Origin of the sequence: Rhodococcus sp. PvR099 (assembly GCF_017833315.1) — a bacterium.
GTDB lineage: Bacteria > Actinomycetota > Actinomycetes > Mycobacteriales > Mycobacteriaceae > Rhodococcus_G > Rhodococcus_G oryzae.
In genome coordinates this window covers 3,455,827-3,683,623 of record NZ_JAFIBV010000001.1, presented here as the reverse complement: position 1 = coordinate 3,683,623, position 227,797 = coordinate 3,455,827, and the positions used below count along the sequence as shown (strand labels likewise).

Below are 227,797 nucleotides of genomic sequence, written 5' to 3'. Positions count from 1 at the left end.
CTTTTCCTCACGGCGACAGCGTCTTCCGGCAGCCTGCGCTGTCCCGCGCCGACGGGGGTGTGCTCCTGCCGTACCGGATGGACTCCACCCGGTACAACGCCCAGAACGCGGAGGGTCTGCCGCACGACTGGGAGAGCGGTCACGATGCGATCAATCAAGGCGCGATGAACCGCTGGACCTCGGCCAAGGGCGAGCAGAGCATGGGATACCTCACCCGGGAGGACATCCCGTATCAGTACGCGCTCGCGGACGCGTTCACGATCGGCGATGCGTACTTCTGCTCGATGGCCGGCCCCACCAGCCCGAACCGCCTCTACCTCTGGACCGGGACGGTGGGGCCCGGCCGCGACGGCACGACCGGGCCGTGGATCGACAACACGCCCCTACCGGAGAGCCCGGTCTGCGACTGGACGACCTATGCCGAGCGTCTCTCGGACGCAGGTGTCTCCTGGCGCGTCTACCACACTCCCGGCCTGGACGAGCGCGACGGCAACTACGAGGACAACGCCCTCGAGTACTTCCCCCAGTTCCACGATTTCCCCGAGGACGATCCCCGATACATCAACGCGATGACGAGGTGGGACCTGACGGACTTCGACGCACACTGCGAGGACGGGACGCTGCCCACGGTGTCGTGGCTCGTGTCGCCGTACCTGTTCTGCGAACACCCGAACGCCAGCCCCGCGTACGGTGCGCACTGGGTCGACACCGCCCTCCAATCGCTGTTCGCCAACCCCGAGGTGTGGCGGCACACCGTGTTCCTCGTCATGTACGACGAGAACGACGGCTACTTCGACCATGTCGTGCCGCCCTTCCCGCCCGCCGGGACCCCGGAGGAGTTCGTCGACGGGCAGCCGATCGGGCTGGGCAACCGGGTGCCGCTGTTCGTGGCCTCCCCGTGGTCGCGTGGCGGATGGGTGAACTCCCAGGTGTTCGACCACACCTCGGTGCTGCGTTTTCTTGAGCGCGTCACGGGGGTGCGCGAGCCCAACATCAGTGCATGGCGGCGTGCGGTGTGCGGCGACCTGACGAGCTGCTTCGACTTCGGCAATCCCGACTACTCAATTCCGGAGCTACCGGACACGAGGGCGCTGATGGCGGCCGCCGATGCGGCCGTGGACCTGCCCCCGGTGCCGCTGCCTGCCTCGGGCGCCCAGGTCATGCCGACTCAGGAGCCGGGGAGCCGCCCGCACCGGCCGCTGCCCTACCGGCCCTGGGTCGATGTCGTGGTGGATGGCACCGCCGGCCGGGTTCGCGCCGAGCTGATGAACGAGGGGAGCGTGGCGTTCCACTACACGGTCTTCCCCAACGCGTACCGGCCATTCGCAGGCACGCCGTTCACGGTCGCGCCGCTGGGCACGGCCGTCTACGAGTGGGACGCCGTCCGCACGGCGGGTCGCTACGACTTCACCGTCCACGGGGCCGACGGCTTCCTCTGCCACGTCGCGGGCGTCCTGCCGCTGGCCGAGAACGCGGCGGCACCCGACGTGAGGGCGGTGCTGCGGGTCAGCGGCCCCGCGGATGCGTGGATCGAGCTGGAGCTGGCCAACCACGGTGCGACCACGCTGAACTTCACGATCGCCCCGCAGGAGGGCGGCGGGGAATCGCGGACCTGCGAGGTCGGGCCGATCGGGCGGGCGAGCATCCGCTGGCCCGCGGTGGACGGGCGTTACGACGTGACCATCACCGCCGACGACGGCACGTCATTCACCCGGCGCTACGCGGGAACGGTGCACGGTTCGGACATCGCGCAGGCGTGACCCGCCGTCGCTCGGCACCGCGCGACGCATCGGCAGGCCGTTGGGAGGTTGCGGCATGATGGGTTCGGTGCAGGACAACCGACACACCAAGCCCCTGCTGATCGCCAGCGACGTCGACGGCACCCTGATCGACGACGACGAGAAGGTCAGCGCCCGGACCAGGGCCGCAGTCCAGGCTGCGGTGGCCGACGGGACGCCCTTCGTGCTGTCCACCGGGCGCCCGCCGCGATGGATCGCCCCGGTGGTCGACGAGCTCGGATTCGCGCCGCTCGCCGTCTGCGCGAACGGCGCGGTGGTCTACGACAGCAACGCCGACCGGGTGCTGAGCGCCGTCACGCTGTCCACCGACGAGCTGGGCTGGCTGGCAGACCTGGCGATGAGCGCGCTGCCCGGCTGCGGCCTCGCCGCGGAACGGGTCGGGGCCAGCGCCCACGACGCGGCCACCCCGCAGTTCGTCAGCTCGCCGGGCTACGAGCACGCCTGGCTGAACCCGGACAACACCGAGATGTCAGGGGACGAGGTGCTGGCGCACCCCGCGGTGAAGCTGCTGATCCGGCTGCCCGGCACCAGCAGCGCCGCGATGGCGGCCACCCTCGCCCCGCTGATCGGCGCCCGCGCGGACCTGACGTATTCGACCGACAAGGGTCTGATCGAGGTCTCCGCCCCCGGGATCACCAAGGCGTCCGGGCTCACGGTGGTCGCCGAGCAGCTCGGTATCCCGGTGTCCGGCATCGTGGCGTTCGGTGACATGCCCAACGACGTGCCCATGCTCACCCTGGCCCGCCACGGGGTCGCCATGGAGAACGCGCACCTCGACGCGATCACCGCGGCCGATGAGGTGACCACGTCGAATTCGGCGGACGGCGTGGCACGGGTCCTCGAGCGCTGGTGGGGCCAGCCGTAGGCACCCACCTTCGTGCTACTCGCCGCCTCCGGTAGCCCTACCGGAGGCGGCGAGGTGGCATCACTCGACGGCGGTTCCCTCGAGCTCGACCATCTGGCCGGGGATCGCCAGCCGTGTCACCCCGAGCATCGTTGTGGCCGGTGCCACCCCGGAAGCGCCCAACCGTGCCGCCAGCACGCCGTAGTGCTGGAAGAGCAGATCGACATCGGTGGTGTAGACGTTGAGCCGGACGAGGTTCGACAGGGACATGCCTGCCTCACCGAGCACGGCCTCCAGGTTGTCGAGGCTCAGCGCCAACTGCTTCTCCATGTCACCGTCGTGCTGAGCCTTGCCGTCGGCGCTCATCGCGGTCTGCCCGGAGCAGTACAGGGTTCGGGTGTGCCCGGAGACGAGCTCACCCTGGTTGAATCCCATCTCCACCGACCACGTCACCGGGTTGACTGCCGTTCGTTCCACTGCCACATCAGGCTCCATTCGCTTCGTCGGAGTACGCACGTCCATCGGCCCGGTGGCCGCTGTCTGGGACGCCGTGGTGGCAAGCCTCCCAACGAATCACGACACCTTGTGTCGTGATTCAGTAGAGTTTTCGGATGCGTGCCGACCGGTTGGTGTCACTGGTGCTGCTGCTGCGCCAGCGCGGTCGGCTGACCGCGGCCGAGCTTGCCGACGAGCTCGAGGTGTCCACCCGCACCGTGCTGCGCGACATCGAGGCGCTGTCCGTGGCCGGCGTCCCGGTCTTCGCCGAACGCGGCAGGCACGGCGGGTTCGCGTTGCTACCCGGGTTTCGGACCGAGCTCACCGGGCTGAACCACGACGAGGCGCTTGCCCTGCTGGTCGCCGGATCGCGGCGCGGCGCGCAGGCATTCGGCCTCGACTCGGCGCTGGCCGCGGCGATGCTCAAAGTGGTTGACGCGCTACCCGAAAGCTATCGGGACACCGCTGCTGACGTGGCCGAGCGATTGCTCATCGACCCGGAGACCGATCTGCTGTCGCGACGGCGGGACGCGGAGGAGGTGCCCGGCGCCATAGTCGCCGAGATCCGGCGCGCGGTGTTCGCAGGAAACAAGCTGCGCATCCACTACGCGGCGCTCGACCAGACCCCGCGGTGGCGCACGGTGGACCCGATCGGCCTGGTCACCGTGCGCGACCGGGGCTACCTGCTGGCCACGAGATCTGGCGCGGACCGCACCTACCGGCTGTCGCGGGTGGTAGCCGCCGAGGAACTCCCCGAACCGGCACAGCGACCGGACCGGGTGGATCTGGATCGCGCCTGGCGGGATCGCAGCACCCGGTTTCGGACCGGCGGCGACCAGGTCGCCGTGGTGGTACGGGTGAACCCGGCGCGGCGGGAAGACCTGCTGGACACCGCGCTGGCCGTCCGCACCGAGGAACCCGACGCACACGGCTGGCTGCGGCTGGAGGTGACCTTCCAAGATCCACGACATGCCGAATGGGCGCTGTGGCAGCTCGCCACGGACGGGGAAGCCCTTGCCCCGCAATGGTTGCGCGACTCCCTGCGCGACCGCGCCGCCGCGATCGCCACTCGCTATGGGGACAGCCGGTTCGGCTGATGCGCTGAGATCTACTGACGCCAGGGCGATCTCACTCCAGGTAGCGCAGCACGGCGAGCACCCGTCGGTGGTGGCCGTCCGACGGCGGCAGGTCCAGCTTGGTGAAGATGTTGCCGATGTGCTTCTCGACCGCGCGCTCGGTCACGTGCAAGGAGGCGGCAAGGGCGGCGTTGGACAGGCCCTGCGCCATCAGCCCGAGTACCTCCCGCTCGCGCGGGGTGAGGGCATCGAGGGCCTTGGCCTTGCGGCTCGAGCCGATCAACTGGGTCACCACCTCCGGATCCAGGGCGGTGCCGCCCGCGGCCACCCGCTGCAGGGCATCGACGAACTCGCCGACATCGGCGACCCGGTCCTTGAGCAGATAGCCGACACCCGCAGCCCGGCCGGCGAGAAGCTCGGCGGCATACCGCGTCTCGACCCACTGGGAGAACACGAGCACCCCGACCTCGGGGAACCTGCGGCGCAGGGCCACCGCCTCGACCAGGCCCTCGTCGGTGAAGGTGGGTGGCATCCGGATGTCGACGACCGCGACATCCGGGAGGTGCTCGGCGACGGCCGTCCCCAGCGAGGTCGCGTCGCCGACGATGGCCACGACCTCGTGTCCACGTTCGATCAGCAACTGCGCCAGACCATCTCGGAGGATGGCGTTGTCCTCTGCGATCACGATCCGCATCAGTGTGTCCCGTCGACCGGCAACGAAAGGGTCACCACCGTCGGACCCCCGACCGGGCTGTCCACGTGCAGTGATCCGTCCACGGTACCGGCCCGGGCCGCGAGCCCGGCGAGCCCGCTGCCTGCACCGATGACCGCACCGCCGATGCCGTTGTCCCGCACCGACACCGACAGTCCATCACCGTCGGACATCGCGGACACCCATACCCGGGTCGCCCCGGAATGCCGGGCGACGTTGGTGAGCAGCTCGGCAACGGAGAAGTAGGCGATCGTCTCGGTGCCGGGAGTCGGCCGCGGATCCACCGACACCGCGAGGTCGACCGGCACGACGCTGCGGGCGGCCAGTGTCTGCAGCGCGGGCCCCAGGCCGAGGTCGAGGGCGGGCGGATGGATGCCCCGCACCACTTCCCGTAGCTCGGTCAGCGCCTCCTTGGCGGCGGAATGCGCGCTGTGCACCAGCTCCGAGGGATCCTCGCCCGCCGCGATCCGGTCCTCCGCGCGACCGAGTGTCATCGCCATCGCCACCAATCGGGCCTGGGTGCCGTCGTGCAGGTCGCGCTCCACCCGGCGCAGCCTCGTGGCCGAGTCCTCGACCGCCTCGGTGCGGGTGCGCTCGAGTTCCTCGACGCGAACATCGCGAGCCGCGGGCCCGAGAAGCGCCCGGATCAGCATCCGGTCCAGCGCGGCGAGCGCGCGGATCGGCCAGGGCGCCAGGAACAGCCCGACGATGCCCACCGTCGACAGCATCAGCATCTGCGCCCAGGTGTCGAGGTACACATCGCCGAATTGGATGAGCGAACGTCGGGCGACGCCGTTCTCGTCGTAGTTCGTGGGCTCGATCAGCCACCACAGCAGCGGCGAGACCGCAAAGCCCATCGAGACGACCACGAAGAGCAGGGCGCCCCACACGGCTGCGATCGCGAGCACGGTCTTGATCAGTATGAACGCGATCGCGCGCCATCCCGTTCGGTCGATGAGCCCGGACCAGATGAACCCGAGCGCACCCGGCCGAGGGGAGAACGGTGGCGGATCCTCCACCGGCGAGCGGAGCATCGACGCGGAGAGGGTGCGATAGGCGTGGCCGAAACCCCTGGCCCCCACGATCATCGCCGCCAGCAGGGGGATACCGATCAGGGTGATCACGAGGACGCCCCCGAACATGGCGCCAAGGAAGAGATACGTGATGCCGGCAAGGGCCAGCACGGCGGTCACCGCCAGGTATCCGCCCTCACGCCAGGTCTGCGCCGCGATCGGGGCTCGGAGGAACTCGCGGAGCGCCGGTGCGCGGGGAGTGGTCGTCGTCATGGGAACCATGTTTCCCGATGCCCGATGCGCGTTCGAGGGTGTTGCCAGGCGATTCGGGGGTGTGGCCAGCCACACCGCGGCGCGAGGCACGGAAACGGGAACGGCTCCGCATCGGGGAAACCGATGCGGAGCCGATGTTCTCGTTCCTGTGCCCGGGGTCAGCCGGCGGGCGCGGGGGCCGGTTCGGCAGCCGCGGGCGGAGCGGGAGGCGCCACCGGAGCGGGTGCCGCCTCGGCGACGGGTGCGGCTGCGGGGGTCGCGGCAGCGCCCTCCTGATAGGCCTTCGCGTAGGCGTCGTTGTAGGTCTTGAGGATCGTGGTGACGATGCCGGTGACCTCGTTGAAGATCAACGATCCGCCCTCGAAGTCGGTGCGCTTGCCGTCCGGCACCGTGTATTCATCGCTGGTCGGCAGGCCGAGCGAACCGGAGTCGAGGCCGGAGGTCTGCCAGGTCTCGAAGATCTTGCCGAGCACCGTCCACACCCCACCGTTCGGGGAGGTGGCGATGGCGCCGTTGGTGAACTTCACGACCTTGTTGCCGCCCTTGACCGGGATCTCGCCGGACAGCGAGTTCCCGAGGCGTCCGGTGTCGCCGCCCTCCGCGATCCACTTCTGTGCGATGGGGGAGGGGTCGGTCAGCCGGAGCAGCTCGCCGACCAGTGCGCCGATGGCGCCCGCCGTCGAACCGGTGCCTGCCGCGGCTGCGTCCGGGGCGACGCCCGGGCTCGCGTTGTCGGTGGGCGGGTTGTTCGGTGCCGCGGCGAGCACGCCGGACGACGAACCGCCGCCCAGGTTCGCCGCCGCGATGTCGCGGATCTGGCCGAGCTTGGCGTAGCCGGCGTCGCCGGGGCAGCTGGTGTTGCCCACGTCGCGGTGCGCGAAGATGATCGGCAGGTCAACGGCCTCGCCCTGGGCGTACGGCGTGAACTCGGTGCCCTCGGAGTACATCGTGGTGCGGCCCTTGGGATCCAGGCCCGCCTTCGCGAGTCGCCAGCCGAGGAACTTGCCGACCGCGTTGACGGTCTCCTGTGGCGGGGTCACCGTGGAGAAGTCGCCCATCATCGCGATGCCCATGGTGTTCTCGTTGAAACCGCCCGCGTGTGCGCCCTGGACGTTGCGGTCCAGACCGCCCGCGCGGCCCTCGAAGATCTGGCCGTACTTGTCGACCAGCACGTTGTAGCCGACATCGCACCAGCCGAGCGTGGAGGCGTGGTACGCGTAGATCGCGCGGACGATCTCGACCGACTCCGACTTGGAGTAGTCGTTGCTACCCGCGGTGTGGTGCACCGTCGCACCGCCGAGGGAATCGTCGTACACCGGCTCCTGGCAGCGGATGGACTCGTCGGCCCCCCACTGCGCGCGGGTGATCACCTTCGGGCCGGAAGTACTGCCCAGGGGAGTCGCGATGTCGCCGAGGGTGCTGTCCGATGCCGAGGTGCCGGGCTCGATGAGCACGGCGGTGACCGCCTCGGCGAGCTGCTGCACGGAGTTCGCCTGCGGTGCGGCCGCGGGCTGCGGTGCGGGCGCCTGCTGCGGTGCCTCCGGCTGCGGCGCGGGTTCCTGGCCGCGCAGCGGGCTCGACAGCGCGGCGGGCGCGAAGCCCATCGGCAGCTGCGCGGGATCGGCAGGGGCGAGCTGGTTCGGCAGCGTCGGAGCCGCGGGAGCGTCGGCGGTTCCCGACGCGGGCAGCGCCGCCGCGGCCTGCTCGACCTTGGTGACCAGCACCTGGACGGCCTTGGTGGCGCCGACGAACACCGGCTCGGTGCCCGTCTTGCCGCCAGTGGTCTTGTCGTCCTTGCGGGAGTCGACCTTCTCGGTGGCGAACCAAGGGCCCCACGAGCCGTCGGCCAGCTGGGCGCGGACCTTGGCAGCGGTGGCGCCGAGCTCCGAGGTCAGCGCGATCATGCTGAACGGGGTGTCGCGGGTGATCTCCTTGACCGCGGTACCGAACTGCTCCTCGGGGCTCGCGGCGGGAGCCGCTGCGGGCTCGGGTGCCGGTGCCGGCGCGGGAGCCGGTGCGCCGCCCGCGATGTCGCCGGGCGCGGTCAGCTGCGGGATCTGGATCGACGGCGGAAGCGAGATCCCGGGGGGCAGCGGCAGGTTCTGCGGCAGCGGGATCTCGGTCGGGAGGTTGGCCGGGATCGGGATCTTCTTCAGGTCGGACAGATGGAGGTCGGGCAGGTCGAGTCCGGTGATGTCCTTGAGCGGGATCACGATGTCGGGAACCTGCGCGAGGACCACTTCGGCGATCTGCGTCGGGACCGCCGACGGCGCGGAGGTGGTGGTGGAACGGACGCCGGTGGCGCTGGTGACGCCCCAGACCGCGAGCGGGCTCGCGATCGCCAAGGCGGCAACCGTGCCAAGAACGATTGACGGCTTTGGTCGGCGGTAAGGCAAAAGGGACTCCCTCAGTTGTGGTTTGCGGGTGTCGGTGTCAGCAACTGGTGGTGCAGGTGTGACGGTTGTTGCCATCGCTAGTCACTCTTGCCACACTAGTCACAAACTTTCCAACGCTCAACCTTAACTTGAGGCTTTCGAGATCGGCACGTACGCGCCACCGCGCGTCATCCCGTATGTCGCGCGCTGACGATCAACTCCGTCGATGAGGAGATCAGGGTATGGCGAGGACCAGTAGGAAGAAGTTTGTCGTCGGTCGACCGATGCGGGGCGGCTGGACACCGTTCGCGATGCGGGCCGCGGTCCTGGGGCTGGCGCCCGCACTCCTGGTCGGCGGCACCGTCGGCGTGGTGGTCGCGACCAGGTCCGCGGGTCCGGATGTCGCCGAGACCGTCGCCGCCGACGCCCCGTACACACTGACCGGCTACGGCCACGGTCACGGCCGGGGAATGGGGCAGTGGGGCGCATACGGCTACGCAAAGCAGGGCTGGACCGCCGAACGCATTCTCGGCTACTACTACGGCGGAACCACGCTCGAAGCGTTGGGGGACAAGGCGATCGGCGTCCGGCTCATGGGCCTGGACGGCAAGGGGCTCGACGTGTTCTCGGATTCGCCGATGGGAGTGGCGGGCCGGACCGTGGCGCCAGGGGAGGCCGCGCACCTCACCGCCGCTCCCGGCGGCGGCGCGACGGTCGTCGTCACAAGGGGTTGCGACGGCGAGGTGCTGTGGCAGGAGTCCACCGCCCACCCCTGGGTGGACCCCGTAGACCTCGGCCCGGACCGGGAGTCGAACGAACACCTGAAACTGTGTGGTGGCGGCGCGCCGTTCCGCGGCTCGCTGGGTGTCGCGCTCGAGGGCGACGCGCCCCGGGTCGTCAACCACGTCGGCATGGAGGACTATCTGCTCGGCGTCGTGCCGGCGGAGTCGAGGGCCGAATGGGCCGACACCGGCGGCGCGGAGGCGCTGCGCGCGCAGGCCGTCGCGGCCCGGTCCTACGCGGCGGCCGAGAGCAGGTACGCCTACGCGGAGACCTGCGACACGCAGGACTGCCAGGTCTACGGCGGCTCCTCGAAGGAGAATCCGAAGACCACCGATGCCGTCCGCTCCACCGCGGGCAAGGTGCTCACGAAGGAGGGCAAGCCGGTCTCCGCGGAGTTCTCGGCATCGACCGGCGGGTACAGCGCCGGCGGCGCGTTCGGGGCCGTCGAGGACCTGGGCGACACCGAATCGCCCAACCACAAGTGGACGCAGACCCTGACCGCGGGCGAGATCGCCACCGCGTTCGGTGTCGGCGAGCTGCATTCGATCGAGGTCACCTCGCGCAACAACCTCGGGCCCGACGGCGGGCGGGTCACCGGGCTGAGGGTGGCGGGCTCGACCGGCACCAAGGAGGTGACCGGCGACGAGGCGCGCACCAAGCTGGGGCTGAAGTCCGATTGGTTCACCATCATCGAGGGCATCGGGCCCGCCGCGCCGCCGCCTGCCTCCGCTCTTGCGGCACCTGGCGTCGACAACGCCGACCCGACCGGGGCGGTGGAGCCGACCGACATCGAGCGCAAGTATGCGGAGCTCGGGGGCCATCTGGGCGTGCTCGGGGCCCCGGTCGGGCCGGAGCTGGCGATGCCCGACGAGGCGGGGCGGTTCCGGATGTACACGCACGGGGCCATCGTCTGGACCAAGATCACCGGCGCGCAGGTGCTCGATGCCAGCGTCCTTACGGCCAAGCTGCCCGGCCTGGGGAGCTGACCGGCGATGAGTTTCGGCTGCCTCTCGGGTCACAACATGTGACAGTGGAAAACCACGACCCGGGAGGCAACGATGCAGATCTACCCCTCACTCTGGTTCGACGATCAGGCCGAGGAGGCCGCGAACTACTACGTGTCGATCTTCAAGAACTCGAAGATCCTGACGATCGCCCGATATCCGGCCGGAGCGCCAGGCCCGGAGGGCAGCGTGATGACCGTGGACTTCGAGCTGAACGGGCACCGCATCAACGCGATCAACGGCGGACCGCAATTCACGTTCACCGAGGCGGTCTCCCTGCTCGTCGATTGTGATTCGCAGGAGGAGGTCGACGAGTACTGGGCCAAGCTGACCGCGGACGGCGGGCAGGAGGTGCAGTGCGGCTGGCTCAAGGACAAGTACGGACTGTCCTGGCAGATCGTGCCCCCGGGATTCGACGAGATGATGGTGACCGGCGATCCCGAGAAGTCGCAGCGGGCCATGCAGGCGATGATGCAGATGAAGAAGCTCGACGTGAACGAACTGCGACGCGCGTACAACGGGGAGTAGCCGCCCGTCTGCGTCAGGCAACGCCTCCCGAGCAACCGCTGATCGGGTAGTCCACATAGCCGCCTGCGTCGCCGGAGTAATAGGTGTCGGTATCGCCCGTGGCCAGATCGTGGTGCAGCGCGAACCGGCTGACGAGGTCGGGGTTGGCGATGAAATGCGTGGCGAACGACACGGCGTCGGCGATACCCGCGTCGACCAGGGCGTTCCCTGATTCGCGATCGAACCCGTTGTTCGCGATGAGCGGGCCGTCGAACTGCCGGCGGTAGCGGGCGATCGCGTCGAAGTCGGGAGTGGCGCCTGGCGCGGCGGGGTTTCGTCCGCGCAGGTGCAGGTACGCCACGGGGTGGTCGGCGAGGTCGGCCACGAGCTCGTCGTGGTCGGCGAGTGCCTGATCGTCGGCGACGAAACGATCGCCCGATGTCCAGTACGGCGACAGGCGGACCCCGACGCATCGTCCGTTCCACGGCTCCGCGACCGCGTCGAGGATCTCGAGCAGCAGGCGCCGCCGCCTGGCGCTGTCGCCACCATAGGAATCGGAGCGCCGGTTCAGGCGTGGGTTGAGGAACTGCGGGACCAGGGTCGAGCCGATGGCATGGACCTCGACACCGTCGAACCCGGCGCGACGGGCATTCTCCGAGGCTCGGTGGTAGTCCGCGATCGTGTTCTCGATGTCCACCACGGTCATCGCGCGCGGCGTGACCGTGTTCTTGAATCCGTCATGGGTGAAGGACAACTCGTGCGGGTTGATCGCCGATGGTCCGGCGGGCAGTTCGCCGCGCAGGTGGTCGGGGTGCGAGGCGGCACCGTTGTGCCAGAGTTGCACCAGGATTCGACCGCCGACGGCGTGCACGACGTCGGTGACCCGTCGCCACGCAGTGACCTGCTCGTCGCTGTAGATGCCGGGCACGTTGACGAACCCGATCGCCTGCTCGCTGACCCAGGTCCCCTCGGTGATGATCAACCCCGCGCTTGCCCGCTGGGCGTAGTAGGCGGCATGCATCTCCGTCGGCGCCAGCCCGTCGTTGGCCGCGCGAGCCCGGGTGGTCGGGGCCATGACGATGCGATTGGGTAGCTGGAAGTCTCGGAAGTCCGCTCGCCGCAGCAGTGGCTGCTCGAGCGCGGTCGTGTGGGTCCTGGTCATGTTCTCTCCTCATCATCGGGCCCCGGTGGTGCCGGGGTCGGCCGGATCGCCTCGGCTGCGTTGTGCCTCAATGACGTAGACGGAGCACGGCGCGGAAAGGTGACCGATGGGTGATCAAGACGAGCTCGCACGGCGATTCGAGTCGGAGCGCAGCAACCTGCGGGCGGTCGCCTACCGGATGCTCGGCTCGCTGAGCGAGGCCGAGGACGCGGTCCAGGAGGCGTGGCTGCGCCTGAGCCGTGCGGACGCCGGCGAGGTGGAGGATCTGGCCGCCTGGCTGCGGACCGTCGTGTCGCGCCTGTGCCTGGACATGCTGCGCACCCGGAAGTCCCGACGGGAGGACCCGGCCGGGCAGCAGGTCCCCGACCACTTCGTAGGCGCCGCCACGGGGACTGACCCGGAAAACGAAGCGCTGCTGGCTGATTCGGTCGGACGCGCGCTGCTTGTCGTGCTGGACAGGCTGGTTCCCGTCGAGCGAATCGTGTTCGTGCTCCATGACATGTTCGCGGTGCCGTTCAGTGAGATCGCCCCGATAGTGGGGCGAACCCCCGCCGCCGCCAAGAAGGTCGCCAGCCGCGCGCGACTGAGAGTGCAAGGTGTGGAATCGATTTCACGCGCCGACCTGGGCGTCCATCGACACATCGTGGAGGCATTCCTCGCAGCGTCGCGCAGCGGCGATCTGAACGCGCTGTTGGCCGTGTTGGCGCCCGACGTCGTGCGGACGGCCGACCCGGCCGCCCTGCCTGCCGGTGCGGCGACCGTGGCCCGCGGTGTGCGCGCGGTGGTGGAGGGCGTCATGGCGTTCGGCAGGCGGGCGCGGTTCGCCGAGGCTGCCCTCGTCGACGGTGCCGTTGGGGTGATCGTGGCCCCACGTGGGCGGTTGCTCCTCGCTCTCACCTTCGCGATCGCGGGCGACCGGATCACGGAGTACGAGGTGATCGCCGACCCGGTGCGGCTGAGGGACCTGGATCTGGCCGTCCTCGCCGAGTGATTGACAAAGTCCTGAATATGTCTCACGCTCGACACATGACAACAACTATGTCCGGCCAGGCCGCCTACGTTCCGCCCTCGGCAGACTCCTGGCGCGACCCCTGGGGCATGTACGCGGCGCTGCGCGAGCACGACCCGGTCCACCACGTGGTGCCCGAGCGGTCGCCCGCCGACGACTACTGGGTGCTGACCCGGCACGCCGACGTGTACGCGGCCGCCCGCGACCACGAGACGTTCTCCTCCGCGGACGGCCTGACCACCAGCTACGGCGAGCTCGAGAAGATCGGGCTCAAGGACAACCCGCCCCTGGTGATGCTGGATCCGCCGGTGCACACCGACTTCCGCCGCCTCGTCGCCCGCGGGTTCACGCCGCGTCAGGTCGAGGCCGTGGAGCCTGCGGTCCGCGAGTTCGTGGTCGAGCGCATCGAGCGGTTGCGCTCGGCGGGCGGCGGCGACATCGTCACCGAACTGTTCAAGCCGCTGCCGAGCATGGTGGTGGCGCACTACCTGGGCGTTCCCGAGGAGGACCGCGGGCAGTTCGACGGCTGGACCGAGGCGATCGTCGCCGCCAACGCCAACGGCGACCCGCTCGAGGCGGCGACCGCGGTCGGCGACCTGATGGGCTACTTCGGCGGGCTGATCGAACGGCGCAAGGCCGACGTCGCCGCGGGCAGGGAAGCCGACGACACCATCTCGCACCTCGTGGCCGCGGGCATCGCCGCCGACGGGGACTTCGCGGGCGTGCTGTCCATCCTGGGCTTCGCGTTCACGATGGTCACCGGCGGCAACGACACCACCACCGGCATGCTCGGCGGCTCCTCGGCGCTGCTCACCCAGCACCGCGACCAGCGCTCCCTGCTGCGGGAGGATCCGTCCCGCATCCCCGACGCTGTCGACGAGCTGCTCCGCCTCACCTCGCCGGTCCAGGGGCTGGCCCGCACGACCACCCGCGACGTCACGATCGAGGGCGTCACCATCCCCGCGGGCCGCAAGACGCTGCTGGTCTACGGATCCGCAAACCGCGACCCCAGGGCCTACGGCGCGAACTCCGAGGAACTCGATGTGCTGCGGGCGCCCCGCCAGATCATGACCTTCAGTCACGGCAGTCACCACTGCCTCGGCGCCGCGGCCGCGCGCATGCAGGCCCGCGTCGCGCTCGAGGAACTGCTGGCCCGCTGCCCCGACTTCGAGGTGGACGTCGACGGCATCGAGTACGCGGCCGGTAACTACGTCCGGCGGCCGACGCACGTACCGTTCCGGCCATGAGTTCCGGAACCTGGCTGCGCGACGAACGCACCGATCTCGCGGCGGAGCGCATCCTCGACGCGGCCGCGGAGCTGTTCGTCGAGCGGGGCGTCGCGACGACCGGCATGGCCGAGGTCGCCAAGGCCGCCGGGTGCTCGCGCGCGACCCTCTATCGCTACTTCGAGAACCGCCGCGCGCTGCACCTGGCGTTCGTGCACCGGGAGGCGCGGCGGCTCGGCGAGCGGGTGACCGGTCTGGTGGCAGGCATCGAGGATCCGCGTGAGCGGATCACCGCGGCCATCCTCGCCTCGGTGCGCGAGGTGCGCGCGACACCGACGCTGGCCGCCTGGTTCGGCCTCGGCGACGCGGGCATCGCCTCTGAACTGGCAGGCACCTCGCAGGTGATCGAGGTGCTCGGCTCGAGCTTCCTCGCCGACGTGTGGGGCAGCGACGACCGTGAGATCTCCAGCCGGGCACGGTGGTTGGTGCGCGTCATCGTCTCGCTCCTCACCGTCCCCGGCGCCGACGACGCCGACGAGCGGGCGATGATCGAGCAGTTCGTGATCCCGGTGCTGATGTCGGGAGCGGAGCGGGTCTGAGGACTTCGATCACCGCGACGGGCTCAGATGTGGACGGTGTCCACGATCTGCCCGATGCCGTAGGTGACGAGCATCGCGAGCGCGCCGCCCAGCACCACCCGCAGCACGGCCTTTCCGCGTGGTGACCCGCCGAGCCGGGCGCTGACGCTGCCGGTCAGCGCGAGCGCGACCAGCACCGCGACGAACGTGATCGGCACGCGCGAGGTGGCGGGCGGGACGAGGATCGCGATCAGCGGCAGCAGGGCGCCGAGGGTGAAGGAGATGGCCGAGGAGGCCGCCGCGTGCCACGGATTGGTCAGCTCGTCGGGGTCGATGCCCAGCTCGGCGTCGGCATGCGCGGCGAACGCGTCGTGCGCCGTCAGTTCCTCCGCCACGGTGCGGGCGGTCGCGGGGGTCAGGCCCTTCGCCTCGTACAGGGACGCGAGCTCGTCGAGCTCGGCGTCGGGCAACTCGGCGAGTTCCCGGCGTTCCTTGGCCAGCAGCGACCGCTCGGTATCGCGCTGGGTACTGACCGAGACGTACTCGCCGAGGGCCATGGACACCGCCCCGGCCGCCAGCCCGGCGATGCCCGCGGTGAGGATCGGGCCGCGCGCGGTGCTCGCCGCGGCGACGCCAACGACCAGGCCGGCGGTGGAGACGATGCCGTCGTTGGCGCCGAGTACGCCCGCCCGCAGCCAGTTCAGCTTGGCGGAGAGCCCCTGGACGTGCGGCTCCGCCGGATGCGAGGCAGGGAGTTGATCCGGATCGGTGCTCATACGCGGAACGCTATCGGCATCAAGATGACTCGGCCAGCAATGCAAGGCTGGCCGAAGTCGCGCCGCCCGTACCCTCGGGCACGTGAGCATCGAACCTGAACCCTGGCCGGATGCAGGGGCCGTCCCCGCCGATCTGCTGGTGGCGAAGACGCTGGTATTCGACCCGTGTGGCTTCGCCTGCTCGGCTCCCGTGCCCGAGCCGGAGAGCGCGGCCTACGTGGCGCACGAGTTCACGGTCGAGGGCCGCCCGATCCGTTTCCGGGTCGCCAAGACGACGCCGAAGAAGGTCGGCCAGTTCGTCACCTTCTGGAAGCGGTCGGCGCAGGGTCCCATCGCGCCCTTCGACATCGTCGACCCGGTCGAGTTGTTCATCGTCGTCGCCCGCGACGGCGATCACCTCGGGCAGTTCGTCTTCCCGAAGCGGGTGCTCGCCGATCGCGGCGTGCTGTCGCGAGACGGTGTGGGTGGGAAGCGGGCGATCCGTGTGTACCCGCCCTGGGCGGAGCCGACCAGCCGCCAAGCCCGCGGCACGCAGGCGTGGCAGCTGGACCATTTCCTGCCGATCGACGATGCGGGCGCGCTCGACACCACCCGCGCCCTGGCGCTCTACCGGGCCTAGGACGTGTCATTCCCGTCGCGCCCTTGACATTGACGCAACGTCAACCTCCATCCTTGTCTTGTCGGATCGCACCGACACCGATGAAGGGGAGGGAGCTCGATGGCAGGGGAATGGTCGATCCAGGACCTGGCCAAGGCGGCCGGGACCACCAGTCGCACGCTGCGCCACTACGGCGAGCGGGGGCTGCTGGAACCGAGCCGGATCGGCGCCAACGGGTACCGCTACTACGACCAGGACGCCCTCGTGCGGCTGCAACGGATCCTGCTGCTGCGCGAACTCGGGCTCGGCCTCCCGGCCATCGCCGAGGTCCTGGCCGGCGAGCGGGACACCGCGGCCGCGCTGCGCACCCACCTCGGGCTCCTCGAGCAGGAGCTCGGCCGGGTGCGACGGCAGATCGAGTCGGTGCGGACGACACTGCGGAAAACGGAAGGAGGTGAACAACTGATGGCAGAGGAAGTTTTCGACGGCTTCGACCACACCCAGCACAAGGACGAGGTGATCGAACGCTGGGGCGAGCAGGCCTACCAGTCCAGCGACCGCTGGTGGCGCGGCATGACCGGCGACCAGCGTCGGGACTGGCAGGCGGCAGTGGCCCAGCTCAATGCCGACTGGATCGACGCCGCGACCTCGGGCGCGGCGGCCGACGGTGAGCGGGCGCAGGACCTGGCCCGTCGCCACGTCGAGTGGCTCGGCGGCGTCCCCGGCACGCCGGGGTGCGGCGCGGCTCCGAACAAGGAGTACATCCTGGGCCTTGGCGAGATGTACGTCGCGGACGAGCGCTTCGCCGCCAACTACGGCGGAACGCATGGCGCGGTCTTCGTGCGGGATGCGTTGGCGGTGTACGCCCTGCACAACCTGTAGGTGAAGACGGCGTGAACTCCGGCTGCAGACGGAGTTCACCCCGGCGCGGCGGCCACCGGATCGTCTGTGACGTATCACCCGGCAGCCCCGGGTTGCCCGGGACCTCCACGCCAGGTCCGATACCCTGGTTGCCCGTGACCTCTGTAACCCCAGGCCCCGCCACCTCTGGCCAGTACGACCTGATCATCGTCGGTTCGGGTTTCTTCGGACTGACCATCGCCGAGCGCGCGGCGACCGAGCTGGGTAAGCGGGTCCTCGTGCTGGACCGTCGCCACCATCTCGGCGGCAACGCCTACTCGGCGGCCGAGCCGGAGACCGGCATCGAGGTGCACATGTACGGCGCGCACCTTTTCCACACCTCGAACAAGCGGGTCTGGGACTACGTCACCCAGTTCACCGAGTTCACCGGCTACCAGCACCGCGTCTTCGCGATGCACAAGGGGCAGTCGTACCAGTTCCCGATGGGCCTCGGCCTGGTTTCGCAGTTCTTCGGCCGCTACTTCAGCCCCGACGAGGCGCGCGCGCTGATCAAGGAGCAGTCAGCCGAGATCGACGCGAAGGACGCGAGCAACTTCGAGGAAAAGGCGATCTCGCTGATCGGGCGCCCGCTGTACGAGGCGTTCATGCGTGACTACACCGCCAAGCAGTGGCAGACGGACCCGAAGAACCTGCCCGCGGGCAACATCACCCGGCTGCCGGTTCGCTACACCTTCGACAACCGCTACTTCAACGACACCTACGAGGGCCTGCCGGTCGACGGCTACACCGCGTGGCTCGAGAACATGGCCAAGGACGAGAAGATCGAGGTCCGGCTGAACACCGACTGGTTCGACGTGCGGGACGAGCTGCGGGCCGCGAGCCCCGACGCCCCCATCGTCTACACCGGCCCGCTGGATCGCTACTTCGACTACTCCGAGGGCGAGCTGGGCTGGCGCACCCTCGATTTCGAGACCGAGGTGCTGCCGACCGGTGACTTCCAGGGCACCCCGGTGATGAACTACAACGACGCGGACGTGCCGTTCACCCGCATCCACGAGTTCCGGCATTTCCACCCCGAGCGCGAGTACCCGTCGGACAAGACGGTCATCATGCGCGAGTTCTCCCGCTTCGCGGAGAGCGAGGACGAGCCGTACTACCCGATCAACACCCCCGAGGACCGCGAGAAGCTCGAGGCCTACCGGACGCGGGCAAAGGCGGAGACCGCGCAGAACAAGGTGCTGTTCGGCGGGCGCCTGGGTACCTACCAGTACCTGGACATGCACATGGCCATCGCGAGCGCGCTCAGCATGTTCGACAACACCCTCCGGCCGCACCTCGAGACCGGTGCGGCCCTCGGCAACGGGAGCGGCGAATGAGCCCGCGACATCTGATGGAGCAGGACACCCTCTTCAGCGAGGACGTCGAACCGCTCGGCAAGGCGCTGTTACAGCGGGTCATCCTGCCCCGGCCGGGCGAGCCCCTCGACGTGCGCACCCTCTACCTGGAGGAGGCGACCACCAACGCCAGGCGCGCGCACGCGACCACGCGGACCTCGCTGTCGATCGGCGCCGAGTCCGAGGCCTCGTTCTGCACCTACTTCAACGCCTTCCCGGCCAGCTACTGGCGCCGCTGGTCGATCCTGACCTCTGTCGTCCTGCGCCTCGAGCTGTCCGGTCACGGCCGGGTCGATGTGTACCGCTCGAAGGCCGACGGCTCCCGAATCCACGTGGAGGGCAGGGAGTTCCAGGACGGCGACGTCGCGGTGGAGTTCGAGGTGGAGCTGGCTCCGTTCGAGGACGGCGGCTGGATCTGGTTCGACATCACCTCCGACACCGAGGTGGTGCTCGAGAGCGCAGGCTGGTACGCCCCGATGGAGGCGCCCGGTGCAGGCCGCGTCGCGGTCGGCATCCCGACCTTCAACCGGCCAACGGACTGTGTCAAGGCGCTGGCCTCGCTCGGCTCGGACCCGCTGGTGCTCGGCGCGATCGACGCCGTGATCATCCCGGACCAGGGCACCCGCAAGGTGCGCGACGAGCCGGGCTTCGCCGAGGCCGCCGCGGTGCTCGGCGCCCGGCTCGCGATCCACGATCAGGCGAACCTCGGCGGCTCCGGCGGCTACAGCCGCGTCATGTACGAGGCGCTGAAGACCACCGACTGCGAACACATCCTGTTCATGGACGACGACATCGAGATCGAGCCGGACTCGATCCTGCGCGCGCTGGCGCTGTCCCGGTTCGCCAAGACCCCGACGCTGGTCGGCGGGCAGATGCTGAACCTGCAGGAGCGCAGCCACCTGCACACCATGGGCGAGGCGATCAACCGCGGCATCTTCATGTGGTCGGCCGCCCCGAACGTCGAGTACGACCACGACTTCTCCCAGTACCCGCTCAGCGACCGGGAGAACTCGAAGCTGCTGCACCGCCGCATCGACGTGGACTTTAACGGCTGGTGGATGTGCATGATCCCGCGCCAGGTCGCGGAGGAGATCGGCCAGCCGCTGCCGCTGTTCATCAAGTGGGACGACGTCGAGTACGGCCTGCGGGCCCGCGAGGCCGGTTACCCGACGGTGACCATGCCCGGCGCGGCCATCTGGCACATGGCCTGGTCCGACAAGGACGACGCCATCGACTGGCAGGCCTATTTCCACCTGCGCAACCGCCTGGTGGTCGCCGCGCTTCACATGCCGGGCAACGGCAGGGGCCTGGTCGTCAACACGGTCAAGGCCACCCTCAAGCACCTGCTCTGCCTCGAGTACTCCACCGTCGCGATCCAGAACAAGGCCATCGCCGACTTCCTGCAGGGGCCGGAGCACATCTTCGAACTGCTGCCCACCGCGCTCGGCGAGGTCCGGGCGATGCGCGAGGACTTCCCGGACGCCGTCGTGCTGCCGTCGTCCACGTCACTGCCGCTGCCCTCGGGGGCCGAGGTCGGCGCGGTCGGTGAGCCGGGTAACCCGCTTGCGAAACTCGTCCGCCTCGGCAAGGGTCTGGTGCACAACGTCCGGCCCGCGCACGAGCAGCACCACGAGCGCCCGCAGCTCAACGTGCCGACCCTCGACGCGCGCTGGTTCCTGCTCTCCCAGGTGGACGGCGTTACCGTCACCACCGCGGACGGGCGCGGCGTGGTCTACCGCAAGCGGGACCCGCGTCAGGCCTGGGGCCTGCTGAAGGAGGCCATGCGGCTGCGCCGCGAGTTGGCCACCCGGTTCCCCGAGCTCAAGCGCGTCTACGCCGACGCGGTTCCTTCGTTGACCAGCAAGGAGAGGTGGGAGAGTGTCTTTCATTACCCGGCGTAGGCCAGAGGGTGCCCTGCTCGACGGCACCGTGACCACCGAGTCCGCCGCCGAGGTGAAGATCCTGGGCACCATCCAGTCCACCATCGGTGCACAGCCGGGCGTGATCGCCGCGGCCCGCGGCATGTCGCACTTCGGTGAGCACGCGCTCGGCTGGGTCGCGATCGCGGGCGTCGGTGCCGCGCTCGACAAGCCCCGCCGCCGTCAGTGGGCGGGCGTCGCGGTCGGCGCGGTCGGCGCGCACGCCGCCTCCATCGTCATCAAGCGGGTGGTCCGGCGTCCCCGGCCGAACGACCCGAGCGTGGCCGTCAACGTGTCGACGCCGAGCAAGCTGAGCTTCCCGTCGTCGCACGCCACGTCCACCACGGCCGCCGCGGTGCTACTCGGCCGGCTGACCGGGCTACCCTTGCCCGCGGTGCTGGTGCCCCCGATGCTGCTCTCGCGGCTCGTGCTGGGGGTCCACTACCCGACCGATGTGCTTGCCGGATCCGCCTTGGGCGCAGCCTCGGCCGCAGTGGTGCTGCGTGCCGAACGGAAGTTTGGAGAGAAATGAGCGAGCACCCGACCGAGGTCTCCGGTCCGCCGAAGTCGCTGCCTGCCGGGATCGTGAAGGCACTGCGCCCGCGCCAGTGGGTGAAGAACGTCCTGGTGCTGGCCGCGCCGCTCGCCGCAGGCTCGGTGAACCAGGTCGACGTGCTGCTGCCGGTGGCGCTGGCGTTCGTCGTGTTCTGCATGGCCGCGTCCGGCATCTACCTGGTCAACGACGCGATGGACGTCGAGGCCGACCGGGCGCACCCGACCAAGCGCTTCCGCCCGATCGCCGCGGGGGTGCTGCCGGTCCGCCTCGCGTACGCGATGGCCGTGGTGCTGCTGGCCGGAGCCATCGGCCTGTCCTTCTTCGCGAACTGGCAGCTCGCGGTCGTGATGGCGGTGTACATCGGCATCCAGCTCGCCTACTGCTTCGGCCTCAAGCACCAGGCCGTCCTCGACATCTGCATCGTCTCGTCGGGGTTCCTGCTGCGGGCGATCGCCGGTGGCGTGGCCGCCGAGATCCCGCTGTCGCAGTGGTTCCTGCTGATCATGGCGTTCGGTTCGCTGTTCATGGCGGCGGGCAAGCGCTACGCGGAACTGCAGCTCGCCGAGCGCACCGGGGCGAAGATCCGCAAGTCGCTCGAGTACTACACCGGCACCTACCTGCGGTTCGTCTGGACGCTCTCGGCGACCGCGGTGGTGATCTGCTACGGACTGTGGGCCTTCGAGCGGGACCAGGTCAACAACACCAACTGGTTCGCGATCTCGATGGTCCCGTTCACGATCGCGATCCTGCGGTACGCGGTCGATGTCGACGGTGGCGAGGCGGGGGAGCCGGAAGAGATCGCGCTCGGCGATCGGGTGCTCCAATTCCTCGCGATTGCTTGGATTGGAGCGGTGGGTGTCGCTGTCTATATCGTCTGACCGGCCCCAGGTGGAGAACACCGAGGCCACCGAGCAGGCCGGCTCCGCGATGCGGCTGCCCGCATGGCTGCCCCGCTCGGTGTTCCTCAGTGGGATCGCGCTGACCGCCGCCCTCTTCGTCTGGGGTGGCTGGGAGCGCCGCTGGATCGCCGACGACGGGCTCATCGTGTTGCGCACGGTCCGCAACCTGCTCGCAGGCAACGGTCCGGTGTTCAACGCGGGGGAGCGGGTCGAGGCCAACACCAGCACCATCTGGACCTACCTGGTGTACGCGTTCAGCTGGCTCACGCAGGCCCGCCTCGAGTACGTGGTGCTCGGCATCGCACTGGTGCTTTCCGGTGGCGCGATCGTGCTGGGCATGCTCGGGACCGGCGCACTCTGGCGTGGCATCGGCCGCCCGGGTGCCACGCTGCTGCTGCCCGCGGGCGCGCTGGCCTATATCGCGGTGCCGCCCGCCCGCGACTACGCCACCTCCGGGCTGGAGTCCTGCCTGGTCATCTTCTGGATCGCCCTGCTGTGGCTGCTGCTGGTGCGCTGGACTCAGCGCCCGCCGACCACAGCCTCGGTGCTGACCCTCGCGTTCGTCGCCGGTCTCGGACCGCTGGTCCGACCCGAGCTGGTCATCCTCGCCGGGCTTGCGCTGCTGATGATCTTCCTGGCGCCCGGTACCTGGAAGCTGCGCGCGTCGATCGTCGCGGTCGCGGGTGCGGTCCCGGTCGGCTACCAGATCTGGCGGATGGGCTACTACGGGCTCCCCTATCCCAACACGGCGGTCGCCAAGGACGCAGGCGGCGCCAAGTGGGGTCAGGGCTTCACCTATCTGTGGAACCTGGTGGGGCCGTACTGGCTGTGGCTGCCGCTGCTCGTGCTGGCCGTCGCGGTCCTGGTGACCCGGCCCTGGTCCGGCGCGGGTGCCGCCGCCGACACCGCGGGCGGCTCCGCAGTCGCACGGTGGCAGTCGCGGCTGCGTACCCCCGGCGCCGTGGTCGCGGTCATCCTGGTCACCGGGCTGCTGCTGATGATCTACTCGCTGCGGGTCGGCGGCGACTTCATGCACGGCCGGGTGCTGCTGCCCGTGCTGTTCTGCTTCATGCTCCCCATCGCCGTGCTGCCGATCCGTATCCCGGCCCGCGAGGACTGGGGCAAGACACGGTCCACCGCGCTGTTCGCGGTCGGTGCCGGCGCCTGGCTGATCACCGTGATCTGGGCGATCTCGGTGACGAACTCGTCGGGCATGCCGAATGGCACCGTCGTCGGCAAGTCCGGGATCGTCGACGAGCGGAACTTCTACGCCCTCAACACCGGTCACCCGCATCCGATCCTGGCCGAGGACTACCTGGACTACCCGCGCATGCGCCCGATGGTCGAGGCGATCGCCAACACCCCGGACGGCGGCCTGCTGCTTCCTGCCGCGGCCTTCACCTACTGGGACGTGGTGCCGCCGCCGGAGCCGATCCCCGAGGGCGGCGCCGGACACACGGTGTACTTCCTCAACCTGGGCATGACCAGCATGAACGTCGGCCTCGACGTGAAGGTGATCGACCAGATGGGCCTGGCCTATCCGTTGGCCGCGCACACCAAGCGGCTCGACGACGGCCGGATCGGCCACGACAAGGCCCTCTACCCGGACTGGGTGGTGGCCGACACCGGCATGGTCGACATCCACCCCTGGCTGCCCTGGTACATGGACGAGGACTGGGTGGCCGACGCCAAGGTCGCGCTCACCTGCCCCGAGACCCAGGAGGTGCTGGCGTCGAGCAGGGGGGAGCTGACCCGCCAGCTTTTCATCCGCAATTTCAAGCGCGCTTTCGACTATGCCAAGTACCGTTTCGACCGGGTTCCGGCCTACGAGCTCCAGCGGTGCAATCTGGTGCCGCCGCCGCCGGTGGAACCCAGGTGAGCGGGTGTCGTCCAGGCCTCGCTTAGTTCGTCGTGCGAACTTGTCTCAGACGTGTAACGATGACTACCAACGAGTCGATATAGATGTCGTGTGTGCCTCGGGGAACACGAGCCGAGGCACCGTTTGTCAGTGCTCGCTGTGTGACATACGCTCCACCGAGCGCAGTGTGATCTTGATCAGTTCCACTGTCGCTGCCACATGTGTGGGGGCGACAGAGCATGGCTTCCGCCGGATCGTCGGGCCGCTTCGGCGGGCACCGCAGAGAAGAAAGAGAGCAGTATTCATGCGTATTGGCAGACCGAGGTTTTCTGAGCGCCTCAAGCAGCGCGCCCTCGGCCTCACAGCAGCCGCGCTCGTCCTGCCGATGGCTGCAGGTATTGCCGGCACCGCCGTCGCAGGTGCCGCCCCGGTCGCGCACCGCGCGCCCGCAGGCGGATTCGAAGAGGTCATGGTGCCCTCGGCGATGGGCGACATCAAGGTCCAGATCCAGTGGGCGGCCCATGGTGGCAACGCCGCGCTGTACCTGCTCGACGGGTTGCGTGCGCGCAACGACCGCAACGCATGGACCTTCGAGACGAACGCGCTCGACCAGTTCCGCAACGACAACGTCACCCTGGTGATGCCCGTCGGCGGCGAGTCCAGCTTCTACACCGACTGGATGTCGCCCTCGAACTTCAACGGGCAGAAGGGCACCTACAAGTGGGAGACCTTCCTCACCCAGGAGCTGCCGGCCTACCTCGAGACCCGTGGCGTCTCGCGTAGCAACAACGGCGTGCTCGGCCTGTCGATGGGTGGCTCCGCCGCACTGACCCTGGCCGCACACCACCGCGACCAGTTCAAGTTTGCCGGTTCGCTGTCGGGCTACCTGAACATCTCCGCGCCGGGCATGCGTGAGGCGATCCGCGTCGCGATGCTCGATGCCGGCCGCTACAACGTGGACGCCATGTGGGGCCCGCCGTGGAACAAGCAGTGGCTGCGCAATGACCCGTTCGTGTTCGCCCCGCAGCTCAAGGGCCTGTCGATGTACGTCTCGGCGGCCAGCGGCCTGCCCGGTGCGCATGACAACCCGCGCGCGCCGATCGACTACTTCAACACCGCGAACGGCATGGCGCTCGAGGCTCTCTCCCTCGCCAACACCCGCGCGTTCCAGGTCCGCCTTGGCACGCTCGGTATCCCGGCCACCTACAGCTTCCCGGCCCGGGGCACCCACGCGTGGAAGTACTGGGAGTCCGAGCTCTGGAATGCGCGCCCGCAGATCCTGTCGGCGCTCAACGCCTGATCGACCGGCTCAGGTCGCGGCGTAAACCGATGATGCCGCCCCTCGTGCCGATTCAGGCAGCGTGGGGCGGCATCGCCGTATCCGGAGCGGACCAGCACCGCGACCATGGGGTTCTTATCCCGCAGAAGTAACAATTGCACCACCCGTCACAGCGCGTCACCCACTTACGCCGGTCCCCTGCGTGTAAAAAGAGCACGAGGTGTAGGTGTCGCTCGATCGAACGACACCTACACGGGCCGGGGGGTAACGGTCGAGGTCCGGATCTTCCGGACCGAGGTCACAGCACTGGGGCCAAACAGCAGAAGGAGTGTCACGGTCAGATGCGAACAGCACTGAGGAATCCGGGAACGCGTCCCGGGGGGAAGGCGTCCGCACCGGGCGCGCGCGGCAGGGTCTTGCGACTGCTCGCGGCCGCGCTCGTGCTGCCGACCGCGGCCGGCCTGACCACCGCGACCGCGACCGCATTCGCGGCGCCCGAGGCCTCCGAGACCACGACCACGACCACCACCACGACGACGACGACGGCGCCGAAGGCGACCACGACGGCGAAGGTGCCCGCGGCCGAGACCCTCGAGCCGGTCGCCAGCACCACCGAGGCCGTCGCCACCACCACCGAGGCTCCCGCGCGGACCACGGTGGAGCAGACCACGACGGTCGCGCCGACCACCACGCCCGAGGCCGCGCCCGCCGCTGCCCCCCGGGCGCCGCAGGCCGCGCCGTCCGTCGCCCGCGCCGCCGCGCCGGTGCTGTCGATCCCCGGCGTCTCCAAGGTCGAGTGGATCACCGACCGGCGCGTGGCCCTGTGGGTGGACTCCGCCGCGATGGGTGCCCCGTTCCAGGTGCAGGTGCTGCTGGCCAGGGACTGGAACTCGCGGCCCGACGCGTCGTTCCCCGCGCTGTACATGCTCGACGGTCTGCGCGCGCGCGACGACGAGAGCGGCTGGACGATCGAGACCGACGCCGCGAACTTCTACGCCGACAAGAACGTCAACGTGATCCTGCCGGTCGGTGGCGAGTCGAGCTTCTACGCCGACTGGCTCGCGCCGGACAACGGCAAGTTCTACAAGCTGGAGACCTTCCTGATGAAGGAGCTCCCGCCGGTCCTCGAGAACGGGCTGCGGACCACCGACACCCGCGGCATCATCGGCCTGTCCATGGGCGGCACCTCGGCGATGTTCCTCACCGAGCGCAACCCCGGCTTCTTCAAGTTCGCCGGGTCGTTCTCCGGCTACCTGAGCACCACCTCACTCGGCATGCCGCAGGCGCTGCAGTACGCGATGACCGATGCGGGCGGCTACAACGTCTCGAAGATGTGGGGCCCGCCGGGCGCCCCGGCCTGGGCGGCGCACGACCCGTACACCAATGCCGAGAAGCTCAGGGGCGTCAGCCTGTACGTGTCCAGCGGCAGTGGCATGACCGGTCCCTACGACCAGCCGTCCGGGATCCCCGGCGTCTCCACCAACTACGCGGGCATGGGTCTCGAGATCCTGTCCCGGCTCAGCTCGCAGAGCTTTGCCACCAAGCTGAACAAGCTCGGCATCCCCGCGCAGATCAACTACCGACCGTCCGGCACGCACTCCTGGCCGTACTGGCAGTTCGAGATGCACCAGGCCTGGCCGCAGGTGGCCAACGCCCTCGGTCTCGACGCCAGCGCCCCGAACTGTGGCACCAGCGGTGACATCGGCGCGGTCGCGAACGCGAACCCGTGGCTCAGCGGCTGCGTCACCGGCGAGTACGACGTCGCGGGTGGCAAGGCGCAGGACTTCCGCAACGGCCGGATCTTCTGGTCGGGCGCTACCGGTGCGCACGTGCTGACCGGCATGATCGGCGGCTCGTACCAGGCCAACGGCGGTCCCGCGGGGCCGCTCGGACTGCCCAGCACGGACGAGAACGGCACCCCGGACGGTCGCGGGCGCTTCAACCACTTCCAGCACGGCTCCATCTACTGGACCCCGCAGACCGGCGCGCACGCGGTCCGCGGCGCGATCCGGGACGAGTGGTCCCGTCAGGGCTGGGAGCGTGGACCGCTTGGCTACCCGATCCTCGACGAGGTGAAGGCGCCGGGCAAGGACGGTGCGATCCAGGGCTTCGAGATCGGCGCGATGTACCACAGCCCGCCGAACGGGACCCACGCCGTTCAGGGCCTGATCATGAAGAAGTACGGCGAACTGGGCTGGGAGGGCGGCTGGCTCGGCTTCCCGAGGACCAGCGAGGTCCCGGTCAAGGACGGCGGCCGCTTCAACGAGTTCGAGAACGGCAACATCTACTGGAGTCCCCTCAGCGGGGCCTGGTCGGTGCGCAACGGCCCGATCTTCGACGCGTGGAAGAGCCAGAACTACGAGAACGGCAGGCTGGGCTTCCCGGTTGGTGACCAGCGCGACATCGCGGGTGGGATCCAGCAGGACTTCCAGGGCGGAAACATCACGGTCCGCAACGGCAACGCCGAGATCCACAACCGTTAGCCCCCTTCGCGCACGGGCCGGTGGCCGGGTGAACCCGGCGACCGGCCCGTTCGCGTCGGTAGCCTGTTCATCGACACCCGCGTGGCCGTTGGCACCTCGTCCGCCGGGTGGGTCGCACCCGCAGATCACGAATCCGAGGACTGAACACCATGCTTGTTTCCACTCGTAACTCCCTGGCCCGGGCGCTGACGATCGGCGCGCTCGCGGCGGTCACCGGCGGGCTGCTCGCCGGGTGTGGCAGCGACGACTCGACGGCCAGCAGCACGCCCACCCTGACCACCCATTCCAAGTCCGCGCCCGCACCCGAGACCTCGATCGAGGTGCCCCCGTTCACGACGCCTGCCGTCGCCGCGACCGCACCCCCGGAGACGCCCCAGGCGGTCCCGAGCGGGTTCCCCGGCCCCACGGAGGCCCCCGCGCTCGACGACCGCGGCAAGGCCTACCTGGACGCGCTGAAGAAGGGCGGCATCGCCGTCGCCGACAACGGCGACATCGCCATCGTGACCGCGAACTACATCTGTGGCGCCAAGGTCAGCGGTGCGAACAGCGAGGAGGTCACCGCCTACGTCACCGGCATGGCGGGTGCGGAGGCCAGCATCACCGGTGCCACGATGACCCCGGAGCAGGCCGCCGCGGCCGCCCAGGTGTACATCGACGCCGCCAACACCCACTACTGCAAGTAGCCGCGGATGAATGCTGCCGGACGCAAGGGCCGCAAGTCGGGGCGCGGTGTGCTGCGCGTGCTCATCGTGCTCATCGTGGTGCTGCTGCTCGCGCTCGTCGCGTTGGTGGCCTGGTATCTGCTGGCCGGGCGGGTGCCCGCGCCGCCGCCGGGTCCCGGCCCGGAGCCGGAGCGGCCGAGCGCCCAGCCGGCGAGCTGCCCGGACGTCCAGGTGGTCGCCATCCCGGGCACCTGGGAATCGAGCGCGATCGACGATCCGTTCAACCCGGGCGCGAACCCGGCGTCGTTGATGCTCAACATCACCCGGCCGCTGCAGGCGCAGTTCGAGGGCCAGCGCGCGGAGGTGTACACCGTCCCGTACGTGGCGCAGTTCTCGAACCCGGTGGCGCTCCCGCCGGACGGTCAGATGTCGTACAACAAGAGTCGCGGCGAGGGCACCGCGCGGGCCAGCGAGGCGATGTCGGCCATGCACGCGAACTGCCCGCTCACGACCTTCATGCTGTTGGGCTTCTCGCAGGGCGCGGTCATTGCCGGTGACCTCGCCTCGTCTATCGGCGCGGGCACCGGGCCGGTGCCCGCGGACCTGGTTCTCGGCGTCGGGTTGATCGCGGACGGCAGGCGCGAGCCGGGCACGGCCCAGATCGTCGGCACGCCGGTGGCCGGTGTGGGCGCGGAGCTGTCGCTCGGCGGCCTGAAGGTGCCGGGCATGACGATGACGGGGGCCCGGCCGGGTGGCTTCGGGTCGCTCGGTGATCGGGTGGTCGACATCTGCGCGCCGTCGGACGGCATCTGCGACGCGCCGGCGAACGCCTTCAATCCGGTGAACTTCCTCGCGAGCCTCGCCCGGATCGGCGAGTACATCAACAACCCGGTGCATGCCATGTACAACTCGTTCGTGGTGGACCAAAACGGCACCACGGCCACGCAGTGGATGACAAACTGGGCGGCCGACAAGGTGAGGTCCGCGCCGACCCCAGCTCACGAATAGTGGGAACGGTGCGATGCCGATAGAGTGTCCCACCGGCCACGTTGCCGTACCGCGCCGTCCAGGTCCCCCGTTGTGCCCAGGTTTCAGGAGAAATGATCGATGAGTTCCGCCGACGCACCCGCGCCGCGTAAGTTCCGGTTTGCCGCCGGCGGAGAGGGAAACGCCGAAGAGGGCGGTGCCCGCCGGTTCATCAAGTTGGCCCAGAAGGCCGAGGAACTCGGCTACGACAGCTTCATGATTCCCGACCACCTCGGTAATCAGGTCGGCCCGATCGCCGCGCTGGGTGCCCTCGCGGTGGCGACGGACAAGATCCGGATCGGCACCGCGGTGCTGGCCAACGGATTCCGGCACCCGGCGGTGCTGGCCAAGGACGCGGCGACGATCGACGTGCTCTCCGGCGGACGGCTCGAGCTCGGCATCGGTGCGGGCTGGATGAAGGAAGAGTTCGACAAGGGCGGCATCACGTACGACAGCCCGGGCGTGCGCATCGCCAAGCTCGCGGAGTCCCTCGAGATCCTCGACACGCTGCTGCGCGGCCAGGAGTGCAACTTCCAGGGCGAGTACTACCAGATCAACGGGCTCAAGGGCAGCCCGCGGCCCCGGCAGGGCCCGCGTCCACCCATCGTGGTCGGCGGCGGTGGCCCGAAGATGCTGGCGCTGGCCGCCAAGTACGCGGACATCATCTCGCTCGCCCCGCCCAGCAACAAGGACGGCAAGATGCTGCTGTCCGGCATCACGATGGAGGCGACCGCCGCGCGGGTCGAGCGCATCCGCGAGGCAGCGGGCGACCGGTTCGACGACATCGAGCTGAACTGGACGATCACCACGATCATGCCGACCGATGATCGGGAGGCGATGGCCGAGATGGCGCTGGCGGCCCTGGACAACGGGTACCCGCCGAACATCGAGGTGGACGTCAAACTCACGGTGGAGCAGATCCTGAACTCCCCGTACCTCGCATTCGGCTCCTACGAGGAGATCGCGGACCAGATCCGCGGCGTGCGGGCGCAGACCTCCATGTCCTACGTGGGGATCTTCCCCACGCAGATGGAGGCATTCGCTCCGGTGATACCCCTGCTCAAGGGTGAATGAGAACGGCACTGTCTGTAACATGCTGTTGGTTTGGGATGGGGCGCGCGTCGTTACCGATCTGAGACCTGCACGCATTGCCACCACTAGTCACTATTTGCACGATCCCACGCGGCTGCAGGGGACGAAGCTCACCGGTGTTCGTCGCGATCACGGGGAGCTTGCCTTGGAGGAGAAGGTATGAAGAACTTCGATGACTACGTCGACGACGCCGGCAACATCAGGCTGATGCCCGGCAGCACCCTCGTCGATCACGTCGAACAGCACACCCGCGAGAACGCGGACGAGCTGGCATACCGCTATATCGACTACTCGCGCGAGCGGGACGGTGAGGTGCACGAGCTCACCTGGACCCAGTTCGGCAACCGGCTGCGCGCCGTCGCCGCCCGTCTGCAGCAGGTGACCGAGCCGGGTCAGCGGGTCGCGATCCTGGCGCCGCAGGGTCTCGACTACGTCGTGTCCTTCTTTGCGGCCATGCACGCGGGCACCATCGCGGTACCGCTGTTCGACCCGGACGAGCCCGGTCACGGCGACCGCCTGCACGCCGTCCTCGGCGACTGCAAGCCGTCGGCGATCCTCACCGCGACCCAGTCGGCCGCCGGCGTTCGCCAGCTGTTCCGTCACCTCCCCGCGGCGGAGCGGCCGCGGATCATCGCGATCGACGCGATCCCGGACACCGTCGGCGAGACCTGGGTGTACCCCGAGATCGGGCTCGACGACATCGCGTACCTGCAGTACACCTCCGGTTCGACCCGGGTGCCCGCGGGCGTGGAGATCACCCACCGGGCGGTCGGCACCAACGCGCTGCAGATGGTCGACGCGATCGAGCTGACCACCGACTCCCGCGGCGTCACCTGGCTGCCGCTGTTCCACGACATGGGCCTGCTCACGGTGATCCTGCCTGCGCTGGGCGGCAAGTACATCACCATCATGAGCCCGCGCGCCTTCGTGGCGCGTCCCTACCGCTGGATCAAGGAACTCGCCGCGATCACCGACGGCGCGGGCACCTTCGCCGCGGCGCCGAACTTCGCCTTCGAGCACGCCGCGGCCCGCGGACTGCCGAAGGACGGCGAGACGCTCGACCTGAGCAATGTCATCGGCCTGATCAACGGCAGCGAGCCGGTCACCACCTCGTCGATGCGCAAGTTCAACGAGGCCTTCGGGCCGTACGGACTGCCCAAGACCGCGATCAAGCCGTCCTACGGCATGGCCGAGGCGACGCTGTTCGTCTCCTCCACCAAGCACAGCGACGAGGCCAGGGTCATCTATGTCGACCGCGACGAGCTGAACCGCGGTCGCATGGTGAAGGTCGACAAGGACGCCCCGGGCGCCATCGCCCAGGTGTCCTGCGGCTACGTCTCGCGCAGCCAGTGGGCCGCGATCGTGGACGCCGACACCGGCGCCGAGCTCGAGGACGAGAACGTCGGCGAGATCTGGCTGCACGGGAACAACATGGGCCAGGGCTACTGGGGTCGCCCCGAGGAGACCGAGCAGACCTTCCACAACCGGCTGTCCTCGACGATCGCCACGGGCAGCCACGCGGACGGCGCGCCCGAGGACTCGAATTGGATGCGCACCGGTGACTACGGCGTCTACGTCGACGGCGAGCTGTACATCACCGGCCGCGTCAAGGACCTGGTGATCGTCGACGGTCGTAACCACTACCCGCAGGACCTGGAGGCCACCGCGCAGGAGGCGAGCGCCGCGCTGCGCCCGGGCTTCGTCGCGGCGTTCGCGGTGCCCGCGAACCAGCTCCCGAAGGAGGTGTTCGAGGCAGGCGCAGGGCTGACCTTCGACGCCGACGACGCCTCCGAGCAGCTCGTGCTCGTCGGCGAGCGGGCGCCGGGCGCGGGCAAGGCCGATCCGGCCCCGATCGCCGACGCGGTGCGCGCGGCGATCTCCACCCGGCACGGCGTGACCGCCCGTGACGTGCTGCTGGTGCCCGCCGGATCCATCCCGCGTACCTCCAGCGGCAAGATCGCACGGCGCGCCTGCAAGGCCGCATACATCGAGGGGACGCTCCGTGGTGGTTACACGCAGACCGCGTTCCCCGATAGCGTGTAAAACAACCTTCTTCTTGACGGGTAGCGTGGTGTGTTGATGGCTGAGACAGAGATGACGGTCGCGCAGCTGCGCGAATGGCTGCGCAACTGGGTTGCCGAGGCGACCGGGCAACCGGTCGATCAGATCTCGGATGACCGTCCGATGGAGGAATTCGGGCTCTCGTCCCGGGACGCCGTCGCTCTGAGCGGGGAGATCGAGGAACTCGTCGGCATCACGCTGAACGCCACGGTCGTCTATCAGCACCCCACGATCGCCGCGCTGGCGACCCTGATCATCGAGGGCGAGCCGGAGGTCCCCGACGAGCCCGAGGACGCGGCGTTCTACGCGGTCAAGGACACCTCGCAGTCGCACGACATCGCGATCGTCGGAATGGCCAGCCGGTTCCCCGGCACTGGTCACACCCCCGACGAGATGTGGCGGCTGCTGATCGAGGGCCGCGACGCGGTCACCGAGCTGCCGGAGGGTCGCTGGTCGGAGTTCGCCGCGGACTCGCAGATTGCTGAGGCGATCGCGAAGGCCAACACCAGGGGCGGCTACCTCGACGACGTCAAGGGCTTCGACGCGGAGTTCTTCGCGATGTCGCCGCTCGAGGTAAAGAATGTAGACCCGCAGCAGCGCTTGGCCATGGAGCTCACCTGGGAGGCGCTCGAGCACGCCCGCATCCCGGCGAGCGAGCTCAAGGGCGAGCAGGTCGGTGTCTTCATCGGCAGCTCCGCCAACGATTACCAGCTGCTCGCGGTCAGCGACCCGGTGCACGCGCACCCGTACGCACTGACCGGGACCTCGACGTCGATCGTCGCGAACCGGGTCTCCTACTACTTCGACTTCCGCGGACCGTCGATCGCGATGGACACCGCGTGCTCGTCCTCGCTGGTGGCCGTGCACCAGGCGGTGCGCTCGCTGCGTTCCGGTGAGTCGGACCTCGCCCTGGCCGGCGGCGTCAACATGCTCGTCGCGCCCGCCGCGACCCTCGGTTTCAACGAGATCGGAATGTTCGCTGAGGACGGCAAGATCAAGGCCTTCTCCTCCGACGCGAACGGCATCGTGCGCGCCGAGGGCGGCGGCCTGGTCGTGCTCAAGCGTCTCGAGGACGCCGAGCGCGATGGCGACGACATCCGCGCGGTGATCGCAGGCTCCGCCGTCAACCAGGACGGCCGTTCCAACGGCATTGTCGCGCCGAACCCCGACGCGCAGGCCGCCGTGCTGCGGCTGGCCTACCGCGACGCGGGCATCGCCCCGTCCGGCGTCGACTACATCGAGGCGCACGGCACCGGCACCATCCTCGGCGACCCGATCGAGGCGGACGCGCTCGGCCGCGTCGTCGGCCGCGGCCGTTCTGCGGACCGGCCGGCCCTGCTGGGCTCGGCGAAGACCAACTTCGGTCACCTCGAGGCCGCCGCCGGCGCCGCGGGCCTGATCAAGGTCGTGCTCGCGATGCGCGAGGACAAGCTCCCGCCGTCGCTGAACTATGCGGGCCCGAACCCGTACATCGACTTCGACAAGGCGCACCTGCAGGTGATCCCCGAGGCCACCGACTGGCCGCGGTACACCGGCCGCGCCGTCGCGGGCGTCTCCGGCTTCGGCTTCGGCGGCACCAACGCACACGTCGTGGTCCGCGAGTACGAGGCGCCTGCGGCGCCCGTGAGCACTTCCGGCCCGGAAGGGGACCAGAAGGACTCACAGGCCACGGAGTCGCTCGATGTCGAGACGGAGGCCGCGGGCGTGCTCGCCGACGCCGCCGAGTCGATGGGCGTCGAGCCGGTCGTGGTCGCCGAGCAGGCCGAGGCCGACGCGGAGCCGATGCCGGTGCTGCTCGCCGTCTCCGCCTCGATGCCCTCGCGCCGCCGCCGCGCCGCCGCCGACCTGGCCGACTGGCTGGAGACCGAGGCAGGCAGCACGACCCCGCTCGAGGACGTCGGCCGCACGCTGGCCCGCCGTAACCACGGCCGGTCCCGCGCGGTGGTGCTCGCACGCACCCGCGCCGAGGCCATCACCGGTCTGCGCGCGGTCGCCGCGGGCAAGCCCGGCCAGGGCGTGCTGTCCGCGGACGCACCCGCCTCCAACGGACCGATCTGGGTGTTCTCGGGCTTCGGCTCGCAGCACCGCAAGATGGCCAAGCAGCTCTACCGCGGCAACGCGGTGTTCCGGAAGACGGTCGACGAGGTCGACGAGCTCATCGAGTACGAGGCCGGCTACAAGATGGCCGAGAAGTTCCTCGACGACTCGGTCGACTACGACGTCGAGACCGCGCAGGTCGGCATCTTCACCATCCAGATCGGCCTGGCGGCGGTGCTCCGCCACCACGGCGCCGACCTGGAGGCCGCGGTCGGCCACTCGATGGGTGAGGCGGCCGCCGCCTACGTCACCGGCGGGCTCTCGCTCGAGGACGCGGTCCGGGTCATCACCGCCCGCTCCCGGCTGATGGGCGAGGCCGAGTCGACGCTGTCCGGCGACGACATCCGGTTGATGGCGCTCGTGGAGTACAGCGCCGCCGAGATCGAGGCCGTGCTCGGCGACTTCCCGCACCTCGAGGTCTGTGTGTACGCCGCGCCGACCCACACCGTCATCGGTGGCCCGCAGCCCGAGGTGGAGGCCATCGTGGCCCGCGCCGAGGCCGAGGAGAAGCTCGGCCGGATCCTGCAGACCAAGGGCGCCAGCCACACCTCGCAGGTCGACCCGATCCTGGGCGAGCTCGCGGCGGAGCTGGCAGGCATCGAGCCGCGCAAGCTGAAGGCCGGGCTGTACTCCTCGGTCGACAAGGAGACCTTCTACCGCGCCGGGCATGACCCGGTCCATCCGGTCGAGTACTGGACCAAGGGCCTGCGGCACAGCGTGTACTTCACCAACGCGGTGCGCCTCGCCGTCGACGCCGGGCACACCACGTTCGTCGAGCTGGCCCCGAACCCGGCGACGCTGATGTCGGTCGCGGCCACCGCGTTCGACGCCGGGCTGCACGACGCGCAGCTGATCCCGACCCTCAAGCGCAAGGAGGACGAGGAGCTGGGCGTGCTCAGTGCCCTCGCCCAGCTCTACGTCCACGGCCACCCGGTGAATCTGCCGTCGCTGTTCGCGGACGGCGGCTACGCGGACCTGCCGCGGACCGCGTTCCTCCGCAAGGAGCACTGGCTCGACATCCGCATCTCCTCGGGCGGCAACGCCCGGGTGCCCGGTGCGCACGTCTCGCTGCCCGACGGCAGGCACGTGTGGGAGGTCGAAGCCGCCGCGGTCTCCGACCTGAACACGCTGGCGACCGAGGCCGCCGCGCAGGTGCTCTCGGATGTGGTGCTGACCGCCGCCGTCGCGCGCGGCGAGGTCCCGGCCGCGGGCACGCTGACCACGACGCTGAACCCGCACCCGGGCGGCGCGTCGCTGCAGGTGCACGCCAAGACCGCGGACGGCTTCGCGCTGCTGCTCGACGCGGTGGTCACCGGGGGCGAACCGCTGCCCGAGCTCGTCGTCGCCGCGGCAGCTCCGTCGCCGCGCTCCAGCTCCCCGATGGAGGAGTTGCCCGAGGTGGTCGAGTCCTTCGGCGACCGTTGGGACCCGAGCAGCTCGCAGTCGATGGAGGAGCGGCTGGCGTTGATCGTCGCCGAGTCCATGGGCTACGCGCCCGAGGACCTGCCCGCCGAGATCCCGCTCATCGAGCTGGGGCTGGACTCGTTGATGGCGGTGCGGATCAAGAACCGCGTCGAGTACGAGTTCGACATCCCGCAGCTGCAGCTGCAGGCGGTCCGCGACGCGAGCCTGCGCGAGGTGGAGAAGTACCTGCGCTACGCGATCGACAACCGTGAAGAGGTCGCCGCGCTCGCCGAGAAGCAGCGCGTCGAGAAGGAGGCCTCCAACGCGGCCGCCGCCGAGGAGGAGGCGCTCGCCGACGAGGACACCAGCCCCGTCACCGAGGCCGAGGCCATCGTCGCCGCCGCCGCCGAGCAGGCCGCCCCGGCGCCTGTCGCGGAACCCGAGACGAAGGTCGACGCCCAGCAGGCGACGGCGGAGGCGACAGGAACCGATGTGCCCCCGCGTGACGCCGCCGAGCGGCTGACGTTCGCGACGTGGGCGGTCATCACCGGCCAGTCCGCGAAGGGCATCTTCAACACCCTGCCGGTGCTCGACGACGAGACCGCCGAGAAGCTGGCGGCCCGCCTGACCGAGCGTGCGGGCGGCGAGGTGACCTTCGACGACATCCTCGACTCGGAGACCATCGAGCAGCTCGCGGAGAAGGTGCGCGAGCACCTCGAGGACGGCGTCCGCATCGACGGGCTGGTCCGCACCCTGAGCCCCCGTCCCGAGGGATCCACCGCGGTGCCGGTGTTCGTGTTCCACCCGGCCGGTGGCTCGACGGTGGCCTACGAGCCGCTGCTCAAGCGGCTGCCTGCGGGGACCGCGATGTACGGGCTCGAGCGCACCGAGGGACCGATCGAGGAGCGTGCCAAGGCCTACCTGCCGCTGGTCCACGAGATCCAGGGGGACGGCCCGTACGTGCTGTACGGCTGGTCGCTCGGCGGCGTGCTGGCGTACGCGGTGGCCAAGCTGCTCCGCGAGGAGGGCGCCGACGTCCGGATCGTCGGACTGATCGACACCGTGATGGCGGGCGAGAAGGTCGAGGACACCCCGGAGGAGATCAAGGCCCGCTGGAAGCGGTACTCCGCCTTCGCCAAGAAGACCTACAACGTCGACGCCCCGCTGCCGTACGACAAGCTGGCGGCGGCCGAGTCCGACGAAGCGCAGATCCAGATCCTGATGGACCTGCTGAAGATGAGCGGGACCAAGATCCCGGGCGGCATCCTCGAGCACCAGCGCACCTCCTGGCTGGACAACCGCGCCATCCAGACCGCGAAGCTCGAGCAGTACGACGGCGACGTGGTGCTGTACCTGGCCGATCGCTATCACGACGACGCGATGGCCCTCGAGCCCGCGTTCAGCACCCGGCAGCCGGACGGGGGCTGGGGCGAGTGCGCGAAGAACCTGGAGATCGTCCACGTCGGTGGCGATCACATCCAGATCGTGGACGAGCCGTACATTGCCAAGGTGGGGGCGGACCTGACCAAGAAGCTGGCCGACATCGAGGCCGAGAATCGGAGCAACTGAGTGAGCACCACTACGGCCGAGAAGCTGGCGGACCTTCGCGAGAAGCTCGAGCTGTCGAAGGCGCCTGGTAACCCGAGGGCCATCGCGAGGCGCAAGGAGAAGGGTCTGCCGACCCCGCGTGAGCGCATCGACATGCTGCTCGATCCGGGCAGCTTCGTCGAGGTCGGCCAGCTCGCCAGGATGGCGGGCGATCCCAACAACCCGTACGGCGACGGCGTCGTCACCGGGCACGGCACGGTCGAGGGCCGTCCGGTCGCGGTGTTCTCGCACGACCAGACCGTCTTCGGTGGCGCGGCGGGCGAGATCTTCGGCCGGAAGGTCTCCGCGATCCTCGACTTCGCGATCAAGATCGGCTGTCCCGTCATCGGGATCAACGAGTCCGCGGGCGCGCGCGTTCAGGACGCGGTCGCGTCGGTGGCCTGGTACGCGGAGATGGGCCGCCGTCACGAGCCGCTGTCCGGGCTGTGCCCGCAGATCTCGATCATCCTCGGCAAGTGTGCCGGTGGAGCCGTCTACGCGCCGATCAACACCGACGTCGTGATCGCCACCGAAGAGTCGTACATGTTCGTCACCGGTCCGGACGTCATCAAGTCCGTCACGGGCGAGGATGTCAGCCTCGAGGACCTGGGCGGTGCGCGGAAGCAGGCCGAGTACGGCAACGTGCACCACGTCGCGGCCGATGAGAAGGCCGCGTTCGAGTGGGCCCGCAAGTACCTGAGCTACATGCCGTCCAGCTGCACCGAGAAGCCGCCGATCGTCAATCCCGGCCTGGAGCCGGAGATCACCGAGGACGACCTCTCGCTCGACACGTTCATGCCGGACGCCGACAACGCCGGCTACGACATGCACGACGTGCTGCTCAAGATCTTCGACGACGGCGATTTCCACGAGGTCCGCAGCCAGAGCGCGCAGAACATCATCACCGGTTTCGCCCGGGTGGACGGCCGCCCGGTCGGCGTGGTCGCGAACCAGCCGATGTCGCTCTCCGGCGCGCTGGACGCCTCCGCCTCCGACAAGGCCGCGCACTTCGTGCAGGTCTGCGACGCGTACGACATCCCGCTGGTGTTGGTCGTGGACACCCCGGGCTTCCTGCCCGGCGTCGAGCAGGAGAAGGTCGGCGTCATCAAGCGCGGCGGCCGGTTCCTGTTCTCCTACGTCTCGGCCACCGTGCCGAAGGTGACGGTCGTGGTCCGTAAGTCCTACGGCGGCGGGTATGCGGTGATGGGTTCCAAGCAGCTCGGCGCCGACGTGAACTTCGCGTGGCCGACCGCCCGGATCGCCGTGATGGGCGCGGAGAGCGCGGTCGCGGTGATCGGCCGCAAGCAGATCGAGGCGGCGGGCGAGAACGCTCCCGCGGTGCGCCACCAGCTGATCAACTACTACAACGAGCACGTCGCGACCCCCTACGTCGCGGCGGAGCGCGGCTACATCGATGCGGTGATCGAGCCTGCGGCCACCCGCCTCGAGATCCGTAAGGCGCTGAACCTGCTCCGCGACAAGGAGCTCCCGAAGAACCCGCGCAAGCACTCGCTGATCCCGTTCTAGCGCAGGGCGATCGCGCCGCCCGCGGGGCTCACGCCGGATCGACAGGTCCGGCGTCGGGGTCCGCGGCCGGCGTCAGCAACCGCGTCCGCATCAGGTCGAGGACCTGGTCGAGCGCGGCGCGGGTGGGCTGACCGGGCTCGTCGATGAGGTGCTCGGTCAGCACCGAATGCGGGGGCAGTAGCCCGTCCGGGTTCGCGGCGCCGCCGTCGATTTCGACGGCCACGAAGGCGTCGCCGAGCTGTTCGCGGAGGAAGTCGAAGCGTTCGGCCGGTGAGAGACGGTCGGAGTCGAAGCGCAGTCCCAGGACGGTCAGCCCGTTCGCGCAGCGCTGCTTCACCCTGGCCAGGTCACCGGGCGAGATGTCGATGGTTCGCCGTCGGCGCGCGGAGACGGCGAGGGGCAGCGAGGGCTGCGACAGGACCGGGGCGACCAGGACGTCGTCAACGGCCATCGCGAGTGCGTAGCCACCGGTGAAGCACATGCCGACCGCGCCGACCCCCGGTCCGCCGCACCGATCGTGCTCGTGGGCCGCCAGCGCCCGCAGCCACGTGATCACCGGCGAGCTGCGCCCGGTCGCCAGGATCGTGAACTCGCGGCTGACACAGACCGGGACCATGGTGGTGACCGTGTCGGCCGCCGTCGCGACCCGTCCGTGGGTGCCCGGATCCGGATCCCGGCCGGGGCGCCCGAAAAGGTGCGGAAGCACTGCCGTGCACCCGATCTCGGCGACGCGGCGGGCGAACTCGAGCACCTTCGGGGTGATGCCAGGGATCTCCGCCATGATGATCACCGCCGGACCGGTGCCGCGGCGGTAGATCGCGCGCGTCGTGCCGTCGTGGGTGAAATGTGCGGCCTCGAAATCGCTCAGGTTGTCGTCCGGCATCTACCGAGTATGCGGCCGCCGACCCTCCGATGCGACGAAGACCGGCTCCCCGTGTGGGGAGCCGGTCTTCGTCGGGCGGGCGACTACTTCTCGTACACGCGCATCATGCCGGGGCTCCAGAAGCCGGAGCGTCGCACCTCGCCGGTGTCGACGACGGCGGCCTCAGCCTGTGGGAAGTACGGCGTGTACCGCTCCAGTGCGCCCCAGTCGCGGCCCCAGTCGTCGACCAGGTAGGTCGGCACCGTGGATGCCTCCGCGAGCATCTCGGTCCAGCCGAGCGGTCCGCCGTTCTCGTGGGACTGCCAGGTGTCGGTGGAGCTGACCGCGAGCGGGCGGTCGGGGAGGATGCGGAATCCGGGGACCTCGGCGACGCCGTACTTGTGGTCGAACGGGCGCTGGCAGGGGAACTGCAGGCCGACCGCCCAGTCGAGCAGCACCGGCTGGGTTGTGCCGATGTAGTCGTTGAGCGACTGCAGCTGCGGCACCCGCGGCGGGGTGAACGCGAGCCACTGATCGCCGGTCAGGTTCGGGTCGTTCGCGACGATCCGGACCACGTCGGTGCCCGCGGGCAGCTCGTCGATCGGCACCCGCAGGTTCCGCCAGGACGGTGCCGGGCCGATGTCCTTGGGCAGGTAGGTGCCGAGCGCGGTGATCGTGCCGTCGGCCTCGCGGTGCCCGGACTCGAGCAGCAGCGACTGACCGTAGGTGACCTCGCCGTCCTTGCTCTCCGACCAGATGCGCCCGGCCGCGGAGATCACGACCAGAGGCGACTGCTCGCTGCGGGCAGGCAGTCCGTACCAGCTGGAGGTCAGGCTGGCCGGCTCCTGGATCCCGGTCTGGTAGCTGCCAAGGACCGGGGTGGTCGCGGGGTTCAGGCCGTACGGCAGCTTGACGTTGCTGCCGTTGACGCCGACCGCCCCGGTGCCGCCCTCGGTGCCGGCGCCCGCGCCGGTGGCGAAGTTCGGGCCGACCGTCTGGCCGTCGGTGTTCGACTGGCCGGGCTTGACCTCGGTGTAGTCCGCGGACAGGTCGGTGGGCACGCCGTTCGGGCTGAACCCGGTCGGATCGCTGCCGCCGAGGGGGTTGTTCGGATTCAGGGGAGGATCCGACGGGTCGATGACCGGCTGCAGTCGGCCGGCGTTCGGATCCGCCTCGGTCAGCACGTCGTCGGCCAGACCGCACGGCGACCCGGTGACGGCGTCGATGTTGGAGCGGGCCAGCGAGTACGCCGGGTACTGGGAGACCGCGCCCTTGGCCAGCGAGAGCACCTCGAACAGCACCATCAGCGCGGCCACCACCGTCAGCGGCACGGCCGCGAACTTCTTGATGCGCCTGCCCTTCTCGCTGGACGCCTTCACCTCGGTGCCGATGAAGTCCTCGCGGAAGTACTGCCATGCGACGACCAGCACGGCGACGACGAACAGCGCGAGCAACGCCGAGTTCAGCTGCCTACCGCCGAGCGAGACGGTCTTGTCGAACCACGGGATGCCGTAGCTGGAGACGTACCACCAGCCGTTGATGCCGGAGAAGGAGAAGGCGAGCACCAGGAGCAGTCCCGCCGCGAACATGGTGCGGTTGCGGCGCGAGCGCAGCGCGGAGGCGGAGACCGCGACCGCGGTGAGCGCGGCCAGCGAACCGGCGATGCCCGCGTACGCACCGAAGTGGTGGGTCCACTTGGTGGGGTTGAACATCATGAAGAAGATGGTTCCGAACACCACGCCGAGCAGGCGCCACGACGGGCCGACCGCCGCGCCAGGGATCTTCTTGCGGCGCAACAGCACGAACAGCGTGGTGAACAGGCAGAGGATCATCACAAGGAACGCGAACCGGCGGGCCACGGAACCGTCGACCGTCTGCACGAACAGGTAGTAGTACCGGAGGAACTCCTCGTACCAGTTCATGTTCGGGCCGATCAGGCTGCGCACCCGGGTGGCCTCGCGGACGCCCGCGAAGGTCTGGTCGGCGAACACCACGACGAGCACCACGGTGCCCGCCGCGAGCAGCGGGGAGATCAGCGGCCAGGCGCCGACCTCGCGGTGCCTGCGGACCAGGATCCGGACCATCGGCCGGGCGCCGGCCAGCAGGGCCGCCACACACATCAGGCCGGTCGGGGCGGCGCCGAGCGAGAACGCGGCGATCAGGATCGCGACCGCGGCGGGCAGCAGCCTGCCGGTGGCGATGGCGCGCTCCACCGAGCACCAGGTCAGCAGCGCGCCGAGGGCCACGATCGGCTCCGGGCGCAGGCCGTTGTTGTAGGCCATCCAGAACGCGAGGAACACCAGCCCGCCGGTCCACACCGCGGCGGAGCTGTGCCGAACCGCGCGGCCGAGGCGGGGGATCACCTCGCGGCTGATGACCAGCCAGCAGAGGATGCCGGCCAGCAGCGCGGGCAGGCGCATCCAGGGGCTGGCCGTGGAGATCTTGGCCATCGCGGCCAGCACCTCGTAGTACCAGCCGAACGGGGCCTCGGGGACACCGAACCAGCGGAAGTAGTTGGCCATGTAGCCGGCGTGCTCCGACACCCGGGCCATCGTGAGCAGGTAGCCGTCGTCCGCGGTGTTCGCGCCGATGAAGTGCCAGACCAGGAGGACGCCGACGACCGCGCCGTCGACCGGCTTGAACCGCCACCAGTGCGACGGGAAGAAGCGCCGGTGGCCGCGGCCGTCGGTGCCGTCGAGACGGGCGAGCGCGACCAGTGAGGAGATGGTCAGCAGGACTGCGAGCACCATCGCCGCGCTCTTGATCAGCGTGGGGGAGGAGGTGAACCGGGAATCGATGTTCGCCGTCAACGAGAGTCCGGCGGGGGCGGGGCCGTCCAGGCTGGTGAAGACGCCGACCACCTGAGGCCGCAGGTCTCCGGTCAGGGTGCCGGTGACCGGGTTGCCGCCGATGGACAGCCCCTCGAAGGTGGCGGTGGTGCTGTTGATGTCGGAGCTGAAGGTGATGGCCGTGCAGCCACCGGCCTCGACCCGGGCCCGCGGGGCGGATGCGACGACCACGTTGCGGTCGAGCACGTCCACGGTGTCGGCGGTGACCCGCATGAACATCGCGTTGAGCGGGGCGTCCGTGCCCTGCGGCGGGGCGGTGGCCAGCAGCAGGCCGCCCTCACGGGGCAGCTCGCGGACCAGCGCGCACGGCACCGTCGCCTGCAGGTCGATCGGCACCTGGGCCATCAGCGGCGCGTCGACGCTCGCGGCGACCCCCGCCTGCGGCCAGTTCATGGTGGACGTCGTCTGGGTGACCGGCAGGAACGGCGTCGCCAACGCGAACAGCGCACCGAGCAGACCGGTGACGACCGCGATCAGCCGCGCGGTGCGGTACTTCGCTCTGAAGTCGACCGGTGGCGGCGGTGCGGAAATGGCTGGTTCAGGGGCTGTCACGACGTCGGGCACGGTTCACGATGGTAGGCGAGGGTCGGTCGGCGTTCACATCGCTACGGAGAATCTCTGTAATCGGTGATCCACGCCCCCGTGACGCAGCCCTGAACCCCAGCTCAGCGGCCTGGTCGGCCGCTGCGGCGGAGGGATCGGCTGCGATCACGGGGTTCGCGATCGCAGCCGCCGTCACCGCGCCGGGATCGGCCCCGGGTCCCACAGCCCGGAACGGGTCACCGTCGCGGTGTCCACCCGGGCAGGCACCGCGGATTCGTCGAGCGGGGTGAACCGCTCCAGCGAGCCCCAGTCGCGGTCCCAGTCGCGGTCGAGGTAGCTGGGCATCGTCTGCGCGGCGAGCAGCAGGTCGGTCCAGCCGAGAGGTCCGCCGCCGAGGCTGTCCTGCCAGCCGTTGGTGGAGTCGGCGCCGACCCGGTCAGGCAGGATCCGGTACTCGGGCGCCTCCGCGACCCCGTACTCGTGGTCGAACGGCCGCTGGCAGGGGAAGGACAGGCCGACGGACCAGTCCAGCAGCACCGGTGCGCTCGAGCCGACCACCTCGTTCAGCGTCCGCAGCTGCGGCACCCGGGGCGGCGTGACGGCCAGCCACTGCCGCTGGGAGAGGTCGTGGTCGTTCGCGACCAGCCGCACGGCGGTGGCATCGGCTGGGATGTCGGCCATCGGGACCCGGAGGTTCCGCCACGACGGCGACGGGCCGATGTCGATGGGCAGCAGGCTGCCGCGTGCCTCGATCGTCCCGTCGGCTGCGGGGGCGCCGTACTCGACGACGAGGTCCTGGCCGTAGGTGACGACGCCGTCGGCGTCGACGGACCGGATCCGGCCCGCGGCTGTGACCACCAGGATCGGCGCCGCATCGCTCCGCTGCGTCGATGTACCGGCAGAGCCGGTATCCGGCAGCCCGTACCACCCGGAGGTGAGCTTCGCGGTGGACTGCTCGCCGGTCTGGTAGCTGCCGAGGACCGGGGTACGCGCCGGGTCGAGCCCGAACGGCAGCGCCACGGAGCTGCCGTTGATGCCCGTGCTGCCGGTGCCGCCGCCGGTGCCCGACGCGGTGCCGGAGGTGGTCGTGGTGGCGTCGCTGTCGATGGTGTTCGCGCCGCCCGCGGCCTTGTTCTCCTCGTCGGCGGTCAGGTCGACGGGGACCCCGTTGGGGGTGAAGCCGGCGTCCGACTCCGCGCCCAGCGGATTGTCCGACGGGCTCACCGGGATGAGCGTGCCTGCGTTCGCGTCGGACTCGACGAGCACGTCGTCGGCCAGCGCGCAGGTGTCGCCCGCGAGTGCCTCGACGTTCGAGCGGGCCACCGAGTACGCCGGATACTGCGCGACCGCGGCCTTGGCCAGGGACAGCACCTCGAAGAGCACCACGAAGGCGGCCGCGAGCGTGAGCGGGGAACCGAGCAGCGCCCGCAGCCCGCGCGGCGGGGCCGCCTGCTCCTCCGGCCGGTACGGGGCCCGCAGGTGCTGCCAGCCCGCCAGCAGCAGCGCCAGCACCGCCAGGCCGAGCAACGCGGTGGAGAAGGCGTTGCCGCCGATGGACGGCGGCTTGTCCCACCACGGCACGCCGTAGCTGGAGACGTACCACCAGCCGTTAGAGCCGGTGAAGGCCAGCGCGAGCAGGAACAGCACGCCCGACGCGAACAGCGTGCGGTTGCGGCGCGAGCGGAGCGTGGCCGCGGCGACCGCGACGGCGGTCAGCGCGGCGATGGAAGCCGCCAGGCCCGCGTACACGCCGAAGTGGTGGGTCCACTTGGTGGGGGTGAACATCATCAGCACCAGCGAGCCGAACACGATGCCGAGGATGCGCCGCGACGGACCGGCGGCGGCGCCCGGGATCTTGCCACCCCGGCGCAGCATGATCATCGCGCAGACGACCAGGCAGAGGATCATCGTGAACACGCCGAACCGGCGGGCCAGCGACCCATCCGGGGAGACGTTCATCAGGGCGTCGTAGCGGTGGTATTCGTCGAACCACTTCACGTTCGGGCCGACCAGGGTGCGGACCCGGGTCGCCTCGAGCACGGTCGCGAGGGTCTGGTCGGCGAAGACCACGGCCAGCACCAGGGTGCCCGCCGCGGCGACCGGCGCGAGCAGCGGCAGCCACCCCACCTGGCGGGCCCGCGTGACCAGGATCGCCGTGATCGGCCGGGCACCGACGATCAGCGCGGCGACGGCGATCACCCCGGTCGGCCCGGCCGCCAGCGAAAACGCCGCGATGAGCACGCCGACCGCGGCGGGCAGCAGCCTGCCGGTGGCGATCGCGCGTTCGATCGAGCACCAGGTCAGCAGCGCGCCGAGCGCGATGATCGGCTCGGGTCGCAGGCCGTTGTTGTAGGGCAGCCAGAACGCGAGGAAGACCAGTCCGGCGGTCCAGATCGCGATCCGGTTGTGGCGCACCGCGTTACCGAGGCGCGGGATCACCTCGCGGCTGATCACCATCCAGCAGAGGATGCCTGCGAGCAGCGCGGGCAGGCGCATCCACGGGCTGGCGGTCGAGATCTTGGCCATTGCGGCCAGCACCTCGTAGTACCAGCCGAACGGGGCCTCGGGGACGCCGAACCAGCGGAAGTAGTTGGCCATGTAGCCGGCCTGTTCCGACACCCTGGCCATGTTCAGCAGGTAACCGTCGTCGGAGGTGTTCGCGCCGATGAAGTGCCACAGCGCCAGGGTGCCGACCACCAGACCGTCGACGCCGGTGAACCGCAACCAGTGCCGGGGCAGGAAGCGGCGCGCCGCGCGGCCGTCGGTGTTGTCGAGGCGGTGCAGCGCGATCAGCGCGATCAGCGTGGCCAGCGTCCCGACGACGATCGCGAGCAGCTTGAACACCGTGGGGCTGGAGGAGAACCGCGAATCGATGTCCGCGCGGACCTCGAGGCCGGCGGGGGCGGTGCCCCCTGTGCCGTTTGCGGCGGCGCCCTTGAGGTCGCTGAAGATGCCGACCATCTGCGGGCGCAGGTCGCCTTCGACGTCGACGCTCAGCGGCTCGCCGGCGTCGTCGGTCAGCCCGGCGAAGGTGGCGGTGGTGTGCGCGGCGTCCGAGAACACGGTGATCGCCGAGCACTTCGCGGCGACGTCGGCCAGCGGCGCCGAGAGCAGCACGCTGTTGCGCAGGATCACCTGCACCTCGCGGCCGGTCTCGCTCGCGGGATCGCCCGCGACCTTGACGGTGAGGCCGTCGAGCTCGGCGTCCGCCGCCTGCTTAGGGGCGGTGGAGAGCAGGACCTGCCCGTCGGGCGGTAGCTGCGTCGCCACCGCGCACGGGATGTGCGCGCTGAGGCTGAGCGGTTCGTAGCTGACCAGCGGCGCGGACACGCTGGTCAGTGCGCCGTTCTGCGGCCAGGACACGCTCGCGGTGGTCTGCTTGACCGGCAGCAGCGGGGTGAGGACGGCCAGCAGCAGCCCGGCCAGACCCGCGACAACCGCGATCAGGCGGGCGGTGCGCAGGGAGGTGCGGTCGGCTGGCGTGGATTCAGGCGCGTCGGACACAAGGTCCGATCGTATGGGACGGCGCCCGGGTCAGTGACCCGCGGCGACCAGGGCGCGCACATCCCACACCCAGACGTCGTCGGCGGCATGGCCGCTGTCCCGGAGCAGCTCGCTCACCGTCTCGCGGAGCACCTGACGGTTCTTTCCCGGCGGGAGCACTAGCACGTCGGCCCGCCAGAACCTCAGGTCCGCGACCGCCTGCGCGCGCAGTTCGTCGGTGATCGTCGGCGCCGCGCCGGTCTTGTCCACCTGGGCCAGCAACAGCGCCGTCGGCCGATCGTCCGGGCCGTACTTGGCCTTCTTGGCGGCGCCGGCCGGTCCGACGAAGTAACCGCCCGCGAGCGGGAAGCCGAAATCGGCCTTGGCCTGCCAGGACAGCGCGCGCGCGTCCTCGGGCCTTGGCAGCGGGACCGTCACGACGGAGCCGTCGTCGACGTATCCGCGCCAGGTCCCGTCGGCGAAGAACTCGGGAGCGGGTTTGCGGTCGACCGCGGGGAGCGGCATCGGGGTCAGCGGCAGCAGTGCGAGCACCAGACAGATGCACCAGGGCACCAGCGTCGCCCGCTCGCGGACGGCCCGGTCCGTCGCCATCGCCAGCAGCAGCGCGATGGCGGGGACCGCTCCCATCGCGAACCTGGTCTCGAGCACCGATTCGAGCAGCGGGACGTGCTCGAACCAGGCCCACGGCAGGGTGATCCCGGTCTTGTTCCGCCCGACGGTCAGCTCGGACCCGAGCGAGAGCACGCCCATCGCGAGCGTCGTCACCGTCGCCGCCCGCGCGAGCGGTGAGCGCCACAACCAGGCCGACGCCGCGGCGACGAGGGCCAGCAGGGGCCAGCCGAAGTAGGCGTTCTCCTCGGTGGCGCCGATCGAGACGTCCTGCCCGGGGTTGGTGCGCCCGCCGAGCGACTGCTCCGGGAACTGCAGCAGCGCCTTGAGATCGTTGCCCATCGCCCCGTGGTCGATGACCCGGTAGCTCTGCGGCCCGAAGAACTGCCACCACAACGGGATCGCGGTGATCGCCAGCGCGATCGCCGCCGCGAACAGCAGCGGCCGCCACGCGGACCGCACCGCGGCGCCTGCGAGCCGCGGCCGAAAGGCGAAGTACGCCACCGTGAACACGGCGAAGGACATGGCGCAGATGAGCAGCGGTTCCTCGCCGAGCAGGATCTGCGCCGCGACCAGCAGTCCGAGCGCGATCGTGGTCCGGACGCCCGCACCGCGGCTGAGCCGGATCACGCAGCCGAGGATCAGCGGCAGCAGCGCCAGCGCCACGAAGTTCGGGTGACCGTTGGCGTGCGAGATCATCCCAGGGGCGAACCCGCAGAACAGCCCGCCGACGGCCGCCGCGGCCCGCGACCGCACCGCGAACCGGGACAGCAGCCAGTACCAGGCGAAGGCGGTCCCTGCCAGGCCCGCGGTCAGCACCAGCGTCCAGGTCGCGGTCGGGCCGAACAGCAGCGTGACGGGCGCGAGCGGGATGCTGACGCCGAACATGGCCGTGTTGGCCATCAGGTTCACGCCATCCGGGTAGTTCTGCAGGAGCGTGCCCAGGGGGTTCTCCAGCCGGGTGACCGAGTGCGCCGCGACCGCGAAGAACCACTCCCACATCCGCTGGTCCTGGCCGCTGCCGGTCAGGTAGCCGACGGTGGGGGAGCGCCACTGGCGACCGAGCACCACCATCGCGAGCGCGGTGAACCCGAGCGCGGCGGCCACGTCCGGCCCGGCCCGGTGTCCCCGCAGGCGCCCGACGACGGCGCGCGCGGACCTCGGTGTGGTCGAGGTCCTCGCGGGATCCGCCAGCATCGGTGCCTGGGGCATTGCACGTTCCTGTCCGTCGGCGGGCCGACGGATTGCCGAGCCCTTGGCCCCGGCCACCGTACTCACCGGCCCCTGTGAGGTTCCTGTCGGCGGTCGGCCGGGCTCAGGACCGGGCAGCCACGAAGCGGTCCATGCAGCGCTCCGCCACCGCGGTGATCGTCAGCGCCGGGTTGACCATCGCGGAGGACCCCGGCAGCAGGGCGCCGTCGACGACGAACAGGTTGGAGTAGCCGTCGACCTGGCCCTCGTGGCTGCACGCCCGGCCCATCACCATGCCGCCGAGGCCGTGCCACGTGCACCCGGAGCCGAAGTCGCTGAGCCGGGTGTAGATCGGGATCCCGGTGGCGGGCGAACCGAACCGGGTCTCGGTCCGCTCGTGGAAACGGCCTGCGAAGTTCCGCCCGCGCGCGTCCACGTTGCTGTTCGACTCGCCGAACGGGTAGTTCAGTTCCGCTCGCCCGGTCGCCGGGTTGTAGTCGATCGAGCCGCGTTCGTCCGAGATGACCTGGATCAGGTTCGCCATGTTCGAGCCGCCCGCGATGTCCGGGAACGGCGACGCCTCCCAGGACATCGAGATCGGGCCGTCCGGATTGTCGTCGTCGTACATCACCGCGACGCCGGGGCCGCCCTGCTTGGCGCCGCAGTCCCGGCGCAGGAGTCCGCGGGCGATCAGGAAGTCGCCGTTGTTGCCGTATCCCTTGCCGACGTGGTCGTTCAGCCGGGTCAGCGAGCCCTTCGCCTTGGCGGTCGCGAGCAGCGCGGAGGTGTAGTACGAGCCGGCCGCCATGAACACGTAGTCGGCCACGAGCGTCTGGTGTTCACGCACCGCGCCGGACTCGTCGATCCGCTTGACCACGACCTCGAACCGGTCCTGCCCGGAGATCTCCCGGATCTCGATGACCTCGTGCAGCGGGAGGATCGTCACGTTCCCGGTGGCCTCGGCCTCGGGCAGGTAGTTGCGGTCGACGCTGTTCTTGGCGCCGGAGTTGCTGCCGTACGGGCCCTCACCGATCGAGTACGACGCGGGGGTGCGGCCGGCGAGCTCCGCGCGGACGACGTCCCAGTCGACGCAGAAGTCGTGCAGGACGGGCTCGCCGCCGAAATCCTCGATGTAGTCCAGCCAGGCTCGCGCACCCCGGTAGGCGGGGTTCGCGAGGAGGTCCGCCGGGAGGGGCGAGGTGCCGAGCATCTTCTTGGCGCGCGGGTAGTACGTCCGGTCGAGCTCGTCGTAGTCGATCTGGGCGGGGAAGACCGTGGCGAAATCCTTGCGCCGGGGCTGCGGCGTGAACGCGCCGAACGCGAGCGAGCCGCCGCCGACCCCGACGCCGTAGATGGCGTCGATTCCGTTGCCGTACACCCGGTCGATGAGGCCCGGGTACCGGGCGATGGACTGCAGCCGCGTCAGCTGGTTGATCGGCGGGTGGTCGGCGAACCACGCGGATCGGCCGTCGGGTTCGTTGATCGTGCAGAAGGTGGTGCCGTCCGGGTTGACCGGCCAGCGCCTGCCGCGCTCGAGGACCGTGGTCCGGACGCCGGCCTGGCCGAGCCTCAGCGCCGCGACCGCGCCACCGAATCCGCTGCCGACCACCACGGCGGTCTTGCCGCTCAACGCCGTTGGGGAGGCGCCCGCTCGCGCGGCGGTGAGGGGCCCGAGGGCCGCGCCCGCGGCCAGCGCGCCGACGCTCAAGGCGGCGCCGCGCAGGAGGGACCGGCGGTTCGGGTTGGGTTGCGGTGCTCGCTCGTCGATGGTCACGTCGGCAACCTACGCGGCCGCTGCGCAATCGAATAGTTAAACAATAAATTGGGAGCGCGTCGGATGGCCGCGACGGTGCTCGGTCGGAGGCTGGTGCCGCGCGCCGGATGCCGTGACCGGCTCTGGCAGGGCGCGGTCGAGCGATTCCACGTAGCGGCCGAGCTCGCCGGCCGCGTCGAGCATGGCGAGACCCTGGGCGGTGAGCCGTCGTTGCCAGTCGTCCAGCGCGGCGGCCACAGCGTCTGTGCCGCCGGCGCTTCGGACCTGCTGGACCACGGCGGCGATGCGGTCCAGCGGATAGCCCCCTCGCCGGAGGAGATGGGCGAGGTCGGCGTCGCGGACGTCGATCGCGCGGTAGCGGCGGTACCCGGTGGCCGCGTCGCGTGCCGGGGCGAGGATGCCGGAATCCTCCCAATTGCGAAGCGTCGCAGGGGTGACGCGGAGGTGGTGTGCGAGTTCGCCGATGGTTCTTGTTTCGGTGCCGTCCGATGGGTCCGTGGCGGGACCGGAATCGGCTGTCAGGTGACGCACCGCCTTCCTGACGGCCTCGAGGGTGTCCCGGTCGCGGAGGGACTGGCTGTGGCCGCGGTCGATGATCATCAGGAAGTCGTCGAGTTCGCCATCGTGGAGTGCGTTCATGATCTGTCCGCTTGCCGCATGGCCGTACGCCGGGAGGAGTGCGAGGTAGGCGCGCAGCGCCGCCGCATGCACCTCGGTGTAGACCCGGTAGCCACTGGGCGTGCGGTCGGCGGGTGGGATGAAGCCGTCCCGCTCGTAGTTGCGGACCGCCTGGGTCGAAATGCCGTGCTCGCGCGCGAGGTCGGATGGTCGCAGGTTGATCATCGATTTGAGACTTTACCGGGTATCTCGGTGGCTGATGCTTCACAAGTCTCAACGGATCTTTCAACGATACGATTGAGACACATGAGCCAGGACATCAGAGACTTCGTACCCGCATCATGTGACATTCTCGCGCTCGGAGAGCCGACGCATCTGGAACCCGCGTTCGCGCGGGTCCGCAACGAACTGTTCGCGCAACTGGTCGACCGCGGCTTCCGGTCGATCGCCCTGGAGACCGATCGCGTGGCAGCGCTCACCGTGAACGACTTCGTGCAGGAGGGGGTCGGGAGCCTTGATCTGGCGATGAGCGAGGGCTTCTCGCACGGCCTCGGGGACCTGGAGGCCAACCGGGAACTGGTTGGCTGGATGCGCGACTACAACGAGAACAGGCCGCCGACAGAGCGATTGGCCTTTCACGGCGTGGACGCCTCGACGGAGAACACCAGCGCACCCAGCCCGCGACGCTACCTCGAACACGCCCGCGACTATCTGGGGCTCGACCTCGACATCGCGGGCCTCTGTGGCGATGACGAACGCTGGAGCCGCGCCGAAGCGGTGATGGACTCGGCCGCGTCGATCGGCGCCACGGCCGAGGCCGAGCGGCTGCGGACGACTGCCGACGACCTGCTCACCACGCTCTACGCGCGCCGAATGGCACAGGGCCGAAACGTATCTCACGGCAGGCCTCGGCCTGCTCCGCTACCACAGGCAGGCGGCGCAGCGCATCGACGAGAGCGAGCGGATATCGCTCCTGCTGGGCACCCGCGACGCGCTCATGGCCCGAAACCTCCTCGACATCCGAAGCATCGAGGATCGGCGGGGAGCGACGCTGGTCTTCGCGCACAACAGCCACCTGCAGGAGCGCCCGAGCACCATGCGGATGGGGGAGATGGACCTCGAGTGGTTCAGCGTCGGCGCCATCGTCGGGTCACTGGTGGGCGACCGGTACGCCTTCATCGCGGGCAGCCTCGGCCGCAGCGACGCGATCGGGCTCGGCGACCCGGAACCGGACACCTACGAAGGCTTCCTCCAGGCCCGGGTCGCCACCTGGGGTCTGACGCCCGCCGCCGAGGTCGCCGCCGGTCGCACCCGCACCGACAACACGCCGGCACAGGGCTACTTCCCGCTCGACCGGGCGACCCTCGACACGGTCGGTGCGATCCTGCACATCAGCTCCGGCGCAACGGCGCTCACGCACGCTCCCGGCTAGGCCTCGCCGGGGGCAGGCGGCGAGAGGGTGCGCATCGCCTCGCAGATCGTGGCGTGGATCGTCGACTCCTCGGCGAGGGCGTCGGGATCCCATGTCGGTTCGGGTGCGCCCTCGATCGCCGGGCCGAACAGCCACCACACGTTGTGCCAGGGGTCGACGAACCGGGCGAGGGAGCTGTCGCCGTAGAACGGCGTGGTCGATGTGATCACCCGGGAGCCTCGGTCGCCGGCGCGCCGGAGTACCTCGTCGCAGTCGGCGACGTTCACCTGGAGCAGCGCGGGGGTGAACGCCCAGTCCGGCTTGGAGTCGACGACCATCAGACAGGAGTCGCCGATCCGGACCTCCGCGTGGATCAGCAACCCGGTGTCCACCGCGTGCGCTTCCTCGGTTTCTCGGCCGTCGAGCACCTCGGTGAGGAACCGGATGAACGCCCGGGCGCCGCCAGGGCCCTTCACCGCCGCGAAGGCGTTCAGGCTGCCGTAGCCATTGTGCAGGTCGGAATTGGATCGGATCAGCGCTCTCGTGGTCATGCCTGCGAGGCTGTCATCGAATGCGGTCAGCGGCTGTCCGCGGTTTGCACCGCCGGTAGTCAGGATCGGGCAGCCTGAGAGGGACCAGCATGCAGGGGCGGGTGACCAGGACACCCGGGTCGTGTCGACCCGGGTGACCCTAGCTGGTCGGTGATCGGACTGTTTCTTATCCGTGAGCGGTTCCCCGGGTCATTTCCGCCAGAACAGGTGGTGGGCCACACCACTCGGGCTGGGCACGATCTCGAGGTGGAACCGGTCGCGCAGTTCTTCCGGTGACTCCCAGAGCCGGAGCCCGGATCCGAACGTTATCGGGGAGACCGCCACGTGCATGGTGTCGACGAGGTCGGCGTCGAGGAACTGCTTGATGGCGGTGACTCCGCCGCCGAGTCGGACGTCCTTGCCCTGCGCCGCCTCGCGAGCCTGCTCGAGGATCGTGGCCGGGTCGCCGTCGACGAAATGGAACGTCGTGTCGGAGAGCGTGAACGAGGGCCGCTTGTGGTGGGTCATGACGAACACCGGGGTGTGGAACGGTGGCTCCTCGCCCCACCACCCGCGCCATTCGTGATCCTCCCAAGGGCCGCGCTGGGGGCCGAACTTGTTGCGCCCCATGATCTCGGCGCCGATGTTGCGGGCGAAGTCCCGTGTGAAGTAGTCGTCGAGGCCGCGGCTGCCGCCGGGGTCGGTGCGGGTGGGCCAGCTGGCCGTGGCGCCGCCCCACGCGAACATGGCACCGGGGTCGAGGCCGAACGGGCTCTCGAAGCTCTGGTTTTCCCCGGCGCCGATTCCGTCACTCGAAACATTGAAGTTCTGGACCCGCAGTAGCTGCTGACTCACTCTGTGCTCCCACTCTCGATGATGGTGATCAAAGTAGAGACTCCCCGAGGCGCACAAACTCATCGGAAGGCTGACCGGCATCCCAGGAACGGCAGGCTACGAGGCCGCCTCGCGCCGCGAAGGCGGATCGGCCAGGGCTTCGGCGACCAGGTCCAGCGACAGGCCGAGAACCTGGGCGAGGGCGGCGACGGTGAAGAACGCGGGCGTCGCGATCCGTCCGGTCTCGATCTTGCGCAGCGTCTCCACGGAGATGCCGGCGTCCAGCGCGACCTCGACCATGCTGGCCTCGCCGCGGGCCCCGCGCAGCAGCTCGCCGAGCCGCCTGCCCCGTTCGAGTTCCTCCGCCGTCAGCGGCACGCGCACCATGATGCCTATAGTAATACCGGTATAGTTATTCGCAACCGGAGGTGGAGTGGGAATGGTCGAGATAAAGACCGAGGACGAGGTGCGCTCGATGCGGGCGGCCGGACGGGTGGTGGCGCAGGCCCTCGCGGCGGCGCGTGCCACGGCAGCGGTCGGGGTGAGCCTGCGCGACCTCGACGCGGCCGCCGCGGCGGTGATCCGAGAGGCGGGCGCCACCCCGGCCTTCCTCGACTACCACCCCGCCTGGGCACCGTCGCCGTTCCCCGGCGTGGTGTGCGCCAGCGTCAACGACGCGATCGTGCACGGCATCCCGACGGACCACCGGCTCGCCGACGGAGACCTGGTGAGCCTGGATTGCGGGGCCTATCTCGACGGGTGGTGCGGTGACTCGGCGATCAGCTTCGTGGTCGGCGAGGCCGATCCCGAGGACCTGAGCCTGATCGCGGACACCGAGGCGGCGCTCGCGCGGGGCATCGAGGCCGCGCGGGTGGGGAACCGGATCGGTGACATCGCCGACGCCATCGGCGCCTTCGCCAGGAGCAGGGGGCGTGGGGTCCTCGCCGATCACGGCGGCCACGGCATCGGCCGCGCCATGCACGAGGACCCCGACGTGCCCAACGAGGGACGGCGCGGCCGGGGGATGAAGCTGCGCGCGGGCCTGGTGCTCGCGCTCGAGCCGATGCTCATCGGCGGCGGCACCGACGACTACCGGCACGACCCGGACGGCTGGACGCTGCGCACCCTCGACGGAACCCGCGCGGCGCACAGCGAACACACCATCGCCATCACCCCGGACGGGCCGCTGATCCTCACCGCCGCCTGAGGGCCGCGATCACGAGGCCGCCGTCAGGTGATCGAGCAGCACCGGCGCGAGGGTCTCGGGCGGGACGTCGTGGAAGCCGCCGTTGAGCGCGCGGTGCCGGGCGCCGGGGATCATCTCCGCGGCGCCTCCCACGATGATGATCGGCCGGCCGTCGCCGGACCGCTCGTACGCGATGACGGTGCCGTCCCGCGAAATCGCCTTGTGCACGGGGTTCTGCTGCGGTGTTTCGGACGTCTCGGCCACGGGCTTCCCTCGCTCGTCGGATCGTGTTCCTCTGTACTGACCGGGCGGGGCAAGAAAGTTCATCGCGCGAGACCGATGAGTTTTCACCGCGCGGCTGGTCTGTACTCGGGAAGGCATTCGACGAAGGGTGGGAAGCGATGACAGAGGGCGCGGTTCAGGAGGACTTTGCTCCGCTGGCGGAGCCGTATCGGCGGGAGTTGTTGGCGCACTGTTACCGGATGTCCGGTTCGGTGCACGACGCCGAGGATCTGGTGCAGGAGGTGTACCTGAAGGCGTGGCGCGCCTACGAGAAGTTCGAGGGTCGCTCCTCGCTGCGTACCTGGCTGTACCGGATCGCGACGACCACCTGCCTGACCGCGCTGGAGAGCAAGGGCAAGCGCCCGCTGCCCACCGGCCTCGGCGCGCCGAGCTCGGATCCCGCAGGCGAACTCGTCGAGCAGGGCGAGGTGCCCTGGCTCGAGCCGATCCCGGATGCCCTCCTCGGCACCGCCGCGAGCGACCCGGCTGTGGTCGCGACCTCCCGCGAGAGCATCCGGCTGGCGTTGATCGCCGCCCTGCAGTTCCTGCCGCCGAAGCAGCGGGCGGTGCTGATCCTGCGCGAGGTGCTGGCCTGGCCTGCCGCGGAGGTCGCGGAACTGCTCGGCATCAGCACGGCGGCCGTGAACAGCGCCCTGCAGCGCGCCCGCGCGCAGATCGATCAGGCCTCGCCCGCCGAGGACGCCGTCGTGGAGCCGGTCGCGCCGGATCAGCGCGAGCTGCTCGACAAGTACATGGCCGCCTTCGAGACGTACGACATGGCCGCGCTCAAGGAGCTGTTCACCCAGGACGCCGTCTGGGAGATGCCGCCCTTCGTCGGCTGGTACCAGGGCCCCGATGCGATCCGCACCCTCATCGAGAACAACTGCCCCGCAAATGGTCCCGGGGACATGAAGCTGATCCCCACGGTGTCGAACGGGCAGCCCGCGTTCGCGATGTACATGCGCGAACCCGACGGCGGGTACTCCGCCTTCCAGCTGCAGGTGGTCTCGCTCGGGCCGTCGGGGATCGGTCATGTGACGGTGTTCTTCGACGTGTCGCTGTTCGGCAAGTTCGGGCTGCCCGAGACGCTGCCGGTCGGGTCATGACGGGCGCCGCGGTCGCGTGGCCGCTGGCCGACCCGGTCGCGTTGCTGGAGCGTTCGATCGCCTACACGTTGGGCAGCCTGCAGCTCGTGACGGAGGAGTCGATGGACCGGGCCACGCCCTGTCGCGGGTGGGACCTCCGACAGCTGTTGGCGCACATGAACGATGCCCTCGGCACTCTGCAGGAGGCCGCCCTGGACCGGCACATCGCGCTGGTACCCGCCGCGGGCGCGGCCGATCCCGAGTCCGATCCCGTTGCGGCGCTGTGTGATCGCGCCTGCCGACTGCTCGGTGCGTGGGCTCGTTCGGGTGATCCGGAGGGGATCCAGATCGGCGGCGTCTCGATGGCCGCGGGCATCGTGCCCGCCGCCGGTGCGCTGGAGATCGCCGTGCACGGGTGGGACGTCGCAAGGGCGTGCGGGCGCAACCGGCCGATCCCGCCGGACCTCGCCGAGGAACTGCACACCTGTGCAACGCTTTTCGTCAGTGATGCGGACCGGCCGGCGCGCTTCGCCGCCCCCGTCGAGTTGTCGGCGGGGGCGGGGCCGGGGGAGCGGCTGCTGGCCTTCCTCGGCCGCGACTCGCGCGCCTAGGCGCCGGCAATCGCCCGCAACACCTCGAAGGTCTCCTGCTCGTCCTGCTCGGTGCCGTGGTCGCTGAGCTTGACGATGACTGTGCCGGTGGCCGGGTCGACGTAGGTGTACTGGCCGTAGACACCGAGCGCGGACAGGTCCGGGCTGTCTGGGGTGGGGTGCCACCACTGCGCGGAGTAGCCCCACGGCGAGCTCGAGACCTGGTGCGGGGCAGGGGCGCTGATGCGTTCGATCCAGGCGGGCGGGACCACCTGGGTGTCGCCCGCGCGCCCGCCATCGAGGACGAGCCGGCCGATCTTGGCGTAGTCGCGGGCGGTCGCGTTGAGGCAGCAGAACGCCTTCTCCTGGCCGCCGTCCCGGTCGAGGTTCCAGGTGGCGCCGTCCTCGGCGCCGATCGGGGCCCACAGGTTCCGCTCGAGCAGCTCGGTCAGCGGTCTCCCCTCGACCCGGGCCAGCACCTGTCCCAGGAGCTGGGTCTCGACGCTCCGGTAGTCGCCCTCGCTGCCCGGGCTGTAGGTGACCTCGCGGTGGTCGGCGACGAACTCGTCGAGGTCCTGGGTCAGGTACATCCGGGCCGTGCCGGTCAGCGGCCAGTACGGGTTGTAGTTCTCGGACACATCGACGCCCGCGGTCATGTCCAGCAGGTGACGCACCGTCACGGTGTCGTACTCCCCGCCGGTGGCGAGCTCCGGCAGGACGTCGACCAGCCGGTCGTCCTCGCTGAGCTTGCCCGCGTCGATGGCCTGACCGATCATCAGCGAGACGACGGACTTGGCCATCGACCACGAGGCCATCGGTGTCGTGGCCTCGACGCCGTCGCGGTACCACTCGTTGGTGAGTGCGCCGTCCCGCAGCACCAGGAAGGCGTTGGTGTGGGTGGTCTCGAGGAACTGCGCGACCGGGATCTGCTCGCCCCGCCACGGCACCGAGTCCGGCAGCGGAATCGAGTTCGACTGCAGCGGAGCGGGATCCGGCGAGGCCGCCACCGCGCGAGATGGATACAGCTCGCCCTGCTTCGACGGGGCCTCGGTCAGCAGCCGGGCCAGGGTCGGCGGCGCGGGGATCTCGAGCGCCGCGGCGGCCGCATAGGTAGCCGCCACCAGCGTCGCGGCGGCCACCGGGACGACGATCGCGGCCGTACACAGCCGGGAGCGCTTGCGAGGCGGCTCGGCGACGGTGGGCTCGGCGACGGTGGTGGGCTCGGTGGTGGTGCTTGGCTCGGTCATGCGTGGGTGATCCTCGATATCGGGTGGGTGGGTCTTTGGCGCCTTGCGGGGCCGGGTCAGTCCGTGCGCACGCGGGCGGACGCGGTGTCGGCCTTGGCGTCGAGCGCGGTCCAGAAGGCCTCGATCATGGTGGCGAGTACCAGATCCGGGCCCACCTCGGCCAGGGCAGACGCGTGTGCGGCGATCGCGGGGTAACGCGCCGGGTCCGCGCCGACGTACTCGTGGGTCCAGGCGCGTTCGTCGCCCGCGCGCAGCTTGTCCGGCAGCAGCGCGTGGCCGGCCTGCATCCCCGCGTAGGAAAGCACGGCCTCGGCCATCATCCGTTGGTAGCGGACCACATCCGCCGGCTCCAGCCCCAGCTCGCCGAGCGCGGCGAGCATCATCTCGACCAGGGCGAACTCGCCAGGGCCGCGGGTCGTGCGCGGGGCCACGGCGGCGCCGACATGGGGATGCTCGGTGAACACCGCGACCACGGCGCCGGCGAGGTGTTCCATCCGCTCCTTCGGGCCGAGCCCGGCGGGGACGCGATCGTGCGCCATCGTCAATAGACGGTCGCCGACGGCTCGCAGGAGCGCGTCCTTGTCGGAGAAGTGCCGCCAGACCGCCGACCGGTCCACGCCGAGCTCCTCGCCGAGGGCACGTCCGGTCAGTCCGTCGGGGCGGCCCCGCGCGGCGATCCGCACGGCGGCGTCCACGATCACCTCCGGCGTCAGTCGCGTGCGCGAACTCTCCTCGGCCATCCCTGTATCCCTCCCGCCGTGAGTCCTTCTGGTCCGCCCTGGGGTCAGAAGGACTCACGGGCCGCCTGTCATCGTCGTTGTCATCAATGATGACAACGCTGATGTGGCGGTGGGGGCAAACGGCGAAAGTGCTACGCGGCGCCGTCCCAGGCGAACGGTGCGAACGGCGGGTCAAGCGGCGCCTCGGTCATCCGATTGGCGAAGGTGGACAGCGTGTAGGTGCCGACCCCGAGTACGACCTCGAGGGCGTTGCGGCGCGTGAAGCCGTGGTCGAGGAACGCCTGCATCTGCGCCTCATCGACCCCGCCCGCGGCGTCCAGGACCTCGAGCGTGAACCTGCGGATGGCCTCGAGTCGCGGGTCGGAGAGCGGCTGCCGGGAGCGGAGGTCCGTGACCAGCTGCTCCGGCGCCGCGGCACGGGTGAGGGAGGCGGTGTGCAGGGCGACGCAGACGTGACACTCGTTGCGCGTCGCGATGGTCAGGACCAGCACCTCGCGTTCGAGTTCGGTGAGCGTGCTGCGCTCGAACAGGGCGTTCGACCGGGTGAAGGCCTGCAGTAGCTCCGGCGATTCCGACATGAGCGCCACGGGGGCGGGCAGGAACCCGAACTTCCCCTCGATGGTCGCCATGGTCGGGCGGGCGGCGCCGGGGGCGGTCTGGGCTGTGTGGTGGGTGAAGGGCATCTGGAGTCCTCTCTGCGGTAATATCGTCAACGTGGTTGTCCATATAGTAAACATGGTTGTCTATATTCGGCAAGGGGTGCGCCGTGGCCGTCGATGAGAGCCCCGGCTACGAGCTGCCGCTGCTGCTGTTCGCCGGATTCCGGACACTGATCGACGAGGTGCATCGCCAGCTGGCAGAGCAAGGGCACCCGGACATGCGGCCCGCCTACGGATTCGCGATGCAAGCCATCGGGATCGCGGGGACCAGCGCGAGCGAGCTGGGACGACGGCTCGGCGTCTCCAAGCAGGCGGCGGGCAAGACGGTCGATCGGCTCGAGGGCCTCGGTTACGTGGCGCGCGAGAGCGACCCGTCGGACGCCCGCAGCAAGCGGGTGGTGCTCACCGAGCGGGGGCTCGACAGCCTGCGACGGTCCGCGGTCGCATTCGACCGACTGCAGGCGGACTGGGCGGCGACGATCGGGCCGGAACGGCTGCGCGCGTTGGAGTCCGATCTGCGCGCCGTCACCGCTGGTCAGGGCTTCCGTCTCGACGCGCAGGCCTGGTTCGGCGGATAATTGACCCGCGCGCGATGAGTTTTGCGGTCGTCGCCGGTCTATATGGCAACCGCTTCGCGCGCCATGCACGAAGCAATCCAGCATCGGAGCCCGCCATGACCACCACGCCGCACACCACGACCACCGCACCCGCCGCCGGCTCGGCCGCCCCCTCGCGGGGTGCCCGGATCGCAGGCCTGATCATCACCGGGCTGGTCGTCGTGTTCTTCCTCTTCGACTCGCTCACCCACATCGCCAACGTCGAGCAGGTGCGCACCGCGATGGCCGACCTCGGGTTCGACCCGAGCCTGAACAGGGTCTTCGGTGTGGTGCTGCTGATCTGCCTCGCCCTCTACGTCGTGCCCGTCACGTCGATCCTCGGTGCGGTCCTGCTGACCGGCTACCTCGGCGGTGCCGTGGCCACCAACCTGCTCACCGAGCAGCCCATCCTGAGCACCACCCTCGCGCCGATCTACTTCGGCATCCTGGTGTGGGGCGGGCTGTACCTGCGCGATCTGCGGGTGCGCGCGATCATGCCGCTCGTCCGCGGCTGACCGACCTCGGATGCCGTCCCCCGCACCGAACCGGTGTGGGGGACAGCCGTGTTCAGCCGACCCGGGTGACGATCACGAACGGACCGACCTCGGTGGTGGTGAACCGGGGGTCGTCGAACAGCTTCTCCGGGAAGGTCACGGTGTAGCGGCGCACGTTCGGATCGTTGGGGTACACGTCCTCCGCCAGGCGCAGCGTGTAGCCGTCGGACCCCTTGCGGAAGACGAATACATCCGGTGTGCGCCAGGGGCTTTCGTCCATGGCCCGGACCAGCTCGTCGGGGCTCTCGGTCTCGGACCAGCCGGCGATCGCGGCGGCGCGGCGGTCGAACTGCGCCAACGGGTTCGCGTAGTGCGACGTCAGCCCCTGGAAGCCGAAGTACGGGTAGAAGCTGAGGAAGCTGGTGTCGGCGGTGAGCACCACGGTGTCGGAGCGCGGTCCAGGGCGCTGCGCGGTGATCGCCGCGTCGACCTCGTCGTAGTAGGAGGCGGCGCCGGGCGGCCGCTTGTCCGCCCGCTCGCCGTTGCCGTCGGTGTCGGTGTACGCGGTGGTGATCTCCGAGGCGAGCACCTGCGGGATGTTCTGGGCGAATGCCAGCGCGCCCAGCGCGCCGATCGCGACGATCGCGGCCCGGACCCGCGGATTCTCGCTGGTCGCCAGGATCGTCCAGCGCGCGAAGTCGAGGAACCCGAAAACGCCTGCGGCGCCGAGCAGGACCCACAGCACCGGTTCGAGGCGGAAGGACAGCAGGGTGTTGCCGATCGCCGTCACGGCCATCGAGAGCAGCCACCAGGCGTACACGGCGACGACGCCGATCCCGAGCGCCTGCGCGCGCCGCGAGGACGAGGTGCGGCCGACCAGCCACACCGTGCCGAGCAGGCAGAGGCCGCCGAGCAGCGAGAAATGGAACATCGGCAGGGGCAGGTGGGCGCCCGAATCGGGCAGGTAGTGCAGTGCCGTGCCCGAGCTCGCGGTCGGGCCGGTGCGCAGCGCGTTCAGGTACGGCAGCCACACGATCAACGCGATGAGCCCGGCGATCACGCCCGTCACCGCCAGCCGGAGCAGCGGGTCCAGCGCCGCCCGTAGCCCGTTGGCCCGCACCGCGAGCGCGGCGGCGAGCACGGCCATCAGCGTCACCGCGAACGCCGCCCAGCCGAGGTAGAGGGTGTAGAAGGTGGCGGCGACGCCGAGGAAGATGCCCGTCCCGACGATCGCACCCCAGCCGTCGGCCCCGCTCCGGCCCGGTCGGTACAGCCCGCCCCAGGCCAGCACCAGCACCGGCGGCAGCAGCACCACGAGGACCGCGCTGTACGCCTCGGGGGATGCGTAGGCCAGCGCGATCGCCGTCACGGCCGTCGCGACCAGCACCGCCACGTGGTCGCGGATCAGCTTCGACCACAACACCAGCGACACGACGGCGGCCACCGCGATGGAGGCGATCGCGTACGGCTTGAACGCTTCCCAGCCCTCCATGCCGAGCAGATTCGCGACCCGGCCGCCGACCCAGAACCAGCCCGCCGGGTAGAACGAGGGCAGGTCCGCGTAGGTCATGTCGTCGAGCCGGGCGGTGTCCGTCATCCGGGTGAGGAACTCGGTGCGGAACTCCTGGTCCACCGAGATGCCGTGCAGGTACAGCTTCGTCGCGGCCAGCGGCATCCCGAGGGTGACGGTGACGAAGCCGGACAGCGCGGCCCAGGACAGCAGTTTCGCCGCGATCACCGCGCGGCGGGCCCGCAGCAGCCACACCGACAGACCCAGCGCCGCCAAGGTCACGACCTGCCCGACCGTGGTCAGCGCCTGGGTGACGTTGGAGGAGTTGAACGCAGGCCAGTCCACCAGCCCGAAGGCGATCAGCCCGACCGCGGCGACGGCGGCCGCGACGACCGCCGCCAGCCCCATCTCCCCGGCGGTGGATGCCGCGCGACGCAGCGGATCCCTGCGGGCCGCGGACGTGCTCGGAGCTGTGTCGGGGATCGGAGCTGCGGGAGCGTCAGTCACGAGCACTGAGCTTAGTGAACCGAGGGTGAGCCGGACGCGGGCGCCGCGGCGGGGTTGCGGGGGTGGCCGAATCGGCGCCCTTGGGTGCCTGGTGGTGTGGGCCTCGACGCGCCATATTTGGTGTAGTCCACCCGCACCCGATCCCAACGGAAAGCCTCAGATGATCTCTCGAACCGCAAAGACGCTCGGCATCGCGTTACTCGTCGCCGCGGGATCGATCGGGGCCACCGCCTCGGTCGCCCAGGCGGAGATCCGCAGCTCGGCCGAGGGAACGCAGGCGGTCGTCTGCGTGCACGACGGCAAGGAATACAGCGTCGGCAGCAAGGTCTATCTCCCGGACGGCAGCTACCAGACCTGTGAGAGCAACGGCCAATGGCGGCGGGTCATGCCTGGATGAGCGACGTGCGGCCCTGCCCGAACGACGAATCGGCCCCACCACGGTGCACTGTGGTGGGGCCGATTCGTCGGGTGCTGCGGGTCGTGTGGGGCTAGATCGGCAGCTTGCGGAAGATCGCCCGCGGCACGTGCCGCAGCGCCATCATCACGAAGCGCCAGGGGCCCGGGGTCCAGACGATTTCCTTGCCCTTGTCGGACGCGGCGACGGCGAGCGAGGCGACGATGTCCTTGTTGACCGTCAGCGGGGCTTCCTTGACGTGCGCGCTGAACTGGGTGCGCACCATGCCGGGCCGGACCACCGTGACCTTCGGTCCGAACTGGGCGAGGGCCTCACCCAGGCCGAGGTAGAAGCCGTCGAGGCCGGCCTTGGTGGAGCCGTAGACGAAGTTGGCGCGCTTGACGCGCTCACCGGCGACCGAGGACATCGCGATGATGCGGCCGAAGCCCTGCGCCTTCATCTTCTCGCCGACGAGCACACCGACCGACACCGCCGCGGTGTAGTTGACGTTGGCCACCAGCACGGCCTTGCGCTGGTTCTGCCACAGCTCCTCGGCGTCGCCGTCCAGCGCGAACGCGACGATCGCGACATCGACGTCGCCCTTGGACCAGGCCGCGTCGATCACCTTCGGGTGCGACTCGGTGTCCACGGCGTCGAAGTCGACGAGCTCGACCTCGGTGGCGCCCTTGGCCTTCAGCTGGGCGACGGCGGCGTCGCGGCCAGGATCGCCAGGCAGTGCGGCCAGTACCACCCGCATCGGAGCCTTCTTCAGGTACTCCTCGCAGATGGCCAGGCCGATCTCGGAGGTGCCGCCGAGGAGCAGCAGGGTCTGGGGGTTACCCACGGCGTTGATCACAGTTCCAACCTTCTGGACATATCGGAGGCGAAAACGCCTGTGGGGTCGTACTTCCGGCGGGTCGCGATCCACTCGTCGATCCGCGGGTACATGGCGTGGAAGGTCTCGGCGGTGGTGCGTGAGTCCTTGGCGGTGTACAGCCGGCCGCCGAATTCGAGGACACGCTTGTCGAGTTCGGTGACGAACTCGTTCAGGCCGGCCTTGATCGGGAAATCGACGCAGACGTTCCAGCCGTGCATCGGGAAGCTCAGCGGCGCCTGGTTGCCCTCGCCGAACAGCTTGAACACGTTGAGGAACGAGTAGAAGCCCGACCGCTGGATGTCGACGATGATCTTCTTGAACTCGTCGACCGCCTCGGGCGGCACCACGAACTGGTACTGCAGGAATCCGTTGGATCCGTAGGCGCGGTTCCACTCCCCGAACAGGTCGAGCGGGTGGTAGAACGCCGTCAGATTCTGGATCTGGTTGGTGGCGTTCTTCGTCTTCCGGTAATACAGCTCGCCGACGATCGTGAAGTCGAGTTTGTTGGCGAGGCCGTTCGGGAAGATGTCCGGGAACGTCACCAGAGGCTTGGCGTTGAACCGCAGTGGATCCTTCTGCAGCTTGGCCGGCAGCTGGTCCAGCTTCGCCAGCGAGCCGCGGGACACGGCCGCTCGGCCCAGCTTCGGCGGCGCGGAGATCGCGTCGAACCACGCCGACGAGTAGTCGTAGTTTTCCTCGGAGCCGTCGCTGTGCAGCGCGATGGTCTCGTCGAGGCTGGTGGTGCGGACGCTGTCCGCGATGAAGTACGCCGTCTCGGTGGGCGTCATCTTGATGGTGGCGCGCAGGATGATGCCCGTCAGGCCCATGCCGCCGACCGTCGCCCAGAAGAGCGCGGCCTTGGGATCGTTGCGCCCGCCCTTGGGGGTGAGCGTGCGGACCTTGCCGTCGGCGGTCAGCAGGTCCAGCGACACGACGTGGTTGCCGAAGCTGCCGGCGCTGTGGTGGTTCTTGCCGTGGATGTCGGAGCCGATGGCGCCGCCGATCGTGACCTGGCGGGTGCCCGGAAGTACCGGAACCCACAGGCCGAACGGCAGGGCCGCCTTCATCAGCTGGTCCAGGTTCACACCGGCGTCGACGTCCACCAGGGCGGTGTCGCGATCGATGCGATGAATGCGATTGAGCGCATTCATGTCGATGACCAGGCCGCCTGCGTTCTGCGCCGGGTCGCCGTAGGACCGGCCGAGCCCGCGGGCGATGACGCCGCGCCGCAGGTAGGACGGCTTGCCCTCGTTCTGCTCGGCGACCTGCGCGACCGCGCTGGCGATCACCTCGACGTCGGGCGTGGACAGCACCTGGGCGGTGGTGGGCGCGGTGCGCCCCCAGCCGGTCAGGGTGCGGGTCTGGGTGGTCAGAGGCTGCGGCTGCACGGCGGCGGCCGGGGACTCTTCAGCTGTCGTGGACATCGTTGTAGAGGTTACCTGGCGGTAGCGGATCCGACCCCTGGCGAGTGTGCAGGTATGGCCGCCGCCACTCGACGTTTGGCCCGGTAGCTGCACACTCGGCGCCCGGCCCGGACCCGCCGAGTGTGCAGCTCCCGTCGCCGTTCCTGGGGGTTTGGCCCGGCAAGTGCACACTCGGCCGGGCGGGACTAGACGATGAGGCCTGCGGTCTGGGTGCGGGCGCGGTCGAAGCGGGCGGAGACGTCGTTCCAGTTGACGATGTTCCAGAAGGCGTTGACGTAGTCGCCCTTGACGTTCTGGTAGTCGAGGTAGAAGGCGTGCTCCCACATGTCGAGCATGAGCAGGGGGGTGAGGCCGATGGAGATGTTGCCCTGCTGGTCGTAGAGCTGGACGATGATCAGTCGCTGGCCGATGGAGTCCCAGGCGAGGATGGACCAGCCGGAGCCCTGGATGGCGTTGGCGTTGGCGTTGAAGTGGGTGCGGAAGGCGTCGAAGCCGCCGAACTGGTCGTCGATGGCTGCGGCGAGTTCGCCTTCGGGCTTGTCGCCGCCGTCGGGGCTGAGGTTGTTCCAGAAGACGGTGTGGTTGGTGTGGCCGCCGAGGTGGAAGGCGAGGTTCTTCTCGTGCAGGTTGACGACGGGGGCGACGGCGTCGGCGGCGCGGAGTTCGGCGAGCTTGTCGAGGGCGGTGTTGGCGCCTGCGACGTAGGCGGCGTGGTGCTTGTCGTGGTGCAGCTCCATGATCTTGCCGGAGATGTGCGGCTCGAGGGCGGCGTAGTCGTAGGGCAGTTCAGGCAGCGAGTAGACAGACACGAGATGCTCCTTTAGCGGTTGACGTGAACCCGATCCTGCAACCTCAACCGCACTGGAGGTCCAGGGGTTGTGTGAGAGGTCACGCGCGCGCACCGGTGGCGGCGTCGCCTACTCTCGACCGGTGTCCGGAACCGCCAGCGCCCCCGAGCCGCACCTGCCGCTACCCGTCGAGCTGCCCCTCGTCGACGAGCCGGGCGGCACCGATGTGGACCTCAAGACGCAGATGGTGCGCTTCATCGCGACGGGTGGGTTGTCCGCGGTCGTCGACTACGGGCTGTACACGCTGTTCCTTGCGCTCGGGCTGCCGCGCTTCGTGGCCAAGTCGATCGGCTTCGTCGCGGGCACCAGCACCGCGTACCTGATAAACCGGCGCTGGACGTTCAAGGCGCCGCCCAGCCGCGCCCGATTCGTCGCGGTGGTGGCGCTCTACGCGGTGACCTTCGCCGTGCAGGTCGGGCTCAATGAGCTGATGAACAACGTGTTCGCGGACGAGTGGTGGCGGACCCCGCTGGCCTTCGTCATCGCGCAGGGCACCGCGACGGTGATCAATTTCGTCGTCCAGCGCGCGGTCATCTTCAAGATCCACTAGCGAACCGGTAGCGCGGTCGCGCTGTGACACGCTGTCCGCGTGGAACACAATCGGTTGTGGCCGATCGCGGACAGGGTGTCGCGGTTGTGGTGGCGCACGGTGGGGCGTCCCGTTGACCTGGGCGGTGACCACGCATGGCTGACGGCACCCACCTCGGCGGCGGGAGTCGTCCGGGACCACTGGCTTCCGGTCGAGGCGGAGCGACTCGGCGGAGCGCTCATCGCCGCGGATGCCGACGCCGGACTGCTGCCGGACATGGAGTGTCTCGCCGGACCCGGATTCGACCCCGAGCGGCTCGATCCGGCGATCCGGGATTTCTACGAGCACACCAGCCAATGGCGGATGGAGATCTGGACCAAGTGGTCACCGTTGTTCGCGCCGGCCGGATCGATCATCGGCCGGTTGTACGGCAAGCGGGTGCAGCAACTGGCGCTCCCGGTCGATCCGCTCGCCGCGGCGCACGGGGTGGACACCACGATCACGAAAGTGGTTGACGGCGAAGGCAACCACGCCGGCTCGGCCTGGTTGCGGACGCTGCGCGGTACGGGCGACTTCATGTACAGCGGGTACTACCGCAGCGCCCTGCTACCCGGACACGACCGGCCCAGTATCCACGTGAGCTTCCCGCTGGAGCACGGCAATGTCCAGGTCTTCCTGCGCCCGCAGAACGGCCCCGACGGGTCGCTGCTCCTGGAGTCCCCGGCAGGCGAGTTCGGTGCCGACGGCGCCTATGTCACCGTCCTCGAGCGGGGGCGCCACTATGCGGCCCGGGTCCCGATCCGCGAGGAGTTCCGCATCTACGTCGACCGTGAAGGCGTCCTCCGCACCGACCACGTGCTGCGGATGTGGCGACGGGTGGCGATGCGACTGCACTATCGGCTCGATCGGGTATCCGCGCCTCGAGCGGCCGGCGAGCAGGCGCCCGTCGTGCGTTCGGAAGCCACCGGCTGAGCTGGAGGGGCAGGTCACCGAGGCGGACCGGTGGTCAGCACGATCGTCGCGGACCGCGACCCGCCGCTCGCGTCGGTCCACCCCAGTTCGATGCGATCGCCTGGATGCCGGGCGACCATCATCGCGGTGAGTTCGGCCGCGGTCCGGATCGGCTTGCCGTCGAAGGTCGTGATCACGTCGCCGCGCGCCAGCCCGGCCCCCTCGGCAGGCGTGCCGTAGCTGACCGCGACCACCCGGGCGCCGGGGACCGTGACGGAGTCGCTGACGCTGATGCCGAGCAGGGCCGTCGGCCCGACGTGCACGGTCTCCGAGCCGCGGCCCTCGCGGACCTGGTCCACGACCGTGATCGCCTCGTCGATCGGGACCGCGAACGACTTGATCTCCCGCGGCGGTGCGGGTGTCGGCCCCTCGTCGTGCGAGACGGCGGTGCCCGCGGTGCTGACCCCGATGACGGAGCCGGTGGCGTCGACCAGCGGCCCGCCCGAATCGCCCGGCCGGATGTCGGCGTTCACCTCGATCAGGCCGGACAGCTTGTTGGTCGAGCCGTCGGCCGAGTCGCGCGCGGTGACGGATCGGTTCAGGGCGGTGACGATGCCGCCCGCCGCCAGCGGGACGCCAGCGCCCTCGGCGTTGCCGATGGCGGTCACCGGATCGCCGGTCCGTACCGCGGCGGAGTGGCCGAGCGCGGGCGTCGGCAGCCCGGTGGCGCCCGCGAGTCGCAGCACCGCGAGGTCGCGGGTCCGGTCGTACCCGGCCACCTCGGCGTCGTAGCTAGCGCCGTTGCCCTGGTTCACCGCCATGATGTCGGTGGCGCCGTCGATCACGTGATGGTTGGTCAGGACGAGGCCGTCCGGGGTGAGCACGATGCCGGTCCCCGCGATCTCGCGCCAGCCGACGCGGGAGATCAGGTGCACGGTCGTCGGCGCCACGCGTTGGTGGATCTGTTCGGGGGTGAGCAGGATCGGCGGCGGTGGTGCTGGTGGCGGAATCGACTGCGGGGTCGCGACTTCCGGGGCGACGACGCCCGATTGTGCCGGGGCGGGAAGCTGGTTCGGCGGGTCCGAGGCCAGGCGTTGGCCGGCGAGCAGGCCTGCGGTGACGGCCGCTGCGACGGCCAGGATCGCCAGCGTCCGGCGGGCACGGCGACGCTGCGGGGTGGTCCGGTCGCGCTCGGTCCTGGTCATGTACACCCGGCATCCGGAGGGGGCTCTGGTCGGCGTGGTGCGGTCGTTCAAGATTACGCGGACGGCCCATGCGCGGTCGGGCGTTTGGCGCCCCGCTTCACTGCCGGACTCGCCGAATAGTGCCGATTTCGGCAGTTCGGCGCGGTTGCGGCGGTAGCGTCCCTGGCGCGTGCACGTTCATTCGTTGCGAACCGGGGAGGGGCACTTCCATGGAGGTCACATCGAAGGGGAGGTCGCGTCGTCTCGCTCGGGCGACGACCATCGCCCTCGCATCGGCGCTCGTGACGGCCGGCTCGGCAGGTATCGCCGTCGCGTCCACCGGCCCTGCTGCGCCCGGCGCCGCGCCGCCGACGGGCCTGGCGGAGTTCGCGGACTCGCTGACCCACCCCGCCATCGGCAGCCTGAACACCGGCTTCGCCGGGCTCGGCAGCCTCGGGCTCACCTTCGATTCCGGCAGCGCGGGGTCGTCCAACAACGGCCCCGACAACACCGGCTCGCAGAACACCGGGTCCTACAACACCGGCTCCGACAACGTGGGGTCCGCGAACACCGGCTCGGGCAACATCGGGTTCGCGAACACCGGCTCGGGCAATGTCGGGTTCGGTAACACGGGATCCGGCAACGTGGGGTCCCTGAACACCGGCTCGCTCAACACCGGCTCGGGCAACACCGGCATCCTGACCGAGGGAATCCTCGTCACCGGACTGGGATCGGTCGGCTTCGGATCCCTTGGCATCAACTGGAACTGAGCGCCTGCTCGGTCAGCCCATTCGTCGCTTGAGCACCATGTACACGGCGCGGCGCATGAACGAGGTGCCCAGCGCCTTGGCGTTGCCGATCCGCACGTCCATCGCGGACAGCAGTCCCGGTTCGGCCGCCCGCAGCGCCTCGTGGAAGGCCGCCGCCTGGGAGGCCTGCTGGCGCGCCAGCCGCACGCTCCACTGGCCGGCGTTGATGCGGAACGACGCGAGTGGACGGGGGATCGCCACGACGTCGCCGTGCAGGGCGACGCCGACATAGGTGGCCTCGTCGATCAGGTACGGGTTGGCGTCGTCCCACCAGCCGATCTTCTCGAGCACGGCCCGTCGCATCAGCACGCAGCCGGGCTCGCCGAAGATGTTCGCTCCCGCGGTCACGGCCCGCCGTGCGGCGACCCGACCGCTGACCGGCCCGGACAGGCCCGCCAGTCCGCGGGCGGCGAGCACGGTCTTGCCCGCCGCGTCGACCAGGGTGCGCTGCGAGGCGACCAGCACCGTCTCCGGGCGCTCGTCGAACGCGGCCACCTGCTCGGCGAGGCAGGTCGGGAAGATCGTGTCGTCGCCGCACACCAGCTTGAGCAGGTCGCCGTTCGCGGCCTGGCTGACGCGGTCCCAGTTGGCCTTGGCGCCTCCACCCGCCGGGGTGTTCAGGATCGTGACGCGGGGGTCGTCGGCGTAGGGGGCCAGGGCGGCGAGGGTGCCGTCGCTCGACGAGTGGTCGGCGATGATCAGCTCGAAGTCCTCGAAGGTCTGTCCGAGGATCGAGTCGATGGTTTCGGCGATGTAGTCGGCGTTGTTGTACGCCGGAACGACGACGGAGACCCGAGGCGTCATGCGGAACCAGACCTTTTCTTTCTACTGAAGGAGAAATCTCGATACCCGAAGAAGCTCGCGGTCGCGGTCACCGCGGTGATCGCGATCTGCGCCGGGATCGGCGGGAACCCGAACACCGACACCGCCAGCGTCATCAGGGCCATGTTGATCGCGAAGGCGCCGAAGTTGACCACGACGAACCGCCACAGGTCACGCAGCAGGTGCCCGCGGACGCGGAACACCAGGTAGCGGTACATCGCGAACGCGCACAGCACGTTGCACAGGTAGCCGGCGACGATCGCGAAGTGGTAGCCGAGCTGGTCGCCGAGGGCGAGCTGCCAGACGATGAACCAGGCCGTGCCGAGCGCCGTGTTGAACCCGCCGACCAGCAGGAAGGCCAGCCCCTGGTTCTTCACCAGCCGCATCAGCGGTCCGGCACCGCCCGACATGCCCGCGGGCGGGGTCGCCTCGGCGGTGCCCGAACTCGGGTCGTGGGGACCTCGGTCGGTCAACTGGTGGTCCTTCATCGCTGGTGGTACTGCCCGGTGCACCCTACCCGAGGGGTTGGGTACCGGCGCCGAACCGCGGCAGCAGCCCGGACTCGAGCGCGGCGGCGAGCGACGGCGCGGCCGCGTCCTTGTCGGAGAGTCGGAACTCGAACTCGGCGCCGTCCCGGCCCGCGGTGGGCCAGTCGATGCCGACCTCCGGATCGAGCGGATCGATGCCGTGCTCGCGGCCCGGCGCGTACCCGGTCGAGCACAGGTAGACGACGGTGGAGTCGTCCTCGAGCGAGAGGAACGCGTGTCCGAGACCCTCGCTCAGGAACACCGCACGGCGGTCGACGTCGTCGAGCAGGACCGCGTCCCAGACCCCGAACGTCGGCGAGCCGACCCGCAGGTCCACCGCGACGTCGAGGACCGCGCCGCGGACGCAGGTCACGTACTTGGCCTGGCCGGGCGGCACGTCGGCGAAGTGGACGCCCCGCAGCACGCCTGCCGCGGAGACCGAGCAGTTGGCCTGCTGCAGGTCGAGGGTGCGGCCGGCGGCCTCGGTGAACGTCGGGTCCCGGAACCACTCCAGGAACACCCCGCGGTCGTCACCGAGCTGCTTGGGGGTGAACTCCCAGGCGCCGGGCACTTTCAGTTCGCGAAACTGCATTCCTCACCATTCCTTGCCGCGGTCGAGCAGACCGAGCAGATAGTTGCCGTAACCGGACTTGACGAGGGCCTCGGCCCGCACCCGCAGCTCGTCGTCGGTGATGAAGCCCCGCCGCCAGGCCACCTCCTCCGGTGCGCCGATCTTCAGGCCCTGCCGCTCCTCGATGGTGCGTACGTAGTTCGAGGCGTCGAGCAGCGAGTCGAAGGTGCCGGTGTCCAGCCACGCGGTGCCGCGCGGCAACACCTCGACCTGCAGCCGGCCCGCCTCGAGATAGGCGCGGTTGACGTCGGTGATCTCGTACTCGCCGCGTGCCGACGGCGACAGGTCGCGGGCGATCGACACCACGTCGTTGTCGTAGAAGTACAGCCCGGGCACCGCGTAGTTGGAGCGCGGCCGCTGGGGCTTCTCCTCCAGCGAGATCGCGCGACCGTCGCCGTCGAACTCGATCACGCCGTACGCGGTCGGGTCGGCGACCCAGTACGCGAACACCGCGCCGCCCTCGATCTTCTCGAACCGCGTCAGCCGGGTACCAAGGCCGGGTCCGTAGAAGATGTTGTCGCCGAGCACCAGCGCGGCGGAGTCCGAACCGATGTGCTCGGCGCCGAGCACGAACGCCTGCGCCAGCCCGTTGGGCTCGGCCTGCACCTGGTAGGTCAGGGAGACACCGAAGCGGGATCCGTCCCCGAGCAGCCGCTGGAACTGTTCGGCGTCCTCGGGGGTGGTGATCACCAGGATGTCGCGGATCCCTGCCAACATCAGCGTCGACAGCGGGTAGTAGATCATCGGCTTGTCGAACACGGGCACCAGCTGCTTGCTGACCCCGAGCGTGATCGGATGCAGCCGGGACCCTGTTCCACCGGCCAGAATGATTCCGCGCATAGCGGGCAGTGTTCCAGTGTTCGGTTCCCTGGCAAACTCCGGCCACCGGTATCGTGCGGACCGTGAAGCTACTCGTGACCGGCGGTGCTGGATTCATCGGCGCCAATTTTGTCCAGCAAACCGTCGACGAGCGGCCCGATGTGGAGGTGACCGTCCTCGACGCGCTGACCTACGCGGGCAACGTCGAATCGCTGGCGCCGGTCCGGGACCGGATCGAGTTCGTCCAGGGCGACATCGCCGACGCCGACCTGGTCGACCGGCTGATCGCCGGGACGGATCTCGTCGTGCACTTCGCGGCGGAGTCGCACAACGACAACTCGCTGGGCGATCCGTCCCCGTTCGTGCGGACCAACGTGATCGGCACCTTCACGCTGCTGGAGGCCATTCGCAAGCACGGCGTGCGCTACCACCACATCTCCACCGACGAGGTGTACGGCGACCTGGAACTCGACGACCCGGCGCGGTTCACCGAGGCCACCCCGTACAACCCGTCGAGCCCGTACTCCTCGACGAAGGCGTCGAGCGACCTGCTGGTGCGCGCCTGGGCCCGCTCGTTCGGCATCTCCGCGACCATCTCGAACTGCTCGAACAACTACGGGCCGTACCAGCACGTGGAGAAGTTCATCCCGCGGCAGATCACGAACGTCCTCGACGGTGTCCGTCCGAAGCTCTACGGTCAGGGCCTCAATGTCCGTGACTGGATTCACGTCGAGGACCACAACCGCGCCGTGTGGACGATCATCGAGCGCGGCACGCCGGGGGAGACCTACCTGATCGGCGCGGACGGCGAGGTCGACAACCGCACCGTCGTGCGGACCATCCTGGAGTTGCTCGGCAAGGATCCGGACGATTTCGACGCGGTCACCGACCGGCCGGGCCACGACATGCGATACGCCATCGACGCAACCCGGCTGCGCACCGAGCTCGGCTGGCAGCCGCGATACCGGGACTTCCGCTCCGGCCTGGCCGCGACCGTCGACTGGTACCGCGACAACGAGCAGTGGTGGCGTCCGCAGAAGGACGCCACGGAACGGGCCTACGCCGCGGCGGGCGAGACGGTGCTGGGGTCCGCCGACCCGGCGAGCTGACCCGACTACCGGCCGAGTGAGTGCCGGGTCGCCTCCAGTGTGGCGGCGATGCCGGCGGGCAGGGTCCGGTACGGCCGGCGATCCAGTTCCGGCCAGACCGTCGAGCGCAACCGCAGGTCCCCGGACTGGACGTTCGCGAGCGGCGACGATGCGAGCACGACGGTGGGCTTGCGGCGGAAGACCGTCCGGCAGGCGCCGAGCAGGGCGCCGATGGTGGTGCTCTGGCCCGAGGCGAAGATCTTGGTGACCCGCTCGCCGGGCCGGGACTGCGCGAGGTCGAGGGCGTCGGCGACCATCGCGGCCGCGTCCGTCACGAACAGGTAGTCGCGCATCGTGTCCATCGGCACGTAGATCGAGATCGGTGCCGACATCAGGTAGCCGCGGCACAGGTGCGAGATGAGTCCCTGCGGCTTGGTCAGGTTCTGGCCGGGTCCGTACAGGTTGGCGAACCGCCCCACGACGACGGACGACCCCGTGTCGGCGCCGAAGCGGTGCATCAGCTGCTCGGCCGCCAGCTTCGCGCGGCCGTAGTCGCCGAGCGGTACCGGGTCGGTGTCCTCCGTGTAGGGCGCCCCGGACGAGCCGGCGTACACCCCGCCCGCCGAGGAGGCGTGCAGGACCACGCCGGGTCCCGCGGGGCCGCGGGCGATCCTGGCGATCTCGCCCAGTACGTCGGACACGACGGCGTTCTCCGCGGCGAACTCTTCGGCGGTGGTGCCGTTCACGCCGATCCCGGCGCACCAGACGAGCCGCCACGGTCCACCCTCGGCCGAGTCGATCACCCGGCGAGCGTCCGCGAAGAGCACCTTCCTGGCGTGGTCGCCGTCGTGCCAGGGAACCCGGCTGGTCTCGACCCGCAGGCCCCGTCGCCCGAGCTCGCGGGTGACGGCGCTGCCGAGCAGTCCGCCGCCGCCGACGACCCAGGTCGGGGTGTTCAAGTCAGGCTTCCGCCGGGTCGGTTCGGTGTTCGTGCGGCACCGGCTCGGCCCGTCCGAGCGGGCCCGCCGCCGGATCGCCGACGATCAGGTAGGGCGGCTTGCCCATCGCGGTCTTCACGTTGACCCCGACGTACTCGGCGATCACCCCGAGGGAGAACAGGATCGCACCCATGCCGAACAGCAGGATCACCATCGTCGAGGCCCAGCCCCGAACCTCGCTGTGGACATCGAAGAACAGGTACGACACCAGCACGTACAGCACCAGCGCCAGGCCGAGGGCGGCGAACAGCACCCCGATGAAGCTGACCATGCGCAGGCCCTTGGTCCCGCTGGAGAGCACCATGCGCCAGAAGTGGGAGAGCAGGCTGCGCAGGTGGTAGCCGGAGCGGCGGCCGTGCTCGGCGCGCAGCGCAACCGGGCTGGTCGTCACGTCGCCCGCGATCCAGCCGAGCGCGACGTCGAGGTAGGCCTCGGACCCGGCATACGCGGCCACCGAGCGGCCGACCTCGCCGAGGACCAGCCGGAAGCTCTGGAAGCTGCGGGTGTTGTCGCCGGACAGAGCGCGCGCGATGAGCCACTTCGAGCCCCTGGAGGCGGCGTTGCGCAGCATCCCGTGCGGCGCGGCGTTCGTCGGGCTCGCGTAGACGACGGTGGCCTGCTCGTCGAGTGCGGTGTCGAGCAGTCCGCCGATCGCGGCGGGGTCGTGCTGACCGTCCTCGTCCATGGTGACGATCCACTCGCCCCCGCTCGAGGCCATACCTGCCAGGGTCGCGGGGTGCTGTCCGAAGTTCCGACTCAGCCAGATCGGCCTGACGAAGGAGTGTTCGGATGCCAGCTGCCGGATGACCTCGGCCGAGTCGTCGGGGCCGTGGTCGAAGACGAGCAGGACCTCCTCGACCAGCATCGGTCGGCCTGCGGGGGTGAAGCGGGGCGTCGTCCACGGCAGGATCTCGTCGATCAGCGCGCGCAGCGTCTGAGCGCCCTGGTACACCGGCACCACGACGGAGATCCGGTGCGGAGCCACCGTGGGTCGGGCGTCATCGGAGGTCACGGGCTGGGAGTTTACTCGGGACGACGACGGTCGAACGCCCACGTCGTGTGTTCGCCGCCACCGTGTGATGTCTGCCGCGTTGTCGGCCTACGGGCAATCGTCGCCGTAGACCCATAGCCGGGCATTGCCCGCGACCAGGAGGGGCCGGTAGGTCCAGACCATCGCGGCGTCCTCGCCAGGGCGCTCCGCGACGCTCACCAGGTAGCAGGAGCGGTTGCCGGGGAAGATCCACGAACCGGGCGGCGACATGCCGACGGCCGAGTGATAGCCGTTCCATTCCAGCCCGGCGTCGACGTCGACGGCCGGGACGCCCGTCGCCACCAGGTGTTCGGCCGCGTTCCACCGGGCGGAGTCGTAGGCGAGACCGGCGGCGGTGATCATCAGCGAGACGACCGCCAGCCCGGCGAGCGCGGCCGCGGCGGGCAGTCGCTCGGCGACGCGGGCGAGGGTCGGGTGCCGCGGCGGCGTCGACGGGAGTCCGGTCCGTTCGGACAGGACGATCGCCAGCAGCGTCGGCAGCAGCAGCAGCCAGTAGCGGTCGAACAGGTTCTGCCCGGTCAACGCGGTCGCGAGATTGCCGAGCACCATCAGCGCCCCGAACGTGCCGAGCACCGGGTCGACCCGGCGGAGTTGTCGCGTGAGCACGCCGGCGAGCAGCACCCCGGAACCGCACGCGAGCGCCACGATGAGCCACCACAGCACGCTGGGGAAGATCGCGGCGGGGCGGCCGTGGCCCGCTGCCCAGTACGGCCCGGCGGGGTCGAGGTAGTTGCCGACGAAGAAGTTCTTGGTGCCGTAGCGGTACACCGTCCACAGCGCGACCCCCGCGGCCGCGGCGGAGGCGAGGAGCGCGCCGCGGCCCCAGCGCCACGGGCGAGCCACCAGCAGCACCGCGGGCGCCGCACCCAGTGCCAGGACGAAATAGCCCTGGACCAGGATGCGTCCGCCGACCTTCGCCAGGCTCTCCGGCACGGCCAGCACCGGCGGGTCGCCTGCGCCGAAGGACTGGCGCCACAGTTCGAACCCGACGACCGCGGTGAGCAATATCGCGCCGGCACCCGCCACGGCGATCCAGTCACGCCTGCGCCGCGAGCGCCATGCGGTCACCGTGGCGACCGCCAACACCGCGGCCGGTGCGGCGAGCGCCTGCTCGCGGATCGTGAAACCCCAGAATCCGACGGCCATCGACACCGCCAGCAGCACCAGCGACCCGCTCCGCAGTGCCCTTCGGCCGACGGCGAGGCAGACCATGATCGCCGCCATCGCGGGCACGTCGAGCATGAAGCTGGTGGTCAGCAGGCCGAATCCCGGCCAGATCGCGACGATCAGCACGGCGAGGGCGGCGCGCGCCCGACCCACCGACGGCGCGACCAGGTCGTACACCGCCGCGAGCGCGACCACGCCGAGCAGGGCCACGAAGAGGTGCTGGGCGACCAGCCAGCGGGCGAGCGGCCCCAGCACGATGAACAGCCCGAACAGCGCCGAACGGTTCCAGCCGAGCAGTTCGATGCCCCCGGTGCTCCCGAAGGTCTGCGCGATCCGGCTGTACGACCACGCATCGTTGTGCGGGATGGACAGGCCGCCGGTCGCCGCGGACAGGGTCAGCGGGACGAGCACCCCGAGCAGCCCCGCCGCGGCGAGCAGCACCCAGGCGAGCCGGCTCCTGCGCGACGCCGCGCCTTCACCCGCGGGCAGCGAGTCGCTCCCGGTCGTCGGCATGACGTCGGGTGAGGGCGTTCGACTCATCGACAACCTTTCCGGTCCGCCCGCTCACGCCTCGCTGGTGTTCGCATCCACCGGGGCGTCGGCGCGGGAGGTGCGACGGCCGCGGTAGTACAGCCCTGTGAGTATGACGATCACCACGATCCCGAACCCGGCGGCCGCGAAACCCAGTCGCTGCCCCGGCGGACGGAACGTGATCTCGAGCTCGGCGTTGTCGGTGCCCGGCGGGACATCGACATAGAGGAATGTGTCGCCGAGTCCCTTGGTCTGCAGCGGCTGACCGTCGAGCGTCGCCCGGTAGCCGGGCCACGCCAGCCGGGCGAAGATCACACTTCCTCCGTTGGGCGAGGTCACGCGCACGCGTTCGGAATTGACACTCGCCGATTCCGGGACCGCGTCGGCACCGACCGTCGCGGAGACCCGGCCCGGCTGGTCAGAGACGCGCCCATCGATCCGTTCGAGTACATAGATCTGGTCCGAGGCAGGTCGCGGGGCAGAGGTCTCCGGCGGCGTCACCCACTGCCAACCCTCGGGCGCTGGTTTCCGATCGAGGCCAGGGTGCTGCGCCTTCTGCACCACGACACGGTCGAGGAGCATCAGGTCGGCGAAGGTCTTTCCCGTGTACCGATCGATCGCGAACACGTTGCGGAAGGCGTCTTTGCAGGTCGACCCCTCGTACTTGATGCAGAGCAGATCCCCGAAGCCCTGGTGTCCGATCGGGGTGTAGGCGTTGACGTAATCGAGGTCCAGCACCTTCGCGTAGTTTCCGTACACCTGCGAATGCCACGGCAGGTTCGGGCTGTCGGGTGCATCCTCCGTCAGGCTCCTGGTACCCAGTTGCAGGGTGGTGCCCTCCCATCGAGGGAACTCGGACTTGGCCTCGGATTGGCTCGACGGAAGGTGCCAGGTGCTCAGGACGGGCGAGTAGGTCGAGACCTGGTAGAAGAGGATCGGCAGGCTGGTCGCGATCAGCAGCGCCGCGACGGCACGATCGCCGAACCGCCGGGCCAGGTACAGGGCCAGGACACCGAAGACCGCGATCAGGGCGCCCCACATCACATGGCGCCCGAAGTACTGCGGTCCCGACGAGCTCGCGCGCAGCACCAGCACCAGGACCAGCAGGCCTGCCGCCACCAACCGTGGGCGCAGCGGGCGGGTGGTGCCGTAGCGGCTGAGCAGGGCCGCCAGCAGCACCAGGGAGATCACGGCCACGAACGGCAGCAGCCGCGCAGGCCACCGGATCTGGCCGATATCGCTGGGACCGGAGGTGAACAGCAGGATGAAACCGAGCAGCAGCAGCGGGGCGGAGAACTCCCGCAGCGCAGGCTGGGCCTTGCGCCACGCGATGAACGCGAGCGCCGGGATCGCGAACCAGGCGATGTAGGTGATCGGCGCGGTGGTCGTCTCCCCGGTCCACGACTCGATGCTCGACACCGACGACGGGATGCTCGCGGTGAACGTCTCCGACCACGGCGCGGTGAGGAAGTTGTCGTTGAGCGCGCCCTCCTCGCCGGTGCGCCAGGTCACCGACGAGGACAGCATCCCGGGCAGGAAGGTGATGGCGCCACACGCCGCTGCGGCCACGCCGGCCCCGCCGAGCAGCAGGGACGGTCGCCAGCGTCGCTGGTACAGGTATTCGCCGATCATCAGGCAGCCGATCAGCACGCCGGCCATCAGCGCGGAATGCGCGTAGCCGACGCTGATCGCCAGATAGAGGAACGCGAACAGGGGCAGCGGCCCGGACCGGCCGCGCGCGTACCGGACCCCGCTGGCCCAGGCCTGCACCACCCACGCCATGCCGATCAGCGAGGTGACCCAGGACGGGTCCTCGAAGTACAGGGTGAAACCGCCGAACGGTGCGGCCGCGCCCGCGACCGCGGCCCAGGCCGGGCGGGCGCCGTACTCCATCGCCACCCGGTAGACGCCCCAGCCGAGGACGATCGAGAACCCGAGCTTGACCGCCGTCGCCAGCAGGGCGAGGTTGTCCACCGACGGGGCGGCGTAGTTGATCGCCATCTGGACGGGATTCCACAGGCCGCCCTGGCCCTCGACCGGGTAGTTACCCGCCATCCACTGGTCGAGAACCAGCGTCGGGAACCACTGACCCTCGCGCATCAGGTGGCCGAGCTGGATCCAGTTGCCGACCGCGCCCGACTCGGTGTCGTCGACGTAGAAGTACCGGGGGTCCACGCTGAGGATGAGGAGGAACCCGAGGCAGATCACACCCGCGACCACGGCCCCCCATGCCCATCGGGTGCTCCGGGTGGATGCGGGCGGTTCGAATGTCACGAGAACTCCAGATAGCGCGGTCGGGTGCCCAGTGACATTAACCGAGGTCGGGCTCGGTGGTTTCGTCGGTCAACTGCACGTCGGGATACCCTGCGGGTGGACATTGGCGACACGATCGAGAGTTGGCGGTTGGATGAACAAGCCCGAATTCCTTGAGTCCGGGGCCCCGGCGGCCGAGGTCGCGGCGCGGTTGCTCGTGCAGCGCGGCGTCTTCGTCGGCATGTCGCCGATCGTCAACGACGACCTCTATGTCGCGTTCCGCAAGGGTTCCGGCGACCGGGAACGTCACACGCTCCGCCTGGACGCGGGTGCGCGCGCCCACACCAACACCTACTTCGGACGGTTCGCGGCCAGCTACTGGCAGCGCTGGACCACGGTCACCGAGGTGCGGGTCAGCCTGCGGGCGGCCGGCTCCGGCCGTTTCCGGGTCCGCCTGGTGGCCTCCGACATCGCGGGGCATCGCCGGATCGTGGGTGCCGTCGCGGGCTCGGGCGACGAGACCGTCGAACTCTCCTCGCCGCTGGACAAGTTCGTCGACGGCGGCGCCCTCTGGGTGGAGATCGACGCGCTGGACGCCCCGCTGACCGTGGACCGCCTCGAGTGGACCGCGGCCGCGCCCGAGACCGTCCGCCCCGTCGCGATCGCGATCTGCACGTTCAACCGCGCCGACGACTGCGCGAAGACAGTCGCGGCGCTGGCCTCCGACGATCGCGTGCTCGAGGTCATCGATTCCGTCTACGTGGTCGACCAGGGGACCGACCTGGTCCGGGACCGTGAGCTGTACGGCGAGGTCGCGCCCAGGTTCGGCGACAAGCTGCACTACCTGCGGCAGCCCAACCTCGGCGGCGCGGGCGGCTTCACCCGCGGTCTCTACGAGGTCTCCGCGGCCGACGGGCACGCCGACGTGATCCTGATGGACGACGACATCCTGTGCGAGCCGGAGACCGTCCTGCGACTGAACGCCTTCGCGAACGTGACCGTCGAGCCGACCCTCGTCGGTGCCCAGATGCTGTTCCTGCTCAACCCGGACTACCTGAACGTGGGCGCGGAGGATGTCGATCTCGGCACCCTGCAGCACGGGCAGAAGGTGCCGAAGGCGCTGCGCAACACCAGCATGCTGAAGAAGAACCAGGAGCGCCGAGTCGACGCCGGATACAACGCCTGGTGGACGTGCCTGATCCCGGCCGAGGTGGTCGCGAAGGTCGGCCTCCCCGTCCCGATCTTTTTCCAGTGGGACGACGTCGAGTACGGGGTCCGCGCCCGCGAGGCGGGGTTCGTCACGGTCACCCTGCCGAACGCGGCGGTCTGGCATGCGGACTTCTACTGGAAGGACTTCGACGACTGGGCGCGCTACTTCAGCACCCGCAACTCCCTGATCGTCGGCGCGCTGCACAGCGACCTGGACACCAAGCGGCTGGGGCGGCAGTTCTTCCGGCAGATCAGCGAGTACCTCGTCGGCATGCAGTACGGGCTGGCGGCGACCACGCTGCGCGGTATCGAGGATTTCCTCGAGGGCCCGAAGGTGTTGCAGGACGGCGGTATCGCGGCGATGGCCGCGATCCGCGCGGAGCGGGCCGAGTACCAGGAGACGGTCAAGCACGACGCGGCCACCGCCCCGGTGCGGTCCGCGGACCTCACCACCCGGCGCTCGGGCGGCGAGCCGAGCGCGATGCGTCTGATCCTGATCAAGCGGGCCATCGACCAGTGGTTCGGCCGCACCCAGCACGGCCTGGTCAGCGTTCCGCGCGAGGATGCGCACTGGTGGCACATCTCGCTGTTCGACCACGTGGTGGTCACCGACGCCTCGCAGTCCGGGGTGCGGATCCGTCAGCGCGACAAGGGCAAGGCGGTCGACCTGCTGCGGCGAACGGTCCGGGTGCTGCGGCGCCTGCGCGAGGACGGCGCCGCCGTTTCCCGCCAGTACCGTGACGCGGCCCCGCAGCTGACCAGTCGCGAGAACTGGGAACGCCTCTACGAGCAGTAGGCGGCGGCCGGAGGTCGTCCCCGTGCGGTCGGACCGCACGGGGACGCCTTGATCGGGGCCGGTGCGGCGGTCAGTTCCGCTCGAACCGTTCCTGCCTGCCCATCTTGCGCAGCCGCACCCAGTCGCGCAGACCGGCCGGGTCGCGACGGTTGATCAGGAAGAACCAGCCGAAGCGCAGCCACTCCTGCGGGAGCAGTCGTCGCATGCCCGGCTGCGAGAGCAGGTACCCGCGGTTGCGGTAGGTGTAGAACCGCTTCGTCTCGTTGTCCGGGTACTGGGTGTGCATCCGCCCGCCCAGGATCGGCTTGAACTCCTCGGCCCCGTTGGGATGCACGTACGCGGTCTGCAGGCAGGTGCCGAACGGCAGGCCGGAGCGGACCAGGCGGCGGTGCACCTCCACCTCGTCGCCGCGGACGAACAGGCGCAGATCCGGGACCCCGACCGCGTCGACCGCGGCGGCGGAGAACAGCGCCCCGTTGAACAGGGAGGCGATTCCCGGGAGCAGATCCTCGGTTCCGAGTTCGGAGCGCAGTCGTCGCCACTCGACGCCGCGGCGCAGCGGAAACGCCAGCCGGTCGGGGTCGTCGATGTCGCACACCACCGGGGACACCTCCGCGAGCCCGTGCCGGGTGGCGCAGTCGAGCAGGGTGGCGAGTACCTCGGGCCCCTCGGGGCGGCCGTCGTCGTCGGCCAGCCAGAGCCAGTCGGCGCCGAGGGACAGCGCGTACAGCATGCCGAGCGCGAACCCGCCCGCGCCGCCGAGGTTGTGCTTGGAGCCGAGGTAGGTGGTCGGCACGTCCGAGCCCTCGACGAGCGCGCGCACCTCGGCCTCGTCGGCGTTGTCGACCACCACGAGGTGGTCCAGCGGCCGGGACTGGGTGGAGAGCACCTTCAGCGACTCGGCGAGCAGCTCGCGGCGCTTGTGGGTGACCACCACGCCGATGATCCGTTCGGTCACAGGGCGGTCCCCGGCTGGTCCTGTTCGCGCTTCATCTCGGCGATGACGTGCCGCACGTGGTCGGCGGCGTCGTCGCCCTCGTAGGCGCGCACGACGTCCTCGATCTCGCCCCGCATGCGGATCTGGCCGTGGTCGACCCACATCGCGCTGTCGCAGAGCTGGGCGAGGAACTCGTTGGAGTGGCTCGCGAAGACCAGGATGCCGGAGCGCTCGACCAGCGCCTGCAGCCGGATCCGGGCCTTCTTCATGAATTCCGCATCGACCGCGCCGATGCCCTCGTCGAGGAGCAGGATCTCCGGGTCGATGCTGGTAACCACGCCCATCGCGACCCGAACCCGCATGCCCGTCGAGTACGTGCGCAGCGGCATCGACAGGTATTCGCCCAGTTCGGTGAACTCGGCGATCTCGTCCATCTTCGCCAGCATCTGCTTGCGGGTCTGGCCGAGGAAGAGGCCGCGGATGATGATGTTCTCGTAGCCGGAGATCTCGGGGTCCATGCCGACGCCGAGATCGAACACCGGCGCCACGCGCCCGCGGATCTTGGCGCTGCCACGGGACGGCTCGTAGATGCCGGACAGCAGCCGCAGCAGCGTCGACTTGCCCGCGCCGTTGTGGCCGACCAGCCCGATCCGGTCGCCCTCCTTGAGCGAGAGGGTGATGTCGCGCAGGGCCTCGACCACCACGACGTCGGAGTCGTTGCGGCCGATCGCGCCGCCGGCCTTGCCGAGGAAGGCCTTCTTCAGCGACCGCGACTTTGCGTCGAAGATCGGGAAGTCGACGCACGCGTTGTGCGTGTCGATACTGACGTGCTTCGTCATCTGTTGACCGCTCTTCCTAGACCCAGTAGGGCACGCGGGCCCGGTACTTGCGCAGTGCCACGAGCGCCAGCGCCCAGCCGGCCACGGTGATCCCCAGCACGATGTACCAGTGGTACAGCGCCTGCGGCTGCCCGATCATCGGCGCGCGGACGATCTCGAGGTAGTGGTAGAGCGGGTTGAGCTCGGCGATCCTCGCGCGTTCGGCGACCGCGCCGCCCTGCGCGACGAGGCTCTGGGTGGTCCACATGATCGGCGTCAGCACGAAGAGCAGCAGCGTCATCGACGACAGGATGGGGGCGATGTCGCGGTAGCGGGTGGCGAAGATGCCGAAGACGATCGACACCCACACCGCGTTGAGCACGAGCAACGCCACCGCGGGGATCGCCGCGAGCGATGCCCAGCTCAGGTCCCGCCACACCGCGAATGCGACGACCATGATCACGTAGATGACCAGGTTGTGCGCGAAGAACAGCAGCTGTCGCCACACCAGGCGGTAGATGTGCACGCTCAAGGCCGAGGGCAGCTGTTTGATCAGGCCCTCGTTGGCGATGAAAACCTCGGACCCCTCGATGATCGAGGCGTTGATCAGGTTCCAGACGATCAGGCCGACGGTCACGTAGGGCAGGAACTCGTTCAGCGGCATGTCCAGCAGCGCCGCGTAGAGGATGCCGATGGCGGTGGCCTGCACGCCGGTGGCGATGGTGATCCAGAACGGGCCGATCACCGAGCGGCGGTAGCGCTGCTTGATGTCCTGCCAACCGAGGCTCAGCCACAGTTCGCGCTGCGTGAATCCGTCCCTCAGGTCCTTGAACCCGCGACGGAGGGTCTGCGAGTCGGAGACCGGGGGGACATCGGTGGCCAATGCCTCGGATTCTGGGGCGGATGCTGACACGGTGACCGAGCCTACTGGTCGGCCGCGCGGGGCCGACCAGGCGCACGGCTACAGGTACTGGCCGGTACCCGACCCCTGCTGCGGATTCTGGTGCCCGTGGCCTGCGCCCATGCCTGGTGGCAGCGCACCCTGGCGAATCTGCTCGAGCTGGGACCGGGCCGCCATCTGCTGGGCGAACAGCGCGGTCTGGATGCCGTGGAACAGGCCCTCGAGCCAGCCGACGAGCTGCGCCTGCGCGATCCGCAGTTCGGCGTCGGAGGGGACCGTGTCGTCGGTGAACGGCAGGGTCAGTCGTTCGAGTTCGTCGCGGAGTTCGGGGGCCAGGCCCTGCTCGAGCTCCCGGATCGAGGATTTGTGGATCTCCTTGAGCCGGTTCCGGCTGGCGTCGTCGAGCGGTGCCGCGCGGACTTCCTCGAGGAGTTGCTTGATCATGGTGCCGATTCGCATCACCTTGGCCGGCTGTTCGACCATTTCCGCGAGATTCTCGCCGTTCTCTCCCTCGGGGCGGCCCGCGCCCGCGAAGCCGGTGTCGCCCGGACCCGATCCGACGCCGGGGAGGCCTGCGGCAGCGACCATCATGGGTTGCCCGTCGGGTCCGATCACGACCACCTGCTCATTGTCCGGTTGCGTCATGGCTCCATCTTGTATCAGGAGAGCAGCCCGCGCATCGACCGACGGCGAACCATGCACGGGTTTCGGCGCGCGGCGCGGAACCCGGAAAAGTTTGTGTTGTATGCAGTTACAGATACTGTGATGCCTCACAATCCGGCCATCCGCATCGCACCGATTCGAAATTAGGTCCTAGGCTGTCGGGCATGGCATACGACGTCGCCCGGGTGCGGGGACTTATCCCTTCGCTCGGAGACGGTTGGATCCATCTCGATCCCCAGGCCGGCATGCAGCATCCGGATTCGGTGTCCACCGCGGTGTCGACCGCGTTCCGTGGCTCCGCGGCCTCCCACACCGGCAGGCACGTCTCGTCGCGGCGCAGCGCCGCGACGCTGGAGGCGGCCCGCGAGGCGGTCGCCGATCTCGTGGGCGGCGACCCGGCTGGCGTGGTGCTCGGCCAGGACCGGGCCGTGCTGTTGGCCTGGCTGGCCGAGGCACTCAGCTCGAGGCTCGGCCTCGGCACCGGCGTCGTGCTCTCCCGGCTCGACGAGGAAGCCAACGTCGCGCCCTGGTTGCGGGTGGCGAATCGCTATGGTGCGCAGGTTCGTTGGGCCGAGGTCGAGATCGACACCTGCGACCTGCCGAGCTGGCAGTTCGCCGAGCTGATCGGGGCCACGACGCGACTGGTCGCGCTGACCGCGGCCTCCCCGATCGTCGGTTCGGCGCCGGACGTGCGGGTGGCCGCGGACCGGATCCACGAGGTCGGTGGCCTGCTGGTCGCCGACGCCATCGCGGCCGCGCCCTACGCGCACGTGGACATCCACGAGATGGGTGCCGACGTGCTCGCGGTGAACGCGCCGAGCTGGGGCGGTCCGCAGATCGGCGCCCTGATCTTCCGCGAGCCCGCGCTGCTCGACAAGATCCCCGCGATCTCGTTGAACCCGTACGCCACCGGACCGGAGCGGCTGGAGATGGGCGGGCACCAGTACGCCCTGCTCGCCGGGCTGACCGCCTCGATCGACTACCTCGCCGGACTGGACGAGACCGCCCGCGGCAGCCGCAGGGAGCGCCTGGAGACCTCGATCAGCTCGCTGCAGGACTACCACGACCGGATCTTCGACTACCTGATGGCGTCGCTGCGGCGGCTGCCCCAGGTGATGCTGATCGGCACCTCGCACAGCCGCGTGCCGACCATCAGCTTCACGGTCGCCGGGGTGCCCGCGGAGAAGGTGTCGCTGCACTTCGCCGAGCGCCGGATCGGGACTCTCGTCGGCGAGCGCGGCGGCAGCAGGCTGCTGGACTCGCTCGGGGTCAGTGACGAGGGCGGTGCCGTGACGATCGGCCTGGCGCCCTACACCACCCGGTACGAGATCGATCAGCTCGTGCGCGCTGTCGCCGCCCTCGGCTGATCGGCCTCACTCGAGCGTCAGCACCACCTTGCCGACGGTCTCGGGCGCATCCAACAGGGCATGGGCCCGCGCGGCCTCGGTGATCGGCAGCTCGGCGTGCACGACCGGCCGGACGGCGCCGTCCGCGACCATCGGCCAGAGTCGCTCGGTCACCGCGGCGACGATGGCGGCCTTGCTCGAGCGACCGGTCTCCGGCCTGCCGCGCAGGCCCGTCGCGAACACCCGGCCCCGCTTGGCGAGCAGCTTGCCCAGGTCCAGCTCGCCGACCCGGCCGCCCTGCATGCCGATCACGCAGAGCTGCCCGTCCTTGGCCAGGGCGTCGATGTTCCGGCCGAGGTAGGCGCCGCCCATGTTGTCGAGGATCAGGTCGGCGCCGCCGCGGGGGGTCGCGGACAGCGCGGCCACGAAGTCGTCCTCGCGATAGTTGACGGCGATCGACGCGCCCAGCCGACGGCACACCGCCAGCTTGTGCTCGGAGCCTGCCGTCGCGGCGACGGTGGCGCCGAGCGCGGCCGCCACCTGGATCGCGTGGGTGCCGATGCCGCCCCCGCCGCCGTGGATCAACACCACCTGGCCCGCCTGCAGGCCGGCGATCATCACCAGGTTCGACCACACCGTGCAGGCCACCTCGGGCAGCGCCGCCGCCGCGATCAGGTCCAGGCCCTCGGGCACCGGCAGGAGCTGGGTCGCCGGGACCGTCACCCGCTGGGCGTAGCCGCCGCCGGAGAGCAGCGCGCACACCGGGTCGCCGACCGCCCAGCCGCGCACGCCGTCGCCGAGCTCGGCGATGGTGCCCGAACATTCGAGCCCGAGGATCTCGCTGGCTCCCGGCGGCGGGGGATACAGGCCCTCCCGCTGCAACAGGTCGGCGCGGTTGATCGCGGTGGCCGCGACGTCGATGAGGACCTGCCCCTGCCCCGGCCGCGGATCGGGGACCTCGGCCCACTCGAGCACCTCGGGTCCGCCGGGGCCGGTCACGGTGATGGCGCGCATGATGTCGACGCTAGCCCGCGCCCGTCCCGCTGTCGCGGGAGCGGCCGAACCGGTGCGCCGACCCCTCCCGTCCGGGGCCGGGACCCGCTACCGTCACGCGGGTGACCTACTTCGGCAACATGCAGAACGAGATCTACCTGTCCGGGGTCGGCGGTGCCAGGCCCGATCTGCCGATGACCGCGGCCGGGCTCGAGGAGCTGGCCGCGACCACGCTGTCGCCGGAGGCCTTCGCCTACATCGCGGGCAGCGCGTCGAGCGAGCGGACCGCCGCCGCGAACCTGGCGGCCTTCGAGCGGCACTCGATCGTGCCCCGGATGCTGCGCGGGACCGCGGCCCCTGACGCGCGGGACCTCAGTGTGGAGGTGCTGGGTACCCGGCTGGCCGCGCCGGTGCTGACCGCGCCCGTCGGGGTCCTCGAACTGGTGCACCCGAACGCGGAGCTGGCGGTCGGCGAGGCCGCCGACGAGCTCGGGATCGGCTCGGTGCTGTCCACGGCGTCGTCCACCCCCATCGAGCAGGTCGGGGCGGTGTCCGGCGAGAACTGGTGGTATCAGCTCTACTGGCCCGCCGACGACGAGGTGGCGCAGTCGCTGGTGCGCCGGGCCGAGGCCGCGGGTGCGAAGGCGATCGTGCTCACCGCGGACACGCCGGGAATGGGCTGGCGCCCAAGAGATCTCGAGCTCGGTCACCTTCCGTTCCTGCAGGGCAAGGGGATCGCGAACTATCTCACCGACCCCGTCTTCCGTTCCCGGCTCGCCAGTGCGCCCGAGGAGAGCGCCGAGGCGATGCAGATGGCCGTGCTGACCTGGGTGTCGATGTTCGGGAACCACACCCTGCGGCCGGCCGACGTGACCCGACTGAGGGAGTGGACGGACCTGCCGATCGCGGTCAAGGGCATCCTGCACCCGGACGACGCACGCGCGGTGGTCGACGCGGGCGCGGCGGGCGTGGTGGTGAGCAATCACGGCGGCAGGCAGGTGGACGGTGCGATCGCCGCGCTTGACGCCCTCGCGCCAGTGGCCGCTGCGGTGGGCAGCCACGCGGATGTGTTGCTGGACTCGGGAATTCGGTGCGGGGCGGACGTGCTCACGGCATTGGCGCTCGGTGCGGACGCGGTGCTCTACGGCAGGCCGTGGGTGTACGGGCTCGGCCTCGCGGGCAAGGCGGGCGCCCGGCACGCGCTGCGAATCCTGCTGGCGGATTTCGATCTGACGCTCGGATTGGCCGGGTTTGCGAACCTCGCCGAGATCGACACCTCCGCGTTGCGCGCGGTGTCCGGCTGATGCAACGCCGGACTTTCAGACCGAGCGGTATGAATCATGAGCGCAGGCAACTAGAATGGTTGCGTGACAACACAGATCGACGGTTCTGAGGACGAGACCCCCCGCTGGCTCGACGACGCGGAGATGGCCGCATGGCGCGCCTTCATCGATGGCTCCCAGCGGCTGATGGGATTACTCAACCGCGAGTTACAGGATCGGCACGGGCTCAGCACGGCCGACTATCGAATTCTCGTGATGCTGTCCGAATCGCCGGACGGGTCGGTCCGGATGAGCGATCTCGCGGACGGCGTGATCTCCTCGCGCAGCAAGCTGACCCATCAGATCCGTCGGATGGAGGCGGACGGGATGGTCACCAGGAACACCTGCCTCGACGACGGCCGCGGGGTGCTGGCGATCCTCACCGAGGAGGGGCGCCGACGGCTCGAGGAGGCGGCCCCGACGCACGTCAGCGGGGTGCGTCGCTATCTCGTCGATCTGCTGGACGCGGACGAGCTGACGAGCGTCGAGAGGGTGTTCACGAAGGTGAACGCCGCCATCGGCGAGCGATCGGCGGGCTGACCCGGCGCGGTGGATTCCGCCGGGCGCCGGGGGTGCCGTTAGGATCTGCGGTGGAAGCGTGGCAGAGCGGCCGAATGCACTCGCCTTGAAAGCGAGCGTGGCGTTAAACCCACCGGGGGTTCAAATCCCTCCGCTTCCGCCAAACTGAACGGCTCCGACCGGGCGTGTCCTGGTCGGAGCCGTTCTGCGTGGTACGGAGTCCTCAGCCCTGCTGGGAGGCCTTCCAGATGGGCAGGCCGGCCCCGAGGGCGAACGCCAGGAAGGTGTCGTTCTCGTCGGGATCGCCGATGGTCACGCGCACGCCGTCCCCCGCGAACGGTCGCATGAGCACCTTCGCGGCGACGCCCGCCTCGCCGAAGGCCGCCGCCTGGTCGCCGAGCGGAAGCCAGAGGAAGTTGGCGGAGGTCGGCGGCACGTCGTATCCGCCCGCGATCAGCGCGTCCCGCACCCGCGTCCGCTCGGCGACCACCCCGTCGGTACGGGCGAGCAGTTCCGCGTCGGCGGCGAGTGAGGCGACCGCGGCGGCCTGGGCGACGCTGGTGACCGCGAACGGCAGGTGCACCTTGAACAGGGCGGCGATGATCTCCGGGTCGCCGATCGCGTACCCGATCCTCAGTCCGGCCAGGCCGTAGGCCTTCGAGAAGGTCCGCAGTACAACGACATTCGGCCGGCCTTCGGCCAGGGCGATGCCGTCGGGTGCGGCCTCGGCGCCGGCGTCGGGTCGCACGTACTCGTAGTAGGCCTCGTCCAGCGCGACCAGGATGTGCGGGGGGACCGCGTCGAGGAACCGCGCGAGGGCCTCGGCGGCGACCACGGTCCCGGTCGGGTTGTTCGGGTTGCAGATGAAGATCAGCCGGGTGCGGTCGGTGATGGCCGCGAGCATGGCGTCGAGGTCGTGCTCGTAGTCGGCGGTCAGCGGGACCTCGACGGGGGTGGCGCCCGCGACCTTGACCACCACGGGATAGGCCTCGAACGAGCGCCACGCGTAGATCACCTCGTCGCCCGGCCCGGAGGTCGCCTGCACCAGTTCGAGGCAGATGCCGACCGATCCGCAGCCGGTGGTGATCCGGTCCGCGCTCACACCGAGCTTGGCGGCCAGCGCGTCGCGCACGGCGACCGAGCCGTTGTCCGGGTAGCGATTGGCGCCCGCCGCGGCCTCGGCGATCGCCTCCATCACGCTGGGCAGCGGACCGGCGGTGGTCTCGTTACTGGCCAGTTTGATCGCGCCGGGAAAGCTGCGTCCCGGCACGTAGGGGGCGATTCTCGAGAGGTCGGGGCGGGTGCGCACGGTCATGGATCGACATTATGCGCCGCTTCCGATCGGGCGTGGCGGGTGCGGCGAAAAAGAACCCGGTGACCCCGAAAAGAATCTTGAACGGGTGGGCCGTGAGCGTGCCAAGGTATACGTATGTCGGGAATCTTCACGGACAGCGCGGTGCTGCGCGCCCTGGGGGAGCATCCGGACGAGCCCCCCGTTCGCGTCCCCCTGACGGCCGTCGAACCGGACGGACCCGCCCGCGGCGGCATCGTGGTCCTGCACGAATCGCGGGAGTTCACCGACAACCTGCTCGCTCTCATGCGCTCGCTCGCGGCCGAGGGCTGGCTGACGGTGGCGCCGCACCTTTTCCATCGGGAGCCCCTGCACAGCACCGCGGAGGTGTTCGGGGACAACCTGTTCGCCGACTTCGACGCGGCCTTCGACTGGCTCACCGCGCGCGGGGTGTACCCGGACTGTGTCGGGGTGCTCGGCTTCGACGACGCGGGCACGGCCGCCCTGCTCGTCGCGACGTCGAGGCCGGTGGGCGCCGCGGTCAGCGTGTCCGCGCGCGGCATCGTCCACCCACTCGCGGAGGGTGCCCCGGCTCTGGTGGAGGCGGCCCCGAGGCTGCAGGCTCCGTGGCTGGGGCTGTACGGCGAGGACGACCCGGGTACCCCGCGCGAGGAGGTCGAACGACTGCGGGACGCGATCGCGCGCGCCGACGTGGCGACCCTGGTGGTCAGCTACAGCGGTCTCGCGCACCGCGCGGACGAGCCGCCGGAGTTCCCGGTGGACGGCGACGACAACGATCCGGCCGCGCAGGCGATGATGGATGCGCAGCGCCGGATCTTCGACTGGTTCGATGGCAATCTTCGCTAGAAATCGCTGTGACCGGCCGTTTTGCGCCCCACGCCGTGCCTGTGTAATCTTTCCATCCGGCGGTTCCGAAAGGACCTGAGCCTAGGAAGCGTGCCAGAGCGGCCGAATGGGACTCACTGCTAATGAGTTGTCCTCCTCAAAGGGGACCGGAGGTTCAAATCCTCTCGCTTCCGCCACGCTGGTGCTCGTAGGCCAGCACAACTGAAGACATGCGCCCGTAGCTCAACGGATAGAGCACTTGACTACGGATCAAGAGGTTAGGGGTTCGAATCCCTTCGGGCGCACAGTGAGGAGCCCCTCGCCGGCAGCAATGCCGGTGAGGGGTTTTCTCGTGGGCCTCCGGTTGAACTCCCGTCGGACGCAGCGGCTTTCGGCCGCGCGACCGGTGGTGGCGCGACTAGCACGCACGTTCGATTACCGCTAAGGTGGTTGTCGCGGGCCGATGGAGCCAGCCAGCTCGAAGGCATGGGCCCGCACCAAACGTGCCGCCCGGTTCCCCGACCTGGGGCGGCATGCGGGCCCCGCCGATCCACGTGATCGGCGGGGCTTTTCGCATCGATGATCAGGCGCGGCGGTGCCGCGAATTGCCGGATTTCTCCTCGCCATCTGTGTGCCGCCTGTGGACGGGCCTCCGGTCGGGCTGGGGATCAACAGTCCGTCGCCTCCGCGTCATCCCGTTATCCACAGGCCTGTGGATGGCAAAGCCGCAGGTACAGGCTAATTACATCGATGTAATCCACAGATTCGTCCACACTGTCCACAGTCTGGCGCCGGGTGTTAACAGGATTTGTCCACAGCTGTGGACAAGTCGCGGGATCGGTGACGGGCACGACGGCCGCCCGGTTGGGGGACACTGGGGAACCCAGGGCCACGGAAGGACAGCAGCCATGACACTGGCGTCCGCGCTGATCGGTCGGACCGAGACCGGGCGCGCCCAGCGCAGGCCGCTGCTGCTGCGGGACGCGCAGGCCAGTTCCCTCGTCGAGGCGTTCGTCATCATCGGGGTGCTGACGATCCTGGTCACCCGTGCCTACCTGCATCTGACCGGGTACCCACAGGTCGGCGGGTCCACACTGCACGTCGCACACGTGCTGTGGGGCGGGCTGCTGATGGTGGCGGCCCTGGTCGTGGTGTTCTCGTTCCTCGGCCTGCGGCCGCGACTCCTCGCGGTGGTGCTGGGCGGCATCGGATTCGGGCTCTTCCTCGACGAGGTCGGCAAGTTCGTCACCAAGACCAACGACTACTTCTACCGTCCCGCCGTCGCGATCATGTACGTCGTCGTGGTGGTCCTGCTGCTGCTCAACCGCTGGCTACACGACTCCCGGCCGCCGAGCGTCGCCGAGGACATCAGCAACGCCGCCGCCATCGCGGTGGACGGCCTGATCCGGGGACTGCCGCCGGAGCGCCGGGCGCTCGCGCAGGCGCAACTGCACCGGGCGCAGGTGGCGGGCGCCGACGTGGCCGCGATCGCGGACATCGGTGACCTGCTCGCGCGCTGCGATCCGCGGGAGCCAGGCCGGTTCGGGGGAGTGCGGGCGTGGGAATCGCGGCGGATCCCGTCCGCGCTGAACAGTCGCACCGCGGTCGGCGTGGCGGCCTTCGTCCTTGTGCTCTTCTCGACGTCCGGGCTGATCAACGCCATCGTCACGCTGTCCTCCGATCTCGAGGGCGCGGCCGGGACCATCACCACCCTCGGTCAGCTCGCAGGCACCGCCGTCGCGTGCGTGCTGAGCTGGGTCGGCGTCGTGAGGCTCCGCAACGGCAAGCTGTGGCCGCTGCAGTTCCTGCGGGCCGCGGCGCTGGTCACGGTGCTGTTGACCCAGGTGTTCGACTTCGTCGCGCAGGAGTTCGGGGCGTTGCTCAACGTGGTGGTCGGGTTGTTCGCGCTGGCGGTGCTGTCGGCCAGGATCGCGGTGCTCGAGCGCCGCGCGGCCGAGGCGGCGTGAGCGGTCGGCACATCCGCGACCCGCGAGGTTCCGCGCCACCGCTGCCCGAAGGCCCCACGTCGCTTACCGTAGTCAGGTGACCAATCCAGCTCAGGGCGCCGCGGCCACCGAATCGGTCTGGCCGGCGGTCCTCACGTGGCGGGCCCACACCGCTCCTCGGATGGAGTCGGTTCGTGTGCAGCTCGTCGGTAACCGGATCAAGGCGGCCGGCCGGATCATCGGTGGTCAGTGCGCCGAGCACCCCGCGTTCAGCGCGTCCTACGACCTGGTCACCGACGAGAACGGGGTGACCCGCAGGCTCTCGCTGCGGACCAGCCTGGCTTCGGGTGAGCGGCAGGTCTCGATCAGCCGGGACTCGGAGGGCAACTGGATGGTCGAGAACGGGACCAACCCCAAGCGATCCACCTTCGGCGGCGCGCTGGACGTCGACGTGGTGCTCAGCCCGTTCTTCAACACCCTGCCGATCCGGCGGCTGGGCATGCACACCGACTCCGAGGACATCCAGGTCCCGGTCGTGTACGTGTACCTGCCCGACCTGAGCGTGCAGGAGGCGAGCCTGACCTACAGCAGCGGCTCGGACGGCATCCACGTGCTCTCGCCGGTGTCGAGCTCCTCGGTCACCATCGACCGCGACGGCTTCATCCTCGACTACCAGGGCCTGGCCGAGCGGATCTGAGGCGGCTACGCCGCCTGTGCGTGGTTACCGAGTCCCTGCACTCACGAAGCGCGCACGGGCGCGCAGCGCCCCACCCCGGCGGCCGGCGTCGCGCATCCGTTCCACCCAGCCGTCCGCGCCGACCGCGACGTCGGTGATCTCCCAGCGGTCCAGGTTCTCGTAGCGCAGGCGCGCGGCGTGGCCCGCCGTCACCAGGGTCTCCGTGCTGCCGGTGTCCGCGAGGGCGTCGCGGGCGTCGGTCAGCAGCCGCAGTGCCTCGTCCAGCGCCACGATCAGCGCGCCCGAGTTCGCCTCGCACATCGCGCGCACCAGCTCCGGCGCGGTGCCCGCGACCCGGGTGCCGTCCCGGAACGAGCCCGCCGCCAGCCCGAGCGCCAGGTCGCCGCCTGCCGCCGCGGTCACCGCCAGCGCCTCCGCCAGCAGGTGCGGCAGGTGCGAGATGCGGGCGGCCGCCGCGTCGTGCTCGTCGGCGGCGGCCGGCACCACCACCGAGCCGCAGTCCACGGCCAGCGCGGCCACCTGGCCCCACACCACGGGGTCGACGCCGTCGTCGGTGCCGACCACCCACACCGCGTCGCGGAACAGGGCGACGTCGCCCGCCGCCCAGCCCGACTGCGAGGTCCCCGCCATCGGGTGCCCCCCGACGAACCTGGCGCCGAGGCCGTGCCCACGCACCGCGTCGAGAACCGCCCGCTTCACGCTGACCACGTCGGTGAGCGCGCAGTCGGGGGCGTGTGCGGCGACCGCGCCGAGCACGGCGTCGAGGGCCGGGACGGGCACCGCGACGACGATCAGCGCGCCGGACCGCTCGGCCCGGTGCAGCACCGCCTCGATGTCGGTGTCGGCGTCGTATCCGTCGGCGCGGGCGTCCTCGACGGCGCCGGCGGAGCGGTTGTAGCCCCACGCCGTCCGACCCGCGGCGACGGCGGCCCGCAGCACCGAACCGCCGATCAGTCCGAGCCCGAGAACGCACACCGGCGGGTCAGTCGCTTCATCAGACACCCGGATAGGTTGGCACATTTGCCAGCGGACTTCAGTTACCGGCGCCCGGCGGACTACGGTGACGGCATGGCAGCTCAGCGCGCGCGTGACAACAGCGCCCCCTCGGACCAGTTCGAGGATCTCGATGGCTTCGGCGTCGCGGTTGTCCTCGACGACGGCAAGTGGAAGTGCACGGCGCTGACCTCGGCCGCACTGAACAGTCTCGAGGCCGCGGAGACCGAGCTGCGCGAGATGCGGAGCTCCGGCGCCGTGTTCGGCCTGCTCGACATCGACGACGAGTTCTTCGTCATCCTCCGGCCTGCGCCGTCGGGCACCCGGCTGCTGCTCTCGGACGCCACCGCCGCGCTCGACTACGACATCGCCTCCGATGTGCTCGACGCGCTCAACATCGAGACCCCTGACCTCGACCCCGACGAGCTCGACGACGTCGACCCGTGGGAGGAGGGCGACCTCAGCCTGCTCGCGGACCTCGGCCTGCCGGAGCCGGTGCTCGGGGTGATCCTCGCCGAGACCGAGCTGTACCCCGACGAGCAGCTGGGCATGATCGCGCAGCGGCTCGGCTTCGCCACCGAACTCTCCTCGGTGCTCGACACCCTGCCCCGGTAGATGTCGCTGCCCAGCGGGGCGAGGGACCGCGACGAGGCGATGATCCGGGCCGCGATCGCCGCAGCCTCCGCCGCGGACTCCGCGGATGTCCCGGTCGGCGCCGTGGTCTTCGACGCGAACGGCGTCGAGCTGGCCAGGGCCGCGAACGCCCGCGAGGCCAATGCCGACCCGACCGCGCACGCCGAGATCCTGGCGCTGCGCGCGGCCGCCCTGGTGCATGGCGACGGCTGGCGGCTGGAGGGCGCGACCCTGGCGGTGACCCTGGAACCGTGCACGATGTGCGCGGGGGCGCTGGTGCTGGCCCGGATCGAGAAGGTCGTGTTCGGGGCGTGGGAGCCCAAGACCGGGGCCGTCGGGTCGCTGTGGGACGTGGTCCGCGACCGCAGGCTCACCCATCGCCCACAGGTGCGCGGCGGCGTGCTGGAGGACGAGTGCGCGGCGCTGCTGGAGGGCTTCTTCCGCGAGCAGCGCTGATCGCGCGGAGGTCCCGGTCAGCGGCCGATTTAGCGCCAGGCCCGGAGTCGGGTAAAGTCACCGGCGGTGGCGTGTCCGAGCGGCCTAAGGAGCACGCCTCGAAAGCGTGTGACGGGTAACCCCCGTCCGAGGGTTCAAATCCCTCCGCCACCGCCAAGGACCCTCACCTGCTCACGCAGGTGAGGGTCTTTTTTGCCATCAGAGGCGTCGCCACGTGCGACACACGCCGAGCGGCCCGAGGGCACGAGTTCACGCGTCATGGATGGTGGGTACAGTCCAACCTGCCCGGCAGGCCAGGTCATGGATACCCGCCCCTTGGCGCGAGCGAACCCAGCGATCGGAGGTGGACATGGCAACCGCGACTGCGAAGGACGCTGCCCGCAAACTGCGAATGCAGTACTGGAACGACGGCATGGGCAACATTGCCTTCCCGATCGATCCCTGGGAGATTGCCGAGCGCCTCGGTATCGCGGTTCGGCCCGCGATGCTGGACAACAACCTGGCTGGATTCATTGTCCGGGAGCAGGCAGACGGCCCGACCGAGATCTATGTGAACGAATCCGATCACCCGGTACGTCAACGGTTTACCCTCGCGCACGAGATCGGCCACTACATTCGGCACCAAGACGACCCCGAGCCGATGGGGTTCGTCGACGAGCGGGCCGAGCTCGCCTCATCAGGAACAGACCCCGAGGAGATCTGGGCAAACCAGTTCGCCGCCGAATTGTTGATGCCTGCGGCGATCGTGAAGAAATGGTGGGCCGAGGGCTTGTCGATCGGTGATCTGCGACGGAAGTTCAACGTGTCGACTCCCGCGATGAACAATCGCCTGGCCGGCCTGGGATTGCTCGGACGGTGACCGGGGATGGAACTGCCGTCGATCAGAGTCAGGTCGGCGCCAAATTGGCGCGCGCGACCAGGTTGGAAGAGCTCCACAAGCGACAGGTAGCTGTAGAGGAGCCTTCAGGCGCCCGTGCCGGCGACACTGATGCGGCGAATGCGCCCGCTGAATCCGATGGTGGCTCGGAATCTGGAGAGCAATCGGAGCGAGATGAGGACTCGAACAGTGCTCTCCTCGCGGCAGAGCTGCGCATACGGACTCTGAAGGCGAAGAACCGCGAGCAGGACATCAAGCTTCGCAAGCGCCTCGCACTCTGGTCGACCATCTTTGTCGGAGCGCAACTCCTCATGTCGAACGTGTTCTTCGGGGTGTATCTCTTCGTAAACCGGGAGAACCCCGATTCCCAGGTGATGATCGCGTGGCTGACCGCCTCGGTCGTGGAGGTCATCGGCATCCTGCTGGTCATCGCACGAAGTCTGTTCCCGGTCAAGAACGGGAACGGGCAGGGCTCCAGCTAGCGGGTTCTCGCTGCGGTCACCGCCGGGCCGCGTCCACCGCCGTGTCGATCAGCCCGGACAGCTCGGCGCCGACGCGGTCGAGTGCCTGCACGCTGCGCTGCGCCCTCGCCACGAGCAGTGCCCCCTCGATGGCGGTGACGGCGGTGGTCGCAAGGGACTCGGCGCGGGCCGCGGGCACACCCCGCTGGGCGAGGGCCGTCGCGATGGCCTCCTCCCAGGCGGTGAAGCTCTCGCCTGCGATCTCCCGCACGGCCGCGAAGTCCCCGCTCTCCAGCGCGCCCGCGGCCACCGGGCAGCCCGACCGGAAATCCGAGTCCAGCAGCTGCCGGCGGAACATGCCGATGAGCCGCGCCAGGGTCTCGGACGGTCCGCCCTGCGCGAGGCTCGACTCGATCAGCGTCTCCATCAGGCCGCCCGCCGTGCGGGTGGCCTCCTCGGCCAGCTGGGTCTTCCCGCCGGGGAAGTGGTGGTAGATCGACCCGCGCGGGGCCTCGGCGCGCTCGATGACGTCGGCGAAGGAGGTCGCGTCGATGCCCCGCTCACGGAAGAGGGCGATGGCGCTCGTGAGCATCCGGTCGCGGGCGGTGGGGCGTTGTGTCACGTGCTCGTTCTCCCTTGCTGCCTATGTCGGTCAGCATAGTTCGGTACTGTCGGCCCTCGAGACATGTCGCGCGACACAATCGGCGGGCCCTCGAGCGAAAGCGAGCGACCATGCACTGGTTCGATCTCGACCCGATCGACGACTCCTACTTCGAGACCGCGGATTTCGTCTACACCTACGGCATGGATCTGCGTGCGGGGGCGGACGAGGTGTGGCGGGGCCTGACCGGCGCCGAGCCGCTGTCGTGGTGCCGGCTGCTCGACGTGCACTACACCTCGGTGGCCCCGCACAGCACGGCGACGACCAGGGTCGCCAAGGTGGCGGGCGGCTTCATGCAGCTGCGCGAGCAGTTCTTCGTCTGGGACGAGGAGCAACGGCGGCACGCGTTCTACGTGAAACAGGCCAACGTCCCGCTGTTCCGATCGTTCGCCGAGGACTACCGGGTCGAGCCGACGCCGACGGGTTGCCGATTCGTCTGGACCTTCGCCTTCACCGCGCGCCGCGGCTTCGGGGTCCCGGTCCGGCTCGCGCTGCCGGTGAACAAGGCGCTGTTCGCGAGCTTCGCCCGGGACACCCGCAAGCACTTCGGCGCGGTGAACTGACACCCTGCGGAGCGCGCGGGAGGTCAGTACTGTCCCCGACATGAGCAGACGCTGGTGGGTACTCGGGGGGATCGCGGTCGTCGCGGTGCTCGGCCTCGTCGTGGGGCCGTGGGTGTACGGCACCTGGATCGCCGGGGACGATGCGCCCGCCGCCTCGGTGTCCACCTCCGGCGCCGAGCCCGCGACGGGGGAGGTGAACGGGCAGTGGGTGGTCTACGCAGGCCTCCCGCCGAACGAGACCGCCGCCGGCTACACGGTGCACGAGATCCTCAACGGCGCCAGCGTCACTGTGGTCGGCTCCACCGGGGAGGTGAGCGGCTCGGCGACCGTCGAGGCCGAGAAGCTGACGGCGGGCGAGATCGCCGTGCAGGTCGCGTCCATCTCCACCGACGACTCCCGCCGCGACGGGCAGTTCGACGGCAGGGTGATGTCGGCCGACGAATTCCCCACCGCCACCTTCGTCCTCGACGGACCCGTTGACCTGTCCGGCCTGCCGGTCGACGGCACCAGCGGAACGGTCACCGCGACCGGAACCCTCACGATCAAGGGGGAGGCGCGGCCGGTCACCGCCGACGTCGAGGTGCTCCGGTCGGGCGATGCGCTGGTGGCCTCCGGCAGCATCCCGGTCACGTGGACCGATTTCGGTGTGCAGCCCCCGTCGCTGGGCTTCGTCACGGTCGACGGGTCCGGGACCGTCGACTTCCTGGTCAGCCTGCGGCGGGCCTGAGCGAACGGGACCCGAGGCCAACCGCGACGGCCAGCGCCGCCAGCGCGCCCACGTCCACGGCCCGCACCCGCGACGACTGCGAGTTCATCGGTCCCACCGCCGCGGTCAGCGCGATGTAGCTGCCCATGCTCGTCGCGGCGGCGGCGACGGTGGGGACCCGGATCGACGGCACGAACGTGCCCGCCAGCAGTCCGCCGCCGACGATCGCCAGCAGCGCAGCGCGGTGGCGCAGCAGCAGTTCCAGGTCGGCGTCGCCCACCCGCACGCCGTAGAGGGACTCGACCCGTGACGCCGAGAGCACCGCGGCGCCGGGTGCCAGGTTGACCAGTCCGACGCCGACCAACAATGCCCGTGCGATCCGATCGGCCCACATGGTTGCCCCTTTCGTGGTGGTTGTTGTGTCAGCATGGCGGTTGTGGACCGGTCGCCGCTTCCAGAAACGTGCGCTGTCACCGCGGCGCCCGCGCTGTGGGTCGGCTACGGGCACGCCGTCTATCTCGGGCCCTCGCTGCGGCTGGACCCGCACTCGACGGCGGTGTACTGCCTGGCGGTCGGCGTGGACGCGCCGCTGATCCTGCGGGTGGACGGGAGCGCCGACGTGATGCACCGATCGGTGCTCGTACCGCCGCGGACGAGGCACCAGATCGTCGCGACGGGGGAGCGAATGTTGTTCTGCTACTTCGATCCCGGCTCGGCGCGGGCGGGCGGGTGCCTCGAGCGGATGGCGGCGGCGGAGGGCGTCTTCGGGATCGGGCACCGGGCCGAAGCGGAGTTGATCGGCCTCTGCGCCGGCCCGGTCCTCGACGCAGGCCGCATCCTGGACGCGGCGTCCGGCCCGGTCCACGGGCCGGACGACGAGCGGATCGGCGGGGTGATCCGGACGATCCGCGCGCAGCCGGGCGCGCCGGTCACCGCGGCGGAGTTCGCCCGCGACACGCACCTGTCGACGCCGTACTTCCTCCGGCTGTTCGCCACGGAGACCGGGACCAGCTTCCGCCGCTACCGGCTGTGGGCCCGGATGCTGCACGTCGCGACGGCGGTGTCGAAGGGCTCGGACCTCACCCGCGCCGCCGTCGACGCCGGCTTCGCGAGCCCCTCCCATTTCAGCGACGCCTTCCATCGGATGTTCGGTCTGACCGCGACCACGCTGCTGAGCGGCGGGGCCGCGATCGCGGTCGAGGGCGGCAGCTGAACCTCCTACTTCACGTTCGGGAAGAACAGGTCGACGGGGAAACAGGGCACCGGCGTCTGGTGATCCGGATCGAGGGCCTTGAGCACGAACCGCCAGGCCCTTTCGCTGTAGAGCGACGAGAGGTGTTCGGACCTGTCCGCCTCGCAGCCGTCCTGCAGCAGGACGTTCGTGACGTTCGCGCCCGTGAGGAACTGCTCGGTGTACGGGGTCACCACCTCGTCGTACTCGGTCACGATCGTCGTGTACCGGACGCCGGGCCTGGTGTCGCCGTTGCCGTAGGTCTGCGCCATCAGGTCGGAACCCAATGCCTGCTGGGTGAGGGCCGGGGTGAGCCCGGTGACCACGTCGTAGAGGGTGCGGCCCACCGGCGGGACGAGGCTGCGGACATAGACGCCCCCGCTGAGCGTGGTGCCGTGGGCGCTCGGCGAGATCCCGATCTGCTTGTCCACCTTCCGATCTCCGCCGAGGGCGGTGAGGTCCCCCCGTCGCCACATTCTTACTTTTGAGTAAGTTAACACGTGAAGTGTGACGCGGGCCATCCTCCTGGCGGTGCGGTCATGGCGTCCATCCCGGCGGGCCGAACACATACCCGAACCGCTCCCGCCACGACCCGGCGGCCCGAACGTCGCGGCCGATGGCGGCGTACTCGTGTCCCTGCAGGGTGACGATGTTGTGGGTGCGCACCGGCGTGGTCAGCCCGTAGGTGGGGCGATGCGTCTCGGGAGTGAAGGTGCCGAACATGCGGTCCCAGACGATGAGGATGCCCGCGTAGTTCTTGTCGAGGTACTCGGGGTCGCAGCCGTGATGCACCCGGTGGTGCGACGGCGTGTTGAACACCAACTCGAACGGCCGGGGCAGCCGGTCCACCCGCTCGGTGTGCACGAAGAACTGGTACACCAGGTTGATCGAGAACCCGACGAACACCATCCACGGCGGGATCCCGATGAGCGGCAACGGGATCCACATCAGGATCTCGCCGCTGTTGTTCCACTTCTGTCGCAGCGCGGTGGCGAAGTTGAAGTACTCACTGGAATGGTGCGCCTGGTGGGTTGCCCACACGATCCGGGTGCGGTGGGCGATCCGGTGGTACCAGTAGAACAACAGGTCGACGCCGACGATCAGGATCACCCAGGTGTACCAGGCGTCTACCGGCAGGTGCCACGGCGCCAGGTACGTGTAGATGGCCGTATACCCGACCAGGGCGAGCGCCTTCCACGCCGCGCTGGTCAGCACGGACACCGCGCCCATCGAGATGCTGGTCTGCGCGTCCACGGCGTCGTAGCCGCCGCGCGGGGGATGGGCCCGCCCGTCCGCGCCGTGTTCGGGCGCGGCGAGGTACCGCGCCGCCGCCCATTCCAGGGCGAGGAACAGGACGAAGAAGGGAATGGCGAACGCGACCGGGTCGCGCAGCAGCGCCGGCAGCGAGTTCCACCATTCCGGCAGGGATTCCCACATGTAGAGCAGTGTGACCTGCGATACGGGACGCTGTCACCGGATGTTCACCCCCCGTGATGCGGGAGCCGACATTTGCATCCACAATGACCGGGTGAAACGCACTGTGACCGCCCTCGCACTCGGGGCCACTCTCCTTCTTGCCGGCTGCAGCTCCGAGGACACCTCGTCCGCGGCTGAGGCCTCCGCCGCTCCCACCGCAACCTGCCCCGGCGACGCCAACGCCGACGATCCCACCGCGACCGTGATCGCGAAGTCCGCGACGTTGCCCTCCGGCGTCACCGTCGACGGTGCCGTCACCAAGCTGAACAGCGGACAGACCCCGTCGACCGTGGATCTCACGGTCCGGGTCTGCGCGAGCGACCTCGACGGCGACGCGCTCAAGGACACCGCCTCCGCGATCGCCGTGACCGCCAAGCCGTCTCTGCTCGGTTCCATGATCGGGGTGCTGACCGTCACGGAGGTCGGCGGAGACTCCGTCCACACGACCAACTTCCAGGCCGAGAACTGGGATCCGGCGCAGCCGGCCGACAGCCACCGGGCCGCCTGGACCAGCTAGTCCCTTCGACAACGAGCAGGGCCCGCCCTTTCCGTGATGACGGAAAGGGCGGGCCCTCTGTCGTTTTCGGCCCGGTGGGGTCAGACCCGCGCGGGCTCCAGGTCCTCCTCGGGGCGGCCGTGTTCGGTGACGGCGTCACCGTGGCCCGGCCACCAGGCCTTGTGGCCCAGCAGTGCGGTGATCGAGGGCACCAGGAACATCGACATCACAAACGACGAGAGCAGGATGCCCAGCGCCACCGCGAAGCCCATCTCGGTCATCATGGCGATGCCGGACAGCATCATCGACCCGAAGGTGCCTGCGAGGATGATGCCGGCCGCGCCGACGGAGGGCCCGCCGTGCTCGATTGCCAATCGGGCTGCCTCCCTGGGGCTTCGGCCTTCCCTCGCCTCCTCGCGGAGTCGGGCGATCATCAGGATGTTGTAGTCCGTTCCGATCGCAACCACGAACAGATACAGCATGATCGGCAGCGAGAACGAGATGCCGGGACGATCACCGACCACGCTGAACAGGAACGCCGTCGCGCCCATGGTGGAGAAGAACACCAGCACCACCGAGGCCATCAGGTAGAGCGGCGCCACCAGCGAACGCAGCAGCAGACCCAGGATCAGCGCGATCAGCACGCCTGCGACCGGGAAGATCACCGACAGGTCGCGGTTGTTCGCGTCGCGGATGTCCGTGAACGCCGCGGTCGGCCCGCCGACCAGCACCTCGGTGCCCTCCGGTGCGGCCGCGTGCGCTGCCTCGCGCAGCGGGTCGACCGCGTCGAGCGCCTCGTTGGACTGCGGGCTGTACTCCAGCAGCAGGTTGATCTGCGCGGTGCTGCCGTCCTTGGAGATCAGTCCGAGGTCGCCCTGTTCGTTCGCGGGCATGGCGCCGCCGATGCCGGTGGAGGTGGTCAGTTCCTTCGCCACCCGCTCCACCTCGGCCGGGTCGAGCGGGGAGCCGTCCGTGGAGTGTAGGTACACCAGCGTCGGGTTGAGTGCGCCCGCCGGGAACCCGGACTGCAGGTCCTTGATGCCGCGCGCCGACTCGGTGGTGGACGGCAGCTGGCCGAGCTGGTCGTAGTCCGTCTTGAAGCCGAACATGCCAAGCGCCATCACGACCAGCAGCCCGCCGGAGACGAGTGCGACCACGCCGGGGCGGCGGCCGGTGAACGCGCCGAGCTTGGCGAAGACGGTGCCCTTGGGCTCCTTCTGCCACGACTTCGACGGCCAGAACACCTTGGTGCCGATCAGCGACACGATCGCGGGGATCAGCGTCAGCGACGCGAGCGCCATGATGCCGACGCCGATGGCCAGGCCGGGGCCGAGGCTGCGGAACGCGCCGAAGATCGCGAGCAGCAGCGCGCAGAACGCCACGATGATCGCGCCCGCCGCGGAGGCGATGACCTCGCCGACCCGCTCGACCGCATGGATCAGCGCGGTGGTCTTCTCCTCGCCCGCCCGCAGCCGCTCACGGAAGCGGAACAACAGGAACAGGATGTAGTCGGTGCCGACGCCGAACAGCACGACGGTCAGGATGATCTGCAGCGACTGGTCGACCTGCAGGCCGGTGCCCTTCGCGACCAGGGCGATGATGCCGGGCGCGATGGATGAGACGATGCCGACCGAGACGATCGGCAGCAGGGCCGCGACGGGGCTGCGGTAGATGACCAGCAGCAGCCCGATGATCAGCAGGACCGTGACGATGCCGATGATCGCCTCGGCGTTCTTGAATGCCTCCTCGTTGTCGACCATGAGGGCGGCGTCACCGGTGACGGACATCCGCAGGCCGCTGTCCGCGAGCGTCTCGCCGCCGATCTTGCGGATCTCCTTGACCGCCTCGCCGACCGGCTTCTCGTCGGGCATGCCCTGGAGTCCGACGCTGACCAGCTGGACTTCCTTGTTCTCCGCGAGTGCCTGCGGTCCGGTCTCGGCGACGACGACCCGATCGATATCGGTCGCGTTGATCGAACCGGCCAGGCCCTCCACCTTGGCCTGGTCCTCCGCCGAGAGCGGTTGCCCGTCCTCGCGTTTGATCACGATGGTCGCCGTGGCGTCCTCGGATTTCCCGAACTGCTCCTCAGCGAGGTGCTGTGCCTGAATGGACTCGTAGGTGTCCGGCAGGAAGCCGGACTGCTCCTTGTTGAGCACGTCGGTCAGCGTGGGCGCGAGCGCCACGACCGCGACGGCGGCGATGATCCACGCCGCAATGATTTTCCATGGATTGTGTACAACGAATCGAGCAAGTTTCCCGAACATGTGCCCCTCCACACCGCGTTCTGCAAGTTTGCCTACCGTGCGGTAGGTAGACTACGCACCCATTCGGGTCACCGACAACTGGAATGATTCGTCGCCGCGCTGCGCGGGGCCTTAGGGTGCCGTTGTGTTCGGACCGGACCGGAGGAAGAGAGGTGGTCGACGATGGGCGCGCGAGATACCAGGTCGGCCATCAGGGAGGCCGCGCTTCGGCAGTTCATCGCCAAGGGCGTCGAGCAGACCAGCCTGAGGGAGATCGCCGACGAGGTCGGCATCACCAAGGCCTCGCTCTACTACCACTACGCCTCCAAGGCCGACCTGCTGCTGGCCATCGTGACCCCGATCCTGTTCGTCATGCGTGACGTCGCCGACGTGCTCGATCAGGCGCCGCACACCGCGGACGGTATCCGGGAGGTGTTGCGCCGCTACCTGATCGGGCTGCTCAACCACCGCGCGGAGGGGTCGCTGTTCGTCCGGGACGCCTCCGCGATGACCGCCACCCTCGGCCCGATCCTGCCCGAGCTGATCGAGATCAACCGGCGGATCAACATCTGGTTGGCGGGCCCGGACGCCCCAACGGAGTCCACGATCCGCGCGGTCGCGGCGCTGGAGGTGCTCAACACGGCGCTGTCGGCGAACGCGGCGGTGCCGCAGGCCGACGACGAGGAGCTCTTGCGGGTGCTGCTCGACGCGGCGATGGGCGTGCTGCGGCTGTAGATCCGGTCGGCCGCAGACGCCCGCCCGGCTCACGCCGGGATCAGCGCCCGCTCACCCGCCAGCAGGCCCCGGCGCGCCAGGATCGGCCGCACCCCCTCGCCGAACCAGTACGCCTCCTCCAGGTGCGGGTACCCGGAGAGCACGAATTCGTCCAGCCCCAGCGAGTGGTACTCCTCGATCCGGTCCGCGACCTCCTCGTGGCTGCCGACCAGCGCGGTGCCCGCCCCGCCGCGGACCAGCCCGACGCCGGCCCACAGGTTCGGGGAGATCTCCAGCGACGCGGTGCTGCCGCCGTGCAGGGCCGCCATCCGCCGCTGTCCCTCCGACTCGGACCGTGCGAACCGGGCGCTGGCCTCGGCGACCGCGGTCGGGTCGAGGCCGGCGAGCATCGTGTCGGCGACGTCCCACGCCTGCCTCGAGGTGTCGCGGGTGATCACGTGCAGCCGGATGCCGAACCGGATGGTGCGCCCGGCACGTTCGGCGTGCTCGCGGACCGCGGCGATCTTCGCGGCCACCTGCGCAGGCGGCTCGCCCCAGGTGAGGTACACGTCGGCGTGACCCGCCGCCACCGGCAGGGCCGCCGCGGAGGAGCCGCCGAAGTAGATGGGCGGCACCGGGTTCGGCGGCGCCGAGGTGGTCGCGCCGACCAGCTTGTAGTGCTCGCCGTCGAAGTCGAACGGGGCCTCGCCCCACGTCCCGCGCAGGGCCTGCAGGAACTCGGCGGTGCGAGCGTAGCGCTGGTCCTTGGTCAGCCAGTCGCCGTAACTCCGCTGCTCCTGTGAGTCGCCCCCGGTCACCACGTTGAGCAGCAGTCGCCCGCCGGACAGGCGCTGGTAGCTGGCGGCCATCTGCGCGGCCAGCGTCGGCGAGATGACCCCGGGCCGGAACGCGACGAGGAACTTGAGCCGCTCGGTCAGCGGGATCAGGGCGGCGGTGGTCAGCCAGGCGTCCTCGCAGTGCGTCCCGGTGGGGGTGAGCACGCCGGTGAACCCGGACTGCTCGGCGGCGCGGGCGACCTGGGTCAGGTACTCGAGGGTCGGGGCCCGGTTCCCGGCGGTCCTGGGATCGGAGGTTGAGGAGTTCGAGTTGTCCACGATGCCGCGGCCGTCGCCGGCGGTGGGCAGGAACCAGTGCAGGTCGATGCTCATGAAGGGTGCTCCGAGATGTCAGTACGGCGGGCGTGCGCGCGCCGGTCGACGAGCCGTTGGGGCCAGGTCGTGGGAGGGGGGAGCGGGGCGGATCGCTACTGACAGAGCGCGGCGGCAACGCTCAGGAGGTCGACGTGGCGTCGCACCGTGAGCGCAGGGTTGCCGGACATGCGTCCAGGCTGGCAGTGGCGTGCGTGGCCTGTCAACTGCGCTTGCCCGATTTCATACCGCGATGGTAGGAATCAACCGCCGGACGGACCGGCCAGGCGAGGGGGCAGCCGTGCACATCACCGCGAAGGTGGACTACGCCGTGCGCACCCTGGTCGAACTGGCCGCGGCGGGGGAGGCGCTCGCGAAGGCGGAGTACCTCGCGAACGCGCAGACGATCCCGCACAAGTTCCTCGAGGCCGTCCTCGGTGACCTGCGCCGGGCGGGCATGGTGCACAGCAGGCGGGGCCCGGACGGCGGGTACTGGCTGGCCCGGCCCGCCGCCGAGATCACCGTCGCCGACGTGATCCGGGCCGTGGAGGGCCCGCTGGCGTCGGTGCGGGGCCAGCGCCCCGAGGAGGTCCACTACGACGGGCCCGCCGCCCCGCTGCTCGACGTGTGGATCGCGGTGCGGGTGAACCTGAGGGCCGTCCTGGAGGGTGTCAGTATCGCGGACATCGCCTGCGGCCGGCTGCCCGGATTCGTCGAGCGGCTCACCGCCGACCCGGAGGCATGGCGGAGGCGCTGAGCTGCGGGTTCGCCCGGTGTATCCCGCCGAGTCACGCGGTCGATTGGTAGCCTCGAAGCCTATGTTGTACTCACTGCTGCGCACCTACCTGCGCCCATACGGTGGTGACCTGGCGGGTGTCGTTGCGCTCCAGTTGATCTCGACCCTGACCACGCTGTATCTGCCGAGCCTCAACGCCGAGATCATCGACAACGGCGTCGCCAAGGGCGATACGGCTGTGGTGCTCTCCACCGGCGGCACGATGCTGCTCATCACGTGCCTGCAGGTCGCGTGCAGCATCGGCGCCGTGTACTTCGGCGCCCGCGCCGCGATGGGCATGGGTCGTGACCTGCGCGGCGCGGTCGTGCACCAGGTCGGCCGGTTCTCCGCGCGCGAGGTCGGCTACTTCGGGGCGCCCTCCCTGATCACCCGCAGCACGAACGACGTCCAGCAGATTCAGATGGTGGTGGTGATCAGCTGCACCATCCTGGTGGCGGCGCCGATCATGGGCATCGGCGGCATCGTCATGTCGATCCGTCAGTCGCAGGGCCTGGCCTGGGTGCTCGCCGTCGCGGTCCCGCTGCTCGGCCTGGCGATGTACCTGGTGATCTCGAAGATGGTGCCGCAGTTCCGGCTGATGCAGTCGCGGATCGACGCCATCAACCGGGTCCTGCGCGAGCAGATCACCGGCATCCGGGTGGTCCGGGCGTTCGTCCGCGAATCGCACGAGATGCGGCGTTTCGGCGCGGCCAACGAGGACCTGGCAGGCACCGCGTTGCGGGTCGGCAAGCTGATGGCGCTGATGCTCCCGATGGTGATGCTCATCGCGAACATCACCAGCGTCGCGGTGCTCTGGCTCGGCGGCCACCTCATCGACCAGGGCTCCATGCAGATCGGCTCGCTCACCGCGGTGCTCTCCTACATCATGCAGATCCTGATGGCGGTGATGATGGTGACCGTCATCGCCGTGATCCTGCCGCGCGCCTCGGTGTGTGCCGAGCGGCTCACCGAGGTCCTCGACACCGAGCCGTCGGTGCAGGCCTCGCCGAAGCCGCTCACCAGCTGGCGCGAGCGCGGCATCGTCGAGATGCGCGGCGCGACCTTCGCCTTCCCCGGCGCGGAGGCGCCGGTGCTGCGGAACGTCAGTTTCCTGGCCGAACCCGGGATGACCACCGCCATCATCGGTGGCACCGGATCCGGCAAGTCCACCCTGCTCAACCTGATCCCGCGGCTGATAGACGTCACCGGCGGCGAGGTCCGCGTCGGGGCCGCCGACGTCCGGGTCATCGACCCCGACCAGCTGCGTTCCTCGATCGGCCTGGTCCCGCAGAAGCCGTATCTGTTCTCCGGGACGGTGGCCAGCAACCTGCGGTACGGCAGGCCGGACGCGACGGACGCCCAGCTGTGGCGATGTCTGGAGATCGCGCAGGCCGCCGACTTCGTCCGGGCCATGCCGGGGGGCCTCGAGTCCCCGATCGCGCAGGGCGGCGCCACCGTCTCCGGCGGTCAGCGGCAGCGGCTGGCGATCGCCAGGGCGCTGGTCAGGGAACCGGAGATCTACCTGTTCGACGACTCGTTCTCCGCGCTGGACCTGAGCACCGACGCCCGGCTGCGGGCCGCGTTGGCGCCGGTCACCCGGGACGCCTGCGTGATCATCGTCGCGCAGCGGGTCTCGACGATCATCGAGGCCGACCAGATCATCGTGCTCGAGGACGGTGCCATCGTCGGGATCGGCACCCACGCCGAGCTCATGGACCGTTGTCAGACCTACGCGGAGATCGTCGCGTCCCAGCTCGCCGCGCAGGCGGCGTCGTGAGCGCCATGCGCGGCCCGATGGCCGCCGCGGGCCCGCCGTCGAAGAAGCCGATGGACTTCGGTCCGTCCGCGAGGCGTCTGCTCAAACGACTGTCCCCGGACAAGTTCGCGGTCGGACTGGTGCTCGTACTGGCGGCGATGAGCGTGGTGCTCAGCGTGGTGGCCCCGAAGATCCTCGGGCACGCCACCAACATCATCTTCGACGGTGTCGTCGGCAGGCAGCTGCCCGCGGGCCTCACCAAGGACCAGGCCGTCGACGAGTTGCGGGCACAGGGGCAGAACACCTTCGCGGACATGGTGTCCTCGATGGACGTGGTGCCCGGCACCGGGATCGACTTCGGCGCGCTCGGCCGGGTGCTCGCCGTCGTGCTCGTGATCTACCTGGCTGCCTCGCTGTTCAGCTGGGTGCAGGGCTACGTGCTCAACATCGTGGTGCAGCGCACCATCATGCGGCTGCGCGCGGATGTCGAGGAGAAGATCCACCGGCTGCCGTTGCGCTACTTCGACACCAACCCCCGCGGCGACCTGCTCAGCCGCGTCACCAACGACATCGACAACATCGCCCAGACCGTCCAGCAGACGATCAGCCAGCTGCTGACGTCCGTGCTCTCGGTGATCGGCATCCTGGCCATGATGCTGTGGATCTCGCCGCTGCTGGCGATGGTCGCGGTGGCGACCGTGCCGCTGTCGGTGCTGGCGACCACGCTGATCGCGAAGCGGTCGCAGAAGCACTTCGTGGCGCAGTGGACCACCACGGGCGCGCTGAACGCGCAGATCGAGGAGTCCTTCACCGGGCACGAGCTGGTGACCGCGTTCGGCCGCCAGCGCGAGGTCGGGGCCGCCTTCGACGAGCGGAACGAGCAGCTCTACCAGTCCGGTTTCCAGGCGCAGTTCATCTCGGGCATGGTGATGCCCGCGATCAACTTCCTCGGCAACCTCAACTACGTGGCCGTCGCGGTGGTCGGCGGCATGCGGGTGGCGTCCGGGTCGATGAGCCTCGGCGACGTGCAGGCCTTCATCCAGTACTCGCGTCAGTTCACCCAGCCGCTCACCCAGATCGGCGCCATGACCAACCTGATGCAGTCCGGCGTCGCGTCCGCCGAGCGGGTCTTCGCACTACTCGACGAGGACGAGCAGTCGCCGGACCCCGCGTCGCCCGCCACGCCGCTGGTCCGCCGCGGTCACGTCGAGTTCGAGAACGTGTCGTTCCGCTACAAGGAGGAGCAGCCGCTCATCGAGAACCTGTCGCTGACCGCCGAGCCGGGACACATGGTGGCGATCGTGGGTCCGACCGGGGCAGGCAAGACCACCCTGGTGAACCTGATCATGCGGTTCTACGAGGTGGACTCGGGGCGAATCAGGTTGGACGGCACCGACATCACCACCATGTTGCGCGACGACCTGCGGTCCCGCATCGGGATGGTGCTGCAGGACACCTGGTTGTTCGGCGGCACCATCCGGGAGAACATCGCCTACGGCCACCCCGACGCCACCGAGGCGCAGATTCGCGAGGCGGCCCGGATGAGTTACGTGGACCGTTTCGTGCATTCGCTCCCCGCGGGATACGACACCGTCATCGACGAGGAGGGCGGCAATGTCAGCGCGGGCGAGAAGCAGCTCATCACGATCGCGCGGGCGTTCCTCTCGCAACCGTCGATCCTGATCCTCGACGAGGCCACCAGTTCGGTGGACACCCGCACCGAGCTTCTCGTCCAGCACGCCACCGCGGCGCTGCGCAGCGACCGGACGAGTTTCGTCATCGCGCACCGACTCTCGACCATCCGCGACGCACACCTGATCGTGGTGATGGAGGAGGGCCACATCGTCGAGCAGGGCACCCACGAGGAACTGCTCGCCCGGCGCGGGGCGTACTTCGAGCTCTACAACAGCCAGTTCGTCGGACCGGCCGAGGCGGCCGTGTGAACGGGCTGATTGGATGACACGGTGAGCCAACCCTTCTTCACCCTCGGTACCCGGCTGCCCGGCCGCCTGGGCCGGACCGGCACCATCCACACTCCGCACGGTGAGATCCAGACCCCGGCGTTCATCGCGGTCGGGACCAACGCCACCGTCAAGGCGGTGCTGCCGGAGACGATGAAAGAACTTGGCACGCAGGCTGTTCTGGCGAATGCGTATCACCTGTACCTACAGCCTGGGCCGGACATCGTGGACGGAGCGGGCGGCCTGGGCCGGTTCATGAACTGGCCGGGCCCGACGTTCACCGACAGCGGCGGATTCCAGGTGATGTCGCTGGGCGTCGGCTTCAAGAAGGTGCTCTCGATGGACTCCGTCGGGGTCCAGTCCGACGATGTGATCGCCGTCGGCAAGGAGCGCCTCGCGCATGTCGACGACGACGGGGTGACGTTCAAGTCGCACCGGGACGGCTCCCGGCACCGGTTCACGCCGGAGATCTCGATGAGCATCCAGCACCGGCTCGGCGCGGACATCATCTTCGCGTTCGACGAGTTGACCACCCTGTTCAACACCCGTGGCTACCAGGAGGAGTCGGTCGAACGCACGCAGGCGTGGGCGGTGCGGTGCATCGCCGAGCACGAACGTCTGACCGCCGAGCGCAGCCACCGCCCGTACCAGGCGCTGTTCGGCGTCGTGCAGGGCGCGCAGTACGAGGACCTGCGCAGGCAGGCCTGCCGGGGGCTGGAGTCGATCGTCGGCGAGAGCGGCACCGGCTTCGACGGCTACGGGATCGGCGGGGCGCTGGAAAAGCAGAACCTCGGGACCATCGTGCGGTGGTGCAACGAGGAGCTGCCCGAACACAAGCCGCGGCACCTGCTGGGCATCAGCGAGCCGGACGACCTGTTCGTCGCCATCGAGAACGGGGCCGACACCTTCGACTGCGTGAATCCGTCACGGGTGGCGCGAAATGCCGCGATTTACACGACCACCGGACGGTTCAACATCAACACGAGCCGTTTCCGGCGCGATTACAACCCGATCGACGACGAGTGCGACTGCTATACCTGCAAGAACTATTCGAGGGCGTATCTGCACCACCTGTTCAAATCGAAAGAAATGCTGTCGTCGACGCTCGCGACCATTCACAACGAACGATTCACCATCCGGTTGGTGGACCGGATCCGGGAGAGCATCGAGGGCGGCTACTTCGACGATCTGAAGTCGGAGACTCTCGGACGGTTCTACGCCACCAGCCGCGTCTAGCCCGGCGTGCTCGCTCCGGCGAGCGAGTCGATCCAGCGTTCTAGGCGGAGGCCCTCGGCTGCCATGAGCTCGGGGTCCCGGAACGTATTGGTGAGCAGGGAAATGCCCTGGTAGGCGGCGATCAGGGCGACCGCGAGCTCACGGGAGTCGTCGCGGCCCATCGACCGGAACTGCTGCTCGGCCCAGTCGACCAGGTGACGCATGACCTCGGCGGCGTCGCGGTCCAGGCCATCGGTGCGTTTGTCGAGTTCCGATGACAGGGTCCCGAACGGGCAGCCGAATCGCGCGGCGACCTCACGCTGTTCCGTCCATCCACGCACCAGCGCATTGAGGCGCTCCTGCGGAGTGGGGTGCGCTTCGAGCGCGGCGATCAACGCCTCGAGGCGCTGCGCGTGCGCGCCGATCGCCGCCCCGACCAGCTCGTCCTTGGTCTTGAAGTAGTAGTACACGTTGCCAACCGGGACGTCGGCCGCGCGCGCGATGTCGGTGAGGGTTGTCTTCTCCACGCCCTGCTCGTGAAAGACCTGGGCGGCGGCCTCCGCCAGGCGTTCCCGCTTGCCGCGCCGCGGCCCCACGCTCTCCGCTGAGTCAGTCACCTGACTAACTATAGACAGCCGCGTTACCATCGGCTATCTTCAGAGTGAGTTAGTCAACTAACTAACTCACGAGGGGCGTCGTCCGACGCGTGTGACCTCAGGAAACGGCGAAGGGGAGCTGTTCATGATCGTGGTAACGGGAGCGACAGGGAACGTGGGCGTGCCGCTGGTGGGGGCCCTGGCCGCGGCGGGTGAGCAGGTCACCGCGGTCTCTCGGGGGTCGGCGGACGCGGTCCCCATCGGGGTCCGGCACCGGCAGGCCGATCTCACCGAACCGGACAGTCTCGGAGCCGCGGTCGAGGGAGCGGAGGCCCTGTTCCTCCTCGTTTCGGGGGAGGTCCTCGCGGCCGACGTCAGCCCGAGCCGGATCCTCGACGTCGCGCGTGCGGGCGGGGTTCGCCGAGTGGTCCTGTTGTCTTCCCAGGTCGCCGGGACCCGGCCGGACTCGCCCTCGCACACGGGACTCAGGGCATTCGAGACCGCGGTCAAGGGGTCGGGCATGGAGTGGACGGTCCTGCGGCCTGCCGGCTTTGCCTCCAACGCGTTCGCATGGGTCGAGACGGTCCGTTCGCACCGTCGGGTCGCCGCGCCGTTCGGCGACGTCGGACTGCCGGACGTCGACCCGGCCGACCTCGCGGAGGCAGCCGCCGTGGTGCTGCGCGAGGCGGGCCACGCCGGCCGTACCTACGTACTCACCGGGCCTGCGCCGGTCTCGCCGCGTCAGCGGTCCGCGGCGATCGGTCAGGCGCTCGGCGAGCCGGTCGGATTCGCCGCGCAGAGCCGCGACGAGGCGAGGGCACAGATGCTGCGGTTCATGCCGGCGCCGGTGGTGGACGGCACGCTCGACGTCCTGGGCGCTCCGACGCCGGTCGAACAGCAGGTCAGTCCGGATCTCGAGGGAATCCTCGGCCGCCCGCCCCGGACCTTCGCCGAGTGGGCGGCGCGAAACGTCGACGCCTTCCGGTGAGTGGTCAGCTCGCGATCACGTACGTCGGTTCGTGCTTCTTGACGTAGGCGATCGCGCGGTAGGTGATCGGCATGACCAGCACCTCGACCAGCGTCTTCCACAGGAAGCCGACGATCAGGTAGTTGAAGAAGTCGCCCCACGTGCTGATCCCGATCGCGCCCGCCGCGATGGCGCAGAAGATCAGGGTGTCGGCGAACTCGCCGACCACGGTCGACCCGATGAGCCGGGCCCACAGGTGCTTCTCCTTGGTGCGCTCCTTGATGGACACCATCACCAGCGAGTTGAGCAACTGGCCGACGAGGTACCCGGCCAGGCCTGCCAGCAGCAGCCGGGGGTACACCCCCACCACTGCCTCGAGGGACGCCTGGTTGACATAGAAGTCTGCGGACGGCAGCTCCAGCAGCAGCCAGAAGCAGGCGGACGCCAGGATCATGGCCCCGAAGCCCAGGTAGATGGCCCGCCGGGTGGCCTTGAAGCCGTACACCTCGCTGAGCACGTCGCCGAGGATGTAGGCCATCGGAAAGAGGAAGAACCCGCCGTCGGTGATGATCGGCAGGATCTGCAGCGGGCCGACGCTCAGCTCGGCACCCGCGAAGAAGGCCACCCCCTTGGTGGCGCAGATATTCGAGATCAGCAATACGGCGGTGAAGAGCGCCACGATCGTGGGGTAGTAGCCGCGACTGACGTGCGCGAAGGTCGCGTGCTCGGGGTTCTTCTCGGCGTGCTCTGACACTGTCACGACGCCATCCAAGCATCACAACGCCGCAGGGCGCGACCTCGACCCTGGTGGGAGGAGCTCGCGCCCTGCGGCGGGTGCGCGGTTTGTCCGGTTGTCCGGATCAGGGGGCGATCGGGCCCCTGACCACCACGCGGTAGGCGTACGTGGAGGCGATGACGGTCAGCGGGATGGTCACCAGCAGGCCGAGACCGCACAGCAGCGCGCCGACGATGTTGATACCGACCAGCGCCAGCGCGAGGAGCAGCAGGGCTCCGACGTTCTGCGAGATGGCGCTGAAGCTCGACTTGATCGCGGTGATCGCGTCCTGGTTCTGGTCGATCACGAACTGCAGCGTCCACCAGGTCAGGAACACGATGATCAGGCCCGGGATGATCAGCAGCACGAAGCCGATCGCGGACAGCACACCGACGATGACGCTGGCGAGGATGATCGCGCCGACGTTGTTGAACTGGAAGAACGAGCCGATCGCCGGCTTGTTGCCGTCCACCTCGTGCAGGGCGCCGCGGATCATGGCCGCCTGGATGAGGTATCCCACGACGGTGGTGACGATGGTGCCGAAGATGCCCCACACCGTGAAGGCCGAGGAGAAGTCGCTCGAGGTGTTCCCGGTGTTGAAGATCAGGCTGAGCGCCACCTCGATGACGGCGGCGATCAGGACGATGCCGATCCAGATCCCGGCGTTGGCCTTGAACTTGTTCCAGGAGTAGCCGAGCGCGTCACCGACCGTGAGCTGCGGGGTGCCGCCGGGGCCGCCGAAGCCGGGGGCCGAGAACGCGTCCGCGCCGTACCCGGGCGGCGGGGGATAGCCGCCTTCGCCCGCGCCGTATCCGGGGGGCGGCGGGTAGCCGCCGGGCATGTTCGGGGTTCCGCCCTGCTGGTATCCGGGCGGGGGCGGGTAACTGCCGGGCTGCGGCGCGCCCTGCTGCGGGTACCCAGGCTGCGGTGCGCCCTGCTGCGGGTATCCGGGCGGGGGCGGGTAGCCGCCGGGAGGCGGGGTGGCGCCGGGCTGCGGGTATCCGGGCGGCGGCGGGTACCCGCCGGCAGGCGGATTCTGCGGCGGAATCGGATTGTCCGGGGTGCCCTCGTTGCCAGGCTGGCCGGTCGGTGGGTTTTCGCTCACAGTCTTCCTTCTTTTGTGCGGTTGAGTTGTGGTGCGTCCCGAACTCGAACAACGGCGGGTTCGGGTGAAAATGGTCGTGCGGTGATCGATCAGCCCCTGACGACCTGGGTTCCGCCTGCCAGTTCGTCGTGCTTGCCCTGCTTGGTGGGGCTCGAATTGATGGTCACCGCGATCACGATGACCGCGATCAGGCTCAGCAGCCCGCCGATGAACGGGATGATGTTGAGCAGGTTGAACGCCTCGCGGATGGAGGCCTGCTGAGGGGTCGGGTTGCCGCCGCCGGGGCCGCGCACGCTCAGTCCGAGCATCTTCTTGCCCGGGGTCCAGCCCCTGATGTCGAAGACCACAAAATACGCGAACGTCAGGATGCCCGAGACCAATCCGCTGATGGCGATGTTGTCGGCGACGCCGAAGGCGATCAGCAGGATCCAGGTGACGACTCCGACCAGGATGTAGTCGACGAGCCGCGCGCCGAACCGAACCCCGAGGCTGCCGGGTTCGGCGCCGCCTGGGAATGCGCCCCCCGCCACCTGGTCATCGAATTGCGGCGGAGTCGGGTAGGACGGCTCGCCTGGTTGGTTCTGGTTCTGATCAAATCCACCGGTGGTCATGTTTTCCCCTCGGATGCGGTCTGATTGCTGCCATTCAACGGTGCTCGTCATACACAGTGCTTAGTGACCCTACGTGCGATCCCCATTGCCCGGTACCCTGCCGTTCGCCGAATACGTTTCGATTGCGCAAACATCCATTAAAGATCCGCGAATACCCAGGCGGTTCGCGGGAGCGCGACGGGATCGAAACCTCGAAGTAACTCGTCCAGGCCGGGCTTGTCGCCTGCCTCGGCCATTCCGAGGGAGGTTGCCAGGATTCCCCGCACCTCGTCGGGGGTGCGACCCAGGGCCCGCTGGTCGGCCAGCGTGACGGCGCCGTCGCGTTTGGCCAACCGCTTACCGTCGGAATTGAGTGCCAGCGGGACATGCGCGTAGCGCGGCACGGTCAGCGAGAGCAGCGAGGCCAGGTAGGCCTGCCGCGGCGCGGAGGAGAGCAGGTCGTCCCCGCGTACCACCTGGTCGACGCCCTGCTCCGCGTCGTCGACCACCACGGCCAGGTTGTAGGCCGGGATGCCGTCGCCGCGCCGGAGCACCACGTCGTCGATCGCGCCGGTGTAGCGGCCGTGCAGCTCGTCCTCGATCGCGAATTCGGTGATCTCCGCGCGCAGCCGGATGGCCGGGGGCCTGCCCGAGTCGTGCTTGGCCGCGATCTCGGCTGCGCTCAGGTCGCGGCAGGTACCGGGGTAGTGGCCGTCCGGTCCGTGCGGCGCCGAGACGGCCTGCTGGATTTCTCTTCTGGTGCAGAAACATTCGTAGGTTCGGCCGGCGGCGGTGAGTTCGTCGATGGCGGCGTCGTAGCGCACCAGGCGTTCCGACTGCCGGACGATCGGACCGTCCCAGTCCAGCCCCAGGGCCGCGAGGTCGTCGAGCTGTCGCGTTTCGGCACCCGCCCGCACCCGGTCGAGGTCCTCGATTCGCATCAGGAATCTCCGGCCTGTGGAGCGGGCGAACAGCCACGCCAGCATCGCGGTTCGGAGGTTACCGAGGTGCAGGTCGCCGGACGGGCTCGGGGCGAACCGTCCGGCACCGCTAGCGACTGCTTGCAGGTCGCTCGAAACGGCACCGCTTGCGACTGCTTGCAGGTCGCTCGAAACTGCACCGCTCGGGGCCGACTGTGGCATGACGTCAGCCTAACGAGTGGGGGCCACTCGCCCGACCGGTCCTGGTGCGCCGTCGGCCCCCGCCCGGACGGACGGGGGCCGAGGCCGCGCAACTGAGGGGGCTCAGCTGCTGAAGGCACCGACCAGGCTGCCGAAGATGCCGCCCGCGCCGGAGAGGACCTCGGAGATGACGTCGATTCCGCTGCTGCCGGTGTCGGCGCCTGCGTCTGCGATCGGGGTGAAGTTTGCCATGGGATTCCTCCAGGAAGTCTGTGTCGTTCGATCTGCATCGCGGACTGTATCGGAGGTTCTGCGGGCGCGCATCCCTTGAAATCGCAGGGTTTCCGTTCGGTTAACGTCGGCCAAAGCTGCGGGAAACAACCTGTGCTGCAACCCTTCCGGAACATGAACAGTTCATGTAGAAGCTGGTCCGAATGGTCGCCGGCAGTCGGAGGTGGCATCCGCCGCGTCGTCCGGGGCGAATGTCGGCGAACCGTCACGGACCATGAAATCAGTTGATGGGCACTACTGTTCATCGTTTCGGACTCGGATACGAAAGGGCCCCGCCCGAAAACTGTTGGGCGGGGCCTATCTTGGGTGGGGCGAACGTCAGCTGATGGTCACGTTGTTCAACGTGTCGAGCACGGCCTTGATCGTGGTGCCGAGGATGCCCTCGATGTCGACGGCGGTCGCGGCGCCGGTGTCGAGTACGGAGCTGCCGTTGTCTGCCATGGTGGTTCCTCCCGAGTGGACTGTGCGCCGACGGCCGACGCATCGCGGACAGTAATGAAGGGTCCCGCGCCGCGCAGTGCGAGCGAAGCGGTCACCGCGTGCGGGCGTCCGCCGCAGGATCGATCGCCGTGGTCACGCGGGTTCCGGCCCGGGCGGCGTCCTTCACACAGTGTCGACCGTCACAGCGCCTCGGGGTGGCTCAGGCCCTCCTGCCGAGCAGGCCGAGGACCCGCGTCTGCTCGTCCGCCTCGGCGGGAACCGCGACCACGGGGCCGCAGACCCCGGGTCCGTGCAGGGCCTCACCCATCCGCTCGGCGAAGCGGGCGAGCATCGCCAGGTCCCCGGGATCGATGGCCGTGTCGGCGCCGGTCGCCTTCGCGATGTCCCAGCCGTGTACCACCAGGTCGAAGGTGTAGAAGGAGCCGAAGGTGTCGGAGACCTTCGCCGTGCCCATCTGCCCCTCGTACTCACGATCGGCGCGCTCGGGATCGTCGAGGATCTCCTGCACGGCGTCGCGGGTCTGTGTCCAGGCCCCGACGGGATCGACAGCGACGTCGGGGACCGCAGGCAGCGTCATGCCCGCCGCGTTGACCGGGTAGGACTGGGTCTCGATGACATGCCCGAGCACGTCCCTGGCGGTCCAGCCCTCGCAGGGGGAGGTGTTGTCCCAGCGGTCGGCGGGCACGGCTTCGACGCGGCGGGTCAGTTCGGCGGCGAGTCGCCGGTAGAGATCGGCGTTGCTGGTCGTGGTGGTCATGGCTCCATGGTGCGACCTGCGCGACGACGCGGTCTTGAAGATTCACGACATCCGTCCTGGCCCCGGATACAACGATGGCCCCCGATCCGGAGATCGGGGGCCATCGTGTGGCGGAGGATAGGGGATTTGAACCCCTGAGGGCGTTAACCCAACCCGCGTTCCAGGCGAGCGCCATAGGCCACTAGGCGAATCCTCCGTGGGCGAGCATACCGGCTAACCCGCCAGGAAATGAAAACGGCCCCCCGATCGGGGCGAAAGCTCGGCCGCCTGTCCGCCCCCGGACGGGCATGGCTACACTCGTGGACGGATCCCGCGCGGCGCGCATCCTGTGAACTCCCCCAGGGCCGGAAGGCAGCAAGGGTCAATGGGCTCTGCCGGGTGCGCGGGGTCCCCTTTATTTTTGCGCACCTCCGACAGTCGCGCCGGTGAAAGGTCTTTCGGCATGCCTACCCAAACCCAAGTTGGGTTGATGAGCCATGAGGAACTCCGTTCGGAGCACGAGCGCCAGTCCGCGAATTACGCGCAGCTCAAGACGGAGAAGCTCACCCTCGACCTGACCCGCGGGAAGCCGTCGCCCGAGCAGCTGGACCTCTCGCAGGCGTTGCTCGCGTTGCCAGGAGTCGAGTACCGCGACGGCAACGGAGTGGACTGCCGCAACTACGGCGGCCTCACCGGACTGCCGGAGCTGCGTGCCATCTTCGGCGAACTGCTCGGCATCCCGACCGAGAACCTGTTGGCCGGCAACAACGCGAGCCTCGAGATCATGCACGACATCATCGTGTTCGCGCTGCTGCACGGCACCCCCGACTCGGTGCGGCCGTGGTCGCAGGAGCCGAAGATCAAGTTCCTGTGCCCGAGCCCCGGCTACGACCGGCACTTCGCGATCACCGAGTCGTACGGGATCGAGATGATCCCCGTCCCGATGCGGCACGACGGCCCGGATGTCGCGTTAATCGCCCGGCTGGTCGCCGAGGATCCGCAGATCAAGGGAATGTGGGCGGTGCCCACCTACTCGAACCCGACCGGTGCGGTCTTCTCGGAGGAGGTCGTGCGGACGCTGGCCTCGATGCCGACCGCGGCCCCCGACTTCCGGCTCTTCTGGGACAACGCGTACGCGGTGCACCCGCTGGTCGAGGAGTTCGAGGCCCCGCTGGACGTGCTGGGCATCGCGGCGGCGGCGGGACACCCGAACCGGCCGTTCGTGTTCGCGTCGACGTCGAAGATCACCTTCGCGGGCGCGGGCGTCAGCTTCGTCGGCGGCTCCACGCAGAACCTGGCCTGGTACCAGCAGCACCTGGGCAAGAAGAGCATCGGGCCGGACAAGGTCAACCAGCTGCGGCACCTGATGTTCTTCAAGGACGCCGACGGCGTGCGCGCGCACATGGACAAGCATCGGGAGATCCTTGCGCCGAAGTTCGCGCTGGTCCTGCAGATCCTCGAGGATCGGCTCGGGTCGTCGAAGGTGGCGTCCTGGACCGAGCCGAAGGGTGGCTACTTCATCAGCCTCGACGTCGTCGAGGGCACCGCGAAGCGGGTCATCGGCCTGGCGAAGGAGGCCGGCATCGCGTTGACCGCCGCCGGCTCGGCCTTCCCGTACGGCACCGACCCGGAGGACAAGAACATCCGGCTCGCGCCGAGCTTCCCGTCCACCGACGACCTCGCGAAGGCGATGGACGGGGTGGCGACCTGCGTGTTGCTGGCCGCCACCGAGAAGTCGCTCGAGCAGGCGTAGCCGGGCCCGACGGGCCCCGGCTCGCCTGCCCGCCGTCAGGGCAGCGGCAGTCGGCCCGCCGTCGACGCCGACCCCAGCCAGGTGTGCGGGTTTCCGTTCCAGCACCAGCCCAGTTTCGGTCGGCGCTGGCTGATCCACAGCGCGGGCACCCGCTTGTCCCCGCACCGTGACGACAGCAGCGAGAAGCACTTGTTCTTGCGGAGCATGTCGGGGCGCACGGTGATCAGCGCGACGCCCTCCGCCACGGTGAGCCCGGTGCTTCCCCTTTCGGTCAGCGACGTCAGTGCCGTCGCAGGTGTGACGTTCAGATACTCCGTTCCGGTGTCGACGTTCAGTAGCGCGTAGCCGATCCCGTCCGGAACCTCGACGGATTCGATAGGCAGGAACCGGGCGAGCTCGGCGGGCTCGAAGTCGGCGAACCCCCGTTGGGTGCCGAGGGCGGTGCGCGACATCGCCTCGTGCGCGTCGATGGAGGCGCCCTGCGCGGTACGCGCGACGACCAGGACGAACGGGATGTGATCCTCGCCCTGGTCGGCGGCGCTCTCCTGGTGCGCGAGCACCACCGCGCGGAGCGGTTCCAGCGCGGCCGCGAAGTCGTCGTCGGCCAGCCCGGTCAGGCCGGGGTAGCCCGCCTCGGTGAGTGCGCCGATCTGGCGGTCGAACTCGATATCGGTCGGGGTTGCAGTCAAGGATAACTCGCTTCCGTACGGTGTACCGAACTCAACGGGCGGCGACGCGAGAATGTTCCCGGACGCCGGGAGGGTCGAAAGTTCGCCGCCGGAAATGGCAGGATCGGGCCATGGCACTCACGCTGCACCTCGCCGGAGACGCTGATGCGGATGCGCTGCTCGCCGCGGATCCACTCGCCCTGCTGATCGGGATGCTGCTCGATCAGCAGATCCCGATGGAAGTGGCCTTCGCCGGGCCGAAGAAGCTCGACGATCGGCTGTCCGGCCTGGACGTGCACAAGATCGCGGAGATGGATCCGGACGCGTTCCTCGCGCTCTGCGCGACCCCGCCGGCCGTGCACCGGTTCCCCGGGTCGATGGGCAAGCGAATCCAGGACCTGTGCATCTACCTCGTCGAGCACTACGACGGCAGGACCGAGGCGATCTGGACCGAGGGTGATCCCGACGGTCGCGAGGTGCTGGGGCGGCTCAAGGCGCTGCCCGGCTACGGGGATCAGAAGGCCAGGATCTTTCTCGCGTTGCTGGGCAAGCAGATCGGCGTCGCGCCGGAGGGCTGGCGGGAGGCGGCAGGGGCGTACGGCGACGACGGCTCGCGCCGGTCCATCGCCGACGTCGTCGACGACCGCACCCTTGGCGAGGTCCGCGAGTTCAAGAAGTCCGCGAAGGCGGCGGCGAAGGCCGCGAAAGCGAAATGACGTGCACTGTTCCCGGCCCCTGGAGGGGAGGGCGGGAACAGTGCACGTCCGATCAGCCGCCGCTCGATCTCGAGCTACCGCGGCCGCTCGTTCCCGATCTCAACCAGCGAGCTTGCTGAAGTTCGGGAAGTTGGACAGTTCCCAGCCGCCGTCGACGACCAGGCTCGCGCCGGTGATGTAGCCCGCGTCGTCGCTGGCCAGGTACAGGCACGGCCCGGCGACCTCGTCGGGCGTCGCCGCCCGCGCCATCGGGATGCGTTCGAGGAACATCGCCTGCGCGGGCTCGTAGGCCAGCACCGGGGCGACCAGCGGGGTGTCGACGAGTCCCGGCAGCACGGAGTTGACCCGGATGCCCGACGATGCCAGCTCGAGAGCGGCATTCTTGCTGAACATCTCGACGCCCGCCTTGCCGGTCGCGTACGGGCTGCCCCCTGGCATCGGCACATGGGCGTTCAGCGAGGAGACGTTGACGATGGCCCCGCCGCGCCCACCGGCGCTCATGCGCCGCGCCTCGTGCTTGGTGCAGAGGAAGACGCCCTTCTGCACCAGGTCGATGGTGAAGTCCCAGTCGGCTTCGTCGAGATCGACGATCGCGCCGACGCGGGACGCGCCCGCCACGTTGAAGGCCAGGTCCAGCGCCCCGAACCGGGTCACCGCGGCGTCCAGGGCCGCCGCGACCTCCTCCTCCTTGGTCACGTCGGCGGTGACGGGCAGGAACGCCTTGCCGAACTCGGTGGCCATGGCGCCGAGCGCATCACCGGCCAGGTCGATCCCGACGACATTCGCGCCCTCGGCCATCAGGCGGATCGCGATGGCCTCGCCGATGCCGGACGCCGCGCCGGTCACCGCCGCCGTCTTGCCGACAAACCGGTTCTCACTCATCCGTGCTACTTCCGTTCATCGCTGGGTTGCTCATTTTTCGCCCGCTCGCAGGAACCGCCCCGTGCGACGGGTCCCGAGAACCGGAGTCGGTTCCCCTTCTCGGACCACGCATTCGCCGCCGACGAACACCGCGGACACCGCGTCGTCGTTCCGGTTGACCATCCTGGAGAGTCCGTCGTACTCCGGGACCGGGCATTCGGCATAGGCGTCGAGCGAGGCGTCGAGATGCGCCGGGTCGATCACCACCACATCGGCCCGGTCACCCTCGCGCAGGTGTCCGGCGTCGAGTTGGTACCAGTCGGCGAGTTCGCCGGTGAGCCGGTGCACCGCCTGCTCCACGGACATGATCGGTGTCCCTGCCTGCTCGGCGTCGCGGACGCGACGCAGCAGGCGGAGGCCGAAGTTGTAGAAGGCCATGTTGCGCAGGTGCGCGCCGGCATCGGAGAAGCCAAGCTGGACACCGGGATCGGAAGCGAACTTGTTGAGCACCTCGGGGCGGTGGTTCGAGATCGTGGTGCGCCACCGGACCTTGGTGCCGTGCTCGACCACCAGGTCAAGGAAGGCGTCCACCGGGTGCACTCCGCCCCGGTCGACTCCGACCTGTCCGAAGGTCTTGCCGATCACGGATTCGTCCGGGCACTCGACGATCTCGGCGTCGAAGAAGTCGCGGTGCCAGACCCGGGGCCCGTACTTCTTGTCGTAGTCCTTGCGGAACCGGCGGCGGTAGGACTCGTCGGCCAGCAGCGCGCTGCGCGCCTCGAGCTGGTTCGACAGGTCCAATGCCGCGGCGCCGGAACCGAACTCCTCGAAGACCGGCAGGTCGATGCCGTCGGAGTACACCTCGAACGGGACGGGCAGGTGCTGCCACCGGAAGTCGCCGCGCATACCGTTGACGGCCCGTGCCATCGCCGGGAAGACATGCGCCACAGCCGGTATCGCCTTGACATCGGCGGCCGAGAGCAGGCTCACCTTCAAGGGGCGACGGAAGAGCCCCACGCTGCTCAGCGCCAACGCGACCATGGACTGCGGGCGGCCGACGTCCGGGCCTGCCTGCAATGCCCTGCCCCGGCGCCGCAGGATCCCACTGAGCCTGCGACGTTCCTGCCGGGTCGAGTACGTCGAGGGCAGGGTCCGGGACCGGCAGACCTCGCCGTCGAGCTTGTCGAACAGCAGTTCCTGCGAGGACATGCCGATGAAGCCGGCGTCGAGCGCCTCCTCGAGTTTGGCCGCCATCGCGTCGAGCTCGGCTGGGGTGGGCTTGACGTCCTTGCGGGTCGCCCGGTCCAGGCCCATCTGCGCGGCACGGATGTCCGAATGGCCGATGAAGGAGGCCACGTTCGGGCCCAAGGGCAGCGCCTCGATCGCCTCGACGTACTCGTGCGCCGAGGTCCAGGTCTTGGACTCGGTGAGCGTGTCGACCACGTGTTTACGCGGGATGGCCTCGACCCGGCCGAACAGGTCGCCCGCGTCGGAGGGGCCGGCATGGACCGCCGACAGCGAGCACGACCCCAGGAAGATCGAGGTGACGCCGTGCCGCACCGACTCCTTGAGTCCCGGACTCAGGATGACCTCGACGTCGTAGTGGGTGTGGATGTCGACCATGCCCGGGATGACCCACTTCCCGGCGGCGTCGACCACCTGCGGGCAGTCAGCCTCGTCGAGTGCGTCGACCGACACGGCGGCCACCCGCCCGTCGCGGATGCCGAGGTTCCTGGTCTCGGACCGTGCGCCGGTGCCGTCGAACCACCGGCCGTTCTTGATGATCACGTCGTAGCTCATCGCAGACCACTCCATTCTCGAACGTCTATTGCAGACCGGGGCGCCATCAGACGACCACCTGGGTGCGCATCGTCTTGCCGGTCGCGTTGCGCGGCAACGGCGAGGTGGTGATCCGCCACCGGGCCGGGACCTTGAAATAGGCTAGGCGTTCGCCGGCGAAGGCCCGCAGTTCCTCCTCCGTGACGGCGTCCTCCGACCGCGCGACGACCACGGCGGCCACCTCCTGGCCGAGGTCGGGGTGATCGACGCCGATCACCACGCACTCGAGGATCTCGGGGTGCTCGTCCAGGCACTGCTCGATCTCCATCGGGTACACGTTCTCGCCGCCGCGCAGGATCAGGTCCGACCGTCGTCCGGTGAGCCGGACCATGCCGTTCTCGATCACACCGAAGTCGCCGGTGCGTAGCCAGCGGTCCTCGGTGATCGCCGCGGCGGTGGCCTCGGGGTTGTCCCAGTAGCCGAGCATCACGTAGGGGCTGCGCGCGCAGATCTCGCCCTCCACCCCGTCGGGGACCTTCTCCCCGAACGGGTCCCGGACCTCCACGGCGACGCCGATGATGGGCCGGCCGAGGGTGCCGGGGAAATGCGCGAGATCGAGGGGGGTGGCGACGGAGATCGCGGTGGCACTCTCGGTCTGGCCGTAGCTGTCGACCAGGGAGTTGCGCGCGAACGGTACCTTCTCGCGCAGGCGGTCCTGGAACGCCGCCGAGGACGGCGCCGCCGACAGCGCGAAGGCGGTGACCGAGGACAGGTCGTATCGCGACAGATCCTCGTGATCGAGCAGGCGATTGGCCATGGTGGGAACGGCGGCCCAGTTGGTCACGCGCTCGCGTTCGACCAGCCGCAGCATCCGGTCCACGTCGAACGAGCCCTGGTAGATCACCACCGCGCCACCCGTCGCCAGCCGGGGCACGGCCAGGTTGTGCAGGCTGGCGATGTGGAACAGCGGGGAGGTGAGCAGGTACCGCCGGTCGCTGGGTGCGTCCGAGTTCGGGTCGCCGCCGGTGAACGCGGCGGCGAGCGCGTCGCTGAACCGGTGATAGTCGATGGTCGCGAGCACGTTACGGTGCGAATGCACGGCGCCCTTGGGGCGGCCGCTGGTCCCGCTGGTGTACAGGATCACCGCCGGATCGTCCTCGGCCACTGCGGTGTTCGGCAGTTCGGCGCCGGCGAACTCGGTGAACAGTCGGGGCAGGTCCTCTTCCATGGTGAGCACGGTGGTATCGGTGCCGAGCCCGGCGAGCACCGCGGCACGCTTGGCATCGGCGATCACGACGGTGGGCGTGGTGTGGCCGATGCCGTACTCGACCTCCTGCGGCGCCCACCAGGCGTTGAAGCCGACCGCGATAGCGCCGAGAGCCTGGGCCGCCCAGAAGGTGACCAGCCACTCGGGGGTGTTCGCGGCGAGGATGCCGATCCGGTCGCCCTTGCCGACGCCGTACCGGTCCCGGAGTGCGGTGGCCAATGCGGCCACGGCGGCCCCGTGCTGGGTGTAGCTCATCCGGGTGTCCTCGGTGACCAGGTAGTCGCGGTCTCCGTAGGAGAGCGAGGCCCTCAGGACGTCGCCGAGCGCCCGGTCGCGGATGCGCATGACCGGGATCTCGGCCCCGAGCACGTTCTCGAGGCCGAGCTCGAAGCGCCCGCCGGGGCCCGTCAGCCCGGCCATCACGGAGGCGATGTACGCCTGGGGGTCAACAGACTTCGTCACTGCATTTCCTTTCGGATCGTGTCGTACCCGGTCACGGAACCAGCACCGCTCGTCCGCGGATCTTGCCCGCCTCGAGGCGGTCGAACGCCTCTCGGGCGTCGGCGAGGTCGAACCGGTCCACCTCGACGGTGAGCAGCCCGGCCTGGGCGAGGGCGACGGAGTCGACGAGGTCACTCCTGGTGCCGCCGTAGGACTTCCGAACCGACGCGCCCCACGGCCAGCCGGGGCCTCCCGCCGGATCGGCCGTCACTCCGGGGACACCGCCGCCGAGCCCGACCATCCGGTACGCGCCGTTGGGCGCCACGGACTCGACCGCCATCGTGGCGGTGGGGTCGACGCCGACGAAGTCGAACACCGCGTCCGCGCCGCGGCCGTCGGTCAGCTCGAGGATCTGGCGTGCGGTGTCGGGACCGGATTCGAGGGTGATGTCGGCACCGCAGCGCTTTGCCAGGTCCAGCTGATCCTGGCCGAGGTCCACCGCCACGATCCGGGTCGGGCTGAGCGCGCGCAAGATCTGCACCGCGACGTGCCCGAGCCCACCGATGCCGATCACCACGGCGGTCGAGCCGGGACGCAGGTGCTCCTTGGCACCCCGAATGGCGTGGTAGCTGGTCAGCGCGGCATCCGCCATCGGTGCCGCCTGGAGGAAGTCCAGGTCTCCGATGGGGACGAACGACCGGGCGGGGATCCGGACGTACTCGGCCATGCCGCCGTCCGGGCCGAGCCCGGGGCACGGCGGCATGGCGGTCCGGCCCGCGGCCAGGCAGACGTTCTCGTTGCCGCTGATGCACTCCCGGCAGACGCCGCACGACCAGCACAGGTAGACGAGCCCGCGCTCGCCGACCTGCCGCACGTCGACCTCGCTGCCGACGGCCTCGATGGTGCCCGCGATCTCGTGCCCGATGGTGAGCGGTTCCTCCCGCATCTTCACCGGGAAGTGCAGCAGGTGCAGGTCGGAGTGGCAGATGCCGGCCGCGCCGACGCGGATCAGCAGGTCGGACGGGCCGATCTCCGGCACCGGGACTTCCCGGATCTCGATGACACCCGGATCCGTGAGCTGTAGTGCCCTCACAGGGAGACCTCGCTTCGTGCCGATCGAACGGCCTCGTTGGTGGCGTGCAGGTAGGCATCGCTGCGGTCGGAGCCGATCAGCCCCGGCGCCATCTTGTTCATCGTGTAGGCGAAGGTGAGCCGGTTGTCGAGGTCGTTGACGAGCATCGACCCGCCGAACCCTGCCCACCAGCACACCCGGCCGTCGCGCACCAGCGGGGCGGTGTCCGGGTGGGGGAGACCGTAGCCGATGCCGAACCGCAGCGGGGTCAGGATGGCCAGGTCGACGCCGTCGGCCTGCTGCTCGAAGATCAGGTCGATGGTGGCCTGGGAGAGCAGGCGCGTGCCGTCCAGTTCGCCGCCGCAGGAGATCAGCGACTGGAGGCGGGCGACCGAGCGCGCGTTGCCGTGACCGTTCATGGCGCCGAGCTCCGTCTGCCGCCACTCGGCGGTGTTGACCTTCTCCAGGTCGAGCCACGGGCAGGTCACCGACTTGACCAGGATGCTGTCCTGGTCGAGCGTGGACATGTCGAAGTTGATGGCCGGCGCCGGGATCATCGGTGCGATCCGGCCGAAATGCTCGGGGCCGGTGCCGATGTGGAAGTCCGCGCCAAGCGGCCCGGCCAGCTCCTCGGCGAAGAAGCGGCCAAGGCTGCGGCCGTCCACCCGCCGGATCACCTCGCCGACGAGGTGCCCGTAGTTCAGCGCCTGGTAGCCCGACGCGGTGCCCGGCTCCCACCAGGGCGCCTGCGTGGCCAGCCGGGCGCTGGCGGCCTCGGTGTCGTAGATGTCCTCGAGTTCGATCGGCCGCTCCCAGCCGGACACGCCGGAGGTGTGCGAGAGCAGGTGCCGAACCTCGATGTCCGCCTTGCCGTTCGCAGCGAACTCGGGCCAGTAGTGCGCGACCTTCTGGTAGACGTCGAGCTCGCCGCGGTCGACCAGGAGCAGCGCGGACAGCGCCGTCATCGTCTTGGTGAGTGAGAAGACGTTGACGATCGTGTCCTCGGCCCACGGCGTCGTCCGGTCCGCGTCGGCGTAGCCGCCCCAGACGTCGACGACCGGCTGCCCGTCGAGGGTCACGCAGACCGACGCGCCGAGCTCCTCGCCCGTCGCCAGCTGCTGTTCGAGGGCATCGCGGACCGGCTCGAAGCCCGCCGCGCAGAATCCCTGTGTCAGTGTCATGTCGATCTCCTCCCTCACGCGTTCTGCATGGCGCGGGCAGGCACGGGCAGCGTGTTGCCTGCGGCCTGGGCGCGCTTGCCGCCGCTGACGATTTCCTTCTTCAGGTTGCGCACGTAGGGATCGAACTCGCACTGGATGGTGTGCCGTGGGGACTTGTAGTACGGCTTGAGGTAGTACTCCTCGTCGGCGGCAAGGACGGCGCCCATCTCGCTGGGTGCCGGGGGCAGGTACTTGCCCGCGAGGTAGGCGGCGACGAGCTTGCTCTGCTGCTCGGCGAAGTTCACCAGGGTCGGCATCGGCTGCGCGAGGCCCATGAAGAACAGGTTGTCGATGTCGGGCTTCATCATCCGCTTGAACAGCGGGAAGCGGTTCTCGCTGTCGGGCAACAGGTTCGGATCGGTGAAGAACGGAAAGCTGATGTGGTAGCCGGTGGCGCAGATGATCACGTCCACGTCAAGGGTGCTGCCGTCGGCGAAGCGCACCTGCTTGCCCTCCAGCGCGGTGATGGCCGGTTTGAACGAGATATCGCCCGAGCCCGCCTTACCGAGGAACTCGCCGCTCGCGGACGGGTGCGCCTCGAAGGGCTGGTGGTCGGGCTTGGGCAGACCGTAGCCCTCCATGGAGCCGAGGTTCTTGTTCAGGAAGCGCCGTTTGAGCGCCAGGGAGAGCGGGCGCGGTATCCAGGCGGGCATCGTCATCTTGTCGCCTGCCGTGCCCTTGAGGTACTTCGGCAGCACCCAGACCCCGCGGCGGGCGGAGACCGTGAGCTTCTTGGCGAGGAAGCGCTGCGAGAGCTCGGAGGCGATGTCGAGGCCGGAGTTGCCCATCCCGACCACCACGACGTTCTTGCCGCGCATGTCGATCGGGTCGAACGGGTCGTTGTATGCGTGGCTGTGGATGAGCGTGCCGTCGAACTCTCCGGGGTAGTCCGGGGTGTTCGGATCCCAATGGTGGCCGTTGCAGACGATCAGCGCGTCGTAGGTGCGCGCCTCGCCGTTGGACAGCGTGACCGTCCACAGTCCGTCGTCGTCGCGCTCCGCGTGTTCGACGGAGGTGTTGAACGTGATCGTCTCCCGCAGGCCGAAGTGGTCGACGTAGTCCTTGAAGTACTGGAACAGCTGCGAGTGGTGCGGGAAGTCGGGCCATTCGGCGGGCACCGGGAAGTCCTCGAAGGCCAGGCGCCACTTCGAGGTGTCGATGTGCAGGCTCTGGTAGCAGGCCGACATCCCGTTGGGATTCTTGAAATACCAGTTCCCGCCGACCTCGTCGGAGGCCTCGAAGCAGTCGTACGGGATGCCGTAATCCTTCAGGCGCTTGGCGGTGGTGATTCCTGACGGACCGGCGCCGATGACGCAGACGCGGGGCAAGTTCGGGGAGTGCATGGAGATCTCTTTCTGCCGGGGGCCGGGGCCGCGGTCTCGTCCCTTCCCGGCCGGCGCGGTTGTGCGCCGGTGGAATCGCGACTGTGACGATAGCGGTATGTACGACATGGTGTGACCTACGACATAGAATAGCGTTGACTGACGGAGTGTCAAGTGAATGACGTAAGGTCGCTTTGCTGGCGCTGCGGCGACTGAATGGGCCGCGAGTAAACTCCGATTGGTGGTGGATGCAGTGAGCAATGCGACGAGCACGGGCAACAGGCGTGGCACGCTCCGAGCCGAGCAGAAGCGGGCGACCCGAGCCCGGCTGTTGGAATCGGCTCGGGGGCTCTTCGCTGCCAGGGGCTACGCGGCCGTGACGGTCGATGACATCGCCGCCGAGGTCGGCTGCAGCCGGGCGACCTTTTACCTGCACTTCCCCGGCAAGGTGGACATCCTGCTGGCGGTGGCAGGGGACGGCATGGCGCCGAGCGCCCTGGCGTTCTATCAAGACCTGGACCGCGTGCTCGACACCGGATCGCGCGCCGAGTTCACGGACTGGATCACCCGGGCCATCGAGTGGTTCCACCAATACAAAGAGATGCTCCCGGCCTGGGACGAGGCGACTGCCCTGGAGTCCGACTTCCAGGCCGTCGCCCGGGATGGGATCCTCGCCCTCCCGAACTCGATGACGAGCTACCTCGCGCGCTGGCCGGAAGACAGGCGCGACGAGGCCCGGCTGCGCGTCGAACTCCTTGTGACGCAACTCGAACGGTTCTTCACACGGTGGGCGATGCTGGGGACGATCGATGTCTCCGCCGAGGAGGCCGCGGAGGTCCTGACGGACATCTGGTTCCCGGCGCTGACGGCCCCCGCCGCGTCGTAACGCCTGCCGGGCCGAACGCGTTGTCCCCCGATCGGGGGACAACGGATTCATCCGCTGTGGGGTCCGTCCGGTGGACGGAACCCGAGGCGGAAACGGGTGATAGTTGTCTCAGCGCCGGAACGGTCCGGCTCGAGTTATCAAACACCCACTCGGACAGGATCATTCATGATGAGCATCGCCACCGTTCGTCGCCGTCGCCTCGCCCGCATCGCCACCCTGCCCCCGCTCGCTCTGGCCTTCGCCGCCGCGACCGTCGGCTTCACCGGCGCTGCGGCGTCCGCCGGGACGCTCCCCACGACCGGCCCGACGATCGCGATGACGATCACCAACAACACCGGTCAGCCCATGGTGCTGCAGGGCTCGGACAATCCGTACGGCGAGTGGATCCAGGGGCCGCGCGCGGTTCTCGCGCCGTGGAGTTCGGAGATCGTCACCGCGACGAACAACGATCCGCGGGGGATCGGCGTCGATGTCACCTACGGGCTGCCCGGCGACGCCCAGGCCGTGTTCATGGCCAACAACTACCAGGGCGACGCGAGCCTCGACGGTACCCGGATGACCGGAAACGACGGGGTCTACTACGGCATCGCGAGCACCGTGGACACCGGCTTCCCGAACCTGAACGCCGGCTACACCATCACCATGCACCCGTAGGGCGCGGCACGCCTACTCGGCCATTGCGGCGCGCACCTTCTCGGTGTCCGCTGCCGTCCAGCCGTCGGGCGCGAGGATGTCCGCCCAGATGTTCACGGCGTCCGCCTGGAAGGTGTGCCCGTGGCCGTCCGGCACGTCCGCCGAGAAGACCATGTCCATGGTCACCTGCCAGAAGGTGACGAACGGGATCCAGCGCATGTCCGGATTGACGTCAGGGCCCAGCGGCTCCCGCAGCCAGTCCGGTCGGTTCAGCAACAGGTCGAACGACCACCAGGTGATCGGATCGCTCGCGTGCTGCCAGTAGACGATCCGGGGTATGCCCCAGGGGCCGTCGAGTTCGAGATCCTGTGCGGCCGAGGCGAACCGGACGTTGGCACCGCCGTCTATCACCGGAAGTCGTTCGGGCGAACCGGGATCGCGGCCCGCGGTGACGCCCGACCACTGCGGGGAGAAGTTCGGCGTACCCACCCACAGGGCGCCGTCGGTTCGGGCCAGCATGTCCTGGGCGCCCGCGAACGCGGATTGGCCGCCGAAGGAGCCGAGGCTCTCGCCGAACGCCAGCAGCTTCGGGCGGCTCTCCGCGGGCCGCGATTCCCATTCCGCGTAGACCGCCTCGAACAGCGCTCGCCCCGCCTCCTTCGGTGACTCCCGGTCGGCGATGAACGACAACGCGCTGGGCAGGAAGGAGTACTGCATGGACGCGATCGCGGAGTCGCCGTCGGCCGTGTACTCGAGGGCGCCCGCCACCGAGGCGTTGACCCAGCCGCGGCCGGTGCCGGTGGCGACGGCCAGCACCGCGCGGTCGAAGGCCCCGGTTCGCACCAGTTCCGCGACGACCTGATCGGCGGCGTCCGTGATCGACTCCGCGGACTCGCGGCCCACGTACACCCGGATCGGCGTCCGCGCGGGCCTGCCGGTGGCCGCGGTGATCTGCTCGGCGCTCGGGCCGCCCGCGACGAAGGTGCGACCCTCTCGCCCGAGGCTCTCCCACGGCTCGGCGGACGCCGGAGATCCTGAGCGTTCGGGCATCTCGGGTCGGACCACGTTGACTGCGGTGCTGTGATCGGCCGCGGCCGCCGACCGGTTCGCAAGGCCGATGAGTCCCTGGTACACGATGCCGTCGACGATCATCAGGCCGACGGCGACCACGACGACAAGGCTCGCGATCCTGGCAATCGGTGCGGGCATGTAGCGGCGGCCAAACGCCGCCATCCGGTTGGTGGCGCTCCTGGAGGCGCGGGCGATCCAGAGCAGCAACGCCGCGATGCCCAGCGAGATCATCAGCACCAGAAGGTAGTTCGCCTCGTGTTCCTCCTCGACGCCGACGAGATCGCGCACCACCTGCTGGGACACCGCGCCGAGGATCGCGAAGGCCGGGACGAGAACCACCGTGAACCCGAGCAGGGTCCATCGTCCGATCCGCTTGGTCCGCTCGGAGTATCGAGGCGAGATGCCGCATCTGCGTACCGCCCAGGCCGCGAGGCAGCCGATCCCGTAACCCGTCGCGATGCTGATGCCGGTGGCGACCCCCTGCAGGTACCACAGGCGTGGCAGCAGGGAGGGCGTCAGCGACCAGCAGAAGAAGAGCAGTGCGACGGCGAGCCCGACGGGATGCAGTGACCGGCCGTAGCGGCGTGCGCGATCGGCGAATCCGTCGGTGTTCGGGGTGTCGGCCGGGTGCGACCCGGCCGGGGGGAGCGTCGTCGTCATCGTCATCGTCGTTCCTGGTCCGGTCGCGGGCGCCTCCGGGTGGGAGGGGCGGCTGCTGCGGTCCTACCTATCCGGACCGGGCGGATCGTATCGAACCCGGAAGCGGCGCGTCCCGGTTCAGTCGGTGACGTCGTCCGGGTCGGGCTCGGCCGGGCGATGACGCTGCTCGTCGTGCTCGCGGGAGAAGATCCCCGGCGGCGGCCCGGTCGGCCCGCCGTGGGCGAGGACCGCGTGCTCGTAGGCGGACTCGGCGTGCAACGCCAGGTCGACGCCGGCGATCTCGTCCTCGCGGCTGACCCGGAAGCCCATCCACCGGTCGATCGCCTTGCCGAGCGCGTAGGTGACCCCGAAGGCGTAGAGGCCGACCACGACGACCGCCAGCGTCTGCTTGCCGAGCTGGGCGAGCCCGCCGCCGTACAGCAGCCCCTCGGCACCACCGGTCATCACCTCGGCGGCGAGCAGGCCGATCAGAACCGTGCCGACGATGCCGCCGATCAGGTGCACGCCCACCACGTCGAGCGAGTCGTCGTAGCCGAAACGGAACTTGAGGCCCACCGCGAAGGAGCAGACGACGCCGGCGAGGGTGCCGACCACGGCTGCGCCGAGGACCGTGACCCAGCCGCAGGACGGGGTGATCGCGACCAGGCCCGCCACCACGCCGGAGGCCGCGCCGAAGGTGGTGGGGTGCCCGTCGCGCTTCTGCTCGACGAGCAGCCAGCCGAGCATGCCCGCGCAGCCCGCGACCAGGGTGTTGAGGAAGACGGCCGCGGCGGTGCCGTTCGCCGCGAGCGCGGAACCGGCGTTGAACCCGAACCAGCCGAACCACAGCAGTCCGACGCCGAGCAGCACAAGCGGCAGGTTGTGCGGTCGCATGGGCTCGGAACGGAAGCCGATGCGCGGGCCGAGGACCAGCGCCAGCGCCAGCCCGGACGCGCCGGAGACGATCTCGACCACCAGGCCGCCCGCGTAGTCGAGCGCGCCGAGCTGCGCGATCCAGCCGTCCGGACCCCATACCCAGTGCGCGACCGGCGCGTAGACGGCCAGCGCCCAGATCGGGACGAAGACCATCCACGCGGAGAACTTGGTGCGGTCCGCGATCGCACCGCTGATCAGAGCGGCTGTGAGGATCGCGAAGGTCAGCTGGAAGGTGGCGAACAGGAACTCGGGGACGCCGCTGTGCACGGTGGCCGGGGTGATGTCCGCCATCCCCAGGTGCTCGAGTCCGCCGAGCAGGCCGCCGCCGATGTCCTCACCGAAGGCGAGGCTGTAACCGACGACCAGCCAGACCACGGTGACCAGGGCGATCGAGACGAAACTCATCATGATCATGTTGAGCACGCCCTTGGAGCGGACCATGCCGCCGTAGAACAGGGCCAGCCCCGGTGTCATCAATAGGACCAGGGCGGTGCTCACCAGCAGCCATGCGGTGGCTCCGGCGTCGATGGTCTCGGGCACGTCGGTTTCTCCTCACGCGTGCGGGCCTCGGCCGCACGCGAGTGGTGACGATGGTCTGTCGTGGTTTCGCCTGCGCTGCCAATGTGTTGCGGCTGTGTTTCGGATTCCGCTCACCCGGGCCGCCGCGCAGGTGCGGGTTCCGGCGCCGGAGGCCGGGGGACGGCGGTCCGCCGACGCGGTGTCGCCCTTCGCCGGTACCCTCTCCGCGTGGCCCTCTACCGGAAATATCGACCGGCAACCTTCGCCGAGGTGGTGGGGCAGGAGCACGTCACCGACCCCCTGAGCACCGCCCTCGACGCCGGACGCATCAACCACGCGTATCTGTTCTCGGGCCCGCGCGGCTGCGGCAAGACGTCGTCCGCCCGGATCCTGGCCCGGTCGCTGAACTGTGTGGAGGGTCCGACCTCCACCCCGTGCGGTGTGTGCTCGTCGTGCGTGGCGCTCGCCCCCGGTGGCCCCGGCAACCTCGACGTGATCGAGCTGGACGCCGCCAGCCACGGCGGCGTCGACGACACCCGAGAGCTGCGTGACCGGGCGTTCTATGCGCCTGCGGAGTCCCGGTACCGCATCTTCATCGTGGACGAGGCCCACATGGTCACCACCGCGGGCTTCAACGCGCTCCTCAAGATCGTCGAGGAGCCGCCGGAGCACCTGATCTTCGTCTTCGCGACCACCGAGCCGGAGAAGGTGCTGCCGACGATCCGGTCGCGCACCCACCACTACCCGTTCCGGCTGCTCGCGCCGTCGACCATGCGCGGATTGCTGGAGAAGATCTGCGCGCAGGAGAACGTTGCCGTCGAGGCCCCGGTCTATCCGCTGGTGATCCGCGCGGGCGGCGGATCGCCGCGCGATTCGCTCAGCGTGCTCGACCAGCTGCTGGCCGGAGCGGGCGACGAGGGCGTCACCTATCAGCGCGCGCTGTCCCTGCTCGGTGTCACCGACGTCGCGCTCATCGACGACGCGGTCGATGCACTCGCCGCCGGCGACGGCGCCGCGCTCTTCGGCACCGTGGACAAGGTGATGGACGCCGGCCACGATCCGCGACGGTTCGCGGTGGATCTGCTCGAGCGGATCCGCGACCTGATCCTGATGCGGGCGGTTCCCGACGCGGGGGAGCGCGGCCTGGTCGACGCCCCAGGGGACGTGCTCGAGCGGATCCGCGAGGAGGCGGAACGGATCGGTCCCGCGACCCTGGCCCGCTACGCCGAGGTCCTGCACGCCGGACTGGGGGAGATGCGGGGGGCCACGGCACCCAGGCTGCTGCTCGAGGTCATGTGCGCCCGGATGCTCCTGCCGTCCGCAACGGATGCGGAATCGGCTGTGCTGCAACGGTTGGAGCGGCTCGAACGGCGGGCCGAGGGTGGCCTGCCGGTGGCGGAGCCGGTCGCCGGAACGCGATCGAGCGCGCCCGCGGAGCCCGCGGCGCGGCCGAGTGCCCCGGAGCCCGAGCCGATCTACCAGCGTCCGTCGCAGCGCGCGGCGGCGCAGCAGCGGCACCCGGAACCGGTTCAACCGGCGTCGCCGGAACCGGCCCCGCCGGTTCGGTCCGAGCCGGTCCCGCCGGAGGTCGTCGCCCCCGCGGCGGCCGAACGTGGTGCGCCGGAGCCGAGTGCGCCGCAGCCCGCGGATTACGCCGAAGCTCCGGTCGAGGCGCCGGCCGTGGCGTCGGAACCGGTCCCGGCCCCTCAGTCGCCGGAGCCCGCCCTCGCGGCCCAGGAACCGCTTGCCCCGGCACCTATGGTCTCGGAGCCTGTTGTCGCCGAGCCCGTCGTTCCCGAGCCCGTTGTCCAGGAAGCGGTCACGCCCGAACCCGTTGCACCCGAACCTGTTGCGCCCCCCGTCGAGACGGCGCCTGCGCGCGAACCGGAACCGGCGGCCGTCGCGGAACCCGAGCCGGTGCCGTCCGAGCCGGTCGCGCCGCCGGTGTCCGCGCCCGCAGCGGCCGGTCAGCCCGACGCCACCGCGGTCCGCGCCGTGTGGTCCGAGGTCAGGGCGAAGGTGCGAGACCGGAGCCGCACCGTCGAGGTGATGCTCTCGGGCGCCACGGTCCGGGCGGTGGAGAACGGTCGCCTCATCCTCATCCATGCCTCCGCGCCGCTGGCCAAGCGTCTGGTGGAGCCGCGCAACGCCGACGTGATCCGCGACGCGCTGCGGGAAGTGTTCGGCGTGGACTGGGCGATCGACTGCGAGGTCGGTACCGCCGCGCCGGCCGATGCTCCTCCGCGCGCTCAGCCCGCCCGCCAGCAGCAGGCGAAACCGGCCGGCGCGCCGCGATTCTCGCGTCCGAGCCAGGAGCAGGCGGCATCCGCGCCCGCCCCGCGGACCGAGTCGCCGTCGGGGCCAGGCGCGGACGACATCCCGCCGCCCGAGGAACCCGACTATCCGGACGATCCGGGCCCGCCGCCCGCCACGCCCGAGTCGGTCACCCCGGAGGACGAGGAAGAGATGATGGCGCAGGCCGCCGAGCCGGCCGACCCGTCCGTCCGCCGCGATCCCGAGGAGATCGCGCTCCAGTTGCTGGAGACCCACCTCGGGGCCAAGCGAATCGACGGCTGACAAGCCCGTCTCGTTCGCTCACCCTCCCGCGCCCGCCCCGCCGAGTGTGCAGCTGTCGTCGCCTGTCCTGGGCCTTTGCCCCGTTCCCCCAAGCGCTTCGTGCAGGGAGGTGCCCCCAGGTGCACACTCGGCGGAGGGCTCCGTACTCGGAACGTCGCCGTCGTCGCGGGTCTTGACAACCTACAACTGATTAGTTGTATGTTGGGTGAGTGAACGGAGACGATGAGGACCGGGCGGACGCCCTGTTCTTCGCGCTCGCCGATCGGACCCGGCGCGACATCATGCGCCGCGTGCTGGCGGGGGAGCACTCGGTTTCCGGGCTCGCGGCGAAGTACCAGATGAGCTTCGCGGCGGTACAGAAGCACGTCGCGGTACTGGAGAAGGCCGGCCTGCTGACCAAGCGGCGCAGCGGTCGGGAGCAGCTGGCCAGCGGCGACGTGGCGGCGGTGCGATCGGTGGCGTCCATGCTCACCGAGTTGGAGCAGGTGTGGCGCGGCCGCATTGCGCGAATCGATGAACTCATTGCATCCGACTCGACCAAGGAGGAGTGAATCATGCCTGTGACCAACGTCCAGCAGGACCTCGACAACCTGACCCTGACCATCACCGCCGACTTCGCGGCGCCGGTTACGCGGATCTGGCAGGTCTACGAAGACCCGCGCCAGCTGGAGAAGGTGTGGGGACCGCCGACCTACCCGGCGACGGTGGTCGACCACGACCTCACGCCCGGGGGCCGTACGACCTACTTCATGACCGGCCCGGACGGCGAGAAGTTCGCCGGGTACTGGCAGATCACCACCGTTGACGAGCCGACGAGCTTCTCGTTCGACGACGGCTTCGCCGACCTGGACTTCAACTCGAATCCCGAACTGCCGGTATCGAAGAACGTCTTCACCTTCGCGGAGCGCGATGGTGGGACCCGCGCAACATATGTGAGCACCTACGAGTCTGCCGAGGCGCTGCAGCAGGTGTTGGACATGGGTGTGATCGAGGGGGCCTCGTCGGCGATCAACCAGATCGACGAGCTGATCGCCTCCTGATCGACACGCCGCCGACACGCGGGTTCAGCAATGAACGGCCGAACGACGGCACCGTTCTAGCCTGGGTTCGTCGGTAACCAAGCGAGAGGATGCCCATCATGGCACTGCCCACCTTGACTCCCGAACAACGTGCCGCGGCCCTGGAGAAGGCAGCGGCGTCCCGCAAGGCCCGGTCGGAACTTCGTGAGGGCCTCAAGTCGGGAGAACTCACCTTCACCGAGATCCTGGACCGAGCAGAGTCGGACGAGATCGTCGGAAAGACGAAGGTGCTCTACTTGCTCGAGTCCCTTCCTCATTTCGGGAAGATCAAGGCTCGCGACATCGCCGAGTCGGTCGGGATCGCGGAGACACGGCGGGTGTCCGGCCTGGGTTCGCGCCAGCGCGCTGACCTACTCGCGAAACTCGGCTGAACTCACCCCATTCGCTCGGCGAGGGTTCTCGGACAGGACTAGGGCGTGTCTGACAAATGAATCGGCGGCGCGCTGAGAGTCTGGAGCCGTGTCGCGGTTTCAGGTTCTCTCGGATGCCCAGTGGTCGTTGATCGAGGGGATGCTGCCGCGGCCGACACGGCGGGGCTTGTCGACTGGTCGCTGTCGGTGGACTCCACGATCGTCCGCGCGCATCAGCACGCGACGAACACCACCCGCCTCACAGGGGGCTGGATCGAATTACACGAATCTGCGGGAAGAGCCGCCTGACCATGCCATTGGACGGTCTCGCGGTGGGTTGTCGACGAAGATCCATCAGCTCGTCGACGGCAACGGGCTCCCGCTGGTCACACTGATCACGCCGGGGCAGGCCGGCGACTCGCCAATGTTCCTGCCGTTGATGTCACAGCTGCGCGTCGGGCGCGACATCGGCAGACCACGGACCCGGCCCGATGCGGTGCGTGGCGACAAGGCGTATTCATCGCGTGCGATCCGCGCGCACCTGCGCAGCCGCGGTATCAAGGCCGTCATCCCTGAACCCGACGATCAGAAGGGACACCGCAAGCGGCGCGGATCACGTGGCGGCAGACCTGTCGGGCTCGACACCGCCGACTACAAGAACCGCAGCGTCATCTGCGCCGCTACAGCCACATCAAGCAATGGCGAGGCCTCGCGACTCGATACGACAAGCACGCCGTCGTCTACCGTGCCGCCGTCATCCTCAACGCCGTAATCGTCTGGACCCGGGCCCTATCAGATGCTGCAGCTGGTTAGTGCCATCACCGTCCTATGATCGTGCTCGTGGGTGATCATGAAGCACTCGGCCGCGACGAACTCGTCGGTATCGTCCGCCAACTTCAAGAAGCAAAGGGAACTGAGCAAGAGCAAGACAGACTTCTCGAAGTACTGCTGGCCAACGTGCCCGACCCGAATGTGTCCGACCTGATCTACTGGCCCGTGTCCACGCTCACGCCCGAAGAGATCGTTGATCGCGCATTGGCCTACAGGCCCTTCACGCTTTAGAGCATTGCCAGCACTCCGAACGACGCCGATCGGGGTGGCGCAGGTGGGACTTGAGCGGGCGTCCAGAGACGACACGGGAGAGCCCCGAACACTGATCGGCGCTCTGCCGGCCTCGCCGACAAACTCAAGCTCACGGCCGCTCGGCGCACCACCAGACCAATTGTCAGACACGCCCTAGTTGTGAAAGTCGATGTAGACGACCTGCGCCGCGACACCCTCGAGCATCTGCAGGAGGTGGTCGATCCACTCGGCCTCGGTCATGTCGCGGTCATGGAACCCGAACCACCCGGTACGGCAGACCGCGATCCAGTCGGCTTCGCCGTCGTCGCCGCGCAGGGTCACGAGGTGGCTCGGGAACCACCACGGCAGCCGCCGCTCGGGCTCCTCCCCCGGGTGGCCTTCCTGCGGCGCCGAGCGCAACTGGTCGCCTCGCTCGAGTGCCGCCTTCGTCTCGGCTAGCACCGTGACCAGCTCCGCCACAGGCTCGCACTGGCTATCCCGGTACACGTCCTCCCAGCGGCCACCGACGACCCACCAGTCCCAGCGCGAGTCGGGGTTGTACGTCGAGTACACCTCTCCGTCTTCGCCGATGTCCTCGGCGTCGTAACACTTCGTTGCCTCTTCGTACAGCCACTCGGCGTCGTCGATCTTCGTCAGCTTGAATGCGAAACCCGACTGGTCGGACTCGGGAGCCGAGAGGTATGCGAGGTGTTGCGGGTTCATCCACTCCTTCGCGTACCCCGCAGGGTCGGCGAGGTACATGGCATACCGGCCGTCGCGGTACTCCTCAATCTCGGTGCGCTCCTTCGCGATCAACTGCTCGCGCGTGTACTCGACGTACCGGTCGACTTCGCGATGCTCACTGAACTTCTCGAGTACCTCGGCGAGGTACTGCTCCTGATCAGTGACTTCATTCGGGACGAGGACGGCTCCCACAAAGTGCGTCATGCCTTCGTCTCCTTCTGCTTCACGGCCGTGACCGTGACCCGCGCCGGCGACCCCTTACTCGTCACCGGCCGCGTATTCCTGAATGCCTCGCAGTGCTCCTGCCGCGCGTCGCCAGCCGCGTTGAACGCCTCCCACTCGCTAACGTGTCTCTCCTCCATCGCGATGACGAGGATCTTGCGGTCGGCGACACTGCGTGCCAGCCACTGCTGTTCGTCTCGCCCCCACGGGCCGAACACCTCCGGCAGATCACGCCACGCGATCCCGCACCGACACCGGTAGATGATCCCCTCGACCATGGACCGCGCGTCCGCGAACGGCCCCGCCTTGCGCCCCGTCGGCCGCGGCAGCATCCCCTCGATCAACGACCACTGGGCATCCGAGAGAACCTGAAACCGCGACACGGCTCCAGACTCTCAGAGCGCCGCCGATTCATTTGTCAGACGCGCCCTAGGCCGAACGACGCTCGCGCGACGCCACGTTCCGCCTCGCGAATTCGATGCTGAGCGCGATGAGGGTCTTGCTCTCCTCGAGCATGATGCCGAGCACCGGGAAGGCGTGGATCTGACCGCTCCACAGGTGGGTCTCCACCGGCCGACCGGCCCGCTCGAGCCGGTCGGTCATGATCTCGACGTCGGGCCGCATCAGCTCGTACTCGGCGGCGGAGAGGAACACCGGCGGGAACAGAGTCGGGTCCGCCGCCACCGGCGACTGCGCCCCGACGATCAGGTCCGGACCCGCGAGCCAGCGGTCCTTGAGATTGCGTACCTGACGCATCGGCAGGTAGGCGTCGCGCTTCATGTACTCCGGGTCGTGTGACTCGAGGTCGACATTGAGCAGCGGCGAGTACCCGATGACCGCTGCCGGCGGCGTGATGCCCTGCAACGCGCAGATCTCGGCAACCTTCATCGCGAGATAGCCGCCCGCGGAATCGCCGGCGACGATGATCCGGGTCGGGTCCTCACAGGTCTCCAGCAGCGCGGTGTAGGCGGCCATCGCGTCGAACAGGGAGGTGCCGATGCCGCCGTACGGCAGCTGCCGGTACTCGACCGAGATCACCGGGACTCCCGAGCGGGCCGCGAGTGCCCCACAGGCGGCGCGATGGGTGGCCAGCCCGCAGAAGACGAATCCGCCGCCGTGGAAGTAGAGGATGGTCGCGCCCTGCAGGGCGTCGGTTGCGCGCCTCGGATGGGTGACCTTCTCGCACGGCACCCCACCCAGGGTCACCGGCTCGACGCTCACCCCCTTGGGAGCGGGCGTCCGGTCGGACCACTCATCGAGCTTCCCGAGCGCGAGGATGCCGCGATCGGACATCGGCCACACCGTGAACAGCGGTTTGATGAAGATTCTCGCGAACCAGAACACCAGCCGTGCTCGAAGACTGACGTTCCAGTGCCACACAATTGATCCCTGCATCGGCCTGCTGCCCCTCGTTTGTGCCGGCTTTCGGTTCCACCACGATAGGGCGGCGGCGTGCCGCCGACCAGCGTTGCCGTCGCCCGCCCGGCGTGCGACGACTATTCCGCGCGCGCGGCCTCGCGGGCGAGCATCCGATCCCGCGATTCCTCGAACCGCTCGGCTGCGCGGCGGAGATCGTCGAGGTGCGCCGCCAGCCGGTCCCGCGCCCGCTCGCCCGCATCGGTGAAGTCGTTGCGCTCGAACACGTTCCAGATGCGGAGCACCGGCATGACGACGTCGTCGAGATGCTGCCGGAGATCGTAGATGCCGTGTTTGGCGAGGAGCACCGCGTTCCGCCGGAAGCCGGGCATGGACAGGCCGGGCATCTGGAAATTGAGCAGCACGTCGGTGATCGCCTCGAGCGCCGCGTCGGGCACGAGGTCCATGGCGGCGCCTGCGAGGGTTCGGTAGAAGACCATGTGCAGGTTCTCGTCCGCCGCGATCCGGTCGAGCATCCGCTCCGCGACGTCGTCCGCGCAGGCATGTCCGGTGTTGCGGTGTGAGAGCCGGGTGGCGAGCTCCTGAAACGTCACGTAGGCGACCGAGGGCAGGAACGCGGCGTTCAGCGGCGAGTCGAGGCCGTTGGTCAGGTGTTCCATCCGGTACTGCTCGAGCTGGACGGGGTCGACGGCGCGGGTGACCACCAGGTAGTCGCGCATGACGATCCCGTGCCGGTTCTCCTCCGCCGTCCACCGGTTGACCCAGGTGCCCCACGCCCCGTCGAGGGAGAAGCTGGCGGCGATCTCACGGTGATACGAGGGCAGGTTGTCCTCGGTCAGCAGGTTGGTGATCATGGCGATCTTCGCCAGCTCGGAGAGCCGCGACTGGTCCGGGTCCCAGTCCACCCCACCCATTTCCGCGAAGTTCCGGCCCTCGTCCCATGGCACGTAGTCGTGCGGATTCCAGTTCTTGGTCATCGACAGGTGCCGGTTGAGATTGGCTTCGACCGTCGGCTCGAGCTCCCTGAGCAGGTCGAGCTGGGTGAACGTCATGGTCATGAGAACTCCTTGGGAAGGAAGAACCTCGAGAACCAGCACCTGGCCGCGGCGATGCCCGCGGTTGTCCAGGCCCTATTGAACACCGCGAGTCGCGACACTTCCAGGAAAGCCACAGATTCGGCGGCGGGCCACGCGCCGTTGCACGTCAACGCGTGGCCCGTCGTTGGCCCGGTCCGTGTCGCGGGTGCCCGACCGGATGCTCAGGCGTCGACGGTCTGCGTGACGGCGGCCCACTCGTCGAGTTCGGCGATGCGCGCGGTGAGCGCAGACCGCATGGCATCGGCGCCCGCGACACCCAACGCCAGACGGAGCGGCGGGTTCTCACGTGCCACGGCGGCGCGGATCCCGGCCGCAACGCGGTCCACGCCGGAGAACGCCGACCCCGGCAGCGCCCCGATTGCCTGCTGCACCGCGCGGACCGTCTGGTCGTAGTCGGAATGCGTCGCGCTGGCCGCGTCGAGATTGCCCAGGAATGGGGTCGCGGTGAGCCCGGGCTGGATGAGAGTCACCTTGATGCCCAGCGGAGCCACCTCGGCGACCAGCGCATCGGTGAGCCCCTCGACGGCGTATTTCGTCGCCGCGAGCAGGCCGACTCCGGGGTCCGCGGTCTGACCGTAGTAGGACGAGCCCTGCAGGATGTGGCCGGACCGCTGGCTCCGCAGCACGGGCAAGGTCGCGCGCAGCACGTTCAGCACGCCGAAGACGTTGGTGTCGAAGATCGCCCGCGCCTGGGCGTCGTCCGCCTCCTCGACCGCGCCGAAGAGTCCGTACCCGGCGTTGTTCGCCACGACGTCGATACGTCCGAACCGCGCCACCGTCTGCTCGACCGCCTTCCGCACGGCGGCCTCGTCGCGCACGTCCGCGTCGATCGTGAGCAACAGGTCGGGCTCGCCCAGCTGGTCGAGGCCCGCGGTGTGCCGCGCCACCGCTGCCACCGCTTCACCGGCTTCCAGTGCCTGGCGCACGAGCTCGCGCCCGATGCCGGACGAGGCGCCGGTGACGAACCAGACGGTTGGGGTGTTCGCTGAATTCTCTGGAATGGTCATGTTGCGACCGTAACACGTTAGCTCGCAACATCCCGAGGGCAACAGCTCAGATGTTGCGGCCCTTTGCCATACGGACGCATCCGCTGTGTATCGTGTCGGGGGTGGACGCAGTGCATGAGTCGCCGACGCCGAGCCGCCCCGATCTGGTGTTGCGGTTCGTGAACACGAGGGCCGACGGCGCGGGGAACACCGAGGTGTTCGGCACGGCCATGGGATTCGCCGACTGGGCCGTCGAGCAGGACCTGCTCACCACCGACACCGTCGTGACCGACTCGGATGCGGCAGCCGCGCGAGAGCTCCGCGATGCGCTGGTCACGGTCTTCCTGGCACACGCGGGTGACCCCGCGGTCGACGACGCCCGGATCGCCGACGCGGAGAGGTATCTCCGGCAGGCCGGCACCCGCTACCCCCTGACGACGGTCATCACCACGGAGTCGGCGCAGCTCGCCGCCGGATCCACCGGTGTCCCCGGTGCTCTTGGCGCCATCCTCGCCGCGGTGACCGAGGTGGCGCGCGGCGGTGACTGGACGCGGATCAAGGCGTGCTGCAACCCGCCGTGCCATTTCGGCTTCGTCGACCGCACCCGCAACCGGGCGGCCCGCTTCTGCAGCCCCGGGTGCGGTTCACAGGTGTCCATGCGCGCCTATCGTCAGCGCCAGAAGCGGTCCGGTTCCTGAACGGACCGACGTCCGCGCGCAATTCCGGGCTGAGCACCGCCGGCGGGCTGGACCGTGCACATCGCTAGAACCGAGCCCGACCCCGGCCCATCGCGAGGATCGCAACGGTCACAGAGCCCGCTCGGTTCGGTCCTAGACCCAATTTTGAAACGAGTTCTAGTATGGCTTGCGTCGAGGTCTATGCCTCGGGTCAGGCGCCGCTCGAGTCGGCGCCCGGCGATGACGTTTTGAACTGCCATTGCGAACACCACGCACGCGGCGGAGCCGTGCACAGGAAGGAACACCTCACAGTGACCACAGAGGCATTCATTTATGAAGCCATCCGAACCCCACGTGGCCGAGGAAAGAAGACCGGTTCGCTTCACTCGGTCAAGCCGATCTCGCTGGTCACCGGCCTGATCGACGAGCTGCGCGTGCGCTTCCCCGACCTTGACGAGAACCGGATCTCGGACCTGGTCCTCGGTGTCGTCACCCCGGTCGGCGACCAGGGCATGGACATCGCGCGCATCGCGGTCAACGATGCCGGCCTGCCCGACACCGTCGGCGGCGTGCAGCTCAACCGTTTCTGTGCCTCCGGCCTCGAGGCCGTGAACATCGCCGCGCAGAAGGTCCGCTCCGGCTGGGACGAGCTGGTCATCGCCGGCGGCGTCGAGTCGATGTCCCGCGTCCCGATGGGCTCCGACGGCGGCCCGTGGGCGCTGGACCCGGCCACCAACTACGACAACTACTTCGTGCCGCAGGGCGTGGGTGCCGACCTGATCGCGACCATCGAGGGCTTCACCCGCGACATCGTCGACGCCTACGCGGTGCGCTCGCAGGACCTGGCCGCCAAGGCGTGGGCGGGCGGCTACTTCGCCAAGTCCGTCGTGCCGGTCAAGGACCTCAACGGCATCACCATCCTCGACAACGACGAGCACATGCGCCCCGGCACCACCGCGGAGTCGCTCGGCACCCTCGCCCCCGCGTTCGCGACGGTCGGCGAGATGGGCGGCTTCGACGCCGTCTCGCTGCAGAAGTACCACTTCGTCGAGAAGATCAACCACGTCCACCACGGCGGCAACAGCTCCGGCATCGTCGACGGCGCCGCGCTGGTGCTCGTCGGCTCCGAGCAGGCCGGTAAGGACATGGGCCTGACCCCGCGCGCCCGCGTCGTGGCCACCGCCACCTCCGGCGCCGACTCGACCATCATGCTGACCGGCCCGACGCCTGCCGCCAAGAAGGCGCTGGCCGCCGCGGGTCTGACGATCGAGGACATGGACCTCGTCGAGATCAACGAGGCGTTCGCGTCCGTGGTGCTCAAGTTCCAGAAGGACATGAACGTCCCCGACGAGAAGCTCAACGTCAACGGCGGCGCCATCGCGATGGGCCACCCGCTCGGCGCCACCGGCGCCATGATCACCGGAACCATGGTCGACGAGCTCGAGCGGCGCAACGCCCGCTACGCGCTCATCACGCTGTGCATCGGCGGCGGCATGGGCGTGGCCACCATCATCGAGCGCGTCTGACGCGGCCCGGACTACCAGGAGAACTGAAGCAGTGAGCGAGCAGAACATCATCAACTGGGAGCAGGACGCCGACGGAATCGTCGTGCTCACCATCGACGACCCCAACCAGGGCGCGAACACCATGAACGCGGCCTACATCGCCTCGATGAAGGCCACGGTCGACCGGCTGTACGCGGAGAAGGACGCCATCACCGGCGTCGTGCTGACCTCCGGCAAGAAGACCTTCTTCGCCGGCGGCGACCTCAAGAACATGATCAAGGTCGGCCCCGAGAACGCCGAGGAGATCTTCAACCACAGCGTCACGCTGAAGGCTGACCTGCGTCGCCTCGAGACCCTCGGCAAGCCGGTCGTCACCTGCATCAACGGTGCCGCGCTCGGTGGCGGTCTCGAGATCGCGCTGGCCACCCACCACCGCATCGCCGCGGACGTCAAGGGCGTCAAGATCGGCCTGCCCGAGGTCACCCTCGGCCTGCTCCCCGGCGGCGGCGGCGTCGTCCGCACCGTCCGCATGTTCGGCCTGATGACCGCGCTGACCCAGATGCTGCTGCAGGGCCAGCAGCGTGGACCGGTGCAGGCCAAGGAGGTCGGCCTGGTCGACGAGGTCGTCTCCTCCGTCGAGGAGCTCGTCCCCGCCGCCAAGGCGTGGATCAAGGCCAACCCCGAGTCCGGCGTGCAGCCGTGGGATGTCAAGGGCTACAAGATCCCCGGCGGCACCCCCGCCACCCCGGCGTTCGCGGCGAACCTGCCCGCCTTCCCGGCGAACCTGCGCAAGACCCTCAAGGGTGCGCCCATGCCGGCCCCGCGCGCGATCATGGCCGCGGCCGTCGAGGGCTCGCAGGTCGACATCGACAACGCGCTGACCATCGAGTCGCGCTACTTCACCTCGCTGGTCACCGGCCAGGTCGCGAAGAACATGATCCAGGCGTTCTTCTTCGACCTGCAGTCGATCAACGGCGGCGGCTCGCGTCCCGAGGGCGTCGCGAAGACCGAGATCAAGAAGATCGGTGTGCTCGGCGCCGGCATGATGGGCGCGGGCATCGCCTACGTCTCGGCGAAGGCCGGCTTCGAGGTCGTGCTCAAGGACGTCACCATCGAGGCGGCGACCAAGGGCAAGGCGTACTCCGAGAAGATCGAGGCCAAGGCCCTCTCGCGCGGCAAGACCACGCAGGAGAAGTCGGACGCCCTGCTGGCGCGCATCACCCCGTCCGCAGACGCGGCGGACTTCGCGGGCGTCGACTTCGTCGTCGAGGCCGTGTTCGAGTCGCAGGACCTCAAGCACAAGGTGTTCCAGGAGATCGAGGACCTCGTCGAGCCGAACGCGCTGCTCGGGTCCAACACCTCGACGCTGCCGATCACCGGTCTCGCGACCGGCGTCAAGCGCCAGGAAGACTTCATCGGCATCCACTTCTTCTCGCCCGTCGACAAGATGCCGCTGGTGGAGATCATCCGCGGTGAGAAGACCTCCGACGAGGCGCTGGCCCGGGTGTTCGACTTCGTCCAGGCCATCCGCAAGACCCCGATCGTGGTCAACGACTCGCGTGGCTTCTTCACCTCGCGCGTCATCGGCACCTTCATCAACGAGGCCATCGGCATGGTTGCCGAGGGCATCGAGCCGGCCACCATCGAGCAGGCGGGCATGCAGGCCGGTTACCCGGCGGCGCCGCTGCAGCTCTCGGACGAGCTGAACCTGACGCTGATGCAGAAGATCCGCGCGGAGTCCAAGGCCGCGGCGCTGGCCGAGGGCAAGGAACTGCCCGCCGATCCGGCAGGCGACGTCATCAACTTCCTCGTCGAGGGCAACGACCGCAAGGGCCGCCTCGGCGGTGCGGGCTTCTACGACTACGTCGACGGCAAGCGCACCGGCCTCTGGTCGGGACTGCGTGAGCAGTTCAACTCGGGCTCGAACCAGGCCCCGATCCAGGACCTCATCGAGCGGATGCTGTTCATCGAGGCCATCGAGACGCAGAAGTGCTTCGACGAGGGCGTCCTGATGACCAGCGCCGACGCCAACATCGGCTCGATCATGGGCATCGGTTTCCCGGCCTGGACCGGTGGCGTGCACCAGTACGTCCTCGGCTACGAGGGCGGCAAGGCCGGCTTCGTCAAGCGCGCGGAGGAGCTCGCCGCCAAGTACGGCGAGCGCTTCACCCCGCCCGCCTCGCTGAAGGCCTAGGCTCCAATCGCCCGAAGGCCCCTTTCGTTCGGAGTGTCGAACGAAAGGGGCCTTCGGCATTTTCGGCCCGAGGTCGAGGTCACTTCGGGGCGGGCCCGTCGAGGAACGGGGAGATGATCGGCAACAACAGGTCGCCGTGGCTCAGGATGTTGTAGTGCAGCGAACCGGGGACGACTGCCAGCCGGGAGCTCGGGGCGCCGCCCATTGCGCCATCGGCCTTTCCGCCGCCGAGCAGGCCGAACAGCTCGACCGCGTGGGTGAGGCGAACACTGTCGCCGTCGCCGATCACCACGAGTGTGGGCGCCGTGATCGAGGCGATGGAAGCCGTCCAGTCGTAGTCCTCGCCGAGCAGTTGCCTCGTCTTGGTCACCAGCGCGGGCCACTCGTTCGGTTTCGGTGCGGTCCGGGCGTAGATCTCGTGCATGGGGGTCCCGACCATGGCGTCTGGGTCCATCGCCGCCATTCCGGCCCGAACCTCGGGGTACCACCCATCACTTCTGTAGGGGGCCGAGGTGACCACCAGCTTGTTCACCAGCTCCGGGTTTCGGCTTCCCAGCTGCAGGGCGACGCCGCCGCCAAGCGAATACCCGAGGACGTCGACCTTCTCGAGTCCGAGGTGCGAGACGAGGCCGGCGATGTCGTCGGCCATCAGCTCGTAGCGCAGCGGGCGATCGATGTCGGCCGTGTGCCCGTGGGCCTGGAGCTCGACGGCGATCACCTGCCTGGTCTTCGCGAGCTCCGGCAGTAGTGTGCCGAACGCGGAGTCGATGGTGTCCAGGCCCCCGTGGATCAGGACGAGGGGTCGGCCGGTGCCGTGGATCTCGTAGTACAACTCGAGGCCGTTGATCGCGGCGTAGCGGCCTTCGCCGTCGTCGCTTGCCCTGTCTGCGCCGGGTGCTTGAGGGCCGGTGCTTGTGGTTTGCGCGGTGTCGATGCCCTCCGCGTTGCCAGTGGTGCATCCCGTCATGAGCGCGGCGGAAACAGCAACGGCGGCCAAAACGTGCAGCGACCTGGTGATCGTTTTCATGGCGTCCACTCCTGATTGGTTCGATGCAGGGCCGTTCCCGGTCGTCGGTGATGACGCCGATCGAGGTGCTGTGTGGGATCGCCGAATTCCCGCACGATCGCCTAGCAGCGATCGGGCGGGCTGCCGTGCCTGTCTTGGTCTAGCGGGTTTGGATGGTGAATTCGATGAGACGGCAGGTGTTTTACGCTACGCAGGCGTATTCATCTGCCCGATGCGGATGGCGTTCCCGAACGGGTCACGGATTCCGAAATCGACGCCATACGGTCGCTCGGTCGGCTCGTCGGTGAGCTCGACACCCCGGGCCTTCAGTGTCTCGTAGGTCTTGTGGGCATCATCGGTGCTGATGCACAGCCACCCGCCCATCGCGCCCTTTGTCACCATGTCGCGGACCTGCGCCGCCATGGCCTCGTTCATCGCGGGAGGGCCCGGCTTCTCCAGCAGGATCTGGCGGCCCCGATCGCCCGGCACGTTGACTGTCAGCCAGCGCATGAAGCCGAGGTCCTGATCCGTGTGCAATTCGAGGCCCAGCTTGTTGACGTAGAAGTCGAGTGCCTCGTCTTGGTCGAGGACGAATATCTGCGATTGCGTGATTGCCTTGTACATGCCAATCACTGTAAGCAGTACGCGGATTCGCGTGCTTATCCAAAACTGCTCGGTCGCGTCCACGACCGCACGAAGCACGTGGGGACGGGCATCTCGTGGTTACGCTTGCGGTAGTCGGTGGCGGGTTCCTTGACAATGTCTCGGAACGTTCTACTGAACGTTCCGAGACTCGAGAAGCCGACCTCGAAACAGATGTCGGTGACGCTCCGATCGGTCTCACGCAACAGGAACATCGCCCGCTCGACCCGTCGCCGTTGAAGATAGCGATGCGGGGTTTCCCCGAAGGTGGCACGGAAGGTCCGGATGAAGTGCGCCTCGGAAACGTGGGCGATTCGGGCGAGTGTCGGGATGTCGAGCGGATCCGCGTACATGCGGTCCATCGCGTCGCGGGCGCGAAGCATCCGCCGGTTGGTTTCCTCCTGTGCGCGGCTCACAGTGTCATCTCATCACCTGGGCTACCTGTGTGTGGCGAAGGTGCGGGTCGACAGCGTCGACCGGCCCGGTGACCTGGTGTTTCCCGCGACGAGGGAAACCGTATGTTCGGCGGTGGATGCGGACACTACGTTCAGCCGGTGTGGCCTGGAGCACACCGAGACGGCAACCGGTCACACACAGCGCGCGGCGTCCGAGGGTGTCGCGGGATTCGGATCGGATACGAACGGGGCACGAACATGCTGACTTTGAGCTTTCCGGAGGGCGCCGCCCTGGTGTTCGGTGGTAGCGGCGGTATCGGGCGCGGCGTCGCCCGGGAGTTCGCCCGCGCCGGCAGTGCCGTCGCGGTCTGCTACAACTCCAAGCGCGAGGTGGCCGAGGAAACGGTGACCGAGCTGCGGGCGCTCGGGGTGAAGGCGAGCGCGCACCAGGTCGACGTCCGCGCCGACGAGGACGTCTCTCGCGTGCTCGGGGAGGTGATCGGCGAACACTCGCGGATCCACACGGTGGTGTGGGGAGCCGGCCCGGTCGTCGACCAGATCACCGTCGCCGAGACGACACCCGCGCAGTACCGACGATCGATCGAGATCGAGGCCTTGGGACTGTTCACCGCCGCGCACGCCGTGCTGCCGCATTTCCGTGCACATGGCGGGGGTTCGTTCGTCCACCTCGGGTCCGCGGGTGACCACTGGTTCCCGGCGCTCGACGGCTTGTCGGTGATCCCGAAGGCAGCGAACGAATCGCTGATCCGCGGCATCGCGAAGGAGGAAGGCGCGCACAACATCCGGGCCAACTCGGTGCTGGTCGGTGTCATCGAGGCCGGCATGTTCCTGGAGCTCAAGGCGCAGGGAGTCTTCGACGAGGAGTGGGAACGCGAGGTCCACAAGCTGGTGCCGCTCAAGCGCTGGGGCAAGCCCGCCGACATCGGGGCGGCATGCGTGTTCCTGGCATCGAACGAGGCCAATTACATCACCGGGCAACAGATCTCGGTGTCCGGCGGATTCGGCGTCTAGCCGACTCGGATGAGAGAGAACGTCGTGGCGGTGAACGACCGTGAGCAGATGCAATCGATGGCGATGTTCGACAGGATCGAGCTGGTTCTGCAGGCACTCGACGACTGCGGGCACCTCACGCTCAGTGAGACGTCTCGACTGACGGGGATCCCGACGTCGTCAGCTCACCGACTGCTCGAGAAGATGGTGCAGAGGCGGTGGCTTACCCGGGTCGGGACGCGGTACGAGATCGGCGTCCGATTGTTCGAGCTGGGATCGAGGGCGGTGCGCAACCACTGGTTCCACCGGACCGCCCTGCCGACGATGCAGGAGCTGCACCGATCCACGGGGGCCGTGGTCCACCTGGCCTTCCTCGACGGGGCCGACGGCGTCTACTGGGAAAAGATCTCCGGCTCGTTCGGCGCCAAGATCCCGTCGCGGATCGGTGGCCGGTACCCGGCGCACCGGTCGGCGGTGGGCAAGGCGCTGCTGAGCTCCCTCCCGCGGGAGGCCCTCGACCAGCCGGTGTTCGGTCGGCTGAACCGGCGGGACGTGCAGAGGTCCGGCGGCAGGCGCGAGCTGGAGGACGAGCTCGATCGGGTCGCCGTCGAGGGGGTCGCTTACGACCGGGGTGAGGCGTTGCCCGGCCTCGGGTGTGTCGCCGCGCCGATCGCGCACGGGCACCCGACACCAGCGGCCCTCTCGATCTGCGGACCGCTCAGCCGGATCACCACGGACCGCAGGATGAGTGCGGCGGTGCAGACCGCCGCCGCCGAGATCGCCCGCGGCGTACGGCAGGCCGCCCCCTCCGGCGATCCCGTCGGCTAGGCAGGGCTCCGTCTCGGGGCGGTCCCCTCAGGGGCGCTGCTGGAGGAAGGCAAGAGTCGGGGCGAGCGCGGCGTCCGAATACGCCACCGCGTGCCTCGATCCGGGAATCACGAGGGTTTCCGCCGGGGTGCCGACGGAACGCAGGCGATCGGCGAACGCGGTCATCTGCTCGACGGGCATGAACTCGTCGGCCGAATTGAACAGGAGCACCGGTGGATTCCCCGCCGAGACGTGCCGGATCGGCGACGCGTCGGCAGCCAGCTCGGCGCACGGGCTGACGGTGGACACACAGCCGAGATGGACCGCGGCCGCGGCGATCGAGAATGCGGTGTCCTTCGGGGTGCTCTGGACGGTCAGGTCGTAGGGACCGGACCACCCGACCACCGCCTTCAGCGGGGCGTGCCCCGCGGTCACGGCCTGCATGAGCAGGTGTGCGCCCGCCGATGTCCCGAGTCCGCCGATCCGATCGGCGGCGACCCCGAAATCGTCTGCGTGAGTGTGGATGTACTCGATCGCGGCCATCACGTCCCGGTACTGGCGTGGGTTTCGAGGCGCTGCCAGTTCGTAGTCGATGTTGAACACGACGAAGCCCTCGGCAGTGGCCTTGCGGGCTTCCTCGTCGAGCAGCGCACGTGAACCCTTTGCCCAGGCGCCGCCGTGCACCATGACGATCGCCGGCGCCGGGGATGCCCTGCCGGCTGGGGTGTAGACCGTCATCGCCCCGGGGCCATGGCCTGTCGGGTACTCGAGGTCCGCCGTGGTCACCGATCCAGGAGCCGATTCGGCCGTGGCCGCGGGTTCGGGTATACCGGCATTCACAACGGCGGCGGTGAACAGGCTGATCGCGGTCGTCAGGACCGCACAGGCCGCGGAGGCACGTCCGTACTTGAAACCCATAGCCATGCAGTTCCTTTCAGTCTTCACAGTCAATTATCGGATCCGTTCACGGCGGTGCATTCGTTCCCTGTGAACTCGGTGATGTCCACGGTGTCGGCGATCAGCCGGTATCCGTCGGGGGTCGGGTGGAGGTTGTCCGCGCTGGCGTACCTGCGCTCGAGGATGCTGGGGTTGTTCGGGTCACGCACGGCAGCGTCGAAGTCGATCACGCTGTCGGACAGTCGCTGGGACCGGATCCACGAGTTGACCCGGACCCGAACGGGATCGGCAGGCGGGAAGCTGGTCAGTCCGTCGGCGAGCCCGTTCGACGCGGGCATCATGGTGCCGAGATGAACCCGCAGGCCCGCGTCGTGTAGCCGGTCGATGACCCTCGTGTATCCCGTGACGAGTTGTTCGTACGGTGCGCCGATGGGCATGCCGAGGTCGTTCATCCCGATCCAGACGATCACATCGGTGACACCGGGCTGGGTGAGCACGTCGGCCTCGATCCGGGACTCGCCCGCCCGCCCGAGTGCGGGGACCAGTCCGTCGGAGAGCAATCGGTTTCCGCCGATTCCGGCATTCGTGACAACCACATCGCTGCCTGCCTCGTCGAGCCGACGCTGAAGGAAGTCCGGGTAGCGCACGTTCTGATCGACGACCCCGGCAACCTGCTGCGTGCCGAAGAAGTCGGCACCCACATGCCCGTCGGTGGCCGAATCCCCAAAGGCCACGACCGTCGTGACGCCGGCCGGGGCCAGCATGTCCACCTGGGACACGAACGGCACGCGCGTGGTGGTCTGGCTGAAGGCGTCGCCAGCGAGGTCCGCGGTGTGGTCCCCGAGCCCGGGCGGCGTGTAGTAGCTCGTCGCGTTCCCGCTGGCGTGCCCGGTGACCTGACCTGACCGGCCGTCGGTGTGGATGCTGATCGACAGCGGTTCGAATCCCTCCACAGTGATCGGTACGGGGTCGCTCGCGACGTCCGCTCCCGGCGCGACCGTCGTCGACGTGCTGCCGCCGGCGAAGGTGACGGGACGGACGGAATCCGGATCGAGTGCGGCGCCCTGGGTCTGGCGTCCGACGGTCACCCGCGTGAAGGTGACGGGTTCGCTTCCGAACCGGTTGGTGAGCCGGATCCGCACGCTGTCTCCGCCGCGGTGTGGCGTCACCACGACGCGGTAGGTCTGCTCGCCGCCCGGCGTCTCGGGACCGGTGCTCTCGACCGCATCGGTCGGGCTCGCGGACCAGGTGCTGACCCAGTGTCGATCACCGCATCCGGCGCCGGGCGCGCCCGCCCATGCGGTGGCGGTGACACTCGTCGCCGCCAAGGCGGACACGCAGATCGCCGCGAGCAGTCCGTACCTGAAATCCCGTGACATGCGGATCCTTCCGACTTGCTCGCACTGCGCTGCGCAAGCTGACTGAGTGGTTGGTAGGTTAGCGTATCGACGCCTCGACTGGGAAGGCATCATCGAGGCGGGCTCACGGGAGGCTCGAGCCCGTTGTTCCGCGCGACGCGCCCGAGCCACGCGAGGCTCGGCTTCGGTGTACGGGCGAAGGTCTCGCGGTTGACGCCGATCAGGCCGAACGTCGGCGCCCAGCGCCCCCATTCGAAATTGTCGAGCGCGCTCCAGTGCAGGTAGCCGCGGACGTCGATGCCATCGGCGACCGCCGCCTCCAGATGGGTGAGCGCCTCGGTGGTGTACGCGATTCGCCGCGAGTCGTCGGAGGTGGCAATCCCGTTCTCCGTCACCAGTAGTGGCACCTGCTCGGTGATGTCCCAGGCCCGGCGTAGCGCGGCGCCGAGAGCATCGGGGCGATACGCCCAGCCCGTCAGCGTGTTGCCGGGGTCCGCCGGATGGGGGATCGGTCCGTCGGCTCCCACTCGTTGACTGGTGTAGGCCTGGACCCCGAAGAAGTCGTCCCCCCGGGCGCCTTCCAGGTACCTGTCCTCCCAGGTGTGATTCGCCCGCGCGAGTGCGCCCTCGTTCCCCGGTGTTCCTTCGAACGCCTGCTGCGCTACCGTCCAGCCGATCCTGGCGGTGGTGGCGGTGCGGAGGATCTCCACCGCCTCACGGTGCGCACGCACCAGGACGTCGCCGACCTCGCAGTCGGGTTCCAGCCTGCCGTTCGCGTTATCGTCAGCCGCGCCGATCGCCAGGTCGAAGTACCGAATACCGAGCGCGACCATGTTGGGCTCGTTGATGGTGCAGACCCAGTTGACACCGTTCAGGATCTGCGAGACCCGATCGACATAGCGCGAAAAGCGTTCGACGGCTACCGGATCGCGCCACCCTCCCGCGCGGGTGAACCAGCGCGGTGAGGTGAAATGGTGCAGCGTCACGACCGGCTCGAGTCCGTGTTCCCGTGTGGTCTCGATCATCCGACGGTAGTGATCCAGCTGGGCGCGGGAGAACTGCCCATCCTCCGGTTCGATCCGCGACCACTCGATGCTGAAGCGATAAGCGTTGAGACCGGCCTCGGCGAGCAGCGCCATGTCCTCGGGGTATCGGTGGTAGCTGTCGACGGCGTCGCCGCTGCGTTCGGGGAAGAACGGGGTCGACAGGTTCTCGTACTCCCACCAGTCGGCATCAGTGTTGTTTCCCTCGGTTTGATGGGCGGAACTCGATGCTCCCCAGAGGAAATCGTCTCTCAGTGTTGTCAATGTCCAGTCCTCACAGTGGATTGGTTCGGTGGTCGATGACCAGGACGGGGCCCGTCGACAGCGGGCTAGCGGACCGCCCTGACCCGATAGATCGCGAGCGCCCCCGCCAGAGAAGCAAGCGCGCCGAGGATGTACCAGGCCGCGTAGCCGCCGAGGGAGGTGGCGCTGCCGAGGCCGATGACGACCGGGGCGATCGCGGGCCCGACGGATTGGGGGAGGGTGCCTGCGAGGGCGAGCAGGCCGAGATCCTTGGCGTTGTCATCAGGATTCGGCAGTACCTGCACGGCCAGGGCCTGGTCCACGGCCATGAACGCACCGAGGCCGAGGCCGATGATGCCCTGCGCCACCACGACGACTGCCAGTGAGGGGGCGAGGGCCAAGGCCAGCAGTCCTGCCGCCATGATCAGCCCCGCCACAGCGACGAAGGGCCGCCGCTTCCCGATCCGGTCGGACACGATGCCCCCGATGGGCGCCGACAGCGAGAGGCACACGACCGCCACCACGTTGACCACCAGAATCGCCTGCGCGACATCGGTCTCGCCGAGGTGGAACCTCTCGCCGAGAAAGAAGGGGAAGAACGTTCCGATTCCTGCATAGCCGAACATCACCAGGAAACGGGAAGCCATCACCCAGGAGAAATTGGGGTGTGCGCGTGGGTCGAAGGCGACGGAACTGACGAACTCTCGGACGCCGTAGGGCGGAGGTGTGCCCTGGAGCGGGGGATCCTCGAGAAGCGCCAGCAGGGGAATCGCCAACACGATGGCGGCCAGGCCGGGGACAAGGAATCTCGCCAGATCGCCTGACAACACTGTGACAAGGGCGCTTCCGACGAGAATGGCGAGCGGGGTGGTGATTCCGATGATTCCCGAGACCAGTCCGAGCCTGCGCGTGGGCACCCGGTCGGGAATGGTCGCCTGTGCGGCGATGAGCGCCGCACCGAATCCGCCCTGGGCGACACACCAGGCGACAAGGACCAGTGGCACGGTGTCGGCGACCCCCACGCATCCGAGGGCGGCAGCCCCGACGAGGGTGCCCCCCAGGAGCCACGGCCTGCGTCGGCCGAGCGAGGAGCGCGTGCGATCGGACAGGCGGCCCACGACCGGCTGGGCGATCATCCCCACGATCGCACCACTGCCCGCGACCAGTCCGAGCGCCTGCGTCGCGCTCTCCGTCGTTCCGGTGATGTGCTGCAGTTTGAATGCCAGGGCGAACATCACCGGGGTCATCAGCGCGAGGTAGGAGCCGAAGTAGGACAGCGCGAGAGCGGCAACATAGGAGCGCGGTTCGCGGACCCGTGTGTTGTGTCGTGACATATCGGTTCCGGGGCCGTCCGCCTCGACGGAAGCGGCGGGGGAGAGGGGGTCTGTCATCTCACAGACGCCTCACGACACATTCTGGGCGGCAATGGCGTTGTCGGCCAGGCGCCAGAGATCCTGGACCTGCTGCCGGAACTGGTCGTGGCTGTGTTCGGGCAGCGCGAAGACGATGGGTTCGTTGCGGAGGATGCCCTCGACCGCGAGCCGCGCGACGTCCTCGGGTTCGATCGCCATCGGGATGATCTCGGTGCCGAAGGGCTCCGTCGCCGGGCGGCCGAACTCGGTCGGGCGGTTGCGCTGCGAGTCGAGGATGCGGGTCGCGGCCTGGCCCGGGCAGAGCGCGGTGACGCCGATGTCCTCGGCGGCGAGCTCGGATCGCAGCCCGAGCGTCAACCCGAGAATGGCGTGCTTGGCCGCGCTGTAGAGGGCGGTGAACCCGGGGTCCGGGAGGAAGGCGTGCGTCGACGACGTGTTCATCACGTGCCGCCACCCGGTCTGGCGCCGCATCCTGGGCAGGAATGCATACAGGCAATTCAGCATGCCCTCGACGTTGACGGCGGACAGCCACCGCCAGTCGCCGATCGATGAGTCGACGAGATCTCCGAGCAGCAGCACTCCGGCGTTGTTGCAGAGAAGTTCGACGGAGCCGAACGCGTCGTAGCTGGCCCGCACCAGATTCTCGACGGACTCGGGGTCGGCCACATCGACCCGCACGCCGAGCGCGCGCACGCCTCTGGCGCGCAATCCCTCGGCGACCCGCTGTGCGCCATCGCCATCGATGTCGGCTACGACGACGGACATGCCGCGCGAGCCGAGTTCCGCAGCCAGCGCGGCGCCGATCCCACTCGCCGCGCCGGTGACAACCGCCGTTCGGCCTGCCGGCCTGTCATCAAATCTGGACATCAGGGTCCTTCCTCGGTCACGTAGATCAGTAGAAGCTAGCCAACCGACCAGGCGGTCGGTCGGTTGGGGTAGCCTACCGATCGGTCAGTCTGCATAACGTGGATTCGCGGAACTTGCGTCGATGCACGTTGATTCGGAACGTAGGCTGACCGGCTGGACCGGCTGTGCGCAGTCAATCGACGGTGAGGAGATCGGACACGATGGCGACAACACGCGACGCCGAACAGGTGGGAGCTGCCCGGCGCGCCGACATCGTCAGCTCGGCGATCACCCTGTTTGCGGCCAACGGATACCGCGGGACCTCGCTCGCCGCGGTCGCGAGAGAATCAGGGATCACGAAGTCGGGCCTGCTGCACCACTTTCCGAGCAAGGAGGTTCTGCTCACCGCGGTGCTCGCCGATCTCGACCGTCAGACCTTCGACTCGGTCGAGATCGGGCGAGACTACGAGGGCGCGGCCCTGGTGCGCGCACTGGACATCGTCGACGAGATCGTCGCCCGAAATCAGCGGAACCGCGAGCTCACCCGGCTGGCTCACGTCGGCCTCTTCCACTCCGACGACACTCCCGAGCTCGCGCGGGAGTGGGCTCAGGGGCGCATTCGGTCGTTCCGCACGAACCTGGCCGACCTCATCGAAAACGGCGTCGAGGCGGGCGAGGTGCGTGCCGATGTCGACCCCACTGCGCTGGCTTCCGTCATCATCGGGGCGATCTCCGGTTTGGAGGAGCAGTGGCTCCAGGACGAGTCGTTCGACATGGTCGGCGCGATGAAAGCGCTCACGACGGTGCTCCGCCGCGACCTGACGCTCACACGGGACCAGCCCCTGCATCACGCTCCGCGGCGCGGTCGGGGCTAACCGCTCCTGCGCCGCGTCGCCGATCAGTTGGCCGGGCTCAGGCAGCTGTCGAGTCCGTCCACCAGCGAGCACGCGGTCGGTGGTCTGCTCGGCTGGTAGTCGGCCGGGACTCCGCCCTGCGCGATGAGCGACCGGTAGGCCGGGACCGCCTCGGTCGGCTTCCGCTCGAGCGTCGGATCGTTCTTCCCGTCCACCGTGTAGAGGCCGAAACGGGGTGTGTAGCTGCCCCATTCGTAGTTGTCCGTGGTTGCCCAGTAGTTGTATCCGATGACATTGATGCCGTCGTCTTTTGCCCGCTGCAACCAGTAGGCGGCATCGCGGAGGTGGTCGGCGCGGGCGTAGCCGTCCGGACGGGGCTTGCCGTCCTCGGTGGGCATGCCGTTCTCGACGATGTACAGGGGCTTGCCAGGGAAGCGCTTCGCGTAGTGACGCAGCGCGTAGTAGAGGCCGTCGGGCGCCGCGCTGGCCTTCCATGGCTCCGAGAAGACGTTGGCGTAGCTCAGGTCCGTGGGGGACATCGAGTAGTAGTAGTCCAGACCGATGAAGTCGAGCTTGTGGGCGACACGGTCGAGGAAGGTCGTGTCGATCGCGGCCTCGACGACCTGGAAGTACGCCACGTTCGAGGACACCTGCGCGCCCGGCTGCACCTGGTGGATGTAGTCGTAGATCGCGTTGTGGACGGCCGCCCACCGATCGAGGGCGGCGGGGGTGTTCGCGGGATCGAGGCCACCGTGGCTGATCTCCTGGAACAGGTACGCCGACGGTTCGTTGATGGTGATCCAGGACGGGTCGTACCTCGCGTACCGGTCGACCACCTTGCGGGCATTGGCCAGCCAGTCGGTGACCATGTCCGCGTTGTTCCATCCGCCGCGGTCGAACTCCCAACCGGGATACACCCAGTGGTCGAGGGTGATCATCGGTTGCATGCCTGCGGCGCGGATGCTGGCCACCACGTCGTCGTAGAACGCCCATGCGCTCTCGTCGTAGCGGCCCTGCTGGGGCTCGAGACGCGCCCACTCGACGCCCATGCGGTACACCTTGGCTCCGAGGTCCTTCGCGTACTGGATGTCCTCCTTGTAGCGGTGGCGGAAGTCCGCCGATGTGCCGACCGGATCCTTGGTCTTGCCTGCTGCTTCATAGCGGATCCAATTGCTGTCCGGGGAGTAGCCCTCCGACTGGAACCCAGATGAGGACACCCCCCATAGGAAGTCGACGGGCAGGCTGTTGACCGTCTCGATGGACGCGGTGCTACCGAGGTCAACCGCGCTGCCGCCGCTGCCCTGCGCGGCGGCGGGGCCGCCGGCCAGCAGCGCGAGCCCGGTCAGCACCGCCAGTAGGCCGCTCGATCGTCGACGCATCAGTTCTCCTCGCATCCGTGCGCCTCGGCGCGGTGGTGATGCGAGCCACACTAACTGACCGAGTGTTCGGTAGGTCAGCTTTGGGTCAGATCGGCGTCGGGGCGATATCGCCATTCCTCACCCTCAGGTGTGTGCGTACACCTGAGGGTGAGTGGAGGAGAGTCCCTGGCCGATCAGCCCTTCCACCACGGGCGCAGCGGCACCTCGGCCTGGCCCTTCGGGCCGAGCTTGACGGCCAGCACCTGGTGAAGCTGCACCACATTGCGTTCGAACCCGAGCCGCGAACCGGCCATGTAGAGCCCCCACACCCGAGCCGTGCCCTCGCCGACCTCCGCGACGCAGGCGTCCCAGTTGTCCACCAGGTTCTGGCACCAGGCCTTGAGGGTCAGCGCGTAGTGCTCGCGCAGGTTCTCCTCGTGCCGGACCTCGAGGCCGATGTTCTGGATCTCGGTGATGATCCGGCCCGACCCGGTCAGCTCGCCGTCCGGGAACACGTAACGGTCGATGAACCCGCCCGCGCGCGCCTGGTGCCGATTGTCCGGGCGGGTGATGCAGTGGTTGAGCAGCCGGCCGCCGTCGCGCAGCTTGGACTGGATGAAACCGAAGTAGGCGGGGTAGTTGTGCACCCCGATGTGCTCGGTCAGCCCGATCGAGGACACCGCGTCGAAGCCGGTTTCGGTGATGTCCCGGTAGTCGGAGTGCCGGACCTCGGCGAGATCCGAGAGGCCCTCGTCGGCAATGGCCTTCTGCGCCCACGCGGCCTGCTCGGCGGACAGTGTCACCCCGATCACCTTGACGCCGCGCCGGGCCGCGAAGCGGACCATCGAGCCCCAGCCGCAGCCGATGTCGAGCAGTCGGTCGCCCGCCTTGAGTCCGAGCTTGTCGAACACCAGCCGGTACTTGTTCTCCTGCGCGTCCTCGAGGCTCTGGTTCGGCGACTTGTACGCCGCACAGGTGTAGGTCATCGAGGGGCCGAGCACGTACTCGTAGAAGGTGTTCGACACGTCGTAGTGGTGGTGGATGACCTCGGCGTCGCGGGTCTTGGAGTGGCGCATGCCCTCCGCCAGCCTGCGCCAGCGGGGGAGGGCCTCCTGCGGCGGAGGCGCGATGGGCCGCAGCAGGTCCCAGCCGAGCGAGCGGGTGATGCTCGCGATCGTCAGCGCCGACGGCCGCCGGAAGTGCAGGTCGTCGCCCATCACCCGGAGGACCTCGTACGGGTCGCCCGGGTGGACGCCGGTCGCCTCGAGATCGCCCGCGACATAGGCGCGTGCCATGCCGAGGTCGCCGGGCGCGGTCGCCAGGTACGTGGTGCCCCGCGGGGACTTGAGCGTCAGCCCGTACTCGGCATCCTCCGGGCCCGCGGCGCTGCCGTCGTAGGCGGTGAAGCGGACCGGGATGTCACCGTCCGCGACGGTCTCGAGGATCTCGGCGATCGAGAGCTTGTGGTGGCCGTTGCGGGTCTGGGTACTGGCGTCTTTGAACGTGGTCACTTGCGTTGCACCGCCTTCGAATACAGGTCCAATAGTCGCGAATCGGGGTCGTACTTCTGCTTCAGGATGGAGTAGTTGTCGCCGCCGTAGAGGCGGGCGAAGTCGTCGGCGTCGTAGTAGGAGTCCGAGTACAGGGACTTGTGCCCTTCGAACCGTCCGACGGTGTCCTCGATCAGCCGGTTCGCCGCTCCCTCGGGGGCGCCCGGCGTGATCGGCACCGACGACCAGAAGCCGACGTTGACGTAGGTGCGCTTCGGCTCGAGCGGATACAGCGGCCACGGCCGCACGGCGGACGCGCCCGCGGGCCCGGGTTCGCGCAACCGCAGCGGGCACAGCCACAGCGGCTCGATGGGGATCTCGCGCAGGAACCAGGACACGAAGTCCGCCGTGTGCTCGATCGGTACCTCGACGTCCTGCACGACCCGCTCGCGCGGCGGATTGCCCTTGCGGCGTTCGAGGCGGTCGCCGATGTCGTACTTCTGGTCGAGGGCGATCAGCTTCCAGTAGAAACTGCTGCGCCGGTAGCGCTTCGGCCACACGCGCCTGATCCGCGGATTCTGCGCGCCGAACGCCCGCGAGCACCAGAACCAGTCGGTGTCCCAGCGCCACAGGTAGTCCGCGATCGTGAGCCGATCCGTGGAGCGCTGCTGCAGCGAGCGGTAGTAGATCTGCTGGCCCGTGTAGTCGCTGGCCGGACCGCCCTCGTCGGTCTGCGTGCCGAGGGTCAGATAGGACTCGGTCGCGGAGAACACCACGCCGTCGAGGTAGTCCACCGCGATACCGTCGTGGCTTCGATCGGTGCCGATGCGGTCCATCGCGTTCTGCAGGTCGGTGAGGTCGTCGAAGCGCAGGTGCCGCAGCGCGACAAACGGTTTCACCGGTTCCAGTTCGATGCGGAGCCGGGTGGAGTAGCCGAGGGTTCCGTAGGAATTGGGGAACCCCCAGAACAGGTCCGAGTGCTCGCCGTCGGGCGTGGCGGTGATGATCTCTCCGCTGCCGGTCAGCACGTCGATCTCGAGCACCGACTCGTGCGGTAGCCCGTTCCGGAACGAGGTCGACTCGATGCCGAGGCCGGTGACCGCGCCGCCGAGGGTGATGGTCTTGAGTTGGGGGACCACCAGCGGCGCCAGGCCGTACGGCAGGGTCGCGGCGACCAGGTCCTCGTAGGTGCACATGCCCGCGACGTCGGCGGTGCGGGCGGTGGGGTCGACCGAGATCACCCCACCGAGCCCGGACACGTCCAGGCCGGGCGCATTCGTCTTTGCCCGCGCCCGGAACAGGTTTGAGGTCTTCTTCGCCAGGCGCACCGTCGCGGAGGGCGGGATCGCGTGGTAACTGGCGAGCAGACGCTGGACACCGGCACGATGGGCCGCCGCGCCGGTGTGACCCGGCGTGGATGTTCGTCGACCCAGTCGTTGCAACGCACTCTGAGAGGCAGCCACCCCCCGACGCTATCGCCTGGGTGCGACACCGGCCACCCAAGTGCAAGGCGGTCCTGCGAAACGTCACGCAAATGTTGCGAACCGGTCGCGATCCGGGGTTCGTGGCACCGCTGTGATCCGACACACACGGGGCCGAGCGGGCTGGCCCGTCGGTTCTCGGAGCGGGCACGATGACGGGGTCGGCCACACACAGCGTCGAGGTCGGACGGGTCCTGCGGGGTCCGGCGAGCAGAGCCAAGGAGATCCACAGTGGGACAGGTCAGCGCAAGCAGTTCGGTCGAGGTCGCGGCGGCACCGGAGCGGGCGCTCGCGGCGCTCACCGACTACGAGACGGTGCGACCCCGCATCCTCACCGAGCAGTACCTGGACTACCGGGTCCTCGAGGGCGGCCAGGGTGCGGGCACGGTCGCGCAGTGGACGCTGAAGGCGACCGAGAAGCGTTCGCGTGACATCAAGGCCACCGTGACCGTCGACGGCAACACCGTCACCGAGAAGGATGCCAACTCCACTCTCGTCACCACCTGGACCGTCGCCCCGTCCGGCGCGGGATCCACGGTCACCACGACCACCGAGTGGAAGGGCGCGGGCGGCATCGGCGGCTTCTTCGAGCGCACCTTCGCGCCGGGCGGGCTGCGGAAGATCCAGGCGGCCGTGCTGGCGAACCTTGCCCGCGAACTGGCCTGACGAGGCCCCGTCGCCGCCGCTGACCGATGCGTTCGGTCAGCGGCCGTCGAGATAGCGGACGATGCCGAACACCACCGCCTGCGCGTACCGGGCCCGGCCCTCCTCGCCGGTCATGGCGCGCGCCTCGTCCGCGTTGCGCATGTTGCCCAGCTCGACCAGGATCGACGGCCGCTCGGACAGGTTGAGTCCGCTGAGGTCGTCGCGGGGCATCAGTCCGCCGGTGCCGACATAGGTGGACGGGATGAGGCCGGACGTCTCGAGTGCGTCGCGCATGGACTTGGCGAACGCGACCGAGGCGCCGGCCTGAACCGCATTCAGCGGCGGCGCCGAGAAGCAGACGTGGAATCCGTGCTGGTCCGGTGCGGCGCCGTCGGCGTGGATCGCGACGACCACGTCGGCACCGGATGCGTTGGCTTCGGCGGCCCGCCGGTCCACGCACGCGGCGACGGAGGTGTCGTCGGCGCGGCTCAGCAGCACCCGGGCGCCGAGATTCTCGAGCTCGGTGCGCATCTGGGCGACGACCTCCCAGTTGAGGGAGTGCTCGGGGAAGCCGCCGTCGGTGCTGGTGCCGGTGGTCTGACATTCCTTGGTGCCGCCGCGCCCGGTCGGGACCTGCGCGGACATGCCCGCGCCGCCAACGCCGTTGTGGCCGGGATCGAGGAACACCGTCTTGCCCTGGAGCGAGGCCGAACGCACCAGCTCGGCGGCGGTGGTGGTGGGGGCCGCGGTCACGCCCGCGGCGGTCTCGGTTGGGATCGTGCAGCCGGACAGCGCCAGCGCCGAGGCAGCGGCGGCCGTGAGCAGGACGCTCCGGTACCCGGCCGACTTCGCACGCACCGACCCACGCTATCCGGATGCGGCTACGCTGACGGGGCAACACGCAGAAAGGACATCGACGTGCAGCCCGGTGGACAACCCGATATGCAGCAGCTCCTCGCGCAGGCCCAGCAGATGCAGCAGCAACTGATGGCCGCGCAGGCAGAGATCGCCGAGGCGGAGGTCACCGGCCAGGCCGGCGGTGGACTCGTGACCGCCACGGTCAAGGGGACCGGCGAGGTCGTCGCGTTGACGATCGACCCGAAGGTCGTCGATCCCGAGGACGTCGAGACCCTGCAAGACCTGGTGATCGGTGCGATCGCGGACGCATCGGGCAAGGCGCAGGAGATCGCGGCGGGCAAGCTCGGCCCCCTCGCGGGCGGCCTGCCCGGGCTCCCCTTCTAGAGGCCGCGGTGTACGAGGGTCCGGTACAGGATCTGATCGACGAGCTCGGCAAGCTGCCGGGCATCGGGCCCAAGAGCGCGCAGCGCATCGCCTTCCACCTGCTCAGCGTGGAGCCGCCGGACATCGACCGGCTGCAGAACGCGCTGCAGCGGGTCCGGGACGGGGTGCAGTTCTGCGTCGTGTGTGGGACGGTGTCCGACAAGGAGAAGTGCCGGATCTGTGCGGACGCCCGCCGCGACCGCACCGTCATCTGTGTCGTCGAGGAGCCCAAGGATGTGCAGGCGGTGGAGCGGACGCGGGAGTTCCGTGGCCGGTACCACGTGCTCGGCGGCGCGCTCGACCCGCTCAGCGGTGTCGGCCCGGACCAGCTCCGTATTCGGGAGCTGTTGGCGCGCATCGGCAATCAGGAGGACGGCGTCGACGTCTCGGAGGTGATCATCGCGACCGATCCGAACACCGAGGGCGAGGCCACCGCGACGTATCTGGTCCGGATGCTGCGCGACTTCCCCGGCCTGACGGTCTCCCGGCTGGCCTCGGGTCTGCCGATGGGTGGAGACCTGGAGTTCGCCGACGAGCTCACCCTCGGGCGGGCTCTCTCGGGGCGCCGTACCCTCTGACACGATCGGTGGGTCGACCCAGTTCGGCTGCGTGGTGACGGCGGATTCCGGTGTTAGCGTGGGTGTATGCCGGTCCTTGGACCAGGGTCACGCCCGACCGCAGGCTGCCTAGCGAGGCACGCCCGCATCGGGTTCCTCGTGTGCTCCTGTGCGATCGCGCTCGCGGTGTCGCCCGGGCAGGGGACGGCCGGTGCGCAGTCTGCCGTCCCGTCGCCTCCCGGCGCCGGGCTCCCGGCACTCATCGATTCGATAGTGCCGCCGCCGGCGCTCGGCCCCCCGCCGCGCGAGGTGCCGCCGATAGCGGCAGCGCCGGGTGAGCCTGCCGGCATCCAGGATCTGCGGATCGCGGTCATGCCCTCGGACGTGGGCGACCCGTTCTTCGACGAGTGGCCGGATTCGATGGGGGACAGCGCGAACGGCGACGTGCTCGCGACGAGAGACGTGACCGCTGCGGCGGCGCCCTTCGTCGGTGCGCCGGTGCGCGAGGTCCGGCAGCTCAAGGTCCGGACGACCGACTCCGCGGGCGTGCCATCGTTCGCGACCGCGACGCTGGTCATCCCCGCCACACCGTGGACCGGACCCGGTGGCCGTCCGGTGGTGGTCAACAACCTGCCCATCGATGCGCTCGGGCGCGCCTGCACGCCCGGCTACACGTTGGCGCACGGCCTGAGCCTGTCGACCAACGTCGCCGACTTCGTCCCGCCGACGACCGCGTTGGCGACCCGCCGCGGCTACGCGGTCCTCATCCCCGACCACGAGGGACCGCGGATGGCCTACGCCGAGCCGTATGTCGCCGGCCACGCGGTCCTGGACACCATCCGCGGACTGCGCCGCGCGCTACCCGACGAGTTCGGCGCGAGCAGGATCGCGATGACGGGCTACTCGGGCGGGGCGATCGCCACCCACGGCGCGGTCAAACTGATCGACTCCTACGCCCCGGACCTGGCAGGCGACATCGTCGGTGCCGCGCTCGGCGGGGTTCCCGCCGACTTCGAGATGCTCACCCGGAGCATGAACGGCAACCTCGCGACCGGGTTGCTCCACGGCGCGACCCTGGGGATCGCGAGGGAACGCACCGAGATCCTCGGCCTCGCCAACAACCTGGCGCAGCAGCTGGCCACCTCCCCGCTCAAGGACCAGTGCGTCGTCACGCTCGGCGCGGCGGGTGTGACGTTCCTGCCGATGGAGGTGATGGCCGACATCGACAACCCGTTCGCCTCGCCGCAGGCCCGCGAGCTCTATCGCGACATGAAGATGGCAGGCATCGCGTCCGGCGCCCCGCTGTACATCTACAACGGCGGGCAGGAGTTCTGGATCCCGGCCGTTGGGGCGCGGGCCCTCTACACGGAGCAGTGCGGGCTCGGCGTCCCCGCGGTGTACCGGGAGGTGTTCGGCGAGCACCTCATCGCCGCGGTCACCGGCTACTCGGGGGCGGTCCATTGGCTCGACGAGCGGTTGCGTGGGATACCCGCGCCGGACGAGTGCCCGCCCGCATGACCACGCGGATGTCGGTGCAGGAGCGTAGGTTCGGCACCGCACACCGTCAGCAGCCATACCTCGGCCATAGGAGACAGCAGTGCCTGAACCCAAATCCATCGTCGGCGCACCCTGTTGGGTGGACCTGACCAGTTCGGATCCGCAGCGCGTCATCCCCTTCTACTCCGGTCTCTTCGGGTGGGCGGCCGACACCAACGAGGACCCGCAGTACGGCGGCTACTCGATCTTCAGCAAGGACGGCAAGCCCATCGCGGGCCTCGGGCCGCAGCAGGAGGGCAATCCGTACGGCAACGTCTGGACCGTCTACCTCGCGTCCGAGGACGCGGCGGCGACCGCGGACAAGGCAGCGGCCGCGGGAGGTCAGGTGATGATGCCCGCGATGGTGGTCGGGGACCAGGGCACGATGGCGATCATCGGTGACCCGGCAGGCGCCGTGGTCGGTGTCTGGCAGGCCGATCAGCACCGTGGATTCGGTCTGGTGGACGAGGCGGGCGCCCCGGTCTGGTTCGAGACGATGTCCCGCGACTACGCGGCCGCGTTGCCGTTCTACGAGAGCGTGTTCGGCTGGAGGTACGACGCGATCGGCGACGGCGACGAGTTCCGCTACTCCCAGGCCAAGATCGGCGACGAGATGGTGGCTGGCGCGATGGACGCATCCGGATTCCTGCCCGAGGGTGTGCCGTCGTTCTGGCAGTTCTACATCGGGGTGCAGGACACGGATCTGGCGCTCGAGAAGGTGGTCGAACTCGGTGGCACGGTCGTCCGCCCGGCGGAGGACACGCCGTTCGGCCGGTTGGCGGCGGTGGCCGATCCGCTGGGCGCGAACTTCCAGATCTCCTCGATCCAGGAGCAGTAGCGGCGTCGGGACGGCGTGCCGGGTCAGACCCGTTCGGTGAGCGTGGCCAGGCCGTCACCGGAAAGGTCCACCAGTCCGGCGGGCCGTCCCGTCATCGCGAGGACGAGGGAGAGCATCGGTCCGGTCACCTCCGGCCCGGACCCCGTCGACCAGTCGGCGTCCTCGGCACGGAGCGTGAGTCCGGAAATGCGGGTCTTCGTGCCGATGAGCAGGTTCGAGCCCTTGAAGAAGTCCGCAACGCGGATCAGTGCGTCCGGCGGGTACTCGTGCGTGATGCCGAGGGGGCGCCGGATGTCCTCGGCATGCACGATCGTCTCGCCCAGCCAGGTGTCGACCGGGCCGGGTGGGCCGGTGGACGCACCCATGACGGCGCGAAACTCGGCAAGGGTGTCGGCGGGCGTGCCCGCGGTCTCCCGTGCGATCTCCTTCGCGAACATCGGTTCGAACCGGAACCCGGTCCCCGCCATCTTGCGGAGGAATCGCGGGCGCGTCATCTTCGCGGTCGCGGTCATGTGACCGAGCGTCTCCCACACCGACCACTGCCCGCACAGCGACGGGGTGGACCATTGCTCCTCGGTGAGCGAGGCGAGGTCGTCGGCGAGGGCCGACCGCTCGGCGTGAATCGTGGGCCACGGGCTGGGTGCTGCCATGGTGCCTCCCGGAACGGCTACCGACGCTGTCGTATCGGTACTTCTGACGATCGTCCTCGCCGCCCGATTTCGCAATCGCCGGCAGGTCGCGTCGCCGCAGAAACAACCCCTGATTCGCAGGTCAGAACTATTGCAGAGGGTGCGGAGCCGGGCGTACCCTCAAGAGTGCGGATCAAGAAGAGAGGCCGGTAACGGTCGGGAACTTGAGAAGCAGAGATCCGGCCGAGGATGCGATTAATCGCTACATCCCCGGCCGAACCCCTGTCTGGGGGAGGTTCGAGACCTTGGCCCCGATCAGCTGAGCAGCTTGGCCTTGAGGTCGGCGATGTCCTGGCTCGTCAGACCGAGCCCCTGGCTCACGTAGTTGTCGAAGCTGCCGAACTTCTCGTTCGCCGTGGCGAAGGCGGAATCGAGCCAGGCCTGCTCCACGGTGTTGGACTGGATGCTCCCGGTGACGCTCGACCCGCCACCCTCACCGGCGAGGTACTCGTTGCTGAGCATGAAGTCCTCGTTCACGGTCTCGCGAGGGACGCCGAGGATCGTGAGCAGCACAGCCGACAGGAAGCCGGTCCGATCCTTGCCGCTCGTGCAGTGGTAGAGCACCGGGTCGGGGGAGTTCTTGATGTCCAGCAGGACGGCCTTGAACGCGGCGTAGGCGGCGGGATCGCTGGCCATGAACTTGTAGGCCCGCCCCAGATCCACGATGGCGAGCGGGTCGCCGCTGCCGCCGAACACGTCGCGGTGGTACACGGTGGCGCCCGCGGGGATCTTGTCCTTCTCGAGCGCCTGCTCGTAGCCGGTCCGCAGGTCTTCGACCGTCTTTACGTTGAGCTGCACGAGCTTGGCCAGGTCGTCCGCGGTGAGGGCGTTGAGCGCGTCGCTGCGCAGCACGAGCCCGGACCGGACGGTCTTCCCGTCGGTGGTGGTGTAGCCGCCCAGGTCGCGGGCGTTCGGGGCGCCCGTCAGGTGCAGCGAGTGATCGACGGCGGCGGGCGCGACGACCGTTGTCGGTGCGGCCGCGGCGATCGACGGGACGGGAGCGAGCAGGAGGCCGGCGGTCAGGGCGAGAGCCGCCGCCGACTTGGTCCGGATGAGGGTGCGGTGGGACACGGAGGGTTCTCCTCTTTCGATCGAGGTGACATTGGCATGGTGCTCGAGCTCGAATGGCTCCGAGGCTAGCGCCGCGCCGGATCGAGAGAGGGGTATTTCGTTAAAATACGGATTGTAATTGCAGCCGCCGCCCCACCGAGGCGGTCTAGCGGCCGACCGCGAGGCGTTCCCGGCGCAGCCGGTCGACCTCCTCGAGCTCCAGCGGCTCGAGGGCGTCGACGCCCAGCGCACGGGCAAGCAGCAGGTCCGCCAGCTCCGGGTTGCGGGCAAGAGCGGGGCCGTGCATGTAGGTGCTGATCACCGAGCCCTGCACCACGCCCTCCAGGCCGTCGCCGACGCCGTTGCCGACACCGTGCGTGACCCGGCCGAGCGGCATCGCGTCCGCGCCGAGGCTGGTGCCGCCGCGATGGTTCTCGAACCCGGTGAGCGGCTGGGTCAGCCCGTCGAGCGCGGGTCGGGTGATGACCTCGCCGATCGAGCGCTCGGCCTGCGGCGAGGTGGTGACGTCGAGCAGCGACACGCCCTCGACGCGTTCGCCCGCCGAGGTCTCGTACCAGTGCCCGAGCACCTGGATGGCCGCGCAGATCGCCAGCACGGGGGCGCCGCGCCCGGCCGCCTTCTGCAGGCCCGGGTAGCGGGCCAGGTGCCGGGTCGCCAGGCGCTGCGCCGAGTCCTCCGCGCCGCCGAGGGTGTAGACGTCCAACGACTCGGGCACCGGATCGGACAGTGTGATCTCGACGATCTCCGCGTCGATGCCACGCATCCGCAGCCGCTGGCGCAGGATCAGCGCGTTGCCGCTGTCGCCGTAGGTCCCCATCACATCGGGCAGCACCAGTCCGATCCGGACCGTCGACTCAGGCATCCCTGTTCTCCTTCGCGATGGCCGTGTTCAGGTCACGGAACGCCGTGTAGTTGGCCAGCACCTCGACCCGCCCGGGCGGACAGGATGCGATGGCGCGCAGCGGGTTCGGCTCCAGTGTGTGTTCGACGCCGGCGTAGGTCAGGCGGACCGCGAGGTCCGTCGCCCGCTCGCCGGACGCCACCACCTTGACGCCCTCGAAATGCTCGAACCGAACGTCCCACAGCCAGGACAGGTCCTCACCGTCGGGCACCTGGCCGTTGACCGCGATGACCAGCCCGTCGACATCGTGGTCGATCATCGACAGCGCCTCCTGCCAGCCGGCCGGATTCTTGGCCAGGAGCATCCGCAGCGTGTGCGCACCGACCTGGACGGAGCTGTAGCGACCGGCGATCTCGCGGACCGAGGCGGCCGCGGCGACGGCGTCCTCCGCGCGCGCGCCAAGCGTGACCGCCGCCGCGACGGCCTGGGCGGCGTTGCCGCGGTTCGCCTTTCCCGGCAGCGTCAGCGACATCGGGATCTTCGAACCGTCCGGGCCGTAGAGGTGGTCGTCGTCGAGCCACCAGTCGGGGGTCGGCCGCTCGAAGTCGGTGCCGGTGCTGCGCCAGTGGTTGTAGGCGATGCCCGTCGCGTCGCCCGTGCGCTCCTCCCAGACGATCGGCTCGCCGCTGCGAGGGCAGCTCACCGAGTCGCCCGCCCAGCCGCCGCCCGCCGCGACCCACACGACGTTCGGTGCGTCGTAGGCCGCGGAGGCGACCAGAACGTCATCGCAGTTCGCGATCACCACGGCGTCGGGATGCCTGGCCAGGCCGGCCCGCAGTTTGCGCTCGATCATGTTGATCTCGCCGACCCGGTCGAGCTGGTCGCGGCTGAGGTTGAGCAGCACGATCGCCTGGGGCTGCAGGGCGTCGCTGACGTGCGGGACGTGCAGCTCGTCGACCTCGATGGCGGCCAGCGACGCGTCCACGTGGGAGCTGAGCGCGGCGACGATGCCCGCGTCCATGTTCGCGCCGTCGGCCTGGGTCGCGACGTCGCCGATGGTGGCCAGCGCCGCCGCCGTCATCCGCGTTGTCGTCGACTTGCCGTTGGTCCCGGTGATCACGACGGTGCGCTTGCCGCTGCCGAGCTGGCTCATCAGGGTGGGGTCGATCTTGAGGGCGATCAGGCCGCCGATCATCGAGCCCTTGCCCCGGCCCGCCTTCTGCGAGGCCCAGGCGGCCGCGGCCGCGGCGCGCAGCGCGAGGCGGCCGCGCACGGAGAATCGGGTGGCCGGGCCGGTCGCCCCGGAATTGCCCGGGCGGGTGGCCCCATCATGACGAGTAGACACGGGCAGAGTTTTCCACACCCGCGGCCATGGTCAGATTCGTGCCGGTTGCGGGGTGGGCATCGTCACTGGACCGGGCGTCGCCTGCATCGTCGACGCGGGCTCACGCGTGGCGGACGGTGCGCCCGCCCGCGCCATGCCGCCGAGGCACCCGCCGACCACCACCACCGCGCCGACCAGCGACAGGGCGCTGGGTCGCTCGCCCAGCACCAGCCAGGCGGCACCGATCCCGACGACCGGGACCAGCAGCGAGAACGGCGCGACGACGCCCGCCGGGTAGCGGCTCATCAACGCGGACCACAGCCCCGAGCCGGCGATGGTGCCGAGCAGGACGATGTACGCGAGTCCGGCGAGCGCGGGCCAGCCGTCGGCGCTGAAGGAGTCGCCGAGGGCGGACCAGCCGGTCGTGGGGCCCTCGACCGCGGCGGAGAGCGCCAGCATGGGAAGCGGCGCCACCACGGTCATCCACAGCGTCAGCCGCAGCGGGTTGTCCGCGCGGGCGAGCCGGTTGCCGAGGTTGCCGAAGGCCCAGCCGAGAGCGGCGAGCAGGGTGAGCAGCACCGGCAGTAGCGCCGCGTGCTGGGCGCGATCCCAGCCGATCATCGACATCCCGCACACCGCGACCGCGATCCCGAGGAGTTGGCGGCGGCTCACGTGCTCGCGCAAGAGCAGGGCGCCGAGCAGCACGGTGAAGGGCGCCGAGGCCTGCAGCACGAGGGAGGCCAGTCCGGTCGGCATGCCGGTCTTCATCGCCCAGAACAGGAACCCGAACTGCGCCACGCCGAATCCGAACCCGTACAGCAGCAGCCAGCGCACCGGCACATTCGGCCGCGGCACGAACAGCACCACCGGGATCGCGATGACCAGGAACCGCAGGGCCGCGAAGAAGAACGGCGGGAAGTGGTCGAGCCCGGCGCGGATCGCGAGGAAGTTCAGTCCCCACAGCAGCGCGACGGTCAGTCCGAGGGCTCGGTCACGGTTGGTCATGGCGTTAATCGTGAGCGAGCGAAAGCATCAGAACAATCGAATAAAAATGGACGGTTGATGTAGATCTTCTACATCAACCGTCCATCGATGGTGCGGCTGTTCGTTACCGCGCGAGTGCCTGTTCGTGCACGCCCTGGACGGCGCGGCCGGAGGGGTCGGCCATCGCGGCGAATTCCGGGTCCCACTCGAGTGCGGCGGGGGTGGAGCAGGCGATGGACTTGCCGCCCGGCACTGTGGCCGCGCAGGCCTCGCCGGGGAAGTGCTGGGCGAAGATCCGCCGGTAGAGGTAGGCCTCCTTGGTTTCCGGCGTGTTGTGCGGGAACAGCTGCGCGGCGGACGCGAGTTCGGCGTCGGTGACCGCGGCCTCGGCGTGGTCCTTGAGGCCGTCGATCCAGCCGTAGCCGACGCCGTCGCTGAACTGCTCCTTCTGCCGCCACAGGATCTGCTCGGGCAGCGCACCCTCGAATGCCTCGCGGATCACGGCCTTCTCGATCCGGCCGCCGCCTGCCATCTTGTGGGTGGCGTCCATGCTCATCGCGGTGTCGAGGAACTCCAGGTCCAGGAACGGCACCCGCGCCTCCACACCCCAGGCCATCATCGACTTGTTCGCGCGCAGGCAGTCGTAGCTGTGCAGGGCGTCGAGCTTGGCGACGGTCTCCTCGTGGAAGGCCTGCGCGGACGGCGCCTTGTGGAAGTACAGGTAACCGCCGAACATCTCGTCGGCGCCCTCCCCGGACAGGACCATCTTCACGCCCATCGCCTTGATCCGACGCGCCAGCAGGAACATCGGGGTCGAGGCCCGGATGGTGGTGACGTCGTAGGTCTCGATGTGCCGGATCACCTCCGGCAACGCGTCGAGGCCCTCGGCAAAGGTGTAGACGAAGCCGTGGTGCTCGGTGCCGAGGGAATCAGCGGCGAGCTGGGCGGCCGCCAGGTCCGGCGAGCCCTCCAACCCGATCGCGAACGAATGCAGGTGCGGCCACCACGCCTCGCTGCGGTCGTCGTCCTCGACGCGGTCGCGGGCGAACCGGGCCGCGCACGCGGCCACCAGTGACGAGTCGAGACCACCGGAGAGCAGCACGCCGTAGGGGACGTCGGTCATCATCTGCCGGTGCACCGCCTGCTCGAACGCGGCCCGCAGCTCCTGCGGCGCCACCTGGGTGCCGACGGTGGCGGAGTGTTCACGCCACGGCTTGTCGTAGTAGCGGCGCAGCTCGCCGGTCGCGCTGTCGTAGAGGTGGCCCGGCGGGAACGCGGCCACGTCCTCGCACACCCCGACCAGTGCCTTCATCTCCGACGCGACCAGGATGCGGCCGGCACTGTCGTGGCCCCAGTACAGCGGGATCACCCCGATCGGGTCGCGGGCGATCAGGAACCGCTGCTGCTCGGCGTCGAACAACGCGAACGCGAAGATGCCGTTGAGCCGGTTCACGAAATCGGTGTCCCCCTCGCGGTAGAGGGCGCTGATCACCTCGCAGTCGGAGCCGGTGGTGAAGTCGTAGTCGCTGGCCTCGCGCAGCTCACGGTGGTTGTAGATCTCCCCGTTGACCGCCAACGCGAGGTGACCGTCCCGCGAGCGCAGCGGCTGCGACCCGCTGGCCGGGTCCACGATCGCCAGGCGCTCGTGCACCAGGATCGCGCCGTCACCGACGAACACACCGCTCCAGTCGGGCCCGCGGTGCCGTTGCCTGCGCGACAGTTCCACGGCCTGAACGCGCAGCGCGGCCAGATCGTCGCCGGACTGCAGACCGAAAATGCCGAGGATCGAACACACGGGGCCGAACTCCTTTGAATCGTGGCAGGAGAGGCCGACCGATGCCTGCCCCCGCTGGGTTGGTCGATGACGCAACACGGCGAGGGCCCACCGAGGCAGGCCCTCGCCATGTGAATCTGTTGAAGGTTACTCGTTGTTACCGTGCCGTTCGCCCGCCATTGCGGATTCGTGCCAACAGGCGGGATGACCGGCCCTCCGATCGGAGTTATCCGGCCGCAACGTGCTCCTCGAGTAGATCGAGCGACTCGCCGTGGTCGTCGCCCACCTTGGCCAGCAGGCCGGTGGCCAGGAGCAGCCAGGACAGCACCTGCGCGCCCGGCTTTCCCGCGAACGCCGGGCGGAAGCGAATGGTCTCGGTGACGATGTGGCCGCCGTCCGCCGGCTCCATGGTGAGCACCACATCCTGCCGAATGCCCCGTTGCTTACCGGAGAACTCGAACACCCTGTTCGGCTCGTGCCGGGTGATGGTCCAGCGGACGACGTCGAAGTCGCATTCCTCGCCGTGCTTGGCGTCCCAGCCGTGCCCCGCGGCCATCGCGAAGTCCGGCCCGAGCACCGTCTCCGTCTTGTGCTCCTCGTACAGCCCCGATTCCGTCGGATGGGTGAAGGCATGCCAGATGACGTCAGGGTCACCCTCGAGCAGTCGCCAGTTCGTGAACGATGCATAGCCCATTGCTGCTCCCTGATGGTGTGGCCCGGTCCGCGTCCCCAACGCGTGCGCGGCGGGCGAAGTTGTTGCCGGACAGAGTAGCTTTCCTGCATGGACGCCGAACGCCTCCGTGTGCTGCGTGAGCTGGCCGACCGGGGCACGGTGTCCGCGGCCGCGGCCGCTCTCTCGATGACCCCGTCGGCGGTGTCCCAGCAACTCAAGATCCTCGCCCGCGAGGCGGGGGTCGCGATCCTGGAACCGGACGGCCGTCGCCTGCGGCTCACCGATGCCGGGCACGCGCTGGTCCTGCGCGCGGAGGATGTGCTGGCCGCCCTGGACCGGGCAAGTGCGGAGATGGCCTCCTATCGGGGGTCACCGCGCGGGCGGGTCCGGGTCGCGCTGTTCCCCTCTGGGGCAGCGCTGCTGCTGCCGGGCGTGCTCGCCCGGATCTCCGAGCTCGGGGTGGAGATCGAGGCTCAGGACGTGGACGAGCCGGCATCGGCGGTGCCGCAGTTGTTGGCCGATTTCGACGTGGTTCTCACCCACCGCGACGAGCGTGCTCCCTCGCTGATCTCGCCGCGGGTGCGGACGGAGGCGCTGATGCGCGAGCCCATCGACCTGCTCCTCGGCCCGGGGCATCCGCTGGCCGACAGGTCCGAAGTCGGGCTCGACGAGCTGGCGGACGAGAGTTGGATCAGCGTGCGCGGCGGGTTCCCCGTCGACGATGTGTTGCAGTCGGTGGCCGCCGCCACCGGGGTCCAGCCGCGGGTGGTCCAGCGCATCAACGACTTCCGGGTGATAGAGGAGCTGGTCGCGGCCGGCCACGGGGTGGCGCTGATGCCGCGATATGCGCTCGCGCACCCGGGGCTGGTGGGCAAGCGTCTCGCCGGTGTCCGGGCGGCCCGAATCTACGAGTTGGCGACCAGGCCCGCGGCGACGGACCGGCCCGCGGTCGGGGCGGTGCTCGCCGCCTTCCGGGAGGAAGCGGCACACGTGAACGGGTGAGGCACAGACGACGAAACTCCGGCCACCGCAGGGGTGCCCGGAGTTTCGTCGGTGAAGCGGGAGAAGGCTAGGAGAGCGCCTTGCTCTTGAGTGCCGTGAACTCGGCCTCCGTGATGGCGCCGCTGTCCAGCAGTGCCTTCGCGTCCGCGATCTGGTCCGCCGGGGACTTTCCGCCCGCGACGGTCTTGATGTACGCGTCCTGCTGTTCCTTGTACTGCTGCGCCTGAGCGATGGACCGCTTGGTCATGCTGTCACCGCGGGCGATGAGGTAGATCAGAGCCGTGAGGAACGGCACGAAGATCAGGAAGAAGACCCACACCGCCTTCCACCAACCGGACAGCTTGTGGTCACGGAAGAGGTCTCCGATGATCGAGAAGAGCAGCATCAGGTACGCCACGAAGGCGAAGGTGATGATGATCAGCCACAGGAAATCCCAAAACGAGTTCACGTCGTTCATCAAAAGCTCCATTCACCTAAGGATCTGACTGTTCGTCTGAGGATCCCAGAGCCGGGGTGCCGCGGGCTTCATCCTTTGCAGGTGAGTTGCGATTCATCCGTGCGGGGTGAGGCGACGTGTGGGGGGAGGGGGCAGTCTGGGCGGCATGAGCGACTCACTGAACATCGGCCCGGTGGAGCTGGTCGTGCTGACCTTTCCCGGGGCGCAAGTTGATCCCGGAACCATCGCTGCGCTCCAGGATGTGGTCGAACGGGGCTACGTCACGCTGCTCGACCTCGTCTACATCGCGAAGGACACCGACGGGACCATCACCCAGGTGGACGTTGACGAGGATCTCGACGAGGTCGGCCTCGCCATCCTGTCGATCGAGGCGAAGGCGCTGATCAGCGACGAGGACCTCGACGTGGTTCGCGACTCGCTGGAGCCGGGCACCTCGGCCGCGGTGATCGTCTATGAGGAGACGTGGGCGCGCCAGATCGCTGCGTCCGTCCGCGGCGCGGGTGGCGAGGTCGCCCTGCACGTTCAGATTCCCCGCGATGCCGTCGTTGCGGCCGTCGTGGCCGCACTGTAGGAATTCCGCACCAGCACAGGAGAGTCACATGGTTTTCAGAGCCGGCCGCAGGGGCCGTCCAGGATTGCTCGGCACCGTTGCGCGCACCGCCGTCATCGCGGGCACGGCCCAGGCGACGTCCAACGCGATGAACCGTCGGTCCCAGCAGAAGGCCGCTGAGCAGCAGGCCTATGCAGACCAGCAGGCGGCGCAGCAGCAGGCCGCCTACGCGCAGCAGGCCCAGGCTCAGGCCGCGTACGCACCGCAGGTTCAGGCGCCGCAGGCCGCGCCCGCGGGTGACGACCTCATCACCAAGCTGCAGCAGCTCGCTCAGCTGCACGAGTCGGGGGCACTCTCCGACGAGGAGTTTGCCGCCGCGAAGGCCCAGCTGCTCGGTTAGGCGGCTTCGCCGCCCGTGAGTACTTGTGGTCCCCAGGCGGGCCACAAGTACTCACGGCTCAAGGTCTCTGCCGGCATCGACGAGAGGATCACCGGTTCCATGACGACTTCCGAGGACGCGACCGCGACGATCGCGGCGGCCAACGAGCGGGCCGCTCACACCCTCCCGTTTGCCGACGACACCGATCTGGCCGACGCCGAGCGCGGGTTCATCGCGGCATTGAACCCGGGGGTGGTGACCGGTGCCGACGGAACGGTGGTGTGGGACAACGATTCCTACGCGTTCCTCGAGGGGACCTGCCCGCCGACCGTGAACCCGAGCCTGTGGCGCCAGTCGGGGCTGGTCGCGAAGCAGGGCCTGTTCGAGGTGCGTGAGCGGGTGTACCAGGTCCGCGGTCTCGACCTGTCGAACATGACGCTGATCGAGGGCGAGACCGGCGTGGTGGTGATCGACCCGCTGATCTCGCGGGAGACCGCGGCCGCCGGACTCGCGCTCTACCACGAGCACCGCGGCGATCGGCCCGTCACCGGCGTCATCTACACGCACTCGCACATCGACCACTTCGGTGGCGTCAAGGGCGTCACGACGGAGGAGGACGTGGCCGCGGGGCGATGCCCGATCCTCGCGCCGGTCGGCTTCGTGGAACACGCCGTCGAGGAGAACGTCTACGCGGGCACTGCGATGGCCCGGCGGGCCGCTTACATGTACGGCGCTGCGCTGCCAAGGGGACCCCGTGGCGGGGTCGGCGCCGGGCTGGGCCAGACGACGTCCACCGGCACGCCGACCCTGATCATGCCGACGCTGTACGTCTCCGCGACCGGGCAGGTGGAGACCGTCGACGGGGTCCGTATCGAGTTCCAGATGACGCCGGGCACCGAGGCGCCGTCCGAGATGAACTTCTACTTCCCGGATCTGCGGGCGCTGTGCATGGCGGAGAACGCGACCCACACCCTGCACAATCTGCTGACCCTGCGCGGCGCGCTGGTGCGGGATCCGCACGTGTGGTCCAAGTACCTCACCGAGTCGATCAACCGGTACGCCTCGAAGTCCGATGTGCTGTTCGCCTCACATCACTGGCCGACGTGGGGGTCCGAGCGTCTCACCGAGTTCCTGTCGCTGCAGCGGGACCTCTACGGCTACTTGCACGATCAGACTCTTCGTCGGATCAATCAGGGCCACACCGGAATCGAGATCGCGGAGGAGATCGAGCTGCCGCCCGCGCTGGCAGACGCCTGGCACACTCGCGGCTATTACGGCTCGGTCAGCCACAACGTCAAGGCGATCTACCAGCGCTACATGGGCTGGTTCGACGGGAACCCGGCGCACCTCTGGGAACATCCGCCCGTGGAGTCGGCCACGAGGCACGTGGAGTTCATGGGCGGCTCGGCCGAGGTGCTGCGCAAGGCCAGGGAGTCGTTCGCGGCCGGTGACTTCCGTTGGGTCGCGCAGGTGGTCAACTACGTGATCTTCGCCGAACCCGACAACGCGGAGGCGAAGGCGCTGCAGGCCGACACCTTCGAACAGCTCGGTTACGGCGCCGAGAACGGAACCTGGCGGAACTTCTATCTCACCGGGGCCTACGAGCTGCGGAACGGGTCGGTGGGAACACCGACCAAGGCCGACGCCCCGGACATCGCGGCAGCGCTGTCGGTCGAGCAGGTCTTCGACGCGGTGTCCCTGCGGATCGACGGACCGCGGGCCTGGTCGGCGCGCATCGTGATCGACTGGCGGGTCACCGACGAGGACCTGGTGCACCGGACGCAACTCAGCAACGGGCTGCTGGTCCACTTCGACCTCGACGGCGAACCCGCCGGCGCCGATGCCACTCTCACACTCGCCCGTCCGGTGCTCCTTGGGGTGCTGGTCGGCGGCGCGGACATCACGAAGGCGATCGCCGACGGCACCGTCGTCGCGGAGGGAGACGTCGCGAAGCTGGTCGAGCTCGCCGGCTATCTCGATGCGCCCGACCCGGATTTCGCGATCGTCACTCCCGACTGAGATCGGCCTGGTGCGGCGCAGCATGTGAAGCGGGCACAGGCATCGACAGGCTGGAGGTTTCGAGCGGATGCCGCCGCGGTATCCAGTCACCATGACTGCAGCCCTACCGTTGCCACGAGGTCCGATCTCATACGCACTCGTGACCGCCCTGTCGCAGGGTCGCCGCGGTTCCCTCAACACATTTCCGCACCTGGGCCAATCCGACGCGTTCGGAGGCGACCTCCAACTCGCCCTCCAGATCTGTTACGAGTTGCACTACCGCGGGTTCGAGGCCGTTGATCCCGAGTGGGAGTGGGATCCGGACCTCATCCGTGCGCGCGGGGCGATGGAACGCCGCTTCCTCGATCGACTACGCGCTGAGGTCTCTGGGGGCGCCGACGCCGAAGGCGCGCTGGCCTCCGCGGCACATGAGCCGGACGGCGGTGCGGGCGCGTCGAAGTACCTTCTCGAGCACGGCACCTGGGACCAGATGTGCGAGTTCCTGGCTCACCGATCTATCTATCACCTCAAGGAGGCCGATCCGCACGCCTGGGCGATTCCGAGGCTTGAGGGGAGCGTGAAATGCGCATTCGTCGCTGTCGAATACGACGAATACGGCGGGGGCCGACCGGAACGGATGCACGCCAGGCTGTTCGAGGATCTACTCCGGGCCGCCGGACTCGACCACCAGTATCTCGGCTACCTCGACGACGTCCCACCGGAGACGCTGGCGACCGTGAATCTGATGTCGCTCTTCGGATTGCACCGGAACCTGCGCGGCGCGCTGGTCGGCCACTTCGCGGCAGCGGAGATCACCACTCCGCCTGCCGCGCGCCGGATGGTCAGTGCCCTGAAGCGCATGAATGCGCCCAGCGAGTGCGTGCATTTCTATGCCGAACACATCGAAGCAGACGCCGTTCACGAGCAGGTACTTCGCCACGATGTGGTCGGCGCCCTCCTCGGTCAGGAACCGAATCTCGCCGGCGACGTCGTCTTCGGGATCCAGGCCACCGAACTCGTGGAGAATCGACTGTCCGACCATCTGACACGCCACTGGCGCGCCGGTGCCAGTTCCCTACCGGCCGTCCATGATTTCCCAGTGAACCGCACCGCACCTGCAGTCTCACGGGGTACTTCGGCGGATCCCTAGCCGGAATCGCGACGCCGGACAGCGCGGCTCCGGTGGCTGGCATCGCACAACGGGTACAGCGCACTGAGTCGGCAGCGGCACACCGCCACGACGAACCGATCCGAGATCACAACCCGACCGTCGCCCAGGGTGATTCGCACCGGCCCACGCACGAGCGCAGGGCCTCCGCGCACCAGGCGGAGGCACTCGGATTCGGGGCCGTCCCATTCCGGCGGCTGCTCCCCGTTGTCGAGGCCCTGCTCACCCCCGGACACCGGTGGGCCTGTCCGCACGGATGACCACCAACTCCTCCTCGTGCTGGCCGCGCCCGCAGTATCCCGCGGACTCCAGGTATCTCGAACGCCTGCGCATCACCGGTCCGAACGAAATGCGCTCGCGCCGCACCACCGCGGCCCGAAGCCCCGTCGATGTCAATTCACGCAGCGTCAGCTCCACCCCCGATACCGCCGACTGTACGAGGAGCAGTGCGCCGCCGGGGCTCAGCAGCTCGAACGACGCCGAGCACAGTGGCCCGAGGACCGCGCGCCCATCCGGGCCGCCGTCCCAGCGATGCGAGTGTCCTGCAGGACCCACGAGCCGGATCGGGGGGCTCGGTACGTAGGGGGGATTGGACACCACGACGTCGAAGGGTCCTTCTGAGACGGCAACCGTGAGACCTCCGCGCCTGACTCTGATCGGCAGTCCGCGCCCGCGCGCGTTGGCCCATGCCACCCCGGTGGCCAGCGACGAACAATCGACCGCGGTGACCTTTGCGGCCCCTGCTCTGGCAGCAACCATCGCCAATGCTCCGCTACCACAACAGAAATCGAGAACCTCTGCCTCCGGGGTGACTGACGCCGCGAGCGCCGACGCAAGCATCCACGTGTCCTCCTGCGGCCGGTACACTCCGGGGGGCCGCCAGACACGAGGGTGACCGGCAGCGCCGCCGAAGCCGACAGAGCCTGCGGTGTGGCCGCCCGCTGTCCTCGCCCTCGAACTCGCCTGATGCGTCATGACGTTCGAGTACCCCGGTCCCGGATCTCGAAACCGACCAACCGGCTTCTGTCCATGGACCTGCGCAAATCACGGTGCAGCTCAGTAGTAATGGGCCCGTCCACCTACGGCGTGCCCCATCGAGCCGAGTAGGTACAGCACCGCACCGACCACCACAAGGACGATTCCGATCGTCCACAGGATCGGGATGCTGAGAAGAAAGCCGACAAGCAGCAGGATGAGTCCAAGAATGATCATGACGGGTACGCCTCACTTCGGTCACAGTGCTCGCGAGTCAACAGAAACACTGCCGCGAATTGCACCGTGATCCGAATACCCGCAACCCACCGGATGCAAACCTGACAAGTCGTGTGCGGGGGTGGACATGGCACGCGAAGCTGGTACTGGTGTGCGCGCGTCGTACCCCAATCGGGGTACGACGCGCGCACAAGTGCGTCGGCGCCTAGTAGGCGCGGTTGACCGCGGAGACCACGCCGCGCAGCGAGGCGGTGGTGATGGAGGTCGCGATGCCGACGCCCCACACCGTCTTGGTGACGCCGTCGGGCCGGGTGACCGCGCACTCCACGTAGGCCGCGGCCTGCGCGTCGTCGCCCGCGGACATGGCGTGCTCGCTGTAGTCCAGCACCCGGACGTCGAAGCCGATGGTCCCGATCGCATCGACGAACGCGGCCAGCGGGCCGTTGCCAGAGCCGGTGATCTCGTGTTCCTTGCCGTTCGCCTTCACCACTGCGGTGATGGCGTCGGTGCCGCCGTCCTCCTCGGACGCGGTCACCTTCTGGCGGATCCGCTCCAGCGGGCTGATCGGGGCCAGGTACTCCTCGTTGAAGACGTCCCACATCTCCTTGGGGGAGACCTCGCCGCCCTCGCCGTCGGTGATCCTCTGGACGGCGGAGGAGAACTCCATCTGCAGGCGGCGCGGCAGCACCAGGCCGTGGTCGGCCTTCATGATGTAGGCGACGCCGCCCTTGCCGGACTGCGAGTTCACCCGGATCACGGCCTCGTAGCTGCGGCCCACATCCTTGGGGTCGATCGGCAGGTAGGGGACCGCCCAGATGATGTCGTCGACGTCGGCGTCCTGCGCGTCCGCCGAGATCTTCATCTGGTCGAGGCCCTTGTTGATGGCGTCCTGGTGGCTGCCGGAGAAGGCGGTGTACACCAGGTCGCCGCCGTACGGGTGCCGCTCCGCGACGGGCAGCTGGTTGCAGTACTCCACGGTGCGGCGGATCTCGTCGATGCTGGAGAAGTCGATCTGCGGGTCCACGCCGCGGGTGAACATGTTCAGGCCGAGGGTGACCAGGCAGACGTTGCCGGTGCGCTCGCCGTTGCCGAACAGGCAGCCCTCGATGCGATCCGCCCCGGCCTGGAAGCCGAGCTCCGCAGCCGCGACGCCGGTGCCGCGGTCGTTGTGCGGGTGCAGCGACAGGATCACGGAGTCGCGGCGGGCCAGGTTACGGCTCATCCACTCGATGGAGTCGGCGTACACGTTCGGCGTCGCCATCTCGACGGTGGCGGGCAGGTTCAGGATGATCGGGTTCTCGGGGGTCGGCGAAATCACCTCGGTGACGGCGTCGCACACCTCCTTCGCGTACTCCAGCTCGGTGCCGGTGTACGACTCGGGGGAGTACTCGTACCGCCAGTTGGTGTCGGGGTATTTCGCCGCTTCCTGCAGGCACTTGCGGGCGCCCGCGGTGGCGATCTTCTTGATCGCCTCGCGCTCGGCCCGGAACACCACCCGTCGCTGCAGGATCGAGGTGGAGTTGTAGAAGTGCACGATGACGCTGCGGGCGCCGTCGCAGGCGGCGAACGTGCGCTCGATGAGCTCGTCGCGGCACTGGGTGAGGACCTGGATGGTCACGTCGTCGGGGATCGCCCCGTCCTCGATGATCTCGCGGACGAAGTCGAAATCGGTCTGGCTGGCCGACGGGAAGCCGACCTCGATCTCCTTGTAGCCCATCCGCACCAACAGGTCGAACATGCGGCGCTTACGGGCAGGGCTCATCGGGTCGATGAGGGCCTGGTTGCCGTCACGCAGATCGACCGCACACCACAGCGGGGCGCGGTCGATGATCTTGTCCGGCCAGGTGCGGTCCGGGAGGGAGATGGGCTCGACCTCCTCGGCGAACGGCCGGTACCGGTAGGTCGGCATGGAGGAGTTCTTCTGCTGATTCCAGACGGGCTGGTCGGCAGGTGCGGGCTTCGACGGCGGCGTGATGGTGCGCGATCCGGAAGTAAAAGCGTCGGCGGATGACATTGACGATTCTCCGAGATGAAGGGGACTGTTGGTCCGATGGTGTCGACCGGCGCGTCTGAACCCCGCGACGGGAGGCCAGTCTGGATCAGACCCCGTCGCGGCGGTGAAGAAGGAGCGCCCGCTGCATGAGGAAGAGTCTACCTGCCTCGGCAATCCCGCAGGATCTCACCCGTCGGGAGTGATGCCCGTCGATCGCGGGGCCGTGAGGCTGGCGGGATGGTGTCGACAGTGTCCGCGGTCCGCGGTTGGGTGCGTTCGAGGATCCCCGAGCGCAGGTTCCTCAAGGCGGACCTCGTCGCGGCGATCCCCGGTGCGATCAGCAGCGTCCCGGACGGGATGGCGTCCGGGGTGCTGGCCGGGGTCAGCCCGGTGCACGGCCTCTACGCGAGTTTCGCCGGACCGCTGTTCGGTGGGATGCAGACCAGCACCAAGCTGATGGTGATCACCACGACCAGCGCCTCGGCGCTCGCCGCCGGTTCGGCCCTCGCACAGGTGCCGGAGGCGGAGCGACCAGGTGCCCTGATCCTGCTCACCCTGATCGCGGGCGCCGTGATGGTCGCGGCCGCCGTGCTCCGGCTGGGGCGCTACACCCGCTTCGTCTCGCATTCGGTGATGACCGGCTTCCTCACCGGGATCGCCGTCAACATCGTGCTCGGGCAGCTCGTCGACCTGACCGGGGCGACCGTGTCGGGGTCCGTCGCCCTTGCCAAGGCCTTCGACCTGGTCACGAACCCGACGCACATCGATCTGCCGTCATTGCTGACCGGGCTGCTGGCCCTCGTGCTGCTCATCGTCCTCGCGCACACCAGGCTGGCGTTGTTTGCGCCCTGATCGCGCTGGTGGTGCCCTGCATGATCGTGATCGTGATCGTCCTCGACAGCGTGGCCCGGGTGGCGGACGTGGGCGCGATCCCGACCGGGATCCCGCTACCGCAGATCCCCGACCTCGGACTCCTGTCGCCGTCGCTGATCGGGGCCGGATTCGCCGTGGCCGCGATCGTGCTGGTGCAGGGTGCCGGCGTCGCGGAGGCCTCGCCCAACCGGGACGGCTCCCGGGCCCTGCCGAACCAGGATTTCTCTGCGCAGGGCATCGGCAACATCGGTTCCGCACTGTTCGGCGGGATGCCGGTCGGCGGATCGGTCGGCCAGACGGCGTTGAACGCCACCGCAGGCGCGCGCAGCCGCTGGGGCGCGGTCTTCTCCGGGATCTGGATGCTCGTGATCCTGGTGCTGTTCTCGGGGCTCGTCGGCAAGGTCCCGATCCGACACTGGCGGCGGTGCTGATCTTCGCCGCCGTTGGCTCCATCCGCCCCGAACAGATCGCATCGATCCTGCGCAGCGGACCCAGCTCGGTCATCGCGCTGGTGACCACCTTCATCGCGACCCTGCTGCTCCCGGTCACCGCTGCGGTCGGGATCGGCGTCGCGCTCTCGATCCTGCTGCAGCTCAACCAGGAGGCCGTCGATCTCAAGGTCGTTCGGTTGCGGCCGACCGATGGCGGGCTGCTCGAGGAGGCTGATGCCCCGAAGACGCTGGCGAGCGGGGAGGTCGTCGTGCTCGACGTGTACGGCAGCCTCTTCTACGCGGGCGCGAGGACGCTGCAGGTGCATCTGCCGGACCCGGGCAACGCCCGCTCACCCGAGGTCATCCTGCGGCTGCGGGGCCGAACCACGTTGGGTGCCACCTTCTTCAAGGTGGTCGCCGACTATGCGGGCAGGCTCGATCGACTCGGGGGCCGCTTGTATCTGAGCGGCCTCATGCCGGAGGTGCTCGACTACTGGGACGCCGACCGCCTCGACAGTCAGGGCGTCTCTCTCGAGATGTTCGCGGCCACGCCGATCCTCGGCGAATCGACCGGTCAGGCAATCGAGGAGGCCGAGCGCCGGCTGGTCCGCAAGCGTTGAGTGGGGCCCGTCGAACCCGGCGGTAGCTATTTCGCGAAAGACGAGAACGAGGGGGGCTCGTTCGTTTACTGTGTCCGCGTCGGGCTGTGATTTTGACCCGTGCAGGGGTCGTTCTGGAAGTAGGAAATTCATGTCGGCTTTGAACAATGCTGTCCGTGGGCTCGGTGTCGCGGTCCTCAGTACCGGAATCGCGATGGTGGGTCTGGCGGCGGTGGCGCCGACTGCGAGCGCCGACACGGTCCTCGGGACGTGCACCGTCGTCTCGAGCCCGAACCCCGAGCACGCCACCGATTGCATCGGCGCGAACCTGGCCGGTGCGAACCTGACGGGCGTGAACCTGTCCGGTGCGAACCTGTCCGGCGCGAACCTGCTCGGCGCGAACCTGTCCGGCGCGAAGCTGACCGGCGCGAACCTCAGCAGCGCGAACCTCGGGAACACGCTCCTCGCAAACGCGGACCTGGGCGGGGCCAACCTGACCAACGCCTACCTGGTCAGCGCGAACCTCGTCGACGCGAACCTGGCAGGCGCGAACCTGGCGGGGGCAAACCTGTCCGGTGCCAACGTGTTCGGGGCCAAGCTCAAGGACGCGCTCTCGGTGAACCTCGCCGGTGCCAACGAGAACGGCGCGCCGATCGGCGGCGGCAGCAGTTCGATGCCGAACGGGCAGCCGCTGTTCGGTTCGAGCGTGACCGGTTCCGCCAACACCTCCGGGATGGGTGGCGAAGAGGAGAACCACCAGGACCCCCTGCAGCCGCTGATCGGTTCCGCGGTGACCGGCTCGACGAACATCAGCGGTATGTAGCACACGAAGATCAGCCCTCCGCGCCCTCGAGCGTCGGCATCTGCCGGCGGTCGAGGGCGTTCGTGTTGTGCCCGGGCTCAGTCTGGGAGGCGTCGCATCTCGATGACCGTCAGGCCCATCGTGTCGAAACGTGCAAGCATCCCGCGCAGCTGGACGTCGCCGTCGATCGGGCCGTACAGCGTCGTATAGGCGTGCGGGGTCGGCGCCACGCTCAGCTCCGGAAAGGCGGCAAGAACGCGCTCGGAAAGATCGCCGCGCACGAGGAACTCGTAGCGGACCCGGGCGGGTTTGGGGTGTGCCACCGGAGGGCCTCCTCCTGAGTCGACTGGGCTGATCCGTGATCAGTGGACCTTCGACCTCCAGTGTCCGCCGAGATGAGACGCGCGCCTCACCCGCGAGTGGTGAAATGCGCGGCCGCGGTCACAGCAGCCCGCGCGCCCTGGCCTCGGTGATGGCGTCGCGCCTGGTCCGCACGTCGAGTTTCCGGTAGATGCCGCGCAGGTGGGTCTTGACGGTGTTGACGGAGACGAACAGGTCCGCGGCGATCTGTTCGGCGGTGTGCCAGGAGGGCAGCTCGACGAGTAGTTCCATTTCGCGGGGGGTGAGCAGGTCCGTCGCGCCCTGCGCGGACTGCGGAATCACCGACCGCGCACGTTCGGCGAACTTGTCGTACACCCCGAAACGGCCGCGGTGCCGGTCCAGCAGATCCCTCAGCGGCTCGCCACCGTCGCGGAACGGCCGCAGGATGGCCTCGGGTTCAGCGATGGTGATCGCCTCGACCAGCGCAGACCTCGCGGTGATCGAGTCATCCCTGGCATCCGCGATCGTGGCCGCCATGAGCCAGGCGCGGATGAGGGTGACATCCGACAGGCATTCGAGTTCACCGCTGAGGACCGGGGCGAGCTCGCGGCGCGCCGCGTCCAGTCGTCGGTGGTGCAGCGACATCGTGGCCTGCAGCACGGCCACCTCGCCGCCGTGCCCGAGTTCGGCCGTGGTCAGCTCCGCGACCTGCGCGGCCCAGACGGGCTCCCCGACCTGGAGGAACGCGCGTTGGGCCGATGTCGCGAGGAGGGCGGTGGTGCCGGGCGGCAGCGGTCGGTTCCGCCCTGGCGCGCAATGGTCGCGGATCACCCTCGCCGCCGCGTGCCGGTCATCGGTGGACTCGAACTCGAGGATGGCCCCCAGGAGCACGGAGGCTCGCCCCATCGCCGGGCTCTCGCAGGCCGCGAGGTGCGGGACACACAGGCTCGCCAGTTGCGCCGCGGCCTCGTCCTCGACCCTCAGGTAGTGGCCCAGCGCGCCGAACAGCTGGGCGAGCTGGCAGTGGCGGTGGTCGGTGAGGTCATGGACGCGGCCGTGGTCGGTGGCTTCCGATGCCCTGGCGATCATGTCGTCGAGGCGGCACCGGTACGCCGCCACCGCTGCCAGGCCGGTGAGGGCCTCCAGGACCACGGCGGGCAGTTCGGCGGCGCGCGCGGTCGCCAGAGCGTCCTCCAGGTGCAGGCCCGCGGGCACGAGCCGGCCGAGATACAGCTCGGCGATGCCCTCCTGCAGCAGCGCGAAGGAGTCGAGCTCGGGGTCGCCGGCCTCGCCGACCGGGTCGGATTGCAGCGTCTTCAACGCGTTTTCGATACCACCGGTCTGAACGGCGACCTGCAGGCGGAGGCCGTCCCCGAGCATCTCGAGCTCGGCGGGCATCTCCGCGTCACCCTGATCCGATGCGCGGTCGAGCGCGCTCAGGGTGGACGAGGCGGCGGCGGTGTTGCCCCTGGCCAATTCCGCGGCGACCCTGAGCAATCGGGTGGACGGATCCGCCCGCACGGTCGGGGACACGCGGTCGAGGACACTGATCACGGTGGCCCAGTTGCCCGCGAGCACCAGCCGCAGTCCGCACTCCTGCAGCAGCGTCAGCAGTGCGTCGTCGTCGCCGGCCTGTAGTGCGTGTTCCAGTGCATGCTCGTGGTCTCCGCTACGAGCGAACCACCCGGCGGCGACTCGTTCGAGGTCACCGACCGCATCGCGCCCCAGTCGGCCGACCTCGGCGCGCAGATACTCGCGCAACAGGGGGTGATACCGATACCAGCCGGGTGAGCCGCACACCCGCTCGACCAGAAAGTTGGAGTGCTCGAGGGTGTCGAGGACGTCGCGGCTTCCCTGGTTCCCGGTGAGCGCCTCGGCGAGTTCGACGGTGAACGCATCGGGGACGGATGTCTCGACGACGAATTCTCGCTCGTGCTCGGTGAGACCGTCCAGCACCTCGTTGACGAGATAGTCGGCGACCACCCTGCTGTCCCCGCTGAAGTCGGTGATCATCGCGGTGGGGTCGGGGTGCCGTGCAAGGGAGATCGCGGCGAGTCGAAGACCGGCCGCCCACCCCTCGGTGCGGCCGAGGATCTTGGTCAGGTCGAGGCCGTCGAGGCGTACCCCGTGTTCCGCGAACAGGATCGCCGCCTCCTCCTCGGTGAAGGCGAGATCGCGATGGGAGAGGTCGCAGACCCGGCCCTCGAGGCGCATCCGGTGCACGGCGAGCGGTGGTTCGAAACGCCCGGCGAGGATGGTGCGCAGGCTCGGCGGTGCCCAACGAAGGAAATTCCCGAGCGCCTCGAGGACCGTCGGTTCGTGCAGCAGGTGCGCGTCGTCGAGGATCAGCCAGACCGGCTCGCCTACGGCCTCGAGCGCCTGGGCCATCGCGAACGGGTAGTTCTCATCGTTGATGGGCGGCAGGTCGCGAACGGCGTCCGAGACCGCGGGATTGCCGGTGCTCTCCAGGGTCGCGCGGACCGCGGAACGGACCGTGTCGAGGTCGTTGTCCCGTTCTTCGACGGTGAGCCAGGCGATCGTCGGGGGGTTGGGCTGCACGGAGACCGCGGCGGCCCAGTCCGAGAGCAGCATGGTCTTGCCCGTGCCCACCGGCGCGATGAGCATGGCGACGGTGGTCGGCGAGTCCGGCGGCGAGAACATCGCCTCGGACAGCGAATCCAGTAGTCGCCCACGGCGAATCACGGGGTGCGCATAGTTCGGGATCTGATTACGCGCCTGCTGTGTATCCCAATTCACTACGGACATCTGGCCACTCCCCGACGGTCGATCACGCCGAGGCCCGTTGCGTCGGCGTTTCCCCCGCTCACAGCACCGCGCGGGGGCCAGTAAGGGGATCGTAACGGCAGCGCAGGCTATTTGGGTGTCGTACGCGTGACCAATTGGTGGCCGGGGAGTGAGGCCCGTCATTCCTGCCGGATCAGCGGGGCCACCTTGGTCCCCAGTAGCTCGATGGTTCGCATGACCTTGGCGTGGGGGAGCGGACCGACGCTGGGGTGCAACATGAACCGGTCGATGCCGAGGGTCTCGCGCATGTCGATGATCTTCTCGGCGACTTGTTCCGGGTTGCCCAGTATCAACGAGCCGCCTGGCCCGCGCAGGCCGTCGAAACTCTGTGGATTCATTGGCGCCCAGCCGCGTTCCCGGCCGAGCCCGGTCATTGCGGCCGCGTAGCTCGGGTAGAACTCGGCAGCGGCCTGCTCGTCGGAGTCGGCAACATATCCGTGCGCGTGCACTGCGATCGGCTGGGGTTCGTGGCCGCCCTCCTCGACGGCGCGCCGGTGCAGATCGGCAAGCGGCGCGAACCGTGCAGGGCTACCGCCGATGATCGCGAGCGCCATCGGTAGACCCAACAGTCCCGCCCTGGCAACGGATTCCGGGTTGCCTCCGACGCCGACCCAGATCGGGAGCGGGCGCTCGGACCGGGGGTAGACCGACTGCCGGTCCAGGGGTGCTCGGTGGTTTCCCGACCAGGTCACGGTCTCGGAATCGCGGAGGGCCAGCAGCAGGCCGAGCTTCTCGACGAACAGCTCGTCGTAGTCGGCGAGGTCGTAGCCGAACAGCGGGAACGACTCGGTGAACGAGCCGCGGCCGGCCATCACCTCGGCGCGGCCGCCCGAGATCAGGTCGAGGGTGGCGAACTCCTCGAATACCCGAACGGGATCGTCCGAACTCAGGACGGTCACCGCGCTGGTCAGGCGGATGTCTGAGGTGCGGGCCGCGGCGGCGGCCAATACGACGGCGGGGGCGGATGCCACGAAGTCCGCGCGGTGGTGCTCGCCGACCCCGTACACGTCGAGGCCGACCTGCTCCGCGAGTTCGACCTCCTCCAGGAGATTGCGCAGTCGTTCGCGCGGGGACACGCTCCCGTCCGTGTCGACCTCCGCAAATGTGGTCAATCCGACCTCCATCGAGCCACCCTCCATCATGTAGTCAAAATATCAACTACATGGGTAACTCGACGCCCGGCGCGAAAATTCCGTCAGGCTTGCGAGTCGCGTACGGCCTGCAGTGCCTCGTGCGTCACCGGATCCACCGCGGCGGCGAAGTCGTCGTGCTTCTCGAGGTAGCCGGCGACGAAGGGGCAGATGGGGACGATCCGCTTGTCGGCGCCGACGGTCTCGGCGAGCGCGTCGTGGATCAACCGGCTGGCCAGGCCGCGGCCGCCGTACTGTTCCCCGATCTCGGTGTGGAAGAAGATCCGTTGGCCGTCCCGATCCAGATACTCGGTGAATCCGGCCAGTTCCGTGCCGAGGTGGATCTCGTAGCGGTGAAGCGCGGGGGCGTCTCGGACCACGGGGGCCGGCGCATCTGCGACATGTTCGTCTGCCATGGCCCCACTATGCCGCAGCGATACCCTGGAGGCGGTCCGACATGGGTTCGGGCGGAGTCCGTCGAGGGGCCGCGGCGCCCAGGATCGAGGAACGATGAGCAATCTCGACCCCGCTCCCGATGAGGTGGTCTGCACCGGCGACGACGGAGGCGAAAGCGGCCCGCGGTTGCTGGACTTCCGTGACGTCCCCCTCGGCGGCCCGCGCGCGATGCCGGTGCGGCGTTCGCTCCCGCAACGCGCGCAGTCTTTCATCGGTGCCTGGTGCTTCCTCGATCACTATGGGCCCGACGATGTCTCGGCGAGCGGCGGCATGAAGGTAGCCGGTCACCCGCACACCGGGCTGCAGACGGTGTCCTGGTTGTTCACCGGCGAGATCGAGCACCGCGACACCACGGGTGTCCATGCGCTGGTCCGGCCGGGCGAGATCAACCTGATGACCGCGGGCTCGGGAATTGCCCACTCCGAGTTCTCGACGCCGCAGACGTCCGTGTTGCACGGTGTCCAGCTGTGGGTGGCGCTCCCGGGCGAATATCGTTTCACCGCACCCGCTTTCGAGCACTATGCGCCGCCGGTGGTCGATCACGACGGGGTGCGGGTGCTGGTGTTCCTCGGCACGCTCTTCGGGCAGCGGTCCCCGGTGAAGACGTTCAGCGCGCTGCTCGGCGCCGAGCTGACCCTGCCGCCCGGCCGTACCCTGCAACTCGACCTCGACCCAGCCTTCGAGCACGGCGTGCTGGTGGACACCGGTGGCGCGACGGTCGGCGGGGTGGGCGCGAAGCCGGGGCAACTGGTGTATCTGTCGCAGGGTGCCACCCGGGTGGAGGTGCGGGCCTCCGACGACGAGCAGACGCGCATCCTGCTGCTCGGCGGTGAACCGCTCGGCGAGGAGATCGTCATGTGGTGGAACTTCATCGGCCGCAGCCATGAGGAGGTCGTGCAGTTCCGCGAGGACTGGCAGCGCGAACGCTCGGATCAGGCCGCGGCCACGCCCGGACGGTACGGCCCGTTCCCCACGCAGTGGCGCGAGACCATCCCCGCGCCGATCCTGCCGAACACGCGCCTCAAGCCGCGGCGCTGAGAAAGGCGACCCATGACCGATGATGTGGTTCTCGTCCGACGGGACGGCCCGGTCACGACCATCAGCATCAACCGGCCCGCCGTCCGCAACGCGGTGGACCGACCCACCGCGGAGGCCCTCGCGGCCGCCTTCCGTGACTTCGACGCCGACTCGGACGCCGCGGTTGCCGTGCTGCACGGGGAGGGTGGAACCTTCTGTGCGGGAGCGGATCTGAAGGCGATCAGCTCGGGGTCGGGCAATCGTGTCGCGCTCGACGGTGACGGCCCGATGGGCATCTCGCGGATGCGGCTCTCGAAACCGGTGATCGCCGCGATCGCCGGTCACGCGGTGGCGGGCGGGCTGGAGCTTGCCCTGTGGGCGGACCTGCGGGTGGCGGAGGAGGGTGCCGTTCTCGGCGTCTTCTGCCGGCGCTGGGGCGTTCCGCTCATCGACGGCGGCACCGTGCGCCTGCCGCGCCTGATCGGCGCCGGCCACGCCATGGACCTGATCCTGACCGGGCGGCCGGTCGACGCGGACGAGGCGCACCGCATCGGGCTGGTGAATCGGAAGGTCCCTGCGGGCGGGGCGGTGGCGGCCGCGCAGCGGCTCGCGGCCGACCTGGCGGCGTTCCCCCAGACGTGCATGCGTCAGGACCGGCTCTCCGTCCTCGAGCAGGAGGGGCTGCCGGAGGATCAGGCGATGCTCGTGGAGTTGCGGCACGGCGCGGTCTCTCTCGCGGACGGCACCTTCGAGGGCGCCACGCGCTTCGCGGAGGGCGCCGGGCGGCACGGCACCTTCGAGTGACCGCAGGCGGGCCAGGAGGCGGCCCCGACCTTCGGGAATAGGATACGAAACGGTAGCGTATCTATATTCCAATGGAGGTCACCGTGTCATCGTCAGCCAAGGCCGGTCGTCCGCGGGACGCGGACCGCGATCGGGCGCTGCTCGTCGCGACCCAGGATCTGCTGGCGGAGGTCGGATTCGACCGGCTGTCGATCGACGCCGTGGCGGCGCGGTGCGGGGCAGGCAAGACGACCGTCTACCGGCGGTGGGCGGGAAAGCCGGAGCTCGTCGCCGATGCCGTGGCGTTGCTCCACGAGATTGCCCACGCGCCCGACACCGGAGACCTCCGGACCGATCTGGTGCTCATGGCCAGGGCCTGGCACGACCCGGACTCGCGGCGCGACGCGGTGATCGGCGGCCTGCTCACCGGAATGGTGCACGACTGCGGGCTGCGTGAGGCGGTCAACCAGGCCATCTCGGTGCCGTACAAGCAGGTTTTCGCCACGGTCGTCTCGAGGGCGGTCGAACGGGGGGAGGTGCCCGGCGACCGGGACATCGATCTGATCGGCACCATCTTTCCCGCGATCACCTTCCACCGGCTGTCGGTCATGGCAGAGCCGATCGACCTGGCCTTCATCGAGCGAGTCGTCGACGGCGTGGTGGTGCCGGCACTGACCGCGGGCGGCTCGTCGCCGGCAGGCGATGCGACGTCCCGCTGAGGGGGACAGATGCGGATGTCCGCGTCGAGAAGGGGCTTTCATGGACGACGTGATCACGTACGGTGACGGTCGCGGCGACCCTGCGCCCGTCCGCGACGATCCCGGCGCGGCGTATCCCTGGATCAGGGGACGGACCGGAAGTGGTCGCCTTCGGGGCGACGGCGTCATCGCGCAGTTCGTCCGGTTCGTCCTCGTCGGCGGGTCGAGCAACATCGTCTACGCGCTGGTGTTCCTCCTGCTCCATTCCAGGGGCACGTTCGCGGCCAACGTCGCGGGCGTGGTGGTCAGCACGGCCCTGGCCAATGAGCTCCACCGCAGGCTGACCTTCCACGCATCCGCGCGGGTCCGCTGGTTCCCGGCGCAATGGGAGGGTGGCGGGCTCGCGCTCGTCGGGTTGGCACTGAGCACGCTCTCGCTCGCCCTGCTCGATTTCTGGCTGCCGTCGGCGGGCGGCTTGGTGCAGGCCGTCGCGGTGGTCGCGGTCAGCGCGTTCGTCGGTGTCCTGCGCTTCCTGGCCCTGCGTGGTTGGGTGTTCTCGTAGCGGACCCGACGGAGAACGGGAGAAGGAGATGGCTGAACCGAGGCTCCTGCTCATCGGCAAACTCCAGTCCACCCTGGACGTCCTGGCCGAGGAGCTGTGCCGCCTCGGCCGCGACGTGCTCGCGACCAACGACCGCACCCTGGTCGGGCAGATCCTGGCCGAGGGTAAGGCGGATCTGGTCGTCATCGGCGGCGGGCTCGACGAACCCGCGCGAGCGGAGATGCGGGACTACGTGCTCGGGCTCAGCCCGGACATCCCGTTGCACCTGGCGCCACGGGGTGAGGGGACCAGCCCCGCGACGGCTCTCTCGTTCGCGAACGAGCAGGTCGTGTTGTACAAGGTGCTGGCCGCGGCGATGCGGGATCAGTCAGAGGGGTAGCCCGGACTGGAGCTGGGATCAGTGCGGAACGTCCCTTGTGGCGTCGTATGCCTGCGGCAGCGAATCCCCGGCATTGAGCGCCAGTAGCAGTTGGTGCAGGTCATCGCGCCGCGAGGGGTCGAGATCGGCGAGGGTCTCCTCGTTGAGCGAGGCCAGCAATCTGTCGGACTCGGCGGCGGCGTGCCTGCCCTCGTCGGTGATTGCGATCAGGAAGCGCCTGCGGTCCTGCGGATCCCGCGTGCGGCCTGCCATGCCCAGCCCCTCGAGGTGATCGATGGACGAGACCATCGTCGTCGGATCGATGCGCAGCTGGTTTCCGAGTTCGAGCTGGGAGCGGGCTCCTGCCTCCGCGAGCACCTGCAGGATCAGATAGTGCCGGGTGCGCAGCCCAAGGCCGGCCAGCCGATCCTCGCTGAGGCGGGACATCGCCTGTCCCAGCTTCATCAGCAGGCAGCCGGTGTGGCGTGCCGCGGCGTCGGAGACCAAGGGCTCGGTCACGAGTCGGCACCTCCGATTCCAGGGCGGTTGGGAGTGACGATCATATGGGGCCGCGCCCTCGCCCCAGCGCCCGGCTTCCAGTATGGTCCGCGACAGAAACCATTCGCAGTACTGATTATTTCTACCCCGAGGGAGTTGGCATGGCCACCGAGTTCGTCCAGTCCATCGATCTGACCGGTAAGACCGTCTTCGTTGCGGGCGGGACCAGCGGAATCAACCTCGGCATCGCCGAGGACTTCGCCCGGGCAGGCGCCCGGGTTGCGGTCATGAGCCGCAGGCAGGAGAAGGTCGACGCCGCCGTCGAGCGGCTGACCGCGCTCGGGGCCGAGGCCATGGGTGGCAGCGCCGACGTTCGCGACTACGCCGCGACGGAGGCCGTGCTCAAGGACGCGCACGACCGGTTCGGCGACTTCGACGTGATGGTCTCGGGCGCCGCGGGCAACTTTCCCGCCGCGGCGCTGGGGCTCTCGGCCAACGGATTCAAGTCGGTCGTCGACATCGACCTGCTCGGCACCTTCAACGTCCTGCGTGCCGCGTACCCGTTCCTGCGCAAGCCCGGTGCCTCGGTCATCAACATCTCCGCGCCGCAGGCGGTGCTGCCGACGGTGACGCAGGCGCATGTGTGCGCGGCCAAGGCAGGCGTCGACATGCTCACCAAGGTGCTGGCCCTGGAGTGGGGTCCGGCCGGTGTCCGGGTCAACGGCGTGATCCCTGGCCCGATCGACGGGACCGAGGGCATGGCCCGCCTCGCCCCCACCGAGGAGGATCGGGCCCTCGTCACGAACAGCGTTCCCCTGCGCCGATACGGGACCCCACGCGACGTCGCCAACGTGTGCCGGTTCCTGGCGTCTCCGCTCGCCGATTATGTGTCGGGCGTGGTGCTGGCCACCGACGGGGGTTGGGCGCTCGGCGGTGCGTCCGCCACGATGGGCGTCATCGGTCAGCCGCTGCTCGACGCCGCCGACGCCGGAGCCTGATCGGTCCCCCGTCGGGTCAGCCCGTCGACGACCGCCCCATATTTGTCGGCCATTCCGGTCGAGCGGTTGCGCCTCACCCTCCCGAGGTGAGGCGCGGCCGGGGTCGGAGCACCGATCATGAGGCAACCGTACGAAGGGGGGCCGGCCGAAGGTGAACACGACAGACAAGGCAGGGCGGCGCTGGTTGCTGTTCGGTTCCCTCCAGGGCTACCAGGGCAAGTGGATCCGGCCCGACGTCATCGCCGGACTCACGGTCTGGGCGGTGCTGGTGCCGGAGGCCCTGGCCTACGCGACCATCGCAGGGGTGCCTCCCGTGGTCGGCCTGTACGCCGCGATCCCTTCCCTGATTCTCTATGCGGCGGTGGGCAGTTCGCGACACCTGGTCGTCGGGCCGATGTCCGCGACCGCGGCGCTCTCCGCTGCCATCATCGCGCCGCTGGCGGGCGCCGACGGCGGCAAGTACGTCGCGCTGTCCGCGGTGCTGGCCATCGCGACCGGCATCGTCGGCCTGCTGGCGGGAATGATCCGGCTCGGCTTCATCGCGTCCTTCATCTCCGAGCCGGTGCTCAAGGGCTTCATCGTCGGACTCGCGCTGACCATCATCATCGGCCAGGTGCCCAAGCTGTTCGGGGTGCCGAAGTCCGAGGGCAACTTCTTCGAGCAGGCTTGGGGCGTCATCAGTCACCTCGGTGACACTGATTGGCGCACATTGACGGTCGGCCTGCTGAGCCTCGCGGTGGTGCTGGGGCTCAAGCGCTGGCTGCCACTGGTCCCGGGTTCGCTGCTCGCCGTGCTGTTGGGGATCGCGGCGGTCACGGTGTTCGGTTTGGACGGCGAGGGCGTCGAGATCGTCGGGCACATCGACTCCGGGCTGCCGTCGGTCGGCCTGCCGGGCGGCGTCGGGTTCGACGACTACGTGGACCTGCTGGGGCCTGCGGTTGGCGTGCTGCTGATCGGCTTCGCGGAGGGCCTTGGCGCGGCCAAGACGTACGCGGCGAAGGCCGGCTACGAGGTGGACGCCAACCGCGAGCTGCTGGGGCTGGGCGCCGCGAACCTCGGATCGGGCCTGGCGTCGGGGATGGTCGTCAACGGCAGCCTCTCGAAGACGGCGGTGAACGGGGGAGCGGGGGCGAAGACTCAGGTCAGCGGCCTGGTCGTCGCGGTGCTCACGGTGGTCACGCTGCTCTTCCTCACCGGGCTGTTCGAGAAGCTGCCCGAGGCCACGCTGGCCGCCGTCGTCATCGCCGCGGTCATCGAGCTGGTCGACGTGTCTGCGCTGAGGCGGCTCTACGGGGTGTGGACGCAGCGGCTGGGCAGCATCTACGGGGCCGCCGCCCGCGCCGATTTTGCAGGCGCGGTTGCCGCGATGATGGGCGTCCTGCTGTTCGACACCCTCCCCGGCCTGGTGATCGGCATCGGGGTGTCGATGTTGCTGCTGCTCTATCGCTCGTCGCGTCCGCACGTCGCGGCGCTGGCGAAGGAGGGCTCGTTGTGGGTCGACGCCGAGCGTCATCCGGAGGTCGCCACCCGCCCGGACGTGGTGGTGGTCCGCGTCGAGGCCGGCCTGTACTTCGCGAACGCCGACCACGTGAAAGACAGCATCGAGGCGCTGTGCACCGACGAGACCCGCACGGTCGTGCTGGACGCCGAGACCTCGCCGTTCGTCGACGTCAGCGCCGCTGAGATGTTGATGCAGTTGCGGGACACACTCGGGCGCAAGGGGATCGAGCTGCGGGTTGCCCGAGACATCGGGCAGTTCCGGGACACGCTCATGCAAGCGGCTCCGGACGGCAGGGGCCTCGGGGTGTACCCGACCGTCTCCGAGGCCCTCGCCGACCAGGGCTCGGGAATCTGACATGACATCGGCCGGGATCGAATGAGGATAGAAGCACCCACACCCATGGGATGACCTGCGCGCCCGTGAGCGGTTGATGCGTCTCTGGACTTGCTAACCGCGCACGGGCGGCGGAGCCGCCTCACACGAGACGGGTGAGGCGACCCGGCGGCTCCCCGTGGTGCCATGGGGGGAATCTCGGAGAAGGGTGCATTCTGTGGGTGTCGAACTGAAGGATCTGGCCGCCAAGGCCTACGTGTACGGGTTTCCCCTCGTGTTCAACCTGGACCAGGTGCGCCGTTACGTGACGACGGGCGTCGGGGCCAATGCCGCGGCACCGTTCAACCGGTTCAGCCACGCCGACACCCTCGCCGGACCGAAGGACACCTTCGTCTCGATCAACAACGACACCGTGTATTCGATGGGGCAGCTCGACCTCACCAACGGCCCACTGCTGCTGGAGGTTCCGGATACCGACGGCGCCTACTACGTGCTCCAGTTCGTGGACGCGTGGACCGACAACTTCGCGTACGTGGGCAAGCGGGCCACCGGCACCGCCGCGGGGCGGTATCTGCTCACCCCGCCGGGCTGGTCGGGCGAGACGCCGGCCGGTGTCCGCAGGATCTCTTGTCCCACCTTGGTCGCGTCGATCGTGGGGCGGTGGGCCTGCGCCGGTGAGGAGGACCTGCCGCGCGTCCGTGCCCTGCAGCAACAGCTCACGCTGACGGAGGTCGGGGCACAGACCCGACCCCTGGGGCTGCCAACCCCGGATCCGAACGTGCCCGAGGCGCTGGCGTTCTGGGAGAAGCTCCGCGTCTACCTGCAGGCCTATCCGCCCGCGGCCCAGGACCTGCCGCTGCAGCAGTCCTTCGAGCCGCTCGGCCTGCTGGCGTGGGGTACCTCGCCCTATGCCGACGCCGAGCCCGCGCTGGCCGCGGCGCTCGCCGCAGGCGCGAAGGCGGGTCACGACGGACTGGTGGCCGCGCTCAGGTCTGGGGCAGGCGACGCCATCGTCAACGGATGGCATCAGCCGTTCCACGTCTTCGACTACAACGACGACTACTTCGAGGTCGGCACCATCAACTCGCCGGAATGGCGAATCGACGACCGCGCCAGGGCGATCGGGCTGCGGGCTGCCGCGGCGATGGGTGGGCTGTGGGGTAACCACGGATACGAGGCGGCCTACTCCCCGGTCTACCTCGACGGCGACGGCGACGAGCTGACCGGTGAGCGAAGCTACACGCTGACTTTCGCCCAGACGCCGCCGGTCGACGCGTTCTGGTCGATCACCATGTACGACCTGCCGGAATACTTCCTGGTGGACAACCCGATCGACCGGTACTCGATCGGCGACCGCACCCCCGGGCTGGTGTACGCGGAGGACGGCTCGCTGACGATCACCCTCAGCGCCGTCGAACCGACGGACCCGACAGCGCGGGCGAACTGGCTGCCGACCCCGACGGCGGGCTTCCGGCCGCTGCTGCGGATGTACAGCCCGCGGCCCGAGGTGTTCGACGGGACCTACGAGATCCCACCGATCGACAAGGCCGTCTGAGCCGATTCAGCTCTGTCCCAGCCACTCCCGGGCGGCGACCACCAGCGCCTCGATGCCGACCGTCAGGGTCGGCTCGAGGACCGGAGCGAAGCGCGCGGAGTGGTTCGACGGGATGTCCCGGTCGGTGGTCCCGGCCGCGGCCGCCCGCATGAAGGCCTCCGGTTCGGCACCGCCGAACAGCCAGTAGCAGCAGGGCGCCCCTGACGCGGTCGCGAAGACCCCGACGTCCTCGCTGCCCGTGACGGGCCCGGGGTCGAAGACGTGATCCTCCCCGAACCGCAACCGGAACACGGCGGCGGTGCGCTCCACTGCCGCCGGGTCGTTGACGAGGACCGGAAAGCTGTCGATCGGGGTGATCTCTGGCGTGCGGGTCGCACCCGCGGCGGCGGCCTCCGCCTCGACGATGCGGGTGACCGAGTCGAGAACCCTGGTGCGTACGGCGGCGTCGTAGGTGCGGATGTTGACCTCGAGCACGGCCTCGTCGGGGATGATGTTGTCCTTGGTGCCCGCGCGGAGGGAACCGACCGTCAGGACCACCGTGTCGGTCGCGGCCACGGTCCGCGACACCACGGTCTGCAGCCGCAGCACCGTCGACGCGGCCATCACCACCGGATCGATCGTGGTCTCGGGCCGCGAACCGTGGCCCCCCTTGCCGAACATCGTGATTCGCAGCGCGTCCGTCGCGGCGAAGGCGGGTCCCGGCCGGACAGCAAGCATGCCGGCGGGAAACGGGCCCACGTGTTGCCCGAGCACCACATCTGGGGTGCCGAACCTGTCGAACAGGCCGTCGTCGACCATGGCCTGCGCGCCGCCGCCGAGTTCCTCGGCCGGCTGGAACACCGCGAGAATCGTTCCACGCCAGCCGGACCGGTCGTCCACCAGCTCCTCCAGTGCGCCGAGCAGACACACCACATGCATGTCGTGGCCGCACGCGTGCGCCACCGGGACATCCTCGCCGTCGGGATCGGTGCCGCGTGCGGTGCTGGCATAGGGCAGCCCGGTCTCCTCCGCGATCGGCAGCGCATCCATGTCGGCGCGCAGCAGCACGGTGGGGCCGTCGCCGCGGCGCAGCGTCCCGACGACGCCGGTCCCGCCCACGCCCGTGCTGGTCTCGAAACCCAGCGCGCGCAGCCGGTCCGCGATGATGCCCGCGGTCCGGGTCTCGTGGAACGACAGCTCGGGGTGGGCGTGCAGGTCCTTGTACAGCTCGGTGAGTGCCGTGGTGTCGACCATAGCGGTCCTTCCGCTCGACGGGCACCCAGTCAAACCCGAACCGCCGGTCCGCGTCTCATGCTTCGCGGGTGAATCGGCAGGTGCGCAGCCGGTCCTCCCAGCCGTCCGGATCCGCGAGCCGCCCGTTCGGATCCGTCGCCCAGCACTGCGCGAGCAGGTCGTACCCCAGCGTGCAGATCTCGAGGTGCCGTGGCCACTGCCGTTGCGTCCAGGCCCGCTCGTTGTGGGCGGCATCGGCGGCGCTCAAACCCGCGCCGATCAGCTCGAACTGGACATCCCGCCGCAGCGCCATCATGGTGGCCGCGGTCGGCGCGGTGGTTCGCAGCCCGGACACCAGGGCGAGCGCGGTGTCGAGCGTGCGGTTCTCGGTCCAGCGGAGGTCGCGGCGGTGTGCGCGTGGGGCCACCGACCACAGGACGACAAGCGCCACGACGACGCCGAGCAGGGTCTCGAGGAAGCGGTTGACGATCATCGGCCCGATGTCCGCGTCGGGATGCGAGGCGCCACCGATGAGCATCGCCAGCGGGGTGATGAAGATGACCGCCAGCCCGTAGTTGCGGGCGATGTACAGCTCGATCAGGAACTGCAGCACCATCAGCAACACGATCAGGCCTGCGCCTGTCGGCGTGAGCGCGTACAGCGCGGCGAAGAGCACCAGACCGGCCGCGGTCCCGACAAAGCGGTGTATTCCGCGCACGGTGCCGCGGATCCGGTCGGGTCCCTGGTGCAGGACCAGGACCGCCGCGATCACCGCCCAGTCCGGCCGGTCCAAGCCCACGGCCACGCTCAGCGAACCCGCGACGAGACTCGCCAGCAGCACCCGCATCGCGGTGGTGCAGGCGTGCGAGTCGACGGCGAGCGAGCGCCGTATCCGGTACCGGAAATCAGGGCGCGCCAACGGGATCTGTGGGGTGGGGGCGTCGAGTTCGAGATCCGGCCCGTCGTCGTCGGAGCGCGCGACCCCCACCAGTCGCAGGTGCGCGGACAGCAGCGACCGGACTGGATCCGCCTCGGGTCGGCGCTCCGGCAGCCCCGCGTCGTAGACCGCGGACCACGCGGCGTGCACCGCGGTCGCGGCCTGGTGTCTCGCCGCGACCGCGGGGGCATCGCTGCTGCGCAGTTCGACGTAGGCATTCACCGAGCGCACGGCGGCGGTCACGGCGTCACGCTCCGGTGCCCGGCGGTCGCGGAGCGTCCCCGCCATCGCCACGACCAGCGCGCTGACCACACCGATCGCCGTGCAGCCCACGATGACCGCCGCCGAGATGCCGGACCTGGACATGATCGTTGCGACCGCACACGTCAACACGAAGAAGAACGATCCGGGCGGGCCCAGCCTCGCCGCGGACACCACATAGGTCCCGACGAGCGCCACCGCCGCGAGCATCGCGACCTCGATCAAAGCCGGTGTCGCCGAGTCGAAAGGCCAAGTCCGGTAGACGGTTCCGCCGACCAGTGCGCCGAGACCCGCGGCCGTGAGCAGGGCGGCGCCTGCGAGAAGAACGACTCGCCAGCGGGCCCGGTATGGCCTGCCCTCGCCGTAGATGACCGCGAAGGCGCCGAGGCTGAAGATCAGCGCCTGCTCCTGGTGGCCGAACGCGACGGCGAGGAGCGCGGGCACCCCGAACGCCAGAGCCGCCCGCACCCCGCCCGGCCATCGCCTGCCCGCGGGCGGGAGACCGAACGCCAGCGACCGGGTCTGCGGCGCCGGAGGAAGCGAGGGACGGGGTGAGGGGTCGGGGGTCACATCGGGCACCGTCCAATTCAACTCCACCTCGATTCGGGCGCCGCCACGTGCGTCCGCGGGGGTCGGGGGCGCCGCACTCGTGCGGATAGGAGAAATGGCCGCGGAATCGGTCCGCCGGACCGTGCGATTCGCGCACGAGGTTTCGACAATTCGCGCCTGCGTGCGGGCGCCGTTCTCGGCCGCCGTCACCCGCGGACGGGTCCTACCTGCGAGTTCGAGTCACTCCGTCGGTCTCGACAATGACCGTCCATTTCGCCGGCCCGAAATCCCGTGGTTTTAGGGGTCATTTACTTTCCGGGCCTGTGTGAGGATGCACCGATGACATTGGATGTCACTCATTCGCCGGGCCGAATGCCGGTCTATGCGCGCTGACACCGAGCGGCTGCCCATCGTCGCAGCGAATACGGCTGGTCTCGTCAGACCACATGTCCCCGGGTGCGTCGCACCGTCGGGACGCATCCCGGGCAGCACCTTCGCGGTCGGACGGTACCGACTGCTCTCCTGCTGTGGCGCGGTGCCGTCTGCGGAGTTCTGGCGCGGGCTCGACCTGGTCACCGGCCGTGAGGTCGGGCTGACCCTCTTCGCCGGCGACGGTGTCCGCGGCGACGCGGGCCCGCAGGTGGACACGGACGAGATCTTCGCCCGCACCGTATGGATGTGCGGCATCCGCGCCTCGGCCGTCCCGCGGATCGTCGACATGGTCGACGCGGAATCGGCGGGGGCGGTCGTCACCGAGTGGGTGCCGAGCTGCTCGCTGTCCGAGGTCGTCGAGGGCCGGCTGTCGGCCCTCGACGCAGCCGCCGCGGTGCGGCCCCTGGCGCACGCGGTGTGCCGGGCGCACGAGGTGGACGGCGTCCTCGCCCTCGACGATCCGGATCGGCTCCGCGTGAGCATGGAAGGGCATGTGTTCCTCGCCTTTCCTGGTCCGCTTCCGGATGCCGACCGTTCCTGTGACGTGCGCGGTCTCGGCGTGGCGCTCGCCACCCTCGTCACCGGGGACCTTTCGGGGTCGGGTGCCGCCGCGCTGCGTGCGCGTGCGCCCTCACCCGTTGCGGAGATCATCCACCGGACCGTCGGCGGGGGCGCCGACGTCAGCGCCGAGTGGGTGGCACACCTGCTCGACGAGATCGCAGCCGCTCCGGCCTGGTGAATCGGCCTCGTACGAGACCGTACGGTCCGCTCGGGCTGTAGTCTTCACCGCACAGAAGGTTCCTTTGTCGGGGGTGGGCAGGGGTGCGTATGAAGGGGAAATCTCTACCGCAGGCCGCGTCGTTGACGCAGCAGTTCACCGACGGTCTGCGTCTCAGCGGGCGGGAAGGCCTCGAGACCATGTCGGCGGCGGCCGACATGGTGGCGATCAACCCTGACCGTTTCCGTGCCGTCATGCACTCGGCGGATTTCGGCTCGATCCGGGTGAACAGGCTTCGGACCTCGGCGGTTTCGGGGATCCGGGCGCCGGACCGGCTGGCGGACGACCACGGCGTGTACCTGTCGATGGTGTGCGTGCGGACGGGGGAGATCCGGATCCGGCAGAACCGCATCGCCAGCTGTGCGGAGGCGGGCCAGATCGCCTTCGTGGACTTCGCCGCCCCCTTCGAGGTCGAGCTCTCCCATCGCGGGGACTACGTTTTCGTCTACCTGCCGCACGACCTGCTGACCGCACGGTCGGTGGACGCCAGGACTCTGGTCGGGGCCTCGGTCACCGCCTCGCCGCTCGGTGACACGATCGCCGCGGCGATCGAGAAGTTCGCGGTCGCCGACATGTGCGGCCCTGGCTCCGCGGAGGCGGCGCTGATCGAGCGCGCGATCCTCGACCTGTGCCTGGCGGTGATCTACCAGTCGACCGGCGACACCCAGGTTCGTGACGAGATCGGCCTCCGAAATCGAGCGCGGGCAAGGGAATTCGTCGAGAGCAACTTCACCGACCCCAGGCTGACGATCGCCCAGGTCGCCTCGAGCATCAATGTCAGCCCCCGCTACCTGCAGAAACTGTTCGAGGAGGAGGAGTACTCGGTCTACGAACTGATCCGTCGACGCCGGGTCAGGTGGGGTGTCGCCCTGCTGACTGATCCGGGCGCCGCGCACCTCACCATCAGCCAGGTGGCGCTCCGCAGTGGCTTCGTCGGTCTGAGTCAGTTCAGTCGCGCGGTCCGGGACATAGCAGGAAACTCGCCGCGCGGGATTCGTCGGCAGGCGGAACTGGCTGCACCACTTCATGTCTCGAGTGGATCGGCGTAGCAGTCCCGCACCGCGACGTCCATCGGGAAGCGCACCCTCGTGTCGCCGAACAACAGCCGGGTGGCGGCCTCCGTCGCGGCCAGCACGTGCGCGGTGGCGGACTCCGGATCGCGACAGTGCACGACCACCTCGTCGTGCTGGAAGAACACCAGTTCGGCGGTGCCGTCGTCCGCGATTCGTCGCCGGAGATCGGCCAGCAGGCACAGCGCCCACTCCGCCGCCGTGGCCTGCACCACGAAGTTGCGGGTGAACCGGCCGCGCGCGTGTGGATCTCCGCCGGACCACCAGTCGGCGTCCGGTGGCGGACAGGCCCGGCCCAGCCAGGAGTGCACCACCTCGCCGCGTTCCCCCGTCCGCGCGGCATCCTCGACGTACTGCACCGCAACCGGAAAACGCTTGCGCAGCAGGGTCAACAGCGCGCGTGACTCTCCTGCGGTGGCCCCGTACAGGACGCCGAGGATCGCCACCTTGGCCTTGCCGCGATCGCCGTCGAACACCTCGGCGGCGACCGGCGCATAGAGGTCGTCCGCGCCCGCCGCGGCGACCATCAGCGGGTCGCCGGACATGGCCGCAAGAATGCGGGGCTCGAGTTGCCCGGCGTCGGCGATGACGAAGGTGTGGCCGGGGTCTGCGATGACACTGGTGCGCAAGGCTTTCGGGATCTGCAGTGCCCCTCCGCCGCGACTGGCCCAGCGTCCGGACACCACCCCACCCGGAACGTAGACGGGTCGGAATCGGTCGTCGCGCACCCAGGTGTCGAGCCAGGTCCAGCCGTTGGCGGCGTGCAGTTTGGCCAGATCGCGGTAGTGCAGCAGGGGCTCGATCGCCGGGTGGTCGATGTCGCGCAGCAGGTAGGCGCGGGTGGAGGTGAGCTCGACACCGTCGCGGGCGAAGGCCTCGACCAGCTCGACGTGTGACGCGGGGTTGACCCGCCGTCCGAACGCTGCACCGATCACCTCGGTGATCTCGCGGATACGCTGCGGCACAGCGTCTCCGGTGGTGCGCGGGCCGAGAGTGCGTTCGAGCAGCCGGTGGTGTTCGACGGCGGAGAACGGCAGTCCGTGGTGGCTCATCTCGGCGGCGGCGAGAGCGCCCGCGGACTCGGCCGCGACCAGCAGGCGCAGGCGCGGATCGTCGCCGATCAGCGCGAGCTGTGCCTCGTGGTCGGCGACAACCGCCGCGGGGTCGAGAGGTGGTGCGGCGTCGAACAGGCCGGGGCGTTCGTCGGCCGGGGGCTGTGGGGAGACGGCGGGCCCGCCCGCCCGCACGCTCAGCAGGGCGCCGGCGAGCGCCAGGTCGTGGCAGCGCTGCACACGCAGGCCGTCGCGCAGCACGGCGGGATAGACGGCAGCGGTGTCCGCCCACACCCACCGCGGGTGCTCGCCCGGTTCGAGCGCGCGCACCGCCGCGGACGGGTCGGGAAAGGGGAGCGGGTCGCCCAGCGCGCGCCCGCGGTCGTCCGTGCGGATCGCCAGGGCGTGCTCGGGTCCGGGCACCAACACGATTCGCACGACGCCCAGTGTGCCGTGCGGGTACGACAACACCGGGATGGGTCAGTGTGCGCCGTGCCGGATCTCGTCGCGGTGCTCGGCGAAGCGCACCGTCTCGAAGAGGATCAGGGCGAGCAGGACCGCGGTGAGCAGCCCGAGCGAGGCCAGCGCCGGCAGGTGCCAGGCCAGCGGGATCAGCGCCACGAGCACGACCGCGGTGGTGATCCGCGCGCGGTTGACCGGTCCCATCAGCCTGGTCACGTACGCCTTGAAGGCGGCCAGTCCCAGCAGGAAGAGCGCGGCGCCGCCGAAGAGCGCCACCAGCGGGATGCCGTAGAGGGGGTCGGTGAGGGTGTGATGGCTGCCGTCGCCGACATAGTTCAGAACCTTCTTCAGGCCGAGTGAGATCAGCACGATGCCGACGACCATGGGCAGGTGCAGGAAGGTGTAGCCACCGCGTGCCAGCTTGATCTGCGTCGCGCCGGTGGCCGCGGAGAGGGCGCGCTCGGCGGCCAGGGTGGTGGTGTCGAAGTACGCCCACCACAGCAGGCCGCTGACGGCCAGCCCGAGCAGCGAGCCGACCACGATCGGCCAGGCGATGGGCAGCGCGGTCACCCCGATGCCGATGGACACGATGGACTCGCCGAGCGCGACGATGATGATCAGCCCGTGTCGCTCGGCGAAGTGGCTCGGGGAGTTCAGCCGCCAGCCCTCGCCGCCGAACAGGGTGCCCAGGTAGTCGCCGACGAGCGCGGCCAGCCACATCAGGGTCTGCGCGGTGCCCGAGAGCTGGGACGCGATCAGCAGGAGGGTGGTGCCCGCGAGCATGGAGGGCACGAACCGGATCAGTTGGCCGCGCAGCTGGGGGTCGCCTGCGCTGGCGATCCAGAAGGTGACCAGATGCATCAGCCGCACGAAGAAGTAGCCGACGGCGAAGACCACCGGGCCGGAGAGCCCGCCGGGCAGGTCGTCGAAGGCCTCGGGAATGGTCAGCGCGACGATGAACATCGAGCCCATCGCGAAGAACATCGCCACCCGCGCGAAACCCTCGTCGGCGCGCACCACATTGGCCAGCCACGCATAGCCGATCCAGCTCCACCACAGAACGGCCATCACCAGCACGCCGCGCACCAGATTCCTGGCCGAGGTGTCGTCGGCCATCAGCGCCGTGACGCCGGTCAACGCGAAGACGAAGACGAGGTCGAAGAACAGCTCGAGCGGGGAGACGGAGGACCGTTCTTGCATTGCCTGCATATGGGTTCGCCTGGGAAATTCCACTCGGCTACTGTGCCACCACGAAAGGGCCTGCGCAGGGGGTCCGGGAGCACTAGTGTCCCGTCGGGTAACCGGGCATCGCCCGGTCGCCCCGGCTGACTGCGAGCGAGCCCGGTGTCGTCGGTAAGCTTGCCAACTGGACTTCGTACCCAGTTCCCAGATCCGGAGGTTGATTAGCGTGGCGCTCGTCGTGCAGAAGTACGGCGGATCCTCGGTGGCATCTGCCGAGCGCATCCGACGCGTCGCCGAACGGATCGTGGAGACCAAGCGCGCGGGCAACGACGTGGTTGTCGTGGTCTCGGCGATGGGCGACACCACCGACGAGCTGCTCGACCTGGCTCAGCAGGTGTGCCCCGGCGGCCCGCCCGCGCGCGAGATGGACATGCTGCTGACCTCGGGCGAGCGCATCTCCAACTCGCTGGTGGCCATGGCGATCCACTCCCTCGGCGAAGAGGCCCGCTCCTTCACCGGGTCGCAGGCCGGGGTCATCACCACCGGCGCGCACGGCAACGCGAAGATCATCGACGTCACCCCTGGTCGCGTCCGCGACGCCCTCGACCGCGGCTCGATCGTCCTGGTCGCCGGCTTCCAGGGCGTCAGCCAGGACAGCAAGGACGTCACGACCCTCGGTCGCGGCGGATCCGACACCACCGCCGTCGCCCTCGCCGCCGCACTGAAGGCCGACGTCTGCGAGATCTACACAGACGTCGACGGAATCTTCACCGCGGACCCGCGAATCGTCCCCGACGCGCAGCGGCTCGACACCGTCTCCTTCGAAGAGATGCTGGAGATGGCCGCGTGCGGCGCGAAGGTGCTCATGTTGCGTTGCGTCGAGTACGCGCGTCGCTACAACGTGCCCGTGCACGTTCGTTCCTCGTACACCACAAAGCCCGGCACCATGGTGTCCGGATCGATGGAGGACATTCCCGTGGAAGAAGCCATCCTCACCGGCGTCGCGCACGACCGTAGCGAGGCCAAGGTCACAGTCGTCGGGCTGCCCGACGTGCCGGGCTACGCGGCCAAGGTCTTCCGCGCCGTCGCCGAGACCGAGATCAACATCGACATGGTGCTGCAGAACATCTCGAAGGTGGAGACCGGCAAGACCGACATCACCTTCACGCTGCCGAAGACGGATGTCCCCGCCGCGGTGGAGAAGCTGACGGAGCTGCAGGGCGAGATCGGGTTCACCCAGATCCTCTCCGACGAGCGCATCGGCAAGGTGTCGCTGGTCGGCGCAGGCATGAAGAGCCACCCGGGCGTGACGGCCACCTTCTGCGAGGCGCTCGCCGAGGCAGGGATCAACATCGACCTGATCTCGACCTCGGAGATCCGCATCTCGGTGCTGGTCGCCGACGACGATCTGGACGACGCGGTGCGCGCGATCCACAAGGCATTCGATCTGGGCGGCGACGAAGAGGCCGTCGTCCACGCGGGAACGGGACGCTAGAGATGACAACTGTTGCTGTAGTCGGCGCGACCGGACAGGTCGGCGCTGTCATGCGCGCGCTCCTCGCGGAACGCAACTTCCCCGCGGACAAGGTCCGGTTCTTCGCGTCCGCCCGCTCGGCGGGGACCAAGCTGCCGTTCCGCGGCGAGGAGATCGTGGTCGAGGACACCGCCGCGACCTCGGACGAGGACCTCAAGGGCATCGACATCGCGCTGTTCTCGGCGGGCGCGACCCTCTCCCGCGTCCAGGCCCCGCGGTTCGCCGCGGCGGGCGCGACCGTGATCGACAACTCCTCCGCCTGGCGCAAGGACCCCGAGGTCCCGCTGGTGGTCAGCGAGGTCAACCCGGAGGAGGCGAAGAACCCGCCGAAGGGCATCATCGCCAACCCGAACTGCACCACGATGGCCGCGATGCCGGTGCTGAAGGTGCTGCACGACGAGGCCGGACTGCAGCGGCTGATCATCAGCAGCTACCAGGCGGTGTCCGGCAGCGGCCTGGCCGGCGTCGAGGAGCTGGCGACCCAGGCCCGCGCGGTGATCGACGACGTCGAGAAGCTGGTGCACGACGGCAGCGCCGTGACGTTCCCCGCACCGAACAAGTACGTCGCCCCGATCGCGTTCGATGTCATCCCCCTGGCCGGCTCGCTGGTCGAGGACGGCAGCGGCGAGACCGACGAGGACCAGAAGCTGCGCAACGAGAGCCGCAAGATCCTCGGCCTGCCCGACCTGCTGGTCAGCGGCACCTGCGTCCGGGTGCCCGTGTTCACCGGCCATTCGCTCTCGATCAACGCCGAGTTCGGCAACCCGCTGTCCGTCGAGCGCGCCAAGGAGTTGCTGGCGACCGCGCCCGGCGTGCAGCTGGTCGACGTGCCCACCCCGCTGCAGGCGGCGGGCGGCGATCCGTCGCTGGTCGGCCGGATCCGTCAGGATCCGGGCGTGCCGGGTGGCCGTGGCCTCGCGCTGTTCGTCTCCGGCGACAACCTGCGCAAGGGTGCCGCGCTCAACACCATTCAGATCGCGGAGCTGCTCGTCGGCTGACCTTCCGCCGAGTGTGCACCTCCCGTCGCATCGCCCGAGTGCGGGCGTCGGGAGGTGCACACTCGCGGGTGGCCGCGCCGGTGACGGTCAGACCGCCTCGGCGATGCTGGTGCCGTTCGCCGGTTCGAGGACCGGTGCGGGACCGCGGAGCAGCCGCCCGATCCAGCCCTCGTCCAGGGCAAGGGCCTTGACGATCGTCGCCGCCGCGACGACGACGCCCGACAGGACGAACATCCAGGTGATGGTGGTGAACACCAGCCCGAGTGAGCCGAACTTCTCCTGCGCGGATGCGCCCGCCATCGGCAGGTAGATCCGGCCCCCGATGCGGAGCAGGGCGAGCCCGAGCGCGGTCAGCGCGGCGGTGGCCCACAGCACCCGGCCCGCCAGCCTGCCCTCGGTGAGCAGGTACGGCACCACTGCCCACAGCGCGAACCAGATGGCCAGCTCGGTGCCGAACGCCAGCGGCGGTCCGACCCAGTCCAACCCGGCCAGGTTCCTGGCCACGCTGAGCAGCGCCACCGACGAGGCGACCGCGAACAGTACGGCCACCCACCGCCAACTGCCGCGGATGGACAGGGTCGGGATGTTCCAGATCTTCCCGTAGAGCCGGCCCATGGCTCGGGCGAAGGACGTCCCGCTCAGGATGATCATCAACATGCCGATGACGCCGAAGGTGGCGAACGTCGGCGTGCTCGCCTCGAGGGCGCCGGGGGCGAGGGCGTACAGGTCCAGTCCGGATGGATCGAACCCGAGCTGATCCGAGATGGTGGTGCCACCGCCGGCCAGGTCCCCGATGGTGCCGACCGCGATGATGACCGGCAGCACCGAGGTGAACTCCTGCGCGGCCAGGGTCATCGCGCGGTCGGCGAGCTCGATGTCCACGATTCCCTTGATGATCCGTGCCACCGTGCGACCGGCCGAGGTCCGTTTCAGCCAGCCCCTGGCGGTCTGTTTCCGGACCTCCAGTGCTTCCCTGGCGAGGCTCACCGAGAGTTTCGAGGACTTCACGGTGGTCAAGTCAACGCGACCGCCGGATCGGACTCCTCATCCGGGGCAGGTGAAAGACGTGTGCCCGCCACCCGTCCGGTTGTGGGACGGGTGGCGGGCACAGGTGGGGTGCGTCAGGCGGGGGCGCTCTGCGCAGGCGCGCGGTTCGCGGGCCAGCCGGCCGTGAGGCCCCAGATGACACCGATGTTGATCGCGATCACCAGGATCGACAGCCAGGGCTGGGTGCCGATCAGTGTCAGGTGCCCGACGGCGTTCAGCAGCGCGAGGGTGACGCCGAAGACACGGGCCCAGGTGGCTCCGGCCAGCAGCGCGCCACCGCCGATGACGAGGAGGACGCCCCACGCGATGAGCACCCACCCCCACCGGTCGTAGTCGAGGATCAGCATCTTCTCTTCCCCGACGAACAGTCGGGTGGGCGCGGTGAGGGAGGCGATGCCCTCGACCGCATTGAAGGTGCCGGTCATGATCAGCATGAGGCCGGCGAAAACGCCCCAGCCTCCGGGGCTCTTGTCGTCCATGGGTTCCTTCGGTGAGGTGTCGGTCGGGTGGCGGATCAGAAGATGAGCGCGACGAGGATCGGTGCGGCGGTCAGGACGAGCGCGACGAGCGCGACGATCGCGATCGTCTTGACGGCCGTCGCTTGTCGGTTGTGGTCATAGGACATGACGCAAACGTTAGGGCGCGCGATCGGCCGATCGCGTCATCCTCTCTGGGTGAGATGGGCCGCGGAATCATGTACGGTGCTGCGCCGACCTATATCATTCCGTGATAATTGGTTGAATATTCACAACGAAAGGACCAACAAGTGCTCAAGGGATTCAAGGAATTTCTCCTGCGGGGCAACGTGCTGGACCTCGCCGTTGCCGTCGTGGTCGGCGCCGCCTTCACCGCGATCGTGACCGCGTTCACCGAAAACATCGTGAACCCGCTCGTCGCGTCGTTGGGCGGCTCGAACGATATGGGATTCGGTTTCCAGATCACCGACAGCCCCGAGACGTTCGTGAACGTCGGTGCCGTCCTGAGCGCCGTGATCAATTTCGTCCTCATCGCGGCGGTCGTGTACTTCGTTCTCATCGTCCCGTTCAACTCGGTCAAGGAGCGCTTCATGACCGAGGAGGAGAAGGAGGCGACGGACATCGAGTTGCTGACCGAGATCCGGAACCTGCTCGCCGACGCCAACGCGGATGCCAAGTCGACCCGGGTCGAGTCCTAGTCGTCCGTCTTTACGCCACGCGGCGTCCCGGCCCTTGGGGTTCGGGGCGCCGCGATTGTTTTCTCCTCATCCGGTGCGGGTGAGATTGTGGATCGGCGCTGTCGAATTGCCCCTCGAGGCCGCATGCTTTTTCCATGACGCCGACCGATGATGCGAAGCCTCTCGATGCCGACGAGCGGGCGGAGCTGCTCCGCCTGCGTGCGCAGGTCGCCGCGACCGAGCGCGCCAGGGCCGCCGGGCCCGAGGTCGCCAAGCGGCACGGGATCGGCGGCGCGCTGCGCTGGACCGCGTCCGGGCTCCTGATCGTCCTGGTCGCGGTGCTGCTGCTGACCTCGCTGCTGGCGCGCTTCACGCGGAGCGAGATCCTCGACACCGACCGGTATGTCGCGACTGTGGCACCCCTCGGCTCCGACCCGGCAATCCAGGACGAGATCACCGACCAGGTGACGCGCCAGATCTTCACCCGGCTCGACGTCGAGAAGATCACGCAGGAGGCGCTGACGGCCCTGACCGAGAACGCGCCGCGGGTGCCGCCGCAGGTGGTCGGGCTGGCCCCGGTGATCGCAGGCCAGGCCGAGGGGTTCATCCGCGACACCGTGCACTCGCTGGTGACCAGCGACAAGTTCGAGAGCGCGTGGATCGACGCGAACCGGATCGCCCATGAGAGCCTCGTCGCGGTCGCGACCGGCGAGACCGGTGTGGTCGAGATCGACGAGAAGGGCACGGTGAGCGTGCCGCTCAACGCGATTCTCGGCACCGTCAAGGAGAACCTGACCGAGCGCGGGTTCGCCTTCGCCGACAAGATCCCCGAGACCGATGCGAGCTTCGTGATCTTCCAGTCCGCCGACCTCGTGAAGGCCCAGAAGGCCGTCAACGCCCTCGACAAGGCCGCCACCTGGTTGCCCTGGCTGGGGGTCCTCGCGGCGATCGGGGCGGTGTTCGCGGCGCCGCACGGCAGGCGGCTGCGGGCCCTGTCGCTGGTGGGACTCGGGGTCGCGATCGCGATGGCACTGCTGAGCGTGTCGCTGCACATCGCCCGCGCGGTGTACATCGACGACATCCCGTCGGACGTGCTGTCCCCGGCGGCGGCCGCGGCGGTGGTGGACGCGATCGCCGCCCCACTCAAGACGATGCTGCGCGCCTGGTTCCTGACCGGGATCGTGGTCGCGCTGATCGGCTACCTGACCGGTGGTTCGCACTCCGCCCTCGCGGTGCGCCGCGGGTTCACCCGGGGTGTCGACAAGATTCGGAAGACGGGGGAGGGCAGGGCGCCGACCCAGTTCGAGGTGTGGACCGCGCGACTGCGGGTCCCGCTGCGGGTGGCGATCGTCGCGATCGCCGTCGCGGTGCTGGTCTTCTGGACCTATCCGTCCGGGGTGGTGGTGTTCACCATCGCGTTGCTGGCCCTGCTCGCGCTGATCGCCGTCGAGGTGCTCGCCCGGCCAGGGGTTGCCGCCGCGCAGGCCGAGGCCGAGGTGCCGTCGCCCGAGGTCGAGGGGGCGTCGGCCGAGGCTGATAGTCAGACTTAGCGACAGTCTGGACTGTTTTTAATCAGCCCAGTACGGTGGTCGGTGTGACCCAGGACACCGAGCGGGGCCCGCGCACGCAAGCACAGCGAACGGCGGCGACCCGGACAAAGCTGCTCGACGCGGCGATCGCGCTGCTGGTCGAGGTCGGCTACGCCCGGACCAGTACCCAGGAGATCGCGCGCCGGGCGGGGGTCTCCCGAGGGGCGCAGCTGCATCACTTCCCGACCAAGGAATCACTGGTGGTCGCGGCCGTCGAGCACCTGGTGGAGAAGCGGCTGGCCGAGATCCTCGACGCCCGGCCCGATCCCGACCAGGGGATCGACACCCTCGTCGACGCGTTCGCCGGCCCGCTGTTCTACGCCGCCCTCGAGCTGTGGGTCGCGGCCCGCACCGATCCGGCCCTGCACGAGGCGACGATCCCGCTCGAACGCAAGGTCGGCGATGCCCTGCGGCTCGGCAGCGCCGAGGTGATGGGCGGGCGGATGGGCGTGGACGCCATCGACCTGAGCATCGAGCTGGCCCGCGGTCTCGCCGTCTCGGCGCTGTTCCGCACCCCCGAATTCGACAGTGAACTCCGGGAGCGGCTGCTCCCGGTCTGGAAGGGCCTGGTGATGAAGTGACCGCCATACCGCAACCGCTCGCGTTGCCGGGCCACGTCGGCGTCCTGGTGGTGGGCGCCGGGTTCGCGGGCCTCGCGGTCACCGAGCGCGTGCTGCGCGATGATCCGGCGGCCGACCTCCTGGTCATCGAGCGGGGCGCCGACATCGGGGGAACCTGGCGTGACAACACCTACCCCGGGTGCGCGTGCGACGTCCCCACGGCGCTGTACTCGTTCTCGTTCGCACCGAGCCCGGACTGGAGTCACACCTTCGCCCGGCAGCCGGAGATCCAGTCGTACCTGCGGAAGGTGGTCGCTGACACCGGGATCCGCGATCGGATCCTGACCGGATGCGAGCTGCTCGAGGCGTCCTGGGACGACGCCGCCTGCGCCTGGAGGGTGCGCACCTCGCTGGGCGAGCTGACCGCGCAGACCCTCGTCGCCGCCACGGGTGCGCTGTCGACACCCAGGCTGCCGGACGTACCGGGCATCGAGACGTTCCGGGGACGGCTGTTCCACTCGGCCACCTGGGATCACGACTACGACCTGACCGGGAAGCGGGTCGCCGTGGTCGGGACGGGCGCCTCCGCCGTGCAGTTCGTGCCCGAGATAGTCGATCGAGTGGAACGGCTGACCGTGTTCCAGCGCACGCCCGCCTGGGTGCTGCCGCGCGGCGACCGCACGCTCTCCCGCCTGGAGAAACAGCTCTATCGTCGTATTCCGCTCACGCAGAAGATCGTTCGGGCGGCCATCTACACCGCTCGTGAGGGCTACGTGCTCGCGATGGCCAAGGCGCCGCGGCTGTTGCCCGCCTTTCAGCTGTTCGCCGCGGTACACCTGCGGCGGCAGGTGCCCGACCGGACGCTGCGACGAAAGCTGACGCCGGAGTTCACGATCGCCTGCAAGCGGATCCTGCTGTCCAACGACTGGTTGCGGACCCTGGCCCGAGCCGATGTCGACCTGATCGACTCGGGGCTCGCCGGGGTCACCGAGGGGGGCGTAGTCGACGGCGCGGGCACGGAGACGCCGGTCGACGCGATCATCTTCGCCACCGGTTTCTCGCCAACCGAACCGCCCGTGGCCCGCCACCTCCGGGGTCGCGACGGACGGACGCTGGCGCAGCACTGGGCGGGCAGCCCCCGGGCGTACCTGGGTACCACCGTCGTCGGGTTCCCCAACCTGTTCCTCATGTACGGGCCGAACACGAACCTGGGGCACAGCTCGATCGTGTACATGCTGGAGTCGCAGGCCGCGTACATCAACGGTGCGCTGGCTCACCTCGACGGCGGCTGTGTCGAGGTCCTCCCGGTGGCGCAGGCGCGCTACAACGAGAAGATCGCCGGCCAGCTCGAGAGCACGGTCTGGAACACCGGCGGATGCTCGAGCTGGTACCTCGACAAGGAGGGGCGCAACTCGGTGATGTGGCCCACCTTCACCTTCCGATATCGGTCCCGGACAAAGAGATTCGATGCCGAGAACTATCAGATCCGGCGCGCGGTGCGGGCGCGAGTGGGGTGAGCGAGCAGCACGCTTCGTGATCGGATCGCGCACGATTGCCGAGCCCGCAGCGCCGCCATTGCCCGGGTCCTATCGAACGGCGTCATCGGAATTCGCCCCTTTCGCCCTTTCTTGCCTCGTTCGGGGAAAGATGTATAAGTGGGAAGGGGTGACCGAGTCACAGCCTCAACGCCGCGCAGCCCACGTCGCGGTGGGTCGCCCCCGCCCGGATTGGAAATTCTGACCGAGGTCCACAGCCGAGTGCGTGCTGATACCGCGAGGCGCGGCGAGTAAGGAAGGGATCCACTAGATGAGCAATGGCAATGATCCTCGACACACCAAGGGTGCCGACGAGAAGCTGACCACCGCGTTCGGCGCACCGGTGCCCGACAACCAGAACGTCGCCACTGCAGGCCCGCGCGGGCCGCAGCTGCTGCAGGACGTCTGGTTCCTCGAGAAGCTCGCCCACTTCGACCGCGAGGTCATCCCGGAGCGGCGCATGCACGCCAAGGGCTCCGGCGCATACGGCACCTTCACCGTGACCAATGACATCACCAAGTACACGAGCGCGAAGATCTTCTCCGAGGTCGGCAAGAAGACGGAGCTGTTCGCTCGGTTCTCCACGGTGGCGGGCGAGCGCGGCGCGGCCGATGCCGAGCGCGACATCAGGGGATTTGCCGTCAAGTTCTACACCGAGGAGGGGAACTGGGACCTCGTCGGCAACAACACCCCGGTCTTCTTCTTCCGCGATCCGCTGAAGTTCCCGGACCTCAACCACGCGGTCAAGCGCGATCCCCGCACGAACCTGCGCAGCCCCAACAACAATTGGGACTTCTGGACGAATCTGCCGGAGTCGCTGCACCAGGTGACGATCGTGATGAGCGACCGCGGCATCCCGGCCTCGTACCGGCACATGCACGGCTTCGGCTCGCACACGTTCAGTTTCATCAACGCCGAGGGTGAGCGCTTCTGGGTGAAGTTCCACCACCGCGTCCAGCAGGGCATCAAGAACCTCACCGACGCGGAGGCCGCCGAGCTGGTGGGCAACGACCGCGAGAGCCATCAGCGCGATCTCTTCGACGCCATCGAGGCGGGCGACTTCCCCAAGTGGAAGCTGTGTGTGCAGATCATGCCGGAGGCGGACGCGGCGAAGGTGCCCTACCACCCGTTCGACCTCACCAAGGTCTGGCCGAAGGGCGACTACCCGCTGATCGAGGTCGGCGAGTGGGAGCTCAACCGCAACCCCGACAACTACTTCGCCGAGGTCGAGCAGGCCGCGTTCAACCCCGCGCACGTGGTGCCAGGGATCAGCTTCTCTCCGGACCGGATGCTGCAGGGCCGGTTGTTCTCCTACGGTGACGCGCAGCGATACCGGCTGGGAGTGAACAACTTCCAGATCCCGGTCAACGCGCCCAGGAGCCCGGTGCACAACTTCCACCGGGACGGCGCCATGCGGGTCGACGGTAACCAGGGCGGATCGCTGCACTACGAGCCCAACAGCTACGGCAAGTGGCAGGAGCAGCCGCAGTACCGGAACCCGGCGCAGGCTATCGGGGCGGTCGCGGATCACTTCGACTACCGCGAGGACGACGACAACTACTTCTCGCAGCCGCGCGTGTTGTTCAACAACATGAGCGACGAGCAGAAGCAGGTGCTGTTCGACAACACCGCGCGCGCCATCAACGGTGCCTCGGACCAGGTCGTGCAGCGGCACATCGACAACTGCACCGCCTGTGACCCGGCCTACGGCGAGGGCGTCGCGAAGGCGATCAAAGCGCTGAGCTGACACCGAGCGCGACCATCCGCCCGGACCGGGGCTCCCGGTCCGGGCGGACGCGTATCAGGGGACATACGTCGAGGTCACCGGCTCGACACCGGCCGGCACCGTCCTCCGGGAACAAACTCGGGCCGGCGCCCGTTGAACCCCTCGTCGACGTCCGGACATGCCCCGGGCCTCACCCCTTTAGTCGCCACGAGCGACCACTCGCCGAGAGGCGCCTGTGGGACGTCGACCCGAAGGGCCGCCCGATCTTCTCGGGCGGCCCTTCATCGTGTCTGCGGCGCGTGGCCGGCGTCGGCCCGAGGTCCGTCATCGCTTCTTTGATGTGGTCCAGGACCGGCGCATACTGGGGTCATGGGGCACGGAGGCGGTTACCTCGACCCCCGGGCGCAATTGCGCGCGGCGGGGCTCCGTGTGACCGCTCCACGAGTCGCTGTGTTGAATGCTGTTGCTGCGCGTCCTCATTCGGACGTCGATCGGCTCGCCACCGAGGCGCGTCGGGAGCTCGGCTCGGTGTCAACCCAGGCCGTGTACGACGTGCTGAAGGCCTGCGTGGCCGCCGGGATACTCCGCCGATTCGAACCGGCCGGTTCGCCCGCCCGGTTCGAGGTCCGAACCGGGGACAATCATCACCACCTGGTCTGCCGCGGCTGTGGCGCGGTGTTCGACTCCGACTGCGTCGTCGGCCACGCCCCCTGCCTGCAGCCCTCGGACACCCACGGATTCGTGATCGACGAGGCCGAGGTCGTGTTCTGGGGGAGCTGCCCGCGGTGTCAGGCCGCCGCTGGTGGGGAAACGGCCCAGTTCCACTAGCGCGGGGGGAGTGCCCTTCGCCACATCCGGGAACCATTGTGGTCGAGCGTCGTTGAACTGGGTGAGGGCGGATGGCGACATCGCCCTCACTACGAAACCGACCGCATACGAAACCGCAGGAGCGAATCATGACCACCAGCCCCATTGTCAGCACCCTCGACGCCGGACAGCAGCAGATCGCGGGGGAGGCCCTGCAGGGCACCGTCGTGGACCTGATCGACCTCGGTCTCATCGCCAAGCAGGCGCACTGGAACGTCATCGGTCGGAGCTTCCTGTCGGTGCACCCCTCACTGGACGAACTGGTTGCCGCCGCACGTGATTTCACCGATCAGGCCGCCGAGCGTGCGACCGCGGTCGGGGTCAGCCCCGACGGTCGCTCCGCCACGGTCGCCGCGGACGCGGGGACGAAGGGCTTCGGCGCGGGCTGGACGAAGGACACCGACGTGATCGACGCGATCGTGGCGAACCTGGCCGCGGTCATCGAGCGCCTCCGCGCCCGCATCGAGCTCACCGAGAAGGCCGACCCGGTCACCCAGGATCTGCTCATCGCCATTACCGCGCGGCTCGAGCAGCTGCACTGGATGTGGCAGGCGCAGGGAGCGTGAGCCCGTGCGCGCTTGACGAGTCCTGACCCTCGTCAAGCGCGCACAGGCGCCGCTGGCGCCTACTCCATGAACCGCGCGAGGAACTCGATCAGCAGTCGCTCCGCCACCGGTTCGGGCAGTGCCTCGATCAGCGCCAGCACTTCGGCCAGTGGGCCGTCCAGCCCGCCGCCGGGCTCCAGCCCCACGAGGGCGAGGACGGCGGCGCAATTGTCGCTGGTGAGGTCCTCGGGCCGGATCTGCCCGGCGGCCGCGACCACGTCGGCGGGTGCCTGCGCGCCCGGCACCCCGCGTACCGCATCCGCCGCCTCGGCCAGCGCGTCGCACAGCTCGATGCTGACCCGCTCGGTGACCGGTGTGAGGGTCAGGTGGGTGGTGCGCGGCAGCGTGGTGCCGTCCGACTGCGTCCGCCCCGGCTGCGGCTGCAGCGTCCAGCCCAGGGCCTTCGCGGCGTCAGCCCAGCGGTGCGGATCCACGCTGCGGTCGGCGGCGAGGTCGGGGTCGGCGGCCACTGCGAGCAGCGGGCCGATCGGGTCGCCGACGACCAGGAGCCCCTCGATGCCGTCGATCGCCTTGTGTACCTGTTCGGCCGCCCGAGCGATCTGCCCGGTCAGCTCGGCGAACCCGCTGCGCCCGAGCGTCTGCGACACCGCCCAGCCCGCGGCGATCGGCATCACCGTCCGGGAGCCGAGGATGGTGGGATTGACGACGGCGTAGCCGGGCCAGGCGCTGGTCGCGAACCACTGACGCCGGTGCCGGTCGCGGTCCCGGTAGAGCAGCACCGACACGCCCTTCGGGGCGTAGCCGTACTTGTGCAGGTCCACCGAGATGCTCGCGACGCCAGGCACCCGCAGGTCCCAGGCGGGGCGGTCCTCGGAGCCCGGCCACCACGGCAGCACCCATGCCCCGATGCAGCCGTCGACGTGCACGGCGACGCCTTGGGCCGCACAGACTTCCGCGATCTCCGCGACGGGGTCAAGGGCGCCGTGCGGATAGGACGGTGTCGACGCGACCACCAGCGCGACGGTCTCGTCCAGCGCGGCCGCCACGTCCTCGGCACGCAGCCTGCAGGTGTCGGGGTCCACCGGCAACACCCGCAACCGCAGGTCCAGGTAGTGCGCCGCCTTGATGAACGCGGCGTGCGCGGTGGATCCGATCACCAGGGTCGGCCGCGCCTCGCTGCCGGTGCTCGCGCGCCAGGTGTCGCGGGCGGACTTGACCGCGAGGATGCAGCTCTCGGTGCCGCCGCTGGTGACGCTGCCGACGACGTCGGGTACGCCCGCGGCCAGCACGTCGCGGGCCGTCGCGATGAGGTCGCGCTCGAGCGCCGCGACGGAGGGGAACGTGGTGGGGTCGAGTCCGTTGAGCGGCTGGGCCTTTCGGGCCGCTTCTGCCGCCACCTCGTGCAGTTCCGCGACCCCGGGGTCGTACACGTAGGACAGCAGGTGCCCGCCCTCGGTAGGAGCGTCCGTCTTCCTCAGCTCGTCGAGCTGGGCGAGCACCTCGGCGGTGCTGCGTTCGAAGATCACTTGCTGCTCCTGTTCAGTTCTTCGGCTGCCAGTCGGTATCCGCGCAGTGCCACCATGCTCGCGGCCACGAGCACCGCGGGTACGGCGGCGAGGGCGATCACGATGCCGGTGATCGCGCCGTCGGACTGCGCGACGGGGTGATCGGAGGTGGAGGAGACGAACCCCGTCACGGCGAGGATGGCCAGCACCACGGCGGGGCCGAGCGCCAGGCCCAGGGTCTCCGCGGCGGTCCACACCCCGCTGAAGGCGCCGGCCCGCACGGATCCGGCGGCGGTGTTCTGGTGGTCGCTGATCACGTCCGGCAACATCGACATCGGCAGCATCTGCATGCCGGCGTAACCGATCCCCGCCACCGCCACCACCGCATACACCCACGGCCCGGGGGCGGCGATCAGACCGAGCATCGCGACGGAGGCCGCCAGGAACAGGCCCGATGCCAGGAAGTACGCGCGTTGCTTGCCCCACGCCCGCACCAGCCGGATCCACATCGGCATCACCGCCAGTGCCGGTGCGACCAGGGCGGCGAACAGGATCGACACCGCACGCTCGGAGTCGAGCACGTAGGTGGCCGCGTACTGGGCGGCGCCGAGCATGCTGCCGATGGCAAGGGCCTGGAGCGCGAACGTGCCGAGCAGGAATCGGAACGGGCCGCTCGAGCGCACCGCGGCGAGGCTGTCGGCCAGCCCGTGGCCCGACGACGCCTCGACGGGTGCGTGACCGACGCCCGCGCTGCGCGGCGCGATCCGCCAGGCGGCGAGCATGCCGAGCCCGAGGGTCACCCCGGCGATCACGGCCATCAGCAGGTATCCCGTCCTGCCCCCGCCGCCGAGTTCGCGCAGTTCCGGGCCGCCCGCGCCGAACAGCAGGATCGCGACGGCGAGCACCGCGACGCGCCAGGACATCAACCGGGACCGCTCGTGATAGTCCTCGGTCAGCTCGGCGGGGAGCGCGATGTACGGGACCTGGAACAGCCCGAAGGCGATCGCGGCGAGGATGAAGGCCGTGGTCACCCAGAGGCAGCCGACGAGAGTGGAGGTGCCGGCGGGCACCGCGAAGGTGAGCGCGAAGAACACCGGCAGGGTCAGTGCGCCGAGGAACAGGAAGCGGCGGCGGGTCCCGGTGCGGGCCGCGTCGGCATCGCTGCGAGACCCGATGTACGGGTTGATCAGCACGTCGAGTGCCTTGGGTACGAACACCACCATCGAGGCCGCCGCGGCGGCGACCCCGAGCGTGTCGGTGAGGTAGTAGGCGAGTACCAGCCCGGGCAGTGTGGCGAAGCCTCCGGTGCCGACCGAGCCGAGCGAGTAGCCGGTGACGGTCGATCTGCTCAGCCGTGGGGGAGCCATGGTCATCCGGCCAACATAGGTCATTGCGCGGGCCCGCGAGAGGGTTGCGCTCAGGGAGAATTCGCCGGCCCCGGTGGCCGCCCGGCGGGACACGGTGATTCACGTGAAACCTCGACCGGACGACGAACGCCCCCACCTGGCCGGTGGGGGCGTTCGTCTTCGATGGTGTTAGGAACCGAAGATGCTGCCGAGCGAGCCGAGCGATCCGGTGCCGCCCGGGCTACCGCCGCCGGAGACCTTCACGGTCGACGCGCTGGACGTCGACTCCTTGAATCCGGTTGCGCCGCTGTAGACGGCCTTGATCTGACGGTCACCGGTCTGGGTGAACTTGTAGGACAGTGTGGCCTGTCCGTTGACCACGTCGACCGCCTCACCGATCGCGGTGTTGCCGTCCATGAACGTCACGGTGCCCGAGGTCACCGCGTCGCCGGACTCGGTCTTCACGGCCGCCGTCAGGTCCACAGGCGAGCCCTTGGTTGCGGTGCCGGGAGCGGTCAGCGTCGTCACCGTCGCGACCTCGACGGGCGCCGGGTCGGTGACCGTGACGGTCTGTGCCTGTCCGGTGGAGCCGTTGAAGTTCTCCGCGCCGCTGTAGACGGCGGAGATCGAGTGTGCTCCGGTCGTGGTGAACGTGTGGCTCAGCTTCGCGCCACCGTCGACGAGCCCGATCGGGCCGCCGATGTTGGCGGCACCGTCCTTGAACTGTACGGTGCCGCCGGCCGCGTTGTTACCCCCGTTGTCCTTCACCAGGGCCCAGAGGTCCACCGAGTCACCGGTTTTCGCCTCGCCTGGGACGTTGAGCGTGGTGACGGTGTCGACGATGACGGGGTCGGTGGAGACGTCGACGGTGGAGGCCGTGCTGGTGCTGGTGTTGAAGCCGTCGGCGCCGCTGTAGACGGCGGTCACCGGGTGCGCTCCGTCGGTGGTGAAGGTGTGGTTCAGGGTGGCGGTGGCACCGTTGAGGGTGACCGGTCCGCCGATGTTTTCGGCTCCGTCCTTGAACTGGACCGTGCCGCCGCTGGGTGCGGGGGCGACTGTGGCGGTGAGGTCGACGGCGGTGCCGGTCTTGGCGGTGCCGGGGACGTTCAGCGTGGTGGTGGTGTCGACGGCGTTGACCGAGACGTCGACGTTCGATGCCGCAGAGGTGGACGGTTTGTTGCCGGCGTCACCGCTGTAAACAGCGGTGATGGAATGGTTTCCGGTGGTGGTGAAGGTGTGGTTGAGCGTGGCGGTGCCGTTGTTCACGGGGACGGCGTTGCCGATGTTGTCGGCGCCGTCCTTGAACTGGACGGTGCCGGTGGCGCCCGCGGGGGCGACGGTGGCGGTGAGGTCGACGGCGGTGCCGGTCTTGGCGGTGCCGGGGACGTTCAGTGTGGTGGTGGTGTCGACGATGACCGGGTCGGTGCTGACGGTCACGGTCGCCGCAGCCGAGGTGGACGGCTTGTTGGCGGCATCGCCGCTGTAGACGGCGGTGATGGCGTGCGCACCGTCCGCGGCGAAGGTGTGGTTGAGCGTGGCGGTGCCGTTGTTGACCGGGACAGCGTTGCCGATGTTGTTGGCGCCGTCCTTGAACTGGACGGTGCCGGTGGCGCCTGCGGGGGCGACGGTGGCGGTGAGGTCGACGGCGGTGCCGGTCTTGGCGGTGGCCGGGACGTTCAGGGTGGTGGTGGTGTCGGCCGCGGCAGCGCCCACGTTGATCGTGGCCAGCGGCCCGGCGCCCGCGTTGAGTGCCGAACCCTGGGCGTCACGCGGGGTGCAGCGGGTGGGTGCCCACTGGTTGCCGAAGAAGCTGGCGAGAGGCAGGAAGGTGTAGTAGTTCTCGTTCGCGTTGTAGGTACCGGCGCTGCCGGCTGTGCGAACCTTCGGCGTGATGACGCCGCCGCTGCCGGCGACGACGGTCACGTCGATGGCGGGAAGCCGGAACCAGCTGTCCCCGTTGGCGTTGTTACTGCCGTCGAGATTCTTCTTGAGCTTCGGTGCGCGGATGCCGCCCTGGCTGTTGGTGCTCGACGAGGGGCTGTTTCCGATGACCTCGTTGTTACCCGAGAGCCGCAGGAGATTACCGCCGCCGTCAGGGCTGCCCGCGTCGTTGATGCGCGCCACCGACGGGGCCACGCCGTCGAGGTTCACACCGGTGCCCGCCACTACCGCGGCGCTGACAAAGGTCGTGTTCGCGGGGATCTCGTAATCGACCTTGAGCCGCGAGATGTTGGTGGTCGTGGCACCCGAGTCGCTGTTGGGGTACGAACCGCCGCCGGGCTGGATGCGGTAGGTGAACGTCTCACCCGCCGTCACGGAGGCCGGTGCGTCGACGGTCATCGACGTGTCGGCCACCTTGTGCACGGTGAGGACCGCGCTGGCCTGGCAGGCATTCTTGAACGAGGTGGTCGTGGGTGCCGCGGACGCGGGGCTGCCGATCAAGAGCAGACCCGCGGCCAACGCCACGGACGTGACCGGTACGGCGCATTGCCGCACTGTGGACTTGGACATAACACTCCTTGCGCCCGACTCGCGGGAGAGGTGTCGAGCATCGGTTGGATGAAATTGCCCACACTGTGCCACCGCAATCGGGAACTCGTTGCAGTTTTGACTACAGGCACTGCAAGTTACGGTCGGGTAACAAGTTGTGCCGGAAGCCGCGGGTAATGCCTGGAAAACTGTCTCGAACTGGTCTCTGAGGCCATCTAGCCAAGGAAATCCGGCGTTTTCGACTTGCGGCTCGGCGCCAAAAATGCAACACGTTCATCGGAGGCCGAGTGGGGACCGCTCAGGCTCGAGCGGCCGCCAGCGGCAGGTCGACGATCAGCTCCGGTTCGGTGCACGCCAGCACCTGCGCCGGCTCGACACCCGGCGCCACCTCACGCAGGACCAGGCCGGCGGTGGTGACGTCGATGACGGCCAGATCGGTGATGATGCGGTGCACCACCGCCCGACCGGTCAGCGGCAGCGAACAGCGCTCGACGATCTTCGGTGCGCCGTCCCTGGCGCAGTGCTCCATCAGCACGATCACCCGGCCGGCGCCGTGCACGAGGTCCATCGCCCCGCCGGGCCCCTTCACCATCTTTCCGGGGATCATCCAGTTCGCCAGGTCTCCGGTCGCCGAGACCTGCATGCCGCCGAGGATCGCCGCGTCGATCTTGCCGCCCCTGATCATCCCGAAGCTGAGCGCGGAGTCGAAGAACGACGCGCCCGGCAGCACCGTCACCGTCTCCTTGCCCGCGTTGATGAGATCCGGATCCATCTCGGGCTCAGTCGGATACGGGCCGACGCCGAGGATTCCGTTCTCCGACTGCAACACCACCGAGCAGTCCGGGGGCACGAAGTTCGGCACCAGTGTGGGCAGACCGATCCCCAGGTTCACGTACCAGCCGTCCCGGAGTTCCTGCGCGGCCCGCGCCGCCATCTCCTCGCGGGTGCGGGCGCCCGCCATGGTGTTGCCGCCGGCCATGCTCATCGCTCGCTCTCGGTAGTCGTTCTGACGGTGCGCTTTTCGATCCGCTTGGTGATGCCGTGGCCGACCTCGAGAACGCGGTGCACGTACACCCCGGGCAGATGCACGGCGTCGGGATCGAGTTCGCCCGGCTCCACCAGTTCCTCGACCTGGGCGACGGTGATCCGGCCTGCCATGGCCGCCAGCGGCGAGAAGTTGCGGGCCGACAGATCGAACACCAGATTGCCGTGACGGTCGCCCCGCGCGGCGTGGACGAGGGCGAAGTCGGTGCTGATCGCCTCCTCGAGCACGTAGTCGCGGCCGCCGAAGGACTGCACCGGCTTGGCGGGCGAGGCCACCGCGACGCCGCCCGCGCCGTCGTACAGTCGCGGCAGTCCGCCCTCGGCGACCTGGGTGCCGACCCCGCTCTGGGTGTAGAACGCGGCGATGCCCGAGCCGCCGGCCCGGAGCTTCTCCGCCAACGTGCCCTGCGGGGTCAGCTCCAGTTCCAGTTCGCCGGAGAGGAACTGACGCTCGAACTCCTTGTTCTCCCCGACATAGGAGGAGACCATCTTCCGGATCCGGCCCGCGCCGAGGAGCAATCCCAGACCCCAGTCGTCGACGCCACAGTTGTTGCTGACGACCTCGAGATCCGATGCGCCGCCGTCGAGTACCGCCTGGATGAGCGTCGAGGGGATGCCGCAGAGCCCGAACCCGCCCACCGCAAGGCTGGAGCCGTCGGTGATGTCCGCGACGGCCTCGGCGGCCGAGCGTACGGTCTTGTCCATCATCGCGCGCTCCACCCGCCGTCCATCGTGTACGAGGCGCCCGTCGCCATGCCGGCCTCGTCGCCCGCCAGCCACGCCACCAGCGAGGCGACCTCGGCGGGTTCGACCAGCCTCTTGATCGCGCTCTCGGTGAGCATCACCCGTGCGAGCACTTCCTCCTCCGGGATGCCGTGCACGGCGGCCTGGTCGGCGATCTGCTTCTCCACCAGGGGGGTTCGCACGTATCCCGGGTTCACGCAGTTGCTGGTCACCCCGTGTCGGCCACCCTCGAGCGCGGTCACCTTGGACAGTCCCTCGAGGCCGTGTTTCGCGGTGACATACGCGGACTTGAACTCGGAGGCGCGCAGCCCGTGCACCGAGGAGACGTTGATGATCCGACCGAATCCGTTGGCATACATGTGTGGAAGGGCCGCCCGGATCAGCAGGAACGGTGCCTCCACCATCAGCGTCAACAGCCTGCGGAATTCCGCGGGCGGGAAATCCTCGATGGGGCTGATGCTCTGCACGCCCGCGTTGTTCACCAGGATGTCCGTTTCGAGCGTGAGCCCGGCGAGCGCCTCGGTGTCGAGCAGGTCGACGGCCCAGGCCCGGCCGTCGAGTTCGTCCGCGAGCGTCTTGGCCGCGATGTCGTCGACATCGGCGATCACGACCCGGGCGCCCCTGGCCGCGAGTGCCCTGGCTGTGGCCGCGCCGATCCCGCTCGCGCCGCCGGTGATCAGGGCCGAGCGCCCGGCGAGGCTCTGCGCGGTCATCGGGCCACCGCCGCGCTCTGGCCGGCGACGAGCGGTGCGTCCGCCGCGTTCTCCTCGGCGAGGGTCCTCGCGTCCGCGGCGTCGACGGACTCGAGCGAGATGCCCTTGGTCTCACGGGCGAAGGCGACCGCGATGATGGTCACGACCGAGGCGCCGAGCAGGTAGAAGGCGATCGGCACGGACGAGTCGAAGCGGCTGAGCAGGCTGGCCGCGATGATCGGCGCAAGCGAGCCCGCCACGATGGAGGTGACCTGGTAGCCGAGCGAGACACCGGAGTAGCGCATCCGGGTGGGGAACATCTCCGCCATGATCGCCGGCTGGCCGGCATACATGAAGGCGTGGATGATCAGCCCGATCACGATGGCAGCCAAGACGACCGTGTTGTGCGCGCTGTCCATCATCGGGAAGGCGAAGAAGCCCCAGGTGCCCGCCAGGACGGCGCCGATCAGGTAGGTGGGGCGGCGGCCGAGGGTGTCGGACAGCCGGCCGCACAGCGGAACCGCGACGAAGTGCACGCCGTGCGCGATGAGCATCATCCACAGGATCTTGCTGGTGTCAGCGTGCAC

Annotated in this window: 212 protein-coding genes, 5 tRNA genes, 1 other RNA gene and 2 pseudogenes (2 of these 220 running past the window's edge); 109 read left to right on the top strand and 111 right to left on the bottom strand. The window is 69.2% G+C overall.

What is annotated here, in order from left to right; genetic code table 11:
• Window positions 1-1,760, top strand: partial view of a phosphocholine-specific phospholipase C gene (locus JOE46_RS16905; RefSeq protein WP_179800708.1) — the 3' portion only. The gene continues 109 nt to the left of window position 1, outside the view; only the last 1,760 of its 1,869 coding nucleotides appear in the window; the start codon falls outside the window, past its left edge; its stop codon occupies window positions 1,758-1,760.
• 67 nt (window positions 1,761-1,827) lie between these two features.
• On the top strand, window positions 1,828-2,664 hold the full coding sequence (locus JOE46_RS16900) for an HAD family hydrolase (RefSeq protein WP_269590386.1): 837 nt from the start codon (window positions 1,828-1,830) through the stop codon (window positions 2,662-2,664).
• Window positions 2,665-2,724: 60 nt separating this feature from the next.
• On the opposite strand, the gene JOE46_RS16895 is transcribed toward JOE46_RS16900, so the two are convergent.
• A complete protein-coding gene (locus tag JOE46_RS16895; protein ID WP_209929141.1) occupies window positions 2,725-3,120 on the bottom strand; it encodes a RidA family protein in 396 nt (131 codons plus the stop codon).
• Window positions 3,121-3,254: 134 nt separating this feature from the next.
• On the opposite strand from JOE46_RS16895, the gene JOE46_RS16890 reads away from it, so the two are divergent.
• The gene (locus tag JOE46_RS16890) at window positions 3,255-4,235 is read left to right on the top strand and encodes a YafY family protein (RefSeq protein ID WP_209927908.1); all 981 of its coding nucleotides are present in this window, start codon (window positions 3,255-3,257) and stop codon (window positions 4,233-4,235) included.
• A 31-nt stretch (window positions 4,236-4,266) separates the two neighbouring features.
• Here the strand turns inward: JOE46_RS16890 and JOE46_RS16885 are convergent, their stop codons facing one another.
• From JOE46_RS16885 to JOE46_RS16875, 3 genes are all read right to left on the bottom strand, one after another.
• Window positions 4,267-4,908, bottom strand: coding sequence for a response regulator transcription factor (locus JOE46_RS16885; RefSeq protein ID WP_209927907.1), 642 nt, complete (start codon window positions 4,906-4,908; stop codon window positions 4,267-4,269).
• Window positions 4,908-6,212, bottom strand: coding sequence for a sensor domain-containing protein (locus tag JOE46_RS16880; RefSeq protein ID WP_179800710.1), 1,305 nt, complete (start codon window positions 6,210-6,212; stop codon window positions 4,908-4,910). Before JOE46_RS16880 ends, JOE46_RS16885 begins: the two co-directional genes overlap by 1 nt.
• Before the next feature lie 158 nt (window positions 6,213-6,370).
• Complete coding sequence (locus tag JOE46_RS16875) at window positions 6,371-8,608, bottom strand: N-acetylmuramoyl-L-alanine amidase (RefSeq protein ID WP_097214142.1); 2,238 nt, start codon at window positions 8,606-8,608, stop codon at window positions 6,371-6,373.
• A gap of 221 nt (window positions 8,609-8,829) precedes the next feature.
• Between JOE46_RS16875 and JOE46_RS16870 the strand changes: the two genes are divergently transcribed.
• Both JOE46_RS16870 and JOE46_RS16865 read left to right on the top strand, forming a co-directional pair.
• The gene (locus JOE46_RS16870) at window positions 8,830-10,356 is read left to right on the top strand and encodes a SpoIID/LytB domain-containing protein (RefSeq protein WP_245221079.1); all 1,527 of its coding nucleotides are present in this window, start codon (window positions 8,830-8,832) and stop codon (window positions 10,354-10,356) included.
• Between the two features lie 72 nt (window positions 10,357-10,428).
• Window positions 10,429-10,902, top strand: coding sequence for a VOC family protein (locus JOE46_RS16865; RefSeq protein WP_097214141.1), 474 nt, complete (start codon window positions 10,429-10,431; stop codon window positions 10,900-10,902).
• 13 nt (window positions 10,903-10,915) lie between these two features.
• Here JOE46_RS16865 and JOE46_RS16860 read toward each other — a convergent pair whose 3' ends face one another.
• Window positions 10,916-12,043, bottom strand: coding sequence for an alkene reductase (locus JOE46_RS16860; RefSeq protein WP_209927906.1), 1,128 nt, complete (start codon window positions 12,041-12,043; stop codon window positions 10,916-10,918).
• A 106-nt stretch (window positions 12,044-12,149) separates the two neighbouring features.
• On the opposite strand from JOE46_RS16860, the gene JOE46_RS16855 reads away from it, so the two are divergent.
• The 3 genes from JOE46_RS16855 to JOE46_RS16845 are packed head-to-tail and all read left to right on the top strand — an operon-like array spanning window position 12,150 to window position 14,877.
• Window positions 12,150-13,034, top strand: a complete 885-nt coding sequence (locus tag JOE46_RS16855) for a sigma-70 family RNA polymerase sigma factor (protein ID WP_209927904.1) — start codon at window positions 12,150-12,152, stop codon at window positions 13,032-13,034.
• A 35-nt stretch (window positions 13,035-13,069) separates the two neighbouring features.
• The gene (locus tag JOE46_RS16850) at window positions 13,070-14,299 is read left to right on the top strand and encodes a cytochrome P450 (RefSeq protein ID WP_209927903.1); all 1,230 of its coding nucleotides are present in this window, start codon (window positions 13,070-13,072) and stop codon (window positions 14,297-14,299) included.
• The gene (locus JOE46_RS16845) at window positions 14,296-14,877 is read left to right on the top strand and encodes a TetR/AcrR family transcriptional regulator (protein ID WP_209927902.1); all 582 of its coding nucleotides are present in this window, start codon (window positions 14,296-14,298) and stop codon (window positions 14,875-14,877) included. Before JOE46_RS16850 ends, JOE46_RS16845 begins: the two co-directional genes overlap by 4 nt.
• A 23-nt stretch (window positions 14,878-14,900) precedes the next feature.
• Here JOE46_RS16845 and JOE46_RS16840 read toward each other — a convergent pair whose 3' ends face one another.
• Complete coding sequence (locus JOE46_RS16840; RefSeq protein ID WP_097214137.1) at window positions 14,901-15,632, bottom strand: VIT family protein; 732 nt, start codon at window positions 15,630-15,632, stop codon at window positions 14,901-14,903.
• 82 nt (window positions 15,633-15,714) lie between these two features.
• On the opposite strand from JOE46_RS16840, the gene JOE46_RS16835 reads away from it, so the two are divergent.
• The 15 genes from JOE46_RS16835 (at window position 15,715) to JOE46_RS16765 (ending at window position 38,935) form a co-directional block, all read left to right on the top strand.
• Window positions 15,715-16,251 (top strand): MepB family protein, encoded by a 537-nt coding sequence (locus JOE46_RS16835; protein ID WP_307861296.1) that lies wholly within the window; start codon window positions 15,715-15,717, stop codon window positions 16,249-16,251.
• A gap of 99 nt (window positions 16,252-16,350) precedes the next feature.
• Window positions 16,351-17,112, top strand: a complete 762-nt coding sequence (locus JOE46_RS16830) for a MerR family transcriptional regulator (RefSeq protein ID WP_209927901.1) — start codon at window positions 16,351-16,353, stop codon at window positions 17,110-17,112.
• Window positions 17,113-17,246: 134 nt separating this feature from the next.
• The gene (glf, locus tag JOE46_RS16825) at window positions 17,247-18,467 is read left to right on the top strand and encodes a UDP-galactopyranose mutase (RefSeq protein ID WP_179800709.1); all 1,221 of its coding nucleotides are present in this window, start codon (window positions 17,247-17,249) and stop codon (window positions 18,465-18,467) included.
• Entirely contained in the window at window positions 18,464-20,386 is a 1,923-nt protein-coding gene (locus JOE46_RS16820) for a glycosyltransferase (RefSeq protein ID WP_209927900.1), read from the top strand. Before glf ends, JOE46_RS16820 begins: the two co-directional genes overlap by 4 nt.
• 28 nt (window positions 20,387-20,414) lie before the next feature.
• Entirely contained in the window at window positions 20,415-20,936 is a 522-nt protein-coding gene (locus tag JOE46_RS16815; RefSeq protein ID WP_257017832.1) for a phosphatase PAP2 family protein, read from the top strand.
• Window positions 20,933-21,838 (top strand): decaprenyl-phosphate phosphoribosyltransferase, encoded by a 906-nt coding sequence (locus JOE46_RS16810; protein ID WP_097214134.1) that lies wholly within the window; start codon window positions 20,933-20,935, stop codon window positions 21,836-21,838. The genes JOE46_RS16815 and JOE46_RS16810 overlap by 4 nt, the downstream gene beginning before the upstream one ends.
• Window positions 21,839-21,887: 49 nt before the next feature.
• Window positions 21,888-23,738, top strand: a complete 1,851-nt coding sequence (gene zomB, locus JOE46_RS16805; RefSeq protein WP_245221950.1) for a flagellar motor control protein ZomB — start codon at window positions 21,888-21,890, stop codon at window positions 23,736-23,738.
• Between the two features lie 283 nt (window positions 23,739-24,021).
• Entirely contained in the window at window positions 24,022-25,017 is a 996-nt protein-coding gene (locus tag JOE46_RS16800; protein ID WP_097214133.1) for an alpha/beta hydrolase family protein, read from the top strand.
• Between the two features lie 320 nt (window positions 25,018-25,337).
• The gene (locus JOE46_RS16795; protein ID WP_209927899.1) at window positions 25,338-27,479 is read left to right on the top strand and encodes an alpha/beta hydrolase-fold protein; all 2,142 of its coding nucleotides are present in this window, start codon (window positions 25,338-25,340) and stop codon (window positions 27,477-27,479) included.
• Between the two features lie 149 nt (window positions 27,480-27,628).
• Window positions 27,629-28,162, top strand: coding sequence for a DUF732 domain-containing protein (locus JOE46_RS16790; RefSeq protein WP_077043993.1), 534 nt, complete (start codon window positions 27,629-27,631; stop codon window positions 28,160-28,162).
• A gap of 6 nt (window positions 28,163-28,168) precedes the next feature.
• Window positions 28,169-29,149, top strand: a complete 981-nt coding sequence (locus JOE46_RS16785) for a cutinase family protein (protein ID WP_097214131.1) — start codon at window positions 28,169-28,171, stop codon at window positions 29,147-29,149.
• A 99-nt stretch (window positions 29,150-29,248) separates the two neighbouring features.
• The gene (locus tag JOE46_RS16780) at window positions 29,249-30,241 is read left to right on the top strand and encodes an LLM class F420-dependent oxidoreductase (RefSeq protein WP_097214130.1); all 993 of its coding nucleotides are present in this window, start codon (window positions 29,249-29,251) and stop codon (window positions 30,239-30,241) included.
• A 177-nt stretch (window positions 30,242-30,418) separates the two neighbouring features.
• The gene (gene fadD32, locus JOE46_RS16775) at window positions 30,419-32,302 is read left to right on the top strand and encodes a long-chain-fatty-acid--AMP ligase FadD32 (RefSeq protein WP_209927897.1); all 1,884 of its coding nucleotides are present in this window, start codon (window positions 30,419-30,421) and stop codon (window positions 32,300-32,302) included.
• A gap of 51 nt (window positions 32,303-32,353) precedes the next feature.
• A complete protein-coding gene (gene pks13 / locus JOE46_RS16770; protein ID WP_209929136.1) occupies window positions 32,354-37,390 on the top strand; it encodes a polyketide synthase Pks13 in 5,037 nt (1,678 codons plus the stop codon).
• Entirely contained in the window at window positions 37,391-38,935 is a 1,545-nt protein-coding gene (locus JOE46_RS16765) for an acyl-CoA carboxylase subunit beta (protein WP_209927896.1), read from the top strand.
• A gap of 28 nt (window positions 38,936-38,963) precedes the next feature.
• On the opposite strand, the gene JOE46_RS16760 is transcribed toward JOE46_RS16765, so the two are convergent.
• The 6 genes from JOE46_RS16760 to JOE46_RS16735 all read right to left on the bottom strand — a co-directional run bounded on the left by JOE46_RS16760 (window position 38,964) and on the right by JOE46_RS16735 (window position 51,110).
• On the bottom strand, window positions 38,964-39,818 hold the full coding sequence (locus JOE46_RS16760) for a dienelactone hydrolase family protein (RefSeq protein ID WP_209927895.1): 855 nt from the start codon (window positions 39,816-39,818) through the stop codon (window positions 38,964-38,966).
• Between the two features lie 83 nt (window positions 39,819-39,901).
• Window positions 39,902-43,210: an arabinosyltransferase domain-containing protein gene (locus JOE46_RS16755; protein ID WP_097214125.1), complete on the bottom strand. Its 3,309-nt coding sequence runs from the start codon at window positions 43,208-43,210 to the stop codon at window positions 39,902-39,904.
• 171 nt (window positions 43,211-43,381) lie between these two features.
• A complete protein-coding gene (locus JOE46_RS16750; RefSeq protein ID WP_307861295.1) occupies window positions 43,382-46,693 on the bottom strand; it encodes an arabinosyltransferase domain-containing protein in 3,312 nt (1,103 codons plus the stop codon).
• A gap of 30 nt (window positions 46,694-46,723) precedes the next feature.
• Window positions 46,724-48,514: a glycosyl transferase gene (locus tag JOE46_RS16745; protein ID WP_097214124.1), complete on the bottom strand. Its 1,791-nt coding sequence runs from the start codon at window positions 48,512-48,514 to the stop codon at window positions 46,724-46,726.
• Between the two features lie 103 nt (window positions 48,515-48,617).
• Window positions 48,618-50,261: a GMC oxidoreductase gene (locus JOE46_RS16740; protein ID WP_097214168.1), complete on the bottom strand. Its 1,644-nt coding sequence runs from the start codon at window positions 50,259-50,261 to the stop codon at window positions 48,618-48,620.
• A 42-nt stretch (window positions 50,262-50,303) separates the two neighbouring features.
• On the bottom strand, window positions 50,304-51,110 hold the full coding sequence (locus JOE46_RS16735) for a TioE family transcriptional regulator (RefSeq protein WP_097214123.1): 807 nt from the start codon (window positions 51,108-51,110) through the stop codon (window positions 50,304-50,306).
• Window positions 51,111-51,191: 81 nt separating this feature from the next.
• On the opposite strand from JOE46_RS16735, the pseudogene JOE46_RS16730 reads away from it, so the two are divergent.
• Window positions 51,192-52,317: pseudogene (locus JOE46_RS16730) on the top strand (erythromycin esterase family protein).
• On the opposite strand, the gene JOE46_RS16725 reads toward JOE46_RS16730, so the two are convergent.
• The 3 genes from JOE46_RS16725 to JOE46_RS16715 form a co-directional block, all read right to left on the bottom strand.
• Window positions 52,314-52,847, bottom strand: a complete 534-nt coding sequence (locus JOE46_RS16725; protein ID WP_209927894.1) for a VOC family protein — start codon at window positions 52,845-52,847, stop codon at window positions 52,314-52,316. The pseudogene JOE46_RS16730 and the gene JOE46_RS16725 overlap by 4 nt on opposite strands.
• Before the next feature lie 189 nt (window positions 52,848-53,036).
• Window positions 53,037-53,681, bottom strand: a complete 645-nt coding sequence (locus JOE46_RS16720) for a dihydrofolate reductase family protein (RefSeq protein ID WP_257017819.1) — start codon at window positions 53,679-53,681, stop codon at window positions 53,037-53,039.
• A 96-nt stretch (window positions 53,682-53,777) separates the two neighbouring features.
• Window positions 53,778-54,047: a helix-turn-helix domain-containing protein gene (locus JOE46_RS16715; RefSeq protein WP_097214121.1), complete on the bottom strand. Its 270-nt coding sequence runs from the start codon at window positions 54,045-54,047 to the stop codon at window positions 53,778-53,780.
• 52 nt (window positions 54,048-54,099) lie between these two features.
• Between JOE46_RS16715 and map the strand changes: the two genes are divergently transcribed.
• Entirely contained in the window at window positions 54,100-54,867 is a 768-nt protein-coding gene (gene map / locus JOE46_RS16710) for a type I methionyl aminopeptidase (RefSeq protein ID WP_209927893.1), read from the top strand.
• Window positions 54,868-54,876: 9 nt separating this feature from the next.
• On the opposite strand, the gene JOE46_RS16705 is transcribed toward map, so the two are convergent.
• Window positions 54,877-55,110 (bottom strand): hypothetical protein, encoded by a 234-nt coding sequence (locus JOE46_RS16705; RefSeq protein ID WP_209927891.1) that lies wholly within the window; start codon window positions 55,108-55,110, stop codon window positions 54,877-54,879.
• A gap of 137 nt (window positions 55,111-55,247) precedes the next feature.
• Between JOE46_RS16705 and JOE46_RS16700 the strand changes: the two genes are divergently transcribed.
• Both JOE46_RS16700 and JOE46_RS16695 read left to right on the top strand, forming a co-directional pair.
• Window positions 55,248-56,234, top strand: a complete 987-nt coding sequence (locus JOE46_RS16700; RefSeq protein ID WP_097214119.1) for a sigma-70 family RNA polymerase sigma factor — start codon at window positions 55,248-55,250, stop codon at window positions 56,232-56,234.
• Window positions 56,231-56,824 (top strand): TIGR03086 family metal-binding protein, encoded by a 594-nt coding sequence (locus tag JOE46_RS16695; RefSeq protein WP_209927890.1) that lies wholly within the window; start codon window positions 56,231-56,233, stop codon window positions 56,822-56,824. Before JOE46_RS16700 ends, JOE46_RS16695 begins: the two co-directional genes overlap by 4 nt.
• Here JOE46_RS16695 and JOE46_RS16690 read toward each other — a convergent pair.
• From JOE46_RS16690 to JOE46_RS16680, 3 genes are all read right to left on the bottom strand, one after another.
• Window positions 56,821-58,050, bottom strand: a complete 1,230-nt coding sequence (locus tag JOE46_RS16690) for a serine hydrolase (RefSeq protein ID WP_209927889.1) — start codon at window positions 58,048-58,050, stop codon at window positions 56,821-56,823. The two genes, JOE46_RS16695 and JOE46_RS16690, sit on opposite strands and share 4 nt — an antisense overlap.
• A gap of 56 nt (window positions 58,051-58,106) precedes the next feature.
• On the bottom strand, window positions 58,107-58,790 hold the full coding sequence (locus JOE46_RS16685) for a TetR/AcrR family transcriptional regulator (RefSeq protein ID WP_209927887.1): 684 nt from the start codon (window positions 58,788-58,790) through the stop codon (window positions 58,107-58,109).
• 131 nt (window positions 58,791-58,921) lie between these two features.
• A complete protein-coding gene (locus JOE46_RS16680; RefSeq protein WP_245221076.1) occupies window positions 58,922-59,473 on the bottom strand; it encodes a carboxymuconolactone decarboxylase family protein in 552 nt (183 codons plus the stop codon).
• 83 nt (window positions 59,474-59,556) lie between these two features.
• Here JOE46_RS16680 and JOE46_RS16675 point away from each other — a divergent pair, with 83 nt between their 5' ends.
• Window positions 59,557-60,027: a MarR family winged helix-turn-helix transcriptional regulator gene (locus JOE46_RS16675; RefSeq protein ID WP_257017818.1), complete on the top strand. Its 471-nt coding sequence runs from the start codon at window positions 59,557-59,559 to the stop codon at window positions 60,025-60,027.
• A gap of 95 nt (window positions 60,028-60,122) precedes the next feature.
• The gene (locus JOE46_RS16670) at window positions 60,123-60,560 is read left to right on the top strand and encodes a DoxX family protein (protein ID WP_097214114.1); all 438 of its coding nucleotides are present in this window, start codon (window positions 60,123-60,125) and stop codon (window positions 60,558-60,560) included.
• Between the two features lie 52 nt (window positions 60,561-60,612).
• On the opposite strand, the gene JOE46_RS16665 is transcribed toward JOE46_RS16670, so the two are convergent.
• On the bottom strand, window positions 60,613-62,457 hold the full coding sequence (locus tag JOE46_RS16665; RefSeq protein WP_209929131.1) for a galactan 5-O-arabinofuranosyltransferase: 1,845 nt from the start codon (window positions 62,455-62,457) through the stop codon (window positions 60,613-60,615).
• 259 nt (window positions 62,458-62,716) lie between these two features.
• Here JOE46_RS16665 and JOE46_RS16660 point away from each other — a divergent pair, with 259 nt between their 5' ends.
• The gene (locus JOE46_RS16660) at window positions 62,717-62,953 is read left to right on the top strand and encodes a hypothetical protein (protein ID WP_097214112.1); all 237 of its coding nucleotides are present in this window, start codon (window positions 62,717-62,719) and stop codon (window positions 62,951-62,953) included.
• Window positions 62,954-63,044: 91 nt separating this feature from the next.
• On the opposite strand, the gene JOE46_RS16655 is transcribed toward JOE46_RS16660, so the two are convergent.
• The 3 genes from JOE46_RS16655 to JOE46_RS16645 form a co-directional block, all read right to left on the bottom strand.
• Window positions 63,045-63,806: a decaprenylphospho-beta-D-erythro-pentofuranosid-2-ulose 2-reductase gene (locus JOE46_RS16655; RefSeq protein WP_097214111.1), complete on the bottom strand. Its 762-nt coding sequence runs from the start codon at window positions 63,804-63,806 to the stop codon at window positions 63,045-63,047.
• A complete protein-coding gene (locus tag JOE46_RS16650; RefSeq protein ID WP_209927886.1) occupies window positions 63,803-65,251 on the bottom strand; it encodes an FAD-binding oxidoreductase in 1,449 nt (482 codons plus the stop codon). The genes JOE46_RS16655 and JOE46_RS16650 overlap by 4 nt, the downstream gene beginning before the upstream one ends.
• Window positions 65,252-65,436: 185 nt before the next feature.
• On the bottom strand, window positions 65,437-66,060 hold the full coding sequence (locus tag JOE46_RS16645) for a superoxide dismutase (protein ID WP_209927884.1): 624 nt from the start codon (window positions 66,058-66,060) through the stop codon (window positions 65,437-65,439).
• Between the two features lie 121 nt (window positions 66,061-66,181).
• Here JOE46_RS16645 and JOE46_RS16640 point away from each other — a divergent pair, with 121 nt between their 5' ends.
• A complete protein-coding gene (locus JOE46_RS16640) occupies window positions 66,182-66,649 on the top strand; it encodes a GtrA family protein (protein WP_097213128.1) in 468 nt (155 codons plus the stop codon).
• A 39-nt stretch (window positions 66,650-66,688) separates the two neighbouring features.
• Window positions 66,689-67,600, top strand: a complete 912-nt coding sequence (locus tag JOE46_RS16635; protein ID WP_209927883.1) for a hypothetical protein — start codon at window positions 66,689-66,691, stop codon at window positions 67,598-67,600.
• A 14-nt stretch (window positions 67,601-67,614) separates the two neighbouring features.
• Here JOE46_RS16635 and JOE46_RS16630 read toward each other — a convergent pair whose 3' ends face one another.
• The gene (locus tag JOE46_RS16630; RefSeq protein ID WP_209927882.1) at window positions 67,615-68,784 is read right to left on the bottom strand and encodes a S1C family serine protease; all 1,170 of its coding nucleotides are present in this window, start codon (window positions 68,782-68,784) and stop codon (window positions 67,615-67,617) included.
• A gap of 209 nt (window positions 68,785-68,993) precedes the next feature.
• Here JOE46_RS16630 and JOE46_RS16625 point away from each other — a divergent pair, with 209 nt between their 5' ends.
• Window positions 68,994-69,533: a pentapeptide repeat-containing protein gene (locus JOE46_RS16625; RefSeq protein WP_097213125.1), complete on the top strand. Its 540-nt coding sequence runs from the start codon at window positions 68,994-68,996 to the stop codon at window positions 69,531-69,533.
• Window positions 69,534-69,545: 12 nt separating this feature from the next.
• Here the strand turns inward: JOE46_RS16625 and JOE46_RS16620 are convergent, their stop codons facing one another.
• The 4 genes from JOE46_RS16620 to rfbA are packed head-to-tail and all read right to left on the bottom strand — an operon-like array spanning window position 69,546 to window position 72,392.
• On the bottom strand, window positions 69,546-70,376 hold the full coding sequence (locus JOE46_RS16620) for a glycosyltransferase family A protein (RefSeq protein ID WP_209927881.1): 831 nt from the start codon (window positions 70,374-70,376) through the stop codon (window positions 69,546-69,548).
• Window positions 70,373-70,867 (bottom strand): GtrA family protein, encoded by a 495-nt coding sequence (locus JOE46_RS16615; RefSeq protein ID WP_306455747.1) that lies wholly within the window; start codon window positions 70,865-70,867, stop codon window positions 70,373-70,375. The genes JOE46_RS16620 and JOE46_RS16615 overlap by 4 nt, the downstream gene beginning before the upstream one ends.
• A 40-nt stretch (window positions 70,868-70,907) precedes the next feature.
• Entirely contained in the window at window positions 70,908-71,513 is a 606-nt protein-coding gene (locus JOE46_RS16610; protein WP_209927880.1) for a dTDP-4-dehydrorhamnose 3,5-epimerase family protein, read from the bottom strand.
• A 3-nt stretch (window positions 71,514-71,516) separates the two neighbouring features.
• Window positions 71,517-72,392 carry a glucose-1-phosphate thymidylyltransferase RfbA gene (gene rfbA, locus JOE46_RS16605; protein ID WP_136911895.1) on the bottom strand — a complete coding sequence of 292 codons (876 nt, stop codon included), beginning with the start codon at window positions 72,390-72,392 and terminating at the stop codon, window positions 71,517-71,519.
• Window positions 72,393-72,454: 62 nt separating this feature from the next.
• Between rfbA and rfbB the strand changes: the two genes are divergently transcribed.
• Window positions 72,455-73,480 (top strand): dTDP-glucose 4,6-dehydratase, encoded by a 1,026-nt coding sequence (rfbB, locus tag JOE46_RS16600; protein ID WP_097213159.1) that lies wholly within the window; start codon window positions 72,455-72,457, stop codon window positions 73,478-73,480.
• Between the two features lie 5 nt (window positions 73,481-73,485).
• On the opposite strand, the gene JOE46_RS16595 is transcribed toward rfbB, so the two are convergent.
• The 4 genes from JOE46_RS16595 to JOE46_RS16580 form a co-directional block, all read right to left on the bottom strand.
• Complete coding sequence (locus JOE46_RS16595; RefSeq protein ID WP_209927878.1) at window positions 73,486-74,418, bottom strand: NAD(P)-dependent oxidoreductase; 933 nt, start codon at window positions 74,416-74,418, stop codon at window positions 73,486-73,488.
• Window position 74,419: 1 nt separating this feature from the next.
• Window positions 74,420-75,427, bottom strand: coding sequence for a glycosyltransferase (locus JOE46_RS16590; RefSeq protein ID WP_097213158.1), 1,008 nt, complete (start codon window positions 75,425-75,427; stop codon window positions 74,420-74,422).
• A 129-nt stretch (window positions 75,428-75,556) separates the two neighbouring features.
• Window positions 75,557-77,215 carry a glycosyltransferase family 39 protein gene (locus tag JOE46_RS26820; RefSeq protein WP_209927877.1) on the bottom strand — a complete coding sequence of 553 codons (1,659 nt, stop codon included), beginning with the start codon at window positions 77,213-77,215 and terminating at the stop codon, window positions 75,557-75,559.
• Window positions 77,216-77,239: 24 nt separating this feature from the next.
• Window positions 77,240-79,480, bottom strand: a complete 2,241-nt coding sequence (locus JOE46_RS16580) for a hypothetical protein (protein ID WP_097213118.1) — start codon at window positions 79,478-79,480, stop codon at window positions 77,240-77,242.
• A gap of 133 nt (window positions 79,481-79,613) precedes the next feature.
• Here JOE46_RS16580 and JOE46_RS16575 point away from each other — a divergent pair, with 133 nt between their 5' ends.
• Window positions 79,614-81,464: a glycosyltransferase gene (locus JOE46_RS16575; RefSeq protein WP_097213117.1), complete on the top strand. Its 1,851-nt coding sequence runs from the start codon at window positions 79,614-79,616 to the stop codon at window positions 81,462-81,464.
• 70 nt (window positions 81,465-81,534) lie between these two features.
• Here the strand turns inward: JOE46_RS16575 and JOE46_RS16570 are convergent, their stop codons facing one another.
• From JOE46_RS16570 to JOE46_RS16555, 4 genes are read right to left on the bottom strand one after another with little or no spacing between them, the layout of a single operon-like run.
• Complete coding sequence (locus JOE46_RS16570) at window positions 81,535-82,422, bottom strand: glycosyltransferase (RefSeq protein WP_209927876.1); 888 nt, start codon at window positions 82,420-82,422, stop codon at window positions 81,535-81,537.
• Window positions 82,419-83,240: an ABC transporter ATP-binding protein gene (locus JOE46_RS16565; RefSeq protein ID WP_097213115.1), complete on the bottom strand. Its 822-nt coding sequence runs from the start codon at window positions 83,238-83,240 to the stop codon at window positions 82,419-82,421. Before JOE46_RS16565 ends, JOE46_RS16570 begins: the two co-directional genes overlap by 4 nt.
• Before the next feature lie 16 nt (window positions 83,241-83,256).
• The gene (locus JOE46_RS16560) at window positions 83,257-84,132 is read right to left on the bottom strand and encodes an ABC transporter permease (protein WP_097213114.1); all 876 of its coding nucleotides are present in this window, start codon (window positions 84,130-84,132) and stop codon (window positions 83,257-83,259) included.
• Window positions 84,133-84,180: 48 nt separating this feature from the next.
• Entirely contained in the window at window positions 84,181-84,765 is a 585-nt protein-coding gene (locus JOE46_RS16555) for a bacterial proteasome activator family protein (RefSeq protein WP_097213113.1), read from the bottom strand.
• Window positions 84,766-84,947: 182 nt separating this feature from the next.
• Here JOE46_RS16555 and JOE46_RS16550 point away from each other — a divergent pair, with 182 nt between their 5' ends.
• Window positions 84,948-86,150, top strand: coding sequence for a cysteine desulfurase-like protein (locus JOE46_RS16550; protein ID WP_097213112.1), 1,203 nt, complete (start codon window positions 84,948-84,950; stop codon window positions 86,148-86,150).
• Window positions 86,151-86,156: 6 nt separating this feature from the next.
• On the opposite strand, the gene JOE46_RS16545 is transcribed toward JOE46_RS16550, so the two are convergent.
• Window positions 86,157-87,143: an NAD(P)H-quinone oxidoreductase gene (locus JOE46_RS16545; RefSeq protein WP_097213111.1), complete on the bottom strand. Its 987-nt coding sequence runs from the start codon at window positions 87,141-87,143 to the stop codon at window positions 86,157-86,159.
• A 119-nt stretch (window positions 87,144-87,262) separates the two neighbouring features.
• Here JOE46_RS16545 and JOE46_RS16540 point away from each other — a divergent pair, with 119 nt between their 5' ends.
• The 3 genes from JOE46_RS16540 to JOE46_RS16530 all read left to right on the top strand — a co-directional run bounded on the left by JOE46_RS16540 (window position 87,263) and on the right by JOE46_RS16530 (window position 89,126).
• Window positions 87,263-88,426, top strand: coding sequence for an alpha-hydroxy-acid oxidizing protein (locus JOE46_RS16540; protein WP_209929130.1), 1,164 nt, complete (start codon window positions 87,263-87,265; stop codon window positions 88,424-88,426).
• A 123-nt stretch (window positions 88,427-88,549) separates the two neighbouring features.
• Window positions 88,550-88,984, top strand: a complete 435-nt coding sequence (locus JOE46_RS16535; RefSeq protein ID WP_097213156.1) for a MarR family winged helix-turn-helix transcriptional regulator — start codon at window positions 88,550-88,552, stop codon at window positions 88,982-88,984.
• A 52-nt stretch (window positions 88,985-89,036) separates the two neighbouring features.
• A tRNA-Ser gene (locus tag JOE46_RS16530) sits at window positions 89,037-89,126 on the top strand.
• A gap of 60 nt (window positions 89,127-89,186) precedes the next feature.
• Here JOE46_RS16530 and hisC read toward each other — a convergent pair.
• A complete protein-coding gene (hisC, locus tag JOE46_RS16525; RefSeq protein ID WP_097213110.1) occupies window positions 89,187-90,278 on the bottom strand; it encodes a histidinol-phosphate transaminase in 1,092 nt (363 codons plus the stop codon).
• 114 nt (window positions 90,279-90,392) lie between these two features.
• Here hisC and JOE46_RS16520 point away from each other — a divergent pair, with 114 nt between their 5' ends.
• The 5 genes from JOE46_RS16520 to JOE46_RS16500 all read left to right on the top strand — a co-directional run bounded on the left by JOE46_RS16520 (window position 90,393) and on the right by JOE46_RS16500 (window position 93,743).
• Window positions 90,393-91,121, top strand: coding sequence for a dienelactone hydrolase family protein (locus JOE46_RS16520; RefSeq protein WP_209927875.1), 729 nt, complete (start codon window positions 90,393-90,395; stop codon window positions 91,119-91,121).
• A gap of 84 nt (window positions 91,122-91,205) precedes the next feature.
• Window positions 91,206-91,297 (top strand) — tRNA-Ser (locus tag JOE46_RS16515).
• Window positions 91,298-91,332: 35 nt separating this feature from the next.
• Window positions 91,333-91,405: transfer RNA gene (locus JOE46_RS16510), tRNA-Arg, on the top strand.
• Window positions 91,406-92,008: 603 nt separating this feature from the next.
• Window positions 92,009-93,067: a hypothetical protein gene (locus JOE46_RS16505; protein ID WP_245221075.1), complete on the top strand. Its 1,059-nt coding sequence runs from the start codon at window positions 92,009-92,011 to the stop codon at window positions 93,065-93,067.
• Between the two features lie 76 nt (window positions 93,068-93,143).
• On the top strand, window positions 93,144-93,743 hold the full coding sequence (locus tag JOE46_RS16500) for a putative glycolipid-binding domain-containing protein (RefSeq protein WP_077043172.1): 600 nt from the start codon (window positions 93,144-93,146) through the stop codon (window positions 93,741-93,743).
• Window positions 93,744-93,767: 24 nt separating this feature from the next.
• On the opposite strand, the gene JOE46_RS16495 is transcribed toward JOE46_RS16500, so the two are convergent.
• A complete protein-coding gene (locus JOE46_RS16495; protein WP_097213108.1) occupies window positions 93,768-94,763 on the bottom strand; it encodes a prephenate dehydrogenase in 996 nt (331 codons plus the stop codon).
• Window positions 94,764-94,811: 48 nt separating this feature from the next.
• Between JOE46_RS16495 and JOE46_RS16490 the strand changes: the two genes are divergently transcribed.
• The 5 genes from JOE46_RS16490 (at window position 94,812) to JOE46_RS16470 (ending at window position 97,184) form a co-directional block, all read left to right on the top strand.
• Entirely contained in the window at window positions 94,812-95,351 is a 540-nt protein-coding gene (locus JOE46_RS16490; protein ID WP_077043983.1) for a tRNA adenosine deaminase-associated protein, read from the top strand.
• Complete coding sequence (locus JOE46_RS16485) at window positions 95,352-95,825, top strand: nucleoside deaminase (RefSeq protein ID WP_257017623.1); 474 nt, start codon at window positions 95,352-95,354, stop codon at window positions 95,823-95,825.
• Between the two features lie 65 nt (window positions 95,826-95,890).
• Window positions 95,891-95,981, top strand: a tRNA-Ser gene (locus JOE46_RS16480).
• Between the two features lie 193 nt (window positions 95,982-96,174).
• Window positions 96,175-96,684: an ImmA/IrrE family metallo-endopeptidase gene (locus JOE46_RS16475; protein WP_209927873.1), complete on the top strand. Its 510-nt coding sequence runs from the start codon at window positions 96,175-96,177 to the stop codon at window positions 96,682-96,684.
• The gene (locus tag JOE46_RS16470) at window positions 96,681-97,184 is read left to right on the top strand and encodes a hypothetical protein (RefSeq protein WP_143548495.1); all 504 of its coding nucleotides are present in this window, start codon (window positions 96,681-96,683) and stop codon (window positions 97,182-97,184) included. Before JOE46_RS16475 ends, JOE46_RS16470 begins: the two co-directional genes overlap by 4 nt.
• A 16-nt stretch (window positions 97,185-97,200) precedes the next feature.
• Here the strand turns inward: JOE46_RS16470 and JOE46_RS16465 are convergent, their stop codons facing one another.
• Window positions 97,201-97,785, bottom strand: coding sequence for a TetR/AcrR family transcriptional regulator (locus tag JOE46_RS16465; RefSeq protein ID WP_257017622.1), 585 nt, complete (start codon window positions 97,783-97,785; stop codon window positions 97,201-97,203).
• Between the two features lie 110 nt (window positions 97,786-97,895).
• Between JOE46_RS16465 and JOE46_RS16460 the strand changes: the two genes are divergently transcribed.
• Both JOE46_RS16460 and JOE46_RS16455 read left to right on the top strand, forming a co-directional pair.
• Window positions 97,896-98,387 carry an SRPBCC family protein gene (locus tag JOE46_RS16460; RefSeq protein ID WP_209927871.1) on the top strand — a complete coding sequence of 164 codons (492 nt, stop codon included), beginning with the start codon at window positions 97,896-97,898 and terminating at the stop codon, window positions 98,385-98,387.
• Between the two features lie 40 nt (window positions 98,388-98,427).
• A complete protein-coding gene (locus JOE46_RS16455) occupies window positions 98,428-99,114 on the top strand; it encodes a YceI family protein (protein ID WP_209927869.1) in 687 nt (228 codons plus the stop codon).
• On the opposite strand, the gene JOE46_RS16450 is transcribed toward JOE46_RS16455, so the two are convergent.
• Window positions 99,095-99,487, bottom strand: coding sequence for a hypothetical protein (locus tag JOE46_RS16450; protein ID WP_209927867.1), 393 nt, complete (start codon window positions 99,485-99,487; stop codon window positions 99,095-99,097). The genes JOE46_RS16455 and JOE46_RS16450 overlap by 20 nt on opposite strands.
• Before the next feature lie 33 nt (window positions 99,488-99,520).
• Here JOE46_RS16450 and JOE46_RS16445 point away from each other — a divergent pair, with 33 nt between their 5' ends.
• Window positions 99,521-100,306: an AraC family transcriptional regulator gene (locus tag JOE46_RS16445; protein ID WP_245221074.1), complete on the top strand. Its 786-nt coding sequence runs from the start codon at window positions 99,521-99,523 to the stop codon at window positions 100,304-100,306.
• 5 nt (window positions 100,307-100,311) lie between these two features.
• Here JOE46_RS16445 and JOE46_RS16440 read toward each other — a convergent pair whose 3' ends face one another.
• Together JOE46_RS16440 and JOE46_RS16435 are read right to left on the bottom strand one after the other, a co-directional pair.
• A complete protein-coding gene (locus JOE46_RS16440) occupies window positions 100,312-100,755 on the bottom strand; it encodes a hypothetical protein (protein ID WP_209927865.1) in 444 nt (147 codons plus the stop codon).
• Window positions 100,756-100,861: 106 nt separating this feature from the next.
• Window positions 100,862-101,761 carry a sterol desaturase family protein gene (locus JOE46_RS16435; protein WP_209927863.1) on the bottom strand — a complete coding sequence of 300 codons (900 nt, stop codon included), beginning with the start codon at window positions 101,759-101,761 and terminating at the stop codon, window positions 100,862-100,864.
• Window positions 101,762-101,852: 91 nt separating this feature from the next.
• On the opposite strand from JOE46_RS16435, the gene JOE46_RS16430 reads away from it, so the two are divergent.
• The gene (locus tag JOE46_RS16430) at window positions 101,853-102,317 is read left to right on the top strand and encodes a hypothetical protein (RefSeq protein ID WP_143548494.1); all 465 of its coding nucleotides are present in this window, start codon (window positions 101,853-101,855) and stop codon (window positions 102,315-102,317) included.
• A gap of 80 nt (window positions 102,318-102,397) precedes the next feature.
• On the opposite strand, the gene JOE46_RS16425 is transcribed toward JOE46_RS16430, so the two are convergent.
• Complete coding sequence (locus JOE46_RS16425; protein WP_209927861.1) at window positions 102,398-104,560, bottom strand: MMPL family transporter; 2,163 nt, start codon at window positions 104,558-104,560, stop codon at window positions 102,398-102,400.
• 162 nt (window positions 104,561-104,722) lie between these two features.
• Here JOE46_RS16425 and JOE46_RS26815 point away from each other — a divergent pair, with 162 nt between their 5' ends.
• Complete coding sequence (locus JOE46_RS26815; protein ID WP_136911874.1) at window positions 104,723-105,274, top strand: TetR/AcrR family transcriptional regulator; 552 nt, start codon at window positions 104,723-104,725, stop codon at window positions 105,272-105,274.
• 29 nt (window positions 105,275-105,303) lie between these two features.
• Here the strand turns inward: JOE46_RS26815 and JOE46_RS16415 are convergent, their stop codons facing one another.
• On the bottom strand, window positions 105,304-106,422 hold the full coding sequence (locus tag JOE46_RS16415; protein WP_097213097.1) for an LLM class flavin-dependent oxidoreductase: 1,119 nt from the start codon (window positions 106,420-106,422) through the stop codon (window positions 105,304-105,306).
• Window positions 106,423-106,702: 280 nt separating this feature from the next.
• Between JOE46_RS16415 and JOE46_RS16410 the strand changes: the two genes are divergently transcribed.
• The 4 genes from JOE46_RS16410 (at window position 106,703) to tgt (ending at window position 112,129) form a co-directional block, all read left to right on the top strand.
• Window positions 106,703-107,158 carry an Rrf2 family transcriptional regulator gene (locus JOE46_RS16410; protein ID WP_097213152.1) on the top strand — a complete coding sequence of 152 codons (456 nt, stop codon included), beginning with the start codon at window positions 106,703-106,705 and terminating at the stop codon, window positions 107,156-107,158.
• A 61-nt stretch (window positions 107,159-107,219) separates the two neighbouring features.
• Complete coding sequence (locus JOE46_RS16405; RefSeq protein ID WP_209927859.1) at window positions 107,220-108,953, top strand: ABC transporter ATP-binding protein; 1,734 nt, start codon at window positions 107,220-107,222, stop codon at window positions 108,951-108,953.
• A gap of 5 nt (window positions 108,954-108,958) precedes the next feature.
• Window positions 108,959-110,875 carry an ABC transporter ATP-binding protein gene (locus JOE46_RS16400; protein ID WP_245221926.1) on the top strand — a complete coding sequence of 639 codons (1,917 nt, stop codon included), beginning with the start codon at window positions 108,959-108,961 and terminating at the stop codon, window positions 110,873-110,875.
• Between the two features lie 9 nt (window positions 110,876-110,884).
• Window positions 110,885-112,129, top strand: a complete 1,245-nt coding sequence (gene tgt / locus JOE46_RS16395) for a tRNA guanosine(34) transglycosylase Tgt (protein ID WP_097213095.1) — start codon at window positions 110,885-110,887, stop codon at window positions 112,127-112,129.
• On the opposite strand, the gene JOE46_RS16390 is transcribed toward tgt, so the two are convergent.
• Window positions 112,126-112,725: a TetR/AcrR family transcriptional regulator gene (locus tag JOE46_RS16390; protein WP_307861294.1), complete on the bottom strand. Its 600-nt coding sequence runs from the start codon at window positions 112,723-112,725 to the stop codon at window positions 112,126-112,128. The two genes, tgt and JOE46_RS16390, sit on opposite strands and share 4 nt — an antisense overlap.
• 124 nt (window positions 112,726-112,849) lie before the next feature.
• Between JOE46_RS16390 and JOE46_RS16385 the strand changes: the two genes are divergently transcribed.
• The gene (locus JOE46_RS16385; RefSeq protein WP_097213150.1) at window positions 112,850-113,692 is read left to right on the top strand and encodes an NAD(P)H-binding protein; all 843 of its coding nucleotides are present in this window, start codon (window positions 112,850-112,852) and stop codon (window positions 113,690-113,692) included.
• 4 nt (window positions 113,693-113,696) lie between these two features.
• On the opposite strand, the gene JOE46_RS16380 is transcribed toward JOE46_RS16385, so the two are convergent.
• The 8 genes from JOE46_RS16380 to JOE46_RS16355 form a co-directional block, all read right to left on the bottom strand.
• Window positions 113,697-114,431 (bottom strand): queuosine precursor transporter, encoded by a 735-nt coding sequence (locus tag JOE46_RS16380; RefSeq protein WP_306455745.1) that lies wholly within the window; start codon window positions 114,429-114,431, stop codon window positions 113,697-113,699.
• A 100-nt stretch (window positions 114,432-114,531) separates the two neighbouring features.
• On the bottom strand, window positions 114,532-115,551 hold the full coding sequence (locus JOE46_RS16375; protein WP_209927853.1) for a hypothetical protein: 1,020 nt from the start codon (window positions 115,549-115,551) through the stop codon (window positions 114,532-114,534).
• A gap of 89 nt (window positions 115,552-115,640) precedes the next feature.
• Window positions 115,641-116,162 (bottom strand): RDD family protein, encoded by a 522-nt coding sequence (locus JOE46_RS16370; protein WP_097213091.1) that lies wholly within the window; start codon window positions 116,160-116,162, stop codon window positions 115,641-115,643.
• 137 nt (window positions 116,163-116,299) lie between these two features.
• Window positions 116,300-117,244 carry a tRNA glutamyl-Q(34) synthetase GluQRS gene (gluQRS, locus tag JOE46_RS16365; RefSeq protein WP_374102922.1) on the bottom strand — a complete coding sequence of 315 codons (945 nt, stop codon included), beginning with the start codon at window positions 117,242-117,244 and terminating at the stop codon, window positions 116,300-116,302.
• Between the two features lie 141 nt (window positions 117,245-117,385).
• A complete protein-coding gene (locus JOE46_RS26810; RefSeq protein ID WP_257017617.1) occupies window positions 117,386-117,514 on the bottom strand; it encodes a hypothetical protein in 129 nt (42 codons plus the stop codon).
• A 357-nt stretch (window positions 117,515-117,871) separates the two neighbouring features.
• Window positions 117,872-117,994, bottom strand: a complete 123-nt coding sequence (locus tag JOE46_RS26805; RefSeq protein ID WP_257017616.1) for a hypothetical protein — start codon at window positions 117,992-117,994, stop codon at window positions 117,872-117,874.
• Between the two features lie 199 nt (window positions 117,995-118,193).
• The gene (locus JOE46_RS16360; protein WP_097213089.1) at window positions 118,194-118,751 is read right to left on the bottom strand and encodes a TIGR03086 family metal-binding protein; all 558 of its coding nucleotides are present in this window, start codon (window positions 118,749-118,751) and stop codon (window positions 118,194-118,196) included.
• A gap of 108 nt (window positions 118,752-118,859) precedes the next feature.
• Window positions 118,860-118,947: transfer RNA gene (locus tag JOE46_RS16355), tRNA-Ser, on the bottom strand.
• A gap of 106 nt (window positions 118,948-119,053) precedes the next feature.
• Between JOE46_RS16355 and ffs the strand changes: the two genes are divergently transcribed.
• Both ffs and JOE46_RS16345 read left to right on the top strand, forming a co-directional pair.
• Window positions 119,054-119,148: signal recognition particle sRNA small type (gene ffs, locus JOE46_RS16350), an RNA gene on the top strand.
• A gap of 45 nt (window positions 119,149-119,193) precedes the next feature.
• Window positions 119,194-120,483, top strand: coding sequence for an aminotransferase class I/II-fold pyridoxal phosphate-dependent enzyme (locus JOE46_RS16345; RefSeq protein WP_097213088.1), 1,290 nt, complete (start codon window positions 119,194-119,196; stop codon window positions 120,481-120,483).
• Window positions 120,484-120,518: 35 nt separating this feature from the next.
• Here the strand turns inward: JOE46_RS16345 and JOE46_RS16340 are convergent, their stop codons facing one another.
• Window positions 120,519-121,172, bottom strand: coding sequence for a DUF5701 family protein (locus tag JOE46_RS16340; protein WP_097213087.1), 654 nt, complete (start codon window positions 121,170-121,172; stop codon window positions 120,519-120,521).
• Between the two features lie 110 nt (window positions 121,173-121,282).
• On the opposite strand from JOE46_RS16340, the gene JOE46_RS16335 reads away from it, so the two are divergent.
• Window positions 121,283-121,867, top strand: coding sequence for an HhH-GPD-type base excision DNA repair protein (locus JOE46_RS16335; protein WP_097213086.1), 585 nt, complete (start codon window positions 121,283-121,285; stop codon window positions 121,865-121,867).
• Between the two features lie 99 nt (window positions 121,868-121,966).
• On the opposite strand, the gene JOE46_RS16330 is transcribed toward JOE46_RS16335, so the two are convergent.
• The 6 genes from JOE46_RS16330 to JOE46_RS16305 are packed head-to-tail and all read right to left on the bottom strand — an operon-like array spanning window position 121,967 to window position 129,850.
• A complete protein-coding gene (locus JOE46_RS16330) occupies window positions 121,967-122,749 on the bottom strand; it encodes an SDR family NAD(P)-dependent oxidoreductase (RefSeq protein ID WP_097213085.1) in 783 nt (260 codons plus the stop codon).
• Window positions 122,750-122,779: 30 nt separating this feature from the next.
• Window positions 122,780-124,528: an amidohydrolase family protein gene (locus tag JOE46_RS16325; protein ID WP_097213084.1), complete on the bottom strand. Its 1,749-nt coding sequence runs from the start codon at window positions 124,526-124,528 to the stop codon at window positions 122,780-122,782.
• Window positions 124,529-124,574: 46 nt separating this feature from the next.
• Window positions 124,575-126,236, bottom strand: coding sequence for a class I adenylate-forming enzyme family protein (locus tag JOE46_RS16320; protein WP_097213083.1), 1,662 nt, complete (start codon window positions 126,234-126,236; stop codon window positions 124,575-124,577).
• A gap of 31 nt (window positions 126,237-126,267) precedes the next feature.
• Window positions 126,268-127,308 carry an NAD(P)-dependent alcohol dehydrogenase gene (locus tag JOE46_RS16315; protein ID WP_097213082.1) on the bottom strand — a complete coding sequence of 347 codons (1,041 nt, stop codon included), beginning with the start codon at window positions 127,306-127,308 and terminating at the stop codon, window positions 126,268-126,270.
• On the bottom strand, window positions 127,305-128,468 hold the full coding sequence (locus JOE46_RS16310; RefSeq protein ID WP_097213081.1) for a serine hydrolase: 1,164 nt from the start codon (window positions 128,466-128,468) through the stop codon (window positions 127,305-127,307). Before JOE46_RS16310 ends, JOE46_RS16315 begins: the two co-directional genes overlap by 4 nt.
• Window positions 128,469-128,482: 14 nt before the next feature.
• On the bottom strand, window positions 128,483-129,850 hold the full coding sequence (locus JOE46_RS16305; protein ID WP_097213080.1) for an NAD(P)/FAD-dependent oxidoreductase: 1,368 nt from the start codon (window positions 129,848-129,850) through the stop codon (window positions 128,483-128,485).
• A 220-nt stretch (window positions 129,851-130,070) separates the two neighbouring features.
• Here JOE46_RS16305 and JOE46_RS16300 point away from each other — a divergent pair, with 220 nt between their 5' ends.
• Both JOE46_RS16300 and JOE46_RS16295 read left to right on the top strand, forming a co-directional pair.
• On the top strand, window positions 130,071-130,715 hold the full coding sequence (locus tag JOE46_RS16300; protein WP_257017615.1) for a TetR/AcrR family transcriptional regulator: 645 nt from the start codon (window positions 130,071-130,073) through the stop codon (window positions 130,713-130,715).
• A gap of 168 nt (window positions 130,716-130,883) precedes the next feature.
• Window positions 130,884-131,369, top strand: a complete 486-nt coding sequence (locus JOE46_RS16295; RefSeq protein ID WP_097213149.1) for a hypothetical protein — start codon at window positions 130,884-130,886, stop codon at window positions 131,367-131,369.
• Window positions 131,370-131,381: 12 nt separating this feature from the next.
• Here JOE46_RS16295 and JOE46_RS16290 read toward each other — a convergent pair whose 3' ends face one another.
• Both JOE46_RS16290 and JOE46_RS16285 read right to left on the bottom strand, forming a co-directional pair.
• Complete coding sequence (locus JOE46_RS16290; protein WP_179800641.1) at window positions 131,382-133,079, bottom strand: alpha/beta-hydrolase family protein; 1,698 nt, start codon at window positions 133,077-133,079, stop codon at window positions 131,382-131,384.
• Window positions 133,080-133,196: 117 nt separating this feature from the next.
• On the bottom strand, window positions 133,197-134,534 hold the full coding sequence (locus JOE46_RS16285) for an ammonium transporter (protein ID WP_097213078.1): 1,338 nt from the start codon (window positions 134,532-134,534) through the stop codon (window positions 133,197-133,199).
• 207 nt (window positions 134,535-134,741) lie between these two features.
• Between JOE46_RS16285 and JOE46_RS16280 the strand changes: the two genes are divergently transcribed.
• The 6 genes from JOE46_RS16280 to JOE46_RS16255 all read left to right on the top strand — a co-directional run bounded on the left by JOE46_RS16280 (window position 134,742) and on the right by JOE46_RS16255 (window position 139,581).
• Window positions 134,742-137,090 (top strand): DNA polymerase III subunits gamma/tau, encoded by a 2,349-nt coding sequence (locus tag JOE46_RS16280; RefSeq protein WP_097213077.1) that lies wholly within the window; start codon window positions 134,742-134,744, stop codon window positions 137,088-137,090.
• 209 nt (window positions 137,091-137,299) lie between these two features.
• Window positions 137,300-137,641, top strand: coding sequence for a helix-turn-helix transcriptional regulator (locus tag JOE46_RS16275; RefSeq protein WP_077043144.1), 342 nt, complete (start codon window positions 137,300-137,302; stop codon window positions 137,639-137,641).
• Between the two features lie 3 nt (window positions 137,642-137,644).
• A complete protein-coding gene (locus JOE46_RS16270; RefSeq protein WP_097213076.1) occupies window positions 137,645-138,130 on the top strand; it encodes an SRPBCC domain-containing protein in 486 nt (161 codons plus the stop codon).
• Between the two features lie 98 nt (window positions 138,131-138,228).
• Entirely contained in the window at window positions 138,229-138,540 is a 312-nt protein-coding gene (gene mihF / locus JOE46_RS16265) for an integration host factor, actinobacterial type (protein WP_097213147.1), read from the top strand.
• A 139-nt stretch (window positions 138,541-138,679) separates the two neighbouring features.
• Window positions 138,680-139,291 (top strand): transposase, encoded by a 612-nt coding sequence (locus JOE46_RS16260; protein WP_280923609.1) that lies wholly within the window; start codon window positions 138,680-138,682, stop codon window positions 139,289-139,291.
• Window positions 139,292-139,359: 68 nt separating this feature from the next.
• Window positions 139,360-139,581 (top strand): bacteriocin immunity protein, encoded by a 222-nt coding sequence (locus tag JOE46_RS16255; RefSeq protein WP_209927850.1) that lies wholly within the window; start codon window positions 139,360-139,362, stop codon window positions 139,579-139,581.
• Window positions 139,582-139,755: 174 nt separating this feature from the next.
• Here JOE46_RS16255 and JOE46_RS16250 read toward each other — a convergent pair whose 3' ends face one another.
• The 5 genes from JOE46_RS16250 to JOE46_RS16230 form a co-directional block, all read right to left on the bottom strand.
• The gene (locus JOE46_RS16250) at window positions 139,756-140,517 is read right to left on the bottom strand and encodes a hypothetical protein (RefSeq protein WP_209927848.1); all 762 of its coding nucleotides are present in this window, start codon (window positions 140,515-140,517) and stop codon (window positions 139,756-139,758) included.
• Between the two features lie 8 nt (window positions 140,518-140,525).
• Entirely contained in the window at window positions 140,526-140,930 is a 405-nt protein-coding gene (locus JOE46_RS16245; protein WP_209927846.1) for a transposase, read from the bottom strand.
• Window positions 140,931-140,976: 46 nt separating this feature from the next.
• Window positions 140,977-141,942, bottom strand: a complete 966-nt coding sequence (locus tag JOE46_RS16240) for an alpha/beta hydrolase (RefSeq protein ID WP_097213073.1) — start codon at window positions 141,940-141,942, stop codon at window positions 140,977-140,979.
• A gap of 101 nt (window positions 141,943-142,043) precedes the next feature.
• A complete protein-coding gene (locus JOE46_RS16235; RefSeq protein WP_097213072.1) occupies window positions 142,044-142,982 on the bottom strand; it encodes an acyl-ACP desaturase in 939 nt (312 codons plus the stop codon).
• A 200-nt stretch (window positions 142,983-143,182) separates the two neighbouring features.
• Window positions 143,183-144,028 (bottom strand): SDR family NAD(P)-dependent oxidoreductase, encoded by an 846-nt coding sequence (locus JOE46_RS16230; protein ID WP_097213071.1) that lies wholly within the window; start codon window positions 144,026-144,028, stop codon window positions 143,183-143,185.
• Between the two features lie 101 nt (window positions 144,029-144,129).
• Here JOE46_RS16230 and JOE46_RS16225 point away from each other — a divergent pair, with 101 nt between their 5' ends.
• From JOE46_RS16225 to JOE46_RS16215, 3 genes are all read left to right on the top strand, one after another.
• Complete coding sequence (locus JOE46_RS16225; RefSeq protein ID WP_257017612.1) at window positions 144,130-144,705, top strand: ABATE domain-containing protein; 576 nt, start codon at window positions 144,130-144,132, stop codon at window positions 144,703-144,705.
• Between the two features lie 290 nt (window positions 144,706-144,995).
• Window positions 144,996-146,210, top strand: a complete 1,215-nt coding sequence (locus JOE46_RS16220; RefSeq protein ID WP_077043968.1) for an acetyl-CoA C-acetyltransferase — start codon at window positions 144,996-144,998, stop codon at window positions 146,208-146,210.
• Window positions 146,211-146,241: 31 nt separating this feature from the next.
• Window positions 146,242-148,383: a 3-hydroxyacyl-CoA dehydrogenase NAD-binding domain-containing protein gene (locus JOE46_RS16215; RefSeq protein WP_097213069.1), complete on the top strand. Its 2,142-nt coding sequence runs from the start codon at window positions 146,242-146,244 to the stop codon at window positions 148,381-148,383.
• Between the two features lie 79 nt (window positions 148,384-148,462).
• Here the strand turns inward: JOE46_RS16215 and JOE46_RS16210 are convergent, their stop codons facing one another.
• From JOE46_RS16210 to JOE46_RS16200, 3 genes are all read right to left on the bottom strand, one after another.
• Entirely contained in the window at window positions 148,463-149,410 is a 948-nt protein-coding gene (locus tag JOE46_RS16210; protein WP_209927843.1) for an alpha/beta fold hydrolase, read from the bottom strand.
• A 186-nt stretch (window positions 149,411-149,596) separates the two neighbouring features.
• Window positions 149,597-150,013, bottom strand: coding sequence for a VOC family protein (locus JOE46_RS16205; RefSeq protein ID WP_097213068.1), 417 nt, complete (start codon window positions 150,011-150,013; stop codon window positions 149,597-149,599).
• A 35-nt stretch (window positions 150,014-150,048) separates the two neighbouring features.
• Window positions 150,049-150,447: a helix-turn-helix domain-containing protein gene (locus tag JOE46_RS16200; RefSeq protein WP_179800635.1), complete on the bottom strand. Its 399-nt coding sequence runs from the start codon at window positions 150,445-150,447 to the stop codon at window positions 150,049-150,051.
• 246 nt (window positions 150,448-150,693) lie between these two features.
• On the opposite strand from JOE46_RS16200, the gene JOE46_RS16195 reads away from it, so the two are divergent.
• Window positions 150,694-151,458 (top strand): SDR family NAD(P)-dependent oxidoreductase, encoded by a 765-nt coding sequence (locus JOE46_RS16195; RefSeq protein ID WP_245221071.1) that lies wholly within the window; start codon window positions 150,694-150,696, stop codon window positions 151,456-151,458.
• A 9-nt stretch (window positions 151,459-151,467) separates the two neighbouring features.
• Window positions 151,468-152,265 (top strand): IclR family transcriptional regulator, encoded by a 798-nt coding sequence (locus tag JOE46_RS16190; RefSeq protein ID WP_097213066.1) that lies wholly within the window; start codon window positions 151,468-151,470, stop codon window positions 152,263-152,265.
• A gap of 27 nt (window positions 152,266-152,292) precedes the next feature.
• On the opposite strand, the gene JOE46_RS16185 is transcribed toward JOE46_RS16190, so the two are convergent.
• The 5 genes from JOE46_RS16185 to JOE46_RS16165 form a co-directional block, all read right to left on the bottom strand.
• Window positions 152,293-153,168, bottom strand: a complete 876-nt coding sequence (locus JOE46_RS16185; protein ID WP_097213065.1) for an alpha/beta hydrolase — start codon at window positions 153,166-153,168, stop codon at window positions 152,293-152,295.
• Window positions 153,169-153,191: 23 nt separating this feature from the next.
• The gene (locus tag JOE46_RS16180) at window positions 153,192-154,520 is read right to left on the bottom strand and encodes a GDSL-type esterase/lipase family protein (RefSeq protein WP_097213064.1); all 1,329 of its coding nucleotides are present in this window, start codon (window positions 154,518-154,520) and stop codon (window positions 153,192-153,194) included.
• A gap of 89 nt (window positions 154,521-154,609) precedes the next feature.
• Entirely contained in the window at window positions 154,610-155,806 is a 1,197-nt protein-coding gene (locus tag JOE46_RS16175) for a glycoside hydrolase family 1 protein (protein WP_209927841.1), read from the bottom strand.
• Between the two features lie 65 nt (window positions 155,807-155,871).
• Complete coding sequence (locus JOE46_RS16170; protein WP_097213063.1) at window positions 155,872-157,176, bottom strand: MFS transporter; 1,305 nt, start codon at window positions 157,174-157,176, stop codon at window positions 155,872-155,874.
• A 12-nt stretch (window positions 157,177-157,188) separates the two neighbouring features.
• On the bottom strand, window positions 157,189-158,025 hold the full coding sequence (locus JOE46_RS16165; RefSeq protein ID WP_097213062.1) for an SDR family oxidoreductase: 837 nt from the start codon (window positions 158,023-158,025) through the stop codon (window positions 157,189-157,191).
• A gap of 200 nt (window positions 158,026-158,225) precedes the next feature.
• Between JOE46_RS16165 and JOE46_RS16160 the strand changes: the two genes are divergently transcribed.
• Window positions 158,226-158,879, top strand: a complete 654-nt coding sequence (locus JOE46_RS16160; protein ID WP_097213061.1) for a TetR/AcrR family transcriptional regulator — start codon at window positions 158,226-158,228, stop codon at window positions 158,877-158,879.
• A gap of 23 nt (window positions 158,880-158,902) precedes the next feature.
• Here JOE46_RS16160 and JOE46_RS16155 read toward each other — a convergent pair whose 3' ends face one another.
• From JOE46_RS16155 to JOE46_RS16145, 3 genes are all read right to left on the bottom strand, one after another.
• On the bottom strand, window positions 158,903-160,237 hold the full coding sequence (locus JOE46_RS16155) for a family 1 glycosylhydrolase (RefSeq protein ID WP_245221070.1): 1,335 nt from the start codon (window positions 160,235-160,237) through the stop codon (window positions 158,903-158,905).
• A gap of 173 nt (window positions 160,238-160,410) precedes the next feature.
• Window positions 160,411-161,727, bottom strand: a complete 1,317-nt coding sequence (locus JOE46_RS16150) for a class I SAM-dependent methyltransferase (protein WP_097213059.1) — start codon at window positions 161,725-161,727, stop codon at window positions 160,411-160,413.
• Entirely contained in the window at window positions 161,724-163,139 is a 1,416-nt protein-coding gene (locus JOE46_RS16145; RefSeq protein WP_097213143.1) for an FAD-binding oxidoreductase, read from the bottom strand. Before JOE46_RS16145 ends, JOE46_RS16150 begins: the two co-directional genes overlap by 4 nt.
• Window positions 163,140-163,418: 279 nt before the next feature.
• Between JOE46_RS16145 and JOE46_RS16140 the strand changes: the two genes are divergently transcribed.
• Window positions 163,419-163,853, top strand: coding sequence for an SRPBCC family protein (locus JOE46_RS16140; RefSeq protein WP_077043132.1), 435 nt, complete (start codon window positions 163,419-163,421; stop codon window positions 163,851-163,853).
• Between the two features lie 36 nt (window positions 163,854-163,889).
• Here the strand turns inward: JOE46_RS16140 and JOE46_RS16135 are convergent, their stop codons facing one another.
• Entirely contained in the window at window positions 163,890-164,690 is an 801-nt protein-coding gene (locus JOE46_RS16135) for an Rv3717 family N-acetylmuramoyl-L-alanine amidase (protein ID WP_179800633.1), read from the bottom strand.
• An 84-nt stretch (window positions 164,691-164,774) separates the two neighbouring features.
• Between JOE46_RS16135 and JOE46_RS16130 the strand changes: the two genes are divergently transcribed.
• From JOE46_RS16130 to JOE46_RS16115, 4 genes are all read left to right on the top strand, one after another.
• Window positions 164,775-165,074 (top strand): YbaB/EbfC family nucleoid-associated protein, encoded by a 300-nt coding sequence (locus tag JOE46_RS16130; protein WP_245221069.1) that lies wholly within the window; start codon window positions 164,775-164,777, stop codon window positions 165,072-165,074.
• A gap of 8 nt (window positions 165,075-165,082) precedes the next feature.
• Window positions 165,083-165,691 (top strand): recombination mediator RecR, encoded by a 609-nt coding sequence (gene recR, locus JOE46_RS16125; RefSeq protein ID WP_027501651.1) that lies wholly within the window; start codon window positions 165,083-165,085, stop codon window positions 165,689-165,691.
• A gap of 351 nt (window positions 165,692-166,042) precedes the next feature.
• Window positions 166,043-167,188 carry a lipase family protein gene (locus JOE46_RS16120; RefSeq protein ID WP_245221068.1) on the top strand — a complete coding sequence of 382 codons (1,146 nt, stop codon included), beginning with the start codon at window positions 166,043-166,045 and terminating at the stop codon, window positions 167,186-167,188.
• A gap of 79 nt (window positions 167,189-167,267) precedes the next feature.
• The gene (locus tag JOE46_RS16115; RefSeq protein ID WP_097213057.1) at window positions 167,268-168,044 is read left to right on the top strand and encodes a VOC family protein; all 777 of its coding nucleotides are present in this window, start codon (window positions 167,268-167,270) and stop codon (window positions 168,042-168,044) included.
• 23 nt (window positions 168,045-168,067) lie between these two features.
• Here JOE46_RS16115 and JOE46_RS16110 read toward each other — a convergent pair whose 3' ends face one another.
• The 7 genes from JOE46_RS16110 to JOE46_RS16080 form a co-directional block, all read right to left on the bottom strand.
• Complete coding sequence (locus tag JOE46_RS16110; protein WP_097213056.1) at window positions 168,068-168,694, bottom strand: maleylpyruvate isomerase family mycothiol-dependent enzyme; 627 nt, start codon at window positions 168,692-168,694, stop codon at window positions 168,068-168,070.
• A gap of 294 nt (window positions 168,695-168,988) precedes the next feature.
• Entirely contained in the window at window positions 168,989-169,804 is an 816-nt protein-coding gene (locus JOE46_RS16105) for a tyrosine-protein phosphatase (RefSeq protein WP_097213055.1), read from the bottom strand.
• Window positions 169,805-169,949: 145 nt separating this feature from the next.
• A complete protein-coding gene (locus JOE46_RS16100; protein WP_097213054.1) occupies window positions 169,950-170,666 on the bottom strand; it encodes a type 1 glutamine amidotransferase in 717 nt (238 codons plus the stop codon).
• On the bottom strand, window positions 170,659-171,918 hold the full coding sequence (locus tag JOE46_RS16095; RefSeq protein ID WP_097213053.1) for a MurT ligase domain-containing protein: 1,260 nt from the start codon (window positions 171,916-171,918) through the stop codon (window positions 170,659-170,661). The genes JOE46_RS16100 and JOE46_RS16095 overlap by 8 nt, the downstream gene beginning before the upstream one ends.
• A 102-nt stretch (window positions 171,919-172,020) precedes the next feature.
• Window positions 172,021-172,974 carry an EamA family transporter gene (locus tag JOE46_RS16090; RefSeq protein ID WP_097213052.1) on the bottom strand — a complete coding sequence of 318 codons (954 nt, stop codon included), beginning with the start codon at window positions 172,972-172,974 and terminating at the stop codon, window positions 172,021-172,023.
• Between the two features lie 103 nt (window positions 172,975-173,077).
• The gene (gene asnB, locus JOE46_RS16085) at window positions 173,078-174,748 is read right to left on the bottom strand and encodes an asparagine synthase B (RefSeq protein WP_209927839.1); all 1,671 of its coding nucleotides are present in this window, start codon (window positions 174,746-174,748) and stop codon (window positions 173,078-173,080) included.
• Between the two features lie 205 nt (window positions 174,749-174,953).
• On the bottom strand, window positions 174,954-175,421 hold the full coding sequence (locus JOE46_RS16080; protein WP_097213050.1) for a hypothetical protein: 468 nt from the start codon (window positions 175,419-175,421) through the stop codon (window positions 174,954-174,956).
• A gap of 87 nt (window positions 175,422-175,508) precedes the next feature.
• Here JOE46_RS16080 and JOE46_RS16075 point away from each other — a divergent pair, with 87 nt between their 5' ends.
• Entirely contained in the window at window positions 175,509-176,402 is an 894-nt protein-coding gene (locus tag JOE46_RS16075; RefSeq protein ID WP_097213049.1) for a LysR family transcriptional regulator, read from the top strand.
• Between the two features lie 67 nt (window positions 176,403-176,469).
• On the opposite strand, the gene JOE46_RS16070 is transcribed toward JOE46_RS16075, so the two are convergent.
• Window positions 176,470-176,850, bottom strand: coding sequence for an SHOCT domain-containing protein (locus JOE46_RS16070; protein WP_179800639.1), 381 nt, complete (start codon window positions 176,848-176,850; stop codon window positions 176,470-176,472).
• Window positions 176,851-177,004: 154 nt separating this feature from the next.
• Here JOE46_RS16070 and JOE46_RS16065 point away from each other — a divergent pair, with 154 nt between their 5' ends.
• The 4 genes from JOE46_RS16065 (at window position 177,005) to JOE46_RS16050 (ending at window position 180,936) form a co-directional block, all read left to right on the top strand.
• Entirely contained in the window at window positions 177,005-177,430 is a 426-nt protein-coding gene (locus tag JOE46_RS16065) for a DUF6325 family protein (RefSeq protein WP_097213047.1), read from the top strand.
• A gap of 28 nt (window positions 177,431-177,458) precedes the next feature.
• On the top strand, window positions 177,459-177,809 hold the full coding sequence (locus tag JOE46_RS16060) for an SHOCT domain-containing protein (RefSeq protein WP_097213046.1): 351 nt from the start codon (window positions 177,459-177,461) through the stop codon (window positions 177,807-177,809).
• 99 nt (window positions 177,810-177,908) lie between these two features.
• The gene (locus tag JOE46_RS16055) at window positions 177,909-179,807 is read left to right on the top strand and encodes an alkyl/aryl-sulfatase (RefSeq protein WP_097213045.1); all 1,899 of its coding nucleotides are present in this window, start codon (window positions 177,909-177,911) and stop codon (window positions 179,805-179,807) included.
• A 139-nt stretch (window positions 179,808-179,946) separates the two neighbouring features.
• Entirely contained in the window at window positions 179,947-180,936 is a 990-nt protein-coding gene (locus JOE46_RS16050; protein ID WP_257017601.1) for an iron-containing redox enzyme family protein, read from the top strand.
• On the opposite strand, the gene JOE46_RS16045 is transcribed toward JOE46_RS16050, so the two are convergent.
• From JOE46_RS16045 to leuA, 5 genes and pseudogenes are all read right to left on the bottom strand, one after another.
• On the bottom strand, window positions 180,933-181,088 hold the full coding sequence (locus JOE46_RS16045; RefSeq protein WP_373560277.1) for a CDGSH iron-sulfur domain-containing protein: 156 nt from the start codon (window positions 181,086-181,088) through the stop codon (window positions 180,933-180,935). The genes JOE46_RS16050 and JOE46_RS16045 overlap by 4 nt on opposite strands.
• A gap of 88 nt (window positions 181,089-181,176) precedes the next feature.
• Window positions 181,177-181,509 carry a hypothetical protein gene (locus tag JOE46_RS26995; RefSeq protein ID WP_306455749.1) on the bottom strand — a complete coding sequence of 111 codons (333 nt, stop codon included), beginning with the start codon at window positions 181,507-181,509 and terminating at the stop codon, window positions 181,177-181,179.
• Window positions 181,510-181,542: 33 nt separating this feature from the next.
• Window positions 181,543-181,794 (bottom strand): annotated as a pseudogene (locus JOE46_RS26990) (50S ribosomal protein L11 methyltransferase); the annotation flags it as partial.
• 216 nt (window positions 181,795-182,010) lie between these two features.
• Complete coding sequence (locus JOE46_RS16035) at window positions 182,011-182,166, bottom strand: DUF6131 family protein (RefSeq protein WP_097213041.1); 156 nt, start codon at window positions 182,164-182,166, stop codon at window positions 182,011-182,013.
• A gap of 205 nt (window positions 182,167-182,371) precedes the next feature.
• A complete protein-coding gene (gene leuA, locus JOE46_RS16030) occupies window positions 182,372-184,180 on the bottom strand; it encodes a 2-isopropylmalate synthase (protein ID WP_209927835.1) in 1,809 nt (602 codons plus the stop codon).
• 216 nt (window positions 184,181-184,396) lie between these two features.
• Between leuA and JOE46_RS26800 the strand changes: the two genes are divergently transcribed.
• From JOE46_RS26800 to JOE46_RS16020, 4 genes are all read left to right on the top strand, one after another.
• Window positions 184,397-185,011, top strand: a complete 615-nt coding sequence (locus tag JOE46_RS26800; protein ID WP_257017598.1) for a SulP family inorganic anion transporter — start codon at window positions 184,397-184,399, stop codon at window positions 185,009-185,011.
• Between the two features lie 20 nt (window positions 185,012-185,031).
• The gene (locus JOE46_RS26795; protein WP_257017597.1) at window positions 185,032-185,463 is read left to right on the top strand and encodes a SulP family inorganic anion transporter; all 432 of its coding nucleotides are present in this window, start codon (window positions 185,032-185,034) and stop codon (window positions 185,461-185,463) included.
• Window positions 185,457-186,083: a hypothetical protein gene (locus JOE46_RS26520; RefSeq protein WP_245221066.1), complete on the top strand. Its 627-nt coding sequence runs from the start codon at window positions 185,457-185,459 to the stop codon at window positions 186,081-186,083. The genes JOE46_RS26795 and JOE46_RS26520 overlap by 7 nt, the downstream gene beginning before the upstream one ends.
• A gap of 130 nt (window positions 186,084-186,213) precedes the next feature.
• The gene (locus tag JOE46_RS16020; protein WP_179800632.1) at window positions 186,214-186,885 is read left to right on the top strand and encodes a pentapeptide repeat-containing protein; all 672 of its coding nucleotides are present in this window, start codon (window positions 186,214-186,216) and stop codon (window positions 186,883-186,885) included.
• Between the two features lie 77 nt (window positions 186,886-186,962).
• On the opposite strand, the gene JOE46_RS16015 is transcribed toward JOE46_RS16020, so the two are convergent.
• The 4 genes from JOE46_RS16015 to JOE46_RS16000 all read right to left on the bottom strand — a co-directional run bounded on the left by JOE46_RS16015 (window position 186,963) and on the right by JOE46_RS16000 (window position 191,536).
• On the bottom strand, window positions 186,963-187,187 hold the full coding sequence (locus tag JOE46_RS16015; protein WP_097213039.1) for a hypothetical protein: 225 nt from the start codon (window positions 187,185-187,187) through the stop codon (window positions 186,963-186,965).
• A 118-nt stretch (window positions 187,188-187,305) separates the two neighbouring features.
• On the bottom strand, window positions 187,306-189,951 hold the full coding sequence (locus JOE46_RS16010; RefSeq protein ID WP_143548492.1) for a LuxR C-terminal-related transcriptional regulator: 2,646 nt from the start codon (window positions 189,949-189,951) through the stop codon (window positions 187,306-187,308).
• A 158-nt stretch (window positions 189,952-190,109) separates the two neighbouring features.
• Window positions 190,110-191,114: an LLM class flavin-dependent oxidoreductase gene (locus JOE46_RS16005; RefSeq protein WP_209927833.1), complete on the bottom strand. Its 1,005-nt coding sequence runs from the start codon at window positions 191,112-191,114 to the stop codon at window positions 190,110-190,112.
• Window positions 191,115-191,185: 71 nt separating this feature from the next.
• Entirely contained in the window at window positions 191,186-191,536 is a 351-nt protein-coding gene (locus JOE46_RS16000) for a GNAT family N-acetyltransferase (RefSeq protein WP_097213037.1), read from the bottom strand.
• Window positions 191,537-191,630: 94 nt separating this feature from the next.
• On the opposite strand from JOE46_RS16000, the gene JOE46_RS15995 reads away from it, so the two are divergent.
• The 5 genes from JOE46_RS15995 to JOE46_RS15975 all read left to right on the top strand — a co-directional run bounded on the left by JOE46_RS15995 (window position 191,631) and on the right by JOE46_RS15975 (window position 195,015).
• A complete protein-coding gene (locus JOE46_RS15995) occupies window positions 191,631-192,614 on the top strand; it encodes a pirin family protein (protein WP_097213036.1) in 984 nt (327 codons plus the stop codon).
• Window positions 192,615-192,626: 12 nt separating this feature from the next.
• Complete coding sequence (locus JOE46_RS15990) at window positions 192,627-193,397, top strand: crotonase/enoyl-CoA hydratase family protein (RefSeq protein WP_097213035.1); 771 nt, start codon at window positions 192,627-192,629, stop codon at window positions 193,395-193,397.
• A gap of 83 nt (window positions 193,398-193,480) precedes the next feature.
• Window positions 193,481-194,095: a TetR/AcrR family transcriptional regulator gene (locus JOE46_RS15985; protein ID WP_179800631.1), complete on the top strand. Its 615-nt coding sequence runs from the start codon at window positions 193,481-193,483 to the stop codon at window positions 194,093-194,095.
• A 40-nt stretch (window positions 194,096-194,135) separates the two neighbouring features.
• Complete coding sequence (locus JOE46_RS15980) at window positions 194,136-194,636, top strand: GtrA family protein (protein ID WP_097213033.1); 501 nt, start codon at window positions 194,136-194,138, stop codon at window positions 194,634-194,636.
• Window positions 194,637-194,664: 28 nt separating this feature from the next.
• Window positions 194,665-195,015 carry a hypothetical protein gene (locus JOE46_RS15975; protein ID WP_097213032.1) on the top strand — a complete coding sequence of 117 codons (351 nt, stop codon included), beginning with the start codon at window positions 194,665-194,667 and terminating at the stop codon, window positions 195,013-195,015.
• Between the two features lie 18 nt (window positions 195,016-195,033).
• Here JOE46_RS15975 and JOE46_RS15970 read toward each other — a convergent pair whose 3' ends face one another.
• Window positions 195,034-195,513 carry a MarR family winged helix-turn-helix transcriptional regulator gene (locus tag JOE46_RS15970; RefSeq protein ID WP_097213031.1) on the bottom strand — a complete coding sequence of 160 codons (480 nt, stop codon included), beginning with the start codon at window positions 195,511-195,513 and terminating at the stop codon, window positions 195,034-195,036.
• Window positions 195,514-195,653: 140 nt separating this feature from the next.
• Here JOE46_RS15970 and JOE46_RS15965 point away from each other — a divergent pair, with 140 nt between their 5' ends.
• The 3 genes from JOE46_RS15965 to JOE46_RS15955 all read left to right on the top strand — a co-directional run bounded on the left by JOE46_RS15965 (window position 195,654) and on the right by JOE46_RS15955 (window position 199,879).
• Window positions 195,654-196,490 carry an SDR family oxidoreductase gene (locus tag JOE46_RS15965; protein ID WP_097213030.1) on the top strand — a complete coding sequence of 279 codons (837 nt, stop codon included), beginning with the start codon at window positions 195,654-195,656 and terminating at the stop codon, window positions 196,488-196,490.
• A 151-nt stretch (window positions 196,491-196,641) separates the two neighbouring features.
• Window positions 196,642-198,345: a SulP family inorganic anion transporter gene (locus JOE46_RS15960; RefSeq protein WP_373560276.1), complete on the top strand. Its 1,704-nt coding sequence runs from the start codon at window positions 196,642-196,644 to the stop codon at window positions 198,343-198,345.
• Between the two features lie 196 nt (window positions 198,346-198,541).
• Window positions 198,542-199,879, top strand: a complete 1,338-nt coding sequence (locus JOE46_RS15955) for a DUF1254 domain-containing protein (protein ID WP_097213029.1) — start codon at window positions 198,542-198,544, stop codon at window positions 199,877-199,879.
• A 6-nt stretch (window positions 199,880-199,885) separates the two neighbouring features.
• On the opposite strand, the gene JOE46_RS15950 is transcribed toward JOE46_RS15955, so the two are convergent.
• Complete coding sequence (locus tag JOE46_RS15950; RefSeq protein WP_097213028.1) at window positions 199,886-201,112, bottom strand: amidohydrolase; 1,227 nt, start codon at window positions 201,110-201,112, stop codon at window positions 199,886-199,888.
• A gap of 55 nt (window positions 201,113-201,167) precedes the next feature.
• Window positions 201,168-202,868 carry an FUSC family protein gene (locus tag JOE46_RS15945; RefSeq protein WP_257017596.1) on the bottom strand — a complete coding sequence of 567 codons (1,701 nt, stop codon included), beginning with the start codon at window positions 202,866-202,868 and terminating at the stop codon, window positions 201,168-201,170.
• A 352-nt stretch (window positions 202,869-203,220) separates the two neighbouring features.
• Between JOE46_RS15945 and JOE46_RS15940 the strand changes: the two genes are divergently transcribed.
• Both JOE46_RS15940 and JOE46_RS15935 read left to right on the top strand, forming a co-directional pair.
• A complete protein-coding gene (locus tag JOE46_RS15940; protein ID WP_108168842.1) occupies window positions 203,221-204,009 on the top strand; it encodes a protein kinase family protein in 789 nt (262 codons plus the stop codon).
• 89 nt (window positions 204,010-204,098) lie between these two features.
• Window positions 204,099-205,097: a helix-turn-helix domain-containing protein gene (locus JOE46_RS15935; RefSeq protein WP_097213025.1), complete on the top strand. Its 999-nt coding sequence runs from the start codon at window positions 204,099-204,101 to the stop codon at window positions 205,095-205,097.
• Here JOE46_RS15935 and JOE46_RS15930 read toward each other — a convergent pair.
• Both JOE46_RS15930 and JOE46_RS15925 read right to left on the bottom strand, forming a co-directional pair.
• Window positions 205,073-206,608 (bottom strand): bifunctional 3'-5' exonuclease/DNA polymerase, encoded by a 1,536-nt coding sequence (locus JOE46_RS15930; RefSeq protein WP_179800630.1) that lies wholly within the window; start codon window positions 206,606-206,608, stop codon window positions 205,073-205,075. The two genes, JOE46_RS15935 and JOE46_RS15930, sit on opposite strands and share 25 nt — an antisense overlap.
• A 42-nt stretch (window positions 206,609-206,650) precedes the next feature.
• Window positions 206,651-207,832: a low temperature requirement protein A gene (locus JOE46_RS15925; protein WP_097213023.1), complete on the bottom strand. Its 1,182-nt coding sequence runs from the start codon at window positions 207,830-207,832 to the stop codon at window positions 206,651-206,653.
• Between the two features lie 208 nt (window positions 207,833-208,040).
• On the opposite strand from JOE46_RS15925, the gene JOE46_RS15920 reads away from it, so the two are divergent.
• Window positions 208,041-209,309: an aspartate kinase gene (locus JOE46_RS15920; protein WP_077043103.1), complete on the top strand. Its 1,269-nt coding sequence runs from the start codon at window positions 208,041-208,043 to the stop codon at window positions 209,307-209,309.
• A gap of 2 nt (window positions 209,310-209,311) precedes the next feature.
• On the top strand, window positions 209,312-210,346 hold the full coding sequence (locus tag JOE46_RS15915; protein ID WP_097213022.1) for an aspartate-semialdehyde dehydrogenase: 1,035 nt from the start codon (window positions 209,312-209,314) through the stop codon (window positions 210,344-210,346).
• Window positions 210,347-210,433: 87 nt separating this feature from the next.
• On the opposite strand, the gene JOE46_RS15910 is transcribed toward JOE46_RS15915, so the two are convergent.
• Together JOE46_RS15910 and JOE46_RS15905 are read right to left on the bottom strand one after the other, a co-directional pair.
• The gene (locus JOE46_RS15910) at window positions 210,434-211,354 is read right to left on the bottom strand and encodes a hypothetical protein (RefSeq protein WP_097213136.1); all 921 of its coding nucleotides are present in this window, start codon (window positions 211,352-211,354) and stop codon (window positions 210,434-210,436) included.
• A gap of 113 nt (window positions 211,355-211,467) precedes the next feature.
• Window positions 211,468-211,872: a hypothetical protein gene (locus JOE46_RS15905; RefSeq protein ID WP_097213021.1), complete on the bottom strand. Its 405-nt coding sequence runs from the start codon at window positions 211,870-211,872 to the stop codon at window positions 211,468-211,470.
• Between the two features lie 287 nt (window positions 211,873-212,159).
• Between JOE46_RS15905 and mscL the strand changes: the two genes are divergently transcribed.
• The 7 genes from mscL (at window position 212,160) to JOE46_RS15870 (ending at window position 219,389) form a co-directional block, all read left to right on the top strand.
• On the top strand, window positions 212,160-212,567 hold the full coding sequence (gene mscL / locus JOE46_RS15900) for a large-conductance mechanosensitive channel protein MscL (protein ID WP_097213019.1): 408 nt from the start codon (window positions 212,160-212,162) through the stop codon (window positions 212,565-212,567).
• Between the two features lie 134 nt (window positions 212,568-212,701).
• Window positions 212,702-214,096, top strand: a complete 1,395-nt coding sequence (locus JOE46_RS15895) for a hypothetical protein (protein ID WP_097213018.1) — start codon at window positions 212,702-212,704, stop codon at window positions 214,094-214,096.
• A 44-nt stretch (window positions 214,097-214,140) separates the two neighbouring features.
• Window positions 214,141-214,716 carry a TetR/AcrR family transcriptional regulator gene (locus JOE46_RS15890; RefSeq protein ID WP_209927830.1) on the top strand — a complete coding sequence of 192 codons (576 nt, stop codon included), beginning with the start codon at window positions 214,141-214,143 and terminating at the stop codon, window positions 214,714-214,716.
• Window positions 214,713-216,212 carry an NAD(P)/FAD-dependent oxidoreductase gene (locus tag JOE46_RS15885; RefSeq protein ID WP_307861293.1) on the top strand — a complete coding sequence of 500 codons (1,500 nt, stop codon included), beginning with the start codon at window positions 214,713-214,715 and terminating at the stop codon, window positions 216,210-216,212. Before JOE46_RS15890 ends, JOE46_RS15885 begins: the two co-directional genes overlap by 4 nt.
• Before the next feature lie 289 nt (window positions 216,213-216,501).
• Window positions 216,502-217,977: a catalase gene (locus tag JOE46_RS15880; protein ID WP_097213017.1), complete on the top strand. Its 1,476-nt coding sequence runs from the start codon at window positions 216,502-216,504 to the stop codon at window positions 217,975-217,977.
• Between the two features lie 348 nt (window positions 217,978-218,325).
• Window positions 218,326-218,784 carry a Fur family transcriptional regulator gene (locus JOE46_RS15875; RefSeq protein ID WP_097213015.1) on the top strand — a complete coding sequence of 153 codons (459 nt, stop codon included), beginning with the start codon at window positions 218,326-218,328 and terminating at the stop codon, window positions 218,782-218,784.
• Between the two features lie 128 nt (window positions 218,785-218,912).
• Window positions 218,913-219,389 carry a Dps family protein gene (locus JOE46_RS15870; protein ID WP_097213014.1) on the top strand — a complete coding sequence of 159 codons (477 nt, stop codon included), beginning with the start codon at window positions 218,913-218,915 and terminating at the stop codon, window positions 219,387-219,389.
• A 59-nt stretch (window positions 219,390-219,448) separates the two neighbouring features.
• On the opposite strand, the gene JOE46_RS15865 is transcribed toward JOE46_RS15870, so the two are convergent.
• The 7 genes from JOE46_RS15865 to JOE46_RS15835 form a co-directional block, all read right to left on the bottom strand.
• Complete coding sequence (locus tag JOE46_RS15865) at window positions 219,449-220,915, bottom strand: aspartate aminotransferase family protein (protein WP_209927829.1); 1,467 nt, start codon at window positions 220,913-220,915, stop codon at window positions 219,449-219,451.
• The gene (locus tag JOE46_RS15860) at window positions 220,912-222,267 is read right to left on the bottom strand and encodes an MFS transporter (RefSeq protein WP_097213011.1); all 1,356 of its coding nucleotides are present in this window, start codon (window positions 222,265-222,267) and stop codon (window positions 220,912-220,914) included. The genes JOE46_RS15865 and JOE46_RS15860 overlap by 4 nt, the downstream gene beginning before the upstream one ends.
• A gap of 162 nt (window positions 222,268-222,429) precedes the next feature.
• The gene (locus JOE46_RS26790; RefSeq protein ID WP_209927827.1) at window positions 222,430-224,751 is read right to left on the bottom strand and encodes an Ig-like domain-containing protein; all 2,322 of its coding nucleotides are present in this window, start codon (window positions 224,749-224,751) and stop codon (window positions 222,430-222,432) included.
• A gap of 277 nt (window positions 224,752-225,028) precedes the next feature.
• A complete protein-coding gene (locus tag JOE46_RS15850; protein ID WP_245221879.1) occupies window positions 225,029-225,709 on the bottom strand; it encodes a CoA transferase subunit B in 681 nt (226 codons plus the stop codon).
• Window positions 225,710-225,711: 2 nt separating this feature from the next.
• On the bottom strand, window positions 225,712-226,479 hold the full coding sequence (locus tag JOE46_RS15845) for a CoA transferase subunit A (protein WP_209927825.1): 768 nt from the start codon (window positions 226,477-226,479) through the stop codon (window positions 225,712-225,714).
• Window positions 226,479-227,231, bottom strand: a complete 753-nt coding sequence (locus JOE46_RS15840; protein ID WP_097213009.1) for a 3-hydroxybutyrate dehydrogenase — start codon at window positions 227,229-227,231, stop codon at window positions 226,479-226,481. The genes JOE46_RS15845 and JOE46_RS15840 overlap by 1 nt, the downstream gene beginning before the upstream one ends.
• Window positions 227,228-227,797: the final stretch of an MFS transporter gene (locus tag JOE46_RS15835; RefSeq protein ID WP_097213008.1), read on the bottom strand. Its footprint extends 861 nt past the window's final position; only the last 570 of its 1,431 coding nucleotides appear in the window; its start codon lies beyond the right edge, outside the window — the gene reads right to left on this strand; its stop codon occupies window positions 227,228-227,230. Before JOE46_RS15835 ends, JOE46_RS15840 begins: the two co-directional genes overlap by 4 nt.

Coding starts and splice junctions, on each gene's coding strand:
- JOE46_RS15850 (WP_245221879.1), bottom strand. CDS start 225,709: ATGGCCGGCGGCAACACCATGGCGGGCGCCCGCACCCGCGAGGAGATG.
- fadD32 (WP_209927897.1), top strand. CDS start 30,419: ATGAAGAACTTCGATGACTACGTCGACGACGCCGGCAACATCAGGCTG.
- JOE46_RS15860 (WP_097213011.1), bottom strand. CDS start 222,267: ATGACCATGGCTCCCCCACGGCTGAGCAGATCGACCGTCACCGGCTAC.
- JOE46_RS16715 (WP_097214121.1), bottom strand. CDS start 54,047: ATGGTGCGCGTGCCGCTGACGGCGGAGGAACTCGAACGGGGCAGGCGG.
- JOE46_RS16450 (WP_209927867.1), bottom strand. CDS start 99,487: ATGTGGGCCGATCGGATCGCACGGGCATTGTTGGTCGGCGTCGGACTG.
- JOE46_RS16210 (WP_209927843.1), bottom strand. CDS start 149,410: ATGAAAACGATCACCAGGTCGCTGCACGTTTTGGCCGCCGTTGCTGTT.
- JOE46_RS16690 (WP_209927889.1), bottom strand. CDS start 58,050: ATGACCGAGCCAAGCACCACCACCGAGCCCACCACCGTCGCCGAGCCC.
- JOE46_RS16550 (WP_097213112.1), top strand. CDS start 84,948: ATGGCATACGACGTCGCCCGGGTGCGGGGACTTATCCCTTCGCTCGGA.
- JOE46_RS16545 (WP_097213111.1), bottom strand. CDS start 87,143: ATGCGCGCCATCACCGTGACCGGCCCCGGCGGACCCGAGGTGCTCGAG.
- leuA (WP_209927835.1), bottom strand. CDS start 184,180: ATGTCATCCGCCGACGCTTTTACTTCCGGATCGCGCACCATCACGCCG.
- JOE46_RS16650 (WP_209927886.1), bottom strand. CDS start 65,251: ATGTCCACGACAGCTGAAGAGTCCCCGGCCGCCGCCGTGCAGCCGCAG.
- JOE46_RS16385 (WP_097213150.1), top strand. CDS start 112,850: ATGATCGTGGTAACGGGAGCGACAGGGAACGTGGGCGTGCCGCTGGTG.
- JOE46_RS16310 (WP_097213081.1), bottom strand. CDS start 128,468: ATGACACTGACACAGGGATTCTGCGCGGCGGGCTTCGAGCCGGTCCGC.
- JOE46_RS16460 (WP_209927871.1), top strand. CDS start 97,896: ATGCACTGGTTCGATCTCGACCCGATCGACGACTCCTACTTCGAGACC.
- JOE46_RS16535 (WP_097213156.1), top strand. CDS start 88,550: ATGGCCGCATGGCGCGCCTTCATCGATGGCTCCCAGCGGCTGATGGGA.
- JOE46_RS16110 (WP_097213056.1), bottom strand. CDS start 168,694: ATGGCAGCACCCAGCCCGTGGCCCACGATTCACGCCGAGCGGTCGGCC.
- JOE46_RS16800 (WP_097214133.1), top strand. CDS start 24,022: ATGCGTATTGGCAGACCGAGGTTTTCTGAGCGCCTCAAGCAGCGCGCC.
- JOE46_RS16205 (WP_097213068.1), bottom strand. CDS start 150,013: ATGTACAAGGCAATCACGCAATCGCAGATATTCGTCCTCGACCAAGAC.
- JOE46_RS16475 (WP_209927873.1), top strand. CDS start 96,175: ATGGCAACCGCGACTGCGAAGGACGCTGCCCGCAAACTGCGAATGCAG.
- zomB (WP_245221950.1), top strand. CDS start 21,888: ATGCGGCTGCCCGCATGGCTGCCCCGCTCGGTGTTCCTCAGTGGGATC.
- JOE46_RS16370 (WP_097213091.1), bottom strand. CDS start 116,162: ATGACCACCGGTGGATTTGATCAGAACCAGAACCAACCAGGCGAGCCG.
- rfbA (WP_136911895.1), bottom strand. CDS start 72,392: ATGCGCGGAATCATTCTGGCCGGTGGAACAGGGTCCCGGCTGCATCCG.
- JOE46_RS16170 (WP_097213063.1), bottom strand. CDS start 157,176: ATGACAGACCCCCTCTCCCCCGCCGCTTCCGTCGAGGCGGACGGCCCC.
- JOE46_RS16810 (WP_097214134.1), top strand. CDS start 20,933: ATGAGCGAGCACCCGACCGAGGTCTCCGGTCCGCCGAAGTCGCTGCCT.
- JOE46_RS15880 (WP_097213017.1), top strand. CDS start 216,502: ATGAGCAATGGCAATGATCCTCGACACACCAAGGGTGCCGACGAGAAG.
- JOE46_RS15990 (WP_097213035.1), top strand. CDS start 192,627: ATGACCGATGATGTGGTTCTCGTCCGACGGGACGGCCCGGTCACGACC.
- JOE46_RS16695 (WP_209927890.1), top strand. CDS start 56,231: ATGACGGGCGCCGCGGTCGCGTGGCCGCTGGCCGACCCGGTCGCGTTG.
- JOE46_RS16290 (WP_179800641.1), bottom strand. CDS start 133,079: ATGACGACGACGCTCCCCCCGGCCGGGTCGCACCCGGCCGACACCCCG.
- JOE46_RS16240 (WP_097213073.1), bottom strand. CDS start 141,942: ATGCAGGGATCAATTGTGTGGCACTGGAACGTCAGTCTTCGAGCACGG.
- JOE46_RS16485 (WP_257017623.1), top strand. CDS start 95,352: ATGTCGCTGCCCAGCGGGGCGAGGGACCGCGACGAGGCGATGATCCGG.
- JOE46_RS15950 (WP_097213028.1), bottom strand. CDS start 201,112: ATGGTCGACACCACGGCACTCACCGAGCTGTACAAGGACCTGCACGCC.
- JOE46_RS16360 (WP_097213089.1), bottom strand. CDS start 118,751: ATGACCACCACGACCAGCAACGCCGATCTCTACCGGCGACTCGCCGCC.
- JOE46_RS15980 (WP_097213033.1), top strand. CDS start 194,136: ATGGACGACGTGATCACGTACGGTGACGGTCGCGGCGACCCTGCGCCC.
- JOE46_RS16020 (WP_179800632.1), top strand. CDS start 186,214: ATGTCGGCTTTGAACAATGCTGTCCGTGGGCTCGGTGTCGCGGTCCTC.
- JOE46_RS16400 (WP_245221926.1), top strand. CDS start 108,959: ATGCGCGGCCCGATGGCCGCCGCGGGCCCGCCGTCGAAGAAGCCGATG.
- JOE46_RS16555 (WP_097213113.1), bottom strand. CDS start 84,765: ATGACGCAACCGGACAATGAGCAGGTGGTCGTGATCGGACCCGACGGG.
- JOE46_RS16055 (WP_097213045.1), top strand. CDS start 177,909: ATGACGACTTCCGAGGACGCGACCGCGACGATCGCGGCGGCCAACGAG.
- JOE46_RS16870 (WP_245221079.1), top strand. CDS start 8,830: ATGGCGAGGACCAGTAGGAAGAAGTTTGTCGTCGGTCGACCGATGCGG.
- JOE46_RS16190 (WP_097213066.1), top strand. CDS start 151,468: ATGAGAGAGAACGTCGTGGCGGTGAACGACCGTGAGCAGATGCAATCG.
- JOE46_RS16840 (WP_097214137.1), bottom strand. CDS start 15,632: ATGAGCACCGATCCGGATCAACTCCCTGCCTCGCATCCGGCGGAGCCG.
- JOE46_RS16455 (WP_209927869.1), top strand. CDS start 98,428: ATGAGCAGACGCTGGTGGGTACTCGGGGGGATCGCGGTCGTCGCGGTG.
- pks13 (WP_209929136.1), top strand. CDS start 32,354: ATGACGGTCGCGCAGCTGCGCGAATGGCTGCGCAACTGGGTTGCCGAG.
- JOE46_RS26795 (WP_257017597.1), top strand. CDS start 185,032: ATGATCGTGATCGTGATCGTCCTCGACAGCGTGGCCCGGGTGGCGGAC.
- JOE46_RS26805 (WP_257017616.1), bottom strand. CDS start 117,994: ATGGCAGACAACGGCAGCTCCGTACTCGACACCGGCGCCGCGACCGCC.
- JOE46_RS15915 (WP_097213022.1), top strand. CDS start 209,312: ATGACAACTGTTGCTGTAGTCGGCGCGACCGGACAGGTCGGCGCTGTC.
- JOE46_RS16010 (WP_143548492.1), bottom strand. CDS start 189,951: ATGTCCGTAGTGAATTGGGATACACAGCAGGCGCGTAATCAGATCCCG.
- JOE46_RS26800 (WP_257017598.1), top strand. CDS start 184,397: ATGGTGTCGACAGTGTCCGCGGTCCGCGGTTGGGTGCGTTCGAGGATC.
- JOE46_RS16000 (WP_097213037.1), bottom strand. CDS start 191,536: ATGGCAGACGAACATGTCGCAGATGCGCCGGCCCCCGTGGTCCGAGAC.
- JOE46_RS16660 (WP_097214112.1), top strand. CDS start 62,717: ATGATCTCTCGAACCGCAAAGACGCTCGGCATCGCGTTACTCGTCGCC.
- JOE46_RS16665 (WP_209929131.1), bottom strand. CDS start 62,457: ATGGGGCTGGCGGCGGTCGTCGCGGCCGCCGTCGCCGCGGTCGGGCTG.
- JOE46_RS16700 (WP_097214119.1), top strand. CDS start 55,248: ATGACAGAGGGCGCGGTTCAGGAGGACTTTGCTCCGCTGGCGGAGCCG.
- JOE46_RS15905 (WP_097213021.1), bottom strand. CDS start 211,872: ATGGACGACAAGAGCCCCGGAGGCTGGGGCGTTTTCGCCGGCCTCATG.
- JOE46_RS16625 (WP_097213125.1), top strand. CDS start 68,994: ATGGAGGTCACATCGAAGGGGAGGTCGCGTCGTCTCGCTCGGGCGACG.
- JOE46_RS15895 (WP_097213018.1), top strand. CDS start 212,702: ATGACGCCGACCGATGATGCGAAGCCTCTCGATGCCGACGAGCGGGCG.
- JOE46_RS16680 (WP_245221076.1), bottom strand. CDS start 59,473: ATGCCCTTCACCCACCACACAGCCCAGACCGCCCCCGGCGCCGCCCGC.
- JOE46_RS16790 (WP_077043993.1), top strand. CDS start 27,629: ATGCTTGTTTCCACTCGTAACTCCCTGGCCCGGGCGCTGACGATCGGC.
- JOE46_RS16270 (WP_097213076.1), top strand. CDS start 137,645: ATGCCTGTGACCAACGTCCAGCAGGACCTCGACAACCTGACCCTGACC.
- mihF (WP_097213147.1), top strand. CDS start 138,229: ATGGCACTGCCCACCTTGACTCCCGAACAACGTGCCGCGGCCCTGGAG.
- JOE46_RS16100 (WP_097213054.1), bottom strand. CDS start 170,666: ATGCCTGAGTCGACGGTCCGGATCGGACTGGTGCTGCCCGATGTGATG.
- JOE46_RS16685 (WP_209927887.1), bottom strand. CDS start 58,790: ATGGCCGAGGAGAGTTCGCGCACGCGACTGACGCCGGAGGTGATCGTG.
- JOE46_RS16575 (WP_097213117.1), top strand. CDS start 79,614: ATGAACAAGCCCGAATTCCTTGAGTCCGGGGCCCCGGCGGCCGAGGTC.
- JOE46_RS16080 (WP_097213050.1), bottom strand. CDS start 175,421: ATGGGCTATGCATCGTTCACGAACTGGCGACTGCTCGAGGGTGACCCT.
- JOE46_RS15840 (WP_097213009.1), bottom strand. CDS start 227,231: ATGACCGCGCAGAGCCTCGCCGGGCGCTCGGCCCTGATCACCGGCGGC.
- JOE46_RS16005 (WP_209927833.1), bottom strand. CDS start 191,114: ATGGAGGTCGGATTGACCACATTTGCGGAGGTCGACACGGACGGGAGC.
- JOE46_RS15965 (WP_097213030.1), top strand. CDS start 195,654: ATGGCCACCGAGTTCGTCCAGTCCATCGATCTGACCGGTAAGACCGTC.
- JOE46_RS16335 (WP_097213086.1), top strand. CDS start 121,283: ATGGCACTCACGCTGCACCTCGCCGGAGACGCTGATGCGGATGCGCTG.
- JOE46_RS16035 (WP_097213041.1), bottom strand. CDS start 182,166: ATGATCATTCTTGGACTCATCCTGCTGCTTGTCGGCTTTCTTCTCAGC.
- JOE46_RS16160 (WP_097213061.1), top strand. CDS start 158,226: ATGGCGACAACACGCGACGCCGAACAGGTGGGAGCTGCCCGGCGCGCC.
- JOE46_RS16230 (WP_097213071.1), bottom strand. CDS start 144,028: ATGACCATTCCAGAGAATTCAGCGAACACCCCAACCGTCTGGTTCGTC.
- JOE46_RS16890 (WP_209927908.1), top strand. CDS start 3,255: ATGCGTGCCGACCGGTTGGTGTCACTGGTGCTGCTGCTGCGCCAGCGC.
- map (WP_209927893.1), top strand. CDS start 54,100: ATGGTCGAGATAAAGACCGAGGACGAGGTGCGCTCGATGCGGGCGGCC.
- JOE46_RS16295 (WP_097213149.1), top strand. CDS start 130,884: ATGAGCATCGCCACCGTTCGTCGCCGTCGCCTCGCCCGCATCGCCACC.
- JOE46_RS16630 (WP_209927882.1), bottom strand. CDS start 68,784: ATGACCAGGACCGAGCGCGACCGGACCACCCCGCAGCGTCGCCGTGCC.
- JOE46_RS16565 (WP_097213115.1), bottom strand. CDS start 83,240: ATGACGAAGCACGTCAGTATCGACACGCACAACGCGTGCGTCGACTTC.
- JOE46_RS16670 (WP_097214114.1), top strand. CDS start 60,123: ATGACCACCACGCCGCACACCACGACCACCGCACCCGCCGCCGGCTCG.
- JOE46_RS16850 (WP_209927903.1), top strand. CDS start 13,070: ATGACAACAACTATGTCCGGCCAGGCCGCCTACGTTCCGCCCTCGGCA.
- JOE46_RS15870 (WP_097213014.1), top strand. CDS start 218,913: ATGACCACCAGCCCCATTGTCAGCACCCTCGACGCCGGACAGCAGCAG.
- JOE46_RS16620 (WP_209927881.1), bottom strand. CDS start 70,376: ATGACGCCTCGGGTCTCCGTCGTCGTTCCGGCGTACAACAACGCCGAC.
- JOE46_RS16760 (WP_209927895.1), bottom strand. CDS start 39,818: ATGCCGGACGACAACCTGAGCGATTTCGAGGCCGCACATTTCACCCAC.
- JOE46_RS16830 (WP_209927901.1), top strand. CDS start 16,351: ATGGCAGGGGAATGGTCGATCCAGGACCTGGCCAAGGCGGCCGGGACC.
- JOE46_RS16415 (WP_097213097.1), bottom strand. CDS start 106,422: ATGAGCATCGACCTGCACTGGTTCCTGCCCACCGCCGGCGACGGCCGC.
- JOE46_RS15925 (WP_097213023.1), bottom strand. CDS start 207,832: ATGCAAGAACGGTCCTCCGTCTCCCCGCTCGAGCTGTTCTTCGACCTC.
- JOE46_RS16845 (WP_209927902.1), top strand. CDS start 14,296: ATGAGTTCCGGAACCTGGCTGCGCGACGAACGCACCGATCTCGCGGCG.
- JOE46_RS16405 (WP_209927859.1), top strand. CDS start 107,220: ATGTTGTACTCACTGCTGCGCACCTACCTGCGCCCATACGGTGGTGAC.
- JOE46_RS16120 (WP_245221068.1), top strand. CDS start 166,043: ATGCCCTCGGACGTGGGCGACCCGTTCTTCGACGAGTGGCCGGATTCG.
- JOE46_RS16860 (WP_209927906.1), bottom strand. CDS start 12,043: ATGACCAGGACCCACACGACCGCGCTCGAGCAGCCACTGCTGCGGCGA.
- JOE46_RS16540 (WP_209929130.1), top strand. CDS start 87,263: ATGCAGAACGAGATCTACCTGTCCGGGGTCGGCGGTGCCAGGCCCGAT.
- JOE46_RS16520 (WP_209927875.1), top strand. CDS start 90,393: ATGTCGGGAATCTTCACGGACAGCGCGGTGCTGCGCGCCCTGGGGGAG.
- JOE46_RS16885 (WP_209927907.1), bottom strand. CDS start 4,908: ATGCGGATCGTGATCGCAGAGGACAACGCCATCCTCCGAGATGGTCTG.
- JOE46_RS16325 (WP_097213084.1), bottom strand. CDS start 124,528: ATGAGCTACGACGTGATCATCAAGAACGGCCGGTGGTTCGACGGCACC.
- JOE46_RS16745 (WP_097214124.1), bottom strand. CDS start 48,514: ATGCCCCAGGCACCGATGCTGGCGGATCCCGCGAGGACCTCGACCACA.
- JOE46_RS16330 (WP_097213085.1), bottom strand. CDS start 122,749: ATGAGTGAGAACCGGTTTGTCGGCAAGACGGCGGCGGTGACCGGCGCG.
- JOE46_RS15995 (WP_097213036.1), top strand. CDS start 191,631: ATGAGCAATCTCGACCCCGCTCCCGATGAGGTGGTCTGCACCGGCGAC.
- JOE46_RS16180 (WP_097213064.1), bottom strand. CDS start 154,520: ATGTCACGGGATTTCAGGTACGGACTGCTCGCGGCGATCTGCGTGTCC.
- JOE46_RS16445 (WP_245221074.1), top strand. CDS start 99,521: ATGGCGGTTGTGGACCGGTCGCCGCTTCCAGAAACGTGCGCTGTCACC.
- JOE46_RS16880 (WP_179800710.1), bottom strand. CDS start 6,212: ATGACGACGACCACTCCCCGCGCACCGGCGCTCCGCGAGTTCCTCCGA.
- JOE46_RS16155 (WP_245221070.1), bottom strand. CDS start 160,237: ATGCGTCGACGATCGAGCGGCCTACTGGCGGTGCTGACCGGGCTCGCG.
- JOE46_RS16865 (WP_097214141.1), top strand. CDS start 10,429: ATGCAGATCTACCCCTCACTCTGGTTCGACGATCAGGCCGAGGAGGCC.
- hisC (WP_097213110.1), bottom strand. CDS start 90,278: ATGACCGTGCGCACCCGCCCCGACCTCTCGAGAATCGCCCCCTACGTG.
- JOE46_RS16065 (WP_097213047.1), top strand. CDS start 177,005: ATGAGCGACTCACTGAACATCGGCCCGGTGGAGCTGGTCGTGCTGACC.
- JOE46_RS16305 (WP_097213080.1), bottom strand. CDS start 129,850: ATGCACTCCCCGAACTTGCCCCGCGTCTGCGTCATCGGCGCCGGTCCG.
- JOE46_RS16185 (WP_097213065.1), bottom strand. CDS start 153,168: ATGGCTATGGGTTTCAAGTACGGACGTGCCTCCGCGGCCTGTGCGGTC.
- JOE46_RS16435 (WP_209927863.1), bottom strand. CDS start 101,761: ATGTGGGAATCCCTGCCGGAATGGTGGAACTCGCTGCCGGCGCTGCTG.
- JOE46_RS16235 (WP_097213072.1), bottom strand. CDS start 142,982: ATGACCATGACGTTCACCCAGCTCGACCTGCTCAGGGAGCTCGAGCCG.
- JOE46_RS16505 (WP_245221075.1), top strand. CDS start 92,009: ATGACACTGGCGTCCGCGCTGATCGGTCGGACCGAGACCGGGCGCGCC.
- JOE46_RS16855 (WP_209927904.1), top strand. CDS start 12,150: ATGGGTGATCAAGACGAGCTCGCACGGCGATTCGAGTCGGAGCGCAGC.
- JOE46_RS15940 (WP_108168842.1), top strand. CDS start 203,221: ATGCGCGCTGACACCGAGCGGCTGCCCATCGTCGCAGCGAATACGGCT.
- JOE46_RS16345 (WP_097213088.1), top strand. CDS start 119,194: ATGCCTACCCAAACCCAAGTTGGGTTGATGAGCCATGAGGAACTCCGT.
- JOE46_RS16130 (WP_245221069.1), top strand. CDS start 164,775: ATGCAGCAGCTCCTCGCGCAGGCCCAGCAGATGCAGCAGCAACTGATG.
- JOE46_RS16795 (WP_209927899.1), top strand. CDS start 25,338: ATGCGAACAGCACTGAGGAATCCGGGAACGCGTCCCGGGGGGAAGGCG.
- JOE46_RS16725 (WP_209927894.1), bottom strand. CDS start 52,847: ATGACCACGAGAGCGCTGATCCGATCCAATTCCGACCTGCACAATGGC.
- JOE46_RS26815 (WP_136911874.1), top strand. CDS start 104,723: ATGGGCGCGCGAGATACCAGGTCGGCCATCAGGGAGGCCGCGCTTCGG.
- JOE46_RS16075 (WP_097213049.1), top strand. CDS start 175,509: ATGGACGCCGAACGCCTCCGTGTGCTGCGTGAGCTGGCCGACCGGGGC.
- JOE46_RS26790 (WP_209927827.1), bottom strand. CDS start 224,751: ATGTCCAAGTCCACAGTGCGGCAATGCGCCGTACCGGTCACGTCCGTG.
- JOE46_RS16490 (WP_077043983.1), top strand. CDS start 94,812: ATGGCAGCTCAGCGCGCGCGTGACAACAGCGCCCCCTCGGACCAGTTC.
- JOE46_RS16820 (WP_209927900.1), top strand. CDS start 18,464: ATGAGCCCGCGACATCTGATGGAGCAGGACACCCTCTTCAGCGAGGAC.
- JOE46_RS26810 (WP_257017617.1), bottom strand. CDS start 117,514: ATGGCAAACTTCACCCCGATCGCAGACGCAGGCGCCGACACCGGCAGC.
- JOE46_RS15935 (WP_097213025.1), top strand. CDS start 204,099: ATGAAGGGGAAATCTCTACCGCAGGCCGCGTCGTTGACGCAGCAGTTC.
- JOE46_RS16425 (WP_209927861.1), bottom strand. CDS start 104,560: ATGTTCGGGAAACTTGCTCGATTCGTTGTACACAATCCATGGAAAATC.
- JOE46_RS16495 (WP_097213108.1), bottom strand. CDS start 94,763: ATGTGCCAACCTATCCGGGTGTCTGATGAAGCGACTGACCCGCCGGTG.
- JOE46_RS15845 (WP_209927825.1), bottom strand. CDS start 226,479: ATGGACAAGACCGTACGCTCGGCCGCCGAGGCCGTCGCGGACATCACC.
- JOE46_RS16780 (WP_097214130.1), top strand. CDS start 29,249: ATGAGTTCCGCCGACGCACCCGCGCCGCGTAAGTTCCGGTTTGCCGCC.
- JOE46_RS16090 (WP_097213052.1), bottom strand. CDS start 172,974: ATGACCAACCGTGACCGAGCCCTCGGACTGACCGTCGCGCTGCTGTGG.
- JOE46_RS16260 (WP_280923609.1), top strand. CDS start 138,680: ATGCTGCCGCGGCCGACACGGCGGGGCTTGTCGACTGGTCGCTGTCGG.
- JOE46_RS16060 (WP_097213046.1), top strand. CDS start 177,459: ATGGTTTTCAGAGCCGGCCGCAGGGGCCGTCCAGGATTGCTCGGCACC.
- JOE46_RS15975 (WP_097213032.1), top strand. CDS start 194,665: ATGGCTGAACCGAGGCTCCTGCTCATCGGCAAACTCCAGTCCACCCTG.
- JOE46_RS16165 (WP_097213062.1), bottom strand. CDS start 158,025: ATGTCCAGATTTGATGACAGGCCGGCAGGCCGAACGGCGGTTGTCACC.
- JOE46_RS15875 (WP_097213015.1), top strand. CDS start 218,326: ATGGGGCACGGAGGCGGTTACCTCGACCCCCGGGCGCAATTGCGCGCG.
- JOE46_RS16610 (WP_209927880.1), bottom strand. CDS start 71,513: ATGCAGTTTCGCGAACTGAAAGTGCCCGGCGCCTGGGAGTTCACCCCC.
- JOE46_RS26820 (WP_209927877.1), bottom strand. CDS start 77,215: ATGAGTCGAACGCCCTCACCCGACGTCATGCCGACGACCGGGAGCGAC.
- JOE46_RS16785 (WP_097214131.1), top strand. CDS start 28,169: ATGAATGCTGCCGGACGCAAGGGCCGCAAGTCGGGGCGCGGTGTGCTG.
- JOE46_RS16735 (WP_097214123.1), bottom strand. CDS start 51,110: ATGATCAACCTGCGACCATCCGACCTCGCGCGCGAGCACGGCATTTCG.